This is a genomic window from Marinobacter sp. E2 (assembly GCF_055755345.1).
In genome coordinates this window covers 2,703,608-2,930,049 of record NZ_CM146911.1, presented here as the reverse complement: position 1 = coordinate 2,930,049, position 226,442 = coordinate 2,703,608, and the positions used below count along the sequence as shown (strand labels likewise).

At 61.1% G+C, this 226,442-nt stretch carries 211 protein-coding genes (2 of these 211 running past the window's edge); 121 read left to right on the top strand and 90 right to left on the bottom strand.

All coding sequences use genetic code 11. From position 1 onward, the window contains the following. The 8 genes from AC0J1C_RS13360 to AC0J1C_RS13325 form a co-directional block, all read left to right on the top strand. Positions 1–1,080, top strand: the 3' portion of a protein-coding gene (locus tag AC0J1C_RS13360; protein ID WP_473044288.1) for an EAL domain-containing protein. 1,515 nt of this gene lie to the left of the window's left edge; only the last 1,080 of its 2,595 coding nucleotides appear in the window; the start codon falls outside the window, past its left edge; the stop codon is at positions 1,078–1,080. A 141-nt stretch (positions 1,081–1,221) separates the two neighbouring features. Further along, positions 1,222–2,271: a mechanosensitive ion channel family protein gene (locus tag AC0J1C_RS13355; RefSeq protein WP_473044287.1), complete on the top strand. Its 1,050-nt coding sequence runs from the start codon at positions 1,222–1,224 to the stop codon at positions 2,269–2,271. An 18-nt stretch (positions 2,272–2,289) separates the two neighbouring features. Then, entirely contained in the window at positions 2,290–3,084 is a 795-nt protein-coding gene (locus tag AC0J1C_RS13350) for an SDR family oxidoreductase (RefSeq protein WP_473044286.1), read from the top strand. A 19-nt stretch (positions 3,085–3,103) separates the two neighbouring features. Further along, positions 3,104–3,487 carry a DUF2750 domain-containing protein gene (locus tag AC0J1C_RS13345; protein ID WP_473044285.1) on the top strand — a complete coding sequence of 128 codons (384 nt, stop codon included), beginning with the start codon at positions 3,104–3,106 and terminating at the stop codon, positions 3,485–3,487. A gap of 65 nt (positions 3,488–3,552) precedes the next feature. Continuing rightward, on the top strand, positions 3,553–3,993 hold the full coding sequence (gene trxC / locus AC0J1C_RS13340) for a thioredoxin TrxC (protein WP_473044284.1): 441 nt from the start codon (positions 3,553–3,555) through the stop codon (positions 3,991–3,993). Between the two features lie 235 nt (positions 3,994–4,228). Then, positions 4,229–4,492: a BrnT family toxin gene (locus AC0J1C_RS13335; protein WP_473044283.1), complete on the top strand. Its 264-nt coding sequence runs from the start codon at positions 4,229–4,231 to the stop codon at positions 4,490–4,492. Then, a complete protein-coding gene (gene brnA / locus AC0J1C_RS13330; RefSeq protein WP_473044282.1) occupies positions 4,482–4,718 on the top strand; it encodes a type II toxin-antitoxin system BrnA family antitoxin in 237 nt (78 codons plus the stop codon). The genes AC0J1C_RS13335 and brnA overlap by 11 nt, the downstream gene beginning before the upstream one ends. Before the next feature lie 144 nt (positions 4,719–4,862). Next, positions 4,863–5,561 carry a crotonase/enoyl-CoA hydratase family protein gene (locus AC0J1C_RS13325; protein WP_473044281.1) on the top strand — a complete coding sequence of 233 codons (699 nt, stop codon included), beginning with the start codon at positions 4,863–4,865 and terminating at the stop codon, positions 5,559–5,561. A gap of 1 nt (position 5,562) precedes the next feature. On the opposite strand, the gene AC0J1C_RS13320 is transcribed toward AC0J1C_RS13325, so the two are convergent. After that, a complete protein-coding gene (locus tag AC0J1C_RS13320) occupies positions 5,563–7,761 on the bottom strand; it encodes a LemA family protein (protein ID WP_473044280.1) in 2,199 nt (732 codons plus the stop codon). A 149-nt stretch (positions 7,762–7,910) separates the two neighbouring features. Here AC0J1C_RS13320 and AC0J1C_RS13315 point away from each other — a divergent pair, with 149 nt between their 5' ends. Next, positions 7,911–8,963 carry a threonine aldolase family protein gene (locus tag AC0J1C_RS13315; RefSeq protein ID WP_473044279.1) on the top strand — a complete coding sequence of 351 codons (1,053 nt, stop codon included), beginning with the start codon at positions 7,911–7,913 and terminating at the stop codon, positions 8,961–8,963. On the opposite strand, the gene AC0J1C_RS13310 is transcribed toward AC0J1C_RS13315, so the two are convergent. The 11 genes from AC0J1C_RS13310 to AC0J1C_RS13260 all read right to left on the bottom strand — a co-directional run bounded on the left by AC0J1C_RS13310 (position 8,960) and on the right by AC0J1C_RS13260 (position 19,586). Further along, complete coding sequence (locus AC0J1C_RS13310; RefSeq protein WP_473044278.1) at positions 8,960–9,913, bottom strand: 5-oxoprolinase subunit C family protein; 954 nt, start codon at positions 9,911–9,913, stop codon at positions 8,960–8,962. The two genes, AC0J1C_RS13315 and AC0J1C_RS13310, sit on opposite strands and share 4 nt — an antisense overlap. Beyond that, on the bottom strand, positions 9,910–10,635 hold the full coding sequence (gene pxpB, locus AC0J1C_RS13305) for a 5-oxoprolinase subunit PxpB (RefSeq protein ID WP_473044277.1): 726 nt from the start codon (positions 10,633–10,635) through the stop codon (positions 9,910–9,912). Before pxpB ends, AC0J1C_RS13310 begins: the two co-directional genes overlap by 4 nt. A gap of 5 nt (positions 10,636–10,640) precedes the next feature. After that, positions 10,641–11,396: a 5-oxoprolinase subunit PxpA gene (locus AC0J1C_RS13300; RefSeq protein WP_473044276.1), complete on the bottom strand. Its 756-nt coding sequence runs from the start codon at positions 11,394–11,396 to the stop codon at positions 10,641–10,643. Positions 11,397–11,435: 39 nt separating this feature from the next. After that, positions 11,436–12,503 carry an NADH:flavin oxidoreductase/NADH oxidase gene (locus AC0J1C_RS13295; protein WP_167363244.1) on the bottom strand — a complete coding sequence of 356 codons (1,068 nt, stop codon included), beginning with the start codon at positions 12,501–12,503 and terminating at the stop codon, positions 11,436–11,438. 157 nt (positions 12,504–12,660) lie between these two features. Then, complete coding sequence (locus AC0J1C_RS13290) at positions 12,661–13,992, bottom strand: amidase (RefSeq protein ID WP_473044275.1); 1,332 nt, start codon at positions 13,990–13,992, stop codon at positions 12,661–12,663. After that, positions 13,989–14,666: a DUF2848 domain-containing protein gene (locus tag AC0J1C_RS13285; RefSeq protein WP_091987219.1), complete on the bottom strand. Its 678-nt coding sequence runs from the start codon at positions 14,664–14,666 to the stop codon at positions 13,989–13,991. Before AC0J1C_RS13285 ends, AC0J1C_RS13290 begins: the two co-directional genes overlap by 4 nt. A gap of 49 nt (positions 14,667–14,715) precedes the next feature. Continuing rightward, complete coding sequence (locus AC0J1C_RS13280) at positions 14,716–16,002, bottom strand: TRAP transporter large permease (RefSeq protein WP_091987217.1); 1,287 nt, start codon at positions 16,000–16,002, stop codon at positions 14,716–14,718. After that, the gene (locus tag AC0J1C_RS13275; protein ID WP_473044274.1) at positions 15,999–16,595 is read right to left on the bottom strand and encodes a TRAP transporter small permease subunit; all 597 of its coding nucleotides are present in this window, start codon (positions 16,593–16,595) and stop codon (positions 15,999–16,001) included. The genes AC0J1C_RS13280 and AC0J1C_RS13275 overlap by 4 nt, the downstream gene beginning before the upstream one ends. A gap of 63 nt (positions 16,596–16,658) precedes the next feature. Beyond that, positions 16,659–17,723 (bottom strand): TRAP transporter substrate-binding protein, encoded by a 1,065-nt coding sequence (locus tag AC0J1C_RS13270; RefSeq protein WP_473044273.1) that lies wholly within the window; start codon positions 17,721–17,723, stop codon positions 16,659–16,661. A gap of 39 nt (positions 17,724–17,762) precedes the next feature. Next, positions 17,763–18,566 (bottom strand): putative hydro-lyase, encoded by an 804-nt coding sequence (locus tag AC0J1C_RS13265; protein WP_091987211.1) that lies wholly within the window; start codon positions 18,564–18,566, stop codon positions 17,763–17,765. 96 nt (positions 18,567–18,662) lie between these two features. Beyond that, positions 18,663–19,586, bottom strand: a complete 924-nt coding sequence (locus tag AC0J1C_RS13260; protein WP_473044272.1) for a LysR family transcriptional regulator — start codon at positions 19,584–19,586, stop codon at positions 18,663–18,665. Positions 19,587–19,751: 165 nt separating this feature from the next. Here AC0J1C_RS13260 and efpL point away from each other — a divergent pair, with 165 nt between their 5' ends. Further along, a complete protein-coding gene (gene efpL, locus AC0J1C_RS13255) occupies positions 19,752–20,318 on the top strand; it encodes an elongation factor P-like protein EfpL (protein ID WP_375192255.1) in 567 nt (188 codons plus the stop codon). Between the two features lie 45 nt (positions 20,319–20,363). Continuing rightward, the gene (locus tag AC0J1C_RS13250; RefSeq protein ID WP_473044271.1) at positions 20,364–21,542 is read left to right on the top strand and encodes a YbfB/YjiJ family MFS transporter; all 1,179 of its coding nucleotides are present in this window, start codon (positions 20,364–20,366) and stop codon (positions 21,540–21,542) included. Here the strand turns inward: AC0J1C_RS13250 and AC0J1C_RS13245 are convergent, their stop codons facing one another. After that, positions 21,543–21,995 carry an Lrp/AsnC ligand binding domain-containing protein gene (locus AC0J1C_RS13245; protein ID WP_091987203.1) on the bottom strand — a complete coding sequence of 151 codons (453 nt, stop codon included), beginning with the start codon at positions 21,993–21,995 and terminating at the stop codon, positions 21,543–21,545. It lies immediately after the preceding gene. Positions 21,996–22,152: 157 nt separating this feature from the next. Between AC0J1C_RS13245 and AC0J1C_RS13240 the strand changes: the two genes are divergently transcribed. Both AC0J1C_RS13240 and putA read left to right on the top strand, forming a co-directional pair. Then, positions 22,153–25,656 carry an NAD-glutamate dehydrogenase gene (locus AC0J1C_RS13240; protein ID WP_473044270.1) on the top strand — a complete coding sequence of 1,168 codons (3,504 nt, stop codon included), beginning with the start codon at positions 22,153–22,155 and terminating at the stop codon, positions 25,654–25,656. 167 nt (positions 25,657–25,823) lie between these two features. Next, positions 25,824–29,453 carry a bifunctional proline dehydrogenase/L-glutamate gamma-semialdehyde dehydrogenase PutA gene (gene putA / locus AC0J1C_RS13235; RefSeq protein WP_473044269.1) on the top strand — a complete coding sequence of 1,210 codons (3,630 nt, stop codon included), beginning with the start codon at positions 25,824–25,826 and terminating at the stop codon, positions 29,451–29,453. 4 nt (positions 29,454–29,457) lie between these two features. Here putA and AC0J1C_RS13230 read toward each other — a convergent pair whose 3' ends face one another. Continuing rightward, positions 29,458–30,159, bottom strand: a complete 702-nt coding sequence (locus AC0J1C_RS13230) for a lytic transglycosylase domain-containing protein (RefSeq protein WP_473044268.1) — start codon at positions 30,157–30,159, stop codon at positions 29,458–29,460. Between the two features lie 156 nt (positions 30,160–30,315). Here AC0J1C_RS13230 and AC0J1C_RS13225 point away from each other — a divergent pair, with 156 nt between their 5' ends. From AC0J1C_RS13225 to AC0J1C_RS13160, 14 genes are all read left to right on the top strand, one after another. Further along, entirely contained in the window at positions 30,316–30,873 is a 558-nt protein-coding gene (locus tag AC0J1C_RS13225; protein ID WP_473044267.1) for a shikimate kinase, read from the top strand. 120 nt (positions 30,874–30,993) lie between these two features. Beyond that, complete coding sequence (locus tag AC0J1C_RS13220; RefSeq protein ID WP_473044266.1) at positions 30,994–32,169, top strand: methyl-accepting chemotaxis protein; 1,176 nt, start codon at positions 30,994–30,996, stop codon at positions 32,167–32,169. A gap of 54 nt (positions 32,170–32,223) precedes the next feature. After that, the gene (locus AC0J1C_RS13215; RefSeq protein WP_473044265.1) at positions 32,224–32,592 is read left to right on the top strand and encodes a response regulator; all 369 of its coding nucleotides are present in this window, start codon (positions 32,224–32,226) and stop codon (positions 32,590–32,592) included. Beyond that, positions 32,589–32,879 carry a lipid asymmetry maintenance protein MlaB gene (locus AC0J1C_RS13210; protein WP_375192250.1) on the top strand — a complete coding sequence of 97 codons (291 nt, stop codon included), beginning with the start codon at positions 32,589–32,591 and terminating at the stop codon, positions 32,877–32,879. The genes AC0J1C_RS13215 and AC0J1C_RS13210 overlap by 4 nt, the downstream gene beginning before the upstream one ends. Next, a complete protein-coding gene (locus AC0J1C_RS13205; RefSeq protein ID WP_473044264.1) occupies positions 32,876–34,951 on the top strand; it encodes a chemotaxis protein CheA in 2,076 nt (691 codons plus the stop codon). Before AC0J1C_RS13210 ends, AC0J1C_RS13205 begins: the two co-directional genes overlap by 4 nt. Then, positions 34,935–36,566, top strand: coding sequence for a methyl-accepting chemotaxis protein (locus AC0J1C_RS13200; RefSeq protein ID WP_375192248.1), 1,632 nt, complete (start codon positions 34,935–34,937; stop codon positions 36,564–36,566). The genes AC0J1C_RS13205 and AC0J1C_RS13200 overlap by 17 nt, the downstream gene beginning before the upstream one ends. 12 nt (positions 36,567–36,578) lie before the next feature. Beyond that, positions 36,579–37,124 carry a chemotaxis protein CheW gene (locus tag AC0J1C_RS13195; RefSeq protein WP_375192247.1) on the top strand — a complete coding sequence of 182 codons (546 nt, stop codon included), beginning with the start codon at positions 36,579–36,581 and terminating at the stop codon, positions 37,122–37,124. A gap of 79 nt (positions 37,125–37,203) precedes the next feature. Next, complete coding sequence (locus AC0J1C_RS13190) at positions 37,204–37,959, top strand: CheR family methyltransferase (RefSeq protein WP_473046551.1); 756 nt, start codon at positions 37,204–37,206, stop codon at positions 37,957–37,959. Continuing rightward, complete coding sequence (locus AC0J1C_RS13185) at positions 37,956–38,471, top strand: chemotaxis protein CheD (protein ID WP_473044263.1); 516 nt, start codon at positions 37,956–37,958, stop codon at positions 38,469–38,471. The genes AC0J1C_RS13190 and AC0J1C_RS13185 overlap by 4 nt, the downstream gene beginning before the upstream one ends. Continuing rightward, a complete protein-coding gene (locus AC0J1C_RS13180; protein WP_473044262.1) occupies positions 38,468–39,535 on the top strand; it encodes a protein-glutamate methylesterase/protein-glutamine glutaminase in 1,068 nt (355 codons plus the stop codon). The genes AC0J1C_RS13185 and AC0J1C_RS13180 overlap by 4 nt, the downstream gene beginning before the upstream one ends. A 78-nt stretch (positions 39,536–39,613) precedes the next feature. Further along, positions 39,614–41,389 carry a PAS domain-containing sensor histidine kinase gene (locus tag AC0J1C_RS13175; protein ID WP_473044261.1) on the top strand — a complete coding sequence of 592 codons (1,776 nt, stop codon included), beginning with the start codon at positions 39,614–39,616 and terminating at the stop codon, positions 41,387–41,389. Continuing rightward, positions 41,386–42,018 carry a response regulator gene (locus tag AC0J1C_RS13170; RefSeq protein ID WP_473044260.1) on the top strand — a complete coding sequence of 211 codons (633 nt, stop codon included), beginning with the start codon at positions 41,386–41,388 and terminating at the stop codon, positions 42,016–42,018. The genes AC0J1C_RS13175 and AC0J1C_RS13170 overlap by 4 nt, the downstream gene beginning before the upstream one ends. 107 nt (positions 42,019–42,125) lie before the next feature. Then, positions 42,126–43,427 (top strand): putative bifunctional diguanylate cyclase/phosphodiesterase, encoded by a 1,302-nt coding sequence (locus tag AC0J1C_RS13165; protein ID WP_473044259.1) that lies wholly within the window; start codon positions 42,126–42,128, stop codon positions 43,425–43,427. Between the two features lie 29 nt (positions 43,428–43,456). Further along, the gene (locus tag AC0J1C_RS13160) at positions 43,457–43,939 is read left to right on the top strand and encodes a sll1863 family stress response protein (protein ID WP_473044258.1); all 483 of its coding nucleotides are present in this window, start codon (positions 43,457–43,459) and stop codon (positions 43,937–43,939) included. A gap of 11 nt (positions 43,940–43,950) precedes the next feature. Here AC0J1C_RS13160 and AC0J1C_RS13155 read toward each other — a convergent pair whose 3' ends face one another. Together AC0J1C_RS13155 and AC0J1C_RS13150 are read right to left on the bottom strand one after the other, a co-directional pair. Continuing rightward, positions 43,951–45,285: a dicarboxylate/amino acid:cation symporter gene (locus AC0J1C_RS13155; protein ID WP_473044257.1), complete on the bottom strand. Its 1,335-nt coding sequence runs from the start codon at positions 45,283–45,285 to the stop codon at positions 43,951–43,953. Between the two features lie 79 nt (positions 45,286–45,364). Then, entirely contained in the window at positions 45,365–46,075 is a 711-nt protein-coding gene (locus tag AC0J1C_RS13150) for a pseudouridine synthase (protein WP_473044256.1), read from the bottom strand. 53 nt (positions 46,076–46,128) lie between these two features. On the opposite strand from AC0J1C_RS13150, the gene AC0J1C_RS13145 reads away from it, so the two are divergent. From AC0J1C_RS13145 to rarD, 5 genes are all read left to right on the top strand, one after another. Further along, on the top strand, positions 46,129–46,368 hold the full coding sequence (locus AC0J1C_RS13145) for a TIGR02647 family protein (RefSeq protein WP_091987160.1): 240 nt from the start codon (positions 46,129–46,131) through the stop codon (positions 46,366–46,368). 75 nt (positions 46,369–46,443) lie between these two features. Continuing rightward, positions 46,444–47,178 carry a TVP38/TMEM64 family protein gene (locus AC0J1C_RS13140; RefSeq protein ID WP_473044255.1) on the top strand — a complete coding sequence of 245 codons (735 nt, stop codon included), beginning with the start codon at positions 46,444–46,446 and terminating at the stop codon, positions 47,176–47,178. Continuing rightward, positions 47,175–49,370: a hypothetical protein gene (locus tag AC0J1C_RS13135; RefSeq protein WP_473044254.1), complete on the top strand. Its 2,196-nt coding sequence runs from the start codon at positions 47,175–47,177 to the stop codon at positions 49,368–49,370. Before AC0J1C_RS13140 ends, AC0J1C_RS13135 begins: the two co-directional genes overlap by 4 nt. A gap of 102 nt (positions 49,371–49,472) precedes the next feature. Continuing rightward, positions 49,473–50,360 (top strand): DMT family transporter, encoded by an 888-nt coding sequence (locus AC0J1C_RS13130; protein WP_375192236.1) that lies wholly within the window; start codon positions 49,473–49,475, stop codon positions 50,358–50,360. 31 nt (positions 50,361–50,391) lie between these two features. Beyond that, a complete protein-coding gene (rarD, locus tag AC0J1C_RS13125) occupies positions 50,392–51,282 on the top strand; it encodes an EamA family transporter RarD (RefSeq protein ID WP_473044253.1) in 891 nt (296 codons plus the stop codon). An 8-nt stretch (positions 51,283–51,290) separates the two neighbouring features. Here the strand turns inward: rarD and AC0J1C_RS13120 are convergent, their stop codons facing one another. Then, positions 51,291–52,181 (bottom strand): haloalkane dehalogenase, encoded by an 891-nt coding sequence (locus tag AC0J1C_RS13120; protein ID WP_375192234.1) that lies wholly within the window; start codon positions 52,179–52,181, stop codon positions 51,291–51,293. A gap of 93 nt (positions 52,182–52,274) precedes the next feature. Between AC0J1C_RS13120 and AC0J1C_RS13115 the strand changes: the two genes are divergently transcribed. Together AC0J1C_RS13115 and AC0J1C_RS13110 are read left to right on the top strand one after the other, a co-directional pair. Next, positions 52,275–53,156 carry a diacylglycerol/lipid kinase family protein gene (locus AC0J1C_RS13115; protein WP_473044252.1) on the top strand — a complete coding sequence of 294 codons (882 nt, stop codon included), beginning with the start codon at positions 52,275–52,277 and terminating at the stop codon, positions 53,154–53,156. 230 nt (positions 53,157–53,386) lie between these two features. Next, the gene (locus tag AC0J1C_RS13110; protein ID WP_473044251.1) at positions 53,387–54,169 is read left to right on the top strand and encodes a substrate-binding periplasmic protein; all 783 of its coding nucleotides are present in this window, start codon (positions 53,387–53,389) and stop codon (positions 54,167–54,169) included. A gap of 30 nt (positions 54,170–54,199) precedes the next feature. On the opposite strand, the gene AC0J1C_RS13105 is transcribed toward AC0J1C_RS13110, so the two are convergent. The 4 genes from AC0J1C_RS13105 to AC0J1C_RS13090 all read right to left on the bottom strand — a co-directional run bounded on the left by AC0J1C_RS13105 (position 54,200) and on the right by AC0J1C_RS13090 (position 57,933). Next, positions 54,200–54,712, bottom strand: a complete 513-nt coding sequence (locus AC0J1C_RS13105; RefSeq protein ID WP_473044250.1) for a DUF2244 domain-containing protein — start codon at positions 54,710–54,712, stop codon at positions 54,200–54,202. Positions 54,713–54,779: 67 nt separating this feature from the next. Continuing rightward, the gene (locus tag AC0J1C_RS13100; protein WP_473044249.1) at positions 54,780–55,571 is read right to left on the bottom strand and encodes a M48 family metallopeptidase; all 792 of its coding nucleotides are present in this window, start codon (positions 55,569–55,571) and stop codon (positions 54,780–54,782) included. A 26-nt stretch (positions 55,572–55,597) separates the two neighbouring features. Next, positions 55,598–56,293 (bottom strand): response regulator, encoded by a 696-nt coding sequence (locus AC0J1C_RS13095; RefSeq protein WP_375192229.1) that lies wholly within the window; start codon positions 56,291–56,293, stop codon positions 55,598–55,600. Beyond that, positions 56,290–57,933, bottom strand: a complete 1,644-nt coding sequence (locus AC0J1C_RS13090; protein ID WP_473044248.1) for an ATP-binding protein — start codon at positions 57,931–57,933, stop codon at positions 56,290–56,292. Before AC0J1C_RS13090 ends, AC0J1C_RS13095 begins: the two co-directional genes overlap by 4 nt. A gap of 223 nt (positions 57,934–58,156) precedes the next feature. On the opposite strand from AC0J1C_RS13090, the gene AC0J1C_RS13085 reads away from it, so the two are divergent. The 4 genes from AC0J1C_RS13085 (at position 58,157) to AC0J1C_RS13070 (ending at position 61,936) form a co-directional block, all read left to right on the top strand. Beyond that, on the top strand, positions 58,157–59,134 hold the full coding sequence (locus AC0J1C_RS13085; protein WP_473044247.1) for a Bug family tripartite tricarboxylate transporter substrate binding protein: 978 nt from the start codon (positions 58,157–58,159) through the stop codon (positions 59,132–59,134). Then, positions 59,131–59,577 carry a tripartite tricarboxylate transporter TctB family protein gene (locus tag AC0J1C_RS13080; protein ID WP_473044246.1) on the top strand — a complete coding sequence of 149 codons (447 nt, stop codon included), beginning with the start codon at positions 59,131–59,133 and terminating at the stop codon, positions 59,575–59,577. The genes AC0J1C_RS13085 and AC0J1C_RS13080 overlap by 4 nt, the downstream gene beginning before the upstream one ends. Continuing rightward, positions 59,577–61,103, top strand: coding sequence for a tripartite tricarboxylate transporter permease (locus AC0J1C_RS13075; protein ID WP_473044245.1), 1,527 nt, complete (start codon positions 59,577–59,579; stop codon positions 61,101–61,103). Before AC0J1C_RS13080 ends, AC0J1C_RS13075 begins: the two co-directional genes overlap by 1 nt. Positions 61,104–61,264: 161 nt before the next feature. After that, positions 61,265–61,936, top strand: coding sequence for an NAD(P)H-binding protein (locus AC0J1C_RS13070; protein ID WP_473044244.1), 672 nt, complete (start codon positions 61,265–61,267; stop codon positions 61,934–61,936). 7 nt (positions 61,937–61,943) lie between these two features. Here AC0J1C_RS13070 and AC0J1C_RS13065 read toward each other — a convergent pair whose 3' ends face one another. Then, complete coding sequence (locus tag AC0J1C_RS13065; RefSeq protein WP_473044243.1) at positions 61,944–63,614, bottom strand: GMC family oxidoreductase; 1,671 nt, start codon at positions 63,612–63,614, stop codon at positions 61,944–61,946. Positions 63,615–63,640: 26 nt separating this feature from the next. Next, positions 63,641–65,152: a CoA-acylating methylmalonate-semialdehyde dehydrogenase gene (locus tag AC0J1C_RS13060; protein ID WP_375192223.1), complete on the bottom strand. Its 1,512-nt coding sequence runs from the start codon at positions 65,150–65,152 to the stop codon at positions 63,641–63,643. A gap of 186 nt (positions 65,153–65,338) precedes the next feature. On the opposite strand from AC0J1C_RS13060, the gene AC0J1C_RS13055 reads away from it, so the two are divergent. Further along, positions 65,339–66,247: a LysR family transcriptional regulator gene (locus AC0J1C_RS13055; protein WP_473044242.1), complete on the top strand. Its 909-nt coding sequence runs from the start codon at positions 65,339–65,341 to the stop codon at positions 66,245–66,247. Positions 66,248–66,293: 46 nt separating this feature from the next. Here the strand turns inward: AC0J1C_RS13055 and AC0J1C_RS13050 are convergent, their stop codons facing one another. Next, positions 66,294–67,079 carry a ZIP family metal transporter gene (locus tag AC0J1C_RS13050; protein WP_375192221.1) on the bottom strand — a complete coding sequence of 262 codons (786 nt, stop codon included), beginning with the start codon at positions 67,077–67,079 and terminating at the stop codon, positions 66,294–66,296. 142 nt (positions 67,080–67,221) lie between these two features. On the opposite strand from AC0J1C_RS13050, the gene AC0J1C_RS13045 reads away from it, so the two are divergent. Continuing rightward, complete coding sequence (locus AC0J1C_RS13045; RefSeq protein ID WP_375192220.1) at positions 67,222–68,109, top strand: alpha/beta fold hydrolase; 888 nt, start codon at positions 67,222–67,224, stop codon at positions 68,107–68,109. Between the two features lie 5 nt (positions 68,110–68,114). Here AC0J1C_RS13045 and AC0J1C_RS13040 read toward each other — a convergent pair whose 3' ends face one another. The 7 genes from AC0J1C_RS13040 to AC0J1C_RS13010 form a co-directional block, all read right to left on the bottom strand. Next, entirely contained in the window at positions 68,115–69,203 is a 1,089-nt protein-coding gene (locus AC0J1C_RS13040; RefSeq protein WP_473044241.1) for an oxidoreductase, read from the bottom strand. Between the two features lie 128 nt (positions 69,204–69,331). After that, entirely contained in the window at positions 69,332–69,625 is a 294-nt protein-coding gene (locus tag AC0J1C_RS13035; RefSeq protein ID WP_473044240.1) for an Rdx family protein, read from the bottom strand. Continuing rightward, positions 69,622–70,572: an alpha/beta fold hydrolase gene (locus AC0J1C_RS13030; RefSeq protein ID WP_473044239.1), complete on the bottom strand. Its 951-nt coding sequence runs from the start codon at positions 70,570–70,572 to the stop codon at positions 69,622–69,624. The genes AC0J1C_RS13035 and AC0J1C_RS13030 overlap by 4 nt, the downstream gene beginning before the upstream one ends. Continuing rightward, positions 70,559–71,011, bottom strand: a complete 453-nt coding sequence (locus AC0J1C_RS13025; protein ID WP_473044238.1) for a hypothetical protein — start codon at positions 71,009–71,011, stop codon at positions 70,559–70,561. Before AC0J1C_RS13025 ends, AC0J1C_RS13030 begins: the two co-directional genes overlap by 14 nt. A 5-nt stretch (positions 71,012–71,016) precedes the next feature. Then, on the bottom strand, positions 71,017–72,660 hold the full coding sequence (locus AC0J1C_RS13020) for a L,D-transpeptidase family protein (protein WP_473044237.1): 1,644 nt from the start codon (positions 72,658–72,660) through the stop codon (positions 71,017–71,019). Positions 72,661–72,741: 81 nt separating this feature from the next. Further along, positions 72,742–73,803, bottom strand: a complete 1,062-nt coding sequence (locus tag AC0J1C_RS13015; RefSeq protein WP_473044236.1) for a PA0069 family radical SAM protein — start codon at positions 73,801–73,803, stop codon at positions 72,742–72,744. Between the two features lie 96 nt (positions 73,804–73,899). After that, positions 73,900–75,777 carry a methyl-accepting chemotaxis protein gene (locus AC0J1C_RS13010; protein ID WP_473044235.1) on the bottom strand — a complete coding sequence of 626 codons (1,878 nt, stop codon included), beginning with the start codon at positions 75,775–75,777 and terminating at the stop codon, positions 73,900–73,902. 91 nt (positions 75,778–75,868) lie between these two features. Between AC0J1C_RS13010 and AC0J1C_RS13005 the strand changes: the two genes are divergently transcribed. After that, positions 75,869–76,639: a TSUP family transporter gene (locus AC0J1C_RS13005; protein WP_473044234.1), complete on the top strand. Its 771-nt coding sequence runs from the start codon at positions 75,869–75,871 to the stop codon at positions 76,637–76,639. A 16-nt stretch (positions 76,640–76,655) separates the two neighbouring features. On the opposite strand, the gene AC0J1C_RS13000 is transcribed toward AC0J1C_RS13005, so the two are convergent. Beyond that, complete coding sequence (locus tag AC0J1C_RS13000; protein ID WP_473044233.1) at positions 76,656–77,321, bottom strand: AbiTii domain-containing protein; 666 nt, start codon at positions 77,319–77,321, stop codon at positions 76,656–76,658. Positions 77,322–77,478: 157 nt separating this feature from the next. On the opposite strand from AC0J1C_RS13000, the gene AC0J1C_RS12995 reads away from it, so the two are divergent. Then, entirely contained in the window at positions 77,479–78,135 is a 657-nt protein-coding gene (locus AC0J1C_RS12995; RefSeq protein WP_473044232.1) for a protein-L-isoaspartate(D-aspartate) O-methyltransferase, read from the top strand. Between the two features lie 20 nt (positions 78,136–78,155). On the opposite strand, the gene AC0J1C_RS12990 is transcribed toward AC0J1C_RS12995, so the two are convergent. Both AC0J1C_RS12990 and AC0J1C_RS12985 read right to left on the bottom strand, forming a co-directional pair. Further along, positions 78,156–78,962 carry a 2-oxoadipate dioxygenase/decarboxylase family protein gene (locus tag AC0J1C_RS12990; RefSeq protein ID WP_473044231.1) on the bottom strand — a complete coding sequence of 269 codons (807 nt, stop codon included), beginning with the start codon at positions 78,960–78,962 and terminating at the stop codon, positions 78,156–78,158. Beyond that, positions 78,952–79,998 carry an arginine N-succinyltransferase gene (locus AC0J1C_RS12985; protein ID WP_473044230.1) on the bottom strand — a complete coding sequence of 349 codons (1,047 nt, stop codon included), beginning with the start codon at positions 79,996–79,998 and terminating at the stop codon, positions 78,952–78,954. Before AC0J1C_RS12985 ends, AC0J1C_RS12990 begins: the two co-directional genes overlap by 11 nt. A 118-nt stretch (positions 79,999–80,116) precedes the next feature. Between AC0J1C_RS12985 and AC0J1C_RS12980 the strand changes: the two genes are divergently transcribed. Both AC0J1C_RS12980 and AC0J1C_RS12975 read left to right on the top strand, forming a co-directional pair. Next, on the top strand, positions 80,117–80,545 hold the full coding sequence (locus AC0J1C_RS12980; protein ID WP_473044229.1) for an Lrp/AsnC family transcriptional regulator: 429 nt from the start codon (positions 80,117–80,119) through the stop codon (positions 80,543–80,545). A gap of 179 nt (positions 80,546–80,724) precedes the next feature. Next, on the top strand, positions 80,725–82,407 hold the full coding sequence (locus AC0J1C_RS12975) for an AMP-binding protein (protein ID WP_473044228.1): 1,683 nt from the start codon (positions 80,725–80,727) through the stop codon (positions 82,405–82,407). A gap of 113 nt (positions 82,408–82,520) precedes the next feature. Here AC0J1C_RS12975 and AC0J1C_RS12970 read toward each other — a convergent pair whose 3' ends face one another. Further along, on the bottom strand, positions 82,521–82,715 hold the full coding sequence (locus tag AC0J1C_RS12970) for a hypothetical protein (protein ID WP_375192205.1): 195 nt from the start codon (positions 82,713–82,715) through the stop codon (positions 82,521–82,523). A 129-nt stretch (positions 82,716–82,844) separates the two neighbouring features. On the opposite strand from AC0J1C_RS12970, the gene AC0J1C_RS12965 reads away from it, so the two are divergent. Beyond that, entirely contained in the window at positions 82,845–83,744 is a 900-nt protein-coding gene (locus tag AC0J1C_RS12965) for a LysR family transcriptional regulator (protein WP_375192204.1), read from the top strand. A 3-nt stretch (positions 83,745–83,747) separates the two neighbouring features. Here the strand turns inward: AC0J1C_RS12965 and AC0J1C_RS12960 are convergent, their stop codons facing one another. Beyond that, positions 83,748–84,467 carry a transglycosylase SLT domain-containing protein gene (locus AC0J1C_RS12960; protein ID WP_473044227.1) on the bottom strand — a complete coding sequence of 240 codons (720 nt, stop codon included), beginning with the start codon at positions 84,465–84,467 and terminating at the stop codon, positions 83,748–83,750. A 90-nt stretch (positions 84,468–84,557) separates the two neighbouring features. Here AC0J1C_RS12960 and AC0J1C_RS12955 point away from each other — a divergent pair, with 90 nt between their 5' ends. Together AC0J1C_RS12955 and AC0J1C_RS12950 are read left to right on the top strand one after the other, a co-directional pair. Further along, positions 84,558–85,394: a DUF2059 domain-containing protein gene (locus AC0J1C_RS12955; protein WP_473044226.1), complete on the top strand. Its 837-nt coding sequence runs from the start codon at positions 84,558–84,560 to the stop codon at positions 85,392–85,394. A 106-nt stretch (positions 85,395–85,500) separates the two neighbouring features. Continuing rightward, positions 85,501–86,694 carry a M24 family metallopeptidase gene (locus tag AC0J1C_RS12950; RefSeq protein ID WP_473044225.1) on the top strand — a complete coding sequence of 398 codons (1,194 nt, stop codon included), beginning with the start codon at positions 85,501–85,503 and terminating at the stop codon, positions 86,692–86,694. On the opposite strand, the gene AC0J1C_RS12945 is transcribed toward AC0J1C_RS12950, so the two are convergent. Then, complete coding sequence (locus tag AC0J1C_RS12945) at positions 86,654–87,637, bottom strand: VanZ family protein (protein WP_473044224.1); 984 nt, start codon at positions 87,635–87,637, stop codon at positions 86,654–86,656. The genes AC0J1C_RS12950 and AC0J1C_RS12945 overlap by 41 nt on opposite strands. After that, positions 87,637–87,915: a peptidylprolyl isomerase gene (locus tag AC0J1C_RS12940; RefSeq protein WP_008939100.1), complete on the bottom strand. Its 279-nt coding sequence runs from the start codon at positions 87,913–87,915 to the stop codon at positions 87,637–87,639. Before AC0J1C_RS12940 ends, AC0J1C_RS12945 begins: the two co-directional genes overlap by 1 nt. Positions 87,916–88,118: 203 nt before the next feature. Between AC0J1C_RS12940 and AC0J1C_RS12935 the strand changes: the two genes are divergently transcribed. The 4 genes from AC0J1C_RS12935 (at position 88,119) to AC0J1C_RS12920 (ending at position 92,098) form a co-directional block, all read left to right on the top strand. Then, positions 88,119–89,705, top strand: a complete 1,587-nt coding sequence (locus AC0J1C_RS12935; protein ID WP_473044223.1) for an ABC-F family ATPase — start codon at positions 88,119–88,121, stop codon at positions 89,703–89,705. A gap of 179 nt (positions 89,706–89,884) precedes the next feature. Continuing rightward, positions 89,885–90,445, top strand: coding sequence for a DUF1415 domain-containing protein (locus tag AC0J1C_RS12930; protein WP_473044222.1), 561 nt, complete (start codon positions 89,885–89,887; stop codon positions 90,443–90,445). A gap of 4 nt (positions 90,446–90,449) precedes the next feature. Continuing rightward, positions 90,450–91,181, top strand: coding sequence for a polyamine aminopropyltransferase (locus AC0J1C_RS12925; protein WP_473044221.1), 732 nt, complete (start codon positions 90,450–90,452; stop codon positions 91,179–91,181). A gap of 14 nt (positions 91,182–91,195) precedes the next feature. Continuing rightward, a complete protein-coding gene (locus tag AC0J1C_RS12920) occupies positions 91,196–92,098 on the top strand; it encodes an NAD-dependent protein deacetylase (RefSeq protein ID WP_473044220.1) in 903 nt (300 codons plus the stop codon). Between the two features lie 4 nt (positions 92,099–92,102). Here AC0J1C_RS12920 and AC0J1C_RS12915 read toward each other — a convergent pair whose 3' ends face one another. The 3 genes from AC0J1C_RS12915 to AC0J1C_RS12905 form a co-directional block, all read right to left on the bottom strand. After that, the gene (locus tag AC0J1C_RS12915; RefSeq protein WP_473044219.1) at positions 92,103–92,930 is read right to left on the bottom strand and encodes a metal-dependent hydrolase; all 828 of its coding nucleotides are present in this window, start codon (positions 92,928–92,930) and stop codon (positions 92,103–92,105) included. A gap of 174 nt (positions 92,931–93,104) precedes the next feature. Beyond that, entirely contained in the window at positions 93,105–94,517 is a 1,413-nt protein-coding gene (locus AC0J1C_RS12910; protein WP_375183157.1) for a sodium-dependent transporter, read from the bottom strand. Between the two features lie 91 nt (positions 94,518–94,608). Further along, positions 94,609–95,706 (bottom strand): Glu/Leu/Phe/Val family dehydrogenase, encoded by a 1,098-nt coding sequence (locus AC0J1C_RS12905; RefSeq protein ID WP_473044218.1) that lies wholly within the window; start codon positions 95,704–95,706, stop codon positions 94,609–94,611. A gap of 327 nt (positions 95,707–96,033) precedes the next feature. Here AC0J1C_RS12905 and AC0J1C_RS12900 point away from each other — a divergent pair, with 327 nt between their 5' ends. The 3 genes from AC0J1C_RS12900 to AC0J1C_RS12890 all read left to right on the top strand — a co-directional run bounded on the left by AC0J1C_RS12900 (position 96,034) and on the right by AC0J1C_RS12890 (position 97,683). After that, a complete protein-coding gene (locus AC0J1C_RS12900; RefSeq protein WP_375183155.1) occupies positions 96,034–96,576 on the top strand; it encodes a hypothetical protein in 543 nt (180 codons plus the stop codon). A 68-nt stretch (positions 96,577–96,644) separates the two neighbouring features. After that, on the top strand, positions 96,645–97,370 hold the full coding sequence (locus AC0J1C_RS12895) for an AzlC family ABC transporter permease (RefSeq protein WP_473044217.1): 726 nt from the start codon (positions 96,645–96,647) through the stop codon (positions 97,368–97,370). Next, the gene (locus tag AC0J1C_RS12890) at positions 97,360–97,683 is read left to right on the top strand and encodes an AzlD family protein (RefSeq protein WP_473044216.1); all 324 of its coding nucleotides are present in this window, start codon (positions 97,360–97,362) and stop codon (positions 97,681–97,683) included. The genes AC0J1C_RS12895 and AC0J1C_RS12890 overlap by 11 nt, the downstream gene beginning before the upstream one ends. A gap of 134 nt (positions 97,684–97,817) precedes the next feature. Here AC0J1C_RS12890 and AC0J1C_RS12885 read toward each other — a convergent pair whose 3' ends face one another. Further along, complete coding sequence (locus tag AC0J1C_RS12885; protein WP_375192119.1) at positions 97,818–98,597, bottom strand: DUF3750 domain-containing protein; 780 nt, start codon at positions 98,595–98,597, stop codon at positions 97,818–97,820. A gap of 192 nt (positions 98,598–98,789) precedes the next feature. Here AC0J1C_RS12885 and AC0J1C_RS12880 point away from each other — a divergent pair, with 192 nt between their 5' ends. The 3 genes from AC0J1C_RS12880 (at position 98,790) to AC0J1C_RS12870 (ending at position 100,994) form a co-directional block, all read left to right on the top strand. Then, positions 98,790–99,005: a dodecin gene (locus tag AC0J1C_RS12880; RefSeq protein ID WP_091987039.1), complete on the top strand. Its 216-nt coding sequence runs from the start codon at positions 98,790–98,792 to the stop codon at positions 99,003–99,005. A 67-nt stretch (positions 99,006–99,072) separates the two neighbouring features. Then, positions 99,073–99,636 carry an isochorismatase family protein gene (locus AC0J1C_RS12875; RefSeq protein WP_473044215.1) on the top strand — a complete coding sequence of 188 codons (564 nt, stop codon included), beginning with the start codon at positions 99,073–99,075 and terminating at the stop codon, positions 99,634–99,636. 20 nt (positions 99,637–99,656) lie between these two features. After that, positions 99,657–100,994, top strand: coding sequence for a nicotinate phosphoribosyltransferase (locus tag AC0J1C_RS12870; protein ID WP_375192121.1), 1,338 nt, complete (start codon positions 99,657–99,659; stop codon positions 100,992–100,994). A 27-nt stretch (positions 100,995–101,021) separates the two neighbouring features. On the opposite strand, the gene AC0J1C_RS12865 is transcribed toward AC0J1C_RS12870, so the two are convergent. Beyond that, positions 101,022–101,687 carry a hypothetical protein gene (locus tag AC0J1C_RS12865; RefSeq protein WP_473044214.1) on the bottom strand — a complete coding sequence of 222 codons (666 nt, stop codon included), beginning with the start codon at positions 101,685–101,687 and terminating at the stop codon, positions 101,022–101,024. Positions 101,688–101,735: 48 nt separating this feature from the next. Next, positions 101,736–102,899, bottom strand: coding sequence for a GNAT family N-acetyltransferase (locus tag AC0J1C_RS12860; RefSeq protein WP_473044213.1), 1,164 nt, complete (start codon positions 102,897–102,899; stop codon positions 101,736–101,738). 231 nt (positions 102,900–103,130) lie between these two features. Between AC0J1C_RS12860 and AC0J1C_RS12855 the strand changes: the two genes are divergently transcribed. Further along, the gene (locus AC0J1C_RS12855; protein WP_091987025.1) at positions 103,131–103,817 is read left to right on the top strand and encodes a response regulator transcription factor; all 687 of its coding nucleotides are present in this window, start codon (positions 103,131–103,133) and stop codon (positions 103,815–103,817) included. Beyond that, a complete protein-coding gene (locus AC0J1C_RS12850) occupies positions 103,814–105,136 on the top strand; it encodes a sensor histidine kinase (protein ID WP_473044212.1) in 1,323 nt (440 codons plus the stop codon). The genes AC0J1C_RS12855 and AC0J1C_RS12850 overlap by 4 nt, the downstream gene beginning before the upstream one ends. Here the strand turns inward: AC0J1C_RS12850 and AC0J1C_RS12845 are convergent. Further along, complete coding sequence (locus tag AC0J1C_RS12845) at positions 105,092–105,292, bottom strand: hypothetical protein (protein WP_473044211.1); 201 nt, start codon at positions 105,290–105,292, stop codon at positions 105,092–105,094. The two genes, AC0J1C_RS12850 and AC0J1C_RS12845, sit on opposite strands and share 45 nt — an antisense overlap. A gap of 12 nt (positions 105,293–105,304) precedes the next feature. Here AC0J1C_RS12845 and AC0J1C_RS12840 point away from each other — a divergent pair, with 12 nt between their 5' ends. The 4 genes from AC0J1C_RS12840 to AC0J1C_RS12825 all read left to right on the top strand — a co-directional run bounded on the left by AC0J1C_RS12840 (position 105,305) and on the right by AC0J1C_RS12825 (position 108,250). Then, a complete protein-coding gene (locus AC0J1C_RS12840; RefSeq protein WP_473044210.1) occupies positions 105,305–105,910 on the top strand; it encodes an IMPACT family protein in 606 nt (201 codons plus the stop codon). 78 nt (positions 105,911–105,988) lie between these two features. Further along, positions 105,989–106,519 carry a DUF4136 domain-containing protein gene (locus AC0J1C_RS12835; RefSeq protein ID WP_375192127.1) on the top strand — a complete coding sequence of 177 codons (531 nt, stop codon included), beginning with the start codon at positions 105,989–105,991 and terminating at the stop codon, positions 106,517–106,519. A gap of 34 nt (positions 106,520–106,553) precedes the next feature. Beyond that, entirely contained in the window at positions 106,554–106,910 is a 357-nt protein-coding gene (locus AC0J1C_RS12830) for a translation initiation factor Sui1 (protein ID WP_473044209.1), read from the top strand. 86 nt (positions 106,911–106,996) lie between these two features. Further along, entirely contained in the window at positions 106,997–108,250 is a 1,254-nt protein-coding gene (locus tag AC0J1C_RS12825; protein ID WP_473044208.1) for a D-amino acid dehydrogenase, read from the top strand. 60 nt (positions 108,251–108,310) lie between these two features. Here AC0J1C_RS12825 and AC0J1C_RS12820 read toward each other — a convergent pair whose 3' ends face one another. The 8 genes from AC0J1C_RS12820 to AC0J1C_RS12785 form a co-directional block, all read right to left on the bottom strand. After that, positions 108,311–109,954, bottom strand: coding sequence for a fatty acid--CoA ligase (locus tag AC0J1C_RS12820; RefSeq protein WP_473044207.1), 1,644 nt, complete (start codon positions 109,952–109,954; stop codon positions 108,311–108,313). A 203-nt stretch (positions 109,955–110,157) separates the two neighbouring features. Then, entirely contained in the window at positions 110,158–110,439 is a 282-nt protein-coding gene (gene ppnP, locus AC0J1C_RS12815; RefSeq protein WP_064228261.1) for a pyrimidine/purine nucleoside phosphorylase, read from the bottom strand. A 96-nt stretch (positions 110,440–110,535) separates the two neighbouring features. Then, complete coding sequence (locus AC0J1C_RS12810; RefSeq protein WP_091987004.1) at positions 110,536–110,868, bottom strand: Na+/H+ antiporter subunit G; 333 nt, start codon at positions 110,866–110,868, stop codon at positions 110,536–110,538. A 38-nt stretch (positions 110,869–110,906) separates the two neighbouring features. Continuing rightward, positions 110,907–111,176, bottom strand: coding sequence for a K+/H+ antiporter subunit F (locus tag AC0J1C_RS12805; protein ID WP_091987002.1), 270 nt, complete (start codon positions 111,174–111,176; stop codon positions 110,907–110,909). Then, positions 111,173–111,661, bottom strand: coding sequence for a Na+/H+ antiporter subunit E (locus tag AC0J1C_RS12800; protein WP_473044206.1), 489 nt, complete (start codon positions 111,659–111,661; stop codon positions 111,173–111,175). Before AC0J1C_RS12800 ends, AC0J1C_RS12805 begins: the two co-directional genes overlap by 4 nt. Then, positions 111,661–113,178 carry a monovalent cation/H+ antiporter subunit D gene (locus tag AC0J1C_RS12795; protein WP_473044205.1) on the bottom strand — a complete coding sequence of 506 codons (1,518 nt, stop codon included), beginning with the start codon at positions 113,176–113,178 and terminating at the stop codon, positions 111,661–111,663. The genes AC0J1C_RS12800 and AC0J1C_RS12795 overlap by 1 nt, the downstream gene beginning before the upstream one ends. Beyond that, on the bottom strand, positions 113,175–113,543 hold the full coding sequence (locus AC0J1C_RS12790) for a Na+/H+ antiporter subunit C (RefSeq protein WP_091986995.1): 369 nt from the start codon (positions 113,541–113,543) through the stop codon (positions 113,175–113,177). Before AC0J1C_RS12790 ends, AC0J1C_RS12795 begins: the two co-directional genes overlap by 4 nt. Then, complete coding sequence (locus tag AC0J1C_RS12785) at positions 113,543–116,344, bottom strand: monovalent cation/H+ antiporter subunit A (RefSeq protein ID WP_473044204.1); 2,802 nt, start codon at positions 116,342–116,344, stop codon at positions 113,543–113,545. The genes AC0J1C_RS12790 and AC0J1C_RS12785 overlap by 1 nt, the downstream gene beginning before the upstream one ends. Positions 116,345–116,696: 352 nt before the next feature. Between AC0J1C_RS12785 and AC0J1C_RS12780 the strand changes: the two genes are divergently transcribed. Together AC0J1C_RS12780 and AC0J1C_RS12775 are read left to right on the top strand one after the other, a co-directional pair. Further along, complete coding sequence (locus AC0J1C_RS12780; RefSeq protein ID WP_473044203.1) at positions 116,697–118,766, top strand: FAD-dependent oxidoreductase; 2,070 nt, start codon at positions 116,697–116,699, stop codon at positions 118,764–118,766. Beyond that, the gene (locus AC0J1C_RS12775) at positions 118,763–119,791 is read left to right on the top strand and encodes a CNNM domain-containing protein (protein WP_473044202.1); all 1,029 of its coding nucleotides are present in this window, start codon (positions 118,763–118,765) and stop codon (positions 119,789–119,791) included. The genes AC0J1C_RS12780 and AC0J1C_RS12775 overlap by 4 nt, the downstream gene beginning before the upstream one ends. Positions 119,792–119,800: 9 nt before the next feature. On the opposite strand, the gene AC0J1C_RS12770 is transcribed toward AC0J1C_RS12775, so the two are convergent. Together AC0J1C_RS12770 and AC0J1C_RS12765 are read right to left on the bottom strand one after the other, a co-directional pair. Next, positions 119,801–119,965, bottom strand: coding sequence for a hypothetical protein (locus AC0J1C_RS12770; protein ID WP_473044201.1), 165 nt, complete (start codon positions 119,963–119,965; stop codon positions 119,801–119,803). A gap of 107 nt (positions 119,966–120,072) precedes the next feature. After that, entirely contained in the window at positions 120,073–121,068 is a 996-nt protein-coding gene (locus AC0J1C_RS12765; RefSeq protein ID WP_473044200.1) for a GlxA family transcriptional regulator, read from the bottom strand. Between the two features lie 257 nt (positions 121,069–121,325). On the opposite strand from AC0J1C_RS12765, the gene AC0J1C_RS12760 reads away from it, so the two are divergent. Both AC0J1C_RS12760 and AC0J1C_RS12755 read left to right on the top strand, forming a co-directional pair. Beyond that, on the top strand, positions 121,326–123,128 hold the full coding sequence (locus AC0J1C_RS12760; protein ID WP_473044199.1) for an acyl-CoA dehydrogenase: 1,803 nt from the start codon (positions 121,326–121,328) through the stop codon (positions 123,126–123,128). 403 nt (positions 123,129–123,531) lie between these two features. Further along, positions 123,532–124,311 (top strand): crotonase/enoyl-CoA hydratase family protein, encoded by a 780-nt coding sequence (locus tag AC0J1C_RS12755; RefSeq protein WP_473044198.1) that lies wholly within the window; start codon positions 123,532–123,534, stop codon positions 124,309–124,311. A gap of 241 nt (positions 124,312–124,552) precedes the next feature. Here AC0J1C_RS12755 and AC0J1C_RS12750 read toward each other — a convergent pair whose 3' ends face one another. After that, a complete protein-coding gene (locus AC0J1C_RS12750) occupies positions 124,553–125,824 on the bottom strand; it encodes an alkane 1-monooxygenase (RefSeq protein ID WP_473044197.1) in 1,272 nt (423 codons plus the stop codon). Positions 125,825–126,022: 198 nt separating this feature from the next. Here AC0J1C_RS12750 and AC0J1C_RS12745 point away from each other — a divergent pair, with 198 nt between their 5' ends. From AC0J1C_RS12745 to AC0J1C_RS12715, 7 genes are all read left to right on the top strand, one after another. Continuing rightward, positions 126,023–126,274, top strand: a complete 252-nt coding sequence (locus AC0J1C_RS12745; protein WP_091986970.1) for a hypothetical protein — start codon at positions 126,023–126,025, stop codon at positions 126,272–126,274. 109 nt (positions 126,275–126,383) lie between these two features. Then, positions 126,384–126,680, top strand: coding sequence for a hypothetical protein (locus AC0J1C_RS12740; RefSeq protein WP_375192143.1), 297 nt, complete (start codon positions 126,384–126,386; stop codon positions 126,678–126,680). A 167-nt stretch (positions 126,681–126,847) separates the two neighbouring features. After that, entirely contained in the window at positions 126,848–128,854 is a 2,007-nt protein-coding gene (locus AC0J1C_RS12735) for a PhoX family protein (protein ID WP_473044196.1), read from the top strand. 220 nt (positions 128,855–129,074) lie between these two features. Further along, entirely contained in the window at positions 129,075–130,715 is a 1,641-nt protein-coding gene (locus AC0J1C_RS12730) for a methyl-accepting chemotaxis protein (RefSeq protein ID WP_473044195.1), read from the top strand. Positions 130,716–130,783: 68 nt separating this feature from the next. Continuing rightward, entirely contained in the window at positions 130,784–131,149 is a 366-nt protein-coding gene (locus AC0J1C_RS12725) for a DUF4870 family protein (RefSeq protein WP_375192146.1), read from the top strand. 448 nt (positions 131,150–131,597) lie between these two features. After that, positions 131,598–132,635 carry an OmpA family protein gene (locus AC0J1C_RS12720; RefSeq protein WP_473044194.1) on the top strand — a complete coding sequence of 346 codons (1,038 nt, stop codon included), beginning with the start codon at positions 131,598–131,600 and terminating at the stop codon, positions 132,633–132,635. Positions 132,636–132,640: 5 nt separating this feature from the next. Continuing rightward, positions 132,641–134,119 carry a thrombospondin type 3 repeat-containing protein gene (locus AC0J1C_RS12715; RefSeq protein WP_473044193.1) on the top strand — a complete coding sequence of 493 codons (1,479 nt, stop codon included), beginning with the start codon at positions 132,641–132,643 and terminating at the stop codon, positions 134,117–134,119. A 73-nt stretch (positions 134,120–134,192) separates the two neighbouring features. Here the strand turns inward: AC0J1C_RS12715 and AC0J1C_RS12710 are convergent, their stop codons facing one another. The 3 genes from AC0J1C_RS12710 to AC0J1C_RS12700 all read right to left on the bottom strand — a co-directional run bounded on the left by AC0J1C_RS12710 (position 134,193) and on the right by AC0J1C_RS12700 (position 136,113). After that, the gene (locus AC0J1C_RS12710) at positions 134,193–134,330 is read right to left on the bottom strand and encodes a hypothetical protein (RefSeq protein ID WP_375192149.1); all 138 of its coding nucleotides are present in this window, start codon (positions 134,328–134,330) and stop codon (positions 134,193–134,195) included. Next, the gene (locus AC0J1C_RS12705) at positions 134,327–134,620 is read right to left on the bottom strand and encodes a DUF6316 family protein (RefSeq protein WP_139229627.1); all 294 of its coding nucleotides are present in this window, start codon (positions 134,618–134,620) and stop codon (positions 134,327–134,329) included. The genes AC0J1C_RS12710 and AC0J1C_RS12705 overlap by 4 nt, the downstream gene beginning before the upstream one ends. A gap of 170 nt (positions 134,621–134,790) precedes the next feature. Beyond that, positions 134,791–136,113 (bottom strand): MFS transporter, encoded by a 1,323-nt coding sequence (locus AC0J1C_RS12700; protein WP_473044192.1) that lies wholly within the window; start codon positions 136,111–136,113, stop codon positions 134,791–134,793. Positions 136,114–136,306: 193 nt separating this feature from the next. Between AC0J1C_RS12700 and AC0J1C_RS12695 the strand changes: the two genes are divergently transcribed. Genes AC0J1C_RS12695 through AC0J1C_RS12685 form a run of 3 tightly spaced genes read left to right on the top strand, consistent with a single transcriptional unit; the run spans position 136,307 to position 138,332 of the window. Then, on the top strand, positions 136,307–137,146 hold the full coding sequence (locus AC0J1C_RS12695; protein ID WP_473044191.1) for a 23S rRNA (adenine(2030)-N(6))-methyltransferase RlmJ: 840 nt from the start codon (positions 136,307–136,309) through the stop codon (positions 137,144–137,146). Between the two features lie 9 nt (positions 137,147–137,155). Further along, positions 137,156–138,064, top strand: coding sequence for a DMT family transporter (locus tag AC0J1C_RS12690; RefSeq protein ID WP_091986943.1), 909 nt, complete (start codon positions 137,156–137,158; stop codon positions 138,062–138,064). Then, positions 138,054–138,332, top strand: coding sequence for a GIY-YIG nuclease family protein (locus tag AC0J1C_RS12685; RefSeq protein WP_473044190.1), 279 nt, complete (start codon positions 138,054–138,056; stop codon positions 138,330–138,332). The genes AC0J1C_RS12690 and AC0J1C_RS12685 overlap by 11 nt, the downstream gene beginning before the upstream one ends. On the opposite strand, the gene AC0J1C_RS12680 is transcribed toward AC0J1C_RS12685, so the two are convergent. After that, positions 138,310–139,203, bottom strand: a complete 894-nt coding sequence (locus tag AC0J1C_RS12680) for an alpha/beta hydrolase (RefSeq protein ID WP_473044189.1) — start codon at positions 139,201–139,203, stop codon at positions 138,310–138,312. The two genes, AC0J1C_RS12685 and AC0J1C_RS12680, sit on opposite strands and share 23 nt — an antisense overlap. 77 nt (positions 139,204–139,280) lie before the next feature. On the opposite strand from AC0J1C_RS12680, the gene AC0J1C_RS12675 reads away from it, so the two are divergent. Both AC0J1C_RS12675 and AC0J1C_RS12670 read left to right on the top strand, forming a co-directional pair. Then, positions 139,281–140,336 (top strand): alpha/beta hydrolase, encoded by a 1,056-nt coding sequence (locus AC0J1C_RS12675; RefSeq protein ID WP_473044188.1) that lies wholly within the window; start codon positions 139,281–139,283, stop codon positions 140,334–140,336. Further along, a complete protein-coding gene (locus tag AC0J1C_RS12670) occupies positions 140,333–140,989 on the top strand; it encodes a YiaD family glycine zipper/OmpA-like lipoprotein (RefSeq protein ID WP_473044187.1) in 657 nt (218 codons plus the stop codon). The genes AC0J1C_RS12675 and AC0J1C_RS12670 overlap by 4 nt, the downstream gene beginning before the upstream one ends. Before the next feature lie 69 nt (positions 140,990–141,058). Here the strand turns inward: AC0J1C_RS12670 and serA are convergent, their stop codons facing one another. Further along, positions 141,059–142,288 (bottom strand): phosphoglycerate dehydrogenase, encoded by a 1,230-nt coding sequence (gene serA, locus AC0J1C_RS12665; RefSeq protein WP_091986930.1) that lies wholly within the window; start codon positions 142,286–142,288, stop codon positions 141,059–141,061. Positions 142,289–142,478: 190 nt separating this feature from the next. Here serA and AC0J1C_RS12660 point away from each other — a divergent pair, with 190 nt between their 5' ends. From AC0J1C_RS12660 to mscL, 3 genes are all read left to right on the top strand, one after another. Continuing rightward, on the top strand, positions 142,479–143,882 hold the full coding sequence (locus AC0J1C_RS12660; RefSeq protein ID WP_375192156.1) for an FAD-binding oxidoreductase: 1,404 nt from the start codon (positions 142,479–142,481) through the stop codon (positions 143,880–143,882). Continuing rightward, a complete protein-coding gene (locus AC0J1C_RS12655) occupies positions 143,882–144,568 on the top strand; it encodes an SIR2 family NAD-dependent protein deacylase (protein ID WP_473044186.1) in 687 nt (228 codons plus the stop codon). The genes AC0J1C_RS12660 and AC0J1C_RS12655 overlap by 1 nt, the downstream gene beginning before the upstream one ends. A gap of 89 nt (positions 144,569–144,657) precedes the next feature. Further along, positions 144,658–145,062, top strand: coding sequence for a large-conductance mechanosensitive channel protein MscL (gene mscL / locus AC0J1C_RS12650; protein ID WP_091986925.1), 405 nt, complete (start codon positions 144,658–144,660; stop codon positions 145,060–145,062). Between the two features lie 33 nt (positions 145,063–145,095). Here mscL and AC0J1C_RS12645 read toward each other — a convergent pair whose 3' ends face one another. The 5 genes from AC0J1C_RS12645 to AC0J1C_RS12625 form a co-directional block, all read right to left on the bottom strand. Beyond that, a complete protein-coding gene (locus AC0J1C_RS12645) occupies positions 145,096–146,409 on the bottom strand; it encodes an ABC1 kinase family protein (protein WP_473044185.1) in 1,314 nt (437 codons plus the stop codon). Between the two features lie 48 nt (positions 146,410–146,457). Next, on the bottom strand, positions 146,458–147,120 hold the full coding sequence (locus AC0J1C_RS12640) for a fumarylacetoacetate hydrolase family protein (RefSeq protein WP_473044184.1): 663 nt from the start codon (positions 147,118–147,120) through the stop codon (positions 146,458–146,460). 25 nt (positions 147,121–147,145) lie between these two features. Next, positions 147,146–147,688, bottom strand: a complete 543-nt coding sequence (locus AC0J1C_RS12635) for an adenine phosphoribosyltransferase (RefSeq protein WP_473044183.1) — start codon at positions 147,686–147,688, stop codon at positions 147,146–147,148. Positions 147,689–147,718: 30 nt separating this feature from the next. Next, positions 147,719–149,017 (bottom strand): NCS2 family permease, encoded by a 1,299-nt coding sequence (locus AC0J1C_RS12630; protein ID WP_375192158.1) that lies wholly within the window; start codon positions 149,015–149,017, stop codon positions 147,719–147,721. A gap of 150 nt (positions 149,018–149,167) precedes the next feature. Then, positions 149,168–149,785, bottom strand: a complete 618-nt coding sequence (locus AC0J1C_RS12625) for a trimeric intracellular cation channel family protein (protein ID WP_473044182.1) — start codon at positions 149,783–149,785, stop codon at positions 149,168–149,170. A 209-nt stretch (positions 149,786–149,994) separates the two neighbouring features. Between AC0J1C_RS12625 and AC0J1C_RS12620 the strand changes: the two genes are divergently transcribed. Both AC0J1C_RS12620 and AC0J1C_RS12615 read left to right on the top strand, forming a co-directional pair. Next, a complete protein-coding gene (locus tag AC0J1C_RS12620) occupies positions 149,995–150,561 on the top strand; it encodes a BLUF domain-containing protein (protein WP_473044181.1) in 567 nt (188 codons plus the stop codon). Between the two features lie 145 nt (positions 150,562–150,706). After that, entirely contained in the window at positions 150,707–151,687 is a 981-nt protein-coding gene (locus tag AC0J1C_RS12615) for an NADPH:quinone oxidoreductase family protein (protein ID WP_473044180.1), read from the top strand. Positions 151,688–152,186: 499 nt separating this feature from the next. Here the strand turns inward: AC0J1C_RS12615 and AC0J1C_RS12610 are convergent, their stop codons facing one another. The 8 genes from AC0J1C_RS12610 to AC0J1C_RS12575 all read right to left on the bottom strand — a co-directional run bounded on the left by AC0J1C_RS12610 (position 152,187) and on the right by AC0J1C_RS12575 (position 164,117). Continuing rightward, positions 152,187–154,013, bottom strand: a complete 1,827-nt coding sequence (locus AC0J1C_RS12610; protein ID WP_473044179.1) for a long-chain-acyl-CoA synthetase — start codon at positions 154,011–154,013, stop codon at positions 152,187–152,189. 60 nt (positions 154,014–154,073) lie between these two features. Further along, positions 154,074–154,901: an SDR family oxidoreductase gene (locus tag AC0J1C_RS12605; protein ID WP_375192163.1), complete on the bottom strand. Its 828-nt coding sequence runs from the start codon at positions 154,899–154,901 to the stop codon at positions 154,074–154,076. Beyond that, the gene (locus AC0J1C_RS12600) at positions 154,898–156,868 is read right to left on the bottom strand and encodes an acetyl/propionyl/methylcrotonyl-CoA carboxylase subunit alpha (RefSeq protein WP_473044178.1); all 1,971 of its coding nucleotides are present in this window, start codon (positions 156,866–156,868) and stop codon (positions 154,898–154,900) included. The genes AC0J1C_RS12605 and AC0J1C_RS12600 overlap by 4 nt, the downstream gene beginning before the upstream one ends. Positions 156,869–157,021: 153 nt before the next feature. After that, a complete protein-coding gene (locus AC0J1C_RS12595) occupies positions 157,022–157,843 on the bottom strand; it encodes an enoyl-CoA hydratase/isomerase family protein (protein WP_473044177.1) in 822 nt (273 codons plus the stop codon). 159 nt (positions 157,844–158,002) lie between these two features. Beyond that, on the bottom strand, positions 158,003–159,163 hold the full coding sequence (gene atuD / locus AC0J1C_RS12590; RefSeq protein WP_473044176.1) for a citronellyl-CoA dehydrogenase: 1,161 nt from the start codon (positions 159,161–159,163) through the stop codon (positions 158,003–158,005). A 513-nt stretch (positions 159,164–159,676) separates the two neighbouring features. After that, complete coding sequence (locus AC0J1C_RS12585) at positions 159,677–161,293, bottom strand: acyl-CoA carboxylase subunit beta (protein ID WP_473044175.1); 1,617 nt, start codon at positions 161,291–161,293, stop codon at positions 159,677–159,679. 10 nt (positions 161,294–161,303) lie between these two features. Continuing rightward, the gene (locus AC0J1C_RS12580; RefSeq protein ID WP_473044174.1) at positions 161,304–162,170 is read right to left on the bottom strand and encodes an SDR family oxidoreductase; all 867 of its coding nucleotides are present in this window, start codon (positions 162,168–162,170) and stop codon (positions 161,304–161,306) included. A gap of 150 nt (positions 162,171–162,320) precedes the next feature. Beyond that, the gene (locus AC0J1C_RS12575; protein WP_473044173.1) at positions 162,321–164,117 is read right to left on the bottom strand and encodes an acyclic terpene utilization AtuA family protein; all 1,797 of its coding nucleotides are present in this window, start codon (positions 164,115–164,117) and stop codon (positions 162,321–162,323) included. A 122-nt stretch (positions 164,118–164,239) separates the two neighbouring features. On the opposite strand from AC0J1C_RS12575, the gene AC0J1C_RS12570 reads away from it, so the two are divergent. Continuing rightward, positions 164,240–164,863, top strand: coding sequence for a TetR/AcrR family transcriptional regulator (locus AC0J1C_RS12570; protein WP_473044172.1), 624 nt, complete (start codon positions 164,240–164,242; stop codon positions 164,861–164,863). A gap of 62 nt (positions 164,864–164,925) precedes the next feature. Here the strand turns inward: AC0J1C_RS12570 and AC0J1C_RS12565 are convergent, their stop codons facing one another. After that, the gene (locus AC0J1C_RS12565; protein ID WP_473044171.1) at positions 164,926–167,409 is read right to left on the bottom strand and encodes a penicillin acylase family protein; all 2,484 of its coding nucleotides are present in this window, start codon (positions 167,407–167,409) and stop codon (positions 164,926–164,928) included. 234 nt (positions 167,410–167,643) lie between these two features. Between AC0J1C_RS12565 and AC0J1C_RS12560 the strand changes: the two genes are divergently transcribed. The 7 genes from AC0J1C_RS12560 to AC0J1C_RS12530 all read left to right on the top strand — a co-directional run bounded on the left by AC0J1C_RS12560 (position 167,644) and on the right by AC0J1C_RS12530 (position 179,008). Then, complete coding sequence (locus AC0J1C_RS12560; protein ID WP_375192171.1) at positions 167,644–168,693, top strand: hypothetical protein; 1,050 nt, start codon at positions 167,644–167,646, stop codon at positions 168,691–168,693. A gap of 59 nt (positions 168,694–168,752) precedes the next feature. Beyond that, positions 168,753–169,778 (top strand): putative solute-binding protein, encoded by a 1,026-nt coding sequence (locus AC0J1C_RS12555; RefSeq protein WP_375192172.1) that lies wholly within the window; start codon positions 168,753–168,755, stop codon positions 169,776–169,778. A gap of 15 nt (positions 169,779–169,793) precedes the next feature. Next, the gene (locus AC0J1C_RS12550) at positions 169,794–171,845 is read left to right on the top strand and encodes a TRAP transporter large permease subunit (protein ID WP_375192173.1); all 2,052 of its coding nucleotides are present in this window, start codon (positions 169,794–169,796) and stop codon (positions 171,843–171,845) included. 195 nt (positions 171,846–172,040) lie between these two features. Beyond that, positions 172,041–174,635, top strand: a complete 2,595-nt coding sequence (locus AC0J1C_RS12545; RefSeq protein ID WP_473044170.1) for a S8 family serine peptidase — start codon at positions 172,041–172,043, stop codon at positions 174,633–174,635. Then, a complete protein-coding gene (locus AC0J1C_RS12540) occupies positions 174,632–175,126 on the top strand; it encodes a protease complex subunit PrcB family protein (RefSeq protein ID WP_473044169.1) in 495 nt (164 codons plus the stop codon). Before AC0J1C_RS12545 ends, AC0J1C_RS12540 begins: the two co-directional genes overlap by 4 nt. Before the next feature lie 99 nt (positions 175,127–175,225). Further along, a complete protein-coding gene (parE, locus tag AC0J1C_RS12535) occupies positions 175,226–177,121 on the top strand; it encodes a DNA topoisomerase IV subunit B (RefSeq protein ID WP_375192176.1) in 1,896 nt (631 codons plus the stop codon). A gap of 108 nt (positions 177,122–177,229) precedes the next feature. Next, positions 177,230–179,008: an SLC13 family permease gene (locus AC0J1C_RS12530; RefSeq protein WP_375192177.1), complete on the top strand. Its 1,779-nt coding sequence runs from the start codon at positions 177,230–177,232 to the stop codon at positions 179,006–179,008. Here AC0J1C_RS12530 and AC0J1C_RS12525 read toward each other — a convergent pair. Then, positions 179,003–180,289, bottom strand: a complete 1,287-nt coding sequence (locus tag AC0J1C_RS12525) for an EAL domain-containing protein (RefSeq protein WP_473044168.1) — start codon at positions 180,287–180,289, stop codon at positions 179,003–179,005. The two genes, AC0J1C_RS12530 and AC0J1C_RS12525, sit on opposite strands and share 6 nt — an antisense overlap. 555 nt (positions 180,290–180,844) lie before the next feature. Between AC0J1C_RS12525 and AC0J1C_RS12520 the strand changes: the two genes are divergently transcribed. Together AC0J1C_RS12520 and AC0J1C_RS12515 are read left to right on the top strand one after the other, a co-directional pair. Further along, entirely contained in the window at positions 180,845–181,390 is a 546-nt protein-coding gene (locus AC0J1C_RS12520) for a cytochrome b (protein ID WP_473044167.1), read from the top strand. 64 nt (positions 181,391–181,454) lie between these two features. After that, positions 181,455–182,036 (top strand): YceI family protein, encoded by a 582-nt coding sequence (locus AC0J1C_RS12515; protein WP_091986854.1) that lies wholly within the window; start codon positions 181,455–181,457, stop codon positions 182,034–182,036. Positions 182,037–182,070: 34 nt separating this feature from the next. Here AC0J1C_RS12515 and AC0J1C_RS12510 read toward each other — a convergent pair whose 3' ends face one another. Together AC0J1C_RS12510 and AC0J1C_RS12505 are read right to left on the bottom strand one after the other, a co-directional pair. Then, a complete protein-coding gene (locus tag AC0J1C_RS12510) occupies positions 182,071–183,708 on the bottom strand; it encodes a methyl-accepting chemotaxis protein (RefSeq protein ID WP_375192180.1) in 1,638 nt (545 codons plus the stop codon). A 125-nt stretch (positions 183,709–183,833) separates the two neighbouring features. Then, positions 183,834–184,076, bottom strand: coding sequence for a hypothetical protein (locus tag AC0J1C_RS12505; protein ID WP_375192181.1), 243 nt, complete (start codon positions 184,074–184,076; stop codon positions 183,834–183,836). A gap of 266 nt (positions 184,077–184,342) precedes the next feature. On the opposite strand from AC0J1C_RS12505, the gene parC reads away from it, so the two are divergent. Both parC and serB read left to right on the top strand, forming a co-directional pair. After that, on the top strand, positions 184,343–186,652 hold the full coding sequence (gene parC / locus AC0J1C_RS12500; RefSeq protein WP_473044166.1) for a DNA topoisomerase IV subunit A: 2,310 nt from the start codon (positions 184,343–184,345) through the stop codon (positions 186,650–186,652). After that, on the top strand, positions 186,645–187,877 hold the full coding sequence (gene serB / locus AC0J1C_RS12495) for a phosphoserine phosphatase SerB (RefSeq protein ID WP_375183435.1): 1,233 nt from the start codon (positions 186,645–186,647) through the stop codon (positions 187,875–187,877). Before parC ends, serB begins: the two co-directional genes overlap by 8 nt. Before the next feature lie 11 nt (positions 187,878–187,888). Here serB and AC0J1C_RS12490 read toward each other — a convergent pair whose 3' ends face one another. The 3 genes from AC0J1C_RS12490 to epmB all read right to left on the bottom strand — a co-directional run bounded on the left by AC0J1C_RS12490 (position 187,889) and on the right by epmB (position 193,146). Continuing rightward, positions 187,889–189,973 carry an EAL domain-containing protein gene (locus AC0J1C_RS12490; protein WP_473044165.1) on the bottom strand — a complete coding sequence of 695 codons (2,085 nt, stop codon included), beginning with the start codon at positions 189,971–189,973 and terminating at the stop codon, positions 187,889–187,891. 107 nt (positions 189,974–190,080) lie between these two features. Continuing rightward, positions 190,081–191,886 (bottom strand): GTPase, encoded by a 1,806-nt coding sequence (locus AC0J1C_RS12485; RefSeq protein ID WP_375192183.1) that lies wholly within the window; start codon positions 191,884–191,886, stop codon positions 190,081–190,083. 219 nt (positions 191,887–192,105) lie between these two features. After that, entirely contained in the window at positions 192,106–193,146 is a 1,041-nt protein-coding gene (gene epmB, locus AC0J1C_RS12480) for an EF-P beta-lysylation protein EpmB (RefSeq protein ID WP_473044164.1), read from the bottom strand. A 45-nt stretch (positions 193,147–193,191) separates the two neighbouring features. On the opposite strand from epmB, the gene efp reads away from it, so the two are divergent. Both efp and epmA read left to right on the top strand, forming a co-directional pair. Then, entirely contained in the window at positions 193,192–193,767 is a 576-nt protein-coding gene (gene efp, locus AC0J1C_RS12475) for an elongation factor P (protein WP_375192185.1), read from the top strand. A gap of 7 nt (positions 193,768–193,774) precedes the next feature. After that, complete coding sequence (epmA, locus tag AC0J1C_RS12470; RefSeq protein WP_473044163.1) at positions 193,775–194,746, top strand: EF-P lysine aminoacylase EpmA; 972 nt, start codon at positions 193,775–193,777, stop codon at positions 194,744–194,746. A gap of 32 nt (positions 194,747–194,778) precedes the next feature. Here the strand turns inward: epmA and asd are convergent, their stop codons facing one another. Then, positions 194,779–195,633, bottom strand: coding sequence for an archaetidylserine decarboxylase (gene asd, locus AC0J1C_RS12465; protein WP_473044162.1), 855 nt, complete (start codon positions 195,631–195,633; stop codon positions 194,779–194,781). 174 nt (positions 195,634–195,807) lie between these two features. Here asd and motA point away from each other — a divergent pair, with 174 nt between their 5' ends. Together motA and motB are read left to right on the top strand one after the other, a co-directional pair. Beyond that, on the top strand, positions 195,808–196,659 hold the full coding sequence (gene motA, locus AC0J1C_RS12460) for a flagellar motor stator protein MotA (protein ID WP_375192188.1): 852 nt from the start codon (positions 195,808–195,810) through the stop codon (positions 196,657–196,659). 31 nt (positions 196,660–196,690) lie between these two features. Further along, positions 196,691–197,650, top strand: a complete 960-nt coding sequence (motB, locus tag AC0J1C_RS12455) for a flagellar motor protein MotB (protein ID WP_473044161.1) — start codon at positions 196,691–196,693, stop codon at positions 197,648–197,650. 38 nt (positions 197,651–197,688) lie between these two features. Here the strand turns inward: motB and rsgA are convergent, their stop codons facing one another. Next, positions 197,689–198,744: a small ribosomal subunit biogenesis GTPase RsgA gene (rsgA, locus tag AC0J1C_RS12450; protein ID WP_473044160.1), complete on the bottom strand. Its 1,056-nt coding sequence runs from the start codon at positions 198,742–198,744 to the stop codon at positions 197,689–197,691. 284 nt (positions 198,745–199,028) lie between these two features. Between rsgA and orn the strand changes: the two genes are divergently transcribed. Then, the gene (gene orn, locus AC0J1C_RS12445) at positions 199,029–199,571 is read left to right on the top strand and encodes an oligoribonuclease (RefSeq protein WP_375192191.1); all 543 of its coding nucleotides are present in this window, start codon (positions 199,029–199,031) and stop codon (positions 199,569–199,571) included. On the opposite strand, the gene queG is transcribed toward orn, so the two are convergent. Next, complete coding sequence (gene queG, locus AC0J1C_RS12440; protein WP_473044159.1) at positions 199,566–200,645, bottom strand: tRNA epoxyqueuosine(34) reductase QueG; 1,080 nt, start codon at positions 200,643–200,645, stop codon at positions 199,566–199,568. The genes orn and queG overlap by 6 nt on opposite strands. Before the next feature lie 160 nt (positions 200,646–200,805). Between queG and AC0J1C_RS12435 the strand changes: the two genes are divergently transcribed. The 11 genes from AC0J1C_RS12435 to AC0J1C_RS12385 all read left to right on the top strand — a co-directional run bounded on the left by AC0J1C_RS12435 (position 200,806) and on the right by AC0J1C_RS12385 (position 213,835). Then, a complete protein-coding gene (locus AC0J1C_RS12435; protein WP_473044158.1) occupies positions 200,806–202,359 on the top strand; it encodes an NAD(P)H-hydrate dehydratase in 1,554 nt (517 codons plus the stop codon). A 10-nt stretch (positions 202,360–202,369) separates the two neighbouring features. Further along, positions 202,370–202,867: a tRNA (adenosine(37)-N6)-threonylcarbamoyltransferase complex ATPase subunit type 1 TsaE gene (gene tsaE / locus AC0J1C_RS12430; protein ID WP_375192194.1), complete on the top strand. Its 498-nt coding sequence runs from the start codon at positions 202,370–202,372 to the stop codon at positions 202,865–202,867. 106 nt (positions 202,868–202,973) lie between these two features. After that, the gene (locus AC0J1C_RS12425) at positions 202,974–204,257 is read left to right on the top strand and encodes an N-acetylmuramoyl-L-alanine amidase (RefSeq protein WP_473046550.1); all 1,284 of its coding nucleotides are present in this window, start codon (positions 202,974–202,976) and stop codon (positions 204,255–204,257) included. A 20-nt stretch (positions 204,258–204,277) separates the two neighbouring features. Continuing rightward, positions 204,278–206,188: a DNA mismatch repair endonuclease MutL gene (mutL, locus tag AC0J1C_RS12420; RefSeq protein WP_375192195.1), complete on the top strand. Its 1,911-nt coding sequence runs from the start codon at positions 204,278–204,280 to the stop codon at positions 206,186–206,188. Between the two features lie 28 nt (positions 206,189–206,216). Beyond that, positions 206,217–207,221 (top strand): tRNA (adenosine(37)-N6)-dimethylallyltransferase MiaA, encoded by a 1,005-nt coding sequence (miaA, locus tag AC0J1C_RS12415; RefSeq protein WP_473046548.1) that lies wholly within the window; start codon positions 206,217–206,219, stop codon positions 207,219–207,221. A 33-nt stretch (positions 207,222–207,254) separates the two neighbouring features. After that, positions 207,255–207,506 carry an RNA chaperone Hfq gene (gene hfq / locus AC0J1C_RS12410; protein WP_008170056.1) on the top strand — a complete coding sequence of 84 codons (252 nt, stop codon included), beginning with the start codon at positions 207,255–207,257 and terminating at the stop codon, positions 207,504–207,506. A gap of 118 nt (positions 207,507–207,624) precedes the next feature. Beyond that, positions 207,625–208,923, top strand: coding sequence for a ribosome rescue GTPase HflX (gene hflX, locus AC0J1C_RS12405; protein ID WP_375192196.1), 1,299 nt, complete (start codon positions 207,625–207,627; stop codon positions 208,921–208,923). Positions 208,924–209,006: 83 nt separating this feature from the next. Next, complete coding sequence (gene hflK / locus AC0J1C_RS12400; RefSeq protein WP_375192197.1) at positions 209,007–210,206, top strand: FtsH protease activity modulator HflK; 1,200 nt, start codon at positions 209,007–209,009, stop codon at positions 210,204–210,206. Positions 210,207–210,208: 2 nt separating this feature from the next. Further along, entirely contained in the window at positions 210,209–211,084 is an 876-nt protein-coding gene (gene hflC, locus AC0J1C_RS12395; RefSeq protein ID WP_473044157.1) for a protease modulator HflC, read from the top strand. Between the two features lie 191 nt (positions 211,085–211,275). Continuing rightward, positions 211,276–212,457, top strand: a complete 1,182-nt coding sequence (locus AC0J1C_RS12390; RefSeq protein ID WP_473044155.1) for an ATP phosphoribosyltransferase regulatory subunit — start codon at positions 211,276–211,278, stop codon at positions 212,455–212,457. Positions 212,458–212,539: 82 nt separating this feature from the next. After that, on the top strand, positions 212,540–213,835 hold the full coding sequence (locus AC0J1C_RS12385; protein ID WP_375192200.1) for an adenylosuccinate synthase: 1,296 nt from the start codon (positions 212,540–212,542) through the stop codon (positions 213,833–213,835). 84 nt (positions 213,836–213,919) lie between these two features. Here AC0J1C_RS12385 and cmoB read toward each other — a convergent pair whose 3' ends face one another. The 5 genes from cmoB to AC0J1C_RS12360 are packed head-to-tail and all read right to left on the bottom strand — an operon-like array spanning position 213,920 to position 217,541. Continuing rightward, on the bottom strand, positions 213,920–214,912 hold the full coding sequence (cmoB, locus tag AC0J1C_RS12380; RefSeq protein WP_473044154.1) for a tRNA 5-methoxyuridine(34)/uridine 5-oxyacetic acid(34) synthase CmoB: 993 nt from the start codon (positions 214,910–214,912) through the stop codon (positions 213,920–213,922). Continuing rightward, positions 214,909–215,694, bottom strand: a complete 786-nt coding sequence (cmoA, locus tag AC0J1C_RS12375) for a carboxy-S-adenosyl-L-methionine synthase CmoA (protein WP_473044152.1) — start codon at positions 215,692–215,694, stop codon at positions 214,909–214,911. Before cmoA ends, cmoB begins: the two co-directional genes overlap by 4 nt. Then, positions 215,687–216,055 carry a kinase gene (locus AC0J1C_RS12370; protein ID WP_473044151.1) on the bottom strand — a complete coding sequence of 123 codons (369 nt, stop codon included), beginning with the start codon at positions 216,053–216,055 and terminating at the stop codon, positions 215,687–215,689. Before AC0J1C_RS12370 ends, cmoA begins: the two co-directional genes overlap by 8 nt. Positions 216,056–216,087: 32 nt before the next feature. Beyond that, a complete protein-coding gene (locus AC0J1C_RS12365) occupies positions 216,088–217,104 on the bottom strand; it encodes a serine/threonine protein kinase (RefSeq protein WP_473044150.1) in 1,017 nt (338 codons plus the stop codon). Between the two features lie 11 nt (positions 217,105–217,115). After that, positions 217,116–217,541 (bottom strand): hypothetical protein, encoded by a 426-nt coding sequence (locus AC0J1C_RS12360; protein ID WP_473044148.1) that lies wholly within the window; start codon positions 217,539–217,541, stop codon positions 217,116–217,118. A gap of 149 nt (positions 217,542–217,690) precedes the next feature. Between AC0J1C_RS12360 and AC0J1C_RS12355 the strand changes: the two genes are divergently transcribed. Next, positions 217,691–218,800 carry an NAD(P)/FAD-dependent oxidoreductase gene (locus AC0J1C_RS12355; RefSeq protein ID WP_473044147.1) on the top strand — a complete coding sequence of 370 codons (1,110 nt, stop codon included), beginning with the start codon at positions 217,691–217,693 and terminating at the stop codon, positions 218,798–218,800. A 240-nt stretch (positions 218,801–219,040) separates the two neighbouring features. Here AC0J1C_RS12355 and AC0J1C_RS12350 read toward each other — a convergent pair whose 3' ends face one another. After that, positions 219,041–219,784: a ComF family protein gene (locus tag AC0J1C_RS12350; protein ID WP_473044146.1), complete on the bottom strand. Its 744-nt coding sequence runs from the start codon at positions 219,782–219,784 to the stop codon at positions 219,041–219,043. 41 nt (positions 219,785–219,825) lie between these two features. Between AC0J1C_RS12350 and bioB the strand changes: the two genes are divergently transcribed. The 8 genes from bioB to AC0J1C_RS12310 form a co-directional block, all read left to right on the top strand. After that, positions 219,826–220,884, top strand: coding sequence for a biotin synthase BioB (gene bioB / locus AC0J1C_RS12345; protein WP_473044145.1), 1,059 nt, complete (start codon positions 219,826–219,828; stop codon positions 220,882–220,884). 164 nt (positions 220,885–221,048) lie between these two features. Continuing rightward, positions 221,049–222,224, top strand: a complete 1,176-nt coding sequence (gene bioF, locus AC0J1C_RS12340) for an 8-amino-7-oxononanoate synthase (protein ID WP_473046547.1) — start codon at positions 221,049–221,051, stop codon at positions 222,222–222,224. Further along, on the top strand, positions 222,221–222,976 hold the full coding sequence (locus tag AC0J1C_RS12335; protein WP_473044143.1) for an alpha/beta fold hydrolase: 756 nt from the start codon (positions 222,221–222,223) through the stop codon (positions 222,974–222,976). The genes bioF and AC0J1C_RS12335 overlap by 4 nt, the downstream gene beginning before the upstream one ends. Beyond that, entirely contained in the window at positions 222,973–223,794 is an 822-nt protein-coding gene (gene bioC / locus AC0J1C_RS12330) for a malonyl-ACP O-methyltransferase BioC (protein ID WP_473044142.1), read from the top strand. Before AC0J1C_RS12335 ends, bioC begins: the two co-directional genes overlap by 4 nt. A 55-nt stretch (positions 223,795–223,849) precedes the next feature. Next, entirely contained in the window at positions 223,850–224,542 is a 693-nt protein-coding gene (gene bioD, locus AC0J1C_RS12325; RefSeq protein WP_375183385.1) for a dethiobiotin synthase, read from the top strand. Positions 224,543–224,593: 51 nt separating this feature from the next. Next, positions 224,594–224,839: a flagellar basal body rod C-terminal domain-containing protein gene (locus AC0J1C_RS12320; protein WP_091986757.1), complete on the top strand. Its 246-nt coding sequence runs from the start codon at positions 224,594–224,596 to the stop codon at positions 224,837–224,839. Positions 224,840–224,950: 111 nt separating this feature from the next. Then, positions 224,951–225,487 carry a putative metalloprotease CJM1_0395 family protein gene (locus AC0J1C_RS12315; protein ID WP_473044140.1) on the top strand — a complete coding sequence of 179 codons (537 nt, stop codon included), beginning with the start codon at positions 224,951–224,953 and terminating at the stop codon, positions 225,485–225,487. A 272-nt stretch (positions 225,488–225,759) separates the two neighbouring features. After that, on the top strand, positions 225,760–226,442 hold the 5' portion of the coding sequence (locus tag AC0J1C_RS12310; RefSeq protein ID WP_091990814.1) for an acyl-CoA dehydrogenase C-terminal domain-containing protein. 1,117 nt of this gene lie beyond the right edge of the window; only the first 683 of its 1,800 coding nucleotides appear in the window; the start codon lies at positions 225,760–225,762; its stop codon lies off the right edge, out of view.

The following is a 226,442-nucleotide window of genomic DNA, read 5'->3' as shown; positions in this document are numbered from 1 at the left end:
GAGCTGGTTTATCAGTTGTCCGGAGACACCTTCGGGCTGCTGGTGGATGCCAGCCAGGTGAATGATAACTTCAGCCAGCTCAACGCCGTACTCAGGCAACTGTCCGAACCTGTGGTTCTGGACAGCCTCGCCATTGAGTTGCACCCCCGATTCGGGGCAGCCAGCTACCCCGCCCATGGCAGCAATGCGGCCTTGCTGATCCGCAATGCCCATGTGGGCATGGAGATCACCCCCCATGGGCCCTATGAAACCGGTTTCTATTCCCAGGAATACGACATCTACAGCGAGAGCCGGCTCACCCTGATGTCCGATCTGCGAGAGGCCTTGCTGGAGGACCGGGCAGAACTCTATTACCAGCCCAAGTTCTGTCTGAACAGCCGGAGTGTGACCGGGCTGGAAGCCCTCATACGCTGGAATCACCCGCAGCGGGGCTGGGTCGGGCCCACGGATTTCATTCCACTCGCCGAAGAAACGGGCGTGGTCAATCAACTGACGCGCTGGGCGGTGGAGCGAGGGGTTCGGGAACTGGCGATGCTGCTGAATCGCCACCCCGAGCTTACCCTTTCCATCAACATTTCCGCCCGGGACCTCGGTTCCGTTGGCCTGAAAGGCTGGATTACCTGGGTTCTTGAGCAGTATCAGGTTGCTCCTGAAAAGCTCACGCTGGAGCTGACAGAGACCGCCGCCATGGACGATCCGGAGAAAGGCCTTGGCGCACTGAAAGCGCTGGCGGATATTGGTCTCAGGATCTCCATCGACGACTTCGGCAGCGGCTATTCCTCGCTCTCCTACCTGAAGCAGTTGCCGGCAACCGAGCTCAAGCTGGATCGCTCTCTGCTCGAGGATATCCACATCAGCGAGAGCTCCCGCCTGATTGTCGGTACGGCGGTTACCATGGCTCACAACCTGGGCTACGAAGTTGTCGCCGAAGGGGTCGAGAGCGAGCAGACGGCCCAGGTGCTGGCGGATCTTGGATGCGACCGGCTCCAGGGATTCTGGATCGCCAGACCCATGCCGCTCCCGGAGCTCGCGTCCTGGCTCTCGGACCAGCCCGCAACCGCCGGACTGAGAGCCGAGTAGCAGCGGGCCTGGCCCGACGCCGGGCCCAGGCAATGGCATCGGCCCCTGGGCTGGACTAGGCTTTCAGGAAGGTGAGGGTAAGGGGCGAAGAACAGCACGTCCGATTGCCCGATTTTCTGACTGGGGGCGCCCGGAGGGCTGATGCTGGAGTCTTTTGAAGCCGGATTGACGGCCTGGTTGTGGCCGGGCTTTTCGGCGATTCTTGGAGTGTTGGCCACTTACGTTGTCTACCGGCTGGCGTTGGCCGTGTTCCGGCACTTTTCCGCGTCGAGAACCGTGCTGCGCCTTTTCCTGGATGCCGCCGCCCGGGCCCTGGGGGTGGTGTTCTGCCTGCTCACCCTGACCGGGATGTTGAAAGCCGCGCCCCCGGACCTGCCATTGATCGCCGCCATTCAACAGATAACCACCCTGCTTCTGGTGCTCGCCATTACCTGGGCAGCGGTGCGATTGACCTCAGCCATTGGCGAGGTGATTGTCGCCATGAACCCGGTGCTCGAGGGCCAATGGAAACGGGCCCGCAAGGTAGAAACCCAGACCCGCTTCCTGGTGCGAGCCCTCAACATCCTCATTGTGATTATCGGTCTGGGCGCCGCCCTGATGACCTTCGAGTCGGTTCAGCACATGGGCGCCAGTCTGCTGGCCTCTGCCGGCCTGGGCGGGTTGATTCTGGGTTTTGCTGCTCGCCCGGTGCTGAGTAACCTGCTGGCGGGCATGCAGATTGCGCTCACCCAACCGTTCCGCATCGACGATGTCCTGCACGTACAGGGCGAGTGGTGCTGGGTGGAAGAGGTAACGGCCACCTACGTGGTGCTCCGCGTGTGGGACCTTCGCCGGTTGGTGGTGCCCCTGCAGTGGTTCATCGAGAACCCGTTCCAGAATTGGTCCCGTAACACCTCCGATCTGCTCGGGGCGGTGTTTATCTGGGTGGATTACACCATGCCGGTGGAACCACTCCGGCAGGAATTCGACCGTGTGCTCAGCGAATCAAAACTCTGGGACGGCGGCTTTTCCTCGGTGCAGGTCACCGATGCCAGCGACCAGGCGATCCAGATCCGCTTTCTGATGAGCGCGTCTGATTCAAGCCGCAACTGGGACCTCAGGTGTGCGGTTCGGGAGGCCATGGTAACCTTCATCCAGCAACACTACCCGGCACAGCTCCCGAGATTGAGGGCTCGGGTGGTGGAAAACTGAGACTTTGAAGGATCTTTCATGAGCCAGAAAACTGTCTGGATTACCGGTGCCTCCTCCGGCATCGGCGAAGCCCTTGCCCTCCAATACGCCAAAGACCATGCCCGCCTGGTACTGTCCGCCCGCCGGGAAGACGAGTTGCAGCGTGTGGCCGAGCGCTGTCACGATGCCGGCCTGGCCAAGGACGACGTGCTGGTGCTGCCTCTGGATGTGACCGACTGGGCTGCCCTGCCCGGGAAGGTCCAGGCGGTGCTTGATACCTTCGGCCAGATCGACCTGCTGGTGAACAACGCCGGCGTATCCCAACGCTCTCTGTGCAAGGATACCGACATGACCGTGTACCAGAAGCTGATGGACGTCGACGTGATGGGCCAGATTGCCCTCACCAAGGCCGTGCTGCCGCATATGCTGGAACGGGGTGCCGGCCACCTGGCGGTTACCTCCAGCGTCGCCGGCAAGGTTGGTGTGCCCATGCGCACCGGTTATTGCGCGGCCAAGCACGCGGTGATGGGCTTTTTTGATGCGCTTCGGGCAGAAGTGGAAGGGCAGGGCATCAGCGTGTCCACCATCACACCTGGGTTCATACGCACCGACATTTCGCGCAACGCCCTCGCGGGTGATGGGTCCGCTTACGGTCGTGAGGATGAGGACATTGCCGGTGGCATGAATGTGGATGAATGCGCCCAAGTGGTGTTCAAGGGCCTCAGGGCGAAAAAGCGGGAGATCCCGGTAGGCAAGGGCAAGGAAATGGCGGCCCTCTGGCTCAAGCGTATCGCGCCCGAGGCGCTGTTTCGCATGACGAAGGCCAGGGCGTGAACCCTTGAAGGACAATACCATGAGCAACAATGAACTGAACCGGGTCAGCGACATGGATGGCGAGGACCGGTATGAGTACTTTCTGGACCAGGTGGCGGAGAACCGGGAGGTCTGGATTCTGGTCAACGGCAACAGCCAGTTCCTCAAGATTGCCTCGGACGACGGCGATGTGGAATACCTGCCGGTCTGGCCCGCTTCCGGGCTTGCCGCCGCGTATGCCAGAGGCGATGACGCGCTGACGCCCCGCAGCGTTGCACTGCCGGATTTCTTCCGGAAGTGGGTGCCCGGGCTGACCGGAGACGGCCTGGAAGTGGGCGTGTTCCCGGGCGCAGACGGCACGGTCTGGCTCACCGAGCCGGAGGAGCTCAAGCGGGATCTTCAGGATGTGATGTCTGATTTCTGATCCACTTGAATTTCCCTTCGCCGCCCCGACGTTTCGGTGAACAATGAAACACAGGCCTAGAGATCATGACAGACACCCGACACCTGGTTTGTCCCCACTGCCACAAGCTCAACCGCGTGCCCGCCGAGAAGCTTTCCGCCGGCGGAAACTGTGGCGCCTGCAAGCAGCCCCTGTGGCCCGACGGGATTCTGGAGCTGACAGACCAGACTTTCTCTAACCACACCGGACGTAGCGATGTTCCGGTGCTGGTGGATTTCTGGGCCAGCTGGTGCGGCCCCTGCAAGATGATGGCGCCCCAGTTCGAGCAGGCGGCGAAGGATTGGCGGGGCAAGGTGCGTTTCGCCAAGCTAAATACCGAACAGGCCCAGGGCACGGCAGGCCAGTACGGCATTCGCAGCATTCCCACGCTTATCCTGTTCCAGAACGGCCGCGAAGTGGCCCGCCAGAGCGGTGCTATGAATCAGGCGCAGATCAGCCAGTGGCTTCAGTCGAAGGGATTTCGTTAGAGTCACAGAGGTTTTGCGCGTCGGTCATTTAAACGCCACATTGGCTCAGGCCCTGTGGTTGCAGGGCTGAGCGCAGCTATCCGAGCAGTTCCCACAAAGTTATCCACAGTTTTTGTGGGTAAAGGTCACGTTGCAAAAAGCAGATCTTGTAGCTGAAATTCGCTTAACTGAGGGCTGCAGGTTCGGTTTCCTTCCATATTTTACAGAATCACCAAAAAGGATATAATTTTTACTCATGGATGAGTTTGAATTCGACGAAGTTAAAAGCCAAGCGAACCTGGACAAACACGGTATCGACTTCGTGGCTGCCCAAGCGCTGTGGAGAGATCCATATCTCTTGGAAATCCGCGCAAAAGCAGAGGACGAGCCAAGGTTTTTGTTGATCGGCAAGATTGGTGAAAAGCACTGGTCGGCTGTCGTCACCTATAGGGAAGGTCGTACTCGCCTGACTTCAGTCAGGCGTTCCCGCAAGAAGGAGGTTGAGCTCTATGAAAGCTAAAGACTTTGAGAAAAAATTTGAGGATGGTCAGGAAGATATTGTTGATGACTTGGACCTGTCTTCCGCTCGCCGCGTTAATCAGGAACAAAAGCGAATCAACGTCGATTTTCCAGCTTGGGTCGTAGAGTCTTTAGATCGTGAGGCCGCGCGCATTGGCGTTACCCGTCAATCGATCATTAAGGTGTGGCTGGTTGAGCGTCTTCAGGCAGAATCTGCTAACAAGTGACTGTGTCGCCAGCGCCATTTTATGTCTCACCGCTGGCTGAGACGAATATCCTCCCGCTATTGAAACTCCGGCCCGCCTAACACACAATCAGGCTCAAGCAAGTAAACAAACGCTCACTTTAATTTCGCGAGAGAGGTAGTACAGGTGACCGAGCTGGTAAGTTACGAGTTGAACGACGGCGTTGCGACCATCACCATCCAGAACGGCAAGGCAAACGCCCTGAGCCACGAGGTGTTTGAAGGTTTGAACGCGGCGCTGGATCGGGCGGAGCAGGACAAAGCGGTGGTTATTCTGACCGGTCAGCCGGGCGTATTCTCTGCTGGCTACGACCTGAAGGAAATGCAGAAGGGCCCGAAGGAAGCGGCCGCTCTGGTGAAAACCGGCTCCACCTTTACCCGTCGGCTGGCCGCCTTTCCGCTGCCGGTGATCGGTGCCTGCAGCGGCCACGCCATTGCCAAGGGCGCGTTCATTCTGCTGTCGGTGGACCACCGCATCGGTATCGAGGGTCCGTTCAAGCTGGGGCTGAACGAAGTGGCCATTGGCATGACCATGCACCACGCGGGAATCGAGATTGCCCGCCATCGGCTGGCGCCGGCGCATTTCTATCGGTCGGTGGTGAATGCCGAGATCTATAACCCAGAAGGCGCGGTCGAGGCCGGCTTCCTGGATGAGGTGGTCGCCCAGGACAAGCTGGTTGAGCGGGCTAATGAGCTGGCCCAGCATTTCAAGACCCTGAACATGCGCGCGCACAGGGAAACCAAGGTAAAGGCCAAGGCCGACTACCTGGCGCTGCTGGATCGCTGCATCGAGCAGGATGCCGAGCACCTGGGCCTGAACGGCTGAGTCAGCCCTCTTGGCGGAACTGGGGCGCCTCGGCGAACCGGAACAGCCTGGCCAGGATAAGGTCCGGGAACGACTGGATCCGGGTGTTGTAGATCCGGGCGCTCTCGGTGTAGCTGTCCCTCAGTAATGCCAGGTAGTTCTCGGTCTCTGCCATCATCGACATGAACGACTGAACCACCTCGTTGGTCTTCAGGTCCGGATACCCCTCTATCCGGGCCTGAAGCGCACCCGCCACTTTCTTCTCAAAGCCGATCAGTTTCTCCGTCTGGCCCTGGGCCCGCATCTCGGTCGGGTTGGCATTGCGCAGCTGGGCGATGGCTTTCAGCAACTGTTTTTCATGGGCCAGGGAGGCCTTCACCACCTTTTCGAGGTTGGGCCATAGATCGTGCCGCTGCTGCAGGATGGTGTCGATGTTGGCCGTGGCCCGGTCCACCCGGTTCTTCAGGAAGACGATGTCGTTATAGTGCAGTATGGCCAGGTAGCCCAGCAGTACGAAGGGCACTGCCACTGCCGACAGAACCAGGTTGTCGGGGCTGAAGCTTCCGTCGGCAGCAAACAGGCTGGTGGTGGCGAACAGGAACAGGCCCAGCACCAGCGCAATGCCAGCAAAGCCGCGGGCGCCGCGGTCCAGCACAATGTCCTCTTCATCGTTGCCGCTGATCAGAAACGAGGCATTGTCGTCCTGCTGGATGGTCAGCCGGTCTGGCTGCTCCCGATCGAGGCCGGCAAAGCCGAGGCAGTAGACGTTCACGAAGGTGTCCAGGAAGCGAACGGTGTAGCGCCGGTCGCCTCGGTGCTCCACGTGAGAGCGGGGGTATTCGATCTTTGCGCCGTCGGGGCGCACCAGGACCCGGCCGGCATTGTCGTCGAGCCAGAACGGCACCCGCTCCTCCCGGTGCTCGATCACGCGCCATTTCTCGTTCTTGCCCGAGCCGCGTTTCTCTTCCACCTTGTAGTCGTACGCCACGCACTTCTCGTGTTGCAGAGGGTCCCGCAGGGGCGGGTGGTCCTCGTCCACGTCCACCATGGCTTTCAGCTCCGAGAGGCCGAAGCTGAGTCCTCGGGTGCTGCTGGTGGGTACGGCCTCGATCAGGCGCTTGAACTTGACCGTGCGGATCGACAACCAGAGCAAGAGAAGCGCGCCCACGAGGGCAGCCGCGGACAGCGCCCGGCTGGTCCAAGTGTGCGGGTACCGGCCCTCGGGCTGACTGGCGACAATGTCCCGGGCCAGGCTGGCGGTCTGGTCGTCCAGCTCCGCCATTGGCAGCCGGTGCTCGACCACACGGCTGAACATCCAGCGGTCCAGCAGGCCACTGGTGCTTTGCCGGATGAGCTGCTGCAGGGCCGCTACGTCCGCCAATACCAGTGGGCTCTCGGTCTCGGCCAGCTGTTGGTATCGGGCTTCGTAGAGGGCGGCAATGGCCGACCACTCCTGGCGGAGCTTGCCAATGCCCAGCACCGTGAGGGTACCGGACACCGCGATGGTCATCACCAGAACGTAAACCCAGAACCGATGAACTTTCACAGCCGGTAGCAGCAAGGCAACGCCCAGTGCCAGAAGCCCGGTCGCGAGGGAGATGCGGATACCGGCCTCGAAGAAGCTCTCGCCGCTGTCCGCGGCCAGGGTGTTCCGGGATACCAGGGCGGGCAGGCTATAGGAGTCAAGGCCGTTGAAGGTGATGGTGTCAGAGCCCGGGTTGAACTGGCCGATCACCCGTGCGGTATGTCCCGGGGTGAGCGCCCACTCGGAGTAGATCCTGCGTCCGGATTGCCGGTGATAGGTGCGGGGCAGGTTCCACTGGGCTGCGTCAGGATCTACGGCCGCAGCCACCGTGACCGAACCATTGGCATCCTTCAGTATAAAGTCGGTGGCACGGGTGCCGGATTCCAATGTTCGGGTTCTCAGGTCGCCGTCTGAATCCCGGTACTCCTCCTCCAGTTTGTAGCGGAAGTACACCGCCTGGGTGCTGGAGTAGGGCGTAGTGATCGTGCCCTCGGCCCCCGAGACTTCACCGCTGACAGCATAGGGCCCTGTGGTCAGGGCGGCCAGGGGTGTTTCCGGGAGGCGTTCGAGCTGGCGGGCCTCTGCCAACTGGGCAAGGCCGGTGGTCATGGCGTAATAGCTACCGGCCAGGCACGCCAGTGCGATGATTGCGAGTAAGGTTCTGCCAGGTAGACTGGCGATATTGAAGCGCCTCATGAGACGGGAAATTCCTGTTCCGCTTGCATGGAGTTGCGCCAGTATAGGGGATCCGGCAGTTTGATTCTGTGAGCCCATTGGAGCAGGCATAGGCGAATTGGCGAATAGGCACGGCGAGATGCCTGGTATAACGTTGGTCTGGTTTATCGATGAACCTTCAGGAGAGCCTTGTGTCCCGGTCCGAACAGTTTGCCAGTGACAACTACAGTGGGGTGTGTCCGGAAGCCTGGGACGCCATGGCAGCCGCGAACACGACCGACGAGCCGGCCTACGGCGAGGACAGCTGGACCCAGCGCGCTGCGGACGGCTTGCGCTCACTCTTCGATACTGACTGCGACGTCTATTTCGTGTTCAACGGTACCGCGGCCAATTCCCTGGCCCTGGCCTCCATTGGCCAGTCGTTTCACAGCGTGATCTGCCACGAGCTTGCCCATATCGAAACCGACGAGTGTGGCGGCCCGGAATACGCCTCCAACGGCGCCAAGCTGCTGTTGGGCGAGGGCGAGAACGGCAAGCTCACGCCGGAGAGCATCGAGCATCTGGTGACCAAGCGCACCGACATCCACTACCCCAAACCCAAGGCGCTGAGTGTGACCCAGGCGACCGAGGTAGGCACGGTATACACCCCCGAAGAACTTCATCGGATCCGGGCCGTGGCGGATCGTCACAAATTGCACATTCACATGGATGGCGCCCGGTTCGCCAACGCTGTGGCGGCCCTGGACGTACATCCCTCAGAGATTACCTGGAAGGCGGGCGTGGATGTGCTGTGCTTTTCCGGCACCAAGAATGGCCTGGCTCTGGGTGAGGCGGTGGTGTTCTTCAATCGCGCGCTGGCCGAGGATTTCGAGTGGCGCTGCAAGCAGGCGGGCCAGCTGGCCTCGAAAATGCGTTACATTTCCGCACCCTGGTGCGGTCTGCTTGAAAATAATGTCTGGCTCCAGAACGCCCGCCACGCTAACGCCTGTGCCGCTCGGCTGGAAAAGGGGCTGGAGGGCCTGCCGGGTATTCGATTGCGTTATCCCCGGCAGGTGAACGGCGTGTTTGTGGAATTGCCCGAGCCCATGCAGACCGAACTGCGAAACCGGGGCTGGCGCTTTTACAACTTTATTGGCGGCAGCGCCCGGCTCATGTGTTCCTGGTCAACCAGCCACGATCAGATTGACCGCTTCCTCGCCGACGTTCGATCGCTGGCCGGTTAAGTCCGGCTTGCCGTCATCTTACGGATAAAGGCCTGGTGCTCTCGGCTGGCCCGTTCCATACCCGCGGGTCTCAGTCGCACCCTCTGGCCGGGCACGCACTGGGCCAGACGCGAGGCCGAAAGCGGCGTCAGGTTGCCCAGGCGCGGATAACCGCCGATGGTCTGCCGATCATTGAGCAGGGCGATGGGCTGGCCATCCGGCGGTACCTGCACCGCACCGAGAGATATACCCTCTGATACCATGGACTCAATCCGGCATTGCAATGCGGGTCCTAGCAAACGCACGCCCATGCGGTCGGCGCGATCGTCTACCCGCCACTCAGCATTGAAGGCGTCGTAGAGGCTGCGCCCGAAAAAGTCGGAAATCTGGGCGCCCGGTAACAGGTCCAGCACGGCCGGCGTCGAGTAATCGGGTTGTTCTTCCGGCGGCGCTTCCACTATTTCCGAATGCACGGGGTCGGGGGCAGCAACGGTGAGTCGATCATCGGCGGCCAGCCGACGACCCTGGCCATCAAAGCCCCCCAGATGTTCCCGGACCACACAGGCAACACTGCCCAGCGCCGGTTCCGCTGAAAATCCCCCTGCTACCGCCAGATAGGTTCTCAGGCCATTTGCGGGCGAACCGAAAACCAGGCGTTCGCCCTTGCCAACCCGGAACCGGCGCCACATCGGCAGCGGCTGGTTGTCATGCTTTGCAGACAGGTCGGCACCGGTGACGGCGATGGTCAGATCCGCCTCGGCCTGCAGCTCGAGGCCACCGAAGGTTATTTCCAGTACCGGGCTGCCCCAGCGGTTACCCGCCAGCCGGTTGGCCCAGGCCCAGGCATGGATGTCCGCGGGGCCGCCCTGGGTAACGCCCAGGTGCCGCACACCGAACCGGCCTGCATCCTGGAGCAGGGCCAGCGGTCCTGCGCGGGTAACCCGGAATCCGCTGGTGATGGCGGGGTTCATGATGTTTTCTCCTTCCTGGCCGGTTCCGCAGGCGTCACATCGCCGCCCTCGCTTTCGAAGGTCTGGCGGTCAACCGATACAAAGCGCACCCGGTCTCCCACTTTTAGCAGGCTGAAGCCCTCGCGGTTGCGGTCAAACAGCCGGGCGGACGTGCGCCCGATCAGATTCCAGCCGCCGGGTGTAACCGCCGGGTAGGCGGCCGTTTGCTGGCCGGCGATTGCGACGCTGCCGGCCGGCACTTTCTGGCGCGGCGTGTCCATACGGGGGCAGTTGAGGCTGTCATCTAGAAGCCCCATAAAGGCAAAGCCGGGGGAGAACCCCAGGGCGAATACCCGGTACTCCTGGAAGCTGTGGGTCTTGATGACATCATCAACCGACATCCCGGAGAGACTGGCCACGCGTTCAAGGTCCGGGCCCACGGAAGGATCGTACCAGGTGGCAATCTCATGCTGCTCGCCCTCGCCACCGGCGTCGTCCGGTACCAGATTAGTCAGTACCTGAATCAGTTTCTCCCGGGCGTGCCAGGCACTGATCCGCATCGGATCGAAGGTCACCAGCAGGGTGGTGTAGGACGGCACCAGATCCACCAGTGCCTCGCCGAACGCCGCCTCGCAGTCATGGGTCAGTGACGCCAGCCACAGCAGATTGTTTTCCTCGATGGTGTCGAACAGGCGAACCATCCAGCTGTCGATACCGGCAGGCTCCAGTCGGGGTAACGCCATGTGGGTCACGACGATTGCTCCAGGGTGGTCAGCATCTCCCGAATGCGCCGGACGGCGGCGATGGATTCCTCGTTATCGCCGTGCACGCACAGAGTATCGGCTTGCAAAACGAGATCGCTGCCATCGCTGGCGGTCAAGGGTTGCCCGGTGGCAATCCGACGGGCCTGATCAATGATGGTTTCCGGATCATGGTGAACCGCGCCGGGTCTGGAGCGGGGGACCAGTCGGCCCTCGCTGTCGTAGGCCCGGTCGGCGAAGGCTTCAAACCACAGGGTCACGCCCTGCTGTTCGGCCTGCGCTTTGAGTGCGGAGTTGTCGCGCATGGCCAGCGTCATCAATGGCAGCTCGGGATCGAAGGCCCGGACCGCCCGTGCGACGGCGGCAAAACGCTCCGGATCGCGGGCCATGTCGTTGTACAGGGCGCCGTGGGGTTTCACATAGCAAAGGCCGGTACCCTCGGCCCGACAGATGCCTTGCAGCGCACCCAACTGATACAACACCAGGTTCTCGATCTCCTCCGGGGAACAGGCCATGGAACGCCGGCCAAAGCCAACCAGATCCGGGTAGGCGGGATGCGCGCCGATCCCCACACCATGGCGTTTGGCCAGGCGCACGGTCTTGCGCATCACGTCCGGATCGGAGGCGTGAAACCCGCAGGCGATGTTGGCCAGGTCGACATGGGGCATGACTTCATGGTCCAGCCCCATCACCCAGGGGCCGAAGCTCTCGCCCATATCGGCGTTCAGCTTCAAGGTTGCCATAGTTACCTCGTTGCCTCTCTCGGAGGCGTATGCGTTGGCTTAGAAAATGTTTGACCGCTCATACTGTTTGGGCCATTCCACGTTTTGTGCCTTGAGGGCAGCCGCCGCCCGCAGTGGCCAGGCCGGATCGGCCAGTAGCGCCCGGCCCAGAATCACCAGGTCGGCCTGGCCGTTGGCAATCACCGATTCGGCCAGATCCGGGCTGTGAATCAGTCCGACGGCGCCGGTGGCAATGTCGGCCTGGGTTCGCACCGCCTGCGCCAGTGGTATCTGGTATCCGGGATGGATAGGTATCTGCTGGCGAGGATCATTGCCGCCTGAGGAACAGTCTATCAGGTCAACATCGCCCTGGAAGCGCAGCAGTGTGGCCAGCCGAACCGTGTCTTCGAGGGTCCAGCCTCCTTCTACCCAGTCGGTACAGGACAGGCGGAGGAACAGGGGCAGGTCGTCTGGCCATTCCTGGCGCACCACCCGGATGGAGTCCTGAAGGAATCGGATCCGGTTCTCGAACGAGCCCCCGTATTCATCGGTGCGCTGATTGCTTAGCGGTGACAGGAACTGATGAATGAGATAGCCGTGGGCTCCGTGCAGTTCCAGGGCCCGGAACCCCGCTTCCCGGGCCCGCCGGGTGGCGGAGCAAAGCGACTCAAGTGAATCGGCAATCTGTTCCCGGGACATGGCCTGGGGCACCTGCCACTGGCTGGCGTAGGGCAGGGCCGAGGCCGATACCAGATCCTCCCACCCTCCGGTATCCGCCCGCAGCGGGTGCGAGCCCTCCCAGGGCCGACCCACCGAGGCTTTTCGACCGGCGTGGCCAAGCTGGATACCCGGCACGGCGCCCTGCTCGGAGACAAAGCGGGCGATGCGGGCCAGGCGATCGCGCTGCTCATCGTTCCAGAGACCCAGGCAGAAGGGCGTGATCCGCCCCCGTGGTTCTATATGCACCGCTTCGGTGAAAACCCAGCCGGCGCCCCCTGCCGCCCGTGCGCCGAGGTGCACGTAGTGCCAGTCGTTGGACAGGCCGTCCTGGCCGGAATACTGGCACATGGGTGAGAGCATGATCCGGTTTCGGGCCGTCACGGAACGAAACTGGATGGGCCGGAACATGTGCGGGTTAGGATCCCGCCTCAGGATCCGGCGGGCGTTTTCACCGCCGGAGCGTGAGTCGGTAATCGGGGGTGGTGATGCCTGTGTTTGGTCAGTCATCGCGTAGATTCCACGTTGTTGTTGGAGTAAGTGGTCAGCCGGGCGGTCAACACGGTGGTTACCTGGCGCTTTCGATGGCCAGTGCCAGGCGCAGCAGAGCGTCGTCCGAACCGTTCCGGCCGATCAGCATTAGCCCGCTGGGCAATTCGCCCGGGGCATGGTTCGGAAGGCTGATCGCGCACAGGTCCAGCATGTTGGCCACGGTCGGGTTGCGCAGAACCAGCAGGTTCAGGCGGGCGTAATCGTCGTCGTCGGCCAGTTCCTCAAAGGTGGGTGGCACGATGGGCACGGTTGGTGCCAGCAGGCCGTCGTAGTCCTGCAGCCACTGGTCCGCTTCCTGCTTTCTGGCCTGCCGTCGCCGGCAGAGCTCAAGGTAATCCGCGGCGCTGATGCTGGCACCCCGCTTGATCCGGCTGCTCACGCGGGGGTCATACTGGTCTCCGTGCTGCTCCAGGGAATGCCTGTGGACAAAGTAGCTCTCGGCGGCGGTGAAGCCACCACCTTCCATTAACTCCGGTATGGCAGCGAGCACCGGTGCCGGCGCCTCAATAAGGGTTGCGCCGGCCTCGCGCAGGGTTTTCAGGCGCCGGGCGAAGGCGTAGGCAACGGTGTCGTCCATCCCATCCAGCATGTAGTCCCCGGGCACAACGAAGCGCAGACCTTTCAGCGAGAGGAACCGGATCGGCCGGTAGGCATGGCCGGAGAGCACCGCATCCAGACGTGCGCAGCAATCGACCGTCGGTGCGATTGGCCCGATGGAATCCAGGGTGTCAGACAGCGGGAAGGTGCCATCCCGTGGTACCCGGGACTGGCTTGGTTTGAATCCGGTCAGACCGCAAAACGCCGCAGGTATGCGCACCGAGCCACCGGTATCGCTGCCAATGGCGCCGGCGGCCATGCCCAGCGCCACCGCCACGGCCGCGCCGGAGGAGGAACCACCGGGAATCCGGCCCGGTGCCAATGGGTTTTCCGGCGTGCCGTAATGCGGGTTCAGGCCAAGGCCGGAATAGGCAAACTCGGTCATGTTGGTGTGGCCGGTGAGTACGGCCCCTTCGCAGCGCAACCGGGAAACGATCCGTGCGTCACGGCTGGCCGGAGGCTGCCAGCCCCGGGAGCCGGCGTGGGTGACCTCGCTGCGCACATCGAACAGTACTTTCAGTGCAATGGGCAGTCCCGCAAGCTGGCCTCCGGAAAGCCCGGCAGCGCGTAACCGATCGACGGCCTCCGCCTCGGCCCGGGCGGACTGCTCGAAACGCCGGGTGTAAACGCGGGCGTCGGCCTTGTCCTTGAGGTCCGCCTGGCTGTAACAGCTCGCCAGCAAATCGCGGGCGTTGTGTCTGCCGCTGGCCAGTTCATCCAGCAGGCTTGCGAGCGGGGTTATCGGGTTCATGCGATCACCGGCAGGGTCTGGATATCGTAACGGTGCTGAAGCTCCAGCCCGGTCACCGGGTCCTTCAGCACCATGCGGAAGGCATCCGCCGGGCGCAGTTCGCCGATCACCGGCAAGGTGCCACAGAGCATGGCCTGGCCTGGCGCCAGCTCGGGTTTGTCGAGACCGAAACGTTTCAACAGTTCGGCCGGGTGCAGCAAACCGGTCACCGGCCCTTCCTGGTAGAGTGCCTCCTGGCCGTCAATGGTCGCATAGGAGGCCATCTGTAGCTCGTCCCAGTGGTCGATCACCTGGTCCAGGCGCCAGACCTGCGCGCCAACGGGCTTGGCGCAGACCTGCTTGGAGTGCGCCACCGACCAGGCTTCCGCTTCGCGATCGGTATGATCCGAGCCGATACCCACAAGGGTTCCCTCGGTGCTGCCAATCAGCACCACTTCCACTTCGCCACTGGTCTGCCCACCCAGCACCTGAATGGTCGGCGCGGTGGCCAACTGGTTGGCTGCTACCCGGTAGAACAGCGGCGTTGCCGAGGGCGGGGTAACGCCGATGGCTTTCAGTTCTTCAATATGCTCATCAATGGCGGCCTGCACCCGGCCCGCCCAGCCCGCGATGACCAGCTGGCGGATGTCGATATCCAGGCTCTCTCCGGTGTTGGCAAGGTAAAACGTTGTCATCGGGTGACTCCACTGGTTTTATGCATCAGCTCTCTTGATCAAACCTTTATTAATTCTTCATCAGTTCGGGAAGGAAGGTGGCCAGCTGCGGGAACAGGACAAGCACAATGGCCATCAGGAACATGATGCCCACGTAGGGCATGGCGCCCTTCATCACGTCGCTGAACGGACCGCCTTCGCGAACGCCCTGCACCACGTACAGGTTCAGACCGACCGGCGGAGTGATCAGGGCCATCTCGATCAGCAGGATGATCAGGATGCCCAGCCACACCGGGTCGAAGCCCATGCCGATGATGATCGGGGCGACAATCGGGATGGTAATCACCATCAGCGACAGCGTTTCAATGAAGAAACCCAGAATAATGTATAGCAGTATGGCGAGCATGAGGGTTGAATAGGGGCCCATGCCGGCGCCTTCCAGGAAGCTGGTCAGCTCCCGGGTGATGCCTGCCGACGCCAGCACGAAGTTCAGGAAGTAGGAGGCGATGATGATCAGGATGATCATGCCAGTGGTCTTCATGGTGCCGTCGAGGGCCTCGACAATGATGCCGACGGACAGCTTCTTCATGAATGCGGCGATGGCCAGGGCACCGAGCACCCCAAGGGAGGCGGCTTCGGTTGGCGTTGCCAGGCCGGTATAGATGGAGCCTACCACGATCCCAAACAGCGCCAGTACCGGCACGAGGTGCCGCAGGCCGGAGATCCGCTCGCCCCAGCTATGTGAGACGCTGGGCCCGCCCAGGCTGGGTTTCCAGATGCAGATCAGCGCGGTGCCCACGATGAACATCAGGGCCAGCAGGAGACCGGGGATCAGGCCGGCGGCAAACAGCTGCGGGATCGACGTCTCTGTGAGAAAACCATAGACAATCAGGTTGATGGACGGCGGAATCATGATGCCCAGGGTGCCACCGGCAGCAATTGAGCCGGTAAACAGCTTCGGGTCGTAGCCCATGTCCCGGCCCTGGGGCAGCGCGACCGTGCCGATGGTCGCGGCGGTGGCAACGCTGGACCCGGAGGTGGCGGAAAACAGGGTAGCGGTGCCTATATTGGCGTGCAAAAGCCCGCCCGGCAGCCAGGACAACCAGCTTTCCAGGGCCCGGTAAGTACCGCGGGCAATGCCGGTGCGCACCAGGATCTCCCCCAGCAGAATGAACAGGGGAATGGCGATCAGCAGGTATTTGTCCGAGGCCGACCAGAGAACATCCCCCATGGCGTTGATCAGGGGGAACGGCGAAAAGAGCTCGGCCAGCAGCAGCGCTAGGGCAATCAGCGTGGCGGCAACGGGCACACTCAGCAGCAACAGTGCCAGCAGAATTAGCAGCGCAGTAATAATCATGAGTGTGCCTCTCTGTTTTCTTCTTTGATCTGCTCGTCCATGGTCGGGCTGCCCGCCAGTTCCTGCACCCGGTCAGACTGACCGCTGAGCAGGGCGAACAGGACTCTCAGAGACATCACGCAAACCGCGAAACCAAACCAGACCAGGCCAATCATCCACAGGGCCTGGGGCATCCAGAGCGGTGTGCCCAGGGGGGTGTTGGCGGTGGAGCCGCCGCTGTAGGAGGCACTGATCACTTCGTAAACCGCATCCACTACCAAAATGGAGAACATCGCCATGGACAGGAGTGCCACCAGATCAAGGGCTCCGCGCACCTTCATTGGAAAGTTCAGGTACAGGGCATCAATGCGAATGTGCGCCTTGCACATCAGGGTGTAGGCGAAGGACCAGCTTGCGCTGATCGCCATGATGTAACCGGTCAGTTCCGTGGCATGGACCGCCGAACGTCCCATGAACTGTCGGGACATCACCTCGATGGTTACCAGGACCACCGTGAGCAGGATCAGCACCCCGCCGGCGCGGGCCAGCCAGAGTGAGCCGGTCTGGACGCCTGCCAGTACCCGGTCAAGAAAGGAATTCACCTGGTGAAACATATCGTTCTCCAGGGTGTCCGGGCATGGAGAGACGCCCGGGCACCAGGTCGGTTGTACGATGACTTACTTGGAGGCTTCGAGGCCGGTAACGGCGCCAATGGTCTCGTTCCAGCGGTCCACCCACTGCTGGTCAACACGCTGTGCCCAGTTCGGCAGCAGTGTTTCTTCCAGGTGGCGTGAGGCTTCCGAGAAGTCGTTGTCCGTGGCCTTCACCAGAACCATGTCGCCGGGCTCGCCGCGGGAACAGTCGCCGTTGCCGGTCAGGCAGGCGATGCCTTCGCGGGTTTCCTCAACCGCCGACGCCCACACCGGGTCCTCGTAGTTCTCCTTGATCTCTGCCATCAGCCATTGCCGGGTTTGTTCCGACAGAGAGTTCCACTTCTTGCCGTTCATGGCGGTGACTACGTGGTCCCAGCCGCCCACAGGCAGCGGGTAAAGGTGGGTCGATACTTCGTGCCAGCCGGAGCTGTAACCAGACAGCGAGCCAGTCACGGCGCAGTCAATAACGCCGCGCTGGAGGGCACCGGGAACCTCGCTGAAGTTCAGGGTGATGCCCTCGGCACCCAGGGCCTGCAAGAACTCGGCGGTGGTTCGGCCACTGGCGCGCACTTTCTTGCCCTTGAGGTCCTGCAGGCCGTCAATCTCGGCGTTACAGAACACCATCTGCGACGGATAGGGCACCACGGCCAGCAGCTGGGCACCCTTGTAACGCTCCCTGAAGGCATCGGCCAGTACCGGGCGATAGGCCTCGGCCACTTTGCGTGCGGTCTCGACATCGGGTGCAATCATCGGCATGTCCAGGCCTTCCAGCTCCGGCGCATCCTCAACCGCATAGTCGGCCACCGTGGAGCCCACTTCCAGAACATTACGAGCCATCAGTCGGAAGACTTCGCCACCGCCCAGGCCCATCTGGTCAAAGGTGGTTACCTCGGTGCTGATCTGGCCGTCGGAGGCTTCGGGCACATGTTCCTGCCAGAACGGGCGTTCGAAGTTCTGGTACAGCGACAGGCTGCTCCAGCTTCCTACGTAATTGATGCTGGTGTCGTCGAGCTCCTGGGCATGGACGCTGGTGCCTGCCATGGCAAGAGCAATGACGGTAGCGGTGGCGAGGGGATTTCTTGTCGTCATGGTTGTTTCCTCTTTCTTCGATGGTCTTGCTCGGTTTGTTTAGAAAAGGGCCAGGTCGCGGTCCGGGATGTCCGTTACCAGCATGTGGCCCGGGCTGTGGGTGATGGCGAAGGACACACCCGAATCAATCAGAACCTGCTGCGGGGTGACGCCGCAGGCCCAGAACACCGGAATTTCATCGTCCTGTACTGAAACAGGATCGCCGTAGTCGGGCGCGTGCAGCTCGGAAATGCCAATGAGCCCGGGGTTGCCCAGATGCACCGGCGCACCGTGCACCTGGGGGTAGCGGGTGGTGATCTGGATGGCGCGAATCACGTCGGCGGCGTTGAACGGCCGCATGGACACCACGAGGTTGCCCGAGAAGCCGCCGGCGGGAGTCAGCGCCACCGATGTCTGGTACATGGGCACGTTCCGGCCCTGGTCGATGTGCCGGACGCGCAGGCCTGACTGGATCAGAGCGTGCTCGAAGGTAAACGAGCAGCCTAGAGCAAAGGTCACCAGATCGTCCCGCCAGTAATCGGCTACGTCTGCGACCGTGTCGGTGGCGGTGCCATCGCGGTAGATCCGGTAGGCGGGCACATCGCGGGCAATGTCGAGATCGTTGGCCAGCGCATGGCAGGTACGGGCGCCGGGCTCGCTAACAGCCAGCAGGGGGCATGGCTTGGGGTTCGCCTGGCAGAAACGCAGGAACCCGGCCGCTTCCGATTCGGGCAGGATCACCAGGTTGACCTGCACATAGCCGCTGGCCAGTCCGGAGGTGGGTCCTTTGAGCAGCCCGTCACGCGCCGCCTGGCGCACCGCGGTGGGTGTGGATTGCGCGTTGAGAGAAGATGACGCTGACATGGTGCTGCCTCAAAAATGGATGATTTTTACATTTAAGTCAGAGGCGCTGATAAATACAATTCGAAAGATAGGATCGGTTTTGATCGAAAAACCTGATCAGTCAGCAGTGTCGGGCGTTGGCGGGACTTTCTGGCCGGAGGGTGCCCGGGTTTCGGCGATGGCCAGTGCCAATTCCGCAATGGCCTGAACCACATTGCCACCGGGCCCGGAACGGAACGCGGCGCTGAACGCCAGGTCCGGCACCCTGGCCGCAACCTCAAACCGCCTGAGAGTGCCTGCGCTGAGTTCCCGTTGCAGGATTTCCCGTGGCAGTGCGCTGACGCCCAGGCCGTCGACGGTCATGCGGATGATGGTCGAAAGCGAGGAGCTGGAATGGATGCGGGTGGAGTGGTTCATCGGGTCCACCAGCGAGCGGATCGCCATGTAGGGTTCGCTTTTTCTGGGGTAGGTCACGATGGGCCAGGTGGACAGTTCCTCCAGAGACAAGGGGCGCTTTGGTAGATCGAGTTTCGGGCTGGCCACCCAGATCAGCGAATAGCGGCAAAGTTTCCGGTTGATGATACCCGGCTGGTTGACGCCGCCCATCAGAAAGGCGATGTCGATCTCATGATTCACCAGTTTCTCGGCAAGATTGACGGAGATGTCGACATCAAGCTCCAGGTTGATGGCAGGATACGCCTCGCTGACTCGCTCGATCAGTTGCGGCAGCCAGGTGTGGGCGATGGTCTCCGAAACGGCCAGGCGAATGGTTCCCTGAATGGAGGAAGGCTTGGCCACCGCCTGCAGCATTTCCCCATGCAGGCTGAGCATCTTTTCCGCGTAGATCAGGAACTCGCGGCCCTTGGCCGTAAGTGTGATCTGTCGGCCCGAGCGATCGAACAGCTCCACACCCAGCTGGTCCTCCAGCCCGGCGATTCGCGCGGAAACTGAAGGCTGCGACGCATAGACCCGGTTCGCTGCCGCCCGGAAACTGCCCAGCCGGGCAATCCAGATGAAGGTTTCCAGGGTTCGAATGTTCATGAGTCTACCGGGCAGCCAGGGTTTATACGGAGGATAGGGCAGGCGGCCCCGCCCTGCCAAAACAGCGTATCGCAAGTGGACCGAGTTCATGGTATACCAGCGGTCGGAAAGTTTTGTTCCTAACGATCATTCTGTAACAGCCCAATCAGTCCGGAAGTTGCCAACATGCCAAGAGCCAGTGAAATCAAGAAGAACTCCGCGGTGGAATACGACGGCCGCGTTTATTTTGTCAAGGATATCGAGCGTTCCGTGCCCCAGGGTCGCGCTGGCGGCAGCCTCTACCGGATGCGCATGTACGACGTGGTCACCGGCCAGAAGCTCGATGAGACCTTCAAGGATTCGGACATGCTCAACCTGGCGGACCTGACCCGCCGGGAAGTGACCTTCTCCTACGCCGATGGCGACGAGTATGTGTTCATGGACACCGAGGATTTCACCCAGTACAGCCTGAACCGCGAGGCCATCGCAGAGGAGCTTCTGTTTATCAGCGAGGACACCCAGGGCGTCATGGTGATCCTGCTCAAGGACGCGCCGGTTGCGCTGGCACTCCCGCCCACTGTTGAGCTGGTGATCGATGAGACAGATCCCTCCGTGAAAGGCGGCTCGGCAACGGCGCGAACCAAACCCGCGCGCTTTAACACCGGTCTGGTGGTGCAGGTGCCGGAACACATCTCCACCGGCGATCGCATCCGCATCAACGTCGAGGAACGCAAGTTCCTGGGTCGTGCCTGACCCTGCATAGCACCGTAACCACATCGCACCAGAACAGGGATACCTTTGAAAGCTGTAGACACTGTAAAGGTACTGGTGGCCAGCGTCATTTCCGTGGTGGTGATGGTCGGGATAGCGCGGTTTGCCTACACCCCGATGATCCCGGAGATGGTCGCGGCCCTCGGCCTGAGCAAATCGGTGGTCGGGCTTCTGGCCACCGTTAACTATGCCGGCTATCTCACCGGCGCGGTTCTGATTACCCGCATCAATGATCTCGCCCTGAAGTATCGGCTTTACCAGCTGGGGCTTGTGGTCGCGGTAGTGTCCACTGCGCTCATGGGGTACACCACCAACGTGTGGCTGTGGAGTCTGCTGCGCTTTATCTCCGGGCTGAGCACCTCTGCGGGTATGTTGCTGGGCGCTGGCCTGCTGATGAGCTGGTTGATCAAGCACAACCAGAAGTCGGAGCTTGGGGTGTTCTTCTCGGGCATTGGTCTTGGCATTGTGCTCACCGCCGTGGTGGCCGAACTGATCAAGGAACCTTACGCCTGGGACCAGCAGTGGGTGATCTACGGGCTGGTGGCCCTGGCGCTTCTGGTGCCGGCCTGGCGCTGGATGCCAGATTACCGCACCTGCGCCCTGCCACGAACCGGCGCCGCCGGTTCCGCCAACGGACGCAGCCGTTTTATACGGTTGTTGCAGCTGGCCTACTTCTGCGCCGGCGTGGGCTATGTGGTAACGGCCACCTTTCTGGTGGCGATTGCCGAGTCCATGCCCCGGCTTGAAGGTCAGGGCTGGCTGGTGTGGCTGATTGCGGGTGTCGCCGCTACCCCCGCCTGCTGGTTGTGGGATGTGTTCTCCCGGCGCTGGGGCCAGTGGCTGGCGCTGTATCTGGCCTATGCCCTGAATTCGGTCAGTATCCTGATGCTGCTCGTGAATACCAGCCTTGCCAGCGTGATGCTCAGTTCGGTGATCTATGGCGCCAGCTTTATTGGGATTGTCAGCATGATGCTGGCGATGGTGGGGCGGGTGTTCCCGGAAAATCCGTCCCGGCCCATGAGCCGGCTGACCTTCAGCTATGGTATTGCCCAGATGCTGGCGCCAGCCGTGGTGGGTTACCTGGCCGATGTAGAGGGTAATTACACCAGCGGGCTGTGGCTCACACTGGTGGTGATGGCGCTTGGCGTGGTGGTGCTGCACCTGGCCCGGCGGGCCAAGGACGCACAGGCGGCGCTGGCCGTCTGATTACATGCCGGCGTCCTTCACGTTCTCCATGACCACGAAAGTGCTGGTCTGGAGCACATGGGGCAGGGCCGAGATTTCCTCCCCCAGCACCTGTCGGTATTCGTGCATGTTACGGGTGCGCACTTTCAACAGGTAATCAAAGTTGCCGGCAATCATGTGGCACTGTTCCACCGCTGCCAGGTCCTTGACCGCATGGTTGAAGGCGGTGAGGGCGGCGCTGCTGGTGTCGTTCAGGGTGACCTGGGCGAACGCGATGTGACTCAGGCCCAGTTTGGTCTGGTTGACCAGCGCGGTGTACCCGGTGATGAATCCCTGCTCCTCGAGCCGGCGCATTCGCACCTGGCAGGGCGTCTTGGAGAGCCCGACCCGAGAGGCAAGCTCGGTTACCGTAATCCGGGAGTTCTTCTGCAGTTCGCGGATAATTGATTGATCAATTCTATCCAAATCGGCCATGGTTCGGGCTCCGGGCTGGATTAACGGCTAAATCCTTCTGCAAATATAATCGAAACTCCTTCCTGGCGAAACTTTATGGTCAAAGCGACTTTGGGTGCTTGCGTATACTGGATGTGGAATCCGCCCACGTGTCACGCCTGCAGCCCGGAGAAGATTGATGACCGATTCCCGCCCATTACAACAACAAACCCTGCTTGAACAACTGGCCGATGTGCTCGAAAACCAGAGCGACGGTGATGCCGGCTCCCTTGAATTGCGGGAACTGGTCGCCCGGATGGTGGAGGAGTCGCGCTCCTGGGATGACGACCTGCATGCGGCACTGATTCGACGCTTCGGTGAAACCCACGGTGGTCGCTACGGACAGGTGTTCAGCGGCAGTTTTCCCTCGGCCTACCGGGCCCGGTTCAACGTCGAAGAAGCCCTGGCCGACATCGAACAGATCCAGTCCATTGCCGTCAGCACCGACGTGCCCATGCGCTTCTACCAGCCCAGGGATCCGGCCGAAGGCGGGTTTCATTTCAAGCTTTACAGTGGTGGCCAGCCGGCGGTGCTGTCGGATGTGATTCCGATCGTCGAGAATCTGGGCATGCGGGTGCTGGGCGAGCATCCCTATCGGATTCGCCGGCGAGATGGCGAAACCTTCGGAGTCAGCGATTTTTCCGTGGAATTGCACGAACGCTGCCGGGGCGGCGATCTCGAAGCGGCCCGGGATCGCATCCAGGCGGCCTTCCGGGAAATCTGGAACGGCTTTGCCGAGAACGATGACTTCAACCAGCTGATCCTGCTGTGCAACATGGGCTGGCGGGAAGTGGCCCTGCTGCGGGCCTACTCACGCTACATCAAACAGCTGCGTTTTGGGTTCAGTCAGCCCTTTATTGCCGAAACCCTGGCCCGTTACCCGGACCTGACCGGCCGTCTGGTGGCCCTGTTCCATGCCCGTTTTGATCCCGATATCGACGACCCTGATCATCGCACCGAGCGTTGCCGGGAAATCGAGGTGGGTATCCAGCAGGCCCTGGAATCGGTTGAAACCCTGGACGACGATCGCATCCTGCAGCGCTTTTTTGTGCTGATCAGGGCCACCCTGCGCACCAACTATTTCCAGCGGGGGGTGCATGGCGAGCCTCTGGCTTACCTGTCCCTGAAGCTCGCGCCCGCCGACATACCGGACATTCCGCAGCCGCGCCCCAGGTTCGAGGTGTTTGTCTATTCACCCCGGGTGGAGGGCGTGCACCTGAGGGCCGGGCCTGTGGCACGGGGCGGTATCCGCTGGTCGGACCGGGTTGAGGATTACCGCACCGAGGTGCTCGGGCTGGTAAAGGCCCAGCAGGTCAAGAACTCGGTGATTGTGCCGGCCGGCGCCAAGGGCGGTTTCGTGGTGAAACAGCACTCATCTGAGACCACCCCCGAGCAGTTGCGTTCCGAGGGCGTGGCCTGCTACCAGACCTTTATCCGAGGGTTGCTGGACCTGACCGACAATCTTGAGGAAGGCCGGGTCATTGCCCCTCAGAGGGTGGTGCGTCACGACGGCGACGACCCCTACCTGGTGGTTGCGGCCGACAAGGGCACGGCGACCTTCTCCGACATCGCCAACCTGCTGGCCGGGGAATACGGTTTCTGGCTGGGGGATGCGTTCGCCTCCGGCGGCAGCGAGGGCTACGACCACAAGAAAATGGGCATTACCGCCCGGGGCGCCTGGGAATCGGTCCGGCGGCATTTTCTGGAACTGGGCGTGGATACCCAGACCGATGAGTTCACGGTGGTCGGCATTGGTGACATGGCCGGCGATGTCTTTGGCAACGGCATGCTGCTGTCGGATCGTATCCGGCTGGTCGCCGCCTTCAACCACCGGCATATTTTTATCGACCCCGATCCGCAAGCCGGGCCGTCGTTCCGGGAACGCCAGCGGCTGTTCAATCTGCCCGGTTCCAGCTGGGCCGATTACGACCGAAGCCTGATCAGCGAGGGCGGTGGCGTGTTTGCCCGCTCCATGAAGTCCATTCCTGTCTCGGACGCCATGGCCCGGGCTCTGGGAATCCGAGACCGGGCGGTTACGCCCAACGAATTGATCCGGGCTATCCTGCGGGCGCCGGTAGACCTGCTGTGGAATGGCGGCATCGGTACTTACGTCAAGGCCGCTTCGGAAACCCACGAACAGGTTGGCGACAAGGCCAACGACGGGCTTCGCATCGACAGCCCGGAATTGCGCTGCAAGGTACTGGGCGAGGGGGGCAACCTCGGTGTTACCCAGAAAGGCCGCATCGAGTTTGCCCGCCGCGGCGGTGCCGCCAACAGCGATTTCATCGATAACGCCGGGGGCGTGGACTGCTCCGACCACGAAGTGAACATCAAGATCCTGATGAACGACCTGGTGCATCAGCAGCGAATGACTCTGGCCGAGCGCAATCACATGCTCCGGGCCATGACCGACGAGGTCGCCGGGCTGGTGCTGGCCAATAACTACCGGCAGGCCATGGCCCTGAGTCTGGCGGTCAATCCTGCGGTTGCCCATCTGGACCAGTACGAACGCCTGATGCGGCGCCTGGAGAGCGAGGGACGCCTGGATCGCGGCCTCGAGTTCCTGCCCTCGGATGAAGAGCTGGAGGCCCGGCGCGAACGGGGCGAGGGGCTTACCCGGCCGGAACTGGCGGTACTGGTGTCCTATGCCAAGATCGAACTCAAGCAGGCGCTGGCCGTGTCCGACATTGTGCGGGAGCCAGGGTTCAGTGGCGCGCTGCATTCGGCGTTCCCGCCATCCCTGCTTGCCGCCTTCCCGGATGAAATCAACAACCACCCATTGAGGGCCGAGGTCTCGGCCACACAGATTGCCAACGACATCGTCAATCGCATGGGCATCACCTGGTTTGATCGAATGCGCAGCACCACCGGTGCCGACGCCGGCCGGATTGCCGCCGCCTATCTGATCTCCCTGCGGATACACGACGTAGACGCCCAATGGAAGGCCATTGAAGCGCTTGATGGACAGGTAGACGCGAGCATGCAGGCGGATCTGTACGCCGATGCCATTCGCCTGGTCACGCGCAGTGCCAGCTGGCTGCTGCAGAACCGGAAACAGGCCCTGGACCCGGTAGATTGTGTTGCCGCTTACCGGGGCGCATTGGCCGACGTTCTGACCTCAAAGAGCCAACTGGAATCGGTGATTCCTGCAAGTCGCTGGCAGGAACGCTATGCTGAATATGGTAAGAGGCAGGTTCCGGATGCTTTGTCGCTCTGGTGTGCCTCCGCTGAAAGCCGCTACTGGCTGATGGATATGGTGGAAATTGCCCGGCAGCTGAACGAGGAGCTGGCATCCGTGGCCTGGGTCTACTTCACGCTCGGTGAGAGCCTGAACCTGACCTGGCTTGATCGACAGATGCGAAGCTTCCGGGCCAATGGCCACTGGCAGGTTCTGGCAACCATCCATTTCCGGGATGAGCTGGACCACCAGCTAAGGAATCTGACCTTCAGTGTGTTTTCCGAGCCAGTGTCGGGTGAGGGCGTACCACAGGCCCGGCTGGAGGCCTGGCGTCAGGACAAGCGCATGGCCCTGAGCCGGTGGCAACGCATGCTGAGTGACATGCAGGCTGCCAACGAAGTGGATTGTGCTGTTTTCTCGGTGGCCCACGGGGTGCTGAGGGAACTGGCAGCCAAAGCCGGGTAGAGGCCTGGAAGCCAAATTGCCCAAAAATTAAATTCAGGAAATAAACTTGGGTTGTAGTGAGTCGTCAAAAAAGACGTAACGAGGTGCCAGGCCAAAATTTATAGACAAATAGTCTTTGTTGATCTGGGTAGAATGCCGGAGAGACAAACAACTAAGAGGGTACAACTATGAGACCGCAGCAATCAGTGACGCCTGAGCTTGTCGATAGCCGGCAGGCGATTCGTGATTATTATCTCGCGGACGAGCACAAGGTCATCCACGAGATGATTGCCGGTGCCCAGTTGACCCAGGCTGAGCGCGATGCCATTTCCGCCCGTGCGGCCGAGCTGGTGCGTAACGTTCGCAAGAACGCCAAGTCCACCATCATGGAAAAATTTCTTGCGGAATACGGCCTGACCACCAAGGAGGGGGTGGCCCTCATGTGCCTCGCCGAGGCACTCCTGCGCGTGCCCGACAACACCACCATCCACGCGCTGATCGAAGACAAGATTACCTCGGGCGCCTGGGGTACCCACGTGGGCAAGGCATCCTCATCGCTGATCAACACCGCCACCGTGGCGTTGCTGATGACCAGTAACCTGCTCAAGGATTCCGAGCGCAACACGGTGGGCGACACCCTCCGTAAGCTGCTCAAGCGCTTTGGTGAGCCGGTGATCCGCACCGTGGCGAACCAGGCCATGAAGGAGATGGGCCGGCAATTCGTGCTGGGCCGCGACATTGAAGAAGCCCAGGATGAAGCCAAGGAATACATGGCCAAGGGCTACACCTACTCCTACGACATGCTGGGCGAGGCCGCTCGCACTGACGATGACGCCAAGCGCTACTACGAAGCCTATTCCAATGCCATCGACAGCATTGCCAAGGCCAACGAAGGCGACGTTCGAAAGAACCCCGGCATTTCCGTGAAGCTCTCGGCGCTCCTTGCCCGCTACGAGTATGGCAATAAGGAACGGGTGATGAACGAGCTGCTGCCCAGGGCCCGTACCCTGGTGAAAAAGGCTGCCGCCGCCAACATGGGCTTCAACATTGATGCCGAGGAACAGGAGCGGCTGGACCTGTCGCTGGATGTGATCGAAGCACTGGTGTCCGATCCCGAGCTGGCGGATTGGGAAGGCTTCGGGGTTGTGGTCCAGGCCTACGGCAAGCGTTCGTCGTTCGTGATCGACTGGCTGTACGGGCTGGCCGAGAAATACGACCGTAAATTCATGGTCCGTCTGGTGAAAGGCGCCTACTGGGATGCCGAGATCAAGCGGGCCCAGGTGATGGGCCTCAGCGGCTTCCCCGTGTTTACCCGCAAGGCGTGCAGCGATGTGTCGTTCCTGTCCTGTGCCACCAAGCTGCTGAACATGACCAACCGCATTTACCCGCAGTTTGCCACCCACAACGCGCATTCGGTGTCGGCCATTCTGGAAATGGCCAAGACCAAGGGTGTGGACAACTACGAATTCCAGCGTCTGCACGGCATGGGCGAGTCGCTGCACAACGAAGTGCTGCGGGTTAGCGGCGTACCCTGCCGGATCTACGCGCCGGTGGGCCCTCATAAGGACCTGCTGGCTTACCTGGTGCGTCGACTGCTGGAGAATGGTGCCAACAGCTCCTTCGTGAACCAGATTGTCGACAAGCGCATTACTCCTGAGGAAATCGCCAAGGATCCGATCCTTAGCGTCGAGGAAATGGGCAACAACATTTCCAGCAAGGCCATCGTGCATCCGTTCAAGCTGTTCGGGGATCAGCGCCGTAACTCCAAGGGCTGGGATATCACCGATCCGGTGACCGTCAACACCATCGAAGAGGGCCGGGGCGCCTACAAGGATTTTCGCTGGAAGGGCGGCCCCGTGATCGTGGGCGAGGTGGCCGGCTCGGAAGTTCAGGTGGTGCGCAACCCGGCCGATCCGGACGACCTGGTGGGTCACGTGACCCAGGCCTCCGATGCCGATGTCGACACCGCGATTGGCGCCGCTGTGAAGGGCCTTGAAAGCTGGTCAAAGACGCCGGCGGAAGAGCGTGCTGCGCTGGTGCGCAAGATCGGTGACATCTATGAGGAACATGCCCACGAGCTGTTCGCGTTGACCACCCGGGAGGCCGGTAAATCCCTGCTGGATGCCGTGGCGGAGATCCGTGAGGCGGTGGACTTCACCCAGTACTACGCCAACGAAGCCATCCGCTACAAGGACAGCGGCGATACCCGCGGCGTGATGTGCTGCATCTCGCCCTGGAACTTCCCGCTGGCCATCTTCACCGGCCAGATCGCGGCCAACCTGGCGGCGGGCAATACCGTCGTTGCCAAGCCGGCTGAACAGACCTCCCTGCTGGCGGTGCGTGCCGTGGAACTGATGCACGAGGCCGGCATCCCCAAAGATGCCATCCAGTTGCTGCCCGGTACCGGTGCCACCGTGGGTGCCGCGCTGACCTCGGACTCCCGCGTAAGCGGTGTTTGCTTCACCGGCTCCACCGCAACCGCCCAGCGCATCAACAAGGTGATGACCGAGAACATGGCGCCGGATGCGCCGCTGGTGGCCGAAACCGGTGGCCTGAACGCCATGATCGTGGATTCCACCGCGCTGCCGGAGCAGGTGGTGCGGGATGTGCTGGCCTCCTCGTTCCAGAGCGCCGGCCAGCGGTGTTCCGCTCTGCGCATGCTCTATGTGCAGAAGGACATTGCCGATAGCTTGCTGGAAATGCTGTACGGCGCCATGGACGAACTGGGCATTGGCGACCCGTGGTTGCTGTCTACCGACGTGGGGCCAGTGATCGACGAGAATGCGCGCAAGAAGATTGTCGATCACTGCGACAAGTTCGAGCGTAACGGCAAGCTCCTGAAAAAAATGCCGATTCCACAGAAGGGACTGTTCGTCTCGCCGGCGGTACTGAGCGTGAACGGCATCGAGGACCTCGAAGAAGAGATCTTCGGGCCGGTGCTGCACGTGGCCACCTTCGAGGCGAAGAACATCGACAAGGTGGTGGATTCGATCAATGCCAAGGGCTATGGCCTGACCTTCGGCCTGCACAGCCGTGTGGATCGCCGCGTAGAGCGCATTACCAGCCGCATCAAGGTGGGCAACAGTTACGTGAACCGCAACCAGATCGGCGCCATTGTCGGTTCCCAGCCGTTCGGCGGCGAGGGACTCTCCGGCACCGGCCCCAAGGCTGGCGGCCCGCAGTATGTGCGTCGATTCCTGAAAGGTGAAACGGTGGAACGTCCTGCCGACTCCGGCGCGAAAACCGTGGATGCGAAACAGCTGCAGAAGCTGATCGGTCAGCTCGACAAGCTCACCGCGCCCAAACCCGATGTCCGCGTTGAGGCCCTGAAACCGGTGTTCGGCAAGGTGCCGGAGCCGCTGGATGCCCACGTGGAGGCGCTCCCGGGGCCGACCGGTGAAACCAACCGCCTGTCCAATCACGCCCGGGGTGTGGTGCTGTGTCTGGGGCCCGATCGTGAAACCGCTCTGGCACAGGCCGGGACGGCACTGTCTCAGGGTAACAAGGTGGTGGTGATTGCACCGGGTGTGCAGGACATCATCGACCAGGGCGCCAAGGCGGGCCTGCCGATTTCCGGTGCTGAAGGCCTTCTTGAGCCGAATGCCCTGGCCACGGTGGACGGGTTTGAAGCGGTTGTGAGCTGTGCCGAACAAGCCTTGCTAAAGCAGTACCGTGAGGCGCTGGCGAAGCGCGACGGCGCATTGCTGCCGCTGATTACCGAGCACACACTGGACCAGCGCTTCGTGATCGAGCGTCATCTGTGTGTGGACACCACCGCAGCCGGCGGTAACGCCAGCCTGATTGCCGCTTCCGAGTAAGGGGTTATCGGGCCGCGTAACGCTCGTGGAGAATGCCGACCCTGTGCACGTAGGCTTTGGTCTCGGCATAGGGCGGCACGCCCTGGTAGCGGCTGACCGCGCCAGGCCCCGCGTTGTAAGCGGCGGTGGCCAGCTTGATGTCGCCGTTGAAGCGCTCAAGCATGTTCGCCAGGTAGTTGACTCCACCGCGAATGTTCTCGGCCGCTGCGAGGGCGTTTTTCACGCCCAGCTCCGCCGCCGTAGCGGGCATCAGTTGCATCAGGCCCTGGGCACCCACCGGTGACAGGGCCTTTTCATTGAACGCCGACTCGGCATGGATAACGGCCCGTACAAGAGCCGGATCTACTCCGAATTCGGCGGCTGCGGTCTGGATCTCGGTCTGGAAGGGTTGGGTGAACAGCGGCGTGGTGCGCCAGTCTACCCGTGAGTCCGGGTCGCAGGCGTAGCAATGGAACCTGATAACGTCGAACTCGGCCGCGGTCGGTTGGCTACTGCTGTAAGCCACTACGCCATTTTCGTCCCGGTAACGGTAAACGGTATCGTTACCGGTTGAGGCCCTCGGTTGGGCCGCGTCCTTCACATTGGTGAACTCCACCGTGCCGTCCGGGTGGACGATGCGTTTGATGCCGTCCGCCATTGCCGGCGCAGCCAGAGTGAGCGCCGTCGCCAGGAGGGTGGAGGTCCAGTGTGATCTGCAGATTGTCATTACTTGCTCATGCAGTTGACGGTCGTTTTCCAAAAGGGCGCACGGGCGCCTTCGTCCAGATTATACGGTGTCGGTTACCGTAATAAAGCGCGGGCTTTGTCGGAAAAATGTTACTTTCTGCGTAATGCCAGCCTGTTCTCATTTCCAGGAGCGACCATGACGGACCCCACGACGACCGCCCATTCTGAAGAAGTCTCCAACGTCATTCTCATTGGGATGCCAGGCAGCGGCAAGAGCACCGTCGGGGTACTGCTGGCAAAACATCTGGGCCTGGGCTTTGTCGACACTGACCTGTTGATCCAGGAACACGCCGGTCGAACCCTCCAGCACATTGTGGACCACGACGGCTACCAGGCCCTGCGCAGGATCGAGGAGCAGGTGCTGCTGGAGCTGAATGCCGACCACAAGGTGATCAGTACCGGAGGCAGCGCCGTGTACAGTACCGCCGCCATGGATCACCTCAAGACCCGGGGCGTTGTGGTGTTTCTGGATATCCCTCTGCCGGTGGTCACTGAGCGCATCGGCGACCACAGCATGCGCGGTATCTCCCGCCGCCCTGACCAGTCTCTCGAGGATCTGTTTGAGGAACGCCACCGCCTTTACCAGCGCTACGCGGACCTGACCGTGGCAGGGGAGGGCAAGACCCAGGACGAGGTCTGCCAGGCGGTGGTCAGCCAGTTACCGACCCGCTCCGGGTTGTTCCGCGCTCCCTAGCGGGCGTAGTCCTTCCCCTACTTCCCAGCCGGGTCCGGCCCTAGACGAATACCGGCATTGACCTGATTGTTCACTCGCACCGCCGCGAGCACGATGGCTCCATCAGAATTGGAGCCAGTCGTGACTACAAAACCTCGCTTTCCTGTATCGATGTTGATGGCTGTCAGCGCAGCGCCCGCGCTGCTGAGCGCCACCGCGTTTCTTTTCGCCCTGTCCGGGCCGAGCCGGTTTGTACTGGCAGTCACGCTCTTGGCCGTCGGCCTCGGCGCCGCCCTGCTGGCAAGAATCCTGTGCATGCGCGGGTCGGCAGCGTTCGCCGCCGCCATGGAAAACCAGGCTGCGGAGCTGTCCGTGTCGGACCGGCCCCAGCGGCAGGCCTGCGAACAGCTGGGATCCGAGCTTTTGCCCATCTGGTCCCAGCAGATCGAAACCGCCCGGGCCCAGACCGAAAGCGCCATCACCGATCTGACCACCTGTTTCAGTCACCTGGCCGGGGAGTTGCGCAGTGCCACCAGCATGTCATCGGAAGTGGCCGATTCACTGGAAGGCGGGCTGGGTGGTGTTTTCGGCAAGGCCGAGAAAGAGCTTCAGTCAGTAGTCGATACCCTGCAGAGAGCCCTGGAGGACCGGGATGGCCTGCTGAAGCAGATCAACGGCCTGGACACCTTCGTCGATGAGCTCGACACCATGGCCCAGGACGTTGCAACCATTGCCGGGCAGACCAATCTGCTGGCGTTGAACGCGGCCATTGAGGCGGCGCGGGCCGGGGAACACGGGCGTGGTTTCGCCGTAGTGGCAGACGAGGTGCGCAAACTCTCCCGGCTGTCGGCGGAAACCGGGGAACGGATCAGTACTAAGGTGGGGTATATCGGTGAGTCCATTCGCTCGGCGGTGAGCGCGGCCCAGGACGCCCGGGGCCGGGATGGCGAGGCGGTGTCCGTCTCCGAGCGCACCATTGAGCAGGTGCTCACGAGCTTCCGGGGCTTCGGTACCCGGCTGGTGGAGTCTGCCGAGGCCCTGCGTCGCACTAACGTGGGCATCCAGTCGGAAGTCGAGCAGGCCCTGGTTCAGCTTCAGTTCCAGGACCGCACCAGCCAGATGTTGACCCACGTGCGTGCCAACATCGGAGCGGTTAGCGACACCCTGGGTGCCGGTGACCTTCCCGACGTGGAGGCGGTGATGCGGCAGATGGAGGCCTCCTACGTCATGGCCGAAGAACGCAGCAATCATCGCAGCGGCCACCGTAGCCAGGAAACCGCGCAGGCGGTAACCAGCGGCGACATAACCTTCTTCTGAACACAGTGAGGCCGGCGTTGGCCGGCAAAAACAGACAGCTAACGGGTCAAATGTATGGCTAAAAGTATTCTGATTGTAGATGACTCGGCGTCCATCCGGCAGGTGGTATCGCTCACCCTCAAGGGCGCGGGCTTTGACGTGATTGAAGCCTGCGACGGCCGCGATGCCCTGAGCAAGCTCAACGGGCAGCGGGTGCACCTGATGATCTCGGACGTGAACATGCCGAACATGGACGGCCTTACCTTCCTGCGTGAGGTCAAGGCCCGCCCCGAGTACAAGTTCACACCCGTGATCATGCTCACCACCGAGTCTGCCGAGGACAAGAAAATGCAGGGTCAGGCTGGCGGCGCCAAGGCCTGGATGGTGAAACCCTTCCAGCCCCAGCAGATGCTGGCGGCCGTCAACAAACTGGTGGGGCCATGAGCGCGGTTGCCGATTTTGACGCCCTTACCGGCTGCCTGTCGTTCCGGGGCGAGCTCACCATCTACGAGGCCAATTCGGCGTCCGAACACCTGTGCCGGGCCTTCGCCACTGGTGGGCTTCGCCAGGTCGATCTGGGAGCGGTGACCGAGCTGGATACCGCTGGCCTGCAAATCCTCCTGCTGGCAAGGCGCCTGGAATCGCAGGGCAGTGAGAGGGTTGCGCTCATCAACCACAGTGAGGCCGTTCGTGAAGTCTTCGAGCTGGCCAACCTGGAGTCACAGCCATGAACATGGAACAGGCGCTGCAAACCTTCCTTGATGAGAGTCGGGAGCTGCTGTTTGACATGGAGAACATCCTGCTCGAACTGGAAGCCCGGCCGGGCGAGGCGGAGCTGCAGAATGCCCTCTTTCGTTGTGTGCATACCGTGAAAGGGTCTGCGGGCATGTTCGGCCTGGACCACGTGGTGGCATTCACCCACGTGGTCGAGAATGTTCTCGATCGCCTGAGAGCCCACGAAATCTCCCTAAGCCGGGAGCTGGCCAACCTGCTTCTGCGCTGCCGGGACCACATCAGTCTTCTGGTGGAGGTGCCCGAACCGGCCGAGGCCGAAGAACTGCAGCCCGCGGGGCAGGCCCTGCTGACGGAGCTTGAACCCTTCCAGTCCCTCTCCGTCGCCGGGGCGGCGGCTCCGGCACAGGAAACACCGGTGTCTGACGGCGCCGACGATCTGTGGCAGATCCGGATCCGCATCCATGCCGATGCCCTGCGCCACGGTATGGACCCGTTGGGCTTTATCCGATTCCTGGGCACCCTGGGGCAACTGGAGCAGGTGACTGTTCTGGAACAGGGGCTGCCGACACTGTCCGACTTCGATCCCGAGGCCTGTTACCTGGGTTTTGACCTGGCTCTGCGCACTGCCGCCGGTCTAAGCGACATCGAGGATGTGTTCGAATTTGCCGGTGAGCTATACGAGCTGCAGATCTCTCGTCCGCAGGCTGATGATGAGCCCGAGTCCGTTCCCTCAGGGGCACCTGCGGAACCCGAGCGCGAAACGGAACCGGCTTCTGACACGCGCACCGGAGACGCCGACCCACAGCAGAGCCGGCGGAAGAAATCGGTGCAACACCTGAGAATCCAGGCGGACAAGCTGGACAACCTGATCAATCTGGTGGGAGAGCTGGTGATTGCCTGTGCGACGGTATCGCTGGATGCGGAGCGCTCCGGCGATGCGGCTTCCCGTGAGACCGCCGCCAACCTCAACCTTCTGGTGGAGGAAATCCGCGACAGCTCCCTCGACCTGCGCATGGTGCCCATTGGTGAAACCTTCCAGCGCTTCCAGCGGGTGGTTCGCGATGTGTCGTCGGAGCTGGGCAAGGACATTGAGCTGGTGATCACCGGCGCCGATACCGAGCTGGACAAGACAGTGGTCGAGAAGATCGCCGATCCGCTGACTCACCTGGTGCGCAACGCCTGCGACCACGGCATCGAGTTGCCCGAGGTCCGCCTGGGTAAGGGCAAGTCGGCCCAGGGCCGGGTGCACCTGAATGCCTACCACGAGTCCGGCGCCGTGGTGATTGAAGTGAGCGATGACGGCAGCGGTCTCAATCGTGACCGGTTGCTGGCCAAGGCGATCGAGCGCGATCTGGTGAAACCGGATGCAGTGCTCTCTGACAACGAACTTTTCAACCTGATTTTCGAGCCGGGTTTCTCCACCGTGGAGCAGGTTACCAACCTGTCCGGCCGCGGGGTGGGCATGGATGTGGTTCGCCGCAACATCGAGGCGCTGCGCGGCATGGTGGAGCTGGAATCGCCCGGCGTTGCCGGCGGTACCACCTTCCGAATCCGCCTGCCGCTGACCCTGGCCATCATTGATGGCTTCCTGGCCAGCGTAGGCGAAGCCACTTACGTGGTGCCCCTGGAGATGGTGGTCGAGTGCACGGAGCTGAGTGCCGATCAGCAGGCGCTCAGTGCTGGCCAGGACTACCTCAACCTGCGGCAGGAGGTCCTGCCTCTGGTGCGGCTCAGGGATCAGTTCTGTGTGCCGGGCCAACCAGGCCGGCGACAGAACATCATTGTGGTGCGCCACGCCGGTCGCAAGGCGGGCCTGATCGTGGACGATCTGCTGGGCGAGCACCAGACCGTGATCAAACCGCTGAACGGCATTTTTTCTCATCTCAAAGGGTTGTCTGGCTCCACCATTCTGGGGAGCGGCCAGGTGGCCCTGATTCTGGACGTGCAGGCCCTGATCTCCCAGATAAGCCATCGGGAGCAGGAAGCGCTGAGTGCGCAGGGAATGCGTTTAAACCAACCAAGACATGGCCTAACACAGGGGATCAAATCCAATGAGCCTGTTCAATAATCTTCGAATTTTCACCAAACTGATGGGCGCCTTCGGGGTTGTCCTCGTGTTGTTCCTGGTCACCGGCGTGTTTGCGCTGATGCAGATGTCGACCATGAACGATTCCGCCAACGAACTGGCGGATAACTGGATGGTGTCGGTGGATGCCGCCCAGACCATGGATTCACTGGTTGGCGATTACCGCCGGTTTGAGCTTGAGCACATTATTTCCCAGACGGCCGAGGAAATGGCCGGCAATGAAAAGCGGATGGATGGGATCATTGGTCGACTTGAGACGGTCACGGCCACTTTTTCGGCGCTTCTGACCTTGCCCGAGGAAAAGGCGCTGTTCGAGCAGTATCAGTCCGCGTGGAACAGTTACCAGACCGAACACAAGAAGCTGCTGTCGCTCTCTCTCGCCGGGAAGACCGACGAGGCGCTGTCCTATTACCGGGGGGAATCCAGAGCGGCCTATAACAGCATCAGCGATGCCATAGAGCGCAACGTGGCCTGGAATGCGGAAATGGGCCGGGCCGCCAGCGATGCGGCGAGCGAAGCCTATGAGGCAGCGCAGCTGGCCGTGATTATCCTGTTGTCCGTGAGCATTCTGCTCGGCCTTGGTCTGGCTTATCTGATTGCGCGCAGCATCACCGGTGCCATCCGTGAGGCCATGGCCGCGGCCACCAGCATTGCCGACGGCGATCTGACCGTGAAAGTGGAAGCCCGCAGCCGTGACGAGATTGGTCAGATGATGGACACCATGCAGCGCATGGTGGCGAAGCTGTCCCAGGTGATTTCTGAAGTTCGCTCGGGTGCCGACAACCTGGCGTCTGCGTCGGAAGAGGTCAGTGCCACCAGCCAGTCGCTGTCCCAGGCTTCGAGCGAGCAGGCTTCCAGCGTTGAGGAAACCAGTGCCTCCATGGAGCAGATGACCGCTTCCATCAGCCAGAACACCGAGAACGCGTCCATTACCGACGGCATGGCCAGCAAGGCCTCCCGGGAAGCGGTGGAAGGTGGCGAGGCCGTTGGCCAGACCGTTACCGCCATGAAGAGCATTGCCGAGAAGATCTCGATCATCGACGACATTGCCTACCAGACCAACCTGTTGGCCCTGAACGCGGCCATTGAGGCCGCCCGGGCCGGCGAGCATGGCAAGGGCTTCGCGGTTGTTGCCGCCGAGGTTCGCAAGCTCGCCGAGCGCAGCCAGGTGGCTGCCCAGGAAATCGGTGAAGTGGCCGGCTCTTCGGTTGAGCTGGCGGAGCGTGCCGGTCGCCTGCTGACCGAGATGGTGCCGTCGATCCAGAAAACCTCCGATCTGGTTCAGGAAATCGCTGCCGCCTCCGGCGAGCAGTCTGCGGGCGTTGAACAGATCAACAGCGCCATGGAACAGCTGAACCAGATTACCCAGCAGAACGCCTCTGCCTCTGAGGAGCTGGCCGCCACCTCGGAAGAAATGTCGTCCCAGGCCGAGCAACTGCAGCAGGCCATGGCCTTCTTCCGGACCCACGACAGCCACGGTGCCCAGGCACCCATGCGCCAGGCCAAGCCAGCGGTACCTGCGAAAAAGGCCCGGGAGGTGTCCCGGCCGGTGCAGGACAACGACGAGTTTGACGCCTCTGCTTACGTACGCTTCTGATCGGAGGTGACCATGAGCCAGGTACAAAGACAGCAGGAGGTGGTCCGCATTGCGGACACCTCCGGAGACCAGAACCAGTATCTGACCTTTCAGATCGGTCGTGAAATGTTTGCCGTCGGCATTCTACACATCCGGGAAATCATAGAGTACGGCAGCCTGACCACCGTACCCATGATGCCCCGGTTCGTGCGGGGTGTGATCAACCTGCGGGGCAGCGTGGTGCCGGTCATCGACCTCTCGGCCCGGTTTGGGCGGGGTGAAAGCGCTATCAACCGCCGCAGCTGCGTGGTGATTCTCGAGGTGGAAAGCGCGGACGAGAGCCTCCAGGAGATCGGGGTGATTGTAGACGCGGTGTCCGAAGTGCTGGAGATTCCGCTGGCCGACATTGAGCCGGCGCCCAGTTTTGGCGCCCGGATCCGGGCCGATTTTATCGCCGGCATGGGCAAGGTGCAGGGCCAGTTTGTGATTCTGCTGGACGTTCAGCAGGCACTGAACACCCGTGAAATGGCCGAACTGGCCGCGATCTCGGATGGCCACCAAGATGTCGCCGACCACTGAGCTTCGTGTTGAGAGCGTAAAGGGTGCGGTGAATGCCGCCCCGGTTCTCGGCGAGGCCGAGTTCCGGGAGTTTCAGGCGATGATCTTTGCCGTGGCCGGTATTCATATGCCGGCCAGCAAGCGAACGATGGTTGCCGGGCGACTCTCCAAGCGGTTGAAGGCGCTGGAACTGGGCAGCTATGCCGAGTACTGGCGCTACCTGAAAGCGAATGCTGCGGAGAAGCAGACCGCGGTCGATCTTCTCACCACCAACGAAACCTACTTTTTCCGGGAGCCGCGGCACTTCGAGTTCCTGCGGGACCGGATTCTGGCCGAAAGACGTCGGCAGGGCCGTTTTCGCCTCTGGAGCGCTGCCTGTTCCAGCGGCGAGGAAGCCTACACTGCGGCCATGGTGTTGGCGGATACGCTCGGTGCCAGTGGCTGGGAAGTCCTGGCCTCCGATATCAGTACCCAGGTTCTGGAAAAGGCGAGAGCCGGTCGTTATCCCCTGGCACGGACCGACCGGATACCGCCGGAATGCCTGAAGCGCCATTGCCTGAAAGGCATCGGTGAAGCCGCCGGTACCCTGATGGTGGATCCGGTTTTGCGGTCGCGGGTGGAATTCCGTCAGATCAACCTGAACACCCGGCTGCCGGATGTGGGCGAGTTCGATGTGATCTTCCTGCGCAACGTGATGATCTATTTCAATACCGAAACCAAACAGCAGATCGTGGCCCGCTTGCAGGCCTGTTTGCGCCCCGGCGGTTACCTGCTCATCGGCCACTCGGAGACCCTCAACGGGTTCCAGAACGGGCTCGAGGCGGTGGCGCCCTCCATTTACCGGAAGCGAAAATGACCGCACAACTGGGTTCGGGTATCGATATCTTTCTTCATCCGGGCGACTGGTACTTCGGGGATCGCGACACCCGGATTCATACCACTCTGGGGTCCTGCGTCGCGGTAACACTCTGGCACCGGGAGCTGAAGCTCGGCGGCATGTGCCATTACATGCTGCCGGGGCGAAGCCTTGAGGGCGAGCTCAATGCCCGTTATGGCGAGGACGCCCTGCAGTTGCTGGTTGCCGAAATTCGTCAGCAGGGCACGGCGGTTTCCGATTACGAGGCGAAACTGTTCGGGGGCGCCAGCATGTTTGACGTGGGGCCCCATGGCAGCTCGGTCGCCAGGCGCAATGTCGAGGCCGCCGAGGCCCTGATGCTGCGCCACGGCGTTACGGTAATCGCACGAAGCCTCGGCGGCACCGGTTACCGGCGGCTGCTCTTCAATATTGCTGATGGCGATGTCTGGGTAAGCCGCGGCGAAAGCCGGGCCGAGCCGGTTGGCCCGGTGTCTTCCGGAGGTGCGGCATGACGGCGCCGGTGTCAGTGTTCATCGTTGACGACTCGGCGGTGGTTCGGCAGGTATTGGGTCAGTTGCTGATGTCGGATCCCGGGATCCGGGTCGCCGGCGCGGCGCCTGATCCGATCTTTGCCTTGCAGAAAATGCAGAAGGACTGGCCCGACGTGATCATCCTGGACGTGGAAATGCCCAGGATGGATGGCATCACCTTTCTTCGCAAGCTGATGAAAGAACGCCCCACACCCGTGGTGATCTGCTCGACTCTCACCGAGAAGGGCGCGGATACCACGCTCCAGGCCCTGTCCGCCGGCGCCGTGGATATCATTACCAAGCCGAAACTCGGTTTGCGGGATTTCCTCCAGGCCGGTGGTCCGCACATGGTTCAGGTGCTTAAGGCCGCAGCCCGGGCAAAGCTCGCTGCGGTGCCCCGCGCGCGTCCCGTGGCGTCACCCGAGCCCAGGGCGGCAGCACCGGTGGCCATGGCCCGCACCACCGATCAGGTGGTGGCGCTGGGTACCTCCACCGGTGGAACCCAGGCCCTGGAAGCGGTGCTGACGCGGTTGCCGGCGGACTGCCCGGGTATTGTCGTGGTGCAGCACATGCCGGAGAAGTTCACGGCGGCTTTTGCCCAGAGGCTGAACCAGCTTTGCCGCTGTGAGGTGCGTGAGGCGGTGGACGGCGATCGGGTTATTCCCGGTCTGGTACTGATTGCCCCGGGCGGGCGCCATATGCAGCTTCGCCGCAGCGGCGCCCACTACCGGGTAGGCGTGGCCGATGGCCCGCCGGTGAACCGGCACAAGCCGTCGGTGGACGTACTGTTCCGTTCCGTTGCCAATACCGCAGGCCGCAATGCCCTGGGTATCATCATGACCGGCATGGGCGACGACGGTGCCCAGGGGCTGCTGGCCATGCGCCACGCGGGCGCCCATACCATCGCCCAGGACCAGCAAACCTCGGTGGTGTTTGGCATGCCACGGGAAGCCATCGAGCTGGGCGCCGCCGCCGAAGTCCTGCCCCTGTCGGACATGGCGCAGGCCATTATGGGGTCCGGCGGCAGACGTTCACTGGCGTCCTGACCATGGTGTTGGCCCTGAAATGTGCCTGCCGGCATGCTACATTAAAGAAGCAGACGCGATGAACGTTCAGAGGTGGACATGGGACCGCACGTTGTGATCCCGATGGCCGCATTGCCTGGAGCCGTTCTTAGGATTGCGCCAGACGGACGGATAACCGATCTCAACCCCAGCGCTGCCGCGCTTGACGACTGTCTCCAACCGGGCACCTTGCTGATTGATTGCCTGGACCTGCTCGGTCGCCCGGACCTGCAGTCACTTCTGAACAGTGACGGCAGGGGGGCCGACGATGAGTTCGAGATGGAAGCGCGGATTGGCGACCGTCTCTACCGCCTGACTCTTGGCCGGTTCCGCTGTCCGGACGGCACCCGCTTCGTCCAGCTCGCGGACATTACCGATTATCGCCATCTCTCCGAGCGCATTGCGGTCAATGAGCAACGCTTTCGCTCCCTGTTCTCCCAGAATCCTTTTGCGGTCTGCAGCATGGATCTGCAGGGCCGGCTTGTGGAAATGAATCACTGCACCGAAGAGTTGACCGGCTACCCTGAGCAGCAGCTTTGCGACTACCACTGGGAAACGCTGGTGGATCCGAGGGACCGGCAGGCGGCCAGGGAATGTTTCGAGGCAGCACTGAGCGGAATTCCCTGCAGCTACCGTTGCCGGGTTAAACGCAGTGGCGGCCAGGCCGCGCTACTGCAGGTGACCTACATCCCGATTCTGGTGGATGATGAGGTAACCGGGGTCTTCGGTGTTGCCCGTGACAAGACCGAGCGATACCGCCTGGAGGAAAGTCGACGTCTGCTACAGGCCTGCATGTCGCAAATCCACGATGTGATCATCATTACCGAAGTGGATCCGCTGGATCCGCCGGGGCCGCGCATTGTTTACGTGAACGAGGGCGTGGAGCGGATGACCGGGTATCGGCCGGATGAATTACTGGGCAATACCCCCCGGATCTTCCAGGGGCCCGACACAGACAGGGCCGCCTTGCGCAGGATACGAAGGGCATTGGAGCGCCGGGAGCCCATCAAGGAAGTACTGGTCAACTACTGCAAGAATGGCTCGCCTTTCTGGAACGAAATCGAGATTGTGCCCATACCGAAGTCTGGCGCGGAAGGTCGAGCCTATTTTGCGGCGGTGCAGCGCGACATTACCGAGACCAAGCGTCGGGAAGCCGAATTGCAACACTCCCAGGAGGAATTGCGACAGTTGAGTCGGGCCCAGGAAGGGCTGCTGGAACAGGAGCGGCGCCGGATCGCCCGGGATCTCCACGACGAACTCGGGCAAACGTTGACGGCACTCAAGCTGAACCTGGCCGTTGCCGTTGACGGCATTGACGAGTTGTCCTCAGAGCACCGTCGCCGTTTGGAAAGCACTATCGATTCGGTGGATGACGCGGTGGAAAAAGTCCGCGAAATCTCTGCAAACCTGCGACCGCCCATGCTGGACGACCTTGGATTTGAGGCGGCGGCAGAGTGGTTGCTGTCGAAATGGGGTGAGCGCAATGGCCTGGATGTGGCATGGCGCTCGGAATCGACGGAATCTGGTCGGCTCGGGGGTGAGCAGGCAACCGCTCTGTATCGCATCCTGCAGGAAGGCATGACGAATGTGAGTCGACACTCCAGAGCCTCCCGGGTAACGGTTTCATATTGCGAGACCGAGGAACGGGCGGTTCTGGAGATCCGTGACAATGGCGTGGGCTTCGACCCGGTCGCCCGCCATCACGGCTCCGGTCTTCTGGGTATCCGGGAGCGTGTAACCATGCTGGGTGGGGAGCTGACGGTCGAGTCAGCCCTGGGTAAGGGCGTGAGAATACAGGTAGAGTTGCCGCTGGCAACTGGAGAGAGAAGACCATGATTAGCGTCTACATTGCCGACGATCACAGCATTGTCCGGGAAGGTATTCGATCCCTGGTGGCGTCTGCCCCGGATATGGAAGTTGTGGGGGAAGCCTCGGATGGCGATGAGGCGCTCAGGCAGATGCCCCAGAGGAAGCCCGAAGTCTTTCTGATGGACATGTCCATGCCCGGCTGCTCAGGGCTGGAACTGATTGAACGGGTTCGCAGGCGGTCGCCCGAGACCAATATTCTGGTTCTTAGCATGCATCGGGAGGATCTGTACGCCACACGAACCATTCGGGCCGGCGCCCGGGGCTTTATTACCAAAACCCGCCCGCCCTCAGAGCTGCTAGAAGCGCTGAGGAAAGTGGCACGGGGTCAGCTTTACATTACCCGTGAGCTGGCGGACCGGCTGGCAATGGATGCGCTGACCGGAAAACCCGAGGAGGAGCCTCACGCCAGGCTGACCAAGCGCGAGTACGAGATTTTTCTGGATCTGGCCCGCGGAATGAACGTGGGCGACATAGCGGAGAAACTGCATGTCAGCTCCAAGACTGTGAGTACCCACAAGGCTCGCCTCATGGAAAAGCTGAACGCCAACAGTATTTCGGATCTCGTGCGGTACGCGCTCTCCCAGGATCTTCTATGACCGGGGTAGGGCGATCCCTACATGGTTTCAGACGTTCCCGATCGTTTTCCTTTTGAAAATCATGCACCTTGGGTTTTGGTGCCGCTATTGAGGATCATCCCATAACAATGAAGGGTTCATGTTGTAGCCTGACCGGGCCGCTGACCAATCTGCCTGTTCGGCAGAATCTGTCGGCCGCTGTCGAGCGGGCATTGCAGAACGGTTATGGCGCCGCGGTCATGGTTATGAAGATCGCTGACCTTACCGAGATTAACCATTGGCAGGGCTACGAGATTGGAGACCGGGTTATCAGCACGGTCATGGGGCGGATTGAAGCGTCCCTGCAAGACCATGACTTCGTCGGCCGACTCGGTGGTGGCCATTTCCTGGTATTCCTGAATCACGCCCAGGGGCGGGAAGCACTGGTTGAGCGTGCCGAGGCCCTGCTGGCCGCCGTCTCTGAACCGATGCAATTCGGCGCTGGGCCGTTACTGGTGAATGCCAGTGCCGGCGTGAGCCTGATGTTCGAAGATGCCGGCAGTGCAGACGACCTGCTGCGTAATGCAGAGCTGGCGCTCAGAAATGCCAGGACAGGACGTGCGCGCTTTTTCTCGCAGGACCTTCAGGCGCACCTGGCCGGTTACGCCGAAGTTCGCTCCGCCCTGGTCGGCGCCCTCGAGCGGGATGAGTTTTCCCTGGTTTATCAGCCCCAGGTGTGCGCGGCTTCGGGAAGGGTGTTCGGTGTCGAGGCCCTGTTGAGGTGGCAGTCGCCTGCACTGGGTCAGGTGCCGCCGGATCGCTTCATACCGGTAGCCGAGCATGTGGGGCTGATGCCCCGGCTGGGAGAATGGGTACTGGCCAGCGCCTGTCGCCAGGCCCGCCGTTGGCGAGCCGAGGGCAAGCCTCTGCGCGTGGCGGTGAACATCAGTGCCACCCAGCTGGATGATCCCCGGTTTGCTGATCGGGTAACAACGATTCTGGCGGAGCACTTACTGCCCCCTGCGCTGCTGGAGCTCGAGGTGACCGAGAGCATGCTGGTGGGCGACGTGGCCGAATGCCGGCGTGCCTTGCAGGCCATCCGGAATGCGGGCGTGAAGCTGGCACTGGATGATTTTGGCACCGGGTATTCCAACCTTGCCTACCTGCGCCACTTTACCTTCGATACCCTGAAAATCGACCGGCTCTTCACCAATGCCATCACCAGTGACAGCCTTGGTGACGGTCTGGTTCGTGCCATCGTGGCCATGGGTGCGGAACTGGGCCAGGAAATTGTCGCCGAGGGTGTCGAGACGGCGGAGCAGGCGGAAGCGCTGCGTCAACTGGGCTGTCCCCGGATGCAGGGCTATTATTTCAGCCGTCCTGTCCCCGCCGGTGAAATCTCGGTAATGCCGGGTATCGGTGCTGCAGACGAGGCTCCATCGTTGCTATAGTGGCGGAAAACGTCCGGGAGCAACGCGCGATGCCTAACCGCCTCACAAGTCTTATTCTCTTTGCGCTTCTTACGCTGCTGTTGGCATCGGCCCACGCCGAGTCCTCCGACCCCGGCTCTCCGAGCGTGGAGACGCTGAAGCAGGAAACCGAAGACCTTGGCCAGGCCCTGAAAAACTACGGCGCCGACCAGAAAGAGCAGGCCGAGGAGTCAATCAATCAGACGCTTTCCGCCATCGACAAGCGAATCAGAGAGCTTGAGCAGCAGCTCTCTGAAAACTGGGACGACATGAGCGACACGGCCCGGGAGCGGGCCCAGAAAAGCCTGGAATCCCTGCGTGAGCAGAGGGCCCGGGTGGCGGACTGGTACGAGGAGCTGAAAGCCAGTTCGGCGTCGGCCTGGGAGCGCGCCCGCGAGGGCTTTTCCGACGCCTGGGAAACCTTGTCTGAACGCTGGAATGCCACCGAAAAGCAACTGGACAGCAAACCCGACAAGCGTTCAGACAGCATTTGACAGCCGCTCAATCAGGTTGATGGGGGTGCGTCTGGCAGGCGTTTGCCTGCCCAGTTCTCCATCAGCCGGCAGGTAACCAGATCTCCAGTCACGTTAATCGACGTGCGGCACATATCCAGAATCCGGTCCACGCCCATGATCAGGGCAATGCCGCTGGGCGGCACTCCCACGGTCTGAAGAACCATCGCCAGAATCACAATACCCACGCCCGGCGTTGCCGGTGAGCCAATAGAGGCGCCAACCGCCATGGCCACCACCAGGGCCATGCTGCCGGTGCCGAGTTCAATCCCGTACACCTGCGCCAGGAAGATGGTTGCAACCGCCTGATACAGTGCGGTGCCGTTCATATTGATGGTGGCGCCCAGGGGAATCACGAACTGGGAAATGGAGGGGCGTACCCCGAGCTTGTCCTCGGCCGTGCGGATGGAAAGGGGCATCACCGCCGCCGAGCTGGACGTCGAGAAGGCCAGCAACAAAACATCGCGGGTTTCCTTGAGGAATTTCAGCGGTGGCTGGCCCACCAGCAGTTTCAGGATCACCAGGTAGACACCCAGCAACACCAGCAGGCCCACCAGCACCGTCAGCACGTAGGAGGCCATCCCGAGCATGGCCCGAAAGCCGATGGTGGTGGTGAGTTGCGCCATCAGTCCGAAGACCGCAAAGGGCGCCAGGCGCATGGCCCAGCGAACGACCGTCATGCAGATCTGTTGCAGGGAATCGAGCAGATCCAGCATTGGCCGGGATTTCTCGGGAGCCATGCTGACGAGGGCAACGCCGATAATGATCGAGAAGATCACGACCTGCAGCATCTGGCCTTCTACCATGGCATCCAGCGGGTTGCCCGGCAGCAGGCCAATCAGGGTTTTCGGCAGATCATTGACACTGGGCATGGCGGCCGCTGTGACCGGCTCCGCTGCGGTGGTAACGGCGAGGCCCTTCATCATCTGGCCCGGATTCATCAGGCCGCCCACCCAGAGTCCGATGGCGGCGGCCATGGCGGTGGTGATGACAAAGAAAGTGACTACCCGAAGGCCGAGTTTGCGCAGCTGCGACAAATCCTCGCTGGCCGCCAGGCCGCGCACCACCGAGGCAATCACCAGGGGAATCACGATCATCTGGATGGTGGCGAGAAAAAGCTGCCCCGGGAACGCCAGCCAATTGCCGATGAGAGTGCCGGTGGCCGGCGCCACCAGGCCAACCGACGGGCCGAGCAGGGTGCCAACCACCAGGCCCAGCAGCATGCCAATCAGGACCTTGAGCCACAGGCGACCCTGCACAAGCCCGGACAGGTAGACGCTCAGATGACGCAGTGGTCTAGGGTAAGAGGCACCCGAATCCTTGTCCATGTCAGCCTCAGTATCCGGTCTGCTATCGCTTCAGGGAGTTAAGCCCAGTATCCGGAGGCTGACAATGAGCCCGGTCAATTTATACAGCGCCCAGCTGGGGCACCGAGGCAATCTCTTCAGCGGTCAGGGGCCTGTAATGGCCTTCCTTCAAGCGGTTATCCAGGCAGATTGCGCCCATGCGCTCCCTGTGCAGGAAAGTGACCTGGTTGCCGACTGCATGGAACATTCGCTTCACCTGATGGTAGCGGCCCTCGTAGATGGTCACGCGGGCTTCCCGTGAACCGAGGGGTTCTATTTCGGCGGGCGAAGTCGTGATGCCTTCGTACGCAAACCAGATGCCCTCGGCAAAGCGGTGGTGGGTGTCGGCAGAGATCGGGTCGCGGGTGGTGACCCGGTAGACTTTCGGGAGCTTGACGACCGGTTCCGTCAAACGACGGGACCACAGGCCATCGTTGGTCAGGATAAGCAAGCCGGTGCTGGCACGGTCCAGTCGCCCGGCAATGTGCAGCCCGGATCGAAGCTCGGGCGCCATCAGCTCCAGGACTGTCCTATGGGCCGGGTCTCGGGTGGCGCTGAGAATTCCGGCCGGCTTGTTGAGCATGAAATAGTGCGCGGTTTCCCCGGTCTGAAACGGCTCGTTATCAACCAGCACCCGGGAAAACCGGCTGACGTCCCGGCCCGCCTCATGACAGCGGCTGCCGTCCACCGTCACTCGCCCGGCGGCGATCAGGGCATTCGCCTGCTGACGGCTGATGCCATTGCGATTACTGAGGATTCGGGACAGCTTCATGGAAGGAATCGTCTATGCTGAAACAAATGCCGATCATTATACGAGGACATGCCATGCCATTTTCTGTTGATCACCTGGCGGAACTCAACCTGTTGGGCCAGTTTCCCTCCACCTCCAACCAGGAGGGTCTGAAAGTGCATGCACACACCGCGGCGCCGGAAACCGTCAGGGCCGCCGAGAGCCTTCACGCAAAGGGGCTGATCAGCCAGAAAGATGGCGGCTACCTGACACCCCTGGGTGCAGAGGCCGTGGAACTGACCCAGAAGCTCCAGTCGATTCTCAGCAGCGCCTGACACGGCTTTCAGCCCGAGCGTTTACGAGCCGGAGAACCTTTGAGCCCGGTGGCACTCCCGCGTTAGGGTAAGGCCATGAGCAACTGGAAAAAGTCTCCTTTTCTGCTGATGGCCGGCAGCATCGCCCTGGTCGGTGTGGTTGTCGGCTTGCTGTATGCCTTTGGAGTGCACCAGCAGGTGGTGGAGCTGCTGCGGTGGTTTGATACCCAGGGCGCCTGGGCGGCGCTGATGTTCATTGCCATCATGGTGATTGCCATGGTGTGCCTGCTGCCGGGCGTTCTGCTGACCACCGGCGCAGGATTCGTATTCGGCGTGCTGGAGGGCACTGCCTACGTGGTTGTAGGTACCACCCTGGGCTCGGCCCTTGCGTTCCTGATTGCCCGCCACTTCCTCGGGGACCACGCCCGGGTTTACATCCGCGACCGCGCCCGGCTGTCCATGGTCAGCAACGAGATGGCGCCCCACGGCTGGAAGATCGTGCTGCTGACCCGGCTGATCCCGTTTTTCCCGGGAAAGCTGTCCAACTACCTCTTCGGTCTGACCCGATTTTCGTTCGGTGGCTTTGTGGCCGGAACCTTTGTCGGGGTGATCCCCTTCTCCCTTCACAACGTCTACCTTGGGTCACTGGCTGCCGATCTATCCACCCTCGGTGTCCGCGAGAGCGCCCGTACCCCCCTGGAATGGGCTATCTACGGAGCTGGCTTTTTCGGCACGGTGATTGCGGTGGTATTCCTGAACCGGCTGGCCCGGCGGGCCCTGGCCCGCTACCGGATGGAGACCGAACCCACTGAACAGGAGGCCTCTGAATGAGCTGGATGAAATGGTTGCCCTGGCGGTATGTCGTCAAGCGCATGGCCCAACGCCACGGCTTTCTCGACCCCATTGCCCTGCTGGCCAGGTTACACAGCTTCGCCCAGCCCTCGGAGGTGGGCGAGCCCATCGAGCTGTTACGGGCCGGCGTGGTGTTTCACGCCCGGGGTCTGATTAACAGCCGGGTTATCCAGCACAACCTCGACTGGGTCTGGCCCTACTGGGTGGAGCGCCAGTTTGATCCGGAAGATCCGGCGTTCATTCCCCGCGCCTTTTCCATCACTCACATTAACCTGAGCAATCGGAACTGGACGGCGATTGGCCAGCCGGACGTGGATGAGTTGCCGGTGGTGGATCCCCGCGGACTGGTGACGCCGTTTTACGACGGCTGGTCCCTGGATGCCTGGATACTGGCGGACGACGGCCGGTGTCTGCTGCCCTCCCGCTGCAAGGCCACCCGACAGCGCCAGGAGTTCGAGAATGGCCCCTGCGTGGTCACCGAGTCCGAGTACGAGGGGCTGAGCCTGACCAGCCGCGCCCGGGTAGTGGTGGAAGGCGGCCGGCCTGTGTGCGAACTGACGCTGACGGCGGTGTCTGACACCTCCGGATCGCTGGTGCTGTCCCTGCGGCCTGCCAACCCCGAGGGCATCAGCTTCATCAATCGGGTCCGGTTGTCGGAACGGCGCGATGCCTGGGAGGTGGACGGCAAGCAGAGTGTGTTTTTCAGTCAGGCGGCCCAGCGCCATCATGTGTCGGATTACAACCAGGGCGACGTGCGCATTCACCTGTTCGACAAGGAGGATCAGAGTGAGGGCCGTTGCGACGTGGGCATGGTAACCGCGGCCGCCCTGTTTCCGCTGGAGGCGGGCGAGGTGTCCGAGCTGACCGTGCGGGTACCCCTGGCCGAGGCGCCGGCACCGGCGATTCCGGGGGACGGCTGGGCCCGGGCCCTCAAGGGGCATGCCCGGCTTGAATGCCCGGACGACACCTGGCGCTTCCTGTACGAAGCCGCCATTCACTCGCTGGTTCTGCACTCCCCCGAGGATGTCTATCCGGGACCCTATACCTACAAGCGCTTCTGGTTCCGGGATGCCGCCTTCATCATTCACGCGCTGCTGTGTACGGGCCTGACTGACCGTGCCGAACGCGCCCTGTATCAGTTTCCAGACCGGCAGCTGAAGAGCGGCTATTTCCGGTCCCAGGAAGGCGAGTGGGACGCCAACGGGGAAGTACTCTGGATTCTCCGGCGATTCCATGAACTGACTGGTCGCCCGCTGCACCGTGAGTGGCAGGAGCCGGTGCGCCAGGGCGCGCGCTGGATCCAGAAAAAACGGGTGAGCGATACCCTGAACAAACCGCATGCCGGCTTGTTGCCGGCCGGATTCAGTGCCGAGCACCTGGGACCCAACGATTACTATTACTGGGACGATTTCTGGGGCGTGGCCGGTCTGGAAGCGGCCGAGGCCCTGTTCCGGCCACTGGATAAGGAAACCAGCGAGCGGTTTGGTGCCGGGGCGCGGGAGTTTTCCCAGACCATCGATAGAAGCCTCGCGACCTGTGCCGAACGCCTCAAGCGCCCCGGCATGCCGGCGTCTCCCTATCGCCGTCTCGATGCCGGGGCCATCGGCTCGCTGGCCATGGGTTATCCGACCCAGCTGTGTGAACCGGACGACCCGCGTCTGCTGGATTGCGTGGAGTTCCTGCTCGACAAGTGCTTTGTGAAGGGCGCCTTCTACCAGGACATGATCCATTCCGGACTGAACGCCTACCTCACCCTGCACGTGGCGCAGGTACTGTTGAGGGCAGGGGATCCGCGCTTTCTTGAACTGGTGGACGCGGTCGCCGGCCTGGCATCACCCACGGGGCAGTGGCCGGAAGCGATCCATCCGTCGACCGGTGGCGGCTGCATGGGCGACGGCCACCATGTGTGGGCATCGGCGGAGTGGGTGCTGATGGTCCGGAACTGTTTCGTGCGCGAGGAAGGCGAGCGCCTGATCCTGTGCGCCGGCATTCCGCCGCGGTGGCTTCAGCAGGAACAGCCGATACGGTTCGGTCCGGCGCCCACGCGCTTTGGCACCCTGGATATCACCGTGCTGCCCAATCCGGGAGGAACGCCGGAGGTGACCTGGGAAGGGCGCTGGCACAACGGCGAACCGGAGATCGAAGTAAGGCTGCCGGAGTCACCCGCCTGACTATCTGTACTGGTTCGGAATCGGGTTTTCTGTATCTGTTTTGTTTGCCTGCTAACTTATAGAGTAGATGATTTACAGATCCACCTGGCCCGGTTTCGAATCATGCGTTCACTGTTTTTCTCATTCTTTGTTCCGGCCCTGTTCGTATGGCTTTGGAGCACTGGCTTTATCGGCGCCAAATACGGCCTGCCCTACGCAGAGCCGTTCACCCTGCTGCTGATTCGCATGCTGTTGACTCTGGTGCTGCTGGCGGGCCTGGCGCTGATCATGAAGACCCGTTGGCCGGGGTGGCGCAGTGCCGGGCATCTGGCTGTCACCGGCCTGCTGGTGCACGGCTTCTACCTGGGCGGCGTGTACTACGCGATTCAGGACGGCATGGCTTCCGGCATCGTGTCACTGATCGTAGGGCTTCAGCCCCTGGTAACGGCGGCAGCGGCGGTGGTAATTCTGCGCGAGGCGGTGAGTGCTCGCCAGTGGGCTGGTCTGGCCCTGGGGCTGGTGGGTGTGGCGCTGGTGCTGTTCGAGAAATACGGCACCGGCGGCCAGGGGCCGGGCTATTCGCCCTGGAGTCTGCTTTGGGCCGTGCTTGCGCTGGCCGGTATTTCCATGGGCACCGTTTACCAGAAACGCTTTGGCACCAGCGCCGATCTGGTGGCCGGCTCACTGATCCAGTTCTCGGCGGCGGCCGCACTGTTTACCCTCGGCGCCTTTGCCCTGGAAACCCGCGAGGTGGAGTGGAGCCTGCAACTGCAGCTGTCCATGGCGTGGCTGGTGGTGGGTTTGTCCATCGGCGCGGTACTGCTGCTGATGTGGCTGATTCGCCAGGGTGCGGCGTCGCAGGTGGCCAGCCTGTTCTACCTGGTGCCACCGGTGACCGCCCTGGAGGCCTATTTCCTGTTCGATGAACGCCTGGGCGGGCTGGCCATGTCCGGCGGCCTGATTGCCATCGTTGGCGTGGCCCTGGTGGTCACCCAGAAGAAACCCGCATGACGGTTGCAGGCGGGACAGGGAGCGCGGGTTCATGACCGAAACCACCAGGGGCGTCTGGTACGGCCTGAGCGCCTATTCCATCTGGGGCTGCTTTCCGTTGTTCTTTGCCCTGTTCCAGGGCGTACCGGCCTTCGAGATTCTTGTGCACCGGATTATCTGGTCGTGCGTGTTTCTGGCTCTGGTAATCACGGGGTTGCGACGCTGGCCTGCGGTTCGGGCAGCGCTCCGGGATCCCTCCCAGCTCTGGCGGGTGCTGGCCTGTGCTGTCCTGATTGCCGCCAACTGGGGCATCTACATTTACGCGGTTGAGACCCGGCACGTGCTGCAGGCCAGCCTCGGCTACTTCCTGACACCGCTGGTGAATGTCGCACTGGGCATGCTGGTGCTGCGTGAACGCATGGGCACCTGGCAAATGGTGGCGGTCGTACTGGCGGGCGTCGGTATTCTCATCCAGCTGGTGCTGCTCGGGGAGTTGCCCTGGCTTTCCATCGGCCTGGCGTTGAGCTTCGGCACCTACGGACTGGTGCGCAAGCAGGTACTGCTGGACGGCCTGTCAGGCCTGTTCGTGGAAACCCTGTTGTTGCTGCCGCCGGCTCTGCTGGTGTTTGGCTGGCTGGTGGCAGAGGGCGCGTCGCACTTCACGGACAGTCTCCACAATGGCAGCCTGCTGCTTGCCAGCGGTGTGGTCACCGCCATCCCGCTGCTGTTGTTTGCCGGTGCTGCCCGTCGGCTGCGGCTGGCCACCGTGGGATTTCTCATGTACATCAACCCGACCCTCCAGTTTGCTATCGCCCTGCTGGTTTTCTCCGAGCCGATCAGCGAGGCGCAGTTGATGAGTTTCCTCGTCATCTGGATTGCCCTTTGCCTTTACAGCTGGTCATCCTGGCACTACCGGCCGCGGGTGCCGGTGCGCCAGGAATGACGGTCCGCTCAGGCTAGCGTTTCAAGCAGACTGTTGATCGCCCGGGCGAAGGGAACCGGTGAATCCTCCTGCAGGAAGTGGCCGCCCTTGAGAGTTACGTGGGGCTGGTCTTTCGCGCCGGGAATCCGCTTTTGCATGTAATGGTCCCCACCCCGGGTGATCGGGTCGCCGTTGCTGAAGGTGGTCAGGAACGGTTTTTCCCAGCGTTCCAGCACTTTCCAGGCGTTGCGATTGGCCTCGCTGGCGGGGTCGTTCGGGTGCATGGGAACAAGCCTTGGGAACGCCCGGGCCCCCGCCTTGTATTTCTTGCCCGGGAAGGGCGCGTCGTAGGCGCGCATTTCATCCGGTCCCAGTTTCCGGAAACAGCCGGTGTTGATGATCCGGGCAATCGGAAACCACGGGCTGTGCAGCGCAAAATTCTTCCACACCTTGAACGCCGCCGGTGCTTTCTGATCGCCAGTGGGCAGCATGCCGTTGCCTACCACGATGGCCCGGAACCGGTCGGGATTCTCCGCCGCCAGGCGCAATCCCAGCAGTGAGCCCCAGTCCTGGCACACCAGGGTGATGTCTTTCAGGTCGAGCTGGTCGAGGAACGACTGCATCCAGTCCATGTGCTGCTGGTAGCTGTAATCGCTGAGGTTCGTGGGTTTGTCGGATTTACCGAAACCGATCAGGTCCGGCGCGATTACACGGTGGCCCGCCGCCGCGCAGACAGGAATCATGTGGCGGTAAAGGTACGACCAGGAAGGTTCCCCGTGCATCATGAGAATGGGGCGGGCTTCGGCAGGCCCCTCGTCCACGTAGTGCATCCGCAGGCCACCCACGTGCAGGTAGTGGGGATCAAAGGGGTAATCGAGCAGGCGTTCAAAGCGCTTTTCGGGAGTTCTGACGAAATCCATGGTGCTTGCCTTGAGGTTTGTTATTGTGAGGGAACGACGCAGCTGAGTGTGCCGTCCCTCTTACGGGGCGTCAATTAACAGGGACGAAGCCGTATGACCTACTGGCTGGTTTGCAATGCGAAATCGGGCGATGGCGGGCGAGACCGCGAGTTCTGGCTGGCTCACCTGGCGCAGGCAGGTATCGCGCACCCACGTTGTTGCGACTTCGAGGAGCGCGACTGGCAGCACGAACTGCGCCCGGACGACACGCTGATTGTTGCCGGTGGGGATGGCTCGGTGAATCTTGGCGCTCGCGTTTGTCGCGAAAAGCAGGCTACCCTGGCTATTCTGCCGTCGGGAACCGCCAACGATTTTGCCCGTAATCTGGCGCTACCGGCGGAGCCAGAGGCCCTCTGCGAACTGATTGCCCGCGGCTCGACCCAGCAGGTGGATGTCGCCGAGCATGGTGATGGTATTTTCCTGAACGTGGCTCATATCGGGCTGGGTACGCTGCCCTCAAGGGAGTCGCGCACCACCGAGAAACGGTTTTTCGGCCGTTTCAGCTATGGGGCCCAATTGCTACGACGCATCAATGCCCGACGCGGCTTCCGGGCCATCATTGAGTGCGACAAGGGCGTAGTTCAGGGCCGCTGGCTTTCCATCGCCGTCGCCAGTGGCGCGTTTTTCGGCGGTGGTAACGAAATTCCCGAGGCTTCCGCAAACGATGGCCAACTGGATGTCATTGCGGTCCGGCCGCGTCCCCTGTTGCAACTTTTGCTGACTTTCCTCACGGTTCGCCTTAATCGCCAGTCGCCCCGACGTACCAGTACGCTGGTACATCTTAAAGGGACCCATTGCCGGGTTCAGACCCGCAAACCCAAGACCGTGACGGCCGACGGCGATGTGGTCTCGAAAACGCCTCTGCGCGTAAGTCTGCATAAAGGTGCTCTCAGGGTAGTGGCGCCTGCCATTGTGAGTACCGCGCGAGACAAATAAGGCGGCGCTCGCCGCTGACTTTGCGATTCACTACGGCTCAGATACGTTTTGTCACTGACTTTTTTGACGGGACAGGCAATCATGGGGCCTGTTAGCACAATCCTCCAATGGGAGTGACAAAAACTGACACTGTGTCGCTTTTGCAACTGGATTTTTTGACTGTACAGAAAAAGAATGAGTGCCGCGCCCGGCGCTCGCACCCACCAGGCTTGTCAACAAAGGACCAGAAAATGCCCTCTGACTACCCATCGGTTTCCTCCCGGGTTATCAAATACCTCCGAAACGGCGTTGCCGCGTTGTCGCTGTCGGCCATTGCCATCCCGGCACTGGCGTCCGAGCGTCTGTATATCTTCACCGAGAACTACCCGCCCTATAACACCTCTGAAACCGGTAAGGGCTTTGCGCACAGCCAGGAAGACATCAGTGGCATCTGTGCCGATATGGTCAAGGCCATGCTCAGCCGGGTGGACTACGACTACGTCATGAAAATGCGGGCCTGGAGTTACGCCTACAACTGGGTTCAGGACCGGGAGAACCATGGGCTTTTCTGTACCGCCCGTACCGATGAGCGCGAGGACCAGTTTCAGTGGGTGGGCCCGCTGGCCTCGATCAAGTGGACCCTTTTTGCCGCCCCGGATTCTGATCTGACCCTGGATTCACTGGCGGACGCAAAAAATCTCAACATTGCAGGCTACAAGGGCGACGTCATGTCGGAGTACCTGGTGGATCAGGGCTTCAACGTTGTCATGGGCGTCTCCAGCGATGTCAACGCGCGAAGACTCACCCTGGGGCAGGCGGATCTGTGGGTGACCGACGGTCTGGTTGGCCCGCTGATGGCGGAAGAGGAGCATGGTATTACCGGTCTCAAGCCTGTGCTGGTGTTCCGTGAAACGCCCATGTATCTGGCTTTCAGTACCAACACCGACCCACGCATCGTTGCCGATCTCCAGAAGGCTCTGGATGAAGCCCGTGCGGCCGGTGATATCGACAGGATCGTCGCCAGCTACGAGTGAACTGTTGCCGGCTTAGGGTTGAGACTCCTTTCAGAACCAGAGCCCGATGTCCGCATCGGGCTCTTTTCGTTCAATCAGAAGCCCGCGGTGTTCGAGGATGTCGAGAAGCTTTTCGGTGTCCTCAAGGTTGAGGAAGCCCCCCAGGGACAGTTGGGTATCACGGTGACTCAGGAACAGTCTGGCGGGTGTGAACGGATGGCGCGGTGCGTGGACACTGAGCCTGGCATAGCGCCTGGGCAGGGTCCATTCGGATTGCTTGCGCCGGATGCCCTTTTCCAGGCGAATGTTTTCGTCTCCGATCACCAGTACTTCCTGGCGCTGGCAGGCGCGCGATGTTACATAGATGCCGCAGGCCAGGGCAATCAGTTCCAGACCGGCAAACGGAATGATCACCCAGGCGCCGGCAAGGCTGAAGCCGGTTGTGATGAACGCGGAGACCACAAACAGCCCCATCCAGATCCTGACATTACCATGCCAGCTCAGGGAACGGTTGGGTGTCAGAACCAGCCGGAGACCGTCCGGGCAGGGCAGACGTTCCACCATGGGGAGCCTCACTCGCCAACGGGCCAATGACTTGATGATAGTCAATTCTACGCCGATCTTGGCTAGTTCAGATCTGGCACTTCGCAGGTGGGACGGTTTCGGATATTGCCCTCGCCGCCTCGAGCTGATTGCGGAGCGCCGCTATGCGGGTGTCGTGGTTGGGATGCGTTGACAGAAATTCCAGTGGCTGGGCGCCGGACGCCTGCGCCATGTTTTGCCACAGCTGAACACTTTCCCCGGGCTCGAAGCCGGCTCTCGCCATGATGCCCAGGCCCATCAGGTCGGCTTCCTCTTCATGGGCGCGGCTGAATGGCAGGGTCAGTCCCAGTTGGGCGCCAATCCCGAGGGCCTGCTGGATCTGATCCTCGGCAATCTCGCTCTCGGTAAACAGGCCCACCAGCAGCATGCCGGCCTGCACGCCCAGCTGTTGGGTAAGGCGCTCATTGCCGTGGTCGGCCAGCACGTGGGCAATTTCATGGCCGATCACGGTGGCCAGCTGGGACGGGTTTTCTGCGATCCGGAGCAGGCCGGTGTGCACGCCGATTTTTCCGCCGGGAAGCGCAAAGGCGTTTGGGCTCGAAGCCTCGAACACCACTACCTCCCAGCTCTCGGGCACGGGGGCCTGCGGGTACTCGGTGCGGGCAGCGGCCACCAGTTCGCCGGTGATGCACTGCACCAGCCGGTTCACCTCGGGGCGGGTGACCACGGTGTTCTGCTGCTTCATCTGCTCAAAACTGTCCTGGCCCATGTCGGCCATGACTGCATCGGGCACCAGTGCCAGACGGTTCCGGCCGGTCGGGGATTCCTGGCAGCCGGTGAGCAGGGCCATGGCCAGCAAGGGGATCATCAGTAACTTCACGCGCAGGCTCCAGGGTTTGAGGGATCTCAGGGCTTGGTATCCGCCATGCAGTATCTTCGCTCAGGCCGACCGACACTGCCATAGGCCACTTCCGCCGACAACTCACCGGCGCCAACCAGGAACTCCAGGTAGCGGCGCGCGGTGGTGCGGGAGGCGCCGATGGCGTTGCCGACTTCTTCGGCGCTCAGTTTGCCTGCACCCGTCATAACCTCACGAATCTTGTCGAGGGTCAGTGCATCAATGCCCTTGGGTAAGCGTTCCTCCGTGCTTCGGGAGCTCTCCATGGGCGCCCTCGGAAGCAGTGCATCCACTTCTTTCTGGGCAACCTGATGCAGGGTGGCCAGGCGCTCCATGTGGCTGCGGTAGCCATTGACGGCCTCCTGCAGGCGCTCGAACACCAGGGGCTTGAGGATATAGTCGAAGACACCGCCTCGCAGGGCGCTGCGCAGGGTTTCCACTTCCTTGGCGGCGGTGATGAGAATGACGTCGCTGCCGCTGTCGGCGGCTCTCAGCTCCCTGAGCAGGTCCAGGCCATTGCCATCGGGAAAGTAGACATCCAGCAGGATGAGATCGGGCGCCAGAACCTCAATCTGCTCCCGGGCATCGGCCAGGGTATGGGCGATTCCGCACAGCTCAACCTGATCCAGACGTTCCACGAACCGTCTCTGGATCTCGGCGATTCTGGGGTCGTCCTCAACGATCATGATGCGAATGCAGGTCACGGGTAGACTCTCCCATTGGCAATCTTGGGCAGGTACAGGGTAAACCGGCTGCCGCCCTCCGGCACGTCGTCCACGGTCACCGAGCCTCCCCACTGGTTGAGGAACTGGCGCACCAGATGCAGGCCATAGCCCCTGGAATCGCCGTCCTTGGTGCTGACACCCTTCTCGAAAATGCGCTGCCGCTCGGCTTCTGGAATCCCTGAGCCCTGGTCTTCCACCTCGAAAATCAGTTCCTGGCCCAGGTCGGTCATGGACAGCTGAACACGGCCGCCTGCTCCGGCATTGGCTAGGGTGGCGTCCAGGGCGTTATCAATAAGGTTGCCCAGTACGCTGACCAGTTGGTCCCGGGGCAGGGTGGCGGGCAGGTCCGACATCCGGCTGTCCGGATCGATCTCCAGTCGCAGTCCCATTTCCCGGGCCCGGTTGTACTTGCCCAGCAGGCAGCCGGCAATGACCGGATCCGGTACCGCCTCAAGCAGCAGATGGATCAGTGCCTGGTGATCGCTGACTTCGCTGCCGATCAGGTTCAGGGCTTCCTCGGTGGCGCCAATCTGGATGAGGCCCGCAATGGTGTGCAGTTTGTTGGAATATTCATGGGTCTGGCTGCGCAGGGTATCGGCGTACTGCTGGATGCGAGTCAGCCGGCGGCTGACCTGGTCAAGTTCGTCACGCAGCCGGAAGCTGGCGACCACGCCGATAATGTCGTCGCCCTGGCGTACCGGCAGCCGGTTGACCACCATCTGCCGGCCCCGAAGCCATATTACCCGGTCGAAGTCCGGCTCCCCGGACTCCAGAATGGCGGGCAGGCTGCTCTCCGGCAGGACATCGAGCACGTGCTGGCCAGCCAGTGGCGGTTCCGGGGGCAGGTCCAGGGTTTCATAGGCGGCCCGGTTGGCGGTGGTGATCATGCCCTCGCGGTTGATCGCAATGATGCCCTCGCGCACCGATTGCAGGGTGGCTTCACGTTCCCGGAACAGCCGGGCGATCTCCTCCGGTTCCAGACCGAAGATGGCTCGCTTGAAGCGCCCGGCGATCACTATGGCGGACAGGATCGTTACCAGCAGCATCAGCCCCACCACGCCATAGAGCACGAAATTGTAGCGACGGATGGTGGTTTCCACCTGCTGGAGGCTGTAGCCGACGGAGACAATGCCGATGATGTTGCCGGTATCGGGAACAATCACCGGTGCCTTGCCGCGCATGGATTCCCCGAGGCTGCCCCTGGCCCGGGCAACGTAGGCCTGGCCATCCACCAGGGCCTTGCGCCCATAGTCGCCATCGTCATCGCCCATGGAATGCCCGATCCGGCTCGGGTCGGGATGGGCCAGGCGGATTGCCTCGGCGTCTCCGATCACGATGAAGAGGGCTTCGTTGGTCTCTGCGAGCCGTTCCGCGAGCCGGTTCAGGCCGTGGATGTCCCGCTCCCGGACACCCTCGATCACCGCGGGGGTGGCGGCCACCGTCTTGGCCACCATAAGCGCGCGCTGGCCGATTTCGTCGTAGAGGGAATCGCTCAGGTAGAAGCCGGCAAAGCCACCGATCAGGACAGTCTGCAAAGCGCCCAGCAGTCCCAGGGTGAGGATCATTCGGGTTTTGAGTTTGGTCTTTCGAAACACAGGCGGTGTCGGGCTTGTTGTCATTGTCCGTTCAGGGTACTGCATCGTTCCGGGACATGCCCGTGATCTTTATGAACAAAATGCGGTAAATGCCCTTTAAAGGCATTACGTGCACAAGCTTCAAGGCTTCGGGTTTCACCTATTAACCTGCCTGCAATCGCTCCTCTGGCCTGCCAAAGCCAGGGACCCGGCCAACACGGTCCTGCCTCAGGGGCGATCACAACAACAAGTTGATGAGGTGACAACCATGTTTATCAAGAGAACCCTGTCTTTCGTGGCGGCTGCGGCCGTCTCCATGTCTGCCATGGCCTGGCAGCCCTCCGGAAAAGTCGAATGCCTGGCGCCCGCCGATCCCGGTGGCGGTTGGGATTTTACCTGCCGCAGCGTTGGTAACGTGCTGCAGGATCTTGGCCTGGTGGAAGGCACCGTCCAGACCGTCAATATGGCTGGCGCCGGCGGCGGCGTGGCCTATGCCCACACTGTGAGCAAGCGGGCTGAAGACAACAAGCTGCTGGTGGCGGCATCCACCGCGACCACCACCCGGCTGGCCCAGAAGCAGTTTCCCGGCATGAACGCCGACATGGTGACCTGGGTCGGCGCCCTGGGCGCTGATTACGGCATCATCGCCGTTGGCAAGGACTCGAAGTACCAGACGCTCAACGACCTGATGGCAGCCGTGAAAGCCAATCCCAAGTCCGTCAAGTTTGCCGGTGGCAGCGCCCGCGGTGGTTGGGATCATCTCAAAGTATTGATTGCAGCCAAGGCGGCCGGCGCCGACAAACTGCCTTCGATTCCCTACCTGTCCTACAACAACGGTGGCGAAGCCATGACCCAGGTGGTTGGTGGCCAGGTTGACGCCTTTACTGGCGATATTTCCGAGGCGACCGGCTTCATGGAGTCCGGCGACCTGCGCGTTCTGGCGGTGCTGGCGGACGAGCGCCTGCCGGGCAAGTTCGGCAACCTGCCTACCGCTAAAGAGCAGGGCATTGATGCGGTGGGACCGAACTGGCGCGGGTTCTACATGCCCAAGGGTGCGGACGAGGCCGCCAAGGCCTACTGGGTGGAAGCCGTCGATACCCTGTACGCCAGTGACGAGTGGAAGCAGGTGATGAAGAGCAACGGCCTGATCCCGTTCCATCCGCCGGCGGACAAGTTTGATGAGTTCGTGCGCAACCAGGTTCAGGACATCGAGAACCTGTCCCGCGAAATCGGGCTGCTCAAATGAGCAGCCTCGGTGATCGCGTTCTCGGCCTGGGCCTTCTGGTTCTCGCCGTTGCCTACGGCTGGGCTGCCCAACAGTGGCCCGAGCCGTTTGGCGGCGCCGAAGCCGTGGGCCCGGAAACCTTTCCCACCATCCTCTCGGTGGTGCTGGTGGCAGGCAGTCTCTACCTGATGATCAAGCCGGACCCGGACGCTCAGTGGCCCCTGGGCAAGTCTGCCCTGGAGCTGGTGGTGTCGGTGCTGGTTCTGGTGGTCTATGCGTTCTTGCTCGAGCCTCTGGGCTTTGTGATTGCCACTACCCTGGCTGTGGGCACCTTGAGCTGGCGTATGGGCGCTGAACCGAAGCGGGCCTTCGTGACCGGGCTGGCGAGCGCTGTGGTGGTGTTCGTGCTGTTCAACTACGGCCTGTCCCTGAGCCTGCCCGCCGGCTTGCTGGAGGTGCACTGATGGAAACTCTCGGCTTTCTGATGGAGGGGTTCGCGGTTGCGCTGACCCCCTACAACCTGATGTTTGCGCTCTTTGGCGCCTTCGTTGGTACGCTGATCGGCTGCCTGCCTGGCCTTGGGCCGGCCAATGGCGTCGCTATTCTGATTCCCCTGGCGTTCACCCTCGGGCTGCCGCCGGAAACGGCGATGATCCTGCTCACAGCGGTGTACGCCGGCGCCATGTACGGCGGACGGATATCGTCGATCCTGCTGAACATACCCGGCGACGAGCCGGCGATGATGACCTGCCTCGATGGTTACCCCATGGCACAGAAAGGCCGCGCTGCCGATGCCCTGGCGGTGTCGGCCATCGCCTCCTTTGCCGGCGGTCTGATCGGCACCATCGGTCTGATCATGCTCGCACCGGTGCTGGCAAAATTCGCACTGACCTTCGGGCCGGCGGAGTACTTTGCCCTGTTCCTGCTGGCCTTTGCCACCCTCGGGGGCATTACCGGCAAGAACCCGATGAAAACGGTGATTGCAGCCACCCTGGGCATCATGATCTCAACGGTGGGCATTGATATCTCCACGGGAACCCAGCGCTACACATTCGGCGTGCTGGAACTCTATGAGGGTATCGACTTCATCCTGGCGATCGTGGGCCTGTTTGCCATCTCCGAACTGCTCTTCTTCGTTGAGCACCGGATGGGTGGTGGTCGCGAGAAGATGCAGGTAGGCAAACTCACCCTGACCTTCAAGGAGCTGGTGACCACGCTTCCCACCCAGCTTCGCGGCGGTATCCTAGGATTCATTTCCGGAGTACTGCCGGGCGCCGGTGCCTCCCTGGGCAGCTTTATCAGCTACACCCTGGAAAAGCAGGTGGTCGGCAGGAAAGGCACGTTCGGTGAGGGGGATATCCGGGGCGTGGTGGCGCCGGAGGCCGGCAACAATGGCGCGTCTTCGGGTGCCCTGGTGCCCATGCTGACCCTGGGTGTTCCGGGCAGCGGCACCACCGCCGTGCTGCTGGCCATGCTGATCTCCCTGAATATCACCCCGGGACCGCTGATGTTCACACAGAACGCTGACATCGTATGGGGTGTGATCGCGGCGCTGCTGATCGGCAACGTGCTGCTGCTGGTGCTGAACATCCCGCTGGTGGGCTTCTTCGTGAAGCTGCTGTCGGTGCCGCCCATGTACCTGCTGCCGATCGTCACCATGGTGGCGTTTGTGGGTATCTACTCCATCAGTCATAGCACCTTCGATCTTTATTTCATGGTGGCATTCGGCATTGCTGGCTACTTCCTGCGCAAGCTGGAAATACCCCTGGTGCCAATCATCCTCGGCCTGTTGCTCGGGCCGGAAATGGAGAAGAACCTCGGCCATGCCATGGTGCTGTCCGACGGTGACTGGAGCATTCTCTGGGGCAGCCCGCTGGCGATGGGGCTCTGGATTGTCGCCGGCCTGGGGCTGGTCCTGCCGTACCTCGTGGGGCCGCTGCTGCGCCGGCGGATGAATGCGGCGATGAAGGAGAGCCCGGTCAGCGACTAGCAAACGTCTGATAACTCCCGACCGACGATCTGTTGTCAGTCTTTGCACCGGGCTTGTCCCGGTGCTTTTTTTGGTGGGGTGGTCGTGGTGTTTGCCAGGGAAGGCGCCAGCCGGCCGGTCTTTGCTATGATGAAGCAGGTTTGTTTGCGGGAAGATCTGTTATGAAGGTGATGTTGCTCGGTGCCACCGGTCTGACTGGCGGGCAGGTACTCCAGGTGCTGTTGGCCCGGGAGGAGGTTGATCAGGTGGTGGCCCTGGTGCGTCACCGGTTGCCGACCCTGCACGACAAACTGGCCCAGCATGAGGTCGATTTCGACAATCTGGACGCCCACGCCAGCCTGTTTGATGTGGACGCCATCGTCTGCTGCCTCGGCACCACCATCAAAAAGGCCGGCTCCCAGGCCCAGTTTCGAAAGGTGGATCTCGGTTATCCGCTGAAAGCAGCGGAGCTGGGGCGGGCCCACGACGTTCGGGCCTTTATCCTGATGTCGGCCATTGGTGCGTCATCTTCCTCCACGATCTTCTACAACCGGGTGAAGGGTGAGCTCGAAGATGCCCTGGAAGACCTGGGCTACCCGTACCTGTCCATCTATCATCCCAGTCTGCTGCTGGGTGACCGCAAGGAGCAGCGCACCGCGGAGGCCCTGGGGATCAAGGCCATGCCGTTGGTGAACCGCCTGCTGATCGGCCCCCTGGACAAGTACCGGGGCATTGAGGCGACAACGGTGGCCCTTGCCATGGTTAATGAGGTCTGCAGCCTGGCCACAGAGGCTGCGGCTGAGCGGGTGCTGCAAGTCCGCGAGTACGACGAGATCCGCCAGCTGGCGGAGTAGCGCGTGGCTACTCGCCCGCCAGAATCCAGCGCGCGGCCTTCTCGGCAATCATCAGAGTGGGTGAGTTGGTGTTGCCACTGGTGATGGTAGGCATCACGCCGGCATCCACCACACGAAGCCCGGCCATTCCCCGGACTCTGAGGTGAGGGTCCACCACCGCCTGCTCGTCGTCGGCACGTCCCATCCGGGTGGTGCCCACCGGGTGAAAGATCGTGGTGCCAATGTCCCCGGCCAGCCGGGTGAGTTCGTCGTCGGTCTGGTACTGCAGGCCCGGCTTGAACTCCTCTGGCTGGTATTTCTGGAATGCCGGCTGCTCCGCGATGCGGCGTGTCACCCGTAGCGAATCCGCTGCCACCTTGCGGTCTTCCGGCGTGCTCAGGTAGTTGGGTGAAATCGCCGGTGCCTCTTTCGGATCGCGGCTGCGAATGCGCACCGTACCCCGGCTGGTGGGGTTCAAGTTGCAGACGCTGGCGGTGATGGCCGGGAAATCATGCAGGGGCTGGCCAAAGGCATCCAGGCTCAGGGGCTGCACGTGGTATTCGATGTTGGCGTAGTCGAACTCGTCCGAGCTTCGGGTAAACAGGCACAGCTGGGAGGGCGCCATGCTCATGGGGCCGGACCGGGTGAGCAGGTACTCCAGGCCGATCCGGGCCTTGCCCACCAGGGAATTGGCCATGGTGTTCAGGGTTGTGGCGCCGGTGACCTTGTATACCGAACGGATCTGCAAGTGATCCTGGAGATTCTCGCCCACCCCGGGCAGGTCCAGCACAACGTCGATACCGTGTTCCCTGAGCAAATCCGCCGGGCCAATGCCCGAGAGCTGAAGCAGTTGCGGCGAGCCGATGGCGCCTGCCGAGAGCACGACTTCCCGTTTGGCCCGCGCCAGCACCTCGCCAGTACCCGGCCTTTCGACCTTGACACCGGTACAGCGGGGGCCGGCATCGCCGGTTTCGGTGGTCAGCCCCAGTACGTGGGTGGAGTGCCAGAGGGTCAGGTTGGGGCGCTTTTCCGCCTCGCGCAGGAACGCCTTGGAGGTGTTCCAGCGCCAGCCCGAGCGCTGGTTTACCTCGAAGTAGTCCACGCCCTCATTGTCGCCCCGGTTGAAGTCCCGGGTCCGGGGAATGCCAGCTTCCACACAGGCGGTGGCGAAATCTTCCAACACCTTCCATTTCAGGCGCTGGTGCTCCACCCGCCACTCGCCGCCGTGGCCGTGGTATTTATGGTGCTCCGGGTCGGCGTCACCGCCCTCGTCCAGTCGATAGTGGTCCTCGTGACGCATGAAGTCCGGAAGGCAGTTTTCCCAGTTCCAGGCCTGCTCGCCGGTTACCTCGGCCCATTGGTTGTAGTCCCGGGCCTGGCCGCGAATGTAGAGCATGCCGTTGATGCTGGAACAGCCCCCCAGGGTTTTGCCCCGGGGGTAGATCAGCGAGCGACCGTTGAGCCCCGGATCCGGCTCGGTGCGGAAGCGCCAGTCGGTGCGGGGGTTGTCGATGCAGTACAGGTAGCCCACCGGAATGTGGATCCAGTGGTAGTTGTCGCGGCCGCCGGCTTCGATCAGTAGCACCCGGTTGTCCGGGTTGGCGCTCAGGCGGTTGGCCAGCAGGCAGCCGGCCGAGCCGGCGCCCACCACGATGTAATCGTACTCCAGCTGTCCCGTGGCCTTGTTGTTATCGGACATGGTGCTTCTCCGCGGCTACCTTTAAGTTATTTGGCCGTTGGCATGACAAATTCCGCGCCGGCATCAATGGATTCGGACCAGCGCTGCATGATGGATTTCTGGCGGGTGTAGAACTTCACCCCTTCTTCGCCGTAGGCATGGGTATCGCCAAACATGGAGCGCTTCCAGCCACCAAAGCCGTGCCAGGCCATGGGCACAGGAATGGGCACGTTGATACCCACCATGCCCACCTGGATCCGACGGCCGAACTCCCGGGCGACGCTGCCACTCTCGGTGAAGCAACTGACGCCGTTCCCGAATTCGTGCTCGTTGATCAGGCGAATGGCAGTGGCAATGTCCGGTACCCGCACGCAGGCCAGTACCGGGCCGAAGATCTCCTCCCGGTAGATGGTCATGTCCGGGGTCACGTGATCAAACAGCGAACCGCCCATCCAGAAGCCGTTCTCGCAGCCTTCGCCAGTGCCGGAGGTATCGAATTCGCGGCCATCGACCACCAGTTGGGCACCTTCCGCCACACCCTTGTCAATGTAGCCGGTAATGCGCTGATGGGCTGCGGCGGTGACAATCGGGCCCATCTCGGCATCCAGTTGCTCGCCGTTCTTCACTTTCAGGGCGCGGGCACGTTCTGCCAGTCGGGGCATGATCTTGTCGGCCACGTCGCCCACCAGTACCGCGACGCTGATGGCCATGCAACGCTCGCCGGCGCTGCCGTATGCAGCTCCGATAAGCGCGTCGACCGCTTTGTCCAGGTCGGCGTCGGGCATCACCACCATGTGGTTCTTGGCGCCGCCGAGGGCCTGGATGCGCTTGCCGTGTTTGGCGCCTTTCTCGTAAAGCAGGTTGGCAATCGGGGTGGAGCCCACAAAGCTCAGTGCCTGCACGTCCGGATGTTCGATCAGTGCATTCACTGCCTCCTTGTCACCCTGCACCACATTGAACACGCCGTCTGGCAGGCCCGCCTGCTTGAGCAGGTCAGCCAGCATCAGCGAGGCACTGGGGTCCAGGGGGCTGGGCTTGAGGACAAAGGTGTTGCCGGCGGCAATGGCCACCGGGAACATCCACATGGGCACCATGGCCGGGAAGTTGAACGGCGTAACGCCAGCCACCACACCCAGCGGCTGACGGGTGGTCCAGTTGTCGATGCCGGTGCTCACCTGCTCGGTGTAGTCGCCTTTCAACAACTGGGGAATGCCGCAGGCGAACTCGACAATGTCGATGCCCCGGGCCACTTCACCCTGGGCGTCGGTGAACACCTTGCCGTGCTCGGCGGTGATCGCCCGGGCCAGGTCGTCCTTGTGCTGGTTCAGCAGTTCCAGAAAGCGGAACATCACCCGCGCCCGGCGGATGGGCGGCGTGTCGGCCCAGGCAGGGAAGGCGGCGTCGGCGGCGGCGACCGCAGTATCCACATCGGCCTGATTGGCCAGGGCTACCTGGCCGGTAACCCGCCCGGTGGCCGGGTTGAACACATCCTGCGTCTGGGTGGACGTCCCGGATGTTATTTCGCCATTGATATAATGCTGGATAGTCGCGCTGGTCATGTGTGCCTCGTGCTGTTCCGGAAAACCCCGAATGTGAAGGGGGCTTTAGGGGTGTTCGCGCCCCGAAAGGCGATAATTGTCGATTAATTACCCAGAGTAGGGCCGATTCGATCGGCAGGCAATTGAGATTTCCAAAAGCTAGATATAAGCTTTACTTATATCTAATGGTGACCAGGAAGTGAACCTGTGCATCCTCTGCAAACACTCAAGGCATTTGTCACCGTTGCCCGCGAGGGCAGCGTGTCCCGGGCAGCCGGCCGTCTTCACCTGACCCAGCCGGCAGTCAGCCTGAAACTCAAGCAACTCCAGGACGAGCTGGAACTTAAGTTGTTCCAGCGCAAACCCCAGGGCCTGGTGCTCACTCCGGACGGCCAGGCATTGTTGCCGGTGGCAGAAAAAGCCCTTGCTGCTCTGGCGGCTTTTGAGCAAAGCGCCCGGGCCTTGCACAGTACCCTGAGGGGGCGCCTTCGCATCGGTACCATCGTGGATCCGGAGTTCATTCGCCTGGGGGCATTCCTGCACCGCTTGGTGGAGCGGGCGCCGCAACTGGAGACTGAACTGCGCCAGGGCATGAGTGGCAGCGTTCTGGAACAGGTGCGGGATGGCCGGCTGGATGTAGGGTTTTTCCTGGCGCCGCCGGGGGTTGGCCCCGGCGCACTGGCTCCAGAGGTTGCCCACCGGGAGCTGACCGGTTTCCAGTACTACGTGGTGGCTCCGGCAGGCTGGGGGCCGCGCATCGGCTCAACCCGCTGGGAGGATCTGGCGAACATGCCCTGGATCGTCACGCCCGAGGATTCCGTTCATCATCGGCTGCTCAAGGGGGTGCTCGACCCGCTTGGTGTGCTGCCCCGGGGAGTCGCCCAGGTGGATCAGGAGGCGTGCATGTTGGACCTGGTGCGGGCCGGCGTGGGCCTGAGTCTGGCCCGGGATGCCCTGGCCATGACCGAGCGCCAGGAGCGGGGCCTGGTGGTTCTGGAGGGTGTCCGGTTGCCCTGCGCCCTCAGCTTTATCTGGCATCGGGACCGGCGGGACGAGCCGCTGATCGCCGAGGCCCTCGAAGCCCTGGAGGGCGTCTGGGGGCATCCTGACGCCTGAGCCTGTTCAGGTCACAAGAGCGATAGGGGCGACAGCGGCGATCGCCTCAACCAAGCGTGGCGTCCAGAAACATCATGACTGCGAAGCCAGCCAGCAGGCAGAAGGTGGACATGATTTTCCACTGCCGGTGGTGGGTCTCCGGAATGATCTCGTTACTGATGATGAACAGCATGGCGCCGGCCGCAAAACCCAGGGTCCAGGGCATCAGCGGTTCCGCCAGCCAAACCAGGGTGGCGCCGAACAGGCCGCCGAGGGGCTCGGCCAGCCCGGTGAGCAGGGCAATCAGGTAGGCCCGGAACCGGGAGTAGTTGATGGCAAGCAACGAGAACGCCACCGCAAGGCCTTCGGGAATGTTCTGCAGGCCGATGCCGGTGGCCAGCACATAGCCGTTCTTCACATCACCCCCTGCGAAGCCCACGCCCACGGCCATGCCCTCGGGGAAGTTATGCAGGGTAATGGCAATGATAAACAGCCAGATACCGCGGATGTAGGATGCCTCCGGCCCTTCGCGGCCCAGTTCGAAATGCTCGTGCGGCAGCTTCTGATGCACGTAGTAGATGGCTGCGGCCCCCGATAGCACGCCCAGTATCACCACCAGGGCCGCGCTCCAGGTGTGGCCGGTAATCTGTTCGCCGTATTCCAGGCCGGGCAGGAGCAGGGAGAAGAAGGAGGCTGCCAGCATGACCCCGGCGGCGGCTGCCAGCATGGCGTCCTGGAGTTTGTGGGTGATGGTACGCACCAGGAAAATGGCGAGTGCGCCTACCCCGGTGGCAAGACCGGCGAACAGGCTGGCCAGCGTACCCAGCCAGACAATACTGATATCGGAGGTCATGCATGCTCCTGTCGGTTGTTGGTGTGAGCATAGCATCCCGGTTGCTGGCAGTTGGTCGTATGGTCATCTCGCCTGATCCGGGCGATAACTGCTGCTACCTTTGCAATGACCATCCATAAAAACGGCCAACCCGGGGTACACCATGAAACTGCCTGAACCTTTCCACTACCGAACGATTGCGGTCGATGGCGTGGACATCAACCTCGCCGAGGGCGGTGCTGGCCGACCGTTGCTGCTGTTGCACGGCTATCCCCAGACCCACCTGATGTGGCACCGGGTTGCGCCTGCCCTGGCCAGGGAGTTCCGGGTAATATGCCCTGACCTGAGGGGGTACGGCGACAGTGGTAAACCGGATTCCGATCCGGACCACAGCGCCTACAGCAAGCGGCGAATGGCCGCCGATATGGTGTCCGTGATGGCCGAGCTCGGCTATCCGCGTTTTTCAGTGGCTGGCCATGACCGGGGCGCCCGGGTTGTCCATCGCCTGTGCCTGGATTACCCGGATCAGGTCGAGCGTGCCTGTGTCATGGACATCGCACCCACGCTGCACATGTTCGAGCATACTGATCAGGCGTTCGCCACCGGGTACTACCACTGGTTTTTCCTGATCCAGCCGGATGGCCTGCCGGAGCGAATGATCGGCCAGGACCCGGGGTACTTCCTCCGGGAGAAACTCAGGCGGTGGTCCGCCCCGGGGGCTGTGTTTGATGAGGCGGCGGTGGCCGACTACGTTCGCTGCTTTGCTTCGCCGGGGGCCGTTCATGCCAGCTGCGAAGACTACCGTGCTGCCGCGTCGGTGGATCTTGAACACGACCGGGAAGATCGACGTGCCGGGCACCGGGTGAGCTGTCCGCTGCTGGTGCTTTGGGGGAGCCGGGGCTTCGTGCACCGCACCTACGATGTACTGTCGGTGTGGCGTGATTATGGGGAAGATGTGAGTGGCACCGCGCTTGATTGCGGTCATTTCCTTCCGGAAGAGGCGCCGGAAGCCGTCCAAGACGAGCTCCGGCGCTTTTTCTCAGCTAACTGAACCGATCAGGCGGCGTTCTTCTCGCGCCAGGCCAGTTCGTTGCGGATGGTGGCCTTGGGCTGCAGCATGGCAAAGTCTATGTCATCGATTTCCTTGCCATCCTTGAGCCGCTGAACGAAATCCGGATTGGCCAGGGCTTTCTTGCCGACCGCCAGCAGGGTGCCCGGGAACTGGTTGGCCACGTCCTGGCAGTTGATCTCGTCAATGCCGCCGTTAAGGATCAGCTCAATGCCGGCGACCTCATGAGCCACGCTGGCCAGGCTGCCGTTACCCTCGCTGAAGTGCTGACGGTTCACATCGCCGTCGGTGGTGTGCACGAAATCCGCGCCTGCGTCACGCACGGCTTCCACGATTTTGCGGAACCCGGCCTCGCCTTCCGGCAGCTGGTAGTCCGGGTCGGTGACTGTGCCTTGGGACAACCGGATGCCCACGGGGAAGCCTTCACCCACTGCCTTGCGAACGGCGTTGACCACTTCGGTCACCAGGCGCAGTCGGTTCTCCAGAGAGCCACCGTAGCGGTCGTCGCGCTGGTTGAAGTGGGTGCTGAGGAACTGGTTCAGCAGGTAGCCGTTGGCGCCGTGGATTTCGATGCCGTCGAAGCCGGCGGCTTTGGCGTTGGCGGCAGACAGTGCGAAGCCGTCGATCGCTGCCTGGATATCAGACTCGCTCATGGCCTCGGGTGTTTTCCATTCGGTCTGGTCGCCATAAAAACCGAGCGGCGCACCTTTGGGAATCACCGGGCTGGGGCCCTGGGGCTGGTCGGTGTACCGGTTGGCCTGGAACTGGGCACCGGCGTGCATCAGCTGTATGAAGATACGGCTGCCTGCAGAGTGGACCCGGTCCACGATGGCTTTCCAGCCGGCAACCTGCTGGTCATTGATGATGCCAGGCTGGTTGGCATAGCCCTGGCTGGCCTTGTCGTCGGTGTAGGTGCCTTCGGTGATCACCAGGCCGAAACCGCCTTTGGCGTACCGCTCGTAGTGGTCCGCCATCAGGGCGTTTGGCGTGCCGTTCGCTTCGGCGCTGGTGCGGGTCATTGGCGCCAGGGCAAAGCGGTTGGGCACCTCAACGGAACTGAATCGAACAGGCTGCATTACGTCGCTCATAGTTACCCTCACGTGTTGGTGTATGTATGGCGCTCTACTATCGGGCCGGAGGCGTGGGTCTTAAAGCGAAGAATATCGAAGCAGCCTGTCAGTATTTTTGAATGATCACTCAGGGATCAGTCAGGAGAGTCGGCGGACTTCCGGTCCGAATGGCCCAGCGAGCGTTCGGGATCGATCTGGTCGCGGACCCGTTGCTTGAGCACCGTGATCTCCGGGAAGCCACCGTCGTCCTTGCGCGACCAGACTCGCTCCCCGTTCACCCAGACTTCGAAGATGCCGCCGCTGCCCGGGTGCAGGCTCAGTTCGCTGATGTCCGCCTCGAAGGTGGTCAGCAGTTCCTGCGCCATCCAGGCTGAGCGAAGCAGCCACCGACAGCCGGTGCAGTAATGAATGTCCACTTTGTTGGTCATGATGCGTTCCTTGAAGAGTTGTCGGTGAATGGTCGTGTACGGCCGTTGAGAAGCATCTGCCGGATGTGGGTGAACAGCCGCTCCTGAAACACCCCGGACAGCGGATAAAGATGGCCTGTGTCCGTCATCAGGGTGAGTTCGGAGGCAGGCAGTTTATCGTCAAGGTGGCGCGCATAGTCCAACGGTACAAAGGGATCGTCGGCGCCCTGGTAGATCAGCACCGGCGTACGGACATCGCCGAGGCGAAAACCCCAGTCACCCAGTTCGGTCAGAAGATCCGTGGCGATGGCCCGACAGCGGCTGTTGAGACACTCAAGCTGATCGGCCCGGAATCGGCCATCGCGAGCCAGCGACTGAAGCAGCTCCCGGTCATGGACGCTCGCTATCTGCCGGGCACTTCTCATGTACAGGCCCGGCTGGACACGGGACAGCCAGGCGACCAGGCACACGGCAACCCGCACCAGCCGCGGGCTGAGCTTGGCCATGGCCGGCCCGGGCCAGTGGGTGGCTTCGAGCAGTCTCCCGTTTCCGGGGTATTCCGGGAAATGGGTATAACCAGAGAGACAGACACCGAGCTCCACGCGGTCCGCCAGCCCATGGCAGCACGCCAGCGTCCGCGAGCCACCACTGGACCAGCCCATGTGAGTGAAGCGATCAATGCCCAGGGTGTCGGCAAGTTGTTCGATGTCGCGTGGGTAATCCCCGAGTGTCCGCCCGGCCTGGAACTCTGACCGCCCAATGCCCGGGCGATCGACGGTGATAATCCGAAAGCGGTGGGCCCGGGCAAGCGTGTCAAAAAAATACCCTTCCAGACGGCTGCCGGGCATACCGTGGGCGAAAAACACCGGAGTGCCCTCCGGGTCGCCGCAATCGGTGTAGGCCAGTCTTCGGCCATCCGCGAGCACCAGCGTCCGGTCGTTTTCCCGCGGGGTGTTACTCGGTGTCATAGGTTGGATAGACAGAGCGGGACAGAGTAGGCTCGCACCCCACCACCTGCCGGGCCTGCCTGTGGGCGTGCAGATACCAGCGGGTGCCCGGGTTCTCGAACGTTGTCCGGGTAACGGGAAATTCGGTGTTCTCCATGGTGGCCGGAATGGGTGAGCCATCGGCGTGCCGGTAGACGCAACTGACACCGAGCGTCACAGGCGTTCTGGCGGGCAGCTCGATGAAGCCGTCGGCGCGGACCGGAGGCGCTTGCCCGTCGACCGAAATGATCTTCAGGCAGGGGCCATAGTGGTTTTTCTCAAGTTCCTCGAGGTACTCGCTCAGGCAATGCTGGGCACTGATCAGCACCGCGCCGGGCGCGACATCAGCTCCGGTCGGTGGTTGAGTCTGGCAGCCTGCCAGAAGCAGGCCGAAGACACAGGTAATCAGAAACCGATGCACGCCGGTCAGCCCTCCATGGATCCCTTAAGTTCCTTGAGCAGGCGGGCATCCCGCTCGTAGATATCGTTGCGGTACTGAATTCGGCCTTCACCGTCTACCCAGGCGGTCCAGTACTGGAGATGAACCGGTACGGGCCTGGGCAAAAGCACGGTTTGCGGCGCCTGGCCGTCAACGATGCCGTCGATTCTCGCCCGGGACCAGTTGGGTGAACCGGCAAGCAGGCGTTCCGCCAGATCGAAGGGTTGCTCAACCCGAATGCAGCCGGAGCTGAAGGTGCGCTCCGACTTGGCAAACAACCCCCTGCCCGGGGTGTCGTGCAGGTAGACGTCGTACTGGTTGGGCAGCATGAACTTGATCTGTCCGAGCGCGTTCTGAGGCCCCGGCTCCTGCACCAGCTGGTACGGGAAGTTGTTCTTGCCCAGGGCGGACCAGTCGATCATGGCAGGATCAATCCGCACCCGATCGGCGCCCCAGCCCCGGTAGACGCTGATTTTGAGCCTTGCCAGGTAGTCTGGCTCCTTCAGGATCTGGGGCAATTGATCCTGCAGCATGATGGTGCGGGGCACGGTCCAGGTCGGATTGAACACCAGATATTCGATCTGATCGCTGAAGACCGGGGTTTGCCGGAAGGGCTTGCCGACGATCACGCGTTTGCGCAGCACTTCGGAGCCCCGGTCAACCATGGTCAGCTCAAAGCCGGCGATGTTCACCAGCACGTAGGTTTCGCCCAGGGACTCAGGCAACCAGCGCCAGCGCTCCAGGGTGGCGTCAAGCTGGCGTATGCGCGCCGCAGGCGTGAGGTTCAGGGCCTTGAAGGTGTCCCGGCCGATCACTCCGTCCGCCTCCAGCCCGTGCCTTGCCTGAAATGCCTTGATGGCTGTTTCCAGGGGTGCGTTGTAGAGCTGGGTGGCCTGGTCTTCATTCCCGGAAGGCTCAAGGTCGCCCAGGGCGGCCAGCCGGTGGCGTATTTCCGGCAATCGCGGGTCTTGCTCACCCGGCCGGAGCGTGGGTTTGTCGGCCAGTGGCTGCCAGGGCGCCCCGGCTTCCGAGGCCAGTGAACGGCGAACTTCCATCAGTTGGCGATAGGCGGGATGCGCCGGCCTCAGAGCATCCAGTGTCTCACCGATATCGCCGCTGTCGAGCGCATCGGTCAGTACCGACTCCATCTTCCGCTGGCGCCGGTTGGCCGTCCACTCGGCGTGGATGGTCTGGGGGTTGACCTTGCCTTCCAGCAGGTGTGACCCGAACACCAGGAAGGCGTCGGAAAACAACAGGTCGATATCGGCACGGCGTGCCGGCGAGATATCGGCTATCGGCGCGGAGGCCAGGCTTGCCAGGAGATCCGCATGGTAATCACCTGGCAGCAGGCCGTCGTCGCTGGCGCGCCCGATTGCCCCGGCCAGTTGCTGGCGGTACTCCATCGATTCCCAGGCGAGGCGATAGCCGTTGCTGGCGTAGAACGCGGGCAGCGCCTTGCTGGCCATGAGCGGGCTGCCAAGCACTTCTACCGGAAAGCCGCCGTTCAGTGCCTCGATTCTCGAGACGATGTGTTCATTGGCGCCTTCGGCAGCATGGGCGTGCGCAAGCAAGAGCGATGGCAACAGGGTCGCCAGTAGAGTCACAAACGACAGGTGACGAACGTTGATCATGGGTTTTGGTTGCCTCCCCGTGGCAATACTTCCTGAGCGGCCGGTCCTGCCGGAATGCTGAGCTTACCAGTTCTGTTGATATCACCAGAGTGCCATTTGTTCCCCACCCGGGCGCCGGAACCGGTCGACACGCAGCGGCTCCGCCTCATGGAGGTTGAGCCCCAGCTGGCGGGCTTTTTTGGTGAATCGCTGACGGATCAGGTCCGAATAGGGGCCGGTGCCGGTCATCCGTCGGCCGAAGGTGGCATCATAGCTCTTGCCTCCCCGGAGGTCGCGCATGCGGTTCATCACATGTTCGGCCCGTTGAGGAAAGTGCCTGCGCAACCAGTCCTGGAAAAGCTCGTCCAGTTCGTGAGGTAACCGTAGCATAATCCAGCTGGCCCGGGTGGCGCCGGCCCGGGCGGCTGCCTCCAGGATGGCCTCGATCTCATGATCGTTCACAAAGGGAATCACCGGCCCGAGGATGATCCCGGTGGGCACCCCCGCGGCACTGAGTTGCCGGATCATTTTCAGGCGGGTGGCGGGCGCCGCGGTACGGGGTTCCATCGAGCGCTTGAGGTCATTGCTCAGAGTCGTCAGGCTGACCCTGACCGAACACAACCCCTGCGCCGCCATATCGGAAAGCAGGTCGAGGTCCCTGAGAATGAGCGCGCCCTTAGTGATGATCGAGACCGGGTGGCGATAGTCGGACAGCACTTCTAGCACCTGCCGGGTAATCCTCTGGTCCCGCTCCAGGGGCTGGTAGGCGTCGGTATTCACGCCAAGGGCAATGGGCGATACCCGGTAACCCGGCCTATCGAGTTCTTCCCGGAGCCTGGTGGCGGCATTGGGTTTGGCGATCAGCCGGGTCTCGAAATCCAGCCCCGGTGACATGTCCCAGTAGGCATGGGTTGGCCGGGCAAAACAGTAGATGCAGGCATGCTCGCAGCCCCGATAGGGGTTGATCGACTGATCAAACGGCACGTCTGGTGACGAATTCCGGCTGATGATGGTTCTGGCATTCTCCAGAATAACCTCAGTGGCGACGCTGTCCGGGTTGAACTCGTCCTCAGGGTCCCGATACCAGCAGTCGTCCACCTCCCGGTCGGTGGCGATGGGCTGGAAACGGTTGTGCGGATTGAGGGCCGTGGCGCGGGTTTTCATGGGTACACCTGATACTGTTTAAATGTACAGTATCTGCCATGCTAGCGCTGTCTTCTTTGCCGCGCAACTGCCGGGTGTTGCCGGTCATACCCACGCTCAGAGACGGAAGCCCTGCGAAGCCGTGGTCAGGGTCGTCACCTGGGACGAAAGCCGTTCAATGTGGGCGGTGAGGTTCTGACGAATGCCAGACGTTTCCTGGGTGTGGCCATGGATCTGCTCCACTTTCTGGGCGATTTCCTCCGTGGTGGTGGATATGCCCTCTACCGACGAGACTACCTGGTTCATGTCGCCGGCCAGTTGGCGGATGGCGCCGGTGATCTGTTCAATGGCGCGGGCCGCCTCACGGGCGCTCTGCTCGCCCTCTCCGGCGGAACTCAGACCCTCTTCCATGAGGCGGGCAATGGCCCGGGTTTCCTGGTTCAGGGAGTCCACGATCTCGGCAATCCCGTTAGTGGCGTTCACGGTTTTCTCGGCCAGCGAGCGCACTTCGTCGGCCACCACCGAGAAGCCCCGCCCGGCTTCTCCGGCGCGTGCGGCCTCGATGGCGGCATTCAGCGCCAGCAGATTGGTCTGTTCGGCCAGGCCGTTGATAACTCCGACGATGGAGTTGACCTTTTCACCGGTCTTCCCGAGTTTGCCAACCTGATCGTGGGTTTTCTGGATACGTTCGGCCAGGGAAGTCATGGTCTCAGCACTGCGGCGAACCACATCGGCCCCGGAGTGGGCGGCGCCGTTGGCGCTCTGCACAGCATCATTGACTGACTGGGTGTACTTCGCAATATCCACCGCCGTGTGGGAGATTTCCTGCACGGCTGTGGCGGTCTGTTCGGTTTCTTCCTCCACCTGCTCGCCATTGCGCCCCATCTTGTCGACCAGGCCGTCCAGCTCCTGTTGCAGCTCCGACAACATGCGGTTGCCGTCGACCACCTGGCTGATAACGCCGGAGACATCGTCGAGCATCTTGTTGGCGGCCTGTCCCAGGCGCGTGAACTCGTCATTGGGATTTTTGCCGGGTTCCAGCCGATGGCTGAGATCGCCCCCGGCCACACGGGTGAGCAGATCCACGGTGGCGTTCAGACGCTTTACCAGGGTTCTTGAGGCCGTAGTCAGGGTGAGCACCAGGATAACAACAACGGCGAGCGCCGTGATGATGATCAGCCAGGTGGAGAAGGTGCGAGTGTCCTCTGCCTGCTGGCTGGTCGCCACAATCAGTTCCTGACGGAGCAGGTTATTCTGGCGGCTCACCAGGCTGCGTATCGAGCCTCCCACGTTCTCAAGCTGGCTCTCGATACCAGCCAGCTGGCTGGCAAGGGTTTCTGCCCGGGTAAACGCCTCGTCGAAGGCTTTGACGGCCTGGCCGATGTCGATTTCCTGCCAGTCCATCTCGACCACCGTCGCCTTCATGCGCTCGAGAGCTTCCCGCGTGGCCTGGGCGTAGGCAGGGTCGAATGTGTCCAGGTAGTCCCGGTAGGTAGAGGCAATGGTGTTGATGTCGTTATTGAAGATGGAAATGCTGATTTTTCTGAGATTCTCATCAATGGCGGTCGCCATGGTGGCACGCAACCCATCGGAGGCGGTCAGGCCCAGTTGCTGCTTGAGGGCCAGCCATTCGGCCCGAAGTCGGGTATACTCTGCCACCTGAGCCTGTATCTGTTCTGCCATGCTGGCGATGTCGTCATCCGGCAGGGTAACGGCGGACTCGCTGAGTGAGGTGGCCTGTTCTGCCAGCGAGGCCAGTTGCTGCTGGTATTCCTCCACCTGTTCCGGCTCGAGACTACCGCTCAGTCGCTCGAGGGCGAGCCAGTCGTTGAGCAGGGTAAGGGATGCCGATTCGTAGGCTCGCGCCTGCCCCCGTGCCTCGTAGGCGTCCGAGACCCGACCCAGCCCGCTCAGGGAGGCGGTGGTGGCGAGCCCCAGCCCGATCAGGGTGGCGACGATCAACAGCATGAATTTCTGGTTCCAGGACAGGGCCATCAACGTACTCCGGACATTATCGTTTTTATACAACTGACTGAGTTTAGACCAGTTCTCGCCAACTGGCGGTTCTTTTCAATTTCGGGATTCCATGTCTGATCTTGCCAACTACCAATACCTTCTTATCGCCCTGATCTTTGTCTGGAGTGGTTTTGTCCGCTCGGGGCTTGGCTTCGGTGGTGCGGTCCTGTCGTTGCCATTCCTGCTGCTGGTGCATGATCAGCCGCTGGTATTCCTGCCGATCATTGCCGTTCATCTGCTGGTGTTTTCCTCGCTGACCATCTGGATGAACAACCGCAGCCGCTCTACCCCGGGCGAGGTTAGCGCGGGCACCGTTGACTGGCGGTATCTGTGGCGCATTCTCGGTATCATGATCGTGCCCAAGCTGATCGGCGTGTTCGGCCTGATCACCATGCCCTCGGATGTGCTCAGCGCCATTATTTTCGTGATTGTCGCGCTCTACTCGGTGTCCTACATCGTCAATCGCCCATTTCGCAGCGGTAGTCGGGCGGTGGATGCCATTTTCCTGATGGTGGGGGGCTACATCAGCGGCACATCCCTGATCGGTGCGCCGCTGATTATTGCTGTGGTGGCCCAGCACCTGCCCAAGGAAAAGCTGCGAGACACGCTGTTCGCGCTCTGGTTCATTCTGGTGCTCATCAAAATGGCGGCGTTCATCTGGGCGGGCGTCGATCTGCAGTTGATCCATCACCTGTGGCTGTTGCCCTGTGCGGCGGTGGGCCACGTGATCGGGCTCTACGCCCACGACCGCATGCTGCGCGCCGAGACACCGGTGTTTTTCCGGGTGCTCGGCATTGTTCTGCTGGTGGTCAGCAGCCTCGGTATTGTCAGCGTTCTGTGAGCCTTCGGGTGCGCCCTCAGCCGGCGCGCCCGAACACCCGCTCCAGAAATCCCCGCTCGCGAACGTTCGGAATCGGTAGCTGGTCCACCTCCTCCATGGCCTGTCGCCAGAACTTCTCCGGCTCGTCCAGATGCGCCACTTTTGCCCGCTCTTCCTGGCTGTAGTGATTGTGCTCACCGGCAATACCCTGATTCATGAGTTCCTGGGTCCACAGGTAGATGCTGGCACGAACGGTTCTCAGCAAACGGCAGTAGGTATCGCGACTCAGATTGATGGCCAGTTCGGCGGTCAGATTGATGTGCTTCTGGAGAATTGCCATGTCGTCTTTCTCCAGCAGGATGCGGTTGCCGTTGCCTTTCTTGCAATTGACGCAGATTTTTTCCAGCGATTTTACGCCGTCGATGAGGTCGAGGCGGCCGTAGGCGTCTTTCTGTTCCTCGTTCACCGGCGCCGGAATCCACCCGTACTGGGGCGACCTGGCAACAATATGACCGTGCAGCTGGCGCCGGTAAGGTGGCGCTGATTGCGGATCCTGGTAGCCGTCGAATTCTGCCCGTAGCCACGCGGCCATCTTCCGGTGCCGCAGCATCATGGCAAGTGTGATGGCGGAGGGCATGATCTCTTCGAGCAATTCCGCGGCGTCCCGCGTCCGCTCGTCGAGGTGGTTAACGGATGTGGACATTTCTCCTCCTCGACAACGGTGACCCAGGGGCGACCTCCGTTGTCTGTTTGTTATTGTCGGCGATTAAAAAGTAGGCAGATAATGGGCAGACCGCCGTTGTAAAAAGGTTATTGCTTTGTAACGGCCGGTAAATGGATCAGGCATTGGAGGCAGCGCCATGAGCGAGCATCGGGCTTTTCAGCAGCGCAGGTCCGACATGGTGAACGAACAGCTCCGGGCCCGTGGCATTGATTCCCCCGCGGTTCTTGAGGCCATGGGGCGGGTGGCCCGGGAGCAATTTGTACCGGTGCACCTGAGGGACAGCGCCTATGAGGATGGTCCGCTGCCCATCGGTGCCGGGCAGACGATTTCACAGCCTTATATCGTGGCACTGATGATCGAAGCCCTTGACCTGGAGGGCGGCGAGCGGGTTCTGGATATTGGAACCGGCTCGGGTTATGCGGCGGCGGTCCTGGGTTGCATCGCTGGCGAAGTCTTCAGCATCGAACGGATTCAGGAACTGGCGGACAGGGCTGAAAGGACTTTGACGGCGCAGGGTTTCGACAATGTCCGGGTGCGTTGCGGCGATGGCACCCTGGGCTGGCCCGAGCACCAGCCCTTCGATGGCATCGTGGTGGCCGCCGGAGCCCCGGCGGTACCCGAGGCCCTGAAACACCAGTTGACCCTGGGCGGACACCTGGTGATTCCGGTAGGGGGTGAACAGGGCGTTCAGTACCTGGAGCGTGTCACCCGCCTGTCCGATGATGAGTTCCGCACGGAAGATCTGGGCGCGGTTCGCTTTGTGCCCCTGCGTGGTGAGCAGGGCTGGTCCTGAGGCCTCTCTGCTGCGGCCCCTCAACGGCCGGCGTTGGTGCTCTCGAAGATTTTGTCTGCCGAGGCCGCCACAAAGCCGGAGTATAGGTGGCCGTCGGCCTTCGGGTAGCGCAGGGCGAACTCATAGAAGCAACTGGGGATGGTCACGGTCTGGTCCGAGAACTGGACCGGAACGCGATCCGCCATGGTTGATGATTGCTCAAGCAGCTCGGACGGCGACCCTTTGACTTCGCCGCCGGAGGCGTTCACCTCGTAGCCGTTTTCCTTCAGCAACTGATTGATGTCCCTCACCGTGCGGAAGCGCTCCAGATGATTGATGCTGACTGTGAAGTGGTTGGCCCGGTAACCCCAGGCGGCCATCCAGGCGGCGTATTCGCTCTCCTGAAGCAGATTGCTGTAAGTGCCATAGTCGATCTGCCAATGACGTCCCGAATACAGAAAATCATCGGCTGCTACCGCCTCGGGTGAGACCTGATCAACCAGACCCTTGACCGTTGACTGGAGTTCCTTGGAGCACTGGTCAACCAATAGCTCGGAAATAAACACCTTGGGCAAATCCTCCCGCGGAGGCTCGTAATGCCGGGCGTAGAGTTTTTTCGCCTCAAAATGATAGTCGCCACCCTGGCGATAGCCGAGGCTGAGGAAATGTTCTGCCAGGGCATCAAGCCGAACGGGATCAAGGTTGAAGGTTCTCAGGGCGATGTGGTCGTTGACAATGCGCTGGCCTTCCTCGGCACCGAGAATCCTGTGAATGCGTTCCGCGGAGGGCGTCACCTGCCGGTAAGAGTCCCAGAGCTCTTTGAACAGGGTATCGGCGTCAGTATGCATATCGGACCTCCTCATTTGACATGTGTCCCTCGAGCGCGGCTGGCGACTGCCGACCGGTAAGCGGAAGATAGCAGGCCCGGCCGTTTGCGGACAGTCCCAGTGTGCGTGCCAGGGCAGCGGGAACAGTGACGCGCCCGGCGTCGGCATGTAACTGGTGGGACACAGTGGCCCGGAAATCGGCAACACCGGTATTGGTGACAATGGAGTCAGCCCCGGTGCGCGTCCGGTGGCCGGTGGATTCATTCGCGCCTGACAGTATTACCACGGAGCCTGAGCGGGTGCTCTGCACACTTGCGATGTCCTCTCTTCGACATTCCAGAGTAGGGCCACCGTCGATCGGATCCACATAGCCCGCGTGCTGAAAGCCTTCTTTCTCAAGCATCGCCCGCGCTGGCCGGGTGTCGATGTGGACTTCGCCAAGGGCGCTGCGTGCGGCGTCGGTCATCTGTTCGGTTAACAGCGGCTGCTGGTCCGGAATCAGGCCGGGGCCGCGGCTCTGGAGCCAGTTCCAGAACGGCGACTGGCCGGCAGGATCCCAGACGCCCCTCATCTCGGCAATGACCAGGTCAGAGAAACGCTCGGGGTGAAGGGCCATGAACACGAAGCGCACGCGCGACAGCAATTTGCCAGCGTTTGCCCTTCTAAAGGCAGGGCGCAGATACAGGGAGCAGATCTCGGTGCAGCCGCGGTAATGCTGGCATCGGGTCAGCAACTCCCGGGGCCGGCCGACACGGCGCACACCGGTGCTGTCGGTCAGTACCTGCCGGTGAAGGTGAACCAGCGGGCGCTCAATGCCAGCCGAGGCCTCAATGCCGGTGGTCCCCATGATCTCGCCCGTCTCGCAGTCTTCCAGCACGAACAGATAGTGTTCGTTGCCGGGACGCTCTATGGCGCGCTCAAAGCTTGAAACCGAGAGGTCGATTTTCCGGGCCAACGCATCACGGTCCGGCATCAGGGAAGTGAATCCCGGGCCGGATTCCAGGGCAATCTGGTACAGCGCGTCAAGGTCTCCGGGGGCAACCGGTCGAATGAGCATGGCCTGGCTCCTCATGGTTCCGATGAGCCCAGTATGCGTATAAATAATGGCAAAATGCAGACGCAAAATGCGCGATTTGCTATCGTTTATTATCAAAAAGCAAAAGTGACGAATCAAAATGATCAGTTCTCAGGACCAGAAGTTACTCGGCCTGCTACGCCAGAATGCGCGGGCAAGCGTCACCGATCTGGCGCGGGCCCTGCACGTTTCCCGGTCAACGGTGCAGAACCGGATTCGAAGGCTGGAGAACGCTGGTGTAATTCGTGGTTATTCCGTGCAGCTGGGCGGCGAATTTGCGGCAAGCCAGGTAGAGGCACATGTATCCATCAAAGTGGTACAGAAGCTGACCAACCGAACCAATACTGCCCTGGAGGGCCTTAGCCAGGTGTCGCAGCTGTTTTCGGTAAGTGGCGAGTACGACCTGATTGCCATCGTGCAGGCCCAGTCCCTGGAAGAGCTGAGCGCGGTGCTGGATGCCATTGGCAACCTGGAAGGCGTTGAGCGCACCAACTCGGCGGTGGTGCTTGAGACCCGTTTCCGGCGCTGAGGAAATATGAGAGATGGGTCTCAACGGGGGACAAATTGGCCAACGGGCAAGGCACTAAATGCTATTGAGCGGGTCGAAAATCCCGCTAGTATGGATCGGCAACCGATTCGAAGGCGCGCTTCTGTACTCGCGGGCGCGCGTGACAACAAGCAGTACAACAACAAGAATGGAGCACTTGTATGGCGGTAGATCCCCGCAAGCAGACGTCTTTGCATTGCCTTTACTACTGGGCGGAGCAGGCCCCGGACAGGGTTTATCTCACTCAGCCTTACGCGGATGGTCGGGTGGAAGACATCACCTGGAAGCAGGCCGCCGACCAGGTGTCGCGCATGGCGGCTCACCTGAACAGCCTCCAGTTGCCGGAGTCCAGCAACATCGGCATCCTTGGCAAGAACAGCGCCCACTGGATCCTCGCGGATCTGGCGATCTGGGCGGCAGGCCATGTTTCGGTGCCGTTGTACCCCACGCTCAATGGCGATACCGCGGCCTACGTGCTGGAGCACAGTGAGACCAGGCTGCTGTTCCTGGGCAAGCTGGACGGCACCGCCGACGGCTGGAACGACATCAAGGGCCATATTCCCGAGGATTTGCCGATCATCTCCCTGCCCATGTCTCCCCGGGACGACACGCCGAAATGGCTGGAAATCATCAAGAGTCAGGAACCGGCTGAGCCAAAGTTGCCCGATCCTGACAAGCTCGCCACCATTGTTTACACGTCCGGCAGTACCGGCCGACCCAAGGGTGTCATGCACAGCTTCCGTACCATGATCTCGGTGGCGGATGGCCTGCAGCAGCTGTTCCCGGTGTCTTCCGACGAGCGCATGTTGTCCTATCTGCCGCTGGCCCACGTGGCCGAGCGGGCGGCGGTAGAAACCCAATCCCTCTACTACGGCTTTCACCTGTACTTTGCCAACTCTCTGGACACCTTCCAGGAAGACCTGCAGCGGGCCAGGCCAACCCTGTTCTTCTCCGTGCCCCGGCTGTGGATGAAGTTTTATCTGGGCGTCAATGCCAAGCTGCCGCCGAAGAAACAGAAACTGTTGTTCAGCCTGCCCGTTGTGAGCTCTCTGGTTAAAAAGAAAGTGCTTCGCCAGTTGGGGCTGGACCATTGCCGTGCCGCTCTGACAGGTGCCGCGCCCCTGTCGGCGGAGATCGTCAACTGGTACCGGAATCTTGGCCTTGAGTTGCTTGAGGTCTATGGCATGTCGGAGAACTTTGGTTATTCCCATGCCAATCGTCCCGGACAGGCCAGAGCCGGTTCCGTGGGAATGGCTAACCCGGGGGTGGAGCATCGCATCGCCGAGAACGGCGAAGTCGAGGTGAAGAGCCCCGGTCAGATGCTCGGCTACTACAAGAACGAAGAGAAGACCAAAGAGGATCTGACCGAGGACGGCTTCCTCAAGACCGGCGATATGGGTGAGATCGATCGGGACGGCACGCTTCGGATTACCGGCCGGGTAAAGGACATCTTCAAGACCTCGAAGGGCAAATACGTGGTGCCGGTGCCCATCGAGAACCGCTTCAACCACCCCAAAGCCGAAGTGGTGTGTGTGGCGGGGGCCAATCAGCCGCAGCCGTGCCTGATGGTCCTGCTCTCCGAGGAGGCCAGGGATGAGCTGGAAACCGGCGCCGATCGCGGTGCCCTGGAACAGGAGTTGGCGGAGGAGCTGGACGCGGTCAATGCCGAATGCGAGGCCCACGAAAAGGTGGCGTTCGTGGTGGTGGTACGCGAGCCCTGGACCATGGAAAACGGGATGCTGACGCCCACCATGAAGATCAAGCGGAACGTGATCGAGGACTACTACAACCGCAAGATGGATGAGTGGTTCAGCCAGAAGCGCAAGGTTGTCTGGGAGTTCTGAGCCTGAAACGCAAAACGCCGGTGGGGCCCTCGGGCGCCACCGGCGTTTTCAAATCCTTATGCTTGCCTGCCTGTCGGCGCGTCCCCGCGCCCATGACACCTGAGTCGGCTGGCTCAGTGACCGCCTTGAACCTGGGTCATGTCCGGAGCAACGCTGACCGCTTTCCGGTTGAAGCTGCGCATCTTGCGGCTGATATACTGCACCGCCTGCCTCGCAGCAAGACGGGTGTACTGGCGCCTGACCTCAGCACTGTTGTGGAGGATACTGGACGGCAGCGGGTTTACGGTTGCGATATGGGTCTGAGTCATAGCGCCTTCCTCCTTTTATCTGATGGATTGATTAGCGATCTATCTTTAATTTACCAACAATTCTAAGGGTTCTTATTTGCAGCTTGAATACGTTAAAATCCGTACTCTCGTTGCAAATATGCAGTAACTATGGACTGGGATTATCTTCGATACATACGGGCTCTGGCAATAGGCGGAACGCTGGCCAAAGCCGGAGAATTACTGGGTGTGCACCAAACCACAGTTCTGCGTCGGCTCGACCAGATGGAAGAGTCGCTGGGGGTGCAGTTTTTTGAGCGAAGCCGGGATGGTCTGCAGCTTACGCCGGTGGGTGAAACCGCCTTTCGGGAAGCCGAAAGACTGGCCATAGAGATGGAGAATCTTGAGCGCAAGCTGGTGGGCCAGGATTCCGCGCCCGTGGGCAAGGTCAGGCTCGCCGCCGAAGACGCCATGATGAACGAGCTGCTCAGCCCGATTCTTTCGGAGCTGGTACGGTCGTTCCCGGACATCGAGCTGGAAGTTCTCACCGACAACGATGTGGCCAACCTGAGCCATCGCGAGGCTGACCTGACCCTGCGCCCCGAAAACAAACCACAGGCTACACTCGAGGGCACACGGATCGCGGCGATTGAGTCGGCGGTGTATGGTTCCGCCCGCTTCTGCCGTCGCCACCGGAACATGGATGTGGAAAACCACCCGGAGGGCCTACTCTGGATTGTGCCGGATGAAACCTTCAGCCACCTGGCCACCGGCCGGTGGTACCGGAAGCACCTGAAGAACGTGACCTCCTTCATTCGCTGTAACAGCCTGCAGTCGATGCATGCACTGGCCCGGGCGGGTGCGGGCCTTGCGGTACTGCCGTGTTACCTGGGGGAAAGCACCCGGGAGCTCCGTCGGCTGTCAGATCCCCTGGATGGCGAGAGCGTCGACCTCTGGCTTCATGTCAATCAGGACACCCAGCAGATGGCCCGTGTGCGCATTGTCATGGAGTACCTGGTGGAGCGATTGCAGGCGCTGGAGACGCAGATCGAAATTTCCTCTGGCTTCTGATCCTCAGCTCTGGCAGAAGGGCCAGAACTGGTACCAGCGCCAGCACTGGAATTCCTGCTCACAGGTCTTCAGCTGATTGTCGTAACGGAACGCCCGATTGCGGACGCGGCTGGCCAGGCCCGTTATCGCGGGTTTGTGTTCAAAGCTGCGCCGGGCGTAGCCGCCGCGACCCTCGTGGTAGGCGAGATAAAGCTGCCGCGGGGAAGAAAAGGGAATCCCCAGTTGTTCGTGGCTGAGGCGGTTGTACCAGCCCACGAAGTCGAGCGCGTACTCCATATCGGTGCGCACGGTGAACCAGCCACCGCCATTCGCTTCCAGGTACTCACGCCACGCCGGATCAAGCGCCTGCGCATAGCCATAGGCGGTGGTTGGTCGGGTCCAGGGGATGAAACCCCAGAGTTGTGTTCTCGGCGGACGGGCATGGCTGCGGAAAGACGACTCGTAATAGACGAAGGCCATCTGGGTTGCGATGGGCGTGCCCCAGCGTTGTTCGGAATCCCGGGCGTAGTCATACCAAACCGGGTGCTCCCGGAAGATGTCGCAGAGATTGTCCGGGTTGGCGGGCGGGTCTGGCTCGAGCAGGCTGAAGCGCAGTGTCGCCCAAACTCCCATCAGCAAACCCAGCAACGGCAGGCCATACCACCTGGCCCGGCTCTTCCAGAGCGCCAGGTTGCGGCGTCGGCGTTGCGCTGGCCGGCGTGGCTGTGTCCGTTTTCCTACCAAACCGTCATCTCCGTAGCCCCGGGTTTGCTTGCCGCAGCCGGGGCCGACATGGCATAAGGGAACGACCAATGTGTCTCGGATGATAGGTAAATGAAGCGCATTCCCCTAGTTAAACCTCTTTTATTCGCCGCTCTGCTCACTGCAGGCGCAGGCACCGTTCACGCGGCACCGGACGCCCGCCAGGTACTGGCGGTTTCACCGATTGACGATATTGTCGCGCAGTACCCGGCCATGATGAGCCAGGGTATCCGCCAGGGACTGAAACAGAGCGGCCAGCTGCCACCGGTGGTGGCGGGCACTATCGGTACTCTCGTCAGTAACAGCTTCAGCGCCGCCGATATTGAGCAGCAGATTGTTGCCGACCTTGGTGAAAAGCTGACCCCGGCCCAGCTGCAGGCCGTACACGACTGGTACCAGACACCGGTGGCCCGGAAGATCTCGGCCGCAGAAATTGCCGCCTCGTCCCCTGAAGCCTGGCAGACCATCCAGGCTCGCGCCCCGGAGCTCAACGAGAGGTTCAAGGGCACCCGGAAAGCGGAGATGTTTGACCGCTTTGATCGCGCCGCCCGGGCAACCGAGAGCGCCGTGGACACCACTATTGCCGTGCAACTCGGGTTGGCCTCGGCGTTGGCCGCCTTCAGCAACGATTCGGCCAACCACGAGCAGCTTCGCCAGCGCATCGAAAGCCAGCGTAGTATGCTCAGCGGCGTGGTTGGGCAACAGGTTTACGACAGTTATCTGTACACCTACGAAAATATCGGCGCCCAGGAACTGGAGCTGTATCTGAAGTTTCTGGAAAGTCCTGCCGGTGCGGCGTTTTCACGGGTAGTGACGAACAGCATCCAGCAGGCCATCACCGAACCGGTCGTCAGTATTGGTCAGCAGATGTCCCGCTTGCTGCGGCCGGAGACCTCAACCGGCCAGTGATGGCAGACAATTGGCGTTGCTGGAGGATTTGAACAAACCTCCAATCCGGTCCACGCTCTAGAGAGATCTTTACGGAACTCGCCAGAGCCCAGGCCGGGGGAACGCCATGGACTTCAACGCCTATCAGAACGCCTTGTCCTCGCAGCTTCGGGGATACGAATGCCCGTTCCCGGAGCAGGAGTTTGCCAACCGCCTGGCCCGGGTCCGCGACCGGATGGTGCGGGAGGATTTCGGGGCGCTGCTGCTGACCGACCCCTCCGATATCTTCTATCTTACCGGCTACAGTACCTTCGAGGTCTCCGTGCACGTAGCGCTGGTGGTGACCCATGAGGAGCTGCTCCTGCAGGTGCCGTCCATCGAGATGGGTCCGGCCATGGTGACCACCCGGGTGGCCCGGGTGGTCGGCTACCGTTGGGAGGGGATCGGCGAAGTCCTCGAGCCGCTGGTGCAGGCGCTCAACAACGGTATCGAAACGGTGGGTATTGATGCTTGGCACGGCTCACTGCGCCAGGGCGTTCTGGAAGGTCTCAGGGCGAGAATGCCTTCGACCCGGCTCCAGAACAATGGTGGCCTGCTGAAAAAGGTGCGGATGGTTAAATCCGATGCCGAACTCGACTTTCTCCGGGAGAGTGCCCGTATTACGGCCGAGGGACTGGCTGCAGCGGTGGCCGCCGTTCGCCCCGGCATGACGGACAACGCCATCGCTGCGGTGGGCGCCACCGCCCTGCTGGAAGCGGGTAGCGAATTCATGAGTATGCAGCCGATTGTCACCACCGGCAGGCGCAGCAGCGTGATTCATTGCAATCACCGGCGCACCGTCATCGAGGAGGGCGACCCGGTGTTCCTGGAGTTCGGCGCGGCCTGGCACCGGTACACCGCGCCCATGATGCAGACCGTGGTCGCCGGCGGCCGGCCGTCGGCGGAGATGCAACGGGTCCACGACGGCTGTCGTCGCATTGTGGATAGTCTGCTGGCCACTGTGCGCCCGGGCGTCAGCTTCGATCACGCCGCCCAGGAAGCCGAGCGGGCTTTGGCGCCGCTGGCGGATTCGGTGTTCTTCTCAGGGGTATTCGGCTACACCGTGGGCGCGCAGTTTCCGCCATCCTGGGTGGAGGGCTCGGGGTTCATTGCCCGTGGGGGTAACGTCGAGTTCCGGCCCGGCATGGTGTTCCACCTGCCGATATGCCTCCGGATTCCCGGCCAGTGGGGGATTGGCTGCAGCGAAACCATTGTGGTGACCGGGCAGGGGGCCGAAACTCTTACCGAGAATCCGTGGCAGCTTGGCCAGGTGGCCGGATAAGCCGAAGGTCCACCAGGAAGACCGACCGCGGCGCTGGCAGTTGCACCGCAAACAGTCCCAGCCGGCGAATCCGGTCCATGTCCATGCGCCGCTGCCGCGGGGCATTGGCCACTTGTTGCAGACCCAGTTCGAAGGTATTCAGTCCCGGCGCCAGCGTCAGTTGGGTGTTAAACCGGTCGCCGTAGGCGTTCGTTCCCCGATCATGGGCCACATCATTGATGCGCAGGGTCATTGTCAGTGACTCCGGGTCGGGGTTGAACAGGGTAATGGCCAGCCGGTCGTAGCCGCTCCAGTCCGATGGCAGGTTGTGGAGTGTGACTCCGGAGCATAGCGCCGTGCCCAGGTCCAGTCGCAGACTGTAGGGGTGCTCGCCGGTGTGTTGCCGGGAGAGCACGGGGTTGCCGCCCCAGAAGGGGGCGGGGTTGTCCCGGCCAAAATCATACAGTAGCGGCAGTTGTTGATGGACCTGCCATTGGCGCGCCGCAACCACGCCGGTGGCGCCAAGCTCGAGGCACAGTAGCAGCGCGACGATGCCGGCCATCAGGCGCTCACGCGGGGTAGCGGGCGCTCCCTGGTACAGCAGTGGCCGCCCGGCCAGAACCAACCAGCTGCCAATAAGATTGCGTAGCAGATCGTGGCCGTCGAGGTCGCGACCATGGCTGGATTGAATCAGTTCGATGACTAATCCGAGCCCAAGCAGCAGTGCGGTGACCGCAATCCAGAGCCGCCAGCCCCCGAGCCAGCGCCATGGGCGAATGGCCAGAGTCAGCAGCGCGAAAAGAACAAGGTGGCCAAGATTCCAGGCCGATTTGAGAAGGGGCCCCGAAGCCCAGTCCGGGCCGCCGATAAACAGAAAGGGGGCAATCAGCAGAGAGGCGAACCCGGCCAGCAACGACAGCCGCCGGCCGGGTTCCGGCGCTTGCGCCGGAGGGTCAGAGACCATCAGCTGCGGCTGGTGACTTCCAGCAGATGGTAGCCGAACTGGGTCTTGATCGGGCCGATTACGGTGTTGAGCTCACTGTTGAATACGGCCTTGTCGAATTCGGGCACCATCTGTCCCGGGCCGAAGGAGCCCAGGTCGCCGCCGTTGCGGCCTGACGGGCAGGAGGAGTGCTGCTTTGCCACTTCCGCAAAATCCTGACCGCCTTCGATGGCCTTCTTGAGTTCTTCACATTTCGCTTCGCTGTCCACCAGAATGTGGCGTGCTGTTGCCTGAGCCATGTTGATTCTCCTTGGTTCGGCTGAATGGGCCTGTGTTCGGGTTAATGGGATGATCAGAACCGGAATGCTGCCCGCACAGCTCGCCGGAGGCAAGCGCTTTTTATCCGTGTTTCTGCGGCCTCACGGTGAGCCCGGCAAACCTGTACAATGCCGGCTTTCGTTTCGCCGGCGCCTCGCTGGCCCCACATCGACAGGTTTGCTTCTTGATCTCCACCGCCAACATCACCATGCAGTTCGGGGCCAAGCCCCTGTTTGAGAACGTCTCCGCCAAATTCGGCAACGGCAACCGCTACGGTTTGATCGGGGCTAACGGCTGCGGCAAGTCCACACTGATGAAAATCCTCGGTGGCGATCTTGAGCCCTCGGCCGGCCAGGTCATGCTCGAGCCCAACACCCGCCTGGGTAAACTGCGCCAGGATCAGTTCGCCTTCGAGGACTGCTCGGTGATTGATACCGTGATCATGGGCCATGAAGAGCTGTGGAATGTCAAGAAAGAACGGGACCGCATCTACTCCCTGCCGGAGATGAGCGAGGAAGACGGCATGGCCGTGGCCGACCTGGAAGTGCAGTTCGCCGAGATGGACGGTTTCACCGCTGAATCCCGGGCCGGCGAGTTGCTGCTGGGCCTGGATATCCCGCTAGAGCAGCACAACGGTCCCATGAGTGCCCTGGCGCCGGGCTGGAAACTGCGGGTGCTGCTCGCCCAGGCCCTGTTCTCCGATCCGGACGTGCTGCTGTTGGACGAGCCCACCAACCACCTGGATATCAACACCATCCGCTGGCTGGAAAACATCCTGGTGGCCCGCAACAGCACCATGATTATCATCTCCCACGACCGTCATTTCCTGAACAGCGTGTGTACCCACATGGCGGACCTGGATTACGGCGAGCTGCGCCTGTTTCCGGGTAATTACGACGAATACATGACAGCTGCGACCCAGGCCCGTGAACGCATGCTGGCGGACAACGCCAAGAAGAAGGCACAGATTGCCGAGTTGCAGCAGTTCGTCAGCCGCTTCTCGGCCAACGCCTCCAAGGCCAAGCAGGCTACTTCCCGGGCCCGCCAGATCGACAAGATCCAGCTGGAGGAGGTGAAACCCTCCAGCCGGGTGAGTCCGTTCATCCGGTTCGAGCAGGGCAAGAAGCTGCACCGCCAGGCCGTGACCGTGAAAGATCTCTACAAGGGCTTCGGCGAGGAGTGTGTGCTGTCGAAGCTGAACTTCCAGATCGAAGCCGGCGAGCGTGTCGCCATCATTGGCCCCAACGGCATCGGCAAGACCACACTGCTGCAATGCCTTGCCGGCGCATATGCGCCGGACAGCGGCGAGGTGAAATGGACCGACAGCGCGGAAGTGGGCTATTTCGCGCAGGACCACACCGCGGACTTCGCCGACGACGAAACCCTGACCGACTGGATGGCCCAGTGGACCAAGGGTGGCGAGCAGCTGGTGCGCGGCACCCTGGGGCGGATGCTGTTCTCGGGCGACGACATCGGAAAGTCCGTGCGGGTGATCTCGGGTGGTGAGCAGGGCCGCATGCTGTTCGGCAAGCTGATCCTGCAGAAGCCCAACGTGATGCTGATGGACGAGCCCACCAACCACCTGGACATGGAATCCATCGAGGCGCTGAACCTGGCGCTGGAGAACTATCCGGGGACACTGATTTTCGTGAGTCACGATCGGGAGTTTGTTTCTTCGCTGGCGACGCGGATCATCGAATTAAAGGCTGATGGTGTTACCGATTTCAGTGGGTCCTACGATGATTACCTTCGGAGCCAGGGGTATCTTTAAGTTTTGACCTCGGGGCGGCGGCCGGGCGGGGCTGGCTTCCCAAAACCCGCTCCTTCGGCACGTCCATGTGACGCTTGAGCTCCGCCATCCATGGCTCCGCACAGTTTTGTGAAGCCAGCCCCGCCCGGCCGCTCGTACTTCTGAGCGGCCTTCAAATGAATCAAGGAAACCTCAAGAGCATGGGTGAGACAGAGATTATCAGCGCAACCCGCAAATGGGTCGAAGACGTTGTTGTCGGCTACAACCTTTGCCCGTTTGCCAAGCGGGAGCTGATGCGGAGCCGTGTGCGCTTTGTTGTGTCGGATGCGGAAACCGAGGACGGGCTGCTGCAGGCGTTGCACTCGGAACTTCAGCGGCTGCAAGACGAACCGGAGATCGAGACCACCCTTTTGATTCATCCGGGTGTATTGCAGGCGTTCGGTCCCTACAATGAGTTCCTGGATGCGGCAGATGGCTTGTTGGCGTACCTGGAGATGGACGGCGTTTACCAGATTGCCAGTTTCCATCCGGAATACCGGTTTGAGGGTACCGAGCCGGATTCCGCGGAGAACTACACCAATCGGTCACCGTTTCCCATGCTGCATCTGTTGAGGGAAGCCAGTCTGGAGGCGGCGATTGATCGTTACCCGGATGTGGATGGAATACCCCGAAGAAACATCGAGTTGATGGATGAATTGGGCGCGGAGAAGATGCGGAGTATTCTGCGTTCGTGTCTTGGCGAATCAGCGCCTGAGGTCTGAACAGATGGGATTGCTTTTCGAACAAATTGACAGTCAGCCTTCTGTGATCGGTGAGATCACGCTGCGCCGGCGCCGGATTCCGGCGATTGGGGACAGGGACATCTATGAGGTGAAACTGGGCGAGGAATTTCTCATGTCCAGCATGTTCGTGGATGCCGAAGTGGCCCTTGCCGACATCGGGCTGGCGGAAACCGAGGGCGAGGACCTGCGGGTAGTCGTGGGTGGTCTTGGCCTGGGTTACACCGCGGTGGCGGCCTTGCGGGAACCTCGCCTGGAGGAGCTGCTGGTGGTTGAATACCTTGAACCCGTTATTGGCTGGCACCAGGCGGAGCAGGTGCCCCTGGGCAAGGACCTGAACGCTGATCCGCGCAGCCGCTATGTGCATGGCAGCTTCTTCGACCTGGCCGTGGCTGATCCGGAGACCGGCGGCTTTGATCCGGAGAATCCCGGCAAGCAATTCGACGCCATTCTGCTGGACATCGACCACTCGCCCCGGGCCTTGCTGCACGATTCCAGTGCCAGCTTCTACACCGAGCCCAATCTCCGCCTGATGGCCCGGCAAATCAAGCCCCGGGGCGTGTTTGCGATGTGGTCCAACGAGGGCGAGGATGCGGAGTTCATGGCCGTGCTGCGGGCGGTGTTTACCGATGTCGCCTGCCATGTCGTATCCTTTTTCAATCCGTTCCAGAACAGGGAATCGTTCAACACCGTGTATGTGGCCCGCAAATCGGGCTGAAAACCGGAGTCTGTATGCCTGTCACCACACACCGTAGCCGACCCTTCAGTACAGATCAGCGCTTGCCGGAGACGGATACGCCGCCGGTGGTCCACGAGCCGGAGGTCGCTGGTGCCATGCTGGCGGAATTCATTCACCGACACCCGCGGCTGATGATTCTGACCGGTGCTGGCGTCAGCACCGACTCTGGCATTCCCGATTACCGGGATGGCGATGGCGCCTGGAAGCGCAAACAGCCGGTTCAGCACCGGGCGTTCATGGAGGATACGCAGACCCGCCAGCGCTACTGGGGCAGGAGCCTGATCGGCTGGCCGGTGATGCGCAATGCCACGCCCAACCCTTCGCATTTTCACATCGCTGACCTGGAGCTGCTGAATCACAGCAGCCTGGTGGTGACCCAGAACGTCGACCGGCTGCACCAGAAAGCCGGCACCCGGGCGGTGCTGGACCTGCATGGTCGTGCCGATGAGGTACTGTGCATGAGCTGCGGCTACCGATGCCCGCGTGACGAGGTTCATGATCGATGCGCAGACCTCAACCCTGGATTCCGGCATTACACCGCCACCACCGCGCCGGATGGCGACGCCGATCTGGACGTGGATTTCTCCGATTTTCGGGTGGCCGGTTGCCCGAAATGCCGGGGAATTCTCAAGCCGGACGTGGTTTTCTTCGGTGATTTCGTGCCCAGACAACGCGTTAACGCGGCCCTGGATGCCCTGAAAGCCAGTGACGGGCTGCTGGTGATCGGCTCGTCACTGATGGTCTATTCCGGATTTCGCTTCTGCCGTTACGGCAAGGAGTGGGGCAAACCCATGGCCACCCTGAACCTCGGCCGCACAAGGGCCGAGGAACTGGTGGACCTGAAACTCAACAGCCGCATTGGCGAGACGCTTCAGGCCGCACTCGATCAGCTCTGAGGGTTCAGGCAAAACCCAGGGTCTTGCGCCACTTACGCAGCAGCAAGTTGGTGTCGTGCTGCCAGGGGTGGAAATCCGGGCGGAAGTAGTCCAGATACTCGGGGATGATGGCGGTAAACATGCCCTGGCGGCCCCACAGGTGGTTCAGACCCCTGGCCCAGGATTTCAGGTTGGCCAGCTCTCCGTCCTCGCGCATCAGCTCGGCGATGAACGCGTGGATGGCCACCATCACCAGAACCGTGGCCAGTGCCATGGTGCCCATGCGAATGGCGTAATCGGCGGCACCCTTGCCGTAAACCTGCTGGTAAGTGTCGAAGGCCACCGCCTTGTGTTCATTCTCTTCAATACAGTGCCAGGCCCAGAGCGTGCGCATGGTGGGGTCGATGGCCTCCACCAGGTCCTCGCGCCTGAGCAGCTGCGCCGACAGGATGCCAGTGAAGTGCTCCAGGGCCACGGTGCCGGCCAGGTGAACACGCTTGCTGCTGAGCAGGGGCAGGTCTTTCACCGATAGAAAGCCCCGGGTCCACCGCTCCAGTTTTTTGATATCAAAGCCGTGGTTGATGGCGCCTTCGTTGAAGTGGCCGTGTTCCTTGGCGTGCATGGCCTCCTGGCCGATAAAGGCGCTGATGTCCTTTTGCAGCTGGGGGTCCTGTACCTTGTCCCGCACCGCGCGGACGCTGGCCACGAAATAGCGCTCACCATCCGGAAAGAGTGCCGATAGCGCGTTGAAGAGATGGGTCATGAACGGGTCGTTGTCCACCCAGTGACGGGGAACATTCTCAAAGCCGAAGTCCTGGCGGCGAACGGGAAAAGACGCGGTTACTGCTGACATGATAAAAGCCTCGATCACTGAATGACTCACAGACAGACATTACGGGGCTTCACTGGAATTTGTCCGGTTAGAAGGGGACAGATGGTTGTCCGTAGCCGGCAGGCAATCGGGAGGGTCTGAAATGGTCAGGAAGGGAGCCGATGAGGCGGCAGGGCCACCCCATCGGCAAACGGCTCAAACCAGGTTGTAAATGAACACCACGGCTACGGCGACCGGAGTGATGAACCGAAGGGTTACGAACCACAGGTTGAACATGCCGGGCGACAGCGAAAGTTCCTGTTCCATGGCCTCCCGCGACATGATCCAGCCGGCAAAGAGCGCGACCAGCAATCCACCCAGCGGCAACATGATGTTGGCGGTGAAGAAGTCCAGCAAGTCGAAAATGGTCTTGCCTTCGAGCATGGGGATAAAGCCCAGGGGCGCGAAATCGCTCCACAGGTTCAGAGACAGGATCGAGGCAATCCCCAGTGCCCAGCACACGAAGCCTGCGCCCAGTGTACTGACCGTGCGGTTCAGGCCCTGGCGCTCCTCCAGCCATTCCACGATCGGTTCCAGCAGGGAGATACCCGAGGTCCAGGCAGCAAAAATCAGCAACACGAAGAACAGGGTGCCGAACAGCGAGCCCATGGGCATCTGGCCGAAGGCCAGTGGCAGGGTCTGGAAGATCAGGCCGGGGCCTGCGCCGGGTTCAAGGCCATTGGCAAACACAATCGGAAAGATCGCCAGGCCGGCCAGCAGCGCCACGCCAGTGTCAATGATCGATACGGTGATGGATGTGCGGGCAATGGAAATCTTCTTGGGCAGATAGGAGCCGTAAGCCATCATGACCGCCATACCCAGACTCAGGGTGAAGAAGGCGTGGCCCAGGGCCACCAGAATGCCGGAGGTCGTGAGCTTGGAGAAGTCCGGCTGGAACAGGAACGCTGCGGCCTGTCCGAAATGGCCGGTGGTCATGGCATAGCCGACCACAATCAGTAGCAGCACAAACAGGGCCGGCATCAGGATGCTGACGGCCCGTTCAAGGCCTGACCGGACGCCGCGCATCACCACGACCATCACCAGGGCCATGAACAGGGTGTGCCAGGCGAGCAGAGTGGCCGGGTCGCCAAGCAGGCCGGAGAAAATGGCACCGACGGCGTCCGCGGACTGGCCCGCAAGCTGGCCGCTGGCGGTTGTGCCCACGTAGGAAATGGCCCAGCCACCGATCACGGAATAGAACGAGAGAATCAGGAAGCCCGCCAGAATGCCGAGGGCGCCCACCAGCTTCCAGGCCGGCTTCAGTCCGTCCCGCTCGGCAATCAGGCTCAGACTCTTGACCGGGCTGCGGCCGCCCCGGCGCCCGATCATGACCTCCGCCATCATGATGGGAATACCGATGACGGCAATACACAGCAGGTACACCAGAACGAAGGCGCCGCCGCCATTCTCACCGGTCACATACGGAAATTTCCAGATATTGCCAAGGCCGACGGCGGAGCCGGTGGCGGCAAGGATAAAAGCAAGACGTGACGACCAGAGCCCGCGCTTGGCATTGGCGCCTTCGAGGGCCCCGGAATAGCTCGCGGAATCTGAGGAAGTAACAGACATACAGATCTCCTGGAATACTTGTTGTTGTGTCAGGGGTTGGTGAGGGGGCAGAAGAGGGTGTCTGCCCCCGCAGTGGTGCGCCGGTCTGTAATCAGCCGGCGCGGGCCAGCGGATCGGGCGCCAGCCCGGCTCCGGCGGTGTGCTTCTGGAACCGTTCTTCGGCCAGTTCGTTGGCGATTTCCCCGGTCGGGCGCGCCAGGCGGTCGGAACGGTTGAAGATTTCGGTCAGGGTGTCGCCGATGGTATCCACGTGGGCGCGAACCGTCTCTGGAGTGGCTCCGGTGCGCTCGTAGAACACATCGATGATGCCACCGGCGTTGATGGCAAAGTCCGGCGCATAGAGAATGCCCCGGTCCCGCAGCATGGCGTCGTGCTCCGGGTGCTCCAGCAGGTTGTTGGCAGCGCCGGCGATGATGCCCGCCTGCAGTTGGGGAATACTGTTGTCGTTCAGGACCGCACCCATGGCACACGGCGCCACCACGTCCACCGGCAGGAACAGGATGTCCTCGGCGCTGGCCGGTCGGGCGCCAAGCTGGTCCACGGCCCGGCGCATGTTGTCCTCGTGGATGTCATAAACCCACAGCTCTGCGCCGGCCTCGGCCAGGTGTTTTGCCAGCCGGAAACCGACGTTGCCAATGCCCTGGACGGCCACCTTCAGGCCTTTCAGATCATTGCGTCCCAGTTTGTGCTTCACGGCGGCCTTCAGGCCAATGAACGTGCCATAGGCGGTTGCCGGCGACGGATCGCCGTTGCTGGGGTTGCCATCAAAACCGGTGCGTGAGGCGATGCCTGCAACGTGCCGGGTGTGCCGGCCCATCACCTTGAGGTCAGGTACGCTGGTGCCTGAATCTTCGGCGGCGATGTACTGGCCGCCCAAGCGCTCCAGATGGCGCCCCATGGCTTCCATCATGGCCTCGGTCTTGTGCTTGCGCGGGTCGCCAATGATCACGGACTTGCCGCCGCCCAGGTCGAGGTTGGCGAGGGCCGATTTGTAGGTCATACCACGGGACAGGCGCAGCACGTCGCGCAGGGCTTCCTCATCGGAAGCGTAGGGAAACATCCGGCAGCCGCCGAGGGCAGGCCCCCGCGAGGTGTTATGAATGGCGACGATGGCCTTGAGCCCGGTTTCGGGATCGCAGAAAAAGGACAGATGTTCGTGGTTATCGAACTCGGGATGGCTGAAGAGCATGGTGAAATCCTCCCCCACTTGACCGGATCTCGGCATGAGCGGGTGTCTTGTTCTTGTCGACCGGCTTGTGGCCGGCGTTCCGATTTCAGGTGTCCGCTATTCCGATGGGGATCGCCCTTGGAATGATGCCCTTGTGGGACCGGACAGCGTCAAACTAGCTGCATTTAACGTTAACGTCAACATGCAAAAGCGAACGATTAGACATCAGTGTCATATCAGGTGCTGGCTTATCGTGAAACGTTTCCACCAATCATGGGGTTACCCTGGTTGAGTGATTTATAATCAAGGTGTGTCAGTGACACTCAGTTTCCTGAGAGGAGGCACATCATGAAACGCCTTTTCTATCTGGTGGACTCCATCGACAGTCTGGAGGACATCTCCAACGACCTGCACCAACGTGGAATCACCGATTGGCGGTTCCATATTGTCAGCAAGGACGAGGCCGGCCTTTACACGCATCGGCTGCACTCGGCCAGCGTACTCGACCGTACCGATCTGCCCCGCTTCGTTGAGCGCGGCATGATCATAGGCGCGCTCTTCGCTCTGTTCTTTGTGGCGCCGCTCGCGCTTTGGGGCGATCTGGGCTGGCCGGTGTCGGCATTTGTCGCGATCGGCGCCTTTGCCATTATCGCCGGCGGCTGGCTTGGTGGATTCGGCGGTATCAGTACCGTGAACTACCGCATCCGCAAGTTCCATGGCGATATCGAGGCGGGTCGCCACCTGGTGATGGTGGACGTGCCCAAAGCGGACATGGACGAGATGAAGGAGTTGATGGCCAGGAACCATCCGGAAGCCAGACTCCAGGGTGCGGGCAGCAGCTTCAACAACCCCTTCGCTGCTGGCGACGGACGCGTTCACGTCGTCCATTAGTCGCAGGCCGGTGGTTTCTTCGGGAACTACCTATACGCGTACCGGGGAAACTGGCCTAGTTTCCCCGGATGTCTGTCGCTTCCTATCCTTATCAGCTTCAGCCGGCCCGGGTACGGGTAGAATTTTTCCGGCTGCTTCCCATCTCGTTGTTCGTGGTGGCGTTTGGTGCTGCGTTCGGATTGGCGGCGACCCAGAAGGGCCTCGAGCCTCTGCAGGCGATGCTGATGAGCGCCACTGTCTTTGCCGGCGCCTCCCAGTTTGCTGCCGTGGATATGTGGGGCGCCGAGGTAGCCCTGCTGCCGATGATGGCCGTCGTGTTTGCCATCAATTCCCGCCATCTGCTCATGGGCGCTTCGCTGTACCCGATGCTCCGGGAGGTCTCCCCGGGTAAACGCTACGGGCTGCTGCTATTGCTGACGGACGCCAACTGGGCGGTTTCGGCCCAGGAATACCAGAGCGGTCGTCGCAACCTGGAAGTGATTCTCGGCGGTGGCCTGGCCCTCTGGCTGGCGTGGATACTGGGCACCGGCCTGGGCGTCTACTTTGGCGGCCTGCTACAGAACCCGAAAGCCCTGGGCCTGGATATGGTGTTGGGCTGCTTCCTGCTGGCCATGGCCCTTGGCGGCAAGAAATCTCCCAGAGTGCTGGTGGCCTGGACCGTTGCCGCTCTGGCGTCGCTGGCGGCCTGGAATTGGCTGCCGGCGAACACTCACGTGGTGGTGGGCGCCCTGGCCGGCGGTGTGATCGGATTCTTCTGGCTGGACAAACCGCCAGGGGATCGCCATGACCATTGAAACCACGACCAGCGGCATTCTCCTGCTGATCGCCATCATGACGCTGGTTACGCTGGCCACCCGTTTCGGCGGCGTTTTCATCATGTCGTTCGTGAAGATCAATCCCCGGATCGAGAGTTTTATCAATACCATGGCCAGCTCGGTGCTGATTGCTATCATCGTGCCGCTGGCGTTCAGTGGCGATGCCGGCGCGGTGGCCGCCCTGGTGGTGACCGCGGTTATCATGCTGGCCCTGCGCAAACCCCTGCCGGCCATCGCCGCCGGCATAGCTGCTGCCGGGGCGGTTCGCTACCTGGGGGTTGCCAGTTTTTAGCGGTTAACTCCGAGGCAGGTCCGGGCGGGGGCAAGGCTCCCAAAAATGTGCGGAGCCATGGATGGCGGAGCCAAGCGTACACGGATGTATTCACAGCGTTTTTTGGGAGCCTTGCCCCTGCCCGGGCCGTCTGGTTACTGCGCAGCGGGCGTAGGCTCAGGCATTGGATTGGTGTTTCTCAGGGCGAGTTCGCCGATGCCAGGAAGCTTGACGCCAAGGGCCAGGGGATTGATACCGAACGAGAGCCCTAGAAGGTTCACTTCAATGCCTTCCCGGAGGCCGGCGAGAAGGCCGAAATAGCCACCGAGCGAGACCTGGTAGCCGGTACCGCCGGGCACTTCCGCAACAATCTGGTCGCCAAGGTAATCCTTGCCAATGGCATGGTTCGGCAGGGCCACATCCAGACCCTCCACTTCCCGAATGACCCAGGCCACGAAGGTGTTGCTGTTGGGGCCGGGCCAGGCTTCGTATTCGGTCGGGTAGGGGTAGGATTCGACCGCCTGATAGATCTGCGGAATCAGTTTCTCGGCCTCTTCGCCCCGGATATCCGCGTACAGCTCCGGCCGGGCGCCATACCAGTGCCGGTCGGGCTCACCCGGGCGAGAATTCACCACGTAGTTCCGCCAGCCGGTGACTTCATGTACCCGGTAGTGGCTGGCACCCTTTTCCTTGGTGGCGATCCAGGTATGGACGGCAAAGTACCCTCGCCAGCTCCACGCCCGGGCCCCGTAGATCTGGATGATCGCTTCCTCGGCTTCCGAGGGCAGAGGCGCGATGCCGGCGCTTTCCCGGGTTGCGGTATGCCAGCTTTCTGCACCGTGGAGCGTGCCGCTGGCGGCGAGAAGCAGCGGCCCGGAGAGTAGCAGCAGGATGGCGCCCAGCATCCAGCCGGTGTATTTCAGCAGTGGCTTCATTAATCCTGTCCAAAAAAGGCAAACCCATGGGACCCGGTGAACACTGGGGAGTTCCCCCGGCATGAATGAATCGATCTGAGATACGTGAGCCTGCCCCGTGCCGATGAGCGTGAGCCCCGGGGCCCTGGTTTGCTGCCTGCTGGCTTGTCTTCTAGGCTCAAGGGTACAGGCAACCGTTTTTTGGAGGCTTCTATGTCAGACCATCACGTCTACAAGAAAGTGGAAATTGTCGGCTCATCGAAAACCGGGATCGAAGACGCCATTGAAAACGCTCTGGCCGAATGTGGCAAGAGCGTGAAGAACATGGAGTGGTTTGAAGTCACCGAGACCCGGGGCCACATTGTGAACGGCAAGGTGGGCCACTACCAGGTAGTGCTCAAGATCGGTTTCCGTATTGCCGACAGCTAGTAACCAGACTGGACACCAGTAGGCCACAACCGATGTTCTGAACCGTGGAGCCCCAAGGAGATGTGACATGGCTAAAGAACAGCACAGGATTGAACATTCCGCCCTGTTGCTGGTGGACATACAGAACGACTTCTGTGAAGGGGGCAGCCTGGCTGTTCCCGATGCCAGCGACATCCTGCCCCCGGTCAACAAGCTGATTTCCAAAGCGCAGGCGGCCGGGCAGACCATAATCGCCAGCCGGGACTGGCATACGGTGGATCACGCCAGTTTCGAGGCCCGTGGTGGGCCCTGGCCGCCCCACTGCATTCAGGACACCCCGGCCGCGAAGTTTCATCCGGAGCTTTTACTGCCCGACGACGCGATCCGGGTGAGCAAGGGCACCGGCTTTGATACCGACGCCTACTCTGCTTTTGATGGCACGCAACTCGGTAATTTCCTCAGCCGGCGCGGTATCCGGCACCTGACCATTGTGGGCCTGGCGCTGGATGTCTGTGTCCGCGCCACGGTGCTGGACGCCCTCGACAAGGGCTTCTCGGTCGAACTGTTCGAGGCAGGCACCCGGGCTGCAAAGCCCGAAGAGGCGCAGGATATTCTCGAAGAGCTCCAGCTGGCGGGCGCATCGGTTCACTGACTGGCCAAAGGAGGATTCAGATGATTCGGCAGCAAGATCTTGCCCTGATGGTGGATCTTTACGAGTTGGCTATGGCCCAGGCCTATTGGTCGGAGGGCATGGCGGACGAGGCTGTTTTCAGTCTGTTTTTCCGGGAGCTGCCGGAGCATCGCAATTTCATACTCGCCTGCGGCCAGCAGCGGGTCGCGGAGGTAATCCGGGACCTGCGGTTCACCCGGGACCACATCGACCGGTTGCGGGAACTTGACCGGTTTGAACCAGAGTTTCTCGAGTGGCTCGCCGGTTTTCGTTTCAGCGGGACTATCCGGGCGGTCGATGAAGGCACGCCGCTCTTTCCCCAGGAGCCGTTTCTTGAGGTGAGGGCACCTGTGGCGGAAGCGCAGCTGCTCGAGAGCCTGGTGATGAACTACGTGCATCTGGAGTCGGTTCTGGCATCAAAGGCGGTGCGCGTGAGGTTTGCCGCCGGGGATTGCCCGGTGGTGGATTTCGGCATGCGCCGAATGCATGGGCTGGATTCGGCGCACCGGGGCGTGCGCGCCTACCGACTGGCCGGGTTGTCCGGAACCAGTAATGTCCTGGCGGGCCTGGACTTCGGAATGCCTGTCAGCGGCACCATGGCCCACAGTTTTGTCCAGTCCCACGACGAGGAGATGGCGGCCTTCCGGGTTTACGCGAAGCTATACCCCGGCACCACACTGCTCGTGGATACCTACGATTCCCGCCGGGCGGTGGGGCGAATTGTAGAGTGGCTCCAGCAGGAACCGGATGTGGACATCGCGGCCATCCGCCTGGACTCAGGAGATCTGGGCGAGGAAGCCGTGGATTGCCGGAAAATTCTCGACGACGCCGGATTCCACCGGATCAAGATTCTGGTGAGCGGCGGTCTCGACGAATACCGTATTGCCGCCCTGAGGGAAAAGGGCGCTCCCATCGATGGCTTTGGCGTTGGTACGGCTATTGGTGCCGCCAGCGACGTTCCCGCCCTGGAGCTGGCCTACAAACTCACCGAGTACGCGGGCAGGCCCAGAATGAAGAATTCCTCCGGCAAGACCTCCTGGCCCGGTGAGAAGCAGGTGTTCCGTCAATACGATGCCGATGGAACGGCAACCGGTGACATCATTGCCGGCGCCCATGAAATCTTTGACGGTGAACCGCTGCTCAAGCCGGTTCTGGAAGCGGGAGAACTGACCCCCGGTGCCATTGCGTCCCTGGATAACCAGGTGCAATCCGCTTCCCGGGCCATCAACGCCCTTGCGCCGGAGCTCCGTGGCCTTGAGCCGGCCAGGCCCCATCCGGTGTCGTTCAGTGATTACCTGCGTCGGTTGCAGGCCGACACCCTCAAAAAAGTGAGTCTCTGATCCGCCTGGCCACAGGCAGCGGCTGGCTCAGGACTGGCGGATGGCCCGTTGCCGGATGGCGGACACCAGTTGATTCATGTGATCCCGGGCTTCGCCCTCGTGCAATGTGTGGCATTTGTCCTGCAGGACGCGTCGGTCGTGGCTTGAAGAGGCGCTGTTGACGTCCTTGAGCAGGTCGAGGTACTGACAGGCGGCAAGATGGGCCTTGATCTCGGTATCGATCAACCGGGTTACCAGTTCGTCCACCGCCTCGTGACAAAAGGGACGATTGCGGTTGAGCAGATTCCTGGCCTCAAGGGCCGCATTGCGTGCCTCCAGTCTCAGCTCTCCGGCGGCTTCGCCAGACTCCACGGCCCGCAGGAACAGTCCCAATCGTTCGTGCAGGTGCCACACCTGGGGCCAGATCTTGCCGTAGGCATCCATTTCGGTGCGGTAGTGCGCCTGATGCAGCGGATTGGCTCCGCCGTTGCTGGCTGCCTCCGGGCCGTGGTTGAACTGGGCCACTCGCAGGTCGTCCACCTCCCGCCAGAGCGTGTCGGATCGTTCCCGCAGGGCATCCAGTCGTTGCTCATGGCGTCGGCGCGCGCCCGAGATCATCGCCAGGGTAATCAGTGCAATCACCAGGGCCGCTCCTGCCATCAGAAGCGGGAGCTGACCCGCTGCGAGCAGGCCGCCCAGGGGCTCGGTTTCCATATTGTCGGACCCTCTTTCCGTTCCGGTTCCGGTCTTTCAGTATAGAAGCTACGGCGCTGGCTGCCGAAAAGGCAGGACCGATCGGGCGTCCTCGAAGTAGGCCCGCACATGGTCGGCTTCCTCCCGCGTGAAGTTCCCGATGGCGTCCCGGAAAGCGGGGTGAAGAATGCCGTGCCAGGAATGGGTAATAACCGGCTCGAATCCCCGCACCAGTTTGTGTTCGCCCTGGGCGCCGGCGTCTATGTGGTCCAGGCCTAGCGAGAGCGCCAGCTCGATGCCCTGGTAATAACAGGTTTCGAAGTGCAGGTGGTTGTATTCGTCCAGGCAGCCCCAGTAGCGGCCGTAAAGGGTGGTTTCGCCCGCGAGGAACAGGGCACCGGCGATCATCTCGCCGTCCCGAACCGCCATGATCAGGTGCAGGTGCTCTGGCAACTGCTCACGCAACTGTTCGAAAAACGACCTGTTCAGGTACGCCCGCTGCCCCCGCTTCAGGTAGGTGGCCTGGTAGAACACATGAAAGGCCGCCAGTACGTTATCCGGGATATCCCGGCCGGAGAACCGGGCGAAGGTGATGCCCTGTTCGGCCACCTGCCGGCGCTCCTTGCGGATGGACTTGCGTTTGCGGGAGGTGAGGGCGGCCAGGAAGTCGTCGAACCCGCGGTAGCCGTGGTTGTGCCAGTGGAACTGACAGCCGATCCGGTGCAGAGCCGGGTCGTATGCCAGTAGCCGCTGGTCGGCGTCATTCGGGAACAGCAAATGCCAGGAATGGGCTCCCAGCTGTTCGGTCAGGGTGCCCAGCAGGTTGTGCAGCTGTTCCGGCGTGAGCTGACCGCGCAGCGCCGGCTCCAGCAACAGTCGGGGGCCAGTGGAGGGCGTGAAGGGTATGGCTATCAGCAGCTTCGGATAGTAATCCAGACCGTGGCGCTGATAGGCATCGGCCCAGGCCCAGTCGAACACGTACTCGCCCATGGAGTGGCTTTTCAGGTAGGCGGGAGCCACCCCCACTATCCGTCCGGCCCTGCGGAACACCAGGTGGCTGGGCGCCCAGCCGGTGGCTGCCGTGGTACAGCCGGAGTCCTCGAGTGCCCGGAGAAACTCATAGCGCAGGAAAGGGTTGCCTTGGCCCGACAGGCGTTGCCAGTCCTGAGGCGGTATGTCGTGGATGCTTTTGCAGGTTTCCAGGGTAAGGGCATGGTCTGTGTGTGCGGGCATGGCAGGGCAAGACTCCTTGATCGTCCTGATACCTTACGTCAAAACCCGCGCTCTGATCATCCCGGCCGGTAGCAAAGTTGGTTTGGGTGTTGTTGGCGGGGTGATGAACGGCAGTGTAAAGGTTCTGCAAATGGATTGGACGGCCGCGCCGGAGACCACCGCCGGCGTGTTAGACTTCAGGCAGCGAGGCGTGGGGCCGGGTCTGGTGCCCCGCAGTGTGGGAGAGAGAGGATGCAGAGCAGGGTATTGCTGGTTGAGGATGACGCCGAGCTCCGGGAGCTGCTGGCCCGCTACCTCACCAACCAGGGGTTCACCGTCCGCGAAGCCGCCAACGGGCGAGACGGCCTGGCACTGGCTTTGGGCCAGGATTGCGACATTGTGGTTCTGGACATCATGCTGCCGGATATCAGTGGACTGGACGTGCTGCGTGATCTCCGGGCCCGGACACACCTGCCGGTGGTCCTGCTGACAGCGCGGGGTGACGAAACCGATCGGATTGTCGGCTTTGAAGTGGGGGCCGACGATTACATTCCCAAGCCCTGTAATCCCCGGGAGCTGGTGGCAAGACTCCAGGCGCTGTTGCGCCGGATTGCCTGGGACCAGAAGGCAGAAGTCGATGCCACCCGCACCTACGGCGACCTGCGCGTGGAACCGGCCCATCGACGCATCTACCAGAACAACGAGCCGATGGACCTGACCGCAACCGAGTATGAGGTGTTGCAGGTGCTGTTGGCGCACGCCGGAAGCGTGGTGCGCAAGACCGACCTTATGCAGTGGGCTCTTGGCCGGCGGCTGGAGGCCTATGATCGCACTCTGGATATGCACATCAGCAACCTGCGCCGCAAGCTCGGGAGCGACGAACCGCCCCGGATTGAAACTGTGCGCGGGCTCGGCTACAGCTATCGGGTGCCGGAATGAAACGACGCGTTATTTTTCCCCTGTTCTGGCGCATCTTCCTGTCCATCTGGCTGGCCATGGCGGTAACGGTAGTCGCCAGCAATCTCGCCACCCGCATGCTGCTGGACCAGGAACGCCAGGCCATTGAGCGCCAGGCGGGTCTGCGCGGGCTGGCCGAGCAGGCCATTGCCATCCGGGAAGCGGGAGACCGCGGCGAGGCCTGGCGTTTCCTGAAGGCCGAGGGCGAGCGCCTGGAGCTGCATCTGGTTCTGATTGACCAGGACGAACATGATGGCAAGCTGCCCTCGTTCATTCGTGACCGCATGGAGTCTGGCTGGTATCCCCAGAAGCCGGCTGTCCTTGAGGTCGGGCAAGGGTACCGCCTGGTCGCCTGGCCACGGGTGCAGGGGCCGGGCTGGTTGAATCCACGATTCTTCCGGGCCATCGAGTTCGGGCTGGCCTTCGTCATGATTTCCCTGGCGTGCTGGTGGATTGCCCGCATGGTCTCGCGCCCTCTGCGGCACATGGAAACCACGGCCCGGGCGATTGCCCGAGGGGACAATAAACTCAGAGTCAGCGAAGACATCGCCCGGCGCCGGGACGAGGTCGGGCAACTGGCGGCGGCCTTCAACGCCATGACAGAGCAGCTCTGCAGTCTGCTGGAGCGGCAGAAACACCTACTCAGGGACATCTCCCACGATCTCCGTACCCCCCTGGCGCGGCAACGCGTGGCCATTGAACTGGCCAGTGACTCAGGTCCTGACGAGGAGTTGTTGGCCAGCATTCTGCGCCAGAACGAGCGTCTGGAAACCATGACCGGGCAAATCCTGACTCTGTACCGGGTAACCGAGGCCGGCGGCGATATCGAGCGGCAACCGCTGCGACCGGTCCAGGTGGTCAACCAGGTGCTGCGGGATGCGGCTGACTATGCCGAGCAGCGGGGCGTGGATTGTCAGCTGGTGGTCTCGCCGGAATCATCGGGTACCTCTGTGCTGGGCGATGAAGGGCTGCTGCGGCGGGCCATAGACAACATCCTGCAGAACGCGCTGGACCATACGCCACCGGGCAAGGTGGTCCATTTGGATGTGTCGGTGGCAGACGGCTGGCTGGCGCTGGCGTTCGATGACGAGGGTCCGGGCGTACCGCGGGAGCTGCTGGGCCATCTGTTTGAACCCTTCTATCGGGCCGACAAGTCTCGTGGCGGCAAGGGCTGGGGGCTTGGGCTGGCGATCGCCCGGGATATTGTGTCTGCCCATGACGGGCAGATTGATGTGGAGGCCGGGCAGTGGGGTGGCCTAAAGGTGACGCTTCGGCTTCCGGTGTTCTTCGCAGGTGGTTGATGCGGGTGGCTGATCGCAGGGCTTTAATTCCACGGCGCCGGAAAAGTCGATGCCCTCCTGCAGCTCGTCCTCGTCAAAACGGATGCCGCAGGCCGCCTTGCGAAGCTTTGCCGGCTGTGCGGTTCCCGGTGCGTTGTATTCGTCTTCGGAGGCCATAGGTCGTTGTCCATGAAAAAAGATTACCCCGTGCCCGCAGGATACCTTGAGCGGGAAACGGAAGTGAAGAAAAGCCGTTTCATCGCCCGGGTCGTGCCCGTTGGTTCGCGGGACGAGGTGAAAGGCTGGCTGGAGCAGGCGCACCGGGACCATCCCGATGCACGGCATGTCTGCTGGGCCTATCAGATTGGCCGTCCTGGCTCCGCGGCCGAGGCAGCCATGAACGACGACGGCGAGCCCAGCGGTACGGCCGGCAAACCCATCCTGGGGGTCATCCAGCATAAAGACATGGGGGATGTCCTGGTAATGGTGATCCGCTATTTCGGAGGCATCAAACTGGGTGCCGGCGGATTGGTGAGAGCCTATGCCGGCGCTGCGGAGGCAGTACTGTCAGCCGTTGACCGGGTGGTTCAGACGCCCATGCTGGAGCTTGGGGTGACCCTGACGTTTGCCGATGAACAACCCCTGAGGCATTGGTGCGACATGCACGGAGCAACTGTGGAGTCGGTTGAGTATGGCGAGCCGGTGCACGCCAGGGTTCGGGTGCCGGAACACCTGCAGGACGCTTTCGCCGACTTCTGTCATGGGCAAAAGCTTGATTACAGTTTGGCAAGGTGACGGATCCCGGGGGCATCGCCCTGCGTTGTCAGGGCGTATAGTGGGAAAAAGCAACAGGCACGAGCGAGGACAGACAACATGATGCGTTTTCTGATACTGACAATGTGCGCGATCGCGATGACCGGTTGTGCCAGCAACGTGGTGACCGATTACAACTCCTCTGTGGTGTTCGGGAATTATTCTTCCTGGGCTTTCGCGGATAACCAGAGTTCCTCTTCTTTCACGTCACTGGATGGCAGCCGGATACAGCAGGCCATTGAACGGGAATTAAACCGCAAGGCCCTCCGCAAGGTGCCGGCTGCCGAAGCCGACCTGCTGGTGAACTGGCAGATCGTCACCGAAGAACGCCTGGAGCAGACCGGGCTTGGCCTTGGATTTGGTTTCGGCCGTGGCAATTTCGGCTGGGCCCTGTCGGCACCGCCACCCGTGCGTGAGGTTGAGGAAGGCAAGCTGGTGGTGGAGCTGGCAGACAGCGAAACCAAGAACGTGGTCTGGCGCGCGGCCAGTCGCCGTTACCTGAACGAGGATCAGTCGCCCGAAACCCGGCGGAAGTTGATCGATGAGGTGGTCGCCGAGATGTTCAGCAAGTATCCTCCCGGCCTGGATTGAAGCACCAGGCAAACGGTGATTAGCGGGGGAGCACATGAAGAAACGATCTGAAGGCGGACTCGTCTTTTCAACAGAGCAGGGGCGCATGTGCCCCGGGTGCCGTCAGCCTGTGGCTGAATGTACCTGCGCCAATGACTCCCGGCCCGCCGGTGACGGCATTGTGCGGGTCAGCCGGGAGACCAAGGGCCGCAAAGGCAAGGGTGTGACGCTGATAACCGGCATACCCCTTGATGACAAAGCCCTCAAGGCTTACGCCAAGACGCTCAAGGCCAAGTGTGGTACCGGCGGCACCGTAAAGGACGGCGTGGTCGAGATTCAGGGTGATCAGCGGGACATCCTGGTTCCTCTCCTCGAGCAGAAAGGCTGGACCGTTAAGCGGTCCGGTGGCTGATGGTCGAGGCGCAATTGCCTGACTGGGCCGTTACAATAAGGCTTTCCCTGAACAAATCGTTCGTTTGATTCTGTCCGGAGGCAAGCATGCACATACTGGTTTTGGGCGCCGGCGTTGTTGGCACGACAACGGCCTGGTTTCTGCAGAAACAGGGCCATCAGGTTACCGTTGTCGACCGGCAGAACAAGGCTGCCCTGGAAACCAGTTACGCCAACGGCGGGCAGATTTCCGTATCCCATGCTGAACCCTGGGCCAACCCCTCGGCTCCCTTCAAGGTGCTGAAGTGGCTGACCCGACCAGACGCGCCACTGCTGTTCCGGCCGCGGCTGGATCCGGCCCAGTGGCGTTGGGCGTTGTCATTTCTTGGCCAGTGCACCTCCGCAAGGGCGGCCCACAATATCCGCCAGATGGTCAACCTGGGTACCTACAGCCGGGCACAGCTTCAGGCCCTGCGCAAGGAAGCAGGTATCGAGTACGATCACCTGGAAAAAGGCATCCTGCATTTCTACACCAATCCCGCGGAGTTCGAGGCGGCCATGGAGCCGACCCGCCTGATGCAGGATCTGGGCTGCGACCGGCAGGTGATTGATCCGGCCCGTGCCATTGAGCTGGAACCGGCCCTGAAACCCATCCGGCAACGGATTGCTGGCGCTACGTACACCTCCGAGGACGAATCCGGCGATGCCAGGAAGTTTACCCAGAACCTCGCCCAGCGCTGCGCCGACGCCGGCGTGACTTTCCGGTATGGCACCCGGATTCTGGGCTTCGAGCAGGCAAGTGAGCGTATCCTGGGCGTCCAGACCCTGAGCGAGGGGCGCCACGAAACACTGCGTGCGGATGCCTATGTGCTCAGTCTGGGGAGCTTCAGTGCGGCCCTGGCACGTCAACTGGGGATCTCCCTCAACATATACCCGGCCAAGGGCTATTCCATTACCGTTCCGGTCAAAAATGAAGAGGCGGCGTTCAACGTCAGCCTGACCGACGACGAGTACAAGCTGGTGTTCTCGAGGCTGGGTGATCGCATCCGGGTGGCGGGTACCGCCGAACTGAGCGGTTACAGCCGCCGGCTCAACTACACCCGCTGCCGCGCTATAGTGCGCCGCACCGCCGAGGTGATGCCCGAGGCGGGGCACTGGGACCAGGCTGAATTCTGGGCGGGACTGCGTCCGGCCACACCCTCGAACGTTCCCTACATTGGCAAGAGCCACTACGCCAACCTCTACCTGAACACCGGCCACGGTACCCTTGGTTGGACGCATTCATGCGGGTCTGCGGCGGCACTCGCGGACATCATCGATGGCCGGACGCCTGAGGTGGATTTTGCGTTTTCAGGGCTCTGAGCGTGAAAAAGGGGTGAATGATCGCTCATCCACCCCTTCGGATACCTCGTCCAGAAATCCTTACTTGAGCTGATCCCGGATCAGCTTCTTGTTGATCTTGCCAACACTGGTCTTGGGAATATCCTCCACGAAATCAATCTGCTCGGGGATGGCCCATTTGTTGATTTCGCCGCTGTCCACGAACTGCCGGAGGTGGTTCTGGATGTCCGAAACATCGGCCTGCTCGCCCGGTTTGAGGGTAACCAGGGCATGAGGACGCTCGCCCCACTTTTCGTCAGGCACGCCTACCACGGCAGCGCCGGCCACCGCCGGGTGCTGGCTGATCAGGTTTTCCAGATCCAGTGACGACAGCCACTCACCGCCGGTCTTGATCACGTCCTTGATGCGATCCTTGATGGTCAGTGTGTTGTCCGGCTCCATGGAGGCGACATCGCCGGTGTGCAGCCAACCGCCCTGCCATAGCTCCTCGCCTTTGTCCGGTTGCTTGAAGTAGCTCTGGGTCAGCCAGGGGGCCCGGGTAACCACCTCGCCCTTGGCTTCGCCATCGTGGGGCACGGGCTTGCCGTCGGGGTCGACAATCTCGATCTCTACCATGGGCACGGCAATGCCGGTCTTGACCCGTTTGGCGGTCTGTTGCTCCAGGGGCAACTCCAGATCTTCCGGCCGGAGGTGAGTGGTGCTCAAAAGCGGGCAGGTTTCCGACATGCCATAGCCCGTGTACATGCGGATGCCGAGCTTGGCGCCGGCATCGCACAGGCCTTTGGTCAGGGCGCTGCCCCCGATCAAAACGTGCCAGTTGCTGAGATCGGCGGTCTTGATGGACTCGGTGGCCATCATCATTTGCATGATGGTGGGCACACAGTGGGAGAAGGTGACCTCGTGCTCCTTGAGCAGGTCCACCAGCAGTTCCGGCTCATAGCGACCGGGGTAGACCTGCTTGATACCCATCATGGTGGCGGCGTAAGGCACCCCCCAGGCGTGCACGTGGAACATCGGGGTTACCGGCATGTACACGGAAGATGACCGCAGCAGTGGCATCTCGTCGTAGGCCGAGAGGGAACCGGTCATGGCCAGCGTGTGCAGCACGAGCTGGCGATGGCTGAAGAACACGCCCTTGGGGTTGCCGGTGGTGCCGGTGGTGTAGAAGGTGGTGGCCACGCTGTTTTCATCAAAATCCGGAAAGTCGAATTCTGTGGCCGCCGCGGCCAGCAGCGATTCGTACTCACCGGCGGTATCCAGGCTGGTGGACTTGGGGCTGCTCTCGTCGGTGAGCTGGATGTAGGTTTTCACTGTCTGGATGTCGTTCTTCACGGCCTCCAGAATCGGGAGGAAGTCGTCGTGCACCAGCACCACATCATCCTCGGCGTGGTTCATGGTATAGACAATCTGGTCCGGGGACAGTCGTACGTTGATGGTGTGCAGGACGGCGCCAATCATCGGGATGGCAAAAAAGCACTCAAGGTAGCGAGGTGTGTCCCAGTCCATCATGGCAACGGTGTCACCGGGTTTGACGCCGGCATCGGTCAGGGCGTTGGCCAGGCGGTGGATGCGCTCTACCAGGTCGGAGTATGTGTATTTGCTCCGGTTGGCGTACACGATTTCCTGATCGGGTGAGTATCGGGGGCCGGAGAGCAGGAGCTGTTTGATCAGCAATGGGTACTGATGGGCGTTCTCAGCCGGCTCCAGGATGCGGGTCTGTGCCATTGCGTGTTTCCTCTTTCCCGTTTGTTGGTGTTGTCTTGAGAAACAGGGGTTAATCTGACACAGATGCAGGGAAACAGGAACCGGGGAAGATTAAAAAACGCAGAGCGAACGATGGCTTAGGGAAGTCTTCGGATTCGCTCTGGGAGCGGCCCCAGGTCGGGGCCGGTGTGCCTGGGCGGGTGCCGCTTACTCGCAGGTGCTGTTTACTCGTAAGTGCAGAGATAGGCGGTATCGATGTCGGTTTTCGCCTTGAAACTGGCCTGACCTGCCACGTCGAAGCTTTCGCCAGCGCCGTAGGTCATCCACTCCTCCATGCCCGGCAGCAGAACGGTCAGTGCGCCGCTGATCACCGTCATGGTTTCCTTCTTGCTGGTGCCGAATTCGTACTCGCCCGGGCTGATGACACCAACGGTGGCCGGAAGGGTGGAGGTCTGGAAGGCAATCGACTTGGCTTTGCCGTCAAAATATTCGTTCACTTTCAGCATGGGCTGAGCTCCTTGAATGAGTTTGGGTGGCTACTATACGGCAAATTTCTTCAAGTCCAATGACAAAATTGCCGGCGCCACGCCGGTTGCCCGGGTTCACTGCTCCCAGGGCTTGCCCTGGGTACCTTCCATGGTTTTTACCCCGATATGCATGGCGGCTTTCGCCAGAATGTTGGCACTCACCGGGGCGGTCATCAGCAGGAACACGGTTATCAGGATTTCTGAGATACCGATGCCCTCCCCGCGGGCGCTGAAGAACACCACCGAGCTCAGCATGATGGCACCAACGCCGACCGTGGTGGCCTTGGTGGGGCCGTGCAGGCGGGTGTAGAAATCGGGCAGGCGGGCAAGGCCTATGGCGCCTATCAGGGTGAAGGCGCCCCCCAACAATAGCAGCGCAGCGATCAGGTATTCCGCGATCGGGTGCATGTCATCAACCTCCGGAAAATCGTTGTTTCGGGGCGGCGTTATTCAATCACGCTGCCCCGTTTCAGATATTTGGCCATGGCCACGGTGCCCACAAAGCCCATGACCGCGATCAGCAGGGCCGCTTCCAGGTACATGCGGGTACCGAGCGTAAGGCCCAGCAGGATAATCAGGGCAATGGCATTGATGTAGAGCGTATCCAGGGCCAGCACACGGTCCGGGGCATCCGGCCCCTTGACCAGCCGGTAGACATTCAGCAGCGTCGCCAGGGTTACCATGGCGATGGTGGCGTACAGGGCAAAGGTCATCATTTGAACATCTCCAGCAACGGCTTCTCGTAGCGGTTGTGAATGGCCTCAATGACTTCCTGGTCGCTGGCTGCGTCCAGTGTGTGAATGAGCAGCGTTTTGCGGTCATCACTGACATCCGCGCTGACCGTTCCCGGGGTCAGGGAAATGGTGCTGGCGAGGATGGAGATGGCCAGGGGGTGTTCCAGCTCCAGGGGATAACAGACAAAAATCGGTCTGGGCTGGCGTGGGCTGAGAATCAGTCTGGCCACCGAGAAGCTGGCTACCACGATGTCCACGAGCATGATCATCAGGTATCTCGCCATGCGCCAGGGCTTCACGAAAACAGGGCGCTCGGGCCAGAAACCCTGGGTCAGCTGGGGAATCAGCCAGGCCAGTAACAGGCCCATTACCACGCTGGCACCCGACACCCCCTCACTGAGGAACTGCCATACCGTAAACAGGAGCAGGCTTAACCACGGTTGCGGAAAACTCAGACGATCAAGCATCAGTCATCCTCCTTCACCATGGGCGTCTGCAGTATCTGGATATAGGCATCGGTGTTATGGAGCTGCGCTGCGGTGGCATCGGTATACCGGGTAATCGGTCCGGCCAGCGCCACGATCACCACCGCCAGTGCGACCAGTGCGCCCGAAGCCACCGAAATCCGGCCATTGAGTGGCTCGGGCTCCTCCAGATGGCCATCGACGGTTCGCCAGAACACGATGCTGCCGGCGCGGCTGTAGGCAATCACCGTCAGGAAGCTGCCCACCAGCAGAACCGACCAGAGCCAGGCCATTTCGGTGCCCGAGTCCACCGCCTGCAGGATAAGCAGCTTGCCGAAAAAGCCGCTCAGCGGCGGCAGGCCGGCAGCGGCTACCGCGCCCACCAGGAACAGAACACTCAGGAAAGTGCGGTTGCGCATGGTGGGTGCCGTGACAATGCGATCACCGGCCGTGCCTCTCTGGTTGGAGACGAGTTCCGCCACCAGGAACAGGCCGCCCACCGTCCAGGTGGTGCTCAGCATGTAGAACAGGGCAGCGGACAGACCGGCCTCGGAACCGATAGCAATGGGCGCAAGGAGAGTGCCCACGGAGATAATCACCTGCCAGGCCACCAGTGTTTTCAGGGTGCCCGAACCGAGCGCGCCAATCACGCCCATGGCCAGGGTGATCAGGGCCACCGGGAACAGCCAGTCCATACCGAGATTGGCCAGGGCGCCGGCGTCGCCGCCGAAGATCAGCAGGTAGACCCTCAGAATGGCGTAGATGCCCACTTTGGTCATGACGGCAAACAGCGCGGCCACGGGAGCGGTGGCGCTGGCGTAGGCCCTGGGCAACCAGAAACACAGCGGCAGTATCGCGGCCTTCAGGCCAAATACCACCAGCAGCATCATGCCGCCGGCCTTGACGATGTTCAGGCTCTCTCCGGTTATCTGCGGCACTTTCACCGCCAGATCCGCCATGTTGAGGGTGCCGGTCACGCTGTAGATCATGCCGACGCTGATCAGGAACAGGGCGGAGCCCACCAGGTTGAGCACCACGTAATGCAGGCTCGGGACAGTTCTCTTGGCCCCTCCGCCGTGCATGAGCAGGCCGTAGGAGGCAATCAGCAGCACCTCGAAGGCGACGAACAGGTTGAACAGATCGCCGGTGAGGAACGCGATGTTCAGGCCCATCAGCTGGAACAGGAAGAGGGCATGAAACTGACGGTTACCCTCATCGGCGCCGCCGATGGCGTAGATATGGCAGAACAGTGCCAGCACCGACGTCATTACCAGCATCAGGGCCGCAAGACGATCCAGTACCAGCACAATTCCGAACGGCGGCTGCCAGTTGCCGAAAGCATAGAGACGGTAACTACCGTCGTCTGCCAGACTCAGGAGCACAAAGGTGGACACCAGGATCAGTACCGTGGTGGCCAGTGCCAGGGTCCGGCGCAGGCTGATCGGCGCATACCCCATCAGGGCCTGAAGAATCCCGCCAAGCAAAGGAAGCAGAATGGGAGCGGTAAGCCAGTGGTTCATTTACCGTTTACCTCCTCTTCTTCCTCCGGTGCGGGGGATCGGTAGGGCTTCTTGCCATCCACGTGATCGTCGTCGTTGTCTGCCAGGCTGCGCAGGGACAGCACCACCACAAAAGCAGTCATGGCAAAGCCGATAACGATGGCGGTGAGCACCAGGGCCTGGGGCAGGGGATCGGTGTAGCTGGATGCGGTTCCGATGACCGGCTGTTGTCCGGTGGCCAGACGACCACTGGAGAACAGGAACAGGTTCACGCCGTACGACAGCAGGGTCAGCCCGACCACTACAGGGAAGGTTCGCGCCCGCAGAAGCAGGTACACACCCGAGGCGGTCAGGGCGCCAATAACCAGTGCGAAAACAAGCTCCATTACGCACCCTCCTTTTTGCTCTTGATGGCGGAGTGGGGATTGAGTCTGCCGATGCTGACGAGAGCCAGCAGGGTGGCGCCAATGACCGTCAGGTAAACCCCGAGGTCAAACACCAGTGCCGACGCCACCTCGAACTTGCCGACCACGGGCCAGGTTATGTAGCCGAAGGTGGAGGTGAGGAACGGATAGCCAAAGGCGAAACTGCCCAGGCCAGCCACGGTGGCGAACAGCAGGCCCAGACCAATCACGTTGTGATAGCGGAAGGGCACGCGATCCTGGGTCCAGATCATACCGCTGGCCACATACTGGAGGATCAGTGCCACGGAGGTGATCAGACCGGCAATGAAGCCACCGCCCGGCAGGTTGTGCCCGCGCAGGAACACGTACACCGACACCATCAGCGCCAGGGGCAGCATGGGCCGTGCAATCTGCCGGAGCATCAGCGGATAGGCGTCCCGGGTCCAGGGGTGACCTTCGCCATCACTGGGCGGAGGGGTAAGCGCGGTGTTCTTGAGCATGGCGTAGATGCCAAGGGCGGCAATGGCCAGCACCGTAATCTCGCCGAGCGTATCGAAACCACGGAAGTCAACCAGGATCACGTTCACCACGTTGGTGCCGCCACCACCGGGTTTGCTGTTCTCCAGGAAAAACTCGGAAATGGAGCTGAACGGCTGGGTCAGCATGGCCAGAGTGACCAGGGTCATGCCAATGCCGGCGGCTCCGGCAATGGCGATGTCCCGGGCGCGGCGCCTGGCCGGTGTTTCAATCGGCGTCCAGGAGGGCATGTAGAAAAGCGCGAGCATCAGCAGCACGATGGTGACCACTTCCACCGACAGTTGGGTCATGGCGAGGTCAGGAGCCGAGAACCGGGCGAATGCCAGGGATACAACCAGACCCACCACGCTGAGCAACACCAGGGCATAGAAACGCTGGCGATGCATGGCCGAGGTTGCCAGGGCACAGCCAATGAGCACGGCCGCCGCGATGGCGGTGGGCGCGTCCACGGGGCTCAGACCTTTATTGCCGACAAAGATGCCCAGTTCCATCAGTGGCAGCGCAGCGACGGCAATGACGCTGAGCACCAGCAGGGTGGCATAGCGCTGGAGCGAACCGTTTTCCAGCAGGCGAGTGGCCTGATTGGCGAGATCCACGATGCGGGAGACCACGGCCTCGAAAACCGCCTTCTCGTCCACTTCCTTGAACCGGGCGTGGAAATCAAAAAACTTCTGGCGCTGGCTGTACATGAGCAGACCGCCGAAGAAGGCCACAAAACTCATGAGCAGCGGCAGATTGAAGCCGTGGTACACGGACAGTGTGTAATCAGGCACGCCGCCGCCCAGGGTGGCTGAGGCCGCAATCTCAAGCAGTGGCCCAATGGATACCGCAGGGAATACGCCCACCATGATGCAGGCAAACACCAGAATCTCCACCGGGAACTTCATGTAGCGTGGTGGTTCGTGGGGTGGGTAGATGGGCAGGTCTACCGGCTTCCCATTGAAGAACACATCGTGCACGAAGCGCGCCGAATAGGCGACTGCGAAGATACCCGCAAGGGTCGCAACGATGGGCGGGAGCCATGCCCAGAGCCCTGGCAGGTTCAGGGCCAGGGATTCGGCGAAGAACATCTCCTTGCTCAAAAAGCCGTTGAGCAGTGGCACGCCGGCCATCGAGGACGCGGCCACCATGGCCAGGGTGGCGGTGTGAGGCATGTAGCGCCAGAGGCCGTTGATGCGGCGCATATCGCGGGTGCCGGTTTCATGGTCAATGATACCGGCGGCCATGAACAGCGAGGCCTTGAAGGTGGCGTGGTTAATGACATGGAAAACGGCCGCCACGGCCGCAAGCTGGGTACCCATGCCGAAAAGCAGGGTGATCAGGCCGAGATGGCTCACCGTCGAATGGGCCAGCAGTCCCTTGAGGTCATGCTTGAACATGGCGACATAGGCGCCAATCAGCAGCGTGGCCATGCCGGTAAAGCTGACCATGTAGAACCACTGTTCGGTGCCCGCCAGTGCCGGATACAGCCGGGCCATGAGAAAAATGCCGGCTTTCACCATGGTGGCCGAGTGCAGGTAGGCCGAAACCGGTGTCGGCGCCTGCATGGCATGAGGCAGCCAGAAGTGGAACGGAAACTGGGCCGACTTGGTGAAAGCGCCCAGGAGAATAAGGGTGAGCGCCACCGGATACATGGCGTGGGCCTTGATCTGGTCGCCTGCGGCGAGCACATCGTCGAGCTCGAAGCTGCCGACAATATTGCCCAGGATCAGCACCCCGGCCAGCAGGGCGAGCCCGCCACCCCCGGTGACCGCCAGGGCCATCCGGGCCCCGCGGCGGGCGTCCTGCTTGTGGTTCCAGAAACTGATCAGCAGGAATGACGTCAGGCTGGTCAGTTCCCAGAAAATCATCATCAGCAGCAGGTTGCTGGACAGCACGATGCCGAGCATCGAGCCCTTGAAGCACAGCAGCAACGCATAGAATTTGCCGACGTTCTCATGGGCCTTCAGGTAATAGCGGGAGTACAGAATGATCAGCAGCCCGATGATCAGGATCAACAGGGCAAACAGCAGCGACAGCCCGTCCAGCCGGAAGCTGAACGACAGGCCCACGGCGGGCAGCCACTGGTAGGTATGTAACACCACGCCACCATCGGCGAGCGTCTGCCAATGTGGAAACAGGGCAGCAAGAGCAATGAGGGCGGGTACTGAAGATGCCACGGCAATCGCCGTTCGCCCTCCCTGGGCAAACAGTGGTGCAGCAATGGCACCCAGGAATGGCAGTAAAACAACCAGCGGTAGCGACATCGCAACCTCGTTATTGGTCTTTTTTTACGTGAGTATTGAAGGCATGTGTGCCTGAGTCTAGTCTCCGGCCGGCTACTGTGCACTGGCTAACCGGTGCAGTACGGCGAGATCGACAGAGTGGATCAGCGGGAAGCGGGTGGGTCCGGGAAGTACGGAAGACGGCCCCGGTGCCGCGCGATGTCAGCGGTAACAGGAGGGCGTATTGTGCCTGTGCAGCCGAAGGACCTTGCGGTCATGGTTGCTCCGTCAGTCAAACTTGAAAACCGATGATACGTGCCCCGTCCCCAAGGTCAAGTCAACTTGCGATTGATCAAGTGTATACTCGAACCAAAATTCCCAAGGACGAATCCCCATGAGTCACAGCTATCCGACGCTTCTCAAACCACTGGACCTGGGCTTTACCGAGCTCAAAAACCGGATACTGATGGGGTCCATGCACACCGGCCTGGAGGACCGCTTCTGGAATATCCACAAGCTGGCCCGATACTTCGCCGAACGGGCTGAAGGCGGCGTGGGATTGATGGTGACCGGGGGATTTTCGCCGAATCTGGTTGGCCAGCTGGCGCCCCTGTCCTCGACCATGAACAATCGGGCAACCGCGCTACTGCACCGCCATGTAACCGGAGCCGTCCACGAAGCTGGCGGCAAGATCTGCCTGCAGTTGCTGCACGCCGGGCGTTACGGGTACCAGCCGCTGATTGTCTCCGCCTCGGCCACCAAGGCACCGATCAGTCCGTTCAAAGCCCGCGCCCTTTCCGCGCGGGGTGTTGAAAGGCAGATCAATGATTTCGTCAACGCTGCCCGACTGGCCAAATCCGCAGGCTACGACGGCGTGGAAGTGATGGGCTCGGAAGGGTATTTCATCAACCAGTTCCTGTGTGAGCGGACCAACAAGCGCACCGACGAATGGGGCGGCTCCTACAGCAACCGCATGCGCCTGCCGGTTGCAATCGTCCGGCGGATTCGCGAAGCGGTGGGGCCTGAATTCATTCTGATCTACCGGCTCTCCATGCTCGACCTGGTAGAGGGCGGCCAGACCTGGGACCAGATCGTCACCCTGGGCAAGGCCATCGAGCAGGCCGGAGCCACCATCATTAACACTGGTATCGGCTGGCACGAGGCGAGGGTGCCCACCATTGTCACCTCGGTACCCAGGGGCAGCTTTGCAGACGTAACCGCCAAGTTTTACGGCGAGGTGGCCATTCCGGTCTGCACCACCAACCGTATCAACACGCCGGAGAAAGCCGAGGAGATCCTGGCAGGCGGCAAGGCCGACATGGTGTCCATGGCCCGGCCGTTATTGGCCGACAGCGAATTCGTGCGCAAGGCGCAGCAGGGCCGCAGTGACGAAATCAATACCTGCATTGCCTGCAACCAGGCCTGCCTGGACCACGTATTTCAGGCCAAACGGGCTTCGTGCCTGGTCAATCCCAGGGCCTGCCACGAAACCGAACTGGTGTTGACGGTTGCACCTGTGGTGAAACGGATTGCGGTGGTCGGCGCCGGGCCAGCCGGTCTGGCCGCGGCGACAACCGCCGCACGTCGAGGGCACCGGGTGACCCTCTACGAGGCAGACGATCAGATAGGCGGTCAGTTCAACTACGCCAAGCGCATTCCGGGCAAGGAAGAGTTCTACGAAACCCTGCGCTATTACCGCCGCCAGATAGAATTGCTGGACATCGACCTGCGGCTCGGCGTCCGGGTGGATGCCGGCGCACTGGCCGATGGCGCATTCGATGACGTGGTGATTGCCACCGGCGTGAAACCCCGAATCCCGTCAATCGATGGCATCGACCACCCCAAGGTGCTGGGTTATCTGGATGTGCTTCGCCATAACAAGGCCGTAGGCAACACCGTGGCGGTGATTGGCGCCGGCGGCATCGGCTTTGATGTGAGCGAGTTCCTGACCCATGACGCCGGCCATCATCCAGAAGGCAAGCAGAAAGAAGGCGAGCAGGTCAGTATTGGCGATTGGCAGGCGGAGTGGGGCATTCATCCGCAGTTCGAAGGACCGGGCGGATTAGCCGAGCGCCGGCCCACTCACTCGCCCCGCAAGCTCTATCTGCTGCAGCGCAAAACCGGTAAGGTTGGCGGTGGCCTTGGCAAAACCTCCGGCTGGGTTCACCGGGCCAGCCTCAAACACCGGGAGGTCGAGATGCTCCGCGGCTGCCGCTATGAGCGTATTGACGACCAGGGCCTGCACATTGCCATTCTCGACAAAGACGGCCAAATGATCGGAAACCGCGTACTGGATGTGGACAACGTCATTATCTGTGCCGGACAGGAACCCCTTCGGGAACTTTTTGACCAGTTATCGGCCTCTGGCGTCAAAGCGCACCTGATTGGTGGCGCAGACGTCGCCGAAGAACTGGACGCAAAGCGAGCCATTCGGCAGGGAACGGAAATCGCAGCCCAACTATGATTTTACTGATTGCCTTCGCGCTTCTCTCAATTGGATTCTCCTTTCTGTGTTCGATTCTCGAGGCGGCATTGCTGTCGGTTACCCCCAGCTACATCGCCTCGGTAAAGAAAGAGAAGCCCGAGCTTTTCGCCCGCCTGCGCAAGCTCAAGGACGACGTGGATGACCCGTTGTCGGCCATCCTTACCCTCAATACAGTGGCCCACACCGTTGGCGCCACCGGTGTCGGTGCCCAGGTCACTGTCGTGTTTGGTGAGGCCTGGCTGGGCTTCGCCTCGGCACTGATGACCCTGGCTATCCTCATCTTCTCGGAAATCATTCCCAAGACCATCGGTGCCAAATACTGGCGGGGCATCGCCCCCTACCTGCCCGCCATCCTCGGATTCATGATCAAAGCGCTGCTGCCGCTGATCTGGCTGTCGAAGCAGGTAACCCGTCGCATAGCCCCGGGTGATGATGACACCGATATACGTGCCGAAATCAGCGCCCTGGCGGAAATCGGCCGCGACCAGCAGGCCCTCGATGAGGACGAGCGCCGCATCATCCATAATGTGCTGAGATTCCACGAGATCAAGGTCAGCTCGGTGATGACACCGAGAACCGTGTGCAAATACCTGGAGCCAGACATTACGGTGGAACAGTTCCGTGAGCAGGTGGGGAATTCCCCGTTTTCTCGGTACCCGGTGATCGACGAAGAGGGGGAGGCCCTTGGCTATCTGCACAGGGCCGACCTGATCAATCTGGAGCCGGACGTGAACCTGCTCGACTACATGCGCACGATCATGCGCGTGAAAGGCAATACCAACATTGAATTACTGTTTTCCGACATGCTCCGGGAGAGGCAACACCTGGCGGTTGTCTATGACGAACTGGGCACCTGGCTGGGAATAGTGACGCTGGAGGACATACTGGAGACACTTTTGGGCACTGAAATCATGGATGAAACCGATAACGTCGCCAATCTCCGGCGGTATGCGAAGCAGCGTTGGAGTCGCCGCCTCAAGAAATATGGCTCTGGCCAACGATAGCCGGAAGGGTTAGCGCACCGCTTTCAGCGCATTGGAAATGGCCTCTGCTTCGGCCTCAAGTACCTGACAACGAAGACTATTTCCCTGTCGGATTGCCTGCTCGATCTGCTTTCTTTTCATGTCATACAGCCGGCTGAGAATGTCTGCCTGGCTTTGTCTTATTGGTGCGTTCATGACGGACCTCCCCATGGTTACACCTGTCGGTATTCTTTACGTTTCCGGCCGCAATATGGCCTACATCCGACTTGATGCATATCCCGCGCCATCCCGACATGGCGCCATTACCTTCCAAAGCGGGCCCGGTACGCCCCGGGAGACAGGCCGGTGTGCCTGCGGAACAAGCGTGTAAACGAACTCACATCCTCGTAACCCACCCGCCGGGTAATTTCATCAATTGGTAAACGGGAGCCCTCGAGTTGCTGACGGGCTATCTCAATTCGAAGAACCTGAAGGTAAGCGTTGGGCGTGTCCCCGGTGGCGGCCTTGAAGCGCCGGATCAGCGAACGCTCGGTCAAACCGGACACCCTGGCCAGAGCGGTAAGGCTCAAAGGGTTCTGGTAGTTGGCATCCAGCCAGTCCTGAAGCGTCAGAATGGCCGCATCGGAATGATACCGGCGGGCCTGAAGCGCACTGTAGGGCGCCTGACTGGTTCGCCCGACATCCAGCACAAACGCCTTGGCCAGCTCGCGCGCGACCTGAGCGCCGGCGTAGCGCTCAACTAGGTGCACCCCCAGATCCCACCAGGCCATGCCCCCGCCGGCACAGGCAATGTGCCCGTCTACCGTCACTAGTCGGTCCGGTTGCAGATCCACCTGGGGGAACCGCTGCCGAAATTGCTGACTGAAGCCCCAGTGGGTCGTGGCAACCCGCCCCTCGAGCAACCCTGCTTCGGCCAGCATGAAGGCCCCGGTGCAGTTACTGGCCACCCGCACCTGACCGGAACCGACAGCCCGGAACCGGCCCAGCCACTCAATCAGCTCGTCATTGCTCGCCAACACCGCCTCGATCGGGCCGCCAATGGTCGGAATGACCACCAGATCGTCCGGTTCCGCGCCGGCGGCCAACTCATTCCAGGCGCCATCCGCCTGAATAGTCAGCCCGTTGATGCACCGGCACGGCACACCATCCCTGGTCAGCAGCCGGGTGGCAAATTGTGGCGATGGCGTCTCATTGTTGATCCGAGCCCAGGTCACCCCGGCCAGCCGGAAAAGATCAATGATGCCGGTAATGGCACTGGCCAGTGCCCCATCAAAGCCAATTACAGAAACAGAGCGCATATCTACTCCAAAGTAGGTCTTAAGCGGGGAAGTTCCTCCCAGGACTGTCTGCAGCAGGGATGCTGCAGCCAAGCCTACAGGGACGTATTCACGGCGTGTCCTGGGAGGAACTTCCCCGCTTAAGACCGGGCGCCGGACTCCTGCGCAAAGTCGGTGTTCTATGTTGGTGGCAATATTGACCATAATTGTGTCATAAACGCCGGTTTCCTGGAAAAACCAGTTATGAGAGGCTGTTGATAACAAACAGGAGACCCAGCATGACCGACACCCTGATCGACCGCCGCGACCTGGCGTTCCAACTCTACGAAGTGCTCGATACCGAGACCCTCACAACCCGCGAACGCTTCAGCGAACACAACCGTGACACCTTCGATGCCGTCATCGAAACCGCCGACAAAATGGCCCGGGAAAAATTTGCCACCCACAACAGCGCCGCTGACAAAGATGAGCCAAAGTTTGTAAACGGCCAGGTGGACATGCTGCCCCAGGTAAAAGAAGCCTTCGACGCCTACGCCCAGGCGGGCTTTATCGCCGGACGCTACGACTACGAGCTTGGCGGCATGCAGCTGCCGGAATCCGTCATGGCCGCCTGCAATGGCTTTTTTACGGCCGCCAACCCCGGCACCGCGGGTTACCCGTTCCTGACCACCGCCGCTGCCAACCTGATCCGCGTCTTCGGCAACGACCAGCAGAAACGCACGTACCTGCCGAACATGCTCAGCGGCCGCTTCAGCGGCACCATGGCGCTCACAGAGCCCCACGCCGGCTCCAGCCTGGCGGAAATCCGCACCTCCGCCACCCCCACAGACGACGGCCACTACCTGATCAAAGGCGCCAAAATCTACATCTCCGGTGGCGAACAGAGCATCACCGACAACATCGTTCACATGGTGCTGGCCAAGATCAAAGGCGCACCGGCGGGCGTGAAAGGCATTTCCCTGTTCATCGTGCCGAAGTTCCTGATGGACGAAAACGGCAACCCCGCCGAACGCAACGGCGTCAGCCTCGCCGGCCTGATCCATAAACTGGGTTACCGCGGCACCACCTCAACAGCGCTGAGCTTTGGCGACGACGCCCCCTGCCACGGCTACCTGGTGGGCGAGCCGCACCAGGGCCTGAAATACATGTTCCAGATGATGAACGAAGCCCGCCTGGGCGTAGGTTTTGGTGCTGCGGTCATTGGCTACCGGGGCTACATGCACAGCCTGGAATACGCCAAAGACCGCCTGCAGGGCCGCAAGGCCAGCGAAAAGAACCCGGAAAGCCCTCAGGTGCCGATCATCGAGCACGCCGACGTGCGGCGCATGCTGCTTGCGCAGAAGGCTTACAGCGAGGGCGGCCTGGCCCTGTGCCTTTACGGCGCCCGGCTGATGGACGACCAGCATACCCACCCGGACGAACAGAAACGCCTGGAAGCCGGCAAGCTACTGGACCTGCTCACCCCGGTGATCAAAGCCTGGCCGTCTGAATACGGCCCCAGGGCCAACGATCTGGCGATCCAGGTGTACGGCGGTGCCGGCTATACCCGCGAGTACCCGGTGGAGCAGTGCTGGCGCGACAACCGCCTGAATCCCATCCACGAAGGCACCAACGGCATCCAGGCCCTGGACCTGCTCGGCCGCAAGATCTGGCAGGACCAGAGCCACGGCCTGCAACTGCTGATGCAGGAAATGCAGGTGGATCTGCAGGCAGCCACCACCGACCGCTGCCAGCAATGGGCCCTGTCCCTGAGCGAAACCCTGCAGCAGGCGGTGAAGGTCACCCAGAGCCTGGGCAAATCACTGATGGAAGGCGATCCGGACCGTACCCTGGCCAACGCCTCCTGCTACCTGCATCTGTTCGGCCACATCATGGTGGCCTGGATGTGGCTGCGCCAGGCTAATGCGGCCGCCAAGGCCCTGGCTTCGGCCAATACCGACGACGAGCGCAACTTCTACCAGGGCAAGCTGCAGGCTGCCCAGTACTTCTTCCACTGGGAACTGCCCACCGTAGCCCAGGACCTGGTACTGCTGCGCAACCAGGACGACACCTGCCTGAATATGAAGGCAGAGTGGTTCTGACTCCGGGTTTCCCTTTGTCTTAGCCTGACAGCTTGGGGGAAGCACAATTGGCCGGGTGGCCTTTCAGGGACACGCTACAAGCACGTCCCTGTGCGCTCGGCTGTGGCCATCCATGGCCACAGACGGTCCCTGAAAGGCCACCCGTCCAATCGCGCCCGAACCTAGTGCTGCACTTACAGGCGGGATGATCCGGCAAGGCAGGAGAACGCATTTTCAGTTTTGGATATTTCACTGAATGCCCGGGCGTGGGCGACGGGGAGGTTGTTCCAGGACCGTTGAGGGCCAGGGATGGCCCGATCGAGCCTACAGGGACGTACTTGCGGCGTGTCCTGGAACAACCTCCCCGTTGACCATGCCTACGCCAGCACGAACAGGCTAGGGCCGAACCAAGAGGAAAGCACCAATGCCACTGGTCAAAGTAGAAAAAAAGGACCATATACTGCTGATCGGCCTGAACCGGCCGGAAAAAATGAACGCCATGAACCGCGAGATGTACCACCAGATCGCGGCGGCCTATTACCAGCTGGAGAACGATCCGGAACTGCGAGTTGGATTGATGTACGCCGAGGGCGACCACTTTACCAGCGGCCTGCAGCTGGACGACTGGGCTGGCGTATTCGCCAACGGCAAGGGCATCGAGCCGGGCGAGGGCGAGCTGGACCCGTTCCATATCACCGGCCCCGGCCTCAGCAAACCCGTGGTGTTCGCCGCCCAGGGCATCTGTTTCACCTGCGGCGTGGAAATGATGCTCAATACCGACGTTCGAGTGGCCTCCAAAGGTACTCGCTTCGCGCAGCTTGAAGTCAAACGCGGCATCTTCGCCTGCGGCGGCGCCACCATTCGTCTGCAGCGGGAAATCGGCTGGGGCAATGCCCAGCGCTACCTCCTGACCGGCGACGAATGGACCGCCGACCAGGCCTACCAGTGGGGCCTGATTCAGGAACTGGTGGAACCTGGCGAGCAGTTCAACGTGGCCATGGAAATTGCCCGGAAAATCGCGAAGGCCGCGCCTCTGGGCGTTCAAGGCAGCCTGAACTCCTCGAAAATTGCAGTCAGCGAAGGTCAGGAAGCCGCCAAACGGCGCCTGTTCCCGGACTTGCAGCCGGTGATGGCCAGCGAGGATGTCAAAGAAGGAATCCAGTCGTTTCTGGAAAGAAGAGCCGCGGAGTTTAAGGGGAGGTGAACGACCTGCCAGCTTGTCGGAAAATCTTTCTGATTCTCTCTGGTGGCTAGGTGCAATACCGACTATTGCTGCATAACTTCGGGCAGCCGACCGGGATCGCCTTCCGGGAGTGTGAGCAGCAGGGATGCTGCGATCAAGCCCCCACGGATGGGTTCACGGCGTCTCCCGGAAGGCGATCCCGGTTGGCTGCTGGCCCCGAGCTCGAGGGCTGGGGCCAGAACTGGCAAGCGAGTGCTGGTCATCAGGCCGCCGCGGACTTCCCGGATTCGCGCCGAACCTTCGCCTCGGCGGCCACCTCCGCCGCATAATCCGCATACTTGGCCATCAACTCCTCCCTGCGATCCGGATCCCAGTTGATCTTGCTCAGATCGCCCTCGTAGTGGTCAATCACCCGCTTGTCCATGGTCTCGTACCACCACTGCGGCAGATAGGCCGGCAACAGCATCGACGCGTAGCCGCCGGGCAGCTGCGGCGCCTTCTCGAAGTGGCGCAGAGCCTGGTAGCTGCGTTGTGGATGAGCGTGATGGTCTGAATGCCGCTGCAGCTGATACAGGAACAGGTTGGTCACCACGTGATTGCTGTTCCAGCTGTGCTCCGGTTTTGTTCGCTCGTATTTGCCGTTCTCGTCCTTCTGGCGCAGCAGCCCGTAATGCTCGATGTAGTTCACGCTCTCCAGCAGACTGGCCCCATAAACCGCCTGTGCCGCCAGGAAGGGCACTGCCCGCGGGCCGCACACCAGAGTGGTGGCGCCGAAGAACCCGGCGCTCATGGCCCAGCCCTGCAACAGCTCATTATCCAGGCTCCAGAAGCCCTTGCCCTTCCGGGCCAGCCGAGCCTTTTCAATCTTGATGGAGGATTTGATGCCGCCCAGCACCGTGCGCGGCAGGAACTTCCAGAAACTCTCGCCCATACGGCTGCTGGCCGGGTCCTCGGGGGTGGCGACGCGTTTGTGGTGGCCGAAGTTGTGCTCCACCACAAAATGGGTGTAGCCGGTGGGTGCCAGGGCTGCCATGGCCAGCAGCTTGTTCAGCTTGTTGGACTTGTGGCCCAGTTCGTGAGCGGTGTTGATGCCTACGCCATTGATCGCGCCCACTGTCAGGGTCAGGCCAATCTTGTCCTCCAGGGGCGTGCTCTTGCGGCTGGCCAGCCAGGCGCCCATGAACGTCATCACGTACTGGGTGGGGATGAAGGCTTTCACAATCCGGTCGTAGTATTTGTCCTGCTCCAACGTCTTTACCGCCGACTCGGGCGGGTTGCTTTTGTCCTCGCCGATGGCGCGGTCCAGGGCCGGAATGATGCCGTGCACAAGGGCAGGGCCGGTCCAGGCGAGGGCCTTCAGTTTTTTGGGGGCCAGCGCGTAACCGGTCAGGGCGGCCAGGCCGATACCGGGCAGGGCCGGGCCGAGCAGCCACATATACCGCTTGGGGTCTTTCCAGGCGGGTGATTCCGTTGTCTGTTCCGGGGTTGGCATCACCTTGTGCGATTCCAGATTGTCACGGGTTTTGGCGTTCATGGTTCTCTCCCATCAGGTAGGCGTTCTTGAAATTTATGTCGGACAATCTGGCAATGCAACAACCGGCGATAGCGAGTCGGCAGCTTGGCACAAAATGACAATGGTGGCCGAGGAGGGTGGTTTGCGGTTTGGTTTTTGGCGAAAACGGGTTTTCTGGACCAGACTCAAAACAAAACAAGAACCAGGGAAGAACCCGCAATGTCTCGAGTTTCCTCCGCTACAGCCTCATGTTCCGCCAGGGCCATGCTGGTCGAGTACCTGACCTCGGGACGGCTCGCCGAAGTGGTTTACCGCGATGGTGCCGGGCAGGTCTGCCAGGTGCACGACGTGATCCGTGACTTTTGCAGCCGTGCCGGCAAGGATTTTCTGTTGCTGGGGCGGGGGGTGATGTTGCCCTTCGACCACGTGATTACCATCGACGGCCAACTGCTGGCCGATGGCGTGCCTTAGTCTTAGGCAGCCGGCTAACCAAAGGGTAATCGCCCCGTAATTGCTTTCCTTTGTAGCCCGGCCGTACCCTGACCCGCGTTGTAAACACTGACCAACAGAGGGAAATGGTATGAACAGGCTCGCATTGAGTACGCTTTTGATGGTTCTGACGCTGGGGCTTGCCGCATGCAGCTCGGAGGACAACGAAGGTGTGGACGTTGAACAGGCGGCGGACAACGCTGGCGACATGATGGACGACGCGGCGGATTCCGCGGAAGAAACCATGGAGGAAGCAACCGGCCAGGATGAAAGCGCCATGGGCGAACTCCAGGAGGGTGCGAAAGAAGCCGGTGAGGCCATGGGCGAGGCGGCTGAAGAAACCGGCGATGCCATGGAAGAAGGCTACGAGGAAGCCACCCAGCAGTAAGGGCTGTCCGCCCCGCCCGGGCAGTTCGGGCGGGGCGACCCGGGCGCCGATCATTCTGTAAAGGAATGTTAACGGTTTTGTCTTTTTAACGTCTGCTATCTGTCACATTGCTCGCCGACACTGGCCTCTCAACAACACAGACCCGCTGTTTTGAGAGAGGCGAATCCATGGCCAAGCATCACCTTGATTCCAACTATCTGGACCCGAACTACGAGCCGGTAGTCAACCATTCCGGCAACCTTCCGTTCCGTGAAATTCTGGCAGCCCGCATGCAACGTCGCACCGTGATGAAGGGCAGCGTGGGTGCCGCCCTGGCAAGCGTCATGGGTGTTGGCCTGGCTGGCTGCGGCAGTGACAGCAACGGTGGAGGCACCACCACCGGCAACGTCTCCAGCACCCAGCTTGGCTTCAAGGCGGTGCCTACGTCCACCGCCAATGAAGTGGTGGTTCCCGAGGGTTACTCCGCGCAGGCCTTCCTGCCCTGGGGCACACCGATTACCGGCTCCTACCCGGCCTACAAGCCAGACGGCACTAACACCGGCGCCGAGCAGGAACAGCAGATGGGCATGCACCACGATGGCGTGCACTTTTTCCCGATTGACCTGAAGGCCGGCGGCAACAGCTCCAGCGAAGGCCTGCTGGTGATGAACCACGAGTACATCAATCAGAGTGCCTTGCATCCCACAGGCGCTACCTACGTGGCTGGCGAACGCCCTGCAGACGAAGTGCGCAAGGAAATCGCAGCTCACGGCGTGTCGGTGGTGCACATCAAACGCGATACCGAAGGTACCTGGGACATCGTCTTCGGCAGCCCGTTCAACCGTCGCATCACCGGTAACACCGAAATGGACATTCGCGGTCCGGCCCGCGGGTACAGCAAGCTGGTGACCAAATACAGCCCGGACGCCACCGAAACCCGGGGCACCCTGAACAACTGCGCCATGGGCCCGACGCCCTGGGGCACCTACCTGGCGGCGGAAGAAAACTGGCACGGTTACTTCGCGAACAGCGATGCCAACCAGCCCCGGGAGCAGCTCCGCCACGGTGTGGGTAGTTCAAGCCGATACGATTGGGAACTGGCCGACAGCGGCGCCGATCAGTACATCCGCTTCAACGTAACACCGGGCACGGGTACGGCAACAGACGACTACCGCAATGAAGCCAACACATACGGCTACATGGTGGAAATCGACCCCTTCACACCGGAGAGCAAGCCCCAGAAGCGCACCGCCCTGGGCCGCTTTGGCCACGAGGGCGTGATCTTTGCACCGGTGACCGAGGGTGAGCCGGTAGTCTGCTACTCAGGCGATGATTCCCGCTTTGAATACATCTACAAGTTTGTCTCCTCAAAGCCCTACTACGCGGCCACCGCCGGCGGTTACCTGCTGGACGACGGCACCCTGTACGTCGCTCGGTTCAACGACGACGGCACCGGCGACTGGCTGCCTCTGGACTTGAATGATGCCGACTTCAAGGCCAAGGTAGACGCCGCTGTTGGCACGACCGTCAGCGACATTTTCTTCGATGGCTTCGAGAACCAGGCCGACGTTCTGGTAAACACCCGTCTGGCGGCCGACATTGCCGGCGCCACGCCCATGGATCGCCCCGAGTGGGGCGCCGTGGATCCCAACTCCGGCCAGGTCTATTTCACCCTGACCAACAACAGTCAGCGTACTGAGGCCCAGGTTAACGCCGCCAACCCGAACGCTGAGAACCGGACCGGTCACATCATTCGCTGGAGCGAAAACGGCGATGATTTCACGGCCACCGGCTTCGATTGGGACATCTTCGTGTTTGCCGGTGAGCAGGGCACGGAAACCGTGGTGGATGACGAGGTGATCGTGTCGCTGACCGACGACAACATTTTCAACAGCCCGGATGGCCTCTGGTTTGACTACAACGGCCGTCTCTGGATCCAGACCGACGGCTCCGATGCCGCGCCTTATCAGAACAACATGATGCTGGCGGCAAACCCCGAAACCCGCGAGATCAAGCGTTTCTTCGTTGGGCCCGTGGGCTGCGAGGTCACCGGTGTAACGTCCACCCCGGATGTGAAAACCATGTTCGTCAACATCCAGCACCCGGATGGTAACTGGCCGGACGCCAGCCAATCCCGTCCCCGTGATGCCACCGTGATCGTTACCCGCGACGACGGCGACGTTGTCGGCGCCTGATTCCGGGCAGTCCCGCGGCAACTGACAGACCGCAAACCTGGCGCTTCTGGTTACAGAGTGCGTCGGGTTTGCGGTTTTTTGTTTCAGGAATACCTTTCCCTGCCGATACCTGTGTTAAATACACTAAAGTATGAGTTATTAACTCACATCAATTCTTTAGTCTCCGCGATGGCCTTAAATAAAAGATGCTTATAAAAGCAATTATAAATAAGAGGTTACTATGGGGTTGTTGGATCGTAGGTCGATTCTTTGGGGGGTGGCGATTGCGATTGTCGTGGCGGTCGCCTGTACAGTGGGGGCGCCCATGGTAGGTCTGGAACCGGTATCGGTGTTGATCGGCCTGCTGGTGGGACTGGCCGTGGCAGCAGGATTCCTGATTGTCCGTGTTCTGGAACCGACGGAGCGGGGCCTTCAGGCCCTTAACGACGGCTCACTGGCGGAAAATCATCCGCTGCACGATCGGTGCGCCCAATTGCTGGCAGATGCCAGGGCCGGTCGGGCGCTGGTGGAAACCCTGGCCGGCAGCGCCGATCGAAACGCTATTTCCGCGGCCCAGGTGTCGTTTGCAGCGGATCAGCTCAAGCTGCGGCTGGATCGGCAGGTGGAGGAAACCGCCCAGATGGCCGATTACGCCGGCCAGATCACTGAAACGGTACGGGAGTCCTCGGAGCAGGCCGCCGATGCAGCCACCATGGCCCTGCAGAACAAACAGGTGAGTACCGAAGGTCACGATGCGCTGATGTCGGCCATCAGCAGTGTGCGCGCCGTGCACGAGCAGTCTGGTGAGAATCTGCGACTGATCCAGGAACTGAATGAAAAATCCAACCGGATTCAGGGTGTAACCACCACCATCCAGGGCATCGCCGAACAGACCAATCTGCTGGCGTTGAACGCCGCCATTGAGGCCGCTCGTGCCGGTGACCAGGGGCGGGGCTTTGCAGTGGTGGCGGACGAGGTTCGGCAACTGGCGGGGCGCACCGCCCAGGCCACTGGCGAGGTGGCCGAAACCCTCGAGGAAATCCGCTCCGATACCACGTTGATTGTTTCCCGGATCGAGGAACTGGCCCAGAGCATCGAGCAGGGACTGGCCTCGGTGGAGAGCGTGGGTGGTCGCCTAGAGCAGATCAGCGAGCAGTCTGACCGGGTGCAGCAACAGGTCGCCCGCATTGCCGAAATCGACCAGAACAACGAGCAGAGTCTGGCCCAGGTGTTTTCAGCCATCGAGACCGTGCGTGACCAGATTTCGGAAAGCGACACCAGCGTGTCGGCGCTGGCAGAGCAGGCGGCAACGCTGATGGAACTGGCGGAAAAAGCCAACGCCTCGTTTGCGCTGAACAGTGACGCCAGCTATCACCGAATTTTTTACGATCACGCCCGCACGGGCGCCGAGCAGATCGGCCAGCTGTTCGAGCAGGCGATTCGGGACGGCAAGCTCTCCGAGAGTGCGCTGTTCGACAGGGAGCGCAAGCCGATTGCCAACACCCAGCCGCAGAAATACGCGAGCAGTTTCGATCAGTTTACCGACCAGTACCTGCCGGCGGTGCAGGAGCAGGTCAAGAATGCCCACGAGGCAATCGTGTTTGCCATTGCCTGCGCACCCGACGGCTATGTTCCCACGCACAACCGGGATTTTGCCCACGCGCCCACCGGCAACCCGGAGGTGGATCTGGTGAAGAGTCGCAGCAAGCGACTGTTCAACGACCGCACCGGGATTCGCTGTGGTACTCACAAGGAAACCATGTTGCTGCAGACCTACCGCAGAGACACCGGTGAGATCATGCACGATCTGTCAGTGCCCATCTTTGTGAACGGCAAGCACTGGGGCGGGTTCCGCCTGGGGTATCGTCCGGACAATCACTGACGCGCCCGTAACTCCGGTTCGCCAGGGCTATGGTAGACTTTCTGTGACTGTTACAGAGGAGCTATGCCTTGACTGAACCGGAGTACATTCCCGCCGATTCGGACCCGACGTCCCGCCGTGCAGACCCGGCTCGGAACCTGGCCGTTGTCGTCTACATCCTCCAGGCCCTGTCATTCTTCCTGGGCGGCGTGACCGGCCTGGTTGGCGTGATCATCAACTACGTCAAGCTCGACGACGTTCGCAACACCTGGGTCGAGCGGCATTTCCGCTGGCAAATCCGGACCTTCTGGATCGGTCTGTTGTGGACCGTCATCGGCATTGTAACCACGCCGCTGATTATTGGCTGGTTTATTCTGCTCGGCATCTCGATCTGGATTATCTACCGCATCGTCAAAGGGGCGCTGGCCCTGAATGATGGCAAGGCGCCTTCCTGATTTGGGGCCATCCCGTCCTGCGCTAACCTCTCTCGCCTCTCGGGTGCCCATGGCACCTCGGGGTGGTGTTAACGGTGCACAGTGAGGCTGAGTGGAACAGTTCAAGGTAGAAAGAGGCCGTCGGCCTTGTAAAACCCTGTCAAAAGTCATCTTGGCCTCTTATGACAGCTGCCCACGCCTGCTCTCCTGTCTTTTTTCTGTCGGTTTGTAACTCTCTGTAAACCCGAAAATTTTCCAAGGCGACCCTGAGGGTGGCCCGCTTCTCTGATCAATCTGACATTACTACCATGTAATTCAGGCCATCGTGCCCCTCCGGACTCTTCCCTGACTATCGCGAACACGTCCTGTCGAGACGTGGAAAAAGAATAGAAAGGGGCAAAAGGGAATGAACTACAAAACAAGATGGCCAAAGACCTTATTACTTTCCTGCCTGGTCGGAGGGTACGGTTTGACAGGCTTGGCGGGTAGCGCCGCAGCCGAGACCCGGCAGGCACGCAGCGACCTCTCGCTCATGGGCGTTTACATCGAGCCCGATAGCCAGCGCACCGACAAGTACGGCACGGCCTTCCGCGCCACCTACGGCAAGCGGCTGAGCGAGTCCTGGTGGCTGGAGCCGACACTGTTTTCCGGTGTGATCGAGGCAGGCCGCACCGGTCTGACCGACTACTACCAGCAGGGCGCCGGCGTCGACTTCAGTTATCGCTTACCCGGCGAGCGAACCTTCACACCCTTCGGCCTGATCGGGGCGGGTGTTTCCCGTAACGATGTGGCCAACCATTCTGACAGTGAATTCGGAGGCTACGGCAACCTGGGCCTTGGTGTGCTGACATCGGCCGTAACAGATTCCGGTCTGAGACTGCGCGCGGAAGTGCGCTACGTGTACGACACCTTCGACGACGGTCTCTCAGACGTTCACCTCGCTGCCGGCATCACGCTGCCCATCGGCATCACTCGTCCGCAAGTAGTGGAAAAGATCCGGTACATCGAGAAACCGGTGGTGGTTGAAAAAGAGAAGCTGGTGGGAATGGCGGATTCCGATGCCGACGGCGTTGTCGATGGCGTCGACCAGTGTCCGAACACCCTGGAGGGGCTCCAGGTCAACGCCGTTGGCTGTGTCGAAACCGATCGGGAGCAAAGCGTGGTGCTGTCGGGAGTTTCCTTCGAATTCAATTCCGACCGTCTGACTGCCAATGCCAAGGACATTCTCGCCAAAACCGCGGATGCCCTGCGTGGCCAACCGGACCTCCGTGTCGAGCTCGCCGGCCACACCGACAGTGTCGGCTCTGCCACCTACAACCAGCAGCTTTCGCAGAAGCGCGCCGATGCCGTCCGGAACCACCTGATTGATTCCGGGATAGCACCAGAGCGGCTGGTTGCAAACGGGTATGGCGAGTCCAGGCCTGTTAGGAGCAACAGCTCGGAAGAGGGAAGGGAACGCAATCGTCGCGTTGAATTCAACGTGATCCAGGATTCAGAAGCGGAGTAATCGCCATGGAAACCAAAACAATGAAAACAATGATGTTAGTGGTCTTTATTGCATTGCTGGGTCTGGCCGGGTGTCGCTCTGACAGCGCCCTGGTCACGGAAGCCTTCGGGCCCGCAAACCCGTTGTTTGACCAGGACGGGGACGGTATCCCGGATAATGAGGATTCCTGCCCGACGGTCACCAATTCGGGCAACGACGCTGATGCCGATGGCATAGACGACGCCTGCGACAAGTCGGTTGGCGGCTCCTCCGATATCGATGGTGATGGTGTGCTGAACGGTTCGGATAACTGTCCAACCATCGCCAACCCGAGCCAGCGAAACAGGGATGCCGATCTGACCGGTGACGCCTGTGACACCGACGCCGACGGCGACGGAGTCGCTGACAAGGTGGCCAATAGTGATGGCTCGTTCTCGGTGAAGAGCGTTGCCAGCGGCGGAGACAACTGCCCGCTCGTGCCCAATGATGGCCAGGCCGATTTTGACAATGACCAGGTGGGCAATGCCTGCGACACCGATGCGGACGGCGACGGTTTCGATGATAAAACCGCCAACGGCGACGGCGCCTTTGAGTCGCTTGCAGCTGCCGATGGCGGCGACAACTGCCCGCTGTTTGCCAACCCGGACCAGGCCGACGCCGATGGCAACGGCGTGGGCGATGCCTGCGAAACCGATTCAGACGGTGACGGACTGCCCGATGGCGCCGATAATTGCCCGAGCATCGCCAACCCGGGTCAGGAAGATCTGGACGGCGACGGTGAGGGCAACGCCTGTGACGCCGACACCGACGGCGATGGTATTGCCGATGACAATGCCCTGGGCCAGCCCCTGGATAACTGCCCGCTGGTGGTGAATCCGGACCAGGCGGATACCGATGGCGACGGCATTGGCGACGCCTGCGATCTGGTGAACGACAATGAATACGCGTGCGGTGTGGAGGGCCAGCCATTCACGCCCATGCTGGCCAGCGATACCGATATCAAGGCTGAAGCCTCGAAAGACTTGTCCGGTTGCCTCCTGGGCCTGGGATTGATTTGCGACGTGCAGGAGCCGGCGAATGTGGTGGATGGTGACCTCACAAACACCGCCACTCTGCAGAACACCGATCTGCTCGGAACCTCAACCAGCCGGCTTAAAGTGGCCGCCACAACCGGCTTTGCCTACCCTGGCGCCAATGCTCTGGGCATTGCCTTCAATGAGAGTCCGCAGGTGTTGCAGGCAGATCTGCTCGGTGGCGACCTGATTGTGAGAACCAGCCTTAACGGTGTTATCCAGGAGGAAAGTACCGGTGAGGGGCTGCTGGATCTGGATTTGCTGGGGGCGTCCGGTGTGCTGGGTGGTACCTCAACCAGCTTCCTGGTGTTTCAGACCGAGAAGCGCTTCGATTCGGTGGTTATCGAGTTTGCGCCCTCGCTCCTGTCGCTCCTCAACGAGGTAAACGTGCAGGCAGTGTGTGCCAGCAAGACGGACCTGGCGGTTGACTGACGCATAACCGGCTGTCACCTCAACCGCAAACGACACAGGGCCGCATCCGCGGCCCTGTGTCGTTCAGGACAAATCAAAGGTAGCTGACGTAGGTGAGCGCGGAGACGCCCAGAAGACAGAACAGGGAGGCGAGCATCAGCTTCATGCCGGGCGGCAGCAGTGCGACGTCTTCGGCATTACCCCTCTGACTGGTGGGCCGCAGGCCGTTCATGAGGCCACCGCCATCGACAGGCCCAGTTCTTTTGCTTCCAGGCAGTCGCAACAGTTGGATCGCTGGCAGGTCTCGGCATCGTGTATGTGCATCCGGGCAGTTGCCGGACCTGTTCGTGGGTTCAGCCCGCGATAGAGCCTGATGTGTCTCTGCAGGGCGTGGGCCGCCTCCTGCCTGGAGGCGAAAGGTCCCAGATCCATCTGTTCCCGGGTTTTGACGTACCATCCAAGTACCGTTCGTACCAGACGACCTTCCTGCTGTTTCGCGACTGCTCTGGTTTCTGCACGCATGGATCTGCCCTTGATAAAGAAACGACCGTTCAGTGGACACGTCCCTGTGAACTGCTGCAAAGCATCCTTACCGGTAGCAACGGAAAAGCTGGCTAAAAGGTTCCTTCTTTTTCGAAGAAAACCGTTTTTTGCAGGTGTTGCCTGTTTTACCGATAGTTCGGCGTATCAGATCAGTCGCCGGTCACCTCTTTAAGGCGGATGGCGCTGAACACTCCGGCAAGCCCCATGAGCCCCAGAACCAGTATGACAGCCACCTCGGAAACCAATGAGACAAGCGCGGTGAGGCCGCCGGTGGCCAGCAGGAGAAACCCGATCACCGTGTTGCTCACCGCCGTGTAGTCTGTGCGCTTGTTGCCGCCGGCCATGTCCACCAGATAGGTTTTTCGACCGAGTCGCACACCGGCATGGGCAACGCTGAGTACAAAGAAGGCGATCGGGTAGAACCACACGCTGCCAATGTCTGGGCCAGTGATCAGGGCGACTGTGGCCACCAGCAGGCACACCCCGCTGGACATGGCCGCACCGCGTATCATCACCCGTCGGGAAGAGGTGTCGGCCGCCCAGCCCCAGAAACTGGCGCTGAGCGAACTGGCAAGGCTGCTGGCCAACAGGAACACGCCGAGCATCCAGCCGATGTCCGTTTCCTGCTGGGCGAGTACCACAAAGTAGGGAGCGGCCAGCGCCGAGCACAGCAGCAGCGCACGGGTGATCACGAAGTTGCGGAACGGTACATCATCCCGCAGTAATGACAGGCTGCGAAACGCTTCGGTAATGGCATTGCCACCGCCGCCGGTCTCGCCGTTGTACTCCTCCACATTGGCGAACAGAATACCGGCGATTACCCACAGTGCGGCCGCCAGAAGCAGGAGCAGGGTGTAGAAGGCAACGCTCGGGTCGCCCCGCTCCCAGAAGAGAAGGGCCGTGAGCACCACCGTGGCGCTGCCGCCGATGGTTGAGGCCAGGCCCGAAAGCCGGCCGCGCCGGGTCTTTGGAATGCACTTGCCCTGCACGTCTTTCATGGATACCGAACAGAAGCCCCGTGCCAGGGAAAACAGCACCAGCGAGGCGATAATGCCGTAGCCGGCCGGGTAGCCTTCCAGAAACCAGACGCTTGCAGCCATGCCCACAACGCTGATGGCCTGGCCGAAGCTGCCCAGTGTCCAGAACCACTTGCGCACGGCCTTCCGGCGTACCCATGCTGCAATCACCATCTGCGGCACCAGCGATCCGGATTCCCGGATCGGAACCAGCCAGGCCACCAGGGCTGGTGCTCCGATGGCGCTCATCAACCAGGCCAGCACGGTTTTCGGGCTGATCAGCAGGTCGCCCAGTTTGGTCAGCACGTTGCTCGCGAGGATCAGGAAAAAATTGCGCGGCACCTCCCGGCAGGCCTCCTCCGGGATGTCCTTGCACACGCGCGCGTCCTCCTCGTTGGCGATGAGGCTGTATAAGCGGTCGATGGTTTCCTTTTTTGCTTCGTTTGCTGCCGGCAAGCCCGGGTCCTCCAGTGAAAAATCCGCAAGAATACCAATGCGAAAGGGAAACCTTAAATGCAGCTTACGTGGCGTCGTCCGGATTGGACCAGAGCAGCACCGTTGTCAGCTGCCGAGTGGCGGCGATCGAACGAGCCCCTTGCCCCGCGCAGGGTAGATCGGGCCTAATACCCGGGCAATCAGGGAGTACGCCATGCTGAGTTACCTTCACGGCTTCCACGCCGGAAACTTTGCCGATGTCCAGAAACACGGGGCCCTGAGTCTGGTCCTTGCGATGATGCAGTCAAAAGCCTCCGGGATTGCCTGCTTTGATACCCACGCCGGCAGTGCCCTGTACGACCTGCACAGTGAGCGGGCACGGAAGACTGCCGAGGCAGACTCGGGTATCCAGAGAGTGTGGCAGGCCCGCGCGAGCCTGAAATCACCGGACTGGCAGCCGTTGCTGGACATCCTGGCCCAGTGTAACCCGGGCCAGGACGGGCTGGTGAACTACCCTGGCTCTCCGGCCTGGTTCCGGCAATGTCTGCGTCCCCAGGACGACCTGACCGCGTTTGAGTTGCATCCCGCCGAAGGCGAGCATCTCGCCCGCTGGGCGGACTCCGGGCGTCTCAGGGTGATCCGCCAGGATGGGCTCGCGGGTCTGCTGCGGCACCTGCCGCCAAGACAGCCTCGCTTGCTGGTGCTGATCGATCCTTCCTATGAGGTCAAGACCGAGTACCAGGAAGTGGCAAGGACCCTGGAGAAAGCCTGGCAGAAGTGTCGCCATGGCGTGTACCTGATCTGGTACCCGATCCTGGCCAGTGGTGCCCACGAGGCACTGACGTCGGCCGTGAAGACCGGCGGCGTGCGCAAGGTCCTGACATCCGAGGTCCGCCTGCGCAAGCCGCCGGAGCGGGGCATGACAGGCTCCGGCCTGCTGGTTGTCAATCCGCCCTGGGGCTTTGACACTCGCTTCACTGCCATGCTCAATGAAGTGGCCGGGGAGCAGGTGCTGAATCTTTCCCATCACATGGACTGGCTGGTACCGGAATAGGAGGCCGATATGAAAAATCAGAAACAGGCCATGCTCTATGGCCTTGGTACGGTGTTGCTGTGGTCCACGGTCGCCACTGCCTTCAAACTGGCCCTGAGGGACCTGGCTCCGGTGCAGATGCTGTTGATTGCCGTGGCGGCCTCCGTCCTGGTCATGGCCATTATCCTGATGCTGCAGGGGCGTTGGCATCTGGTGTTCTCCCTGAGCCGACAGCAATATGTCCAATCCATCGGCATGGGCCTGATCAATCCCTGCCTCTACTATTTTTTCCTGTTTGGCGCCTTTGACCGGTTGCCGGCCCAGGAGGCGCAACCGCTCAACTATACCTGGGCCCTGGTGCTGGCCTATCTGTCCGTGCCCTTTCTGGGGCAGCGGTTGCGGAGGCTCGATATCATCGCGGGGCTTGTGTGCTATGCCGGTGTGGTGGTGATTGCCACCCGCGGCGCGGTTACGTCGCTGAGCTTCGAAGACCCCATCGGGGTTTCCCTGGCACTGGGCAGCACGGTCATCTGGGCTTCCTACTGGATCATTGCCACCCGCGACACCCGGGACCCTGTGGTGGGTCTGTTCCTGAATTTCCTGTTTGGCCTGCCGGTGATTGCGGTGATCTGCTGGTGGACCGAGGGCCTGGACTTTGCACTCGGGACCTCTCTGGCGGCAGCGCTTTACGTGGGGGTGTTCGAGATGGGCATTGCCTTTGTGCTCTGGTCCTACGCCATGAAAAAGGCGGAAAACACCTCCAAAGTCAGCAACCTGATTTTTATCTCGCCTTTCCTGTCGCTGGTGTTTATCTATTTCATCCTGGGCGAGCACATCCTTTATTCCACGTATATCGGGCTGGTGTTGATCATGGCCGGGTTGTGGCTGCAGCAGCGCAGGGTCAAGGCCCGGGAAGAGGCGTTGGTCGATGGCGGGTGAGTGGTTTGTTTACATGGTGCGGACCGCCCAGGGCGCGCTCTACACCGGTATCACCACGGATGTCGAACGGCGGTTCGATGAGCACCAGGCCGGCGCCCCCAAGGGCGCCCGCAGTCTGCGGGGCAAAGGCCCGTTGGAGCTGGTGTTCAGGGCACAAGCCGGCGACCGGAGCCGGGCGTCCCGGCTGGAGTGGCAGATCAAACAGTGGCCGAGGGCGCGCAAGGAGGCCCTGGCCAGGGGCGAATTCAGTCTGCCAGATGACGTCTGATGTGCTCGCCGGCGCGGGACATGGCCGCGGTGGCCCGATCCAGTTGACCACTGTGCACCTGAAACACGTGCCACAGGCTGTTATACACCTCCAGCCGCACGTCCCCATCGGCCTCGGCAGCCATACGGGCGAGTCGCTCGGCGTCGTTCAGCAGGATTTCCTCGCTTCCGGCCTGGATCAGCATCGGTGGCAGGTCTCCCAGGTCCCCAAAGATTGGCGACACCAGTGGGTGGCTCAGAGGTGTGTCACCGGCATAGAGTCTGGCGGCCTTTGAGGTCCACGCCGCCTGCAGTACCGGTTCCCGCTCCGGTGCATAGAGATGCTCCTGGGTCAGGTCGACCCACGGCGAGAACACCGTCAGGGACGAGGGCAGCGGCTGCCCACGGTCACGCAGTCGCATGGCCAGGGCCAGAGCCAGGCCGCCACCGGCGGAATCCCCCGCCACGGCGATCTGCTCTGGCCCGAAACCCGCTTCAATTAATGCCAACCAGCAGGCCTCGGCATCGTCCAGTGCGGCGGGAAAAGGGTGCTCAGGCGCCAGTCGATAGTCCGGTGTCAGCACCGTGCAGCCACTGGTTTTGGCGAGATGGCCGGTAATGCCACGATGGGTTGCGGAGGAGCCGATAATGTAGCCGCCGCCGTGCAGGTAGAGTACGGCGCCCCGGTGGGCGGAACCAAAGGTTGTACGGGTGGCGGGTACCGTAGCCAGCGTGGTTTCCTCGAACCTGGCGCCACGGGGCGGGAACGAGCTGCGATAGGCCTGGCGGATTATTCTTCTCTGAACCGGCACCGGAATGGCCGGGTGGAGTATCGGCCGGACCAGGCGATTCATGGTCTGGCGCAGGGCCGTCTCCAGAAGCTGCTGCAACATCTGTGTCTTTACTCCGCTATGGGTTAGGATTGAAGGCCGAATTCAGGAACTCATTCATAACAGGCGTTTAACTCTACGTGTACTGGAAAACGGATACCATAGAAATACCGGATTGGGACAGACACTCACTCCTGGCACGGCTGGAGCCGTTCGATCCGGACCGTCCACGGGAGCTCAGCGCCGAAATGGTGGAATACTGCCGTTTCTATGGCCTCGACCTCTGGGTTGAGCACCCTGGTGTGAATTACCATCAGGGCTATGCCAAGGCTGGTGGCCATGAAGTGATGGTTCACTATTTCCGTCTTCCCGATTCGCAACCGGAACGGGGCACAGTGTTCATTCTCCACGGTTATTTTGACCACGTGGGGCTGTACAGTCAGCTGATTGATCGTTGCCTGGGGGCGGGCTTTGATGTGCTCGCCTACGACCAGCCGGGCCACGGACTGTCCAGTGGTACGCCAGCGGCCATTGGCAGCTTCCTGGAGTACCAGGCGGTGTTGGCGGATGTCATGGCCACCGTCCGGGGGCGCATTCGGGAGCCCTGGTTTGCGGTGGGCCAGAGCACCGGAGGCGCCATACTGATTGATTACCTGCTGTCGAACCAGCATAGCCAACAGACCTCGGACTTCCAGAAAGTGGTTTTGCTGGCGCCCCTGATCCGCCCCATGGGCTGGGTGAGCGCCAAAGTGCTGCACAGCATGATGCGGCCGTTTATTTCACGGTGGCGCCGTGTGTTCGCCGATAACAGCGGTAACACGCGGTTTCTTCGGTTTCTGCGGGAGCACGATCCGCTGCAGGCAAGGGCGGTTCATGTCGACTGGGTAACCGCTCTGCGCAAGTGGGTGCCGCACATCGAGTCGGCGCGGCCGGTAGATTTTCCGGTAACCGTTGTGCAGGGTGAAAAGGACCTGACGGTCGACTGGCAGCACAATCTGAGAATTATCCGGAATAAATTTTCCTCGGTGGAGGAACTGAGAATCCCCGACGGGCGTCATCATCTTGTAAATGAAGCCCAGGATTTGCAGGCAACCGTATTCAATACCATTATTGATACATTCATGAACCCGGCAAGCGACGCTGGCACCCAGGTTCAACGTCGTCCGGGAAGCACTAGGCACGGGAGAAAGCTGTGAAAAAGACAATACTTGCGTTTGCACTGGCAACGGTCGGTCTCGGCGGCTGTATGACCTACGACCCCTACACCGGCGAGGAGAAAACCTCGAACGCTACCAAAGGCAGCATCATCGGCGCTATCGGCGGTGCAGCCATTGGCGCCGCCACCTCCAGCAAGAGTGACCGGGGTAAGGGCGCGTTGATCGGCGCGGCCAGTGGCGCCGCAATCGGTGGTGGTATCGGCTACTACATGGACCGCCAGGAAGCCCAGTTGCGGCAGAAGCTCCAGGGTTCTGGCGTGCAGGTGGTCCGAAACGGCGACCAGATCGAGCTGATCATGCCGGGGAATATCACCTTCGACCTGAACCAGTCGTCCATCCAGCCGGGTTTTGTGGATACCCTGGAATCGGTGGCACTGGTGCTCAAGGAATTTGACAAGACCATCATCCAGATTGAGGGGCACACCGACAGCTCCGGCTCGGACAGCTACAACCAGCTCCTGAGCGAGCAGCGGGCGGCGTCGGTTCGGGATTTCCTGCTGAACCAGGGCATCGAACCCAAGCGTACGCGCGCCGTGGGCTATGGTGAGCGTTATCCGATCGCCTCCAATGAAACCGCTGCCGGCCGAGAGCAGAACCGTCGGGTAGAGCTGACCCTGGTGCCGATGCAGTAAAGCGGCGCTGTCAGGCACAAAAAAACCGGAGCCATGCTCCGGTTTTTTTGTGCCTGGCGACAGGCGGTATCAGAACAGAACGCGACAGCGAATCGTGCCTTTCACCTGACGCAGCTTTTCCAGTGCCAGCTCACCGTAGGCCTTGTCGACGTCCACCACCACATAGCCAATGTCTTCCTTGGTCTGCAGGTACTGGCCGCATACGTTGATGCCGTTTTCCGAGAACACCTGGTTGATCTCGGACATAACGCCCGGCACGTTCTCGTGGATGTGCAGCAAGCGGTGCTGGTTCGGGTGCGAGGGCAGGGCCACTTCCGGGAAGTTCACGGACGAGACCGAGGTGCCGTTGTCGCTGTACATGGCCAGCTTTTCCGCCACTTCGCGACCGATGTTTTCCTGGGCCTCAATGGTAGAACCGCCCACGTGCGGGGTGAGAATCACGTTGTCGAACTCGCGCAGCGGAGAGACGAACTCCTCGTCGTTGGACTTGGGCTCAACCGGGAACACGTCGATGGCAGCGCCCAGCAGCTTGCCGCTGCGCAGGGAGTCGGCCAGGGCGTCGATGTCCACCACGGTGCCCCGTGAGGCGTTCATCAGGATGCTGCCTGGCTTCATCTGAGCGAACTGCTCGGCCTTGAACATGTACTTGGTAGCCGGTGTTTCCGGCACATGCAGGCTCACCACATCGGCGATGTTCAGCAGTTCCTGCAGCGTGCCCACCTGGGTGGCGTTTCCAATAGGCAGCTTGGACACCACGTCGTAGAAGTACACGTCCATGCCCAGTCCTTCGGCCAGTACGCTGAACTGGGTGCCGATGTTGCCGTAGCCGATGATGCCCAGTTTCTTGCCGCGGATCTCGTAGCTGTCCTTGGCGGACTTCAGCCACTCGCCCCGATGGGCCTTGGCGTTCTTCTCGGGTACGCCACGCAGCAGCAGGATGGCCTGAGCCAGTACCAGTTCCGCCACCGAGCGGGTGTTGGAGAAAGGCGCGTTGAAGACGGCAATGCCACGGCGGGTGGCGGCCTGCAGGTCAACCTGGTTGGTGCCGATGCAGAAACAGCCCACGGCCACCAGCTTGTTGGCGGCTTCAAATACTTTCTCGGTCAGCTGGGTGCGGGAGCGGATACCGACGAAGTGCGCATCGGCAATCTTCTCGATCAGGTCTTCCTCGGCCAGCGAATGAGTCAGATACTCGATATTGGTGTAGCCCGCAGCGTTCAGGGTATCAATGGCAGATTGATGCACGCCTTCCAGCAGCAGGATCCGGATTTTGCTCTTTTCAAGAGACGTATTTGACATGGGCTTGCTTCCGAACCTTTCGTCACGTGAAATGACCCGTGGCCAGTGATCGTCAGGGCTGGCTCACAGAACAGGGGCGGTATGATACCATAAACGCAGATTTTCACAGCGCGCCGGTTTGCCTGAATCAACTGTCTGTGATGGCGGTTGCATGTTGCCCCGGCCCAAACCTGACGAGACCCACACATCCATGAATTCCGAACAGATCATTGCTTCTCTCAAAGACCTGATGGCCGCCGGCGATGCTCCCGGCAAAGTGCTGACCGATCCGGCCGATCTGGACACCTACGGCAAGGACTGGACGAAAATTTACCCACCCAAACCGCTGGCCATCGCCCTGCCCAAGACCACCGAGCAGGTTCAGGCGCTGGTGAAGTTTGCCAACGAGAATCAGGTGGCCCTGGTACCCTCCGGCGGCCGGACCGGTCTGAGCGCCGGCGCTGTGGCCGCCAACGGCGAGGTGGTGGTGGCGTTCGACAACATGAATCAGATCCTGGATTTCAGCGCCAGCGATCGTACGGTGCGCTGCCAGGCGGGCGTGGTGACCGAACAGCTGCAGAACTTCGCCGAAGACAACGGCCTGTATTACCCGGTGGATTTCGCGTCCGCCGGCTCCAGCCAGCTGGGCGGCAACCTGTCCACCAATGCCGGTGGTATCAAGGTCATCCGCTATGGCATGAGCCGGGACTGGGTCGCGGGCCTCAAGGTGGTTACCGGCAAGGGCGACATCCTCGAGCTGAACAAGGATCTGGAAAAGAACAACACCGGCTACGACCTGCGCCATCTGTTCATTGGCGCCGAAGGCACCCTGGGTTTTATCACCGAAGCCACCATGAAGCTCTCGCGCAAGCCGGATAACCTCACTGTACTGGTGCTGGGTCTGAATGACCTGACCAACACCATGGATGTGTTGCAGACTTTCCAGAAGAAGATCGATCTGACGGCCTACGAATTCTTCTCCCATCAGGCCATGGGGCACGTTCTGGCCCACGGCCAGGTACAGGCGCCGTTCGAAACCGAGGCGCCGTATTACGCGCTGCTGGAGTTCGAGGCGGTGTCTGACCAGGTGATGGACGATGCCATGGTTCTCTTCGAGCAGTGCGTGGAGAACGGCTGGGTGCTTGATGGCGTGATCAGCCAGAGCGAAACCCAGGCCCAGAACCTGTGGCAGCTGCGAGAGCGAATTTCCGAGTCAATTGCCCCGCGCACCCCATACAAGAACGACATTTCCGTGGTGGTCTCCAAAGTGCCCGGTTTCCTGCAGGAAATCGACCAGGTGGTTACCGAGCATTATCCGGATTTCGAAATCATCTGGTTCGGCCACATCGGCGATGGCAATCTGCACCTGAACATTCTCAAGCCGGAGGACATGGCCAAGGAGGATTTCTTCGAGAAGTGCCAGCAGGTGAACAAGTGGGTGTTCGAGATTGTTGAGCGCTACCAGGGCAGCGTATCGGCCGAGCACGGCGTGGGCATGACCAAGAAACCCTACCTGCAGTACACCCGCAGTGAAGCCGAGATCGCCTACCTGCGTGGCATCAAGCAGGTGTTTGATCCGAACGGCGTAATGAACCCCGGCAAGATCTTCGACTGATGCAGGACCACATCGTTGTACTGACCGGCGCTGGCATCAGCGCCGAAAGCGGCCTCTCCACCTTCCGGGACAACGGCGGCCTGTGGGAGCAGCACAGTGTGTACGATGTGGCCACCCCCGAAGCCTTTGCCCGTAACCAGGAATTGGTGCTGCGGTTCTACAACGACCGTCGACGGCAACTGGCCTCCGCAAAACCCAACGAAGCCCACCAACGGCTGGCGGAACTGGAAAAGCGCTACCGGGTGACCGTGATCACCCAAAACGTGGATGACCTCCACGAACGTGGCGGCTCCAGCAACGTCCTTCATCTGCACGGCGAATTGACCAAAGCGCGCAGTTCAGCGCACCCCGAACTGGTCTACGACATCGGCTACCGGGACATTCAGCCCGGCGACTGCTGCGACTGGGGCGCTCAGCTCCGGCCGCACATCGTCTGGTTCGGGGAGGAAGTGCCTTTGCTGGAGCAGGCCGCCGACATTGTACGTTCGGCCGACTATCTGCTTATTGTCGGCACCTCGCTGCAGGTCTATCCGGCAGCCGGGCTGGTTCATGAGGTAGACATGGACGTACCGATCACTGTGATCGATCCCGGCGAGCCGGCTTCTGTTTCCCGTGCGAGGGTCATCCGCAAGGGGGCCTGCGAGGGGGTCCGTGAGTGGGTGGCTGGCCGTATGGGCTGGAACTGACGGTTGTACTAGAATCAGATCACGCCGGTGACGGCGTGCCCTCTGTGTTCCGCAGGGCCAAAGGTCGGACATCCAAAGGAGTGCCGTGAATGAGCATTGTAAAGGAATTCAAGGAATTTGCGGTTAAGGGTAATGTGGTCGATATGGCCGTGGGCATCATTATTGGCGTGGCGTTCGGGAAGATCGTGTCGTCGTTCGTAGCCGATGTTCTGATGCCGCCCATCGGTCTGCTGGTTGGTGGTGTTGATTTTTCGAACCTGGTGGTCACCCTCAAGGCCGCCGAGGAAGGCGCTGCAGCAGTCACTCTGCGCTACGGCGTGTTTATCCAGACGGTTCTGGATTTTGTCATCGTGGCGTTTGCAGTGTTCATTGGTGTGAAGGCCCTGAACATGATGCGCAAGAAAGAGGCAGAAACCCCGGCGGCGCCACCGGCGCCCTCGGCCCAGGAGCAGCTGTTAATGGAGATCAGGGACCTGCTGAAACAGAAAACCTGATGGTCGTGACAAAGCGCGTCGGGCTGAGCAAGATCAGTCCGACGTTGTCTCAAGATAGCGCTCCAGCTCACTCCGGAAGGCGGCCTGCACTCCCAGTCTCTTGAGCATCCAGTAATGACCGGCAATCATACGGTCGATAAAGATGCTTTCCACCGGCGGCTTGAAGTAGTCGAGATACTTGAACACGGTACTGGTTTTTTCCGCCACCCGCTTGTGGATGTCGGCCTCGGCGAAGTCATAGGGCTCGTCGTGTTCGAAGGGGACGACCAGGATATCCCGCCACATGGCGTAGTAGGCCTCGTCCACGGCAGGCTGGCTGCCAACCCGCGCGCCCAGGTCGATCAGGTAGCGGTCCAGCGCCTGGTAATCCTCATCCAGCGCCGCTACGAGGGCATTGCGATAGGCCTCGACAATCTCCGGCTTGAGTTTCTTTACGCAGCCGAAATCGTACATGATGATCGAGCCATCCGGGCGGTAGGCGAAGTTGCCGGCATGGGGGTCGCCGTGGATGCACTGGAACCGGAACAGCTGATCCGCCATCAGGGTGAAGATACGATGGCCAATCAGGTTGATGGTGTTCTGGTCGTACTTCTCCCTGGTCACTTTGCTGACGTGGTCGCCCTCCACCAGCTTCATGGTCAGCACCCGGCGGGTGGAGTGCCCGGGTATCACTGAGGGAATCAGCACCCAGGGCTGGTGTTCGTGGAAGGTGCGGAACAGCTCGATGTTGCGGGCTTCGTTTTCGTAGTCGAGTTCTTCCTTCAGCCGTTCGCGAATCTCGGCAAACAGGCGGTCCACTGACTCCTTGGGCATCTTCAGCAGGCCGCCAAGCTTCAGGGCCATTCTCAGTTGCTTGAGGTCCGAATCGCAGGATTCGTCGACGCCCGGATACTGGACCTTGACGATCACATCGGTGCCATCGTGCAGGCGGGCCCGGTGGACCTGGCCAATGGAGGCCGCGGCATAGGGCGCTTCCTGCAGGTATTCGAACAGTTCGCCCACCGGTTTGCCGAGCTCGGTCTCAATCTGCTCGACAATGACCTCGAAGGGCATCGGTGGCGCTTCTTTCTGAAGCTTTTCCAGGGCTTCGGAGAATTCCCGGGGCAGGAAATCCTGGGTCTGGGAGGCAATCTGGCCGACTTTCATTACAGCGCCTTTAAGCTCGCCCAGGGTGTCGGCAATCTGGCCCGCCATGCGGGTGTAGCTCTCGCTCTGGGCGCCTTCGTCGTTCTCCGAGCGGAACAATCGGCGCGCGCGCTGGCCGGCATACTGACCGGCCACGGAGGCGGTCATGCCTGCAAGTCTGAAAAAGCGACCACGACGGGAAGTTACCGGTTTTTTTGCCATGGCAAATGTACGTCTCTGACCGGTTTTGGGTTTAGCCGGAACCTCAGGTTAAACCACGGTGGTTTCAACGAACAACTGATCTTCCAGCTCCAGCGACAGCGTCTGGCCGGACACCAGCGGGCCTACCCCCTTGGGTGTGCCTGTCAGCACCACGTCGCCCGGCAGAAGGCTGAACTGGCTGCTGATGTGGGCAATCAGCGGTACGATGGGATTCAGCATCTCGCGGGTGTCACCGGTTTGCTGGCGCTGGTGATCGATGTCCAGGGTAAAGTGGATGTTGTCGCCGGGGAATCGGTCTGCCGACACGAACGGTGACAGTGGGCAGGCGCCGTCGAATCCCTTGGCCCGTTCCCAGGGCTGGCCTTTTTCCTTGAGCCGGGATTGCAGATCCCGGAGTGTCAGATCCAGAGCCAGGCCATAGCCCAGGATGGCGGCTTCGGCCTCGCTGGCGGAGGCACGGGTCAGCGGGCGGCCAATCAGCACCGCCAGCTCTGTTTCAAAATGCACGTCGCCCTGGTCTCGCGGAAAGTCCAGGGGGCGGGTGATGTGTACCGCAGCGGTTGACGGCTTGATGAATAGCAAGGGCTCGTCCGGTACCGGATTGTTCAGTTCCCGGGCGTGTTCCGCGTAATTGCGGCCAATGCAGACAATCTTGCCCAGTGGCAGGTGAACGGGGGTACCGTCCTTCCAGTGGTGTTGGTAATCCGGCATGGCCACGCTCCGCCTGTAGTGGGGGTCAGTCCCCCTCGAATGAACAGACAGTATAAACCTGAAGACCCTCGTCCTGAAGCTTGCGTGAGCCGCCCAGATCCGGCAGGTCGATCATTGCTGCCACTTCCACGATCTCCGCTCCGATGCGGCGGATCAGGCGGGTGGCGGCCAGCATGGTGCCGCCGGTGGCGATCAGGTCGTCCACCAGGACCACCTTGTCTCCGGGCTTGAACGCATCCTTGTGCAGCTCCACGGAGGCGGTACCGTACTCCAGCTCATAGTCTTCCACGAGGGTGTCGAACGGCAGCTTGCCCTTTTTCCGAACCAGCACGAGGGAAGCGTTGAGCTCGTAGGCGAGTGCCGAGCCGATGATGAAGCCCCGGGCATCGACCGCGGCCACCGCATCAATCTTGTGGCCATGGTAGCGGTGCACGAAGGCGTCGATCAGCTTGCGGAAGGCGGTCTTGTCCTGCAGCACCGTGGTGATGTCGCGAAAGGCCACGCCGGGTTTGGGCCAGTCCGGCACGGTGCGGATGGCCTTCTTGATGCTCTCGGAGAAATAATCCATAGCAGATCCGATAAAGATTCCGGACGCGGATCAGGCCGCGTCCAGGAAAATGAATTTCAGTACAAACACAATGGCAATGATAACAACGCTGGGATTGAGATCAGACCAGCGACCGCTCAGCGCTTTCAGAGCAGCGTAGGTGATGAACCCGAGGGCAATGCCATTGGCGATGGAGAATGTGAGAGGCATCATCAGCGCAGTGACCACGGCCGGCGCGGCGTCGGTGACGTTGTCCCAGTCGATCAGCTTGAGGCCGCTGGCCATCAGCACAGCCACGTAGAGCAGTGCCGGTGCGGTAGCGTAGGCGGGAATGATACTGGCAATCGGCGAAAGCAGCAGGCACGCCAGGAACAGGGCGGCCACAACCACGGCGGTCAGGCCGGTACGGCCACCGGCGGAAATGCCGGCGGTGGACTCGATGTAGCTGGTGGTGGTGGAGGTGCCCAGGGCAGCGCCGGACATGGTGGCCACCGAATCGGACATCAGGGCCCGGCCCAGGCGCGGCAGCTTGCCGTCCTTGTCCAGGAGACCACCACGCTGGGCGGCGCCAATCAGAGTGCCGGAGGTGTCGAACAGGTCAACGAACAGGAACGCAAAGATTACGCTGATCATGCCCACGTTCAGGGCGCCGGCCAGGTCCAGCTGCAGGAAGGTGGGTGCCAGGCTGGGCGGTGCGGAAACAAAGCCCTTGTATTCCACCATACCCAGCATCATGGCGATGCCGGTAACCGCGATGATGCCAATCATCACGGCCCCGGTGACCTGCCGGAAAGACAGGGCACAGATCAGCAGGAAGCCGCCGAAAAACAGCAGGCTCTCGGCCACTTTTACCTCGCCCAGGCCCACCAGCGTGGCCGGATGATCCACTACAATACCGGCGTTCTTGAGGGCAATCAGCGCCAGGAAGAAGCCGATACCGGCGGAAATGCCGAAGCGCAGCGACATGGGGATGCTGTTGATGATCCATTCCCGGACCCGGAAGATACTGAGCAGGAAGAACAGGAAGCCGGAGAGGAATACTGCGCCCAGGGCTACCTGCCAGCTGTAGCCCATGCTGCCGACCACGGTAAACGAAAAGAAGGCGTTCAGGCCCATGCCCGGTGCCAGGGCAATCGGGTAATTCGCCCACAGCCCCATGATCAGGGTGCCGATGACGGCGGCCAGACAGGTTGCCACGAAGACGGCCCCGAAATCCATGCCGGTGGCGGACAGGATGCTGGGGTTGACCACGATGATATAGGCCATGGTCAGGAAGGTGGTGACGCCCGCTACCACTTCTTTACGAACAGTGGTGCCGTGGGCCTGGAGTTTGAACAGTCGCTCAAGCATGACGGATGTCTGCCTCACAGGATGCTGAAAGTTGGAGTTTCGGGTCCGGCCGGGCCGGCAATCGGGAATTGCGTGAAAAAACGGCAATATTACCGGCTCAGCTGCCTCAGGCCAAGGGCGGCTGACAGTTTGTCACCGTTCGGGCTCGCTTTAGTGGTTGCCGGGATCGCGCTGCAGGCGGATATCAAAGCGCACGGCGAGCAGGCGCACAATCACAATGAACAGCAGGCCGATGGTCAAAGGCAACGCCTCGTTGGCAAGTAGCCACTGGCAGAGGAAATAGACCCAGCAGCCGGCAAACGAGATCGAGGCGTAGATCTGGTCCTTCCGGAAAATGTAGGGCACCTCGTTGCAGAGAGTATCGCGCAGGGCGCCGCCAAAGGTGCCGGTCATCACACCCAGCAGAGAAGCTACAAACAGCGAGTGCCCCAGATCCAGCGCGAGTTGGGCACCCAGAATGGAGAACACACCCAGGCCAATGGCATCCGGAAGCAGGATGCGGGATTCCCGGAGCCGCTCGGCCCGCTTCCAGTAGCTGAACACGATGGCCATGGCCAGGATCAGCATGGGCAGTTCCTGATGCTTGATCCAGTACAGCGGGTGATTGTCCATGATCAGGTCCCGCAGAGTACCCCCGCCAAGAGCGGTAATGAACCCGATGGTAAACACGCCCACGGGATCCATATTCTTTGACCGAGCCACAATCATGCCGGAAATGGCAAAGGCAACGATGCCAATCATTTCAAGCACATAGATGATATCGAGCATGGCAGCTCCTGCGGGTCGGGCAACGGTTGCAAGGCGGCGGTTCCAGGGCGCGCAGGATAGCGGAATTCCCCGCCCAGTTCATCCCGTTCCGGACCCGTGATGCAAGGACTCTTGCTTACCTGTGATCCATGGCGACAGTTCAGTGCGTATCTTGCATTCAGGTTACCTTTATCCCTATCACTCTTTCACCCTTGCAGTACGGAGTTGCTATGTCTCTTATGCGTCTGGCCTATGCCAGTGAAGCCACGTTCCAGGCCAAGCCGGTCGAAAAAGGCGTTGAGCCCCACGTCGCCCGGATTCTCATGACTTCCCGCAAGAACAACGCCAGAGACCAATTGGTCGGTGGCCTCTACTACGGGGACAACCGGTTTTTCCAGTATCTGGAGGGTGACGAGTCTGCTGTGCGCGAGACCTACGGACGTATTCTCAAGGATGAACGCCATCGCAACGTGATCACTCTCATCGAGGAGCCGATCAGCGAGCGCACCTTCAGCAACTGGTCTATGAAGTATGTGCCGCTGTCGAAAGACGTCCGGCAATTCCTGGATGCGGAAGGCCTGCAGTCGTTTAACCCGGCCAACTTCACCGCCGACCAGTGCGAAAAAATGATCGCGCTTATCCGCAACTCCAGCCAGGACCAGAAACTGGTCAACTACGATGACGACCGCGCCACTGGCGCCAAACCCGAGGTGATGTCGGGCGGATTGAAGGCCGGCATTCTGGTTGCGGGTATCTGTGTGATTGGCGCACTGCTGTTCGCAGGTTCCATGCTCTGAGAAGCAAGGCTTGAGCATAAGCATGGCTTATGCGCGAGGATAAAGGATCTTTATTTGCTTCATGGGCTGACTCTGTTTAGCTTGACGGGTATCAATCGGCAGGTGTCCCCTGCCGGTAACCCGGATCAAACACAATGGAGCGTTCATGAAAGCCATTCTCTGCAAGGAATACGGCCCCGCCGATAAACTGGTGATCGAAGACGTCCCCAGCCCCGAAGCGAAAGGGCGCGGCGTGAAAGTGCGCGTGAAGGCCGCCGGCCTGAATTTCCCGGATACGCTGATCATCGAAGGCAAATACCAGCTCAAACCCAACATGCCTTTCTCTCCGGGCGGCGAGATGGCCGGAGAAGTTGTGGCCGTGGGCGACAAGGTCACCCGTTTCAAGGTGGGTGACCGGGTAGCCGGGCTCACCGGTTACGGCGCCTTCGCGGAGGAAGTGATCGTTCCGGAGCAGAACCTGCTGCCGGTTCCCGACGGCATGTCGGATGAGAAAGCCGCCGCGTTCACCATGGTGTATGGCACGTCCTATTACGCGCTCAAGCAGCGTGGCAACCTGCAACCGGGCGAGACCCTGTTGGTCCTGGGCGCCAGTGGCGGTGTTGGCCTGGCGACGGTTGAGCTGGGCAAGGCCATGGGCGCAAAGGTCATCGCCGCCGCCAGCTCCGCCGAAAAACTGGCCATCGCCAAAGAGGCAGGCGCCGACGAGCTGATCAATTACACCGAAGAACCCCTGAAAGATGCGGTCAAGAAGCTCACCCACAGCAAGGGCGTGGATGTGATCTACGACCCGGTCGGCGGCGATTTCACCGAACAGGCCCTGCGTGCCATGGGCTGGAACGGCCGTCACCTGATTATCGGCTTCGCCGCCGGCGACATCCCGAAAATCCCTGCCAATCTCACCCTGCTCAAGGGCTGTTCCGTGGTCGGCGTATTCTGGGGCAGCTTCACCCAGCGCGAGCCGGAGGCGAGCGCCCAGAACATGATGGAGCTGATGAAGCTTTACGCCGAAGGCGAGATTGATCCCAAGGTCAGCGAGGTTTATGACTTCGAGGATTACGCCAAGGCCCTGGGTGCACTGACTGAACGTCGTGCTACCGGCAAGGTGGTGTTGAGAGTCGGCTCTTGATGTATTGACTTTGCTCTGGCCCTAGCCTGCCTGATTGGGCGGTGGCAAGGATGGGCGGCCCCTCCCAAAAACCGCTACGAGCACATCCATGTGCGCTTGGCGCCGGCCATCCTTGGCCGCCGACATTTTTGGGAGGCGCCACCCACCCTCGCCTTCCGGCATAGGAGGAATAGGCGAACGGTCCGTAGGTCGGATTAGACGCAGTCGTAATCCGACGACGAATCCAACAGGCCGGACGTTTATGTCGGATTACGGCTACGCCTAATCCGACCTACTGATTTGAGCTATCAGTCTTTCCCTCGCTCTGAACGAACGTTTACCTATCCCACCGAATTATGAATGCCGGCTTCGGGCCGTCTGCCCAAAAATGTCGCCGGCCAGGGACGGCCGGCGCCAAGCGCACATGGATGTGCTCGTAGCGTTTTTTGGGCAGACGGCCCGAAGGCGGCTACCACCAAGCCCGGAAGGCTAGGGCCGGACCAGAATCCAACCAAAAAAGTCAGAACCGAACTCCACCTGAGTCAATCTCCGAAACCAGCTCCCGCGTCAGCAAGGTATACCCGTCGGTGCCGGGCAACCAGGCATAGACCGACTCGCCATCCCGTAGCGAATAGCCGAGCTTCTGGATATCCACCTTGCGGTACTTGAAGGTCCCCGTTTTCTCGATGGCGTTGGTGACACGCAGGAACACCGGCACTGCATAGGCAGGCAGGTTGTCCCGCAAGTAGCGGAACAGACCGTTAACGTCGAACGGCTGGCCATTGCCCTGGGGCACCAGGGTCACCATGCCGGCCTTGCCGTTGGTGCCCGGGATTTCGACGCCGTAGACAATCGCTTCCTCCACCATACCCGAACCGTCGATGATGTTTTCCACCTCCGTGGTGGAGACGTTCTCGCCTTTCCAGCGGAAGGTGTCGCCCATCCGGTCCACGAACTGCAGGTGGCCAAAGCCGATTTCCCGCAGGACATCGCCGGTGTTGAACCAGGCGTCACCTTTCTTGAAGGCGTTGCGCAGGATCGACTTTTCGGTGGCGTCTTTCTGGGTGTAGCCCTCGAATGACCATTTCTTGGTAATTTCGCCGATCAGCAGGCCGGGTTCGCCCTTGGCCACTTCTTTCATGAAGCCCTTTTTGTCCCGTATCGGGTCGCGGGTGCCTTCGTGGAACTTCACCAGCTTGTAGGGAGCCGTGGAAAAGCCGACGGTGTTGTCCATGTTGAAGAAGTTACTGAACCCGATGTTGCCTTCACTGGAGGCATAAAGCTCGGCGACGGTCTTGATACCGAAGCGATCCTTGAATTCTTTCCAGATGGAGGGGCGCAGGCCATTGCCGATCATCTTGGTGAGGCTGTGGTTACGGTCCTGCGGGCCCGGAGGCTGATTCAGCAGGTAGCGGCAGAGTTCGCCCACGTAGCCGAAGGTGGTGGCGCGGTAGCGGCGAACGTCGTCCCAGAAGGCGCTGGCGGAGAACTTGCGGCGTAACGCAATAGCCGAACCGCCGGCCAGCACCGAGCCCCAGCACACCAGCAGCGCGGTGCCATGGTAGAGGGGCAGGGTGCAGTAGAGGACATCCTCGGGTTCCATGGCCAGGGACATCAGGCCGAAGCCGCCGTAGGCCTTGACGAATTTCCGGTGTGAGCCGGGTGCGGCCTTGGGCAGGCCGGTGGTGCCGGAGGTGAACAGGTAGATGGCGGTATCGCCCATTCGGGGCGGATTGGTCAGCACCAGGTTGTCGCTGTTGAAGGTGCTCACCTGCTCGGCCATGTTGGTGTAGCCCTCCGGGGCCTCGCCAAAGGCGTTCAGGGTATTGATATCCGCCAGGAACTGGAACGGTCTGGGATGGCGGGTATGGAGATTGGCCCGGATTCCTTCGAAGCTGTCCAGCAACTCCTCGCCGACAACCACCATCTTCGGCTCGATCAGCCCGATGCTGTGCTCCAGAACCTTACCTTTCTGAGAGGTGTTGAGCATGGCGCAGGCAACGCCGAGCTTGGCCGCGCCCGCGACCACCGCCAGAAGCTCTGGCCGGTTTTCCAGGAACACGGCAATGGCGTCGCCTTTGCTGAGCCCCTGCTCCTGCAGGTACCGGGCGATGCGGTTGGCCCAGCCATTGAGTTCGCTCCAGGTGATAACCCGGTCTTCAAACAGCACTGCAGGCCGATGGCCGACATTCCGGGCGTTGGTCTCAACGAGTGTTCCGAGGGTCAGCTCCCGGTTCTCGTTGTCCAGGGAATAGTAGTACAGCCCCCGGGTAATGGCAGGCAAACGCCGGAGAATCCCGGGCAGGCTGCGGGCTAGGTCCAGTGGGGATACGTTGTCTTGGCTCATGGTTTTCCGTTAGTGCCTTCTTGTGCGGGCCCGGAGCCTGAAACAACGCAGGCACCGGGCTCAGTCCAAAAACAGGTCCGGCATCAGGGGCGTGTCGCCCGGTTCGTACCGGTAGTGTTCAAAATCGGTGATCCCGTCCTGCCGGAGCAGGTCTTCGTCAATCAGGTTCTGCCCGGTCATTGCGTCGGCCGACCGGGTCAGAATGCTGACGGCGGCATCGGCCATGATCTCGGGCTTACGGCCCTGGGCCATCATTTTCGGGCCGCCCACTTCAAACTCGATGGCGGCAGTGGCAATCAGGGTTTTCGGCCAGAGCGTGTTCACGGCAATGCCGTAGCGCCGGAATTCCTCCGCCATGCCCAGGCTCAGCATGGTCATGGCGTACTTGGTGGTGGTGTAGGGGCCGTACTGGGCGAACCACCGAGTGTCCAGGTTCAGAGGCGGTGACAGGCTCAGTATGTGGGCCTGATCCGACTCTTTCAGCCAGGGCAATGCGGCCTGGCTGCAGGCCATCACCGCTCGGGCGTTGACCTGGTGCATCAGGTCGTACCGGCTGACCTTCAGGTTCTCCACGCCGGTCAGCCGTATGGCACCGGCGTTGTTCACCAGGGCATCGATGCCGCCAAAATACTCACCGGCCTCGTCGATGCACTGGCGAATCTGTTTTTCGTCCCGCACATCCAGAACCAGCGGCAGTGCCTGGCCTCCGGCCTCGCGCACTTCCTCGGCCACGGTGTGAATCGTGCCCGGCAGCTTCGGATGCGGTGTGTCCGATTTGGCGGCAATCACCACGTTGGCGCCCTGGCGGGCACATGCCAGGGCGATGGCCCGGCCAATACCCCGGCTGGCGCCGGTAATGAAAACGGTGCGTTGGCGTAAACTGCTCATGCGTCGTTCTCCTGTTCGGCGGTCTCGTCGGCGGTGATTTCCACCAGCAGTTGACTGCGCTTTACCTGATCGCCCTGGCTGGCGTGAACCGCGCCGACAACGCCGTCTCGGTCGGCTTTTACCGGATGCTCCATCTTCATGGCCTCCAGTACCACCAGCGTAGCGCCCTGGCGAACCCTCTGGCCAGCGGCCACCAACACATCAATAATGGCACCGTCCATGGTGGCCTGGATGCGGCCACTGCCGACGCCACCCGCAGTTTGCGCCGGTTGGTGGGTTATGTCCCGCACCGACCAGGCCTGCCCGAACGCCTGCAAATATAGGGAATCGCCATCCCGGTGGTATTGGCAAGTCTGACGAACCCCGTTGTCGATCATGCACAACCGGCCCTCGCTTCTGTGGATCAGCTCCAGAGAGTGTTGGGCGTCGCCCTGGCTGACAGACACGCGGTTGCCGCGGCGGGTCACCAGTAACTCTACAACAGCGTCACCGCTGGCCAGCTTGATCGGTGTCATGGTGGCGGGAGCATTGCTCCAGGCGGTCTGGCCCGAAATGCCATGGTCGAACACGCAGGCGGCCAGGGCCAGTTGGCGGAGGTCCGGTGCCTGGGGCTTCAGCGACGGGTCGTCCACGAACGCCTGCTGCAGGAAAGCCGTTGTGGCCTCACCGGCGCCGAAGGTGTCGTTGGCAATGATCCGGCTCAGGAAGTAACGATTGGTGGTTACCCCGAATACGGCGGTGTCTTCCAGCGCCCGGATCAGCCGGCGGCGGGCCTCGTCCCGGTTCTGGCCCCAGGCGATCACCTTCGCGAGCATGGGGTCGTAGTGGGGTGTGATGGCGTCTCCGGAGCGAACCCCGGTATCAAACCGCAGGCCTTCACCTTCGGCGGGTTCGAAGGCCAGCAGTGGACCGGTTTGGGGTGTGAACCCGTGGGCCGGGTCTTCTGCGTAAAGCCGCACTTCGATGGCGTGGCCGTTCAGGCGGATGTCGTTCTGTGCCAGCGGCAGGGGCCGCCCTTCCGCCACGGTCAATTGCCAGGCCACCAGGTCCTGGCCGGTGATCAGTTCGGTCACCGGGTGCTCGACCTGCAGGCGGGTGTTCATTTCCAGGAAGTAGAAATTGCGGTGCTTGTCCACCAGGAACTCGACGGTGCCGGCGCCTTCGTAGTGGCAGGCCAGGGCGGCTTTGACGGCCGCCTCGCCCATGGCCTGGCGCAGTTCTGGTGTTACGAAGGGGGAGGGTGCCTCTTCAACCACTTTCTGGTGCCGGCGCTGCACGGAGCAATCGCGCTCACCCAGGTAGACGGCGTTGTCGTGGCTGTCGGCAAACACCTGGATTTCCACATGGCGGGGCTCGATCACCGCTTTTTCCAGGATCAGTTCGTCATCGCCGAAGGCCTGTTTTGATTCAGAGCGGGCCCGTCTGATGCTGTCGGCCAGTTCGGCTTCATTCTCCACCAGGCGCATGCCACGGCCACCCCCGCCGGCGGAGGCCTTGATCATCAGCGGATAGCCGATGTCCTTGGCGGCGGCAATGAGTTCGTCGTCGCTCGCGTTGTTGCCTTCATATCCCGGCACCACGGGTACGCCGGCTTCCTGCATGGCGATTTTGGAGCGGCGCTTGCTGCCCATCAATTCAATGGCGGATGCGGGCGGGCCCACGAACACCAGGCCGGCGTCTTTGCAGGCGGTGGCGAAGGCGGCATTTTCCGATAGGAAGCCGTAACCCGGGTGGACGCAGTCGGCGCCGGTTTTTCGGGCGGCATCGAGGATGGCGTCGCTGTTCAGGTAGGAGGCGGACACCTGCGCCGGGCCGATACAAACGGCTTCGTCGGCCACTTCTACGTGCAGGGCTTTGGCGTCGGCCTCGGAGTAGACGGCTACGGTGCGGTAACCGAGGGCTTTGGCGGTGCGGATGACCCGGACGGCGATTTCGCCTCGGTTTGCGATTAAGAGTTTCTTAAGCATGGTCCTGTGTTCTCCCTCTGGAGTTCGTCGCAAGGCTGGCAGCCAACTGGCTTCCAGAAAAACGCTACGAGCACATCCATGTGCGCTTGACGTCGGCCATCCATGGCCGCCGACATTTTCTGGAAGCCAGTTGGCTCCCACCCTCGCTCCGCATTATTCGGAGTCGCCTGCCCATGCCGGTGGACGCTTTTGCATAAAGGCCATGGTGCCCTCGGCTCCTTCGCTGCTCCGGATGGCTGCCGCAAATTTCTCGGCCGCGCTGTCCAGCAAACCGCTCATCGATTCGTGGCCAACCCGATGCAATAGCGCCTTGGTTTCTGCGGTTGCAACCGGTGCGCATTGGCGAACACGATCCAGAGCGCCGGCCAGCATCTCGTTTACTTCCTTGTCTGAGGCAGCCGCCTGGTGAACGATGCCAAGACGGCAGGCCTCGGCGGCGTCAATTCTCAAACCCAGCAGGGCCAGCCGGCGGGCCTGGGTTAGGCCAATGCGTTCAACTACGAACGGGGCGATCTGGGCCGGAATCACGCCCAGGGAGGTTTCCGGCATGCCGAACTTGGCCGTGGGGCCGGCAATGGCGACGTCGGAGACGCAGGCCAGGCCGAAACCACCGCCCATCACTGCACCCTCGGTGACTGCGACGACCACCTTGGAAGACTCGTTCACCTGCTGAATCATCTGGCCGAAGGCCCGGTTCAGGCGGTAGAACGGATCCGCCTCGCCTTCGGCCGGTTTCTGGCCCCGGGCGCCGGCCATGTCCTTGATGTCTCCGCCGGCACAGAAATGCCCGTCGGCGCCGCGGATGACAACGACACGGATGTGCAGGTCGTTTTCGATCTGGGTAAACACCGCCGACAGTTCCGCCACCATCTCCAGGCTCATGGCGTTGCGAACGTCCGGGCGGTTCAGGGTGATGAACAGGGCGGGACCCTTTTTTTCAAGTAAAAGCGTTTCGCAATGCGGTAGCTGATCCATAACTGACTCCACGTTAAGACTTTAGGGCTGCCGGGTTGGTGGAGGTTTCCAGGACCGTTGAGGGCCATGGATGGCCCAATCGAGCCCTACAGGGACGTACTCGCGGGCGTGTCCTGGAAAGCTCCACCAACTCGGTAGCCTGCCTCCGAGATGAGCGCGTCAGTCGCGCCTCTTGCCCGGAAGCGTCCCCATCATCTTGCAGATAATCCCGAGCATGATTTCATCGGCACCTCCGCCAATGGACACCAACCGAACGTCCCGGAACGCCCTGGAAATGGGGTTGTCCCACATATAGCCGTTGCCGCCCCAGTACTGCAGGCAGCTGTCGGTAACCTCCCGCCCCAGGCGCCCCGCCTTGAGCTTGGCCATGGACGCCAGGCGGGTGACATCCTTGCCTTCCACGTGCAGCTCGCAAGCCTGGTAGGTGAGGGCACGCAGGGCTTCGACCTCGGTCTGCAGCTCGGCCAGTCGGAAGTGGATCACTTGGTTGTCGATCAGCGGCTGGCCGAAGGTCTTGCGTTCGCGGCAGTATTCGATGGTCTTGTTGATGCAGTTCTCCAGCGCCTTGATCACGTTGGCCGCGCCCCACAGGCGCTCCTCCTGGAACTGCAGCATCTGCATCATGAACCCCGTGCCTTCGGCGCCAATCCGGTAGCGCTGGGGTACGCGCACGTCGTCGAAGAAAATCTGCGCGGTTTCCGAGGAGCGCATGCCCAGTTTGTTCAGGTGCGGGCTGAAGGAAATGCCTGGAGTCTTGGTGGGCACCACGATCAGGGATTTGTTCTTGTGGGGCTTCTCGTCCGAGGTGTTGGCCAGCAGGCAGATGAAATCGGACTGCGGGCTGTTGGTGATCCACATCTTGGAGCCGTTGATGATGTAGTCGTCGCCGTCTTTGCGGGCGGTGGTTTTCATCCCCGCTACATCGGAACCGGCGCCCACTTCACTAACGCCGATACAGCCGACCATGTCACCGGCAATGGCCGGGGCGAGGAAGGTGCGCTTGAGTTCATCGGAGCCAAAGCGGGCAATGGCGGGCGTACACATGTCAGTCTGAACCCCCACAGCCAGCGGCACGCCGCCGCAATGGGCCATGCCCAGCTCTTCGGCCGCCACCAGGTTGTAGCTGTAGTCCAGGCCCATGCCGCCGTACTCTTCCGGCTTCTGGATACCGAGCAGGCCGAGGTTGCCGAGTTTCTTGAACAGTTCATGGATCGGGAATTCGCCGGCGGCTTCCCATTCGTCGCAGTGGGGGTTGATTTCCTTCTCGACGAAATCCCGGACGGTTTTTCTCAGGGCTTCGTGTTCGGCTGTGAATTTCACGTTCTTGTTCTCCTGCTAGTAGAGAGTTCGTGCCTTCTTGGTTTTGGTGCACGTTCTTTAACTTGGGCGGCAGGTATGTGGGGCCGCTTCCAGAAAACCGCTACTAGCACATCCATGTGCGCTTGGCGTCGGCCATCCCTGGCCGCCGACATTTTCTGGAAGCGGCCCCACACACCTGCCCATGTCTGCAAATGTGTTGCTGCCTGCTGGCAGTTTTGTTGTTTTTGTAGGTCGGGTTAGCCGAAGGCGTAACCCGAAAGATTGGCGGGGTGGCCTGGCTTTTTTTGTCGGATTACGCCTCCGGCTAATCCGACCTACCGTTGTTTTTTCGCATGCTGCGGCTGAAAAGCATGCTGGCTTTATGCGTTAACTCCGAATTCCGAAGAACCGGTTGGCCCCCTCTGTCCAAAAATGTCGACGGCCAAGGATGGCCGGCGCCAAGCGCACATGGATGTGCTCGTAGCGTTTTTTGGACAGAGGGGGCCAATCGGTTCCTCCGCCGTATAAGCAGACCTACAGGCGGGCGACTCCAAAGGTATTGGGCCGCAACTGCCGGGTCTCGGCTTCCCGGCACACGTCGAACACCAGGGCCAGAATCCGCCGGGTATCCCGTGGGTCGATTAACCCGTCATCCCACAGCCGGGCCGTTCCAAACAGCGCCGTTGAGCCTTCCTCCAGTTTCTTTGCCGTCGCCTGCTCCAGAAAATCCAGCGTCTTCGGATCCGGCTCCAGGCCGCCGCGCCGCTGCTTGTCTTCGGCTACGATGCGCATCACCTTGCCCGCCTGGGCCGGGCCCATGACCGCCGTGCGGCTGTTGGGCCAGGCGAAGATGAAACGTGGGTCCAGGCCGCGGCCGCACATGGCGTAGTTACCCGCACCATAGGAACCGCCGATCACAATTGCGACCTTGGGCACCCTGCAATTCGCCACCGCCTGGATCATCTTCGAGCCGTGTTTGATGATGCCGTTCTGTTCTGAATGGGTGCCCACCATGAACCCGGTGGTGTTATGCAGGAACAGCAGCGGCGTGCCGGCCTGGTCGCACAGCTGGATGAACTGGGCGGCCTTGGCGGAGCCCGCAGGTGTGATCGGACCGTTGTTGCCGATGATGCCCACCGAGTGGCCTTCGATGCGGATCGTGCCGCAGACGGTCTGGTCGTCGAACTCGTTCTTGAAGTCCATGAACTTTGAACCGTCGGCAATGCGGGCCAGTATTTCGCGCACGTCGTAGGGCTTCTTGGAATCGGCCGGGATAACGCCCAGCAACTCCTCCGCCGGGTAGCGCGGCTCCTCCCATTGCAGTTCGCGCCGCGGCGGCAGTTGCTCGTTCCAGGGCAGGGCCTCGAGGATGTTGCGAGCCTGACGAATGCCGTCGGCGTCGTCTTCGGCCAGGTATTCGGCGGTGCCAGCCACGGTGGCGTGCATTTCGGCGCCGCCCAGCTCCTCATCGGTGGCCAGCTCGCCAGTGGCGGCTTTCAGAAGCGGTGGGCCGGCCAGGAACATCTTGGCCTGTCCGCGCACGGCAATCACGTAATCGGACAAACCTGGCTGGTAGGCGCCGCCGGCGGTGGCGTTGCCGTGGACCACGGTAACCTGCGGAATGCCAGCGGCGGACATGCGTGCCTGGTTGGCAAAGCCCCGGGCGCCGAGCACGAAGATGTCGGTAGCGTAGTTCAGGTTGGCGCCGCCGCTTTCGGAGAGCGAGACCACGGGCAGCTTGTTCTCCATGGCGATCTGCTGCAGGCGCAGGGTCTTGTCCAGGCCGGCCGGGGTGATGGTGCCGCCCTTGATGGCGCTGTTGCTGGCTACCACCAGGCAGCGAATGCCGCTCACATAACCAATACCGGCAATGATGCCGCCGCCAGCCAAGCTGCCGTCCTTGTCGTCGTGCATCTTGTAGCCGGCCAGGGAACACAATTCGAGGAACGGTGTGCCGCGGTCCAGCAGCCGGTTGATCCGGTCCCGCGGCAGCAGCTTGCCACGTTTGGTGAACTTGTCCCGGGCCGCTTCAGCCAGGTCCAGGACCTTCTGCTCCACTTCCCGGAAAGTAGCGATGTGGGCTTCCATGGCTTCCGCATTGGTGCGGAAATCGTCGGACTGGGGGCTTACTGTGGATTCCAGTACCTGCATGCTCCGCTCCTCAGTCGTCGCTCAGGACTTTCGGGGTGATGGCCCGATGAAAGCCGTTGTAGGGCTGATTGTTCTTGGCCTTGGGCAGAGGCCACACCCGGCCACCCTGGGAAGCGGCGCCGTCGATCCGCAGGCAGTCGCCACTGATAAACGCGGCGCCCGGGCTGAGCAGGAAACAGATGGCCGAGCTCACTTCCGATTCGGTGCCCATGCGCTTGATGGGCACGTTGTCGCCCAGGCTGCGGATCCACTGGCGCATGTGTTCCGGGTAGTTATCCATGCCACTGGACGCAATCCAGCCGGGCGCCACCGCGTTTACCCGCACCCCGGAGGCGCCCCATTCCACGGCGGCGGTCTGGGTGAAATTCACCATGCCGGCCCGGGCTGCCCCGGAGTGCCCCATACCGGGCATACCGCCCCACATATCGGCCACAATGTTCACGATTGCACCGCCGGTTTTCGACAGCGCCTGGGTATAGGCCTCCCGGGCCATCAGAAAACCGCCGGTCAGGTTGGTGCGCACCACGGTTTCCCAGCCCTTCTGGTTGATCCCCGTCAGCGGCGCCTGGAACTGCCCACCGGCGTTGTTCACCAGCCCGTTCAGCCCGCCGTGCTCGGCAATGATGGCCTTCACGGTGGCTTTCACCGATTCCTCTTCCCGGATATCACAGACATGGGCGGAGGCGATGCCCCCGTCCTCAATGATTTCCGCTTTCACCGATTCCACCTTCTCGGCCTTGCGGCCTACCAGTGCAACCCGGGCTCCCAGGGCAGCCAGCTCATGGGCTGTGCACCGACCGATGCCGGAACCACCGCCGGTAACGATAAATACCTGGCCTTTGAACAGGTCCGGATGAAAAACTGATTGATAGCTCATAAAAGTGATGACCCTTCCAAAGTTCGGGCGCTCTGGTTGGTAGCAGGTTCCGGGACTGTGAGCAGCAGGGATGCTGCGATCAAGCCTACACGGACGTATTCACGGCGTGTCCCGGAACGTGCTACCAACCAGAGTGCATGCACCAAATGTTTAGCTCTTCACAAGATCAGAGGGAACAGGCACCGGAAACTCCAGCAACTGTTGCGCAAACGCCTTGCCCTGGGGATCAATCCGCAGGCTGGCCACGCCACCGCTACCCAGGCTGTGCTCTAACAGGAAATTGATCGCCTGCAGCCCCGGTAGTGCCCATCGGGTAACGCGGCCAGTGTCCGGATTCAGGGTATGGCTCATCCACTCCGCCACGGCCGCTTCCGTCAGTGCCGCCTCAATGAACGGTAGATACTCCGGCTTGCGGGCAACCACTCCGATATTGCTGTGGTCGCCCTTGTCACCGCTCCGGGCCCAGGCCAGCTCAATCAAGGGCACCGTGGTATCCGTGGCCGGGATGTCATGGGTAAACGACTGCGGCTGAAGCAGGCTGGCATCGAATCCGCCATCGGTAGCGACTTTCACTGCCTGCCGCTCGCCGCCCAGATCCACTGACACCTCAACTTCGGTTTTCGGCACCAGGCAGGAATACAGCCGGATCTTCGGCCACACCGTGGGCCGGCCGCCGACAATTCCGGTAATGCCCGGCGCCATGCCTGTGGCCGCTTGAGCGATCTCCCGGGAAAAAAGCACCAGCGCTTCTTTCTTCGGGTGAGCCGTGCTGATCTTCACCACCACTTCCCGGCAGCCCTCGCCCCGGCCATGGCCGCCGTAAGTCGTCTCCGTGCCCAGAAGCTCGATGCTCGTTTCGCTGTAATCGGGCAGCCCACGTTCGCTGAACATACGCGATGTCTTGGCCAGTATGGCCTGGGCAACGGTCTCTGCCTTGGTCCGGGCATCCATGCCGGCCAGCAGGAAGGTGACCGTGCATTTGAAGCCGTCCGGCCAGGTACCCGACACCTTGTAGCTGTCGGTGGGCGCAAGCCCGCGAGCGCCGGAGACTTCAACCCGGTCCTTGCCGGTTTCAGTGAGCTCAACGGCGGTAAAATCACAGGTCACATCGGGCAACAGATAGGCCCGGGGATCGCCAATCTCATACACCAGTTGCTCCCCGACCGTGCCCCGGCTGACAAGGCCGCCCGTGTTCTCGGGCTTGGTAATAACAAAGCGGCCTTCGGCGCTGACCTCGGCAATCGGAAAGCCCATGTTGGCGTAGCCGCCGGCCACCGCTTCCCAATCGGTGAAGTTGCCGCCGGTGGCCTGGGCGCCGCATTCCAGCAGGTGCCCGGCCAGGCTGCCCTGGGCCAGCTTGTCGTAATCGTCCCAGCGCCAGCCGAATTCGTGAACCAGCGGCGCCAGCACCAAGGCGCTGTCGGCCACGCGACCGGTGATCACAATGTCCGCACCCTGTTCCAGGGCGGCCACCAGGCCTGGAGCGCCCAGGTAGGCGTTCAGGCTGACCATCATCGGCGGCATGGGCTGGCCGGACGTCATCTCGGTGATGCCTGCATCGGCAAGCTTTTTCTTTTTCATCAGCAGGTCGTCGCCCAGCACCAGGGCGATCTTGAGATCCACGCCGGCCTTTTCGCACAGGGCCTGGAGCGCATCTCGGCAGGCCACCGGATTCACGCCTCCGGCGTTGGCGAGCACCCGAATGCCCTTCTGCTTGATGTCGCCCATTAACGGGCCCATCACGGTCTGCACGAAATCCCGGGCATAACCCTGGCTGGGGTCTTTCATCTTCTGGCCGGCCATGATCGACATGGTGATCTCGGCCAGGTAATCGGCCACCAGGTAATCAATATTGCCAGTACGGACTAGCTGCGCCGCGGCGGTTTCGGTGTCTCCCCAAAAAGCGGCCGAACAGCCGATGCGGACGGAGCGCGGTGAGTCAGTCATAGTCAGTGTCCATGTCGGAAATCGCCAACGATGGAATTGACGATACCAAGCAAGCGCTTGGTTTGTAAAGTGGCGAGTTTAGGGTAGAATCATTGGCCTAATCTGCCAGCCGGAACGATTCAGTGAACCAGAACCCGATCCTACAGTCCCTGATTGCCGAAAACCTCGTCTCGGACCCCAACGGGGCCCGTGGGCGATTGCTCACCGAGGCCGCCCGCCTGTTCCGGGAAAAGGGCTATGAGCGCACCACGGTGCGGGACCTGGCCGCCGCAGTCGGCATCCAGTCAGGCAGTCTGTTCCACCATTTCCGCAGCAAGGAGGAAATTCTGAAAGCGGTCATGGTTGAGACTATCCGGCTGAACACGGCCCTTATGCAGGCAGCCATGGAAGCGGCGGATACTCCGAGGCAAAAACTGAGGGCTCTGATACGGGCTGAACTCGAATCCATCAACGGGCAAACCGGAGAGGCCATGGCCGTGCTTGTGTTCGAGTGGCGAAGCCTGTCTGAGGATTCCCGGTCCGAGGTTCTTGAGCTCAGGGATATCTATGAGGCGCTTTGGCTGAACGTTCTGGGAGCGTTGAAGGAGCGGGGCGACCTGCTGGCGGATGCTTTCGTGGTGCGCCGCATGCTGACCGGCGCCCTGAGTTGGACGGTAACCTGGTATCGACCCTCCAGGGGCGGGCTCACGCTGGATGGGCTCACCGATGAGGTGATGGCCATGCTCGGCTTGCCGCCAGCGGACTGACCAGAGTCTGAAGCCAGTTGAGGGCCCCGCACCGGGGCCCTTCGCATTTTTGGTTGGCTGTTTCAGTCGCGGACGAGCTCGACCAGTCGATATTCCCTCAGGTTGGGGTCAGAGCGAATGGCGTCTTCCGTATAGGGAAACGCAATCCAGTTCTTTCCGGAGTAGGCTTCGGTCATATCCCGGAAATAGGGGGATGCGGGGTCGGTGGACTGGGAATAGGTCACGAAACCCTCTGCCCTCGGCGTACCGTCTTCCCTCCAGGTCACGGTCTGGATATAGCTGTTGCCATAGGTGACATCGTAGCGACCGTCGGTGAGGTCATTCGGCCTTGAGCTGGCAATGGTGAAGCTGCCCTCAAAACCCTCGCCGCCAAAGATGGGAATGTCAGTTTCGTGAATGCCGGAGAACTGGATCTCCCGGACCGCAGCGTCCAGGGCGATGGACGAATCCTGAATGCGTTTTACGCCATCGGCAAAGGCGGCCTGAATCAGGGGGCTTGCAACATTGAGATCTGCCGGCGTGTTGGCGGGATCGCTGGGGTTGAAAGGCGTTAGCCATTTGTCCGGAGAGGTGATTGGCAGCGGATCGACACCGCGCCAGAACTCGCGCCAGAGATGGCCGCCCACCGAGTCCAGGTTGTGGGTTCCGTCCCACTGTTGGAGAACCGCGCAGGCTTGGGAAATATCGACCGGCTGGCCCTCGCTGCTCAAGAGGGTGCCCAGGGGGCAGTACGCGTTGAGTACGTCTGCTCGAGCGAGTTCCTCGGAGAGCAGGCTGCTGTCGAGTACTACAGACTGAAGGTTGGCCAGATCGAACCCCAGAGCCCCTGGCAGGCCGTCACTGCCGTCGAGTCGATCCTGAACCTGTTTGATGCACTTGCGGGTTCTTAGGGTGCGTGGTGTCTCCTCGTCGCCGATGATGGCGGCGAAGCCCGTGAGCGGCTGATCGGGATGGGTGACCCAGTAGCTGTCATTGCAGTTGTGAACCCAGTCATCCCGGCGCAGGGTGGGCAGATTGGCCGGTCCAAATATACCGGCGGCCGGTGCATCGGGGTCGGTATCCCATTCACAATCGGCGCGCGAGCCATCAAGGATTGGCAACCCGGGCGCAAGCTCGTCGAACACGGGCGAAAGTCCCGTGGCGCAGGCCGCCGCCTTGGTATCCGGAACGTTCGGCACCACCGTGACATCACCGTAGTAAGCCTGTTCACCCGGTCCGGTGGCCACGGTATTCACCCAGGGCACCCCCAGAACGCTGCTGTGCAGCTCGACAAATTCCTCGAAACTGGTGGCCTGGTTCCAGCGGAAAAACTGATTCAGCAACCGGTCATTTTCGGCGTTTGCATCCCGCAGCGTGTACGCTTTCAGCGATGACCAGTTGAGTACCGGGACACCGGCGGCCTGGAACGTCAGCATCGGGCCAAACTTTGATCGGTAGAGCGTTCTTGTCCGGGTGCCAAGGGTACCGTCGGCCTCCCGGACGTCCACGGTGATCTCGCGGCTTTCCATGTCACGGTATTCGCCCTCGTAAAGATACTGGGTCGGATCTTCGGGGTTCAGAGTCAGCTCGTAGAACGTGAAACGATAAGCCGTGGACACGGTGTGGCTCCATGCGAAGTGCTCGTTGAACCCGATGAGCACGGCCGGCAGGCCATACAATGCAGCCCCCATGATTTCCGTGTCATTGCCGACTTTCAGGTGGGAAAGGTACAGTCTTTCGGTTTTCTGCCAGGGGAAGTGAGGGTTGCCGAAAAGCATGGACTGGCCCGTGCGGCTTGCCTCGGCAGAAATGCCGTACATGTTGCTGCCAATCGGTAGTTCCGGATTGAGAGGGAAGGGCAGGGTGTTTCCGTCGACCGCCTCCAGCGCCGACAGCACATCATCTGCCGTGGGCGCTGTAGTGTCGGTGTACTGGGGCGGCTGAGCGCTGGCAATTCCATCCACGAACACTGACGAGCTTGCAAGAACAGAAAGCCGCAGGTAACGGCGGTACATGTCTGCTTCCTCCAGTGCGAACAGCCAGTCCTGATCGCGGCAAGACTGGTGTCGGCCAGGATGCTGACCCTCCCGTATTTCACTCAGGTAGCGGTTGAATCCGTCCACGTAACCCTTCGAGGCGTCTATGACTTCCTGGTCACTGTTGGCTTTGAAGGGCGCTATGGCGTCGTCCGTGAGGGTTGCGCGCCAGAAAAAATCGGCGTTAAGGTTGCTGGTTGCTGATCCGTTGGAGGGGATGCTGTAGGCGCCTTCCGGACCCAGGTAACGGGACCGCAAACCCCGGATGGTGAGCGTGTCCTCGGCCAGCAGGCAAAGGTTATCCACGGCCTGGGCGTAACCGTATGCATAGCCGAGACTGGCAAAGTTGTCGGCCTCAATGTGTGGAATACCATTTGAGGTCCGCCGAACGGTTGCCTGGTAGAGTGTTCGGTCGCCACTTGCGATCGCATTCAGGCTTGCACTGACTGCAGTAGGGGAATTGTCCGAAAGGCAGCCCGCGAGGATGATCGGGGCCATTGCCAACGGAATGGCATGTTTCAGGTTCGTCATGTTTTCGCCTTTTTTTGATTATTTTGCGATGCACACAACGGGTTAACCTGAGAAAAGGTTCCACGGTTTCCGCCATTACGCTGTCCCCCCAATCAGGGCCATTGGCCTCATCGGCATGATGCGTTCGGCATTCCAGCCATTTTTGTAGGACAGTTTTCGAAGCATTCTTGCAGCCGTTAACAAAAACCGACCAAGCGATCGGGCATACAACAACAACGTAAAGCAGGGTGATTTATGATTTCCTCTCTGGCTCGGCTGAAACCACGGCTTAAGACCCTCACACTGGCGGCGGTTGCCGCTCTGGCAGGTTGTTCGGCGAACCCCATCTACACCACCACCGGTGTCGTCCTCTCCAACTACTCCGAGGGCGAGGCCACACCCTATGTTCTGCAGATGTCCGACCCGAAAATGGCCTGTGCCCTCGGCGAGGGCATCGACCCGCTGCTCTATTCGTTTTCACGGGTAACCGAAGCGCCGGATACCACGGGTTCCCTGCTCATGCTTCTGGCAGGCAACTGTGCCGAGTACAAGGCCTGGGAGGCGGAGCTGGCGTACCTGCGCGCTGATTATCAGGGCGATGTTGCAACCGCCAAGGATGCTCGGGAAGAGGCCAAGCGCCTGAACGCCCTGACGGCAAAGCGTCGGTACCGCTCCTTCCAGCGTGCGATGGCCGCCTATGAGTTTGACCCGGCCGCCGAGCCTCTGGAGTGTCCATTCCTGTTCAGCGAACAGGACGAACTGACGTTCCTCCTCGGTCTTTTGACTGGCATGCAGGCCATCGTTAACGACGCCAATTCCGGTGCCATGGCCGGCGTTCCCCGCAACATTGCGCCGCAGGCGGAGCGTGCCGCGACCTGTCTGGACAACGAGAAGTGGGGTGGCACACCGAACGCCATCCGTGCCCTGGTGTGGCTGTTGCTGCCGGATACCCGTCCGGAACTCTCGCCCGACCCCTGGCAGGTGCTTGAACACAGCCGGCAGCTGGGTGTCGAGAAAGGCATCCGCGTGCCGCATGCACTCCAGGCGGTGGCGGCCGAAACCTTTGGCCGGCCAGACAAGCTCGAGGAGGCGATTGCCACCTTCGCTGAGTCCAACGCCAGGGTAACCGTGTGGGACGACTATCGCCTGGTGGACGAAGTGGCGGCCGATGCGGTGCAATTCTCCTCGGACAAGTACTGGACCGCCAACTACGGCTACCGCACCCCTCAGACGTTCTTTGGCAAGATGAGCCCTGAACGCGAAACCGAGAATGTCGAAACCATGAATCTGGATGACCTGCTCTGAGGCAGGTCTCCGACACCCTCTGAATATCTGACAAACACAAGAATGACCCGGAGGTCGTAATGATCCGCAAATCCAGCCCAACCGTGACACTGGCCGCCCTGACCCTGGCTGCTGCCGCACCCCTCGCATCCGCAAAGACCGTCTCCATGTGCGTGTTCGATGTGATCGGGGCCAATGGTGACTTCTATAACTTTGTGAAGGACTACTCCCTGGAAATGAAAAGCCACGGGGTTGATTTCGAGCTCAAGCCCTACACCGACGAAGGCGTTGCCATCGGTGATTTCAACGCCGGCCAGTGTGATGCCGTGGCGGCCACCGACATCCGGATTCGTCCGTTCAACAAGTTCACGGGCAGCATCAGTGCCGTGGGAGCCATCCCGACCTACGACAACCTGAAAACGCTGCTGGCTACTCTGGCCCAGCCGAAAGCCGCGCCGTTGATGAAGTCCAACGGCTATGAGGTGCTGGGCATCATCCCGGTGGGTGCAGGCTACCTGTTCGTGAACGACCGCAGCATCGACACCGCGGGTGAGCTTGCCGGCAAGCGTATGGCAACGCTGGACTACCAGAAAGACGCGATCCACATGGTGAACTATGTAAAGGCCACCGTGGTTCCCTCCGATATCACCAACTTCGCCGGCAAGTTCAATAACGGTTCGGTGGATACCGCCTACGCACCGGCCTTTGCCTATGAAGCGCTGGAGCTTTACAAGGGCATTGGCGATAAAGGTGGCGTGGTTGATTACCCGCTGGCGCAGCTGACCCTGCAGATCGTAGCCCGCGATGAGGTCCTCGACGATGACCTCGCCCAGAAGGCGCGCGAAGAAGCCTGGAACATGTTCCCGCAGGCGATGACCCTGATCGAAGGCCAGGAAGCGGCCATTCCCGATGAAAAGTGGGTGCGCATCCCGGAGCAGGACATTCGTGGCTACCAGGAAATGTTCCGGGAGAACCGCATCGAAATGCGTGACGGCCTGAACGGCGCACCGGATGTTTACCATCCCAAGATGATGGGTCTGCTCAGCAAGATCCGCTGTGCCAGCAACCCGGCTGCCGCCGAGTGCACTGCGGCCAACCGGGAATAACAGGGCGGAATCCTCATGAACTGGCGAGCCCTGACCGCTCCGGCCGCGAGAACCCTATACCCCGTGCACCGATTGCACGGGGCCGTTCTCCTGCTTCTGTTGTTGTTCACCCTGCTGCTGGGCATGGGAAACTCCCTGCACTCGCGGTTGCTGTGGGTGGGCGAACAGACCTGGCCTAACTACTACCTGCTGAACCCTGACGCCAAGGAACCCACCTGCCAGCTGGAAATGGACGTGGACGCAGAGGTGGCGAGACGGGTGCAGGCCTACAAACCAGACCCGGACGATCTGTTCAGCTCGCCCCCCAATCCGGAAGCCATTCGCAAGTCCCTGCAGAGCAACCTGGAGCTCTGTCAGCAGCAATACGCCCTGTACCAGCAGAACCTCGAACATGCCACGCCAGCGCTGGGTATGTTCAAGGCGGTGGAACAGGGGCTGGCCGAGTTCCTGCTCGACAACATAGAGCTGACCAAATACCTGTTCATTGCCATGTTCGCCATGGCGGCCGCCATTGCCGCCCTGGACACCGACCACATTGCCCTGCGGCTGCCCCGCAACCGGGCGGAGTGGCGCCTGAGCCAGGGTGTGCAGTTTGTGGTGAACGGCCTGATGGTGCTGTCTCTCAACGCCTATCTTGGCAAGCTGGCCAGCTCGCCGGGCTCGGAGGACACCATGGACCTCCAGTATGCCTGGGCAGGTGTGTTTGGCCTGTTCATGGTGATCAACGCCATTCGATTTGTGAACGTCCCCGAGCGCATCCGGGCCGGCAAGCTCGCGGCTTCCTCCGGGCTTGTGGTTCCGCTTTACTGCGGCATGGGGCTGATCGCCATGGCGTACTTCTTCCTGGTGGACGGCTACGCCTCGGGCCTGGCCATCTACTTCGGGATGATGTCCAACCTTTCGTCCATGTTCATCAACATCGGCCTGTACGTGCTGGTGGGCATGATGCTCAAGCAGACCCGGATTCCGGAGCTGCTGCTGAACCTGATCAAGCCGTTCAATCTGCCTGCGCCACTGCTGGCTTCGGTGATTATCTTTGCGACGGCGTTCCCGACCGCGTTCACCGGCGCCTCGGGTATCTTTATCCTGGCCGTGGGCGGTGTGGTCTACGATGAACTGCGCCGTGCCGGCGCTGGGCGCCAGTTGTCGCTGGCGACCACGGCAATGTCCGGCAGCCTGGGCGTGGTTCTCAATCCGTGCCTGCTCATCGTGGTAGTGGCGGCCCTCAACAAGGAAGTGACTACGACCGAACTCTATGGCTGGGGCTTCTGGGTGTTCATTATGTCCGCCACCCTGTTCTCCCTGGTGGTCTGCAAGACCCAGGGTAACTGGAAGCCGAGACCGGCGCCCGGCGCTTTTCGTGCCGCGCTGAGGGAAAGCCGGGCGTTGGTACCCTACGTGCTGGTGGGCGCCCTGGTAATTCTCGCCATCTGGGCCATTCTCGGGCTCAAATTCAACGAATACAGCGCGCCTCTGATCCTGCCGCTGGTGATGCTGGCCCTGGTGCTACTGGATTCAACGCAGGCCAACCGCGCCGACGCCGAGACCCGTACCCAGGCGTTCTGGAACCGCAGTTCCGCCGCCGCCAGTGATTCTGCCGTGCACATTGGCGCGTTGCTGGCACTGATCGGGTTCTCGATCTGTCTTGGCGGTATTCTCGAGCGCTCTGATATTGTTCACGCGCTCTTCCCTGAGGACCTCACCAGCCCGTGGATTGCCATGCTGGTAATCGTGGTGATGCTGACAGTGATCGGAATGGTCATGGATCCGTTTGGTGCGGTGATCCTGGTGTCTGCCACCATCGCCCAACCGGCGATTCAGCTCGGAATCGACCCGCTGCATTTCTGGATAGTGTGCCTCGTGGCCTTCGAGCTGGGATACCTGAGCCCACCGGTGGCCCTGAACCATCTGCTCACCCGGCAGGTGGTGGGCGAAACCGAAGTGCTGGCCGCCGAACGCACCGGCTCGTTCTGGCACCGCTACGAGCGGCTGCTGTTGCCCCTGGTAGTGATGGGGCCAACCCTGCTGTTTGTGGCATTTGTGCCCATGCTGTTCTACGCGTTGTAATCTTGTTATGGCAGGATGAAGGCCGCCTGGGGGGAACTCCAGGCGGCTTTTTTGCATCTGAAGTAGATAAAGCTACGTAGGACAACAGAACCAAACAGCGGTGTATCTCGTCTATGGGCTATGCTCGTTGCCACGACCTCCGATAAGAGTGATCCTCCTTTTATGCCTATTCCTGCCGTTCAAAGATTCGCTCCCATGCTTGCCGGCCTGTTTGCGCTGACTGGCTGCGGTGGTGGTGGTGGGGGTGGCGCGGGCTCTCAGCCACCGGTAGCTGCCTCTGACAGCCCGCTGGCCGGACAGATCGCCATTGAAGCAGGCAGCCGGATAGACCAGGACACCATGGACGAGTTGTCGCGCTTCGGCTCCCAGCCCGCCTCGGACGGCCAGGTGTTGCCGGTGAACTTCATCCTCGCCGGTTATGTCAGTGGGGCCAGTGGGAGCTATGGCAGTGTGAACGGACAGAACTTCAGCTTCCGCGCGGATCCTGAAGACATCTTCTCCGTGCCCATGGCTGAGGGCGAGGTATTGCGGCTCGTGAGCCTGGGAAGCAGGGCAGGAGATCCTCAACTGAGGTTGACTCTGGCGGATGGGTCCGGAACGAATTACGCCGACACAGACCCTGTGAATGGCGTGGCCGAGGTTACCCTGGGAGCCAACATGCCCGAGCGGAATTATCGGGTCGAAGTAACGGCTTCCGGGAGCGTCCCCGCCCGCTACGTGCTGGTGAAGGCCGTATCCGCCCAGCTCGGTTCATTCAGCCTGGACTGGCCGGATTACCAGTTCGCGGCAGAAGAGGCCATCGTTACCCTGGCTCCGCAGGCCCAAGGCACTGCTGCAGCGCTTTCCGCTCAAACCGCAGTTGCCGCGCGCCAGCTTGGCGACTCCGACTGGTTGATGCGAATGCCCGCCAGGGCAAACCCCAGCGGCGTACAGCACCGGTCAGCTTCAGACGAAACGCTGGACTGGATTACCGAGCTGCGAAAAACGCCGGGCGTGGTGTCTGCGGTGCCCAACTACCGGTTTACAAGCACCGCTTCGCCGGTGAACGAAAAGCTCTACCCGCTGCAGTGGCACTACGATCTGATCAATGGCCCCGTGGCCTGGCAACTGGCACCCGATGGTGGTGTCGGTGTTGAGGTGGCGGTGCTGGATAGCGGTCTGTTCAGCCCCTCGGGCACCTCTGACTGGCATCCGGACCTGAATGCGAATGTGGGGGGCGGTTTTGATTTCGTAGACAACGACAATTATCCAGAGGATCCGGGAAGCAGCGTCGGTTCCAGCGTTTTTCATGGCACTCATGTGGCCGGCACCGTAGGCGCCGTCGTGCAGGGTACGAGCAACAGCACTGGGCAGGGAATTGGCGGTGTCGCCTTCAAAAGCACCATCGTGCCGGTGCGGGTTCTCGGCGAGGGTGGCACAGGCTCCTCCGATGATCTGATTGCGGCCGTTCGCTGGGTAACCGGGCAGTCCGGTGGCGGTAAGAAAGCAGACGTGGTTAACCTGAGCCTTGGCGGCCTGCCGAGGATTCAGCAACTCGAGGATGCAATCGCCTTCGGTGTTCAGCAGGGCATGATCTTCGTGGGAGCGGCTGGCAATTCGGCGACCTCTCAGCAATCGTTTCCCGCCGCGTCCGCCAACGTGCTCGCGGTCAGTGCCGTCGATGCGGCTGGCCGGCTGGCGTCCTACTCCAATTTCGGGTCCTGGATCGATCTGGCGGCACCGGGCGGCGATGCCAGTCGCGATGGCAACAACGATGGCCGGGCCGATGTGGTCTGGAGCACCGGGGCGGTAGAGGGCTCCAGCGGATTTGAAGCCAGCTACACTGGGCTGCAGGGCACATCCATGGCGGCGCCCCACGTGGCCGGCGTGATGGCGCTGCTAAAGCAGCAGGATTCGAACAGAGACTATTCTGCGATCCGTGGTTTGCTGGAGGCCGGGGAGCTCACCAATTATTCGGGCAGCCGGTCGGACCAGCTTGGCTACGGTGTTCTCGATGCTTCCAGGGCGCTTCAGGCCAGTGGCAATGTTACGGTTCTGTCTCCTTCGCCTTCCCAGGTCCTGTTGGGCAACGAAACCTCGCTGGAGCAGCGGGTTATCCTGGAAAAAATAGGTACCGACAACGTCACGAACTTTTCCATATCTCAGCCCCCGGCGTGGTTTAGCGTTACTCAAACCAATTTGTCGGGTGGCGCCATTGCTCTGGATTTCGTTCTGAATGAATCGGCCCTTGAGGAAAACGTCTCCTACCGGGACGTGCTCAGGGTTACATACACCTCAGATCAAGAGCGGACCGTTGATATCCCCGTTGTCGCCCAGGTGCTCTCCGATGAGTTCGCTCGAACTGCCGGCACGCACTTCGTGCTACTGGTGAGTACCACCCCCAACGAGGACGGCTTCTTCGAGGCGGAGTCTCAACTGGCGGTAGACCCGGAGAATGGAAGCTATAGCTTCAGGTTCAAGCGGGATGACGGCGTTGAACCAAAATCGTTGAACGAGGTGGCGCCCGGATCTTACTATCTGGTGGCCGGTTCGGACATCGACGGCGACGGCATTATCTGTCAGCCCGGGGAGGCTTGTGCAGAGTACCCGGTCTCCGGCTTGCGTGAGGTGATCACCATCGAAGCAGGCCAGGAACAGCAAGACGTGTCGATGACCACCAGCTTCACCCGGCCCACCATTTCAGCGTCGTCTCCTGATGTGCTGCCGAGGCCGGGTTTTCAGGGCTACCGGTTGATCGAGAGCACCAGCAACAGCGCCGCCCAGAGCGGTGGAGGGAAGTTGTCGAAATGAAAACAGGTTATCTGACGCTCATTGGTGGCGTGGTTCTGGCCGTTTCACTGGCCGCCTGCTCGTCCGTAGCCATGGACCGTGGAGCGGTGACTGAAGTGCGCCAGATCACCCAGTCGGACCACTGCGGGCTTACCGGTCCCGGCGTGGTCTACGTGGACTCGGTCGATGACCTGGAACCCTTGCTGGGCGTTCCCGGGCAGAATCTCAGTATCCGGCTCATCCGTGAGGTGGATCTGGCCAGCGAGCATTTGGTGTTTGTGACCCTGGGCCAGAAGCCGACCGCAGGCTACGGCATTGCCCTGGAGAAGGCACGATTTTCCGGCAGCACGTTGTCCCTCGATATGGTTACGAGAAAGCCCGGGCAGGACATGATCGTGGCCCAGGTGATTACCTCTCCCTGCGCGGTGGTGGCCGTGCCTGGCGTGGAGTGGCAGCGGCTGGAAGTATCCGGGGTTACCAGCAAGCCCCTGGTTCGGGATCTTGCGCGCTGAGCGTGCGCTGGCGGCCACAAAACAACCGTTGATCTTTGCTCACGAATCCCTAAGCTATGGCTCAGCTTTCTACACCAATCGCGGAGCCCGTTCCTGCCCATGAGCCAGCAACAATACAACGCCGATGCCATTGAAGTCCTGAGCGGTCTGGATCCGGTGCGCAAGCGCCCCGGCATGTACACCGACACCAGCCGGCCGAATCATCTGGCACAGGAAGTGATCGACAACAGTGTCGACGAGGCGTTGGCGGGCCATGCCAGGCGCATTGATGTGGTCCTCTACAGCGACGGCTCCCTCAGCGTGGAAGACGATGGCCGGGGCATGCCGGTGGATCTGCACAAGGAAGAAGGCCTGCCGGGTGTCGAGCTGATCCTTACCCGCCTCCACGCCGGCGGCAAATTCTCCCAGGGCAACTATAACTTCTCCGGCGGTCTGCACGGCGTGGGTGTCTCGGTGGTGAATGCGCTGTCCACGCATCTGGAAGTGTCTATCAAGCGAGACGGCCAGCTGCACCGGATGACCTTCGCCAACGGCGACAAGGCCACCGAGCTTGAGGTTGTGGACACGGTTGGCAAGCGAAACACCGGTACGCGACTGAAATTCACGCCGGATGCGAAGTATTTCGACAGTCCCAATTTCTCGGTCAGCCGCCTTCGGCATAACCTGCGTGCCAAAGCGGTTCTGTGCCCGGGACTGACCGTTACCTTCCTGCAGGAAAAGACCGGCGAGAAGGACGAGTGGTTCTACGAAGACGGTCTCAGAGACTACTTGCGTACTGCCCTGGCAGACATTGAGGCGGTGCCGCTGGAGCCGTTTACCGGCAGTTTCTCCGGCAACAAGGAGGCTGTGGACTGGGCCATCCAGTGGCTGCCCGAGGGCGGCGAAGCGATCATGGAGAGCTACGTTAACCTGATTCCCACGGCCCAGGGTGGCACCCATGTGAACGGCCTGCGCACGGGCCTGCTGGAGGCCATGCGCGAGTTCTGCGAGTTCCGCAACCTGCTGCCCCGTGGCGTGAAACTCTCGCCCGAGGATATCTGGGAGCGGGCCGCCTACGTGCTTTCCTTCAAGATGCAGGAACCCCAGTTTTCAGGGCAGACCAAGGAGCGCCTGTCCTCACGTGAGGCTGCCGCGTTCATCTCCGGCGTTGTGAAAGACGCCTTCAGTCTGTGGCTGAACCAGCACACCGATGTGGCGGAGGCCCTGGCCGAGCTGTTCATCAGCAACGCCCAGCGGCGGCTGCGGGCCAGCAAGAAGGTGGCTCGCAAGAAGGTCACGTCAGGCCCGGCGCTGCCCGGCAAGCTGGCGGACTGCTCGGGTGCAGACACCGCCCGTTCCGAGCTGTTCCTGGTAGAGGGGGACTCTGCCGGCGGCTCCGCCAAGCAGGCCCGAGACCGGGAATTTCAGGCCGTCATGCCTCTGCGCGGCAAGATCCTCAACACCTGGGAGGTGGATTCAGGAGAAATCCTGGCGTCCCAGGAGGTTCACGACATCGCCGTGGCCATCGGCGTAGACCCGGGCTCGGACAAGCTTGAGGGCCTTCGCTACAACAAGATCTGTATCCTCGCGGATGCGGATTCCGACGGTCTGCACATTGCCACCTTGCTCTGTGCCCTGTTCGTGAAGCACTTCCGTCCTGTGGTGGCGGCGGGTCACGTGTTCGTGGCCATGCCTCCGCTGTACCGGGTGGATCTGGGTAAAGAAACCTTCTACGCCCTGGATGAGCACGAGAAGCAGGGCATCATCGACCGGATTGCAGCGGAAAAGCGCAAGGGCAAGATCTCGGTCACCCGGTTCAAGGGCCTGGGCGAGATGAACCCGCTGCAGCTTCGGGAAACCACCATGGCACCGGATACCCGTCGCCTGGTGATGCTCACGATCGAGGACGGCGACGACACCGATAGCCGCATGGACATGCTGCTGGGCAAAAAACGGGCGTCGGACCGCCGGGCCTGGCTGGAGACCTACGGCAACATGGCCGATATCGAAGTGTGAGTCCCGGGCCTCATATGCGCTAGGGTGCTATAAAAAGCATCCTTTATTCTTTCTCTGTATTCTGCAAACTCGTTATCCTGCCAGTTTTCAAACCGGGAAGTACCATTAATGGACTGGCAGGGTTGGTTTGCGCTGGGGCTTGCGGGCACCGCGCTGTTGCTTATGAGTGCAGGGCGTTTTGCGCCCCATCTGGTAATGATGGGTGTGCTGGTTGTCCTGAGTGCCAGTGGCATCGTGTCCGCCGACCAGGCGCTCTCCGGTTTCAGCAACAGTGGCCTGATCACCGTTGTCGCCATGTTTGTGGTGGCGGCCGGCATCCATCACTCCGGTGGTGTCGATCTGCTGGTCAACCATCTGCTTCGCAGTCCCCGTACGGTGCGTTCAGCACAGGCGCGTATTGCGCTGCCGGTTTCCCTCCTGAGTGGTTTTCTCAACAACACACCGGTGGTAGCCACCATGATCCCGGCGGTCCATGCCTGGTCGCGCAAGATCGGCATTGCCCCTTCCAAGCTGATGATTCCGCTGAGCTACTCGGCCATCCTCGGTGGCACCCTGACGCTGATTGGTACCAGCACCAACCTGGTGATCAACGGTCAGTACCAGCAGCTGACGGGGGAGCAGGGCTTTTCCATCTTTTCCATTACCGCCATTGGCCTGCCGGTCGCCGTCATCGGTGTGACCGCCATGCTTCTGGTGATGCCCCGGCTCTTGCCCGACCGTAAGGACCAGCAGAAGTTCGGCTCCATGCGGGAGTTCACGCTCGAGGTGGCCGTCTCCTTCGATGGCCCTCTGGTAGGCAAGACGGTTGGCGAGGCCGGGTTGCGGGAACTGGAGCGCTTGTATCTCGTGGAGATTGAGAGGGATGGCAGCGTGGTAACCGCGGTGCCCTCCGAGGAACGCCTGCGCGGTGGCGATCGACTGGTGTTTGCCGGCGATACCCAGGCCATTTCCGACCTGCTGCGCATCAACGGTATCGTGCCCTCGGTGCATGACGATGAGCCCAGTCTGAGCAAGGACCGGGCTGAGCGTCGTCTGGTGGAAGCTGCGCTTTCCCCACAGTCGGACGTGTTGGGGCTGACCATCCGCGACGCCCGGTTCCGTGACCGTTACGGCGCGGTGGTGCTGGCAGTGGCGCGCGGTGGCGAACGGGTATCGGGCAATCTTGGCAATATCCGCCTGAAGCCCGGCGATGTTCTGCTGCTGGAAGCAAGACCCGCGTTCGTAAGCCGGCAGCGTTACAACAAGGATTTCCTGTTGATCAACGATCTGGAAACCGAGACCCCGAGGCACGATCGCGCATGGTTGTCCTGGGGTATTCTGCTGGTGCTGGTGGGGCTGGCGGCCTGCGGCATTCTCAGCATGCTGAATGCCGCTTTGCTGGGCGCGGCGCTGATGATTCTGTCGGGCTGCTGCTCGGTAGGGCAGGCCCAGAAATCGGTGGACGTTCCTGTGATTCTCACCATTGCCGCCTCGTTTGCATTGGGCGCTGCGCTGGAACAGACCGGGGCTGCCGGCTATGTTGCCGAGGGTATCCTGCAACTGAGCCAGGGCAGCGTTCTGCTGACCATTCTGCTGGTTTACATCGTGGTGTCGGTGCTTACCGAGGTGATCACCAATAATGCGGCCGCGGTGCTGGTAATCCCCATCGTGCTGTCTATGACCAACAGCATGGGCGTAGCGGCAGAGCCGTTTGTCATTGCCGTAATGATGGCGGCGTCAGCCAGCTTTGCCACACCCCTGGGCTATCAGACCAACATGATGGTCTTCGGTCCAGGAGGCTATCGGTTCAGCGATTTTGTGCGCGTGGGTGTGCCTATGAACCTGTTTATCGGTGCGGTTACGGTGGCGGTGATAGCGATGGTGTACGGTATTCAGCCAGGCTTATAAAGTGGCTGGCGTGGGGCTTGCCAGAATGTCGCAGCAAAGCACCTGGAGCTTACCCTGATGATAGAACCCGAGGGAGAGGGTCACGCACATATAGGCGCCGGTGACGCACAGATAGGGCGCGGTTACGTGCAGGCTTTCCGGCTGGGCCAGTGCCTGGCGCAGGTATTGCTGGCGATACCAGTCGGCGCTGGTGGTGCTTTCAAGCGGCTTGAAACGAGGGTCAAGGCCCCGGGTCGCGGTATCTGACACCACGGTGTCATCCATCTGAACGCCCCGGTCATCCACCAGATAGCAGCGGGATACCGCCGGGTGATTGAGTAGCTCCACGCAGGCCTGGTGCATGCTCAGCCCGTCACGCAGTTTGCCAATGGCCTGCTCGAAATAGCCACTGAAAAAATCCACCAGCTGTCGGGTCGGATCCAGGGTTACCTGGTTCCGGGTCTTGTATTCCTGCAGCAACTGGTCGAAGTCGGCTGGGCCCCGGCCAAGCTGGCCGAGATCGGTGCTCGGTTTCTCGAAGTAGAATCCCTGGACAAAATCGACGCCGGCATCAATGGCAATCATCGTTTGATCACGGGTTTCGACGCCTTCAAGAAGTACCAGGCAGCCGGACTGATGCAGCAAAGACACAATCCCGTTGAGAATCTGCCGGGCCTTGTGATCGTCGGTCGCGCGGGTAAGCAGCTTGCGATCAAGCTTCACGATATCGGGTGAGAGGTTCCAGATTCGCTCAAAGTTGGAGTGTCCGGCGCCGAAGTCATCAATTGCGGTGAGGCAGCCGAGCTTCTTGTAATAGGCCACGGTCTCTCTCAGCCGCTCCGCATCGTCGGTGGGCTGTTCCACAATCTCCATCACGATCCGGTGCGGCGGCAAGCCTGTTTTTTCCAGCAACTGCCCGAAGAAGGAGTCGGCCTGGCTACCGGCGGTGACCACACGGGGGGAAACGTTCAGGAACAGCCAGTTCAACTGGTCTTGAATGCCGCTGTAGTTGCGTATGTGCAGGTATCGGCACAGTCGGTCAAGTAGCAGGTTTTCTGCATCTGAAGCAGGCAACTGGAACAGATGCAGGGGCAACACGGCGGCGTTGTCGGGATCAAAGGCCCGTATCAGGGCTTCATAACCCACAATCCGCTTGTGTGAAATGCTGTAGATGGGTTGCAGTGCCGTCCTGAGTTTTAGCCCCCGGAAGTCTGCGGTCCATGTCTCGCCTTCCCGGTTCAGCATTGGGGAGAGCAGATCCACTTCCGGAGCCTTCAGCTTGTCAGGGAGGCGCTGCGACATAGACGATTCTGATAGATTGAACGAACGCATCAGTCGGGCGAGCGACTGAACTGTCTCGTATCAGTACGTGTTTAGCCTGGGAAAGCAGGAAGTTACTGATAGTTGGGAGGAAGGTTGCCAAAAAAACGGATTTATTACCACTGTTTCATGTAGAAACTGGAAACCGTTTGTATCTTTAGCTGTCACCACGACCGGATGGCCGCTCTCTCAGCAGGCGGGTCTCGGAAAGGTAAAAGTCGCGCCCAGCGGCCACCTGGCAAAGGCAAGGCACCGCCAGAACATCAGTTGTTGCTGGGTACAACCACGCTTTCGTCAAATTCGAGTTCCATGTCTCGTCCTCTCGGTCACTGAGGCCCCGGACGGGGCGTTAAATAATGTGATAAGAGTATCTCGTTGATCGGTTGAGACAATCCGTAAAACCCCTATGCGACTAAAGGCAAACGCGGTTGGGTCGGTCAGAAATTCTGATGATCGGCAGCAAAAGATTTTGATTTCCACGGGCACGTGGTCTTTCTAGACTGAGGCAAATTCCAGGGATCAGGGTGATTGAACATTATGGCTATCAGGAACACATCAAGCCGATTCGGGCTTTTAGCCGTTGGGCTCCACTGGCTTGTTGCGCTGGCCGTTTTCGGACTGTTCGGGCTCGGGTACTGGATGGTGGACCTGTCCTATTACCACGACTGGTACCGGAGGGCGCCGGATATCCACCGCAGCATCGGCTTGCTGCTACTGGCAGTGATGGTGTTTCGGTTGATCTGGCGGTTAGCGGACAAAGTACCCGCGCCGCTGCCTGGCCACTCGCGCTGGGAGGTCAGGAGTGCGCACCTGGTGCACGGGCTCCTCTACGTTCTGGTGTTTGTCGCGATGGTCAGCGGTTACCTGATATCCACCGCGGATGGCTCGGCGATCAGCGTGTTCGGCTGGTTCAATGTGCCTTCGGTTACCGGGCGGATCAAGGGTATGGAAGAGGTGGCTGGTACCGTGCATTACTGGTCAACCTGGGCCCTGGTAGTGCTGGCGCTGTTACACGCGGCCGGCGCGTTGAAGCATCACCTGGTTGATCGTGACCGCACCCTGATTCGTATGTTTGGAAAGTAGTGTCCGGAGTATTTGAATCCTGTCCAACGCCCCAGAAGGGCATTCATCAGATAAGGAGATATCCATGAAGAAGGTTCTGCTTGCGTCCGCCGTATCCATGGCAATGGTGGGCTTTGCCCAGGCCAGTGAACACAGCGGCACTTACGCGTTTGACAAGAAAGGCGCGCACCAGTTCGTCACCTTCAAGATCTCGCATCTGGGTTATAGCTGGCTCTACGGACGATTCAACGACTTTGACGGCCAGTTCACCTACGATGCGGACAATCCCGAGAACAGCTCCGTCAATGTCACCATCGACACCAGCAGCGTCGATTCCAACCACGCCGAGCGCGACAAGCACCTTCGCAGCGAGGATTTCCTGTACGTGGATGAGTACCCACAGGCAACCTTCAAGAGCAAGCGGGTTGTGGTGGATGATGACGGAGAGGCCGATATCATCGGTGATCTGACCCTCCGTGGCGTTACCAAGGAAATCACTCTGGAGGCAGAAATGCTGGGTCACGGCGCCGATCCCTGGGGTGGATATCGCATGGGCTTTGAAGCCGAAACCGAGCTTCGACTCAAGGACTTCGGCATCCCCATGGACCTCGGAAAGGCCTCCGAGACTGTGGAGATCATCATTTCTGTCGAGGGTATCCGGCAGTAAACCGGGCTGACCCCGCCCAGACCAGATTCCGGGGTTACACCCGGAATCTGCCCGTTTGACGCTCGAGCTCCCGGGCGTAGCCCTCCAGAGATTCGCTGATCCCGTCGATATCCCTCGACCGGTTGGCGCTTTCGGCCGCCAGATCGTTGATGTCTGTTATGCTCCGGTTGATCTCGTCGATCACCTGGGTCTGCTCTTCGGTGGCGGAAGCCACGCTGGTATTCATATCCGCAATGTTTGTCATGGCCCCCAGAATGGCCGTCAGCTCCTGCTCGGCCTCGGTGGCCAGTTTCTCAGTTTCCGTAGCCTCCCGGCTGCCGGTTTCCATCACTGACACAATATCGGCCACGCCGGTTTGAAGCGTGGTAATCATGGTCTGAATGTCTTCGGTGGATTGCTGGGTGCGCTGGGCCAGGGTGCGTACCTCATCGGCCACAACCGCAAAGCCCCGGCCCTGTTCACCGGCCCTGGCAGCCTCAATGGCGGCATTCAGCGCCAGCAGATTGGTTTGCTCGGCAATGCCCCGGATGACATCCAGCACCGAGGTAATGTTGTCGGAATCCGAGGAGAGTTTCCGGATAACCTCGACGGCCTTGGAAATCTGGGCCGCCATCCGGTGCACCTGTTCGGAGGAGCTGCGGATAATGCGGGCACCGTTGTTGCCATTCTCTTCGGCCTCCTTGGTTAGCTCGGCCGCCCTGGAAGCATTACCGGCCACTTCTTCAATGGCACTCTGCATCTCATTAATAGCAGTCGCCACCATGGCAATGGAATCGGTCTGGCTGGACACGCCCTCGCGGTTATCTTTGGCCGCCTGGGCCAGGTCCGTGGCACCAGTACCCAGTTCCCGGGTCAATTGCTGGATGGAGGCAATCATTGATTGCAGGTTCTCAAGAACCAGATTGAAGCTTCGGGCCAGTTTGCCAAGGTCGTCGTCCAGTTCTACCGGAATGCGTTTGGTCAGATCGCCTTCACCCTGGGCAATATTGTCCAGCTGCTCCCGAAGGGCGCGAATGGATTTGATGATGAGTTTGAGAAACACGACGAACAGCAACACACTGATCACGATGGCGCCGACAGTGATCAGTAAAACTGCGATAGAGCTGCTTCGCCCTTCTGCGGAGGCGCCGGAGGCGCGGGATTGCGCCCGCTCGTCGGCGTGAGCACCCACTTCGTCGTAGTAGGATCGAAGGTTGTCAAATAGCGGCGCGGTTTCGCTGGATGCCAATTCCCGGGCGCGCTCCGCCTCGCCAGTTCGTGCGAGATTGATGACTTGATTGGCCGATGCAAGCCATTGTTCATAAGCCGAGTCGAAACCGCGAGCCACATCGGCTACTCCGGTTCCATCCAGCCGTTCTACGGCTTTTTTAAACCGATTCAGGGCCTGTTCGGAGTTTTCTGAAAAGCTCTCGAGCTGGCTTGCTCCATCCTCGTCGTTGAGTTTGGCGTCAACATACGCCATCTGGGCGACCAGCGCCTGGTAGAGGTCACGATCGCCGTTCAGGATTTCGCTGACGGAGGGGAGAAAGGTCTCGGCAATGACGTCTGTGTCCTCGACCAGGTTGCGTACTGTATTAACCGCAAACAGCCCGATGATCACAAGGGCGACCGACGTAATGGCAAAGGGCAGGGCAATTTTTAACCGGACACCAAGACGATTACCGAAGTCCATGACAGCCTCCTGATTTCCCGTGCTGGCTTTAACGGAAGCATAGCAGCGGGCCCGGAATTGTCATGGTGGATGCAGTAAAGATTGCGCCGGATCAAGTTAATCGATTTTTTGGCGCCTTTCTCGAATTATCGGGAAAGATCAGGAGAGTTTCCCGGCGCCTCCGAGGATCGACAAAGGTGTCGCTGGCGCCAGAACTGGCCTGCAAAGATAACCAGCCAGATCAGCAAGCCTGCCCAAAGATAGGGCTCGGGGATCTGAAAGCTGCCGCTAATGGCAAACTCCACCAGCAGCATTAGCGCAAGCGCCAGAACCGCGTTGACCAGGGCTGTAACCATGGCTTGCCCGCAGGCTTTGATATTGGGCTTCATAGTGTTCCGCTTGTGAGGAAAATAAAACGGTCTTCTATTCACTGAGTGGGAGAATAAGCGCCGTCTTACAGTCTCTCCATGCGGGAATTCCGCTATTGGAATCAGTGAGCTGTGGCACCGGCACCGGAATTCCTCCAATAAATCTGCGGGTTGTTGGTGTATCGGCGCCGTGCTCCATATAATGTGCGTTTCCGTGCGCGGGTACGTGTGTCGGGTGTGGTCCAGCAGGCCACGGACGTTTTCAAATCAGGCGACAAGAGGCATCCATGCCAGAGTTCCAGACAACGGATGAAGGCTTCGAGCGGGTTTCGCTCCGGGATTACACGGAAAAAGCCTATCTCGATTATTCCATGTACGTCATTCTCGACCGGGCGCTGCCGAACGTCGGCGACGGTCTGAAGCCAGTGCAGCGGCGGATTGTGTACGCCATGTCCGAGCTTGGGCTGAAGTCCACGTCCAAGTACAAGAAGTCTGCCCGAACCGTGGGTGACGTGCTGGGTAAGTTCCATCCGCACGGCGACAGTGCCTGCTACGAAGCCATGGTGCTGATGGCGCAGCCGTTTTCCTACCGCTACCCGCTGGTGGACGGCCAGGGTAACTGGGGCTCTCCGGACGATCCCAAATCGTTTGCCGCCATGCGTTATACCGAATCGCGCCTGGCGCCCTTTGCGGAGGTGCTCCTGGGTGAGCTGGGCCAGGGGACCGTCGACTGGGTACCCAATTTCGACGGTACCATGGAAGAACCTTCCGTGTTGCCGGCCCGCCTGCCCCATGTACTGCTTAATGGCACCACGGGTATTGCCGTGGGCATGGCAACGGACATTCCGCCTCACAACGTGCGGGAAGTAGCCGCGGCCTGTATTCGCCTGCTCGACCAGCCGGAAGCCGGCGTCGACGAACTCTGCGAGCATATCAAGGGGCCGGATTTCCCCACCCACGCGGAGGTCATCACGCCGCGCAAGGATATCCGCCAGATGTACGAGACAGGGCGGGGTTCCCTGCGCATGCGCGCGCGCTGGATTCGTGAGAGTGGCGAGATTGTGGTTACCGATCTGCCTCACCAGGTATCCGGGGCCCGGGTGCTGGAGCAGATCGCCCAGCAGATGCAGACCAAGAAGCTGCCCATGGTGGCGGATCTGCGCGATGAATCCGACCACGAGAACCCGACACGTCTGGTGATTGTGCCTCGCTCCAATCGCGTCGATCTCGACGGGTTGATGGCGCACCTTTTTGCCAGCACCGACCTGGAGAAAACCTACCGGGTCAATATCAATGTGATTGGCAATGACGGCCGTCCCGGTGTCAAGGGGCTGCGGCAGATCCTTACCGAGTGGCTGGCCTTCCGGCGCACCACGGTAATCCGGCGTCTGCAGCATCGTCTCGACAAGGTGCTGGCGCGCCTGCACATTCTTGAAGGCCTGCTGATTGCCTACCTCAATATCGACGAGGTTATCGAGATCATCCGCAATGAAGACAAACCCAAGGCCGAGCTGATGTCGCGCTTCGGGCTGTCTGCCGATCAGGCGGAAGCAATTCTCGAACTGAAGTTGCGCCACCTGGCCAAGCTCGAGGAAATGAAGATCCGCGGCGAACAGGATGAGTTGTCTGCCGAGCGCGACGAACTGCAGGCCATTCTGGGGTCCGAGGACCGTCTCCGGGAACTGATCAAGAACGAACTGCAGGCCGATGCCGACGCTTTCGGCGACGACCGTCGTTCTCCGATTGTCGAGCGGGAAGAAGCCCGGGCGTTCAGCGAAGTGGACCTGGTCTCCAACGATCCGGTCACGGTGGTGCTCTCTGAAAAGGGCTGGGTACGCGCCGCCAAGGGCCACGATATCGAGCCCGAAGGACTCAGCTACAAGGCCGGCGACCGGTTTGCCCTGGCGGCCCGCGGTCGCAATAACCAGCAGGCGATTTTCCTGGACTCCACCGGACGTGCCTATTCGCTGATGGCGCACAGCCTGCCGTCGGCCCGGGGGCAGGGGGAGCCGCTCACCGGCCGTATCAACCCGCCCTCCGGTGCCCACTTCTCAGGTCTGCTGATGGGCGAGCCTGCCCGCAAGGCGCTATTGGTGACTGACGGCGGCTACGGCTTTGTGACTTCACTGAACGACATGATCAGCAAGAACCGCAATGGCAAGGCCGTCGTGAGCGTGCCCAAGGGCGCGAAGATCATGCCGCCGGTGGTGATTCCGGCCACGGACAAGACGCTTTACCTGGTGGCCGTGTCCAACGAAGGCCGGATGCTGGTGTTCCCCCTCAGCGAGTTGCCGGAACTGGCCAAGGGCAAGGGCAACAAGATCATCAGCATTCCCTCGGCCCGGGTACAGAACCGCGAGGAATACGTGGTGGCCATCGCCGTGTTTGCCGAGGATGACCAGTTGGAAGTCCGTGCAGGCAAGCGCAAGCTGGGGCTGCAGTTCAGTGATCTGGAACACTACCTGGGTGAGCGCGGTCGGCGGGGGCATAAACTGCCCCGTGGGCTTCAGCGAGTGGATACCATTGATGTGATTCCTTCGGCCGCCAGGGCTCAGGAGGAGGCCAACGCCGGCACAGAGGGCAGCGACGGTGAGTGAACTGGTACTTGTGAATGTGTCCGGGCGCGACAAGCCCGGGCTGACGTCTGAAATCACCGGCATCATGGGGCGCTACGATGTACGCATCCTCGATATCGGTCAGGCGGTGATACACGATCACCTGACCTGGGGCATCCTGATCGAGATTCCCGACGAGTCCAAGTCCTCGCCGGTGATCCGGGACCTGCTGTTCCGGCTTCACGCTCTGGATCTTCAGGTACGGTTTGCGCCCATTACCGTTGATGAGTACCAGGCCTGGGCGGCAGGCCGCAACCGAGCCTGCTATATCGTTACGCTGCTCTCCCGGGACATCAAGGCAGAACAGATCGCCCGGGTGTCTGCCATTACTGCCCGCCACGGCCTGAACATTGACAACATCTCGAGGTTGTCGGCCCGGCCCTCCCTGAACGCATCTGAAAACAGGATCGCCTGTGTGGAATTCTCGGTGCGCGGGACTCCGTCGGATCTCGAGACCCTGCGCTCGGACTTCCTGCACATCGCCGCCGAAATGAATGTGGACATCGCCTTCCAGGAGGACTCCATTTTCCGGCGCAACCGCCGACTGGTGGTCTTCGACATGGATTCCACGCTGATCGAGGCGGAAGTGATCGACGAGCTGGCCCTGGAGGCTGGCGTGGGTGAGCAGGTGGCAGAGATCACGGAGCGAGCGATGCAGGGCGAGCTGGACTTCAGCCAGAGCTTCGCCGAACGGTTGGCTCTACTCAAGGGGCTTGATGAGTCCGTGCTGGAGCGAATTGCAGAGCGTCTTCGCATGACAGAGGGGGCCGAGCACCTGATTCGCAGCCTCAAGGCCCTCGGGTACCGTACCGCCATCCTGTCCGGTGGCTTTACCTACTTTGCGCGCCACCTGCAGCGCAAGCTGGGCATAGATTACATCTATGCCAACGAACTTGAGATCGAGAATGGCAAGGTAACGGGGCGGGTGTCAGGCCAGATTGTCGATGGCCAGCGCAAGGCGGAGCTGCTGCTGGAAATTGCGGAAAAGGAGCATATTTCCAGGGAACAGGTGATCGCCGTGGGTGATGGCGCCAACGACCTGCCAATGCTGAGCCAGGCCGGGTTGGGTGTGGCATTCCGGGCCAAGCCGCTGGTGAAGGAATCGGCTCGTCACGCCATTTCCACCCTGGGGCTGGACGCCATCCTGTACCTGATCGGGTTCAGGGAAAGTGATACCAGCCAGACCCTTGATAACACTGACCACTGAGCCTTTTCGGCTCAGTGGTCGCCGAAATCGTAGTTCATCTCCGGTACCGGAGCCTGCAGGTAGTAGCCCTGGATGTAGTTGACGCCGGCCTGCCAGAGTGTCGCCAGAACGCCGGCATTCTCCACCAGGGGAATGATGGTGAGCTTGCCGTTTGACTGCAGGCTCTTGACCATTTCCTTGACCTCGTTCTTTGCTTCCTCGCTCTTCTGGATCTCCTCGGTGAAGGAGCCGTCAATTTTCACATAGTCTGTGTCGATGTGTTTGAGCGTGTTGAAAGGGTTCAGGGCGCAGCCAAACTGGGAAATGGACACCTTGCAGTGCAGTTCGTGCACGGTTTTGGTGAACTCCTTGGCCTGCTTCATGTAGTTGTTGGCGTCGCCTTCACGAATCTGGAAGATCAGGGAGTCACCGGGCAGGCGCGCGGCCTTCAGGGCGACGCTCAGCCAGGGCGTGAAGGTCTTGTCCTGGAGGGTTTCCGCGGTGATGTTCAGGAACAGGCGGGTATCGTGTCCGCGGGACCGGTGGCTGGCCAGTTGCTTGATGGTCTGGAGGATGACCCAGCGATCAATCTTGATGGCGGTGTCGCTCGGCCCCATGGGCGGCAGGAAGTCGTAGGGTGAAACCTCTTCGTCGTCCTTGTCGAGCATGCGAACGAACGCCTCGTAGTGTTCCTCACCCTCGCCACGCAGGTTGATGATCGGCTGGAACAGCAAGCGGAAGCGGTTTTCCTCAAGCGCTTTCTGGATCGCTTCAACCGAGTTGTTCTCGTCGAGATCCTCGAAGTCTGCCGGGTTGTATACCACCACGCCGTTGCCCTCGCTGTGGCCTTCCAGCTTGCGCACTTCCGCCGAAGCTACGTGGGCCCGGGCCATCAGCTCTTCCGCCTTGGGAGAATTCTCGGTTATGGCGGCCACACCGATACTCAGTGTCAGTTGCACGGTACGGCCGTTGATGTCGAACAGATGGTCTTCAACCGCCTTGCGCACCCGCTCGGCGATATCGGCCATGGTTTTTTCGTCACAGGGCTGGCAGAGCAGGCTGAAGGCATCGTCACTCAGGCGCGCCAGCACGAAGCCATCGCCCGCCTGTTCCTTGAGCAGGTTGGCCAGATCGCCGAGCAGCAAATCAGCGCCGGCGATACCCACCTGGCTCTTCATGCCCATGAAATTGTCCAGGGCAATGTAGGCAAGGGCGCCAGTCTCATTGTTCTTGCCGGCCCGACCAATGGCTTCGGCCAGGGCGTCCATCAGATACTGCCGGTTGTAGAGTCCGGTCAGCAGGTCCTGGCTACTGATCTGCCGCAGCTTTTCCTCCAGTTCTGCATCGCTGTGTTCAGGCTGCAGGACGATCTGGGTGCAGGCTTCGCCGTCATAGGTGGCGGCCGAAACCGACATAGTGACACTCAGTTCGTGGTCATCACTGCGACGGGCGGTGCAGTTGAGGGTCATGCCGTCTTCGCCTTTCTCTGCGAAGGCCTTCATGAATTCCTTGTACTTTTCCTGGCTCTCCGGCGTGAGTGTGTCGAGCACCGGAATGCAGATCAGCTCATCGATGTCGTCGTAGCCAAGGAACTCCATATAAGACTGGTTGGCATAAATGTGCATGCCGTCGTTGATGTAGGCAATGGCGTCCTTCGAGCTTTCCAGCAGCAGTTGACAGCGTTGCTCGGCCTCTCGCAAATGGGACTCGAGAACCCGGCGACGCCGGCGTTCCTCCAGGGCGGCCAGCTCACGATTGACCACCAGTACCAGCATGTCGGTGTATTCGAAGGGGACGGTGTCCTGGGCGCCCGCCTTGATCATGGCAACCGTACGCTCCCGGCTTTCCTGCTCGGTGAGCAGGATGAAGGGAATATCCTTGTCCATGCGGCGGATCATGGCCAGGGCATCGTCTGCAGAGAACTCCTGCTCCAGGTCCCGGGCCAGAAGCAGGTCCCAGTTGCCCGACTTGAGAGTTTCTTCCAGGTCTTCCTCGGAGGTAATGCGGTGGGCCCTGGTGGCTTTTCCGGAGTTCCGGAGCAGGCTGACCAGCGATTCGGCGTCGTTCTGGGACGGATCAAGAATCAGCAGGTGTACGGTCGCGTTCTTTTTCTGCATTCGTCAGGTGTCTCGTGATGCACTGTTCATTCACCAACGCTGAATGATGCAGGGGTTGCGGATCAATAACAACCCCGCAGCAGACACGGCCTCTCAGTTTGGCAAGTTCAGAGCGATGGCCAGAGCGAATCGAACTCATCCTCGCTGGCTCCGGAGGGCGTGGCCGGAGCGCCCGGGGTGAACGCTGCGTTGTTCTGCAGCTTCAGCTCAAACTGGCTGATGCTGCCGGTTGAGGACACCCGGCGCGACAGCTGGCCCTGGTCCTCGCGCCCATCATGCAGAAGCGAGATCCGGCTGCCTGACTGGAATGGCAGCCTGGGCGTGATCAGGGTGGCGGACTGGTTGACCACGCTGATTTCCGGCAACAGCAGTCCGCGGAGATACTCGCTGCTGTTGCCGACTTTCTGGATCAGTCGCACACCGCAGGGCGCGGCACTCGGGGCGAGTAGCTCGATGCCTACCTGAGTGCCCTGGTTCTTGATCTGACGGATCCAGCGCACAACCGCCACGCTCCAGGGATGGGAGCGATGCTCGCGAACACCCAGTACCTCGCCAGCCTGCAGAGAGGGCGGCACGTTGCTTTCCCAGGCCACACAGTAGCCACCGGGGCTGGTGTTCACCAGCAGCGCCTGGTAAGCCCGGGGCCGGTTGCGATCCGTCGACGGCGACTGGGAGTTGCCGTAATTGCCCTTGAAGTTGATGGGCGTGTCGGCCGATACCAGCCGATCATCGGCGGGCGCCGCGTCATGGGCGCCTGACCAGGCATCCTGTTTCTGACGGGCAGTGCGCACGAACAGGTTTTCTTCGTCGTGGTGGCCGGTGTCGTTGCCGTTGACGAATTCGGTAAAGGTTTTCTCGCCGGAAATGAAGTAGTGGGCCGAAGTCAGGCCAACACAGATTTCCAGGGAGCCCTGGCTGCTGATCCGGTTGAAGTTACGTTTGGCAAGAATGCCCAGGGCCTGGCTCAGGTGAGTCAGAAGGGTGTCGCTGACCTTTGCCGGCACGGCCAGATCATTCTCTGCCTCTTTCTGCTGGCGGCGGGCATGGAGCGTTTCCGACAGCATGGTGGAGAGATCGCGGGTGTCAAAGCCAAAGCTCTCATCGCCGGGCTTCTGGTCCAGCAGGCTCCGGTAACAGGGCGGAGTATCACGCTCCATGTTCACGACAAACAGGCTGTCATCACCGATATCCGGGCCGCAGCGGGTGTGCTCGGTCCATACCTCGAACAGCTCGTACACCTGCAGCAGTTCAGCCTGGCGAAGCTGGTTTGGACGGGCGCAACCCAACAGGAGAATGCGTTTGTAGCTGTCCGCCACCGAGCTGGACCGGCGATGCTGAAGGGTGTCGTCATCCACCTGTACCACTGACAGCTTGTTGCGATGGGCGAACCGATACAAGCGGTGGCACTCCAGCCAGCTCTGGGCCGGGCTGGGACAGTAGAGCTGGTGTGACCTGAGAATGGTGGCGGACAGTTCGGAAATGGCCCGATGCGCGGCCGTGGCAATCTGCCGCCGGTTTTTCTCCAGCCCACCGTTATCGATGAACTCCAGCAGGCACAGTTTATAACCCCCGGCCAGGTGCAGCTGCAGGGCCTGGGACAGGTTGGCGATTTTCCGCTGCTTTTCCGGCAGTGCAACCGCGAGTCCCAGGTAGTGTCGGGAGAGCTCGCTGCAGACAAAATGAATTTTTTCCCGGATCAGTTCCAGAAACTGGAGTCTCTGTTGTGGCGCCAGAAACAGGTGATTCAGCTCGATAATCGCATGGTAAAGCTGGCGGGATACCTCACCGATATTGGCCATCGGCAATTGATCGATCCAGGTCCGGAAGGCCTTGGGCGTGGTGTCGCAGAACGACAGGCTGGCCGTTTTCTGCTCGGGAACGCGGAGATCTGGTTTCAGGGTCATACCTTCCATTCGGTCACGCCACTATCGACATCGGGGGTATTCCAGGCCTGGCCCTGCCCGGCCAGTGTCCGCTCGGGAGACGGGTTGCCGGTAGGAAAACGCCATAAATACATGTTTTTATCTTTAACGTTACTGGACTTTAAGGTAGCAAACCAGTCTCAAAAAGCGAGAAGATCACGAGTTCACAATCTTTGACAAGTGAAATTCCGTTGCTTTTTGCGATGCCAGTCACGGGAACAGGTTGATCGGGGTCTTGCTGGCTTCGCCAGGAAGCTCCCGAACCAGTCGCGGCACCAGGAATCCAGGCAGGCGGGTCAGAAGCTCCCGCACCAATGCCCGGGCTTCGTCGTCGGGCACTTCGTAGTGGTGCGCGCCGGCCACCGGATCGAAGGTGTGGAGATAATAGGGCAGAACGCCCGCATCGAACAGGCTCTCGCTCAGTGACTCCAGTACCGGGACCTGGTCGTTGACGCCCCGCAGGATGACGGCCTGGTTAAGCAGGGTCGCACCGGTAGCCCTGAGGTAGCCGAGCGCGCGTCGGGTCGGACCGTCTATTTCCGCCGGGTGATTGATGTGCAGTACGATCACTATCTGCAGCGGAGTTGTGGACAGCCACTTCACCAATTCATCGCAAACCCTCTGGGGAATCACCACCGGCAGGCGGGTGTGCAGCCGGAGTCTGCGGATATGGGAAATGCCACTGATGGCGGCAGCCCATTGGGCCAGGAGGCGATCGTTGACAGCCAGCGGGTCGCCGCCACTGAAGATGACTTCGTTGATTTCCGGGCTGCCGGCGAGGGTGTTGATCACCCGCTGCCGATCTTCCGGTGATAACCGTTGCTCCTCATACGGAAAATGTCGCCGGAAGCAGTAGCGGCAGTTAACAGCGCACTGACCGGTTACCATCAGCAGCGCCCGGCTGCGATATTTCCGGATCAGCCCGGGGCTGGCGATGGCGTCGGCTTCCTGCAGTGGGTCGCTGACGAATCCCGGCGCTTCCAGGGTTTCCTCCTGCAGTGGCAGCACCTGGCGTAGCAGCGGATCGGCCGGGTTGCCTTTTTCCATGCGCGCCAGGAACGGTTCCGGTACCCGGAGCGGAAACAGCCGATGGCCCGCTCTTGCACCGGACAGCCAGGGAGTCTCGGGCAGTTCGAGTCGCCGGAGGAGCTCTTCCGGTGTGGTCACCGACTGCGACAACAGCTGTTGCCAGCTGCGCTGCTCGTGGTCGGAAAGGTGGGCTTCTATACGGGCGGGGGTTCGCTGTATCATATCGCCCTTCGAATTTTAAACAGCATTTTGTCAGGTGGACATTTCATGGCTTCATATTCTACCAACGAATTTCGCGGCGGTCTTAAGGTTTTGCTCGATGGCGACCCCTGCATCATTCTCGAGAACGAGTTTGTAAAACCCGGAAAGGGGCAGGCGTTCAACCGCGTCAAGCTGCGTAACCTGATGACCAACCGGGTCTGGGAGCGCACCTTCAAGTCCGGCGAAAGCCTGGAAGCCGCGGATGTCCTCGATCAGGACATGGAATACCTGTACACCGATGGCGAGTTCTGGCATTTCATGAAGACCGACGGTTCCTTCGAGCAGTATCCGGCCGACGCCAAAGCGGTGGGCGACACCGTCAAGTGGCTGAAAGAGCAGGACGTGTACACCGTGACCCTCTACAACGGCGCACCCCTGTCGGTAACGCCGCCCAACTTTGTCGAGCTGGAAGTGGTGGATACCGACCCGGGCATGAAAGGCGATACCGCCCAGGGTGGCTCCAAGCCGGCAACCCTTTCCACTGGTGCCGTGGTGAACGTTCCCCTCTTCATCACCATTGGCGAAGTGCTGAAGGTAGATACCCGCTCCGGCGAATACGTCAGCCGGGTCAAGAGCAGCTGAGCCTGAGATGACTGACCAACCTGTCTGGCAGCCCGCTGCCTCGCAGGGCGCCCTGAAAAGCCGCGCACAATTACTGGCCTTTGTGCGCGGCTTTTTTGCGCAACGGGGGGTGCTGGAGGTGGAGACCCCGGTGCTCGGCCAGTTCGGCGTCACTGATCCGAATCTCGACGGTGTTGCCGCTCTGGCAAGCGCCGGCGCCCGCAGCGGCGGGTGGCTGCAGACATCGCCCGAATATCACATGAAGCGTCTGCTGGCCGCCGGTTCCGGTCCGATTTATCAGGTGTCCCGGGTGTTTCGCAACGGCGAGCAGGGGCGTCGGCACAACCCCGAGTTTTCCATGCTGGAATGGTACCGGCCAGGGTTTGACGACCGGTCGTTGATGGCCGAAGTGGCAGACCTGGTGTGTGGTTGGCTGGGCTGTGAGCGGCCTGGGCTGATCACTTACGGGGAAGCCATGCGCCGCTGGGCCGGTATCGACCCCTACAGCGCCACCGACCGTGATCTTCGCAGGCGTGGCGAGCAGTGGCTGGAGGTGGAGCAGTTGGCAGATCTGGACCGGGACGGCGTACTGGACCTGTTGATGAGCTTTGCGGTGGAGCCGAATCTGGGGCAGGGCGGTCAGCCGGTGTTCATCACGGGTTATCCGGCATCGCAGGCGTCCCTGGCAAGGATCTCACAGGCAGACGGGCAAGCCACCGCACACCGGTTCGAGCTTTACATTGACGGCCTCGAGTTGTGCAACGGTTACTGGGAACTGACCGAGCCTGCGGAGCAGCGGCAACGGTTTGCGGCCGACAACGCTCAGCGCCGCCGTCTGGGCAAACCCGAAATGGCGGTGGACGAAGCGTTTCTGGCAGCCCTTGATCATGGGCTGCCGGACTGCTCGGGGGTTGCTCTGGGGCTGGACCGGCTGTTGATGCTAAAGCTCGGAACGACGGATATCCGCGAGGTGCTGGCGTTTCCCTTCGACCGGGCCTGACGGCTTTCCGGCGCTCGTAAAGGCGAAACCGGTCAGGACAGCGTGCCGAAGGCCTCGCCCATGCGCACGGTTTTGCCGGCCACCTGGTCACTGTTCCAGGATACGGCGCCCTCAGGCATCACAAGAATGACGGTAGAGCCCAGGCGGAAACGTCCCATTTCCTCGCCCTTGGCAAACTCCCGTGCATCGTCGCCTTCGTAGCGGGTCGCTGTAACACCCTGGCTTGTGGGTACCACAACGCCGGCCCAACGGGTTTCCACGCTGCCGACAATCATCGCGCCGACCAGAACCATGGCCAGCGGGCCCGCCTCGGTGTCGAACAGGCACACAACCCGTTCGTTGCGGGCGAACAGGTTGGGCACGTTCTCCGCCGTTACCGGGTTGACCGAGAACAGCTTGCCGGGAATATGGATCATCTCCCTGAGCTTGCCAGCCATCGGCATGTGAATGCGGTGGTAGTCTTTGGGTGCCAGGTAAATGGTGGAGAATTCGCCCCCCGCAAACGGTGCCGTGGTGACCTCGTCGCCGCCAAGCAGTTCGCTGAGGCTGAAGGTCTGGCCCTTGGCCTGGAAGACGCGATCCCCGGTAACCTGCCCCAGCTGGCTGATGGCGCCGTCGACAGGGCTGACCAGGGTTTTTTCGCCTTCGGCGAGCGGGCGCAGGCCCGGTTTCAGCGCTCTGGTGAAAAACGCGTTGAAGGTTGGGTAGGCTTCAGGATCCGGTTCGGCCGCTTCGCTCATGTCTACGCCATAGCGGCCGATAAACCATTTGATCACCCGGTTCTTGAGCGCGGGGTTGCGGTCGTTGTCGGCCAGACGACCGACCAGGCGGGAAATACCCAGTTGCGGCGTGAGGTACTGGCTCAGAACAAAAAGCTTGTCGAACATTAAAAGTGATCCTTTGCGCTCAAAGCCGCGAAGTTTACCAAAGACTGCCACCTGTATAGAAATTGTTTCACGGCTTCGCGGTTGGCCCATGGCCTTGCTATTATCAGGTCACCTTTGGCGTGTTTGCTTCCGGCTCCGGCCTATAACCAAGACTATAAGGCGCTCCTTCTTACCATGTTACTGATCATCGGCGGACTTATTGTTGTTGCCAGTGTCTTTACTGGCTATGTTCTCCACGGCGGCAATCTGATGGTGCTCTGGCAACCAACAGAAGTGCTGATCATTTTCGGTGCTGCCCTGGGTTCCTTTATCATTGCCAACCCGGTGCATACCCTCAAGGAAACGTTCAGTCGTGGCCTGCAGTTGCTCACCGGGTCTCCCTTCAACAAGTCCTTTTACATGGATCTGCTCAGCCTGCTGTACGAGATTTTCGACAAGTCCCGAAAGCAGGGTGTCATGGCCATCGAGGAAGACATTGATAACCCGGAGTCGAGCCAGATCTTTACCCGCTACCCTGCGATCATGAAATCGAAAGAGCTGCTGGCGTTTATCACGGATTACCTGCGTATCATCAGCTCTGGCAACATGGCTGCCCACGAGCTGGAAGGCATGATGGAGAACGAAATCGACAGTCGCCATCATGAAATCGAAGAGCCCGCCCATGCCGTCAACAAGATTGCTGATGCCCTGCCGGGCCTGGGTATTGTCGCCGCGGTGCTGGGTATCGTGATTACCATGAATTTCATGAGCGAGGGCCCGGAGAAAATCGGCCTGAGCGTGGCCGCTGCCCTTGTGGGCACCTTTCTGGGTATCTTCATGGGCTATGGCTTTGTCGGGCCCACCTCCATTGCCATGGAGCACGCCGCGAAGTACGAGCTCAAGGCCTACGAGTGTGTCAAAGCCTCGGTGGTTGCAACGGTTTCCGGTCAGGCACCGCAGATGGCCATCGAATTCGGTCGCAAGGCACTGCCCACTGACAAACGACCCGGTTTCCAGGAACTGAACGATCACGTTCGCTCCAAGTAAACCCGATCCCCGCTGATTCCGGAGCCGATTCGTGGAAGAACAGCCAATCATCATCAAACGCAAGAAGAAAGTGGTCGGTGGCCATCACGGCGGCTCCTGGAAAGTTGCGTTTGCGGATTTCGCGACCGCCATGATGGCGTTCTTCCTGGTGCTCTGGTTAACGGCAACCGCCTCGCCCGAGCAGAAGCGCGCTGTGGAAGGCTACTTCCGTGATCCCGTCGGCTTTACAGAAGGTGGTTCGCCCAACCCGGTGGACCTTGAGGGCAGTGCCTCGGTGGTTAAAGAAACCAGCACCGACATGGATCCTAATCAGATCCAGATTGAAGACCAGGTGGTGGACGACCTTGCGGAGACGCTTGAACAACGGCGAATGGAGGAGCTGTTCCAGGAGCTGAAAGAGCGTATCGAGCAGAACGAAACCCTGCAGGAGTTCAAGGACCAGTTGCTGATCGATATTACCGACGAAGGCCTGCGCATCCAGATTGTGGACCGCTCGGGGCGTCCCATGTTCGACAGCGGTCGGGCCCAGCTGAAGTATTACTCCCAGGACATCCTGTTCGAGCTGGCTAAAACCCTCGGGTCGGTCAACAACAAGCTCAGCATCACCGGCCATACCGACGCCACGCCTTTCGGCGGCCGCCCGGGCTATACCAACTGGGAGCTCTCCGCCGATCGCGCCAACACGGCGAGGCGCGCCCTGGTTGCCGGTGGCGTGCGTCAGGAACAGATTGCCCGGGTGGTGGGCCTGAGTGATTCGGTACTGTTTGACAAGGACGACCCGACCGCGCCGGTCAACCGGCGCATCTCCATCATCGTGCTGAATAAAAAGACGGTGGATGACATCCAGAACAGCGCCGGCCAGGCCGATGAGCCCCTGATAGACCTGACCCAACCCACGGAAGAAGAGCAGGAAGCCGCGCGAGAGCGTCTGGAAAGCGGGGAGTGGCTTCAGGAAAAACCGGAGCCGGCGCCGGGTGAGCTGAACTGGTAGTGTGAGCAGCTGGCCTGAGCGGGTGTTCTGATAAAAGATCAGTCCGCTTTCAGCCCCCGGGCCTGTTGCTCGGCCATATCCTGCAGGATACGGTGAAAACTCTTCAGGCGCGCCTCGCTGATCTTGCCGGCCTCGGCTGCCGCATCGATCGCGCAACCCGGATCGCCCATGTGCCGGCAGTTGCGGAACCGGCAGTGACCAATCAGATCCCGGATCTCCCGGAACCCGTATTCGATCTCCTGCGGTGTCATGTGCCACAGGCCAAACTCCCGGATGCCCGGTGAATCAATCAACTCCCCACCAATCGGAAGATGGAACAGTTTGGCGGTCGTGGTGGTATGGACACCCTTGCCGGTGCTTTCCGACACGGCACCCACCCGAATGCTCTCATCCGGCATCAGCGTTTGAATGATAGACGACTTGCCCACCCCGGACTGGCCTACGAACACACTGGTCTGCTCCCGCACCAGACGCTCCACCTCCGGCGAAGGCCGATCACCGGATTCGGCCGCGGACGTGCGCACCACCTCATAGCCGAGCGCCTCGTAACGCTCGAGCAGTGCGTCAATCGCCTGCCGGTTGCTATCGGTAATCAGATCGGTCTTGTTCAACAGGATAACGGCAGGAATGTCGGTGATCTCAGAGGCCACCAGGTACCGATCAATCAGATTGTCATGGGGCTCCGGTTCCGGCGCGATCACCAGAATGATGTGGTCAATGTTCGCCGCCACCGGCTTCAGGGCACCGAAATTATCCGGTCGCTGCAGCAGGTTCCTGCGCTCTCCCCGGGCCACGATGACGCCGGACTCGTTTTTTCCCGGACGCCAGACCACGGTGTCGCCGGTAACCAGACTGTCGATATTGGCCCGCACGAAACACCGAACCACCTCGCCGGTGTGCTCGCCCTCCAGGGCCTCCACATCCAGTTGTTGCCCGTAGTGGGCAATCACCAACCCCTCCTGCTCCGGCCCCAGTTCACCGGCCTCGGCCTGTTCCTGAACCTTCTTCTCCCGCCGCGCCGCCCGGGCCGCCCGCTCCTCCTGGACTTTCCGGATGCGGAATTGCTGCTGTTTGTTCAGTCGCCGTTTTGCCATGTATCGAGCGCGTACCGTGTTTGGGTTCGTGAGGTGTTACATCATACGTTAATCAGTCACAATACACAGACAAATCAGGGCGTCTGACAGACGTGAAGTCTGCGAGCACCCTACCTTCTCATATACCTCCAAGTGTATGGGCAGGGGTGGGGAGCGTCTTTCCGGGAATGTCGCCGGCCAGGGATGGCCGGCGCCAAGCGCACATGGATGTGCTCGTAGCGTTTCCCGGAAAGACGCTCCCCGCCCCTGCCTACTCCGAAACGTAAAGGCTGGGATGTAAAGAAATGGCAGAAAACCACCACCTGGTATGGATCGATCTTGAAATGACCGGCCTGGATCCGGAAAAAGAGCGGATCATCGAAATGGCCACCATCATCACCGATTCAGAGCTGAACATCGTGGCCGAAGGCCCGGTGATCGCCGTGCACCAGCCCGATAGCCTGCTGGATGCCATGGACGAATGGTGCACCCGTACCCACGGCGAAAGCGGGCTGACCAGGCGAGTCCGGGAAAGTGACATCTCCGAGGCGCAGGCCGAACAGCAAACCCTCGAGTTCCTGAAAAAGCACGTCGGGAAAGGCCAGTCGCCCCTGTGCGGCAACAGCATCGGCCAGGATCGTCGCTTCCTCGTGAAATACATGCCCGAACTGGAAAACTACTTCCACTACCGGAACCTGGACGTTTCCACCATCAAGGAACTGGCCCGCCGCTGGCGCCCGGACGTACTCAAGGGCGTTCAGAAAAAAGGCAGTCACCTGGCGCTGGATGATATCCGCGACTCCATCAACGAACTGCGCCACTACCGGCAGGAATTCTTCAAGCTATAGACCATGCCGCCGCAAGGCCCAGCGAACGTGTTCGCGGACCAGCTCCGAGGGGTGGTCCGCCCGTTGCTTGAGTGCCTCGATCACTGGGATGGTTGAGGGCGCGTTACCCAGCCCCACGGCCAGATTCCTCAGCCAGCCCTCATAGCCGGTGCGCCGGATGGCCGAGCCCTCAGTGCGTTTCAGGAACTGCTCCTCCGTCCACAGAAACAGTTCGGCCAGGGTGCTGTTGTCCAGCCCGTGGCGAGGCTGGAAATCCTTTTCCTCCGTGGGCTTGCTGAACTTCTGCCAGGGACATACCAGCTGGCAGTCATCGCAGCCGAATACCCGGTTGCCCATCAGGGGCCGAAGCTCTTCAGGAATACTGCCCCGGAACTCGATGGTGAGGTAACTGATGCAGCGCCTGGCATCCAGCTTGTGAGGACCCACGAACGCCTCGGTGGGGCACAGGTCCAGGCAGGCCGAACAGCTGCCGCAGTGGTCGGTTTCAAACGGCGGATCCGTTGGCAGCGGTGCGCTGGTGAAAATCTCTCCCAGAAAGAAAAACGAGCCGGCTTTCGGATGGATCAGCATATTGTTCTTGCCAATCCACCCCAGCCCGGCACGCTGCGCCAGTGCCCGCTCCAGCACCGGCGCACTGTCCACGAATGCCCGGTAGTCGTAGCCGCTTAGGGCGGCATCAATTTTCGCAGCCAGTTGCGCCAGCCGCTTGCGAATCAGCTTGTGGTAGTCGCGTCCCAGCGCGTAGCGCGTCACATAGGCGGATTCCCGGTCAGTGAGTGCTTGTTTCGGGTTGTCCGGTGCCGGTAGATAGTCCATTCGCACCGAGATCACCCGGCGGGTGCCGGGCACCAGGGAGTCTGGCGTGTAGCGTTTGTCACCATGGTGCCCCATGTAATCCATATCGCCCTGGTAGCCTTCGGCCAGCCAATCCTGCAAATGCCGGGCGTGCTCTCCCGTGTCCGGCGTGGTGATGCCCACGTCGGCAAACCCCAGATCGCGCGCCCACTGCCGTATAAGTGCTGGCAAATCAGCGAGTTCGGGGTGTGTTGTGTTGCTGGAAGCTGTGGCACTCATGATTCTGCCGGTAGCAAGGGTGGTTGAGGAGCGGGCGCTCTGACGTTCGGGTACAGATATTTAATTTGATTAAGTTATGACCTTTTCTCCTGTTTTGCTATGCTTTACAGGTATCTGGCCATTTTTCTTAAACCGGTTTCTGTAACGGGAGCAGGGCTGTATGCCGCCGTCTGAGCTTCACAGTTTACCAGACGCACTGTTTTCCGCCGATGGGGTGCGGCTAATTGACCGCTACGTCATCGAGCAGCAGGGCGTAGACGGCTTCGACCTCATGCAGTCAGCAGCCCATGCGGCTTTTCGCAGGCTCGTTCGCCACTGGCGTGACTGCGGCCGGGTTCTCGTGCTGTGTGGTGCGGGCAACAACGGCGGTGACGGTTACCTGGTTGCCGCCAATGCCCGGCGCCATGGCCTGGACGTGTCATGTGTTGCCGTTGCGCCCACGGAAAAACTGTCTGGTGACGCCCGCAAGGCTTGGCAGAAAGCACTGGCCGACGGGGTTGATGTTGTCTCTCTCGGCGAGCTGGATGAATCTGCCCTGGAAACGCTGTTCGTGCAGGCCGGACTGATTGTTGACGCCATGCTGGGTACCGGCGTCTCCGGCGCGCCCCGGGCGCCCTTTGCCGACCTGATCGACCGCTGCAACAACTCGCCGGCGCCAGTGTTGGCGGTGGATCTTCCTTCCGGTTTGAACGCGACCACCGGCGCTGCGGAGGGTCAGGTAATCCGCGCTGCGATGACGGTGACTTTCATTGGTCTGAAAGCCGGGCTGTTTACCGGCGAAGGCGTTGCCGCCGCTGGTGAAGTGGTGTTCGAGGGCCTGGGCACGGAGTCGGCGATACCGGTCAGCGGCCAGACACCGGTTGCCATGCGCCGGGACTGGGTAAGAATTCGCAACTGGCTGCCGCAACGGCCCGTCAATGCCCACAAGGGGCGGTTCGGTCACGTGCTGGTGGTGGCGGGTGATCGGGGATTTGGCGGTGCCGGATTGCTGGCAGCCGAGGCGGCGCTTCGTTCAGGCGCTGGCCTGGTTTCGCTGGCTACCCGCCCCGAGCATGTCTCGGCGGCCTTGTCCCGGTGCCCGTCAGTGATGGTGCATGGACTGATTCACGGTTCTGAGTTGCCGCCGCTGCTGGCCAGCGCTTCGGTGGTGGTGTGCGGCCCGGGTATTGGGCGCAGCGCCTGGGGGCAGCAGATGCTGGAACAGGTAATTGCCAGTGGTAAGAACCGGGTACTGGATGCCGACGCCCTGAACCTGCTGGCGGCCAGAGTGGCCGTGCCGGCAGAGAACCAGATTCTGACGCCACATCCGGGTGAAGCGGCCCGGTTGTTGAACTGCTCGGTGCCTGAAGTGGAATCCGATCGTTTGCGGGCGTGCTCCAGGCTGCACTCACTCTACGGAGGCACGGTGTTGCTGAAGGGGGCTGGAACTGTGGTTGCCTCAGGAAGCGAACCGGTGGATATTGTCAGCGGCAGCAACCCCGGAATGGCCACAGGCGGTATGGGGGATGTGCTGTCAGGCATTGTTGGCGCCCTGTATGGCCAGCTTGGCGACCCGGCACGTGCTGCGGTGCTGGGCGCCGCCGCGCATCTTCGTGCCGCCGATCTGGCATCGGAATCCCGGGGATTCATGGGTCTGATACCGAACGATGTGATTGATACGCTGCCGCGGGTTTACAGCGAATCTGAACCAGGCCGGGAACGGGAAGACGTATGAGAGCGGTCTTATGAGTGCTGCGGGTAACGAATGTCGTGTGTTTCTTGCCAATGAGGCGGAAACCGAGCAGCTTGGCCGTGAGCTCGCACGCCGTGTGGCAACCTCCGGGCGGGGCCTGGTGGTTTACCTGGAAGGTGACCTGGGCATGGGCAAAACCACGCTGAGCCGGGGGGTGATGCGGGGCCTGGGGCATGAGGGGGCGGTCAAGAGCCCGACCTACACCCTGGTGGAGCCCTATGAAGACTTGAGGCCTGTGGCCTATCACTTTGACCTGTATCGTCTGGGTGATCCGGAAGAGCTGGAATACATGGGCATCCGGGATTATTTTGCTGGCGACAACCTGTGTCTGGTGGAGTGGCCAGGCCGCGGCGAAGGGGTGTTGCCCGAGCCGGATCTGGCGTTGCACCTGGAGTTACAGGCAGATGGTCGCAGAGCACTGATCACGGCCCACTCCGAGCGAGGCTTGAACGTACTTGAAGGACTGGAAAAGGTTGGCGCCGGTCGCTGATCGGATTGCAATCTGTGAGGGGCAGGTAGGCTGTATGGCAATCAAAACATCCATTATTTCGCGGACGCTGGTTCTGGTGCTGGTCACGCTGGTTTCTTTGCCTCTCATGGCCCGGACACTGGTGGAAGGGGCCCGGATCTGGCCTGCGCCCGATCACACCCGGCTGGTGCTCGACACCGGTGGTGAGGTGGATCACAACATTTTCTCACTGTCCGGGCCTGCCCGCCTGGTGATTGACCTCAAGAACACCAGCCTGAAAGCCGATTTTTCGGCTCTCGATCTTGAAGGTAGCCCTATCAAGCGGATTCGTAGCGCTCCACGCAATGGCAACGATCTGCGGGTGGTGCTCGATCTGAAGTCTGACATCAAGCCGCGCAGCTTCCAGCTTGAGCCCAACCAGCAGTACGGCCACCGGCTGGTGGTCGACCTCATTGACGAGGGCGGGAGTCGCATTGAGAAGGCGACCGCACCAACGGTCACGCAGGACGCCAGTGGCAAGCGCGATATCATTGTGGTCATCGATGCCGGTCATGGCGGCGAAGATCCGGGTGCCATCGGGCCCCGGGGAACCCGCGAGAAAGACGTGGTGCTGAAGATGGCGAAAACCCTGTCAGATCTGATCAATCAGCAACCGGGTTACACCGCCAAGCTGACCCGCACAGGGGACTATTACATTGGCCTGCGCAACCGAACCATCCTGGCGCGCAAATACAATGCCGACCTGTTCGTGTCGGTACATGCGGATGCCTTCCGTACGCCACAACCCAAGGGGGCGTCCGTGTTTGCGCTGTCTCAGCGGGGGGCCACCAGTGAAACGGCCCGCTGGCTCGCCAACAGTGAGAACCGTTCCGACCTGATTGGTGGCGCTGGCGGCCTGTCCCTCGACGGCCGCGACGACACCCTTGCCGGTGTGCTGCTGGACCTGTCCATGACCGCAAGCATTAATGCCAGCCTGGGCGTTGGCAGCTCCGTGCTGGGCCAGCTCGGCGGAGTGGCTGAACTTCACAAGCCCGGGGTGGAACAGGCCGCTTTCGCGGTGCTCAAGTCCCCGGATATTCCCTCGATCCTGGTCGAGGCGGGTTTTATTTCCAATCCGCAGGAAGAAAAGAACCTGTCCACCGAGTGGTATCGCACCCGGCTGGCGAAGGCGATCATGGGCGGGATCGATAATTACTTCCAGAAAACGCCGCCTCCCGGCACCCTGCTGGCCTGGCAGAAGCAGAATGGCCAGAGTGGTGGCGGTGTCAGTCACTACCGGATCCAGCGGGGTGACACCCTCTCCGGCGTGGCCAGGAAAAACCAGACAACCGTCAGCGAGCTGATGCAGTTTAACGACCTTCGGGACGACCGTGTTATGGTAGGGCAAACCATTCGTATCCCCGCGTCCTGATCAAGAGGTTTTTCCGCAACATGCCCTCCATTCGATTGCTGTCACCACGGCTCGCGAACCAGATTGCCGCGGGCGAGGTGGTGGAGCGACCTGCGTCTGTCGTCAAGGAACTGGTTGAGAACGCCCTGGATGCCGGTGCCGGCCGGGTCGATGTCGAGATCGAACAGGGTGGCGTGAAGCTGATCCGGGTCCGTGATGATGGCAGCGGTATCGCCGAAGACGACCTGCCCCTGGCGCTCAGCCGCCATGCCACCAGCAAGATTGCCAGTCTGGATGACCTGGAGGCGGTGGCCTCTCTGGGGTTCAGGGGTGAGGCCCTGGCCAGCATCAGTTCGGTTTCCAGGCTCACGCTCACATCGCGAACAGAAGCCCAGGAAGCCGCGTCGCGGGTGGAAGTGGAAGGTCGGGAAATGGACGCGCGGATATCGCCCGCTGCGCACCCGGTTGGCACCACTGTGGAAGTGCGTGACCTGTTCTTCAATACCCCCGCGCGACGCAAGTTCCTGCGTACCGAGAAAACCGAATTCAATCATGTGGAAGAGTGCTTGCGACGGCAGGCCCTGAGCCGTTTCGATACCGGGTTTACTCTTCGCCATAACCAGCGCGTGTTACAGAGTTTACGGCCTGCGGAATCGCCGCTGGATCGTGAGCGTCGGATCGGAGCCCTGTGTGGCCAGCAATTCATCGACAACGCCGTGGTGATCGACGCCGAGGCAACCGGGCTCAGGCTCTGGGGATGGGTGGCCCTGCCGACCTTTTCGCGCAGCCAGGCGGACCTGCAGTATTTTTTCGTCAATGGCCGCGTGATCCGGGACCGGTTGGTGGCCCACGCCGTGCGCCAGGCTTATCGGGACGTGCTGTACAATAACCGGCACCCGGCGTTTGTGCTTTACCTGGAGGTCGATCCCGCAACGGTCGACGTCAACGTTCACCCCACCAAGCACGAAGTCCGCTTCCGTGATGGCCGTCTGGTGCACGATTTCATCTTCAGGACGCTACACAAGGCGTTGGCGGACGTTCGCCCGGATGACCATCTCCGGGGTGCCGTGGCCCAGTCCTTCGGGCGCGAGGCAGCGGTCGGCTCGCAGCAGGCCATGCCGACAACAGGCGCTTCTGCCGGCGAATCCTGGAACGGACAGCCGGCGGTACCTGACTACAGGGCGTCGGCGGATGCCGGGAACGGGTATGGACGTCAGCAACAACCGCAACAGGAGTGGCGCGCCAGTGACCAGATGGCATTCTACCAGTCGCTGAACGCCGGCGGTGGCAGCGAAGGCCAGCAGGCCATGCCGGTAACCGAGACTCCGGTTGCGCCCATGCCGACGCCGCCCGCAGACAGTGATCAGGAGCCTCCGTTGGGCTACGCGATTGCCCAGCTGCACGGGATTTACATCCTGGCCCAGGGCCGTGCCGGCCTGATTGTGGTGGACATGCACGCGGCCCATGAGCGAATCACCTACGAGCGCATGAAGCGGGCACTGGCCGAACAGGATCTGAAAAGCCAGCCGCTGCTCGTACCCATTTCCCTGGCCGTCAGCCAGAAAGAGGCCGCGCTTACCGAAAGTCACGGTGAGGAACTGCAAAAGCTTGGCCTGCAGATCGAGCGCATCGGGCCGGAAACCCTGGCGGTGCGGCAGGTTCCGGCGTTGTTGCGCGGTGCCGACACCGAGCAGCTGGTAAGGGACGTGCTGGCGGACCTGATCGAACATGGCCAGAGCGACCGGGTTGAAGCCGTCACACACGAGCTACTGGGCACGATGGCGTGCCATGGGTCGGTACGTGCCAACCGGCAGCTCACCATCCCGGAAATGAATTCGTTGCTCCGTGACATGGAGGCAACCGAGCGCAGTGGCCAGTGCAACCACGGCCGGCCAACCTGGACTCTGGTCACCCTGTCCGAACTGGACAAACTGTTCCTGCGGGGTCGTTGAGGTGGCTCTGCCCCCGGCCATTTTCCTGATGGGGCCGACGGCGTCCGGAAAGACCGATCTCGCCGTGGCGCTATGCGAGCGCCTGCCCTGCGACATCATCAGTGTGGATTCGGCCATGATTTACCGGGACATGGATATCGGCACTGCCAAGCCAAGTCCCGAAGAGTTGTCACGAGCCCCGCACCGGCTCATCGACATATGCGATCCGGCCGAGACCTATTCAGCTGCGGATTTTCGCCGGGACGCCCTGGCGGCCATGGCGGAGATTACGGCGGCTGGCCGAATTCCGTTGCTGGTTGGTGGCACCATGATGTACTTCAAGGCACTGCTGCACGGCATGTCGGGTTTGCCGGCCGCCAGTCCGGAGCTGCGCCGGACGCTGGAGCAGGAGGCCGAGACCCGGGGCTGGGAGGCTCTGCACCGCGAGCTCAGCGCCCACGACCCGGTAGCGGCGGAGAGGATTCACCCCAACAATCGCCAACGGCTGTTGCGGGCCCTGGAGGTGTGGCGCCTCACCGGAAAGCCCATCTCCGAATTCTGGCAAGCCGAATCAGGATCAGAGCGGCAGGTAGCAAGTGTGAAGCAGGATCGCGATATTGAGGATTACACCTATTTCACCCGCTGGCAGGCAGACGAAACACCTTCGCTTCCGTATACTGTTGTACAGCTTGCCATCGTGCCCCCAGACCGGCGAGTGCTTCATGAGCGAATTCGCCAACGCTTTATGCAAATGCTCGAGGCGGGTTTTCTCGATGAGGTGCGGGCACTGATGCTCAGGGAAGATCTGCACCCTGAACTCCCTTCCATGCGGTGTGTCGGTTATCGTCAGGCCTGGAGTTACCTGTCCGGGGAGGATGATTATCAGACCTTTGTTGGCAAGGGAGTGGCAGCAACCCGCCAACTGGCCAAGCGGCAGTTGACCTGGTTGCGAAAGTGGTCCGACGTGGACTGGCTGGACAGCAGTGACGAACTTGTCATTGAAGCCGCCTTGAAAAAAATCCGACTTCGCACCACATTTAATTTTGAATTATGACGATCTGCATTTACTAAAAACAGGAGAAAACACATGTCAAAAGGGCATTCGTTACAAGACCCTTACCTCAACGCCTTGCGCAAGGAACGCATTCCGGTTTCTATCTTTCTGGTCAATGGTATCAAGCTTCAGGGCCAGATCGAGTCTTTCGACCAGTTCGTGATTTTGCTGAAAAATACTGTCAGCCAGATGGTCTACAAGCACGCCATTTCCACCGTGGTTCCTGCACGTAATGTTCGCATTCCTCAGCAGGCGCCGGGAGGAGAGGGCGAGTCTGAAGACTGAGTCTCCCGGCTTTCCGGCCTTACCACCCGCGTTCCGGAAGACCCTGCAAAGGGTCGGACGGCCGCGGGTGTTTGTTTTTATACCCTTGTTGATTTGATTGTTCCGGAGTTGATGCCAATTGTTTGAACGTCCAGATGTCGGCGAGCGCGCCATCCTTGTCCACATCGATTTCACCGACCACGATGGGTCGGAAGATCCCGGTGAGTTCCGGGAACTGGTCACTTCCGCGGGAGTGGATCCGGTCGGTACCGTTACCGGCTCCCGCAAGCAGCCAAGCCCCCGTTTTTTTGTGGGCGAAGGCAAGCTGGAGGAAGTCCGGGACGCCGTCGCGGCCCATGAGGCCGATGTGGTGCTCTTCAATCATGCCCTGAGCCCCCGTCAGGAGCGTAATATCGAGCAGGAGCTCAAGTGCCGGGTGCTTGATCGCACCGGCGTCATCCTCGATATCTTTGCCCAGCGCGCCCGAACCCACGAGGGTAAGCTGCAGGTAGAGCTGGCCCAGTTGGAACATATGTCAACGCGCCTGGTCCGGGGCTGGACCCACCTGGAGCGGCAGAAGGGCGGCATCGGGCTCCGGGGCCCGGGTGAAACCCAGCTTGAGACGGACCGTCGCTTGCTGAGAGAGCGCATAAAGTCCATTCACAAGCGCCTGGAAAAGGTTCGCAAGCAGCGTAATCAGGGCCGTCGGGCGCGCCAGCGTGCAGATATTCCAACGGTCTCACTGGTGGGTTACACCAACGCCGGCAAATCAACATTGTTCAACCGTATTACCACCTCCTCCGTATATGCTGCAGATCAGCTGTTTGCGACCCTCGATCCTACGCTCCGGCGCCTGGAACTTCCGGATATCGGGCCGGTCGTAATGGCCGATACCGTGGGCTTCATCCGGCATCTGCCCCACAAGCTTGTGGAAGCCTTCCGGGCGACCCTCGAGGAAACCACGCAAGCCACCCTGCTGCTGCACATCATCGACAGTCATGATGAGCGCCGTGATGAGAATATGGAGCAGGTGGAAGAAGTGCTCGCGGAAATCGGCGCCGACGGCATACCGGTACTGCAGGTGTTCAATAAGATCGACCTGCTGGAGAATTTTACACCCCGGGTAGAGCGCAACGAGGATGGTGTTCCGGTGCGGGCCTGGGTTTCGGCGGTCACGGGGGAGGGCCTTGATGGCCTCTACGACGCCATCGTCGAGCGATTGGCCGAGGACGTGGTGCATCACTTTGTGTTGCTTGGGCCGGCGGATGGCAAGTTGCGCGCACTGCTGCACGAAGCCGGCTCGGTGCTCAGCGAAGAGCACCGCGATACCGGCGATTCGGTCCTGGAGGTTCGCCTGCAGAATCGTGACTGGTTGCAGCTGTTAAGCCGGGCCGGTGTGAAGGAAGGCGCCGTTCGGCTTGATACCCGACGTGCTTGAAACCCCGGGAGCTATTGCCGGGGCGGTCATAAATCCCTAGTATTTGCAGCCATTCTATCTATAAGTCAGTAACGGAGAGCACTATGGCCTGGAACGAACCGGGTGGAAACCGTAACGACAATGATCCCTGGGGAACCGGTGGTGGTCGGCGCGGCAATGATCAGGGTCCGCCAGACCTCGACGAAGCACTGAAAAAGGGTCTGGACAAACTCAACAAAATGTTGGGTGGCAAAGGCGGTAAGTCCGGTGGTAGCGGCAGTGGCGGCGGAAGCGCCGGTGGCTTCGGTGCTATCCTGGCTTTGGCTGGCATTCTGGTGGTCGGCTATATCGTGTTCCAGTCCTTTTATACCGTGGACGAACAGGAGCGTGCAGTGGTGCTGCGTTTCGGTGAGTACCACACCACCGAGAACCCGGGTCTGAGGTTCAAGGTGCCGCTTATCGACAGCGTTTCCAAGGTGCGGGTAACCAACGTCCGGACCGCGGAATCCAGCGGCCAGATGCTGACCCAGGATGAAAACCTGGTGACGGTGGATCTGCAGGTTCAGTATCGGGTCAGCAATGCTCGCGATTACGTGCTTAACGTGCGGGATTCCAACCAGGCGCTTGCGTTTGCGACCGACAGTGCGCTCCGTCACGAAGTGGGCAGTGCCTCCCTTGACGCCGTCCTGACGGAAGGCCGGGTTGAGCTGGCGGTCAACGTGGAGCAGCGTCTCCAGAATTTCCTCAAGCAGTATGGTGCGGGCCTTGAGGTGGTGCGGGTGAACGTTGAAAGTACCCAGCCGCCCCAGGCAGTACAGGACGCCTTCCGCGAAGTGCAGCGTGCCCGTGAAGACGAGCAGCGGCTGAAGGAAGAGGCCGAAACCTACCGCAACCGGGTTGTTCCGGAAGCCCGGGGCCAGGCCCAGCGTATGATTGAAGAAGCGGCAGCTTACAAGGCGCAGGTGGTTGAGCGTGCCAAGGGTGAAACTGCCCGGTATCTGGACCTGCTGAAGGTCTATGAAGGCTCGCCGGAGGTTACCCGTAACCGGATGTACCTGCAGGCGATGGAAAACGTGCTTGCCAGCTCCAGCAAGGTTCTGGTGGACACCAAGTCCGGCGATAACATGATGTATCTCCCGCTGGATCGCCTTACCCGCTCCGGTGCGAGCGCGGCGGCCGGTCGCAATGAAAGCGCCGGCGATGCAGGCAGCATGACCGGGCAGGTGGACCTCCAGTCCCTGACCGATCAGGTATTGCGGGAGCTTCGCAACCGCCAGTCGACTAACTCCAGAGTAGGGAGATAACCATGGGTCCCAAAAGCATTATCGGTCTCGCTGGCACCCTCATCATTCTGTTGCTGGTCTCCTCGAGCGTCTACATCATCCCGGAAACCCACCGTGGCGTGCTGCTTCGGTTTGGTGAGCTGATCGAGACCAACATTCCGGCAGGGTTGCACTTCAAGGTCCCGGTGATCGACGAAGTGCGCAAGTTTGATGTACGGGTTCTGACCATGGACCTTCCGGCGCGTCAGTACCTGACCGTCGAGAAGAAGCCCCTGGACGTGGATTCGTACATCGCCTGGCAGATTGCCGATGTGGATACCTTCTATCGGGCCACCGGTGGTGATGAGTTCCGTGCCCAGAACCTGCTGCTGTCGCGGGTGGATAACGGCCTGCGGAACGAGTTTGGTGTGCGTACCATGCACGAGGTGGTCTCCGGCCAGCGGGATGAACTCATGGCCAAGCTGAAGGATCTGGTGAACCAGACTTCGGTCAGCGAGTTCGGTATCCGGGTTCTGGACATTCGTGTGAAGGCCATCGAGCTGCCCGAGCAGGTGCGTGATAACGTTTACCGCCGCATGGCGACCGAACGTGAGAAGCTGGCTCAGGAATACCGCTCGCGGGGCCGTGAGTTGGCCGAGGGCATTCGTGCCGATGCTGATCGTCAGAAAACGGTTATTCTTGCCGAGGCCTTCTCCCAGTCTGAGAAGCTGCGCGGTGAGGGTGATGGTCAGGCCGCCCAGATCTATGCGGACGCCTACAGTCAGGATAGCGAGTTCTTCAGCTTCTACCGGAGCCTGGCGGCCTACCAGAACTCGTTCGCCAACAAGGACGATATCATGGTGATCGACTCCGAGGGTGATTTCATGAAGTACCTGCGGGATCCCCAGGGCACGAAATAAACCTCCCCCGTGAGTTCAATTAAACCGGAATACCCTCGTATTCCGGTTTTTTTGTGCCCGCCAACCGTGTAAAATTCTGGCGGTTTTGTGCCGGGTTTTTTGGCCCGGTGACGCTTTAAATCCTGTGTGATCCCTCTTTGTCAGGGCTGGGCCATCAGCGCTGGTGCGGATAAAACGGACAACGGAATCTCATGACAGTATCTGATCGCTGGTTACTGCCAGACGGTGTGGAAGACATTCTGCCGCCGCTGGCCGGACGGATCGAATCCCTGCGCCGGGATGTAATGGATACCTGCCAGCGCTGGGGTTATCAGCTGGTCATCCCGCCGCTTATCGAATACCTCGAATCCCTGTTTACCGGAACCGGCAACGATCTGGAATTGCAGACGTTCAAGCTGACCGACCAGTTGACCGGCCGGATGATGGGTGTGCGGGCAGACATGACCCCGCAGGCTGCGCGCATTGACGCCCATACCCTCGGGGAAGAGGGTATCACCCGGCTGTGTTATGCCGGCCATGTCCTGCATACCCGCCCCCGCCATATGCTGACCGGGCGCACGCCGATCCAGGCCGGTTGCGAATTGTTCGGCAGTGCCTCCGAAGCCGCCGATGTGGAAGTGATCCGGCTGATGCTGGAAAGCCTGCGGGTGGCTGGACTGCCCCGGGTACATCTTGATCTTGCCCACGTTTCGATCTACGAGAGCCTGATTGGCGCGGCGGATTTTGAACGAGATACCGAGGCGGCCATTTTCGACGCCATGGCTCGCAAGTCGGTACCCGAGCTTGACCAGTTGCTGGGTCACTGCAAGCCAGGCTCTGCTGGCGCCCGCCTGCGGGAGCTGGCCCGGGTGAGCGGTGGTCCGGAAGCGCTCAGCGACGCCCGCCGCATTCTCGAGGGTGCCTCAGAGAGTCTGGATGCCGCGCTTGAGCAACTCGCGCGGGTGTCCGACATGCTGGCAAAGGAATACCCGGAGGTCGGTTTCGGCTTCGATTTCTGCGAACTTCGGGGCTACAACTATCACACCGGCCTGGTGTTTGCCGCTTATGTCCCGGGCCACGGCGATGCGGTTGCCAAGGGTGGCCGCTACGATGCCATTGGCAGCGACTTTGGGCGGGCTCGTCCGGCGACCGGTTTCAGCCTGGATATCCGGGCGCTGGTATCCCTGGGCGAGCGTGTCAGCAGCCGGCCCGGCGCCGTCTGGGCACCGGCGGATGACGATCCTGCCCTGGATGGTGTGATTGCCGGCCTGAGAATGACCGAAACCGTTGTCCGCGCGTTGCCAGAGGACAAGAACACCGATCCGGTGCTCAAGGGGTGTGACCGGAAACTGGTGAAACAGGGCGGCCAGTGGGTCGTGCAGAAGCTGGGCTGATCCCTGCGGGGCTTCGGTGAATCCATTTACAGGAAAACTTGCGAAACGCCTGCCCTCAGGGCAGCCGTATTGAGAGAGAATCATGGGTAAAAACGTTGTTGTGCTGGGCACCCAGTGGGGTGATGAAGGCAAGGGTAAGATTGTGGATCTGCTGACCGATAAGGTCGCTGCCGTGGTGCGTTTCCAGGGCGGGCACAATGCCGGTCACACCCTGGTCATTGACGGCAAGAAAACGGCGCTGCACCTGATCCCTTCCGGTATTCTGCGCCAGCATGTGTACTGCCTGATCGGCAATGGCGTGGTGCTGTCGCCGGAAGCCCTGCTCAAGGAAGTGCGCCAGCTGGAAGCCAACGACGTGGCGGTACGGGATCGCCTGCGCATCAGCCTGGCCTGTCCGATCATCCTGCGTACCCACGTTCGCATTGACCAGGCCCGGGAAAAAGCCCGCGGCGTCGACAAGATCGGCACCACCGGTCGTGGTATCGGCCCGGCCTACGAAGACAAGGTCTCCCGCCGCGGTCTGCGCCTGGGTGACCTGTGCAACCCGGCAGATTTCGAAGCCAAGCTGCGCGAGATCATGGCTTACCACAACTTCATTCTGACCGAGTACTACAAGGAAGAGCCGGAAGACATCGACGCGGCCCTGGAAGAGCTCAGGCAGATGGGTGACGAAATCCTGCCCATGGCGGCGGACGTGACCGACATGCTGCACGACTTCCGCAAGCGTGGTGAGAACATCCTGTTCGAGGGCGCCCAGGGCTCCCTGCTGGACATCGACCTGGGTACCTATCCGTACGTGACCTCCTCCAACACCACCGCGGGCGGTACCGCCACCGGCTCCGGTTTTGGTCCGCTGTTCCTGGATTACGTGCTGGGCATCACCAAGGCCTACACCACCCGTGTTGGTTCCGGGCCCTTCCCGACCGAGCTGTTCGACGACATGGGCAAGCACCTGGCGGTCAAGGGTAACGAAGTCGGCACCACCACGGGTCGCGCCCGTCGCTGTGGCTGGTTCGACGCTGTGGCCCTGCGTCACGCCATCCAGATCAACAGCGTGTCCGGCATCTGCCTGACCAAGCTGGACGTGCTCGATGGACTGGAGACGGTGAAGGTGTGCGTGGGTTACAAGACCCCGAACGGCGAGATCTTCCGTCCGCCCATCGGCTGCGACAGCTATAAAGACATCGAGCCGGTCTATGAAGAGCTGCCGGGCTGGAGCGAAAGCACCGTGGGTCTGACCAGCATCGACCAGCTTCCGGAAAACGCCAAGGCGTACATCCGTTTCCTGGAGGAGCAGATCGAGGCACCGATCGACGTAATCTCTACTGGTCCCGATCGCATCGAGACCATCACGTTGCGGCATCCGTTCGGCGACTGATCACCACGGATTCAGAAGAACCGCCCTGCCGAAAGGCACGGCGGTTTTTTTGTGGCTTTACCCAATCGCTGCTTCGATGCTGAATCAGGGTTTTTCGGCAATCACCGTGGCGCGAAGCGGGCCGGGATAGCCCTCCACCGTGCGTGTAGGATCGTCCGGATCCAGAAAATCCTGCAGGGAGTTGAAGCGCATCCAGTCGGTCGTGCGTTGCTCATCAGTGGTGGTGGCGGTTACGTCCACTACCCGGGCGTTGCGGAAACCGGTCCGATCAAGCCAGCGCAGCAGGGTGTCGCAGCTGGGCAGGAACCAGACGTTGCGCATCTGGCCATAGCGATCCTCGGGCATCAGGCTGTAGCCTTCCGGCCCCTCTACCACCAGGGTTTCGAGCACCAGTTCACCGCCGCGCCTGAGTGTGCCCTTCAACTCGAGCAGGTGATCCAGCGGTGACCGGCGGTGATAAAGCACGCCCATGGAAAAGGTGCTGTCGAAGGTCTCCAGATCGGCGGGCATATCCTCCATACGGATCGGCAGCAGGTCCACCGGCACCTCGCCCAGGTAATCCTTGACGCTCAGGAACTGGAACAGGAACAGCAGGCCCGGGTCTATGCCAATCACCCGGCTGGCGCCTTCGCCCAACATTCGCCAGCAGTGGTAGCCGGAGCCACAGCCAACATCCAGTATCCGTCGGCCGGACAGGTCCGAGAGGTAAGGTGCCACCCGATCCCATTTCCAGTCCGAGCGCCACTCGGTATCAATGTGCGTGCCGAAGAAATCGAATGGGCCCTTACGCCAGGGCATCAGGCCTCGCAGCCCCTGTTCCAGCTGGTTTTGCTCTTCCGCTGTCAACGGGCGCGGACTGTTCAGGGTGATGGCGGATCGGTCGAGGTGGGCGCCCACATTGGCCAATTCGGGCAGCCGATCCAGGGCAGCCTGCCAGCGTGGCAGGTCACCGTGGGGCTGATCCTCAAAACGCCGTATCAGTTGGGCCTGCAGCGTCTCGGTCCAGGCGCCGAGGCCGTCGGCGACCAGGGTGTCGAGCAGTGGACCAAAGCGGTTGCGCCAGTTGAACTCCGTCATGGTGATTCGCTGTCGGTCGGGCTGGCCTTGATCGCCAGCATGGAAACAAAATTAAAGCATTGATACCAGACCAGAACCCGCTCGAAGCCGGCGGCCAACAGCCGCGAACGGTGGGCCTCCAGCGTTTCCGGAATCAACACCTGTTCGATGGCCGTGCGTTTCTGGCTGATTTCCAGGTCTGAGTAACCGTTGGCCCGTTTGAATTCGTGGTGCAGTCGGGTCTGGATGGCTTGTTCTGTCTCGGATTCGAAGCGGATTTTCTCGGAAAGAATCAGCACGCCGCCCGGGCGCGTCGCCTCGGCGATCCGGCTCAGTAGACCTGCGCGTTTGCCTGGATCGACAAACTGCAGGGTGAAATTCAGGGTGGTGACCGATGCATCGGTCAGCTCCGTGTCCAGAATGTCTTCGCAGCGCAGGTGAACCGGCAGGGGGCTGTCGTCCAGGGCTATGTAATGTTCGCAGCGCTCGATCATGGCGCTGGAATTGTCCACGCCCACCAGGGTGCAATCCTTGTGGCGGATGCCGTGGCGCATGGCCAGGGTGGAGGCACCCAGGGAACAGCCCAGGTCGTAACAGTGGGAGCCCGGTTGGGCATACTGCTCGGTGATCACCTCGATCATCGGGATGACCGTGGTGTAGCCGGGTACCGAGCGCCGGATCATGTCCGGGAAGACACGGGCCACGGAGGCGTCAAACCGGAAATCCTCGGGTTTGCGTTCGGTGGCGAACAGCCTGTCCGTGAGTTGTTCCGGTGGGCTGTCTGGCTTGCGTGATTCACTCATTGCTGGTGTTGGCCTCCGGCTGATCCGGCACGGCCGGTGCCGTGGGCGTGGGGCGGCGGCAGCGAACCCCGCGATTCTTGTAGTCCACCAGGATGCCGCGGAAAGACGGATCCACGTCGGCGGCGATGGCCAGGTATCCGTTCTCGCATACCGCATGCAGCTCCGAGGCTTTCGGCGACATGCGGAAAGTCTCGCCCTCGGTTACGTGGATAGCCTGGAAATCCCCAACCGGTACATGATCCTTGTTGTCGGAATGGTCGATCCTGCCGCTCATTTCCAGCACCGTAACCGTGCCGATTACGGCCACCAGTGCCGTAACAATCAGGCTGCGAACAGTGTAGCGGGCCTCGCTCTGGCTCATGCCTACCTCGTTTCAGAAAAGTGTGTGTGAACTCAGTACTGGCCGGGCACCGAAATGGCCGGCGACTGCAGGGCGGAAAGCTGTTCCCGCAGCGAGAGAATCTGATCGGACCAGAACCGGGGCTGGGCAAACCAGGGGAAAAAGCGTGGGAAAGCCGGGTCATCCCAGCGTTTGGCCAGCCAGGCACAGTGGGCAATCTGGCGGTAGCAGCGCAGCGGCTCGATCAGGTGGCGCTCCCGCCGATTGAACTGTCTGAACATCTCATAGCCTTCGAGCAGTTCGCCCAGCTGGGCGCCACGCTCGTGGTCATCGCCATTGAGCAGAAGCCACATGTCCTGGATGGCGGGGCCGGTACGGCAATCGTCCAGATCCACAAACAGCATCTGCTCATCCCGGCATAGAATGTTTCCGGCATGGCAGTCCCCATGCAGGCGGACTGTTTCAACGGGCCCGGCCTCATCAATCCGGGCCGCACACAGCGAGTGCAAATCCGGGATCAGGCTGTCCCATGCGGGCCGCAGGTCCGCGGGAATCCAGCCGCCCTCCAGCAGAATGCGGTTGCTTTCAAGCAGTCCCTCCAGCGGTGAGATCTGCGACCGGTGCCGGAACGGCTGGCGGGCACCAATGTTGTGAATCTGGCCAAGCCACTGTCCCAGCCGGTACAGGGTGTCGGTCACACTGGTGTCCGGTGCCTGGCCACCGCGTTGCGGAAACACAGCAAACCGGAACTCGCCATGGCGCCCAAGGGTGTCGCCAGAGGCCAGCTCCACCGGGGCGACCACCGGGATGTCGGCGTTCAGCAGTTCCAGCGTGAACGCGTGCTCCTCACGGATGGCTTCCTCACTCCAGCGGCCCGGTCGGTAGAACTTGGCAATGACTGGTGAACCCTCGTCCAGCCCCACCTGATACACGCGGTTCTCGTAGCTGTTCAGGGCAAACAGCCGCCCGCTGACGGCAAATCCGGCGTCCTCCATGGCGTCCAGGATGACGTCCGGAGTGAGCGCGTCGTAGGGGTGGCGTGAGGCAGACAGTGCCGGATCGTCAGTCATAGGAGGGTGTGTCAGAGCCTTGTGTCGTATTTGGATTTCATGGACTGCAGATGGTACCAGTTTTCATCCAGCTCCCAGCGGATGCGCGCGATCCCGGATGCGCCCAGTACCACGTCGCCGGCACGGGCCTGCACCTGGGCCAGTTCGCGCTCGGCCCGTTGCCAGTCCCGGTGACTGTCGCCGAGGTTCCGCATGCTCGGAAACACCGCTGCCAGCGCCTCATGGGTCGATGTGGTGTGGGATCGCAGCGAGCTCATGATGGCAGTATCGCCTTCAACCCGCAGAACCCGGTGTTTGTAGGGGTAACTGGACACTACATCATCGGCCTTCAGCCGCTCGTTGAGGCTGATCACCTCAAAACCACGCCAGCCCAGCCAGCCGACGAACAAGGCGGCGACCACCATTACCAGAACAAACTGCTTCCTGTCAGACATCATTACCGAGGCTCCATGCACTGCGTACCGGCGACAATTATAACCGGTATGACTGCCCGAGTAATCTGCCCGCCCGACGCAGGCCGGTTTTCGCGCCAATTGAAAGTTGGGGTAAGCTTATCGCGCAGAGAATCCGGAGAGGGCAACCACAGGTGACAGAAGACGCACTGGAAACAGGAACGGTGGTGATAGGCGCCGGCGTAATCGGCCTGGCGGTGGCCCGGGCGCTGGCCAGGGCAGGGCAGGAGGTGATTGTGCTCGAGAGCGCAGGTCGCTTCGGCGAGGGCATTTCCTCCCGCAACAGCGAAGTCATCCATGCCGGAATCTATTACCCGGCTGGCTCCCTTAAGGCCAGGTTGTGCGTGGACGGTCGCCAGAGATTGTACGAGTACTGCCAGAGCCATCAGATCCGCCACCAGAAATGCGGCAAATGGATTGTGGCCACTGGCGAAGCCCAGGACGCCAGACTCCTCGACATACAGGCCGCCGCCGCAGCCAACGGCGTGGAACTGGCCCTGGTGCCGGCGCATCGCCTGAAAGAAAAACTCCCCGATCTGAGCGCAAGCTCCGGCCTCTGGTCGCCGGAGACCGGCATCGTCGACAGCAACGGCTTGATGCTCTCCCTGCTCGGGGAACTTGAGGACGCCGGCGGGCAAGTGGCCTTCCACTCCCCGGTGATCGCTGCCGAATCCGACAGCCATGGCCACCGCCTGCAGATTGGTGGCGAAACCCCGCTGGCACTCAAAGCCACAACCGTCATCAACGCCGCCGGCCTGGGCGCCGCTCCCCTGGCTCAGGCGTGGAAGGGCTTGCCAGACAGCGCCAAACCCCGGCAATGGCTCGCCCGCGGTGTCTACTTCAGCTACAGCGGTCGCACCCCATTCAACACCCTCATCTATCCGGTCCCTGAACCCGGCGGCCTAGGCGTTCACCTGACCCTCGACCTGGCCGGCCAGGCCCGTTTCGGCCCGGACGTGGAGTGGATCGACAAAGAAGACTACACCGTTGACCCCGCCCGGATGGAGACCTTCGCAAACGGCATCCGCCAATGGTGGCCGGACCTGGACGCCTCCCGTCTGCAACCGGCCTACGCCGGCATACGACCCAAACTGGCGGGGCCTGAGGACGGTTTTGCAGACTTCCGGATTGATGGCCCCGAAGAACACGGCGTTTCCGGGTTGGTGAATTTGTTTGGGATCGAATCGCCGGGGCTGACATCGTGTTTGGCTATCGCAGACATGGTGAGAGAAAAGCTGATCTGAATGCTAATGACAGGTTCGGGCGCAGGGCGGGGTGGCCTTCCCGGGATTGTAGAGGGCCAAGGATGGCCCGAAACAAGCGCACATGGGTGAGGCCGAGCGCTTATGAAGCGAAGCTTCGTGCGACAGCCGAACGACAGCAATCTGTGATTGCTGGCTGGACCCGCGTGCGGGTGCTTGTAGCGTATCCCGGGAAGGCCACCCCGCCCTGCGCATGCTCCCGAGTTCAAATAGTAAAAAAAGTTACCCGGGTGTCCGAGCCAAAGCCCACACCTGAATCTCCTGCGCCCCCGCCTCCCGCAAAACCGCCGCCAACACCCGAACCGTCGCCCCGGTCGTCACCACATCGTCCACAATGGCCACCCGCGCCGGCACCTCCGACACCACCTCGAATACGCCCCGAAGATTCGCCAACCGCGCCTCCCGGTTCAGCTCCCGCTGGGAGCGCACGCGCCGAACACGCCGGACCGCATCGCTGGCAACCGGAATACCCAGGTGCCTGCCCAGGGTTTCGGCAATGTCCTGAGCCTGATTGAAACCTCGCTGCCGGCGCCGCCGGGCATGCATGGGCGCCGGAATCAGCGCCTCAGGCCGCGCCACGCGCCCGCAGGCCAGTGCCTGCTCCGCAATTCCGGCGAAATCCTCCATCAGGGGCCGACCGAACTTGCGCTGCCCGTTGTACTTGTAACGACCGATCATGCCGTCCACGGGGTATTGGTAACGCCAGGGCACCAGGGCGATATCGAAAGATGGTGGATTTTTGAGGCAGTCCCCGCACAGCAATTCTGACGACGGAAACGCCAGGGGCAGGGCGCAGCAGCGGCAGTGCCACTGGTTCGCCGGCAGGTCGCCCCGGCAGGGGTCGCATAAGCCATTGAAAGCCCTGGAAGAAAGGCAGGCAACACAGAGGCCGCCGTGTTTGACGCTGTTAACCTTTCGTTCCATGAAGGTTGACAGCCAGTTCAGTCCCTTTATCATCTCATTCATCCGTAAACCCAGAGACCGGGACAGGTTAACAGGACTTTCACATGACCGCGACAGAACTCCGCCACGACTGGAAACTGCAAGAAGCCCGCGAGCTTTTCGAGCTCCCTTTCAACGATCTTCTGTTCCGTGCCCAGACCGTGCACCGGCAGCACTTTGATCCGAACGAGGTGCAGGTGAGCACCCTGCTGTCGATAAAGACCGGCGCCTGCCCTGAGGATTGCAAGTATTGCCCCCAGAGCGGTCATTACAATACCGGCCTTGAGAAAGAGAAGCTGCTGGAGATTGAAAAAGTGGTGGCCGAGGCCCGTGCCGCCAAGGAGAAAGGCGCCTCCCGATTCTGCATGGGCGCGGCCTGGCGCAGCCCCTCGAAGAAAGACATGCCCTATGTCCTGGATATGGTAAAGCAGGTCAAGTCACTCGGCCTGGAAACCTGCATGACCCTGGGCATGCTGAAGGAAGAGCAGGCCGTTGAGCTGGCCGAGGCCGGCCTGGATTACTACAACCACAACCTCGATACCTCCGAGAAGTACTACAGCCATATCATTACCACCCGAACTTACCAAGACCGTCTGGATACCCTGGATAACGTGCGCAAGGCCGGCATGAAAGTGTGCTGTGGCGGCATCATGGGCATGGGTGAAGACGAGGACGATCGCGTGGGCCTGCTGGTGCAACTGGCGAACCTGCCGCACCATCCGGAGAGCGTGCCGGTGAACATGCTGGTGAAGGTGAAAGGCACGCCCATGGAGAATGTCGAGGATCTGGATCCGTTCGAGTTCATCCGTATTATCGCGGTGGCGCGGATCATGATGCCGGCGTCCCACGTTCGTCTCTCTGCAGGCCGGGAAAACATGAACGAGCAGATGCAGGCCCTGTGTTTCATGGCCGGCGCTAACTCCATTTTCTACGGTGAGAAACTGCTCACTACCGCCAACCCGGAAGCCGATGCCGACATGATGCTGTTCAAGCGTCTGGGTATCCGGCCGGAGCAGCGGGAGCAGTGTGCCTCAGAGGCGCAGGAAGAGGAGGCGATTGCCGAAGCGGTGGAGTATGAGGCGACTCGCCATATGTTCTATGACGCGACTCGGGAGTCTGCCTAGAAGGTTTCATCGGTCTCGGGGAAGCGACAAGCAGGTAAGGCTCCCCGGGATACGCTACGAGCACATCCATGTGCGCTTGTTTCGGGCCGTCCCTGGCCCTCTACAATCCCGGGGAGCCTTACCCGCTTGTCGCCCGGGCCTATGAGTTGATTTCCAGGTGCACCGTGCGGGACTTTGCTTCAGAACTCGAACAGCGTAAACAGGCCGGCCTGTACCGTACCCGGCGGCTGATCTCCGGACCACAGCAGCCTGCCCTGGTGTCGGACGGCAAGCCGTTGTTGTCGTTCTGCAGTAACGATTACCTCGGCCTTGCCAGTCATTCGGGCAACCTGGACGCGCTTCGAGACGCGCTACCGGATACCGGCCTGGGGGGCGCGGCTTCCCATCTGATTTGCGGCCATCACGAGGCTCACCACGAGCTGGAACAGAGACTGGCGCGGTTTACCGGGCGCAGTTCGGCGCTGTTTTTCTCGACCGGTTACATGGCCAACCTGGGTGTGATTTCTGCCCTGGCCGGCCGTGGCGATACGATTTTTTCCGACCGACTCAATCATGCCTCGATCATTGACGGCTGCATTCTGAGCCGGGCCCGCGTGCGGCGTTATGCCCATGGTGACGTAGTGGCGTTGGAGGCGATGCTGGCGGAGACGTCGGGCCACAAGCTGGTAGTTACCGACGGGGTGTTCAGCATGGATGGCGATATTGCCCCGTTGGTGGAGCTCGCCCGCGTGTGTCGCGCCCATGATGCGTTGCTGGTGGTGGACGATGCACACGGAATGGGTGTGCTCGGGCCCCAGGGCAGGGGCAGTGTGATGGAGGCGGGTTTGTCGGAGCAGGATGTTCCTGTTTTGATTGGCACTCTGGGTAAAGCCGTGGGCACCAGCGGTGCGTTTGTGGCGGGGCCGGAACTGCTGATGGATTACCTGGTGCAGAAGGCCCGCACTTACATTTACACGACGGCGATGCCGCCGGCTCTGGCGAGGGCGACTGTTGCCAGTATCGATCTGATTGAGCGGGACGATGCCCGCCGTGCCCATGTCCTGGCACTGGTTGACCTTTTCCGTGCCGAGGCGACCGCCATGGGCTACGAACTGATGCCCTCCAGAACGCCGATCCAGCCTATTATGGTGGGCGGCAATCACCAGGCCCTTGCCCTGAGTCAGGCGCTGGAAGCCAGGGGATTGCTGGTGTCGGCGATTCGGCCCCCAACCGTCCCGGATGGTGAGGCGCGTTTGCGGGTTACCTTCAGTGCCGCACATACCGTGGAAGACCTGGAGCAGTTGCTGGGCGCCTTGTCGAGTTGCCGCGAGCTGCTGACTCAGGAGGGTGCGGAGGCATGAGTTCTGCCCGGGTGTGCCCGCGACTGATTGTGGTTGGAGGCTGGGGGGTTCCGGCGCAGATGCTGTCGGCCCTTTACGGCTTCTGGCCGGGAGAGGTGGTTCCAGTGTCGCTGGATGATGACCTCCTGTCCCGTTGCCACTCGCTATCCGAGGTTACCGACGAGCTGTTGTCGCTTTACCCTCAGCCTTCGGTGTGGATGGGGTGGTCCCTGGGTAGTCAGGTGGCAATGGGCGCGGCAGCGCGACAGACAGGGTCGGTATCCTCCGTCATCACCCTGGGTGGTTTTCCACGATTTGTGGCAGATGATGACTGGCCAACGGGGATGTCGGCGGCGGATTTTCGGGCCTTCTGCCGGGGAATCAGGCAGGACCCTGATCGGTATTGGCTGCATTTTCTGTTACTGATGATCAACGGAGCGATTGAAGAGCGTCAGGAGCGGCAGAAGCTGAAGCCCTGGCTGGAGTCTGGACCACAGGTCTCCCGCTCGCTGCTCGCCAGCAGCCTGGACTGGCTCGTGGCCCAGGATCAGTGCGATATCTGGCGATCGGCATCGGTGCCGGTCCTGCATGTCCTGGGCGGAAGGGATGCCGTCGTCAGGCCCTGGGCGGAAGGACGGGATGCTGGCATCCGTGGCCGTACCGCCGTGATACCCGGTATGGCTCACTGGCCAGGCGGTTGCTCGGCGTCTGACTGCTGGGGCGCCATACAGGCTTTCCTGTCGTCGGAGGAGGTGCCGGTGTGGGCATCATGAGTGGGCCACTCGAAACCCGTCTGGGTGCCTCCCGAACCCGAAAGACGGATATAGCCCGGGGCTTTGGCAACGCCAGCGGCACCTATGAGAGTGCCTCGCGCCTCCAGCGGTTCATGGGCAATTCGATGCTACAGAAGCTTCAGGCAATTGAGCTGGATCTTGCGGAGGGACAGGTGTTGGACCTCGGATGCGGTACCGGTTGGTTCACGCGCAAACTGCAGTCCCTGCAGCCCTCGGCAGCCATCACGGGTATTGACCTGTCACCGGGTATGATCCGGCAGGCGTCCGAAAGCCGTGCAGCGGCTGTTGACTGGCTGGTAGCTGACGCCGAGCATTTGCCGATTGCCAGTGGTAGTCAGGATCTGGTGTTCAGTAACCTGATGATTCAGTGGTGTGACGACCCCCGGGCGGTGCTTCGGGAGTGCCGGCGGGTTCTCCGCCCGGGCGGATGGCTGGTGATGTCCACGCTGCTGGATGGTACGCTCGCCGAGCTGAAATCTGCCTGGCAGGCGGCAGATCCCGGGCATCAGCATGTGAACCGGTTTGAAACCGCCAGTGACTTGCAGGTGAAGGTTGAAAGCCAGCTAGCCGGCGCTGACCTCGCGACCCGTACCATCCGTCTGCCCTATGCCTCTCCTATGGCCCTTGCAGCGGAGCTCCGGCATCTGGGTGCCGGATTTCGCGGTGCGGGGCGGCGCAAGGCCGCGACCGGTCCGGGGCGGTTGCGCGCCATGTGCGATGCCTACCCCAAAGAAGCAGACGGCACGGTTATGGCGAGCTACGAGGCGGCCTGGATTTACTGGCGTAAACATAAATAGTGCCCCCGCGAGCAGATGGCGGGATGGTCTCTGGAAGGTAAGGGCAGGGTTGGACATGGCAAAGAAATCCTATTTTGTGACGGGTACGGACACCGGCGTTGGCAAAACCATGGTGTCGGCAGCCATCCTTCATGCCGCCAGGGGCATGGGTAAGCGCACGCTTGCCATGAAACCGATTGCCTCTGGCTGTGACCGTACCCCGGAAGGCTTGCGCAACGAGGACGCGCTGATGCTTCAGGATGCCATCTCGGAACCCCTCGCCTACGAACTGATCAATCCGGTAGCCCTTGAACCGGCTATCGCGCCTCACGTAGCGGCGGAGCAGGCCGGGCGTCATATCACCGCCGACCGCCTTGTGGGCTACTGCCGGGGGTTGCAGATCCGCCCGGCGGATCTGCTGCTGGTGGAGGGTGCCGGCGGCTGGCGGGTACCACTGAACGACCGTGAGACCTATGCGGCATTCCCCAAGCTTCTCAATATGCCGGTTATCCTCGTGGTTTCCCTGAAGCTGGGCTGCATCAATCATGCGCTGTTGAGCGCAGAAGCCATACGCAACGATGGTCTCGCCCTGGCCGGCTGGGTGGCCAACCGAAGTGAGCCCGATCCCATGGCCTGCGAGCAGGACACGCTGAACTACCTGGTCAACCATCTGGGTGCACCATGCCTCGGGATACTGCCCTGGATCGAGAACGGTGGCCCGGAGGTTCTGGCCAAGTATCTGAACATCGACGGACTGTTTGAAAATTGACCAGAACTGTGGCTTAATTGTGCCAATTAATGGTCATTCGGGGTGGCTGTCATGATCGGTAATACACTCTCCATCGGTATCCAGGGTATCCAGGACGGCATGGTCGGTATGGAGAATGCTGCCCGGAAAATTGCCCGTGGCGGTGTTGATGGCCCCCAGGGCACGGCCGAAGGCGCTGGCAACCTGATCGAGCCGATTGTCGACCTGAAAATCTATGAGCGCAGCGTGGAAGCGTCCGCCCAGGTGGTAAAGACTGCCGACGAAACCCTCGGCACCCTGCTGGATATCATGGCCTGATCCGAGGCCGAAAACGTGATTCCCTCTCTTTCGCCAGCTTTTCCCTCAGCTGTCCCGGCTATCGTTAGCCGCTCGGCTCCCTCGAGTGATGAGGGTTCGTCCGGGGCGCCCGTGTCAGCCGACACGCGCTCCCAAGCCGAGAAGTCTTCGAATCCCAGTGAGGAGCTGTCATCACGGGCCAGTCGGTCGGCGGCCGATAATGCCCGCGGCCTCACGGAACAGGAACTCAAGCAGCTGTCCGAGCTGAAAGCCCGGGACCGCGAAGTGCGCGCCCATGAATCGGCGCACCAGGCGGTGGGCGGCCAGTACGCAGGGTCCGTTTCCTACACGTATCAGCGCGGTCCCGACGGTGCCCAGTACGCAGTGGGCGGCGAGGTATCGATTGATGTTGCGCCGGTCCAGGGCGACCCGCAGGCCACCATCGAGAAGATGCGCGTGGTGCGGGCGGCGGCCCTTGCCCCCGCAGAGCCCTCCGGGCAGGACCGTGCAGTGGCCGCTCAGGCCATGCAGCTCATGCTTCAGGCGCAGGCCGAACTGGCTACCGAAAAGGGCGTATCGCGCACGGCGAGTGACGCCTATCGGGACGTGTCACGCCTCGGCGAACAGGAGTCTGAAGACGCGTCCTCGTTCGAACCCGTTACCGCCTGATTAACAGCGCTGCATAGCTGCTTTTCCCCATCCCCCTGCATTGCATAGTCCGGTCCGGCCGTGGGCCTGGAACGCCCAAACCGTGCCTGGCTGGTGACACAACGCAACACAAATTTTTCATCCGGCTATTGACAATTCTGTGCCAGTAAACGTATGTTTCAAACAAGTGTTTAATTAAGGCCGCGGCGCACAGCGTTGCGGTGTCTGAGCAAACCCAAGGCCGTAAGCTGTCATTCCTGATTCAGCTGAGACCGAAAACCGAGGTGGATTCCATGCCTGAATACAAAGCGCCCCTGCGTGACATCAAATTCGTAATGAACGAGCTGCTGAACAGCGAGCAGCACTACGCCAATCTGGAAGGCGCGGAAGACGCAACTCCGGATATGGTCGATGCCATTATCGCGGAAGGTGCCAAGTTCTGTGAGCAGGTACTGTCTCCGCTGAATCAGGTGGGTGACAAGGAAGGCTGCACCTGGAGCGAAGACGGTGTAAAAACGCCGACCGGCTTCAAAGAGGCATATCAGCAGTACGTGGAAGGCGGCTGGCCGTCCATGACGGCTGATCCGAACTACGGCGGCCAGGGCCTGCCGCACTCCCTGGGCCTGGTTATGAGCGAAATGGTCGGTACCGCCAACTGGTCCTGGGGTATGTACCCTGGTCTGAGCCACGGCGCCACCAACACCATTGAGGCCCATGGCACCGAGGAGCAGAAGCAGACCTACCTCACCAAACTGATCAGCGGTGAGTGGACCGGTACCATGTGTCTGACCGAGCCGCACTGTGGCTCCGACCTGGGTACCTTGCGCACCAAGGCTGAGCCCAATGCCGACGGCACCTACGCTATCACCGGTACCAAGATCTTCATCTCAGCCGGCGAGCACGACATGGCCGAGAACATCGTCCATATCGTCCTGGCACGTCTGCCGGGCGCGCCGGAAGGCACCAAGGGTATCTC

Bases quoted from the DNA above. Each gene is read 5' to 3' on its own strand.
- AC0J1C_RS13355 (WP_473044287.1), top strand. From the start codon at position 1,222: ATGCTGGAGTCTTTTGAAGCCGGATTGACGGCCTGGTTGTGGCCGGGC.
- AC0J1C_RS13350 (WP_473044286.1), top strand. From the start codon at position 2,290: ATGAGCCAGAAAACTGTCTGGATTACCGGTGCCTCCTCCGGCATCGGC.
- AC0J1C_RS13345 (WP_473044285.1), top strand. From the start codon at position 3,104: ATGAGCAACAATGAACTGAACCGGGTCAGCGACATGGATGGCGAGGAC.
- trxC (WP_473044284.1), top strand. From the start codon at position 3,553: ATGACAGACACCCGACACCTGGTTTGTCCCCACTGCCACAAGCTCAAC.
- AC0J1C_RS13335 (WP_473044283.1), top strand. From the start codon at position 4,229: ATGGATGAGTTTGAATTCGACGAAGTTAAAAGCCAAGCGAACCTGGAC.
- brnA (WP_473044282.1), top strand. From the start codon at position 4,482: ATGAAAGCTAAAGACTTTGAGAAAAAATTTGAGGATGGTCAGGAAGAT.
- AC0J1C_RS13320 (WP_473044280.1), bottom strand. From the start codon at position 7,761: ATGAGGCGCTTCAATATCGCCAGTCTACCTGGCAGAACCTTACTCGCA.
- AC0J1C_RS13315 (WP_473044279.1), top strand. From the start codon at position 7,911: ATGAACCTTCAGGAGAGCCTTGTGTCCCGGTCCGAACAGTTTGCCAGT.
- AC0J1C_RS13310 (WP_473044278.1), bottom strand. From the start codon at position 9,913: ATGAACCCCGCCATCACCAGCGGATTCCGGGTTACCCGCGCAGGACCG.
- pxpB (WP_473044277.1), bottom strand. From the start codon at position 10,635: ATGGCGTTACCCCGACTGGAGCCTGCCGGTATCGACAGCTGGATGGTT.
- AC0J1C_RS13300 (WP_473044276.1), bottom strand. From the start codon at position 11,396: ATGGCAACCTTGAAGCTGAACGCCGATATGGGCGAGAGCTTCGGCCCC.
- AC0J1C_RS13295 (WP_167363244.1), bottom strand. From the start codon at position 12,503: ATGTTCCGGCCCATCCAGTTTCGTTCCGTGACGGCCCGAAACCGGATC.
- AC0J1C_RS13290 (WP_473044275.1), bottom strand. From the start codon at position 13,992: ATGAACCCGATAACCCCGCTCGCAAGCCTGCTGGATGAACTGGCCAGC.
- AC0J1C_RS13285 (WP_091987219.1), bottom strand. From the start codon at position 14,666: ATGACAACGTTTTACCTTGCCAACACCGGAGAGAGCCTGGATATCGAC.
- AC0J1C_RS13280 (WP_091987217.1), bottom strand. From the start codon at position 16,002: ATGATTATTACTGCGCTGCTAATTCTGCTGGCACTGTTGCTGCTGAGT.
- AC0J1C_RS13275 (WP_473044274.1), bottom strand. From the start codon at position 16,595: ATGTTTCACCAGGTGAATTCCTTTCTTGACCGGGTACTGGCAGGCGTC.
- AC0J1C_RS13270 (WP_473044273.1), bottom strand. From the start codon at position 17,723: ATGACGACAAGAAATCCCCTCGCCACCGCTACCGTCATTGCTCTTGCC.
- AC0J1C_RS13265 (WP_091987211.1), bottom strand. From the start codon at position 18,566: ATGTCAGCGTCATCTTCTCTCAACGCGCAATCCACACCCACCGCGGTG.
- AC0J1C_RS13260 (WP_473044272.1), bottom strand. From the start codon at position 19,586: ATGAACATTCGAACCCTGGAAACCTTCATCTGGATTGCCCGGCTGGGC.
- efpL (WP_375192255.1), top strand. From the start codon at position 19,752: ATGCCAAGAGCCAGTGAAATCAAGAAGAACTCCGCGGTGGAATACGAC.
- AC0J1C_RS13245 (WP_091987203.1), bottom strand. From the start codon at position 21,995: ATGGCCGATTTGGATAGAATTGATCAATCAATTATCCGCGAACTGCAG.
- AC0J1C_RS13240 (WP_473044270.1), top strand. From the start codon at position 22,153: ATGACCGATTCCCGCCCATTACAACAACAAACCCTGCTTGAACAACTG.
- putA (WP_473044269.1), top strand. From the start codon at position 25,824: ATGAGACCGCAGCAATCAGTGACGCCTGAGCTTGTCGATAGCCGGCAG.
- AC0J1C_RS13230 (WP_473044268.1), bottom strand. From the start codon at position 30,159: ATGACAATCTGCAGATCACACTGGACCTCCACCCTCCTGGCGACGGCG.
- AC0J1C_RS13225 (WP_473044267.1), top strand. From the start codon at position 30,316: ATGACGGACCCCACGACGACCGCCCATTCTGAAGAAGTCTCCAACGTC.
- AC0J1C_RS13215 (WP_473044265.1), top strand. From the start codon at position 32,224: ATGGCTAAAAGTATTCTGATTGTAGATGACTCGGCGTCCATCCGGCAG.
- AC0J1C_RS13210 (WP_375192250.1), top strand. From the start codon at position 32,589: ATGAGCGCGGTTGCCGATTTTGACGCCCTTACCGGCTGCCTGTCGTTC.
- AC0J1C_RS13205 (WP_473044264.1), top strand. From the start codon at position 32,876: ATGAACATGGAACAGGCGCTGCAAACCTTCCTTGATGAGAGTCGGGAG.
- AC0J1C_RS13200 (WP_375192248.1), top strand. From the start codon at position 34,935: ATGAGCCTGTTCAATAATCTTCGAATTTTCACCAAACTGATGGGCGCC.
- AC0J1C_RS13195 (WP_375192247.1), top strand. From the start codon at position 36,579: ATGAGCCAGGTACAAAGACAGCAGGAGGTGGTCCGCATTGCGGACACC.
- AC0J1C_RS13190 (WP_473046551.1), top strand. From the start codon at position 37,204: ATGATCTTTGCCGTGGCCGGTATTCATATGCCGGCCAGCAAGCGAACG.
- AC0J1C_RS13185 (WP_473044263.1), top strand. From the start codon at position 37,956: ATGACCGCACAACTGGGTTCGGGTATCGATATCTTTCTTCATCCGGGC.
- AC0J1C_RS13180 (WP_473044262.1), top strand. From the start codon at position 38,468: ATGACGGCGCCGGTGTCAGTGTTCATCGTTGACGACTCGGCGGTGGTT.
- AC0J1C_RS13175 (WP_473044261.1), top strand. From the start codon at position 39,614: ATGGGACCGCACGTTGTGATCCCGATGGCCGCATTGCCTGGAGCCGTT.
- AC0J1C_RS13170 (WP_473044260.1), top strand. From the start codon at position 41,386: ATGATTAGCGTCTACATTGCCGACGATCACAGCATTGTCCGGGAAGGT.
- AC0J1C_RS13165 (WP_473044259.1), top strand. From the start codon at position 42,126: ATGAAGGGTTCATGTTGTAGCCTGACCGGGCCGCTGACCAATCTGCCT.
- AC0J1C_RS13160 (WP_473044258.1), top strand. From the start codon at position 43,457: ATGCCTAACCGCCTCACAAGTCTTATTCTCTTTGCGCTTCTTACGCTG.
- AC0J1C_RS13155 (WP_473044257.1), bottom strand. From the start codon at position 45,285: ATGGACAAGGATTCGGGTGCCTCTTACCCTAGACCACTGCGTCATCTG.
- AC0J1C_RS13150 (WP_473044256.1), bottom strand. From the start codon at position 46,075: ATGAAGCTGTCCCGAATCCTCAGTAATCGCAATGGCATCAGCCGTCAG.
- AC0J1C_RS13145 (WP_091987160.1), top strand. From the start codon at position 46,129: ATGCCATTTTCTGTTGATCACCTGGCGGAACTCAACCTGTTGGGCCAG.
- AC0J1C_RS13140 (WP_473044255.1), top strand. From the start codon at position 46,444: ATGAGCAACTGGAAAAAGTCTCCTTTTCTGCTGATGGCCGGCAGCATC.
- AC0J1C_RS13135 (WP_473044254.1), top strand. From the start codon at position 47,175: ATGAGCTGGATGAAATGGTTGCCCTGGCGGTATGTCGTCAAGCGCATG.
- AC0J1C_RS13130 (WP_375192236.1), top strand. From the start codon at position 49,473: ATGCGTTCACTGTTTTTCTCATTCTTTGTTCCGGCCCTGTTCGTATGG.
- rarD (WP_473044253.1), top strand. From the start codon at position 50,392: ATGACCGAAACCACCAGGGGCGTCTGGTACGGCCTGAGCGCCTATTCC.
- AC0J1C_RS13120 (WP_375192234.1), bottom strand. From the start codon at position 52,181: ATGGATTTCGTCAGAACTCCCGAAAAGCGCTTTGAACGCCTGCTCGAT.
- AC0J1C_RS13115 (WP_473044252.1), top strand. From the start codon at position 52,275: ATGACCTACTGGCTGGTTTGCAATGCGAAATCGGGCGATGGCGGGCGA.
- AC0J1C_RS13110 (WP_473044251.1), top strand. From the start codon at position 53,387: ATGCCCTCTGACTACCCATCGGTTTCCTCCCGGGTTATCAAATACCTC.
- AC0J1C_RS13105 (WP_473044250.1), bottom strand. From the start codon at position 54,712: ATGGTGGAACGTCTGCCCTGCCCGGACGGTCTCCGGCTGGTTCTGACA.
- AC0J1C_RS13090 (WP_473044248.1), bottom strand. From the start codon at position 57,933: ATGACAACAAGCCCGACACCGCCTGTGTTTCGAAAGACCAAACTCAAA.
- AC0J1C_RS13085 (WP_473044247.1), top strand. From the start codon at position 58,157: ATGTTTATCAAGAGAACCCTGTCTTTCGTGGCGGCTGCGGCCGTCTCC.
- AC0J1C_RS13080 (WP_473044246.1), top strand. From the start codon at position 59,131: ATGAGCAGCCTCGGTGATCGCGTTCTCGGCCTGGGCCTTCTGGTTCTC.
- AC0J1C_RS13075 (WP_473044245.1), top strand. From the start codon at position 59,577: ATGGAAACTCTCGGCTTTCTGATGGAGGGGTTCGCGGTTGCGCTGACC.
- AC0J1C_RS13070 (WP_473044244.1), top strand. From the start codon at position 61,265: ATGAAGGTGATGTTGCTCGGTGCCACCGGTCTGACTGGCGGGCAGGTA.
- AC0J1C_RS13065 (WP_473044243.1), bottom strand. From the start codon at position 63,614: ATGTCCGATAACAACAAGGCCACGGGACAGCTGGAGTACGATTACATC.
- AC0J1C_RS13060 (WP_375192223.1), bottom strand. From the start codon at position 65,152: ATGACCAGCGCGACTATCCAGCATTATATCAATGGCGAAATAACATCC.
- AC0J1C_RS13050 (WP_375192221.1), bottom strand. From the start codon at position 67,079: ATGACCTCCGATATCAGTATTGTCTGGCTGGGTACGCTGGCCAGCCTG.
- AC0J1C_RS13045 (WP_375192220.1), top strand. From the start codon at position 67,222: ATGAAACTGCCTGAACCTTTCCACTACCGAACGATTGCGGTCGATGGC.
- AC0J1C_RS13040 (WP_473044241.1), bottom strand. From the start codon at position 69,203: ATGCAGCCTGTTCGATTCAGTTCCGTTGAGGTGCCCAACCGCTTTGCC.
- AC0J1C_RS13035 (WP_473044240.1), bottom strand. From the start codon at position 69,625: ATGACCAACAAAGTGGACATTCATTACTGCACCGGCTGTCGGTGGCTG.
- AC0J1C_RS13030 (WP_473044239.1), bottom strand. From the start codon at position 70,572: ATGACACCGAGTAACACCCCGCGGGAAAACGACCGGACGCTGGTGCTC.
- AC0J1C_RS13020 (WP_473044237.1), bottom strand. From the start codon at position 72,660: ATGATCAACGTTCGTCACCTGTCGTTTGTGACTCTACTGGCGACCCTG.
- AC0J1C_RS13015 (WP_473044236.1), bottom strand. From the start codon at position 73,803: ATGAAAACCCGCGCCACGGCCCTCAATCCGCACAACCGTTTCCAGCCC.
- AC0J1C_RS13010 (WP_473044235.1), bottom strand. From the start codon at position 75,777: ATGGCCCTGTCCTGGAACCAGAAATTCATGCTGTTGATCGTCGCCACC.
- AC0J1C_RS13005 (WP_473044234.1), top strand. From the start codon at position 75,869: ATGTCTGATCTTGCCAACTACCAATACCTTCTTATCGCCCTGATCTTT.
- AC0J1C_RS13000 (WP_473044233.1), bottom strand. From the start codon at position 77,321: ATGTCCACATCCGTTAACCACCTCGACGAGCGGACGCGGGACGCCGCG.
- AC0J1C_RS12995 (WP_473044232.1), top strand. From the start codon at position 77,479: ATGAGCGAGCATCGGGCTTTTCAGCAGCGCAGGTCCGACATGGTGAAC.
- AC0J1C_RS12990 (WP_473044231.1), bottom strand. From the start codon at position 78,962: ATGCATACTGACGCCGATACCCTGTTCAAAGAGCTCTGGGACTCTTAC.
- AC0J1C_RS12985 (WP_473044230.1), bottom strand. From the start codon at position 79,998: ATGCTCATTCGACCGGTTGCCCCCGGAGACCTTGACGCGCTGTACCAG.
- AC0J1C_RS12980 (WP_473044229.1), top strand. From the start codon at position 80,117: ATGATCAGTTCTCAGGACCAGAAGTTACTCGGCCTGCTACGCCAGAAT.
- AC0J1C_RS12975 (WP_473044228.1), top strand. From the start codon at position 80,725: ATGGCGGTAGATCCCCGCAAGCAGACGTCTTTGCATTGCCTTTACTAC.
- AC0J1C_RS12970 (WP_375192205.1), bottom strand. From the start codon at position 82,715: ATGACTCAGACCCATATCGCAACCGTAAACCCGCTGCCGTCCAGTATC.
- AC0J1C_RS12965 (WP_375192204.1), top strand. From the start codon at position 82,845: ATGGACTGGGATTATCTTCGATACATACGGGCTCTGGCAATAGGCGGA.
- AC0J1C_RS12955 (WP_473044226.1), top strand. From the start codon at position 84,558: ATGAAGCGCATTCCCCTAGTTAAACCTCTTTTATTCGCCGCTCTGCTC.
- AC0J1C_RS12950 (WP_473044225.1), top strand. From the start codon at position 85,501: ATGGACTTCAACGCCTATCAGAACGCCTTGTCCTCGCAGCTTCGGGGA.
- AC0J1C_RS12945 (WP_473044224.1), bottom strand. From the start codon at position 87,637: ATGGTCTCTGACCCTCCGGCGCAAGCGCCGGAACCCGGCCGGCGGCTG.
- AC0J1C_RS12940 (WP_008939100.1), bottom strand. From the start codon at position 87,915: ATGGCTCAGGCAACAGCACGCCACATTCTGGTGGACAGCGAAGCGAAA.
- AC0J1C_RS12930 (WP_473044222.1), top strand. From the start codon at position 89,885: ATGGGTGAGACAGAGATTATCAGCGCAACCCGCAAATGGGTCGAAGAC.
- AC0J1C_RS12925 (WP_473044221.1), top strand. From the start codon at position 90,450: ATGGGATTGCTTTTCGAACAAATTGACAGTCAGCCTTCTGTGATCGGT.
- AC0J1C_RS12920 (WP_473044220.1), top strand. From the start codon at position 91,196: ATGCCTGTCACCACACACCGTAGCCGACCCTTCAGTACAGATCAGCGC.
- AC0J1C_RS12915 (WP_473044219.1), bottom strand. From the start codon at position 92,930: ATGTCAGCAGTAACCGCGTCTTTTCCCGTTCGCCGCCAGGACTTCGGC.
- AC0J1C_RS12910 (WP_375183157.1), bottom strand. From the start codon at position 94,517: ATGTCTGTTACTTCCTCAGATTCCGCGAGCTATTCCGGGGCCCTCGAA.
- AC0J1C_RS12905 (WP_473044218.1), bottom strand. From the start codon at position 95,706: ATGCTCTTCAGCCATCCCGAGTTCGATAACCACGAACATCTGTCCTTT.
- AC0J1C_RS12900 (WP_375183155.1), top strand. From the start codon at position 96,034: ATGAAACGCCTTTTCTATCTGGTGGACTCCATCGACAGTCTGGAGGAC.
- AC0J1C_RS12895 (WP_473044217.1), top strand. From the start codon at position 96,645: ATGTCTGTCGCTTCCTATCCTTATCAGCTTCAGCCGGCCCGGGTACGG.
- AC0J1C_RS12890 (WP_473044216.1), top strand. From the start codon at position 97,360: ATGACCATTGAAACCACGACCAGCGGCATTCTCCTGCTGATCGCCATC.
- AC0J1C_RS12885 (WP_375192119.1), bottom strand. From the start codon at position 98,597: ATGAAGCCACTGCTGAAATACACCGGCTGGATGCTGGGCGCCATCCTG.
- AC0J1C_RS12880 (WP_091987039.1), top strand. From the start codon at position 98,790: ATGTCAGACCATCACGTCTACAAGAAAGTGGAAATTGTCGGCTCATCG.
- AC0J1C_RS12875 (WP_473044215.1), top strand. From the start codon at position 99,073: ATGGCTAAAGAACAGCACAGGATTGAACATTCCGCCCTGTTGCTGGTG.
- AC0J1C_RS12870 (WP_375192121.1), top strand. From the start codon at position 99,657: ATGATTCGGCAGCAAGATCTTGCCCTGATGGTGGATCTTTACGAGTTG.
- AC0J1C_RS12865 (WP_473044214.1), bottom strand. From the start codon at position 101,687: ATGGAAACCGAGCCCCTGGGCGGCCTGCTCGCAGCGGGTCAGCTCCCG.
- AC0J1C_RS12860 (WP_473044213.1), bottom strand. From the start codon at position 102,899: ATGCCCGCACACACAGACCATGCCCTTACCCTGGAAACCTGCAAAAGC.
- AC0J1C_RS12855 (WP_091987025.1), top strand. From the start codon at position 103,131: ATGCAGAGCAGGGTATTGCTGGTTGAGGATGACGCCGAGCTCCGGGAG.
- AC0J1C_RS12850 (WP_473044212.1), top strand. From the start codon at position 103,814: ATGAAACGACGCGTTATTTTTCCCCTGTTCTGGCGCATCTTCCTGTCC.
- AC0J1C_RS12845 (WP_473044211.1), bottom strand. From the start codon at position 105,292: ATGGCCTCCGAAGACGAATACAACGCACCGGGAACCGCACAGCCGGCA.
- AC0J1C_RS12840 (WP_473044210.1), top strand. From the start codon at position 105,305: ATGAAAAAAGATTACCCCGTGCCCGCAGGATACCTTGAGCGGGAAACG.
- AC0J1C_RS12835 (WP_375192127.1), top strand. From the start codon at position 105,989: ATGATGCGTTTTCTGATACTGACAATGTGCGCGATCGCGATGACCGGT.
- AC0J1C_RS12830 (WP_473044209.1), top strand. From the start codon at position 106,554: ATGAAGAAACGATCTGAAGGCGGACTCGTCTTTTCAACAGAGCAGGGG.
- AC0J1C_RS12825 (WP_473044208.1), top strand. From the start codon at position 106,997: ATGCACATACTGGTTTTGGGCGCCGGCGTTGTTGGCACGACAACGGCC.
- AC0J1C_RS12820 (WP_473044207.1), bottom strand. From the start codon at position 109,954: ATGGCACAGACCCGCATCCTGGAGCCGGCTGAGAACGCCCATCAGTAC.
- ppnP (WP_064228261.1), bottom strand. From the start codon at position 110,439: ATGCTGAAAGTGAACGAATATTTTGACGGCAAAGCCAAGTCGATTGCC.
- AC0J1C_RS12810 (WP_091987004.1), bottom strand. From the start codon at position 110,868: ATGCACCCGATCGCGGAATACCTGATCGCTGCGCTGCTATTGTTGGGG.
- AC0J1C_RS12805 (WP_091987002.1), bottom strand. From the start codon at position 111,176: ATGATGACCTTTGCCCTGTACGCCACCATCGCCATGGTAACCCTGGCG.
- AC0J1C_RS12800 (WP_473044206.1), bottom strand. From the start codon at position 111,661: ATGCTTGATCGTCTGAGTTTTCCGCAACCGTGGTTAAGCCTGCTCCTG.
- AC0J1C_RS12795 (WP_473044205.1), bottom strand. From the start codon at position 113,178: ATGAACCACTGGCTTACCGCTCCCATTCTGCTTCCTTTGCTTGGCGGG.
- AC0J1C_RS12790 (WP_091986995.1), bottom strand. From the start codon at position 113,543: ATGGAGCTTGTTTTCGCACTGGTTATTGGCGCCCTGACCGCCTCGGGT.
- AC0J1C_RS12785 (WP_473044204.1), bottom strand. From the start codon at position 116,344: ATGTCGCTACCGCTGGTTGTTTTACTGCCATTCCTGGGTGCCATTGCT.
- AC0J1C_RS12780 (WP_473044203.1), top strand. From the start codon at position 116,697: ATGAGTCACAGCTATCCGACGCTTCTCAAACCACTGGACCTGGGCTTT.
- AC0J1C_RS12775 (WP_473044202.1), top strand. From the start codon at position 118,763: ATGATTTTACTGATTGCCTTCGCGCTTCTCTCAATTGGATTCTCCTTT.
- AC0J1C_RS12770 (WP_473044201.1), bottom strand. From the start codon at position 119,965: ATGAACGCACCAATAAGACAAAGCCAGGCAGACATTCTCAGCCGGCTG.
- AC0J1C_RS12765 (WP_473044200.1), bottom strand. From the start codon at position 121,068: ATGCGCTCTGTTTCTGTAATTGGCTTTGATGGGGCACTGGCCAGTGCC.
- AC0J1C_RS12760 (WP_473044199.1), top strand. From the start codon at position 121,326: ATGACCGACACCCTGATCGACCGCCGCGACCTGGCGTTCCAACTCTAC.
- AC0J1C_RS12755 (WP_473044198.1), top strand. From the start codon at position 123,532: ATGCCACTGGTCAAAGTAGAAAAAAAGGACCATATACTGCTGATCGGC.
- AC0J1C_RS12750 (WP_473044197.1), bottom strand. From the start codon at position 125,824: ATGAACGCCAAAACCCGTGACAATCTGGAATCGCACAAGGTGATGCCA.
- AC0J1C_RS12745 (WP_091986970.1), top strand. From the start codon at position 126,023: ATGTCTCGAGTTTCCTCCGCTACAGCCTCATGTTCCGCCAGGGCCATG.
- AC0J1C_RS12740 (WP_375192143.1), top strand. From the start codon at position 126,384: ATGAACAGGCTCGCATTGAGTACGCTTTTGATGGTTCTGACGCTGGGG.
- AC0J1C_RS12735 (WP_473044196.1), top strand. From the start codon at position 126,848: ATGGCCAAGCATCACCTTGATTCCAACTATCTGGACCCGAACTACGAG.
- AC0J1C_RS12730 (WP_473044195.1), top strand. From the start codon at position 129,075: ATGGGGTTGTTGGATCGTAGGTCGATTCTTTGGGGGGTGGCGATTGCG.
- AC0J1C_RS12715 (WP_473044193.1), top strand. From the start codon at position 132,641: ATGGAAACCAAAACAATGAAAACAATGATGTTAGTGGTCTTTATTGCA.
- AC0J1C_RS12710 (WP_375192149.1), bottom strand. From the start codon at position 134,330: ATGAACGGCCTGCGGCCCACCAGTCAGAGGGGTAATGCCGAAGACGTC.
- AC0J1C_RS12705 (WP_139229627.1), bottom strand. From the start codon at position 134,620: ATGCGTGCAGAAACCAGAGCAGTCGCGAAACAGCAGGAAGGTCGTCTG.
- AC0J1C_RS12695 (WP_473044191.1), top strand. From the start codon at position 136,307: ATGCTGAGTTACCTTCACGGCTTCCACGCCGGAAACTTTGCCGATGTC.
- AC0J1C_RS12690 (WP_091986943.1), top strand. From the start codon at position 137,156: ATGAAAAATCAGAAACAGGCCATGCTCTATGGCCTTGGTACGGTGTTG.
- AC0J1C_RS12685 (WP_473044190.1), top strand. From the start codon at position 138,054: ATGGCGGGTGAGTGGTTTGTTTACATGGTGCGGACCGCCCAGGGCGCG.
- AC0J1C_RS12680 (WP_473044189.1), bottom strand. From the start codon at position 139,203: ATGTTGCAGCAGCTTCTGGAGACGGCCCTGCGCCAGACCATGAATCGC.
- serA (WP_091986930.1), bottom strand. From the start codon at position 142,288: ATGTCAAATACGTCTCTTGAAAAGAGCAAAATCCGGATCCTGCTGCTG.
- AC0J1C_RS12660 (WP_375192156.1), top strand. From the start codon at position 142,479: ATGAATTCCGAACAGATCATTGCTTCTCTCAAAGACCTGATGGCCGCC.
- AC0J1C_RS12655 (WP_473044186.1), top strand. From the start codon at position 143,882: ATGCAGGACCACATCGTTGTACTGACCGGCGCTGGCATCAGCGCCGAA.
- mscL (WP_091986925.1), top strand. From the start codon at position 144,658: ATGAGCATTGTAAAGGAATTCAAGGAATTTGCGGTTAAGGGTAATGTG.
- AC0J1C_RS12645 (WP_473044185.1), bottom strand. From the start codon at position 146,409: ATGGCAAAAAAACCGGTAACTTCCCGTCGTGGTCGCTTTTTCAGACTT.
- AC0J1C_RS12640 (WP_473044184.1), bottom strand. From the start codon at position 147,120: ATGCCGGATTACCAACACCACTGGAAGGACGGTACCCCCGTTCACCTG.
- AC0J1C_RS12635 (WP_473044183.1), bottom strand. From the start codon at position 147,688: ATGGATTATTTCTCCGAGAGCATCAAGAAGGCCATCCGCACCGTGCCG.
- AC0J1C_RS12630 (WP_375192158.1), bottom strand. From the start codon at position 149,017: ATGCTTGAGCGACTGTTCAAACTCCAGGCCCACGGCACCACTGTTCGT.
- AC0J1C_RS12625 (WP_473044182.1), bottom strand. From the start codon at position 149,785: ATGCTCGATATCATCTATGTGCTTGAAATGATTGGCATCGTTGCCTTT.
- AC0J1C_RS12620 (WP_473044181.1), top strand. From the start codon at position 149,995: ATGTCTCTTATGCGTCTGGCCTATGCCAGTGAAGCCACGTTCCAGGCC.
- AC0J1C_RS12615 (WP_473044180.1), top strand. From the start codon at position 150,707: ATGAAAGCCATTCTCTGCAAGGAATACGGCCCCGCCGATAAACTGGTG.
- AC0J1C_RS12610 (WP_473044179.1), bottom strand. From the start codon at position 154,013: ATGAGCCAAGACAACGTATCCCCACTGGACCTAGCCCGCAGCCTGCCC.
- AC0J1C_RS12605 (WP_375192163.1), bottom strand. From the start codon at position 154,901: ATGAGCAGTTTACGCCAACGCACCGTTTTCATTACCGGCGCCAGCCGG.
- AC0J1C_RS12600 (WP_473044178.1), bottom strand. From the start codon at position 156,868: ATGCTTAAGAAACTCTTAATCGCAAACCGAGGCGAAATCGCCGTCCGG.
- AC0J1C_RS12595 (WP_473044177.1), bottom strand. From the start codon at position 157,843: ATGGATCAGCTACCGCATTGCGAAACGCTTTTACTTGAAAAAAAGGGT.
- AC0J1C_RS12585 (WP_473044175.1), bottom strand. From the start codon at position 161,293: ATGCAGGTACTGGAATCCACAGTAAGCCCCCAGTCCGACGATTTCCGC.
- AC0J1C_RS12580 (WP_473044174.1), bottom strand. From the start codon at position 162,170: ATGAGCTATCAATCAGTTTTTCATCCGGACCTGTTCAAAGGCCAGGTA.
- AC0J1C_RS12575 (WP_473044173.1), bottom strand. From the start codon at position 164,117: ATGACTGACTCACCGCGCTCCGTCCGCATCGGCTGTTCGGCCGCTTTT.
- AC0J1C_RS12565 (WP_473044171.1), bottom strand. From the start codon at position 167,409: ATGACGAACCTGAAACATGCCATTCCGTTGGCAATGGCCCCGATCATC.
- AC0J1C_RS12560 (WP_375192171.1), top strand. From the start codon at position 167,644: ATGATTTCCTCTCTGGCTCGGCTGAAACCACGGCTTAAGACCCTCACA.
- AC0J1C_RS12555 (WP_375192172.1), top strand. From the start codon at position 168,753: ATGATCCGCAAATCCAGCCCAACCGTGACACTGGCCGCCCTGACCCTG.
- AC0J1C_RS12550 (WP_375192173.1), top strand. From the start codon at position 169,794: ATGAACTGGCGAGCCCTGACCGCTCCGGCCGCGAGAACCCTATACCCC.
- AC0J1C_RS12545 (WP_473044170.1), top strand. From the start codon at position 172,041: ATGCTTGCCGGCCTGTTTGCGCTGACTGGCTGCGGTGGTGGTGGTGGG.
- AC0J1C_RS12540 (WP_473044169.1), top strand. From the start codon at position 174,632: ATGAAAACAGGTTATCTGACGCTCATTGGTGGCGTGGTTCTGGCCGTT.
- parE (WP_375192176.1), top strand. From the start codon at position 175,226: ATGAGCCAGCAACAATACAACGCCGATGCCATTGAAGTCCTGAGCGGT.
- AC0J1C_RS12530 (WP_375192177.1), top strand. From the start codon at position 177,230: ATGGACTGGCAGGGTTGGTTTGCGCTGGGGCTTGCGGGCACCGCGCTG.
- AC0J1C_RS12525 (WP_473044168.1), bottom strand. From the start codon at position 180,289: ATGTCGCAGCGCCTCCCTGACAAGCTGAAGGCTCCGGAAGTGGATCTG.
- AC0J1C_RS12520 (WP_473044167.1), top strand. From the start codon at position 180,845: ATGGCTATCAGGAACACATCAAGCCGATTCGGGCTTTTAGCCGTTGGG.
- AC0J1C_RS12515 (WP_091986854.1), top strand. From the start codon at position 181,455: ATGAAGAAGGTTCTGCTTGCGTCCGCCGTATCCATGGCAATGGTGGGC.
- AC0J1C_RS12510 (WP_375192180.1), bottom strand. From the start codon at position 183,708: ATGGACTTCGGTAATCGTCTTGGTGTCCGGTTAAAAATTGCCCTGCCC.
- AC0J1C_RS12505 (WP_375192181.1), bottom strand. From the start codon at position 184,076: ATGAAGCCCAATATCAAAGCCTGCGGGCAAGCCATGGTTACAGCCCTG.
- parC (WP_473044166.1), top strand. From the start codon at position 184,343: ATGCCAGAGTTCCAGACAACGGATGAAGGCTTCGAGCGGGTTTCGCTC.
- AC0J1C_RS12490 (WP_473044165.1), bottom strand. From the start codon at position 189,973: ATGCAGAAAAAGAACGCGACCGTACACCTGCTGATTCTTGATCCGTCC.
- AC0J1C_RS12485 (WP_375192183.1), bottom strand. From the start codon at position 191,886: ATGGAAGGTATGACCCTGAAACCAGATCTCCGCGTTCCCGAGCAGAAA.
- epmB (WP_473044164.1), bottom strand. From the start codon at position 193,146: ATGATACAGCGAACCCCCGCCCGTATAGAAGCCCACCTTTCCGACCAC.
- efp (WP_375192185.1), top strand. From the start codon at position 193,192: ATGGCTTCATATTCTACCAACGAATTTCGCGGCGGTCTTAAGGTTTTG.
- epmA (WP_473044163.1), top strand. From the start codon at position 193,775: ATGACTGACCAACCTGTCTGGCAGCCCGCTGCCTCGCAGGGCGCCCTG.
- asd (WP_473044162.1), bottom strand. From the start codon at position 195,633: ATGTTCGACAAGCTTTTTGTTCTGAGCCAGTACCTCACGCCGCAACTG.
- motA (WP_375192188.1), top strand. From the start codon at position 195,808: ATGTTACTGATCATCGGCGGACTTATTGTTGTTGCCAGTGTCTTTACT.
- rsgA (WP_473044160.1), bottom strand. From the start codon at position 198,744: ATGGCAAAACGGCGACTGAACAAACAGCAGCAATTCCGCATCCGGAAA.
- orn (WP_375192191.1), top strand. From the start codon at position 199,029: ATGGCAGAAAACCACCACCTGGTATGGATCGATCTTGAAATGACCGGC.
- queG (WP_473044159.1), bottom strand. From the start codon at position 200,645: ATGAGTGCCACAGCTTCCAGCAACACAACACACCCCGAACTCGCTGAT.
- AC0J1C_RS12435 (WP_473044158.1), top strand. From the start codon at position 200,806: ATGCCGCCGTCTGAGCTTCACAGTTTACCAGACGCACTGTTTTCCGCC.
- tsaE (WP_375192194.1), top strand. From the start codon at position 202,370: ATGAGTGCTGCGGGTAACGAATGTCGTGTGTTTCTTGCCAATGAGGCG.
- AC0J1C_RS12425 (WP_473046550.1), top strand. From the start codon at position 202,974: ATGGCCCGGACACTGGTGGAAGGGGCCCGGATCTGGCCTGCGCCCGAT.
- mutL (WP_375192195.1), top strand. From the start codon at position 204,278: ATGCCCTCCATTCGATTGCTGTCACCACGGCTCGCGAACCAGATTGCC.
- miaA (WP_473046548.1), top strand. From the start codon at position 206,217: ATGGGGCCGACGGCGTCCGGAAAGACCGATCTCGCCGTGGCGCTATGC.
- hfq (WP_008170056.1), top strand. From the start codon at position 207,255: ATGTCAAAAGGGCATTCGTTACAAGACCCTTACCTCAACGCCTTGCGC.
- hflK (WP_375192197.1), top strand. From the start codon at position 209,007: ATGGCCTGGAACGAACCGGGTGGAAACCGTAACGACAATGATCCCTGG.
- hflC (WP_473044157.1), top strand. From the start codon at position 210,209: ATGGGTCCCAAAAGCATTATCGGTCTCGCTGGCACCCTCATCATTCTG.
- AC0J1C_RS12390 (WP_473044155.1), top strand. From the start codon at position 211,276: ATGACAGTATCTGATCGCTGGTTACTGCCAGACGGTGTGGAAGACATT.
- AC0J1C_RS12385 (WP_375192200.1), top strand. From the start codon at position 212,540: ATGGGTAAAAACGTTGTTGTGCTGGGCACCCAGTGGGGTGATGAAGGC.
- cmoB (WP_473044154.1), bottom strand. From the start codon at position 214,912: ATGACGGAGTTCAACTGGCGCAACCGCTTTGGTCCACTGCTCGACACC.
- cmoA (WP_473044152.1), bottom strand. From the start codon at position 215,694: ATGAGTGAATCACGCAAGCCAGACAGCCCACCGGAACAACTCACGGAC.
- AC0J1C_RS12370 (WP_473044151.1), bottom strand. From the start codon at position 216,055: ATGAGCCAGAGCGAGGCCCGCTACACTGTTCGCAGCCTGATTGTTACG.
- AC0J1C_RS12365 (WP_473044150.1), bottom strand. From the start codon at position 217,104: ATGACTGACGATCCGGCACTGTCTGCCTCACGCCACCCCTACGACGCG.
- AC0J1C_RS12360 (WP_473044148.1), bottom strand. From the start codon at position 217,541: ATGATGTCTGACAGGAAGCAGTTTGTTCTGGTAATGGTGGTCGCCGCC.
- AC0J1C_RS12350 (WP_473044146.1), bottom strand. From the start codon at position 219,784: ATGAATGAGATGATAAAGGGACTGAACTGGCTGTCAACCTTCATGGAA.
- bioB (WP_473044145.1), top strand. From the start codon at position 219,826: ATGACCGCGACAGAACTCCGCCACGACTGGAAACTGCAAGAAGCCCGC.
- AC0J1C_RS12335 (WP_473044143.1), top strand. From the start codon at position 222,221: ATGAGTTCTGCCCGGGTGTGCCCGCGACTGATTGTGGTTGGAGGCTGG.
- bioC (WP_473044142.1), top strand. From the start codon at position 222,973: ATGAGTGGGCCACTCGAAACCCGTCTGGGTGCCTCCCGAACCCGAAAG.
- bioD (WP_375183385.1), top strand. From the start codon at position 223,850: ATGGCAAAGAAATCCTATTTTGTGACGGGTACGGACACCGGCGTTGGC.
- AC0J1C_RS12320 (WP_091986757.1), top strand. From the start codon at position 224,594: ATGATCGGTAATACACTCTCCATCGGTATCCAGGGTATCCAGGACGGC.